This is a genomic window from Algoriphagus confluentis, assembly GCF_036245625.1.
GTDB lineage: Bacteria > Bacteroidota > Bacteroidia > Cytophagales > Cyclobacteriaceae > Algoriphagus > Algoriphagus confluentis.
Genome location: NZ_BTPD01000007.1, coordinates 57,672 through 288,357, shown reverse-complemented (window position 1 = coordinate 288,357; position 230,686 = coordinate 57,672). Strand labels below are relative to the sequence as shown.

Below are 230,686 nucleotides of genomic sequence, written 5' to 3'. Positions count from 1 at the left end.
AAAGTCATGAAAACACAAAGCAAACAAAAAAAGGCCTCAAATGAGGCCCTTTAGCGCGAGTCGACCGGACTGCTATCTAACTACATTTTCCAAGGTGGCAAGGTAAATCCATTTTTGATCCCGAGAACTAAGCCCCTCATTGACTGCTTTTCGCTGGGCATCAGTTTGATTCATATCTTCATAGGCCTGTGCATTAAAAAACTGCATGTAATCCTTGTAAAGATTTACAGTAAGGTGGGTAGAGGAGGCCTCCGAGCCCAAAGGTAAAGCAGATCTGAGAAAGCTCCAATGTCCCATCAATCCACGGTCAATTCTGTTTTGGTGAATAGGTTTAAAAACCTCTATCTCCGCCTTTTCATAATCTCCAAACCTTCCTTCTACCGCTTTCATCAGGTCAAAAGAAGCCAAAACTCCTTGTTTAAACTGAAATTGATCCTCTGTGGCAGCGAGTACCTTCATGTACAATCTCATGGGGAGTTCACGCATCGTCAAGGATTGCTGAAACAACTGCCTCACCTGGACATCGGAAAGGTGAGGATAGGCGATTTTGGTGTATTGGATCATTTCCTCATCGGCGATTCCATTCATCATTTTGACTGGGTCATTGAAATAGGTCACCATGATGTACTGAAAATCTCCTCCGTCAGCCCCGTTTTGAAGAGACCAAAAATCCCACCCGTTTATCATTTTGTCATTGAAAGCCTGCCGGTAAACCTTTTCAAGAAGGTCCTTAAATTCGATGTAATCAAAGAGTTGGTCTTTTTCAACTTTGATAAAATCGAACACCATGTATTGAGTCTGTTGAGCGCGAGTCGTAGCCGCCCAAAGCAACCCAACAACCAAGAGCATGAGTAACTTTTTCATATTTCGAGGGGTTAAGGGTTTATTGTGCTAGAGATAATTTAAAAATTAATTCGGTAAAAAAGGAAATTTCAGAATAAAAATATTTTTTCTTGGATTTTTACCATAAAAATAGAATGTAAATAAAGTATTGCCAAAAATGTAATTTTTCTAACATCCTTGGCAAAAGCTTAGTATTTTGCCAATCAAAACCAGAAAACCATGAAAGAAATATCAAGAAGAGCATGGCTGAAATCAGCCTCTTTGGGAAGTGGGTTGGCACTCTTGGGAGCTTCAGGGATTGCCTCCTCTCTAAGTGCAGAGGAAATCCGCAAGTTTAACCCAAGGCCTCTGGCCGGCCCTATTCGACTTGGCTCCAATGAAAATCCTTATGGTCCTTCCGAAAAAATGAGGCAGGCGATGATCGGCGCATTCGAAAATGGATGCCGCTATCCCTGGTCTTACAACGGCAATCTGGTCAAGATGATTGCTGAAAAAGAAGGAGTCCCGGAAAACTACATTGTCCCTGTGGCCGGCTCTACCGAAGGGCTGAAAGTTGCGGGAATTACTTTTGGACGGGGAGGAGAAATCATCACCTGTGCACCTACTTTCCTATCGATGATGGAATATGCCGAGCTTTGGGGAACTGAAATCAATTGGGTACCTCTCGATAAAGACTTAGACTTTGATCTGGAGGAAATTGAAAAAAGAGTCTCCCATGAAACCCGCTTGGTATTCTTATGCAATCCCAACAATCCCACTGGAAAGCTCCTGCCGGCTCAACGAGTCCTAGACTTCTGCGAGACGGTGAGCAAGCGGGCGGTGGTGTTTAGTGATGAAGCCTACTACGACTACATCACAGAGCCCAATTATCCCTCAATGGTAGAATTGGTGAAAAAGGGACACGATGTAGTTGTATCCCGCACCCTTTCCAAAGTGTATGGTTTGGCAGGAATCCGGTTGGGATACCTGATTGCCAGGCCAGAATTAGCAGCGAAACTCAAGGATAGGGTAGTAGCCAACACCAACATCATGGCCATCGAGGCAGGCAAAGCGGCTCTTTTGGATTCAGAATTCTATCAGTTTTCTCTTCAAAAAAACAAAGAAGCGAAATCCTTAATCACTCAAACTCTGGACGACTTAAAGCTGCCCTATTTGGAGTCACATGCCAATTTTGTCTTTTTTCAGTCGGGCAGAGACATCGCAGAACTGAATAAAACCATGGCTCAAAAAGGATTCGTCATCGGACGCCCTTTCCCTCCACTCAACGATTGGTGCAGAATCTCCACCGGGACGATCGAAGAGGTGACCCTTTACAATCAGGCAATCAGGGAAGTATTGGGCTGATGGTACCCCGCGATTTGATTTTGGAAAATGAAAAAGTCCTGCTTCGTCCTATGACCAGGCAGGACTTTCCTTTGCTTCAGGAAATCACTTTACCTGCCAGCATGTGGACCTATTTCACACATGACCTCAGTATCCCTGAGGATTTTGAGGCTTGGGCTAAACCTCATTTTGCAGAGGAAAGACTTCAATTTGTGGTTTTGGATAAAGAGAAAAATCGGGTAGCCGGAGCCACTGCATTTGGAAGTTTTTCGCCAAGAGACAGTAGATTGGAAATCGGCTGGACTTGGCTGGGAAAATCATTCCATGGCAGCGGAATCAATCGGGAAATGAAAGGCTTGATGTTGGATTATTGTTTTGACACCTTGGATTTGGAGCGGGTGGAGATCAAAACTGATGTGCTGAATCAGTCGGCAAGAAAGGCATTGATCAAGCTGGGAGCCAAGGAAGAAGGAATTTTGCGCAGCCATACCCAAATGATTTTAGGAAGGCGTAGGGATACTATTTATTATAGCTTTTTGAAAGGAGAATGGCCAAGAGAGAATCGATAAGGAAACAATTTGTTTGGATTTTTACTTTTGAAATGGAATTAGAAAAGAAGCATTAATCTTTTCTGAAAACATTGAAAAATGGAATTTTCCCTAACTTTGACCCGTACCTATTACCCCTGTTTATGAAAATCGCTCTCATTGCCCATGATGGCAAAAAAGCTGACATGGTTCACTTTTTAAGCGGATTTCGCGAGGCACTGCATAGTGCTGAAATTGACTTGGTAGCTACGGGCACCACTGGAAAGCACATCGAAAAGGCAGGATTTGAAGTAAATCGACTCCTTTCCGGACCAATGGGCGGGGATGCCCAAATCGCCGCCATGGCAGCAGAAAAGCAGTTGGCCGCAGTGATCTTTTTCCGTGATCCCTTGGATAAGCACCCCCATGAACCTGATGTTCAGATGCTCATGCGGATATGTGATGTACACAATATCCCTTTGGCCACAAACCCTGCTTCAGCAGAGCTGATGTTTAAAGCCTTAACACAAACCTATGGAACTTAAAAGTATAAAAAAGATAGGCGTTCTGACTTCAGGAGGTGATGCTCCGGGGATGAATGCCGCTATTCGTGCTGCCGTCAGAGCAGGATTTTATTACGGATTGGAAATGTACGGGATCTACCGAGGCTACGAAGGGATGATCCAAAACGATATCAAAAAGCTGGATTCCAAGAATATCACCCATGTTTTGGAGCGGGGAGGAACTTTCCTCAAGTCAGCCAGAAGCGATGAATTCCGAACCAAGGAAGGCAGAAAAAAGGCTTACGAAAATCTGAAAAGTCATGGGATCGATGCCTTGGTGGTAATCGGAGGTGACGGTTCCCTGACTGGTGCACATTTGTTCTATCAGGAATACGGAATACCTGCAGTAGGGCTTCCTGGCACCATCGACAATGACCTCTCTGGTACAGATTCCACGATTGGATTTGATACGGCTTGTAACACAGCGATCGAGGCCATTGATAAAATCAGAGATACTGCTACTTCCCATGATCGACTGTTCTTTGTAGAAGTAATGGGCAGAGATGCTGGATTTATTGCAATCAATGCAGGTATTGGAAGTGCTGCGGCTTCTATCTTGATCCCTGAGCGAAAAACTCCGGTAGAGGCTCTGGTGGAAAAGCTAAAATCACGAACCAAGGCTCGAAAAACCTCCAATATTGTGATCGTTGCTGAAGGGGGAAAGAGTGGTTCTGCCCAGGAAATTGCCGATAAGGTCAAGAAACACCTTCCCTACTACGACATCAAGGTGACCATTTTGGGTCACTTGCAAAGGGGTGGGTCTCCCACCTCCTTTGATCGGCTTCTTGCATCCAAGCTAGGTGTGGCAGCTGTCGAAGGATTAATGCAAGGCAAGTACGATGTGATGGCAGGCTTAATCAATAACAAATTGGTCTACACTCCGATAGTAAAGGCGGTCGTTGGAGACAAAGAAGTGGATGAGGAGGACTTGAGAGTCGCTAATATCCTATCAACATAAAAAAAAGAGGCAAAAGCCTCTTTTTTTTATGTTGATATTCTACTTCAAGTAGACCCTAGAAGCATTCGCTCCGAGAGTCAGCTTTCCGGATACATTTACTCCATCTCCCAATCCAAAAATCACCTCCTTGTACCCTTCAGGCAAAGTAATCCCAACTTGCTCTTTGCCCAGATTGTGCACTACAAAAATCTCCTGTCCAGCTGTTTTTCGGAAATAGGCCATTACGCTGGGTGCAAAACCGGACTCCGGAAGTTCCAGCTGACCCAAAGCCAAAGCTGGGTGAGAATTCCGAAGCCCAATCAATTCCTTGTAGTGATTGAAATAGCTTTTGGAATCGTTCAGCTGCAAAGCAAGAGGAGTTACGGTTTCATCTATGGAATACTTGGACTCAATCCAACTTGCACGACCGGTGTCTTTCTCCTTGGAATCCCAAAGAAAAGGCTCACGAATGTGCTCATCCGGCTTCAGTCCCAACATTCCGATTTCTTCCCCATAATACAAATAAGGAGCACCGGGCATGGTAAGTAGGATGGCACTTGCTTGTTTGTATTTGGCAGGGTCGGATTTTAGGTCATTGAGCAGGCGTGGCTGATCATGATTGGAGGAGAAGGTTGCATCAATAAAGCTTGGAGTAATCCCCTGATAAAAATCCAAAACCTCCTTTTGCTTTTCGGCCAACAGCGTCCCGTTTTCCGTGTTTAAGGCTTCAATGAGCGTATAGTGAAAGTCAAAATTAAACAGGGCCGGAAGTCCGGGAAGGTAAGGAGCCACAATCTCCTTTTTGTCATACACCTCTCCTACCAAATACACATCCGGCTTGATGGCCTCCATTTTTGACCGGAACTCTTTCCAAAACTCATGATTATCCAGCGGACGATCATCCGGGAAAATATGCTTGGCTGCATCCAGCCTGAATCCATCCACGCCCACTTCTTCCAGCCAAAATCGGCCGATGTCATAAATCTCTTCACGAACCTTGGGATTGTCAAAATTCAGATCGGGCATTCCTCCCCAGAAAAACCCATAATAGTAATCTTCACCCAGTCCCGAATCGTGCCACTGTCGAATGTTGTCTGAATCAAGGGTAATGACTTTTTTGTCCAAGAAAGCAGCAATCGTGTCCTTTTGTGCCCATACATAGTAATCCCGGTAAGGATTGTTTCTTCCTGATTTACTCTCCTGAAACCAAGGATGCTCGGTAGAGGTATGGTTGATAATCATGTCAATCACGATCTTGATATCCCGCTTGTGGGCCTCTTCCAATAGCCTTTTAAAATCATCCATCGTGCCATAGTCCGGATGTACCGCTTTGTAGTCTGTCACATCATACTTGTGATAGGTCGGAGAAGGCATAATCGGCATAAACCAAATGGCATTGGCCCCTAAGTCCTTCACATAATCCAGCTTTTGAGTAACTCCATTGAAATCACCGATTCCGTCTCCGTTGGAATCGTAAAAGGACTGAACAAAAATCTCATAGGTGACACCAGCCTGAGGCCAGTAATTTTTGACTTCTGGAGCTTCCTTTTTTTCGCAGGCAAAAAGTGCTGTTAGACTCAAGAGAGAAAGGGTTAATAAGGGTTTTTTCATAGTAAGATGAGTAAAAGAAAAAGTCACTTGTAGCAAGTGACTTTTTCACAGAATTCTAAGATTGATTAGTTTCTATTGATCGCATTGAGCATATCAAAAGCCAACTCCAGTCTCTTCACGAAGTTCTCTTCACCTTTTCTAAGCCAAGCTCTTGGATCATAGTACTTCTTATTTGGAGAATCTGGTCCTTCAGGATTACCCAATTGGCTTTGAAGATAGCCTTCATTTTTCTTGTAATAATTGAGAATTCCTTCCCAAGTAGCCCACTGCATATCGGTATCGATATTCATCTTGATGGAGCCGTAGCTATTCGCCTCACGGATTTCCTCGACAGATGAACCAGAACCACCATGGAATACAAAATTCAAAGGCTTTCCGGTGGTGCCAAAGTTCTTGTTGATATACTCTTGAGAGTTTTTCAGAATAATCGGCTTCAAGCTCACATTTCCCGGTTTGTACACCCCGTGTACATTTCCAAAAGCGGCCGCAATGGTGAACAGATCACTGATTTTCTTCAGATGCTCGTAGGCATAGGCTACTTCCTCAGGCTGAGTGTAAAGCTTGGAGGAGTCCACGTCGGAATTGTCCACTCCGTCTTCTTCTCCGCCAGTCACCCCAAGTTCGATCTCGATCGCCATTTCCAATTTGGCCAACTTCTCGAAGTACTTGCAGGAAATCTCCACGTTTTCGTGCAAAGGCTCTTCAGATAAGTCAAGCATATGCGAGCTGAACAAAGGCTTTTTATGGGTAGCATAGTAAGCCTGACCGGCTTCCAAAAGTCCATCAATCCAAGGCAATAGTTTCAAAGCAGCATGGTCCGTATGCAAAATCACCGGCACACCATAGGCTTCAGCCATTTGGTGCACGTGGTGAGCCCCGGAGATTCCACCGGCAATACTTGCCTGCTGCTTGTCATTGGGAAGGCTTTTTCCTGCAAAAAACTGAGCGCCTCCGTTAGAAAATTGAATAATGACGGGAGAGTTTACCTTTTTCGCTGTTTCCAATACGGCATTGACTGAGTTGGTGCCGATTACATTGACAGCTGGAAAAGCGAATTCGTTCTCTTTAGCATAAGCATAAAGGTCTCTTAGCTCATTCCCGAACTTTACTCCAGGCTTAAATTTCATAATTTGAGATAGGTTAGGTTAATTTTTTATGAAGCGTTTGTGCAACACGCGTTTGGTATCAAACGCCTCAAAGATATAAATCCCTGCCTTAATTCCCTTTAGATCAAAGTCTAAAATACGCTCATTCGGGGAGGTTTGTCCATCAAAAAGAACCCTTCCGGCCATATCCACCACACGGTAATTGGCCTGTATCATGTCTTTGGGCAGCTCCACGGTAATCGAATTTTGAGATGGAACAGGATAAATTTTAAAATCCCCATTGGTAATTGGCTCCGGAACTGAAGTCACAAAATCCTCTTGCAAAATTCCCTCTTCCGGCTTTGGAAGCGGCTGATCGGTAAAGAGGTAAAACTCATTCGGCCTTAGCCCAAGAGTCACCTGAGGTGTGGTTACATTCAGCTCTTCGCCGGTGAAATAGTTGTACCATTTCCCTTGTTTTGGAAACTGGATCTGCGCATTTCCTACAGTCACTCCGTCAAAATTCCCAAACAGAAACACATCCATTTCCGGATGATCCAGATAGATCTGTTTTAGAGTTGGACCAAGATTAAGGCTTGCCTGAGTTGGATTGTTAAACACCGGATAGGTCTTTTTCAGCTTGATCATTTCTCGATACAGCTTATATAAGCGCTGTCTTTCCGGATCATCCAGATAGTTCCATCGGGTAGGTTTGATTCCCAATCGGTCATTATTCAGCTCGAGGTCATATCCAAACTCACCAAACTGCCAGAGCATTTTCGGCCCAGGAATCGCAAAATAGAAAGCAGTCATGATCTGATTCCTATTGACCGCATTTTCCAAAACCCGGAGGTTGATCGGGCTGGTATTTCCAAAGCTCAAGGATTCCCACATGACTCTTTCTTCGTCGTGAGACTCCTGATAAGCTATCAGATTGCTTCTATTCCAGCCCCTTTGTTTGTAATAAGCCCACTCCATATTGTCATTGGAGCCTTTGGCCAGATTCCGGGAGGTTCCGTTCATATTTCCCCAAAACATCATCCCGTAATTTGCCAGTTCTGTTTCCTCAGAATTATCCGACAAGTGCTCCAAAATGACATAGGCCTCCGGATGATTGGCTTTGATGCGGTCGTAAATATTTTTCCAAATAGCCACCCGGCTTGGGTCATATTGGGACCATATCCCTACATTACTGCCACTATTGACTTGAGTGAAGCCTTTAGACAAGTCAAACCGGAATCCGTCAAATTTGTATTCGGTCAGCCAATAATTATTTACCGAATCGACAAAGGCCTTGGTGTAGGTACTTTCGTGATTGAAGTCATAGCCCACATTGAAGGGGTGAGTCGCTTCTCTGTTGAACCATGGATTATCAGGTGTAGGTGCGCCATAATCCCCATCATTATAGAGTCGAACCATGGGATTTTGACCAAAGGCGTGGTTCAACACCATATCCAAAATCACCACCATTCCTCGCCCATGAGCTTCATCGATGAGTCGCTTGAGGTCATTTTTGGTTCCGTAGTATTTGTCCGGAGCGAAAAAGAAGGATGGGTTGTATCCCCAAGAAAGGTTCCCTTCAAACTCTCCAATTGGCATCAGCTCGATGGCATTGATTCCCAAATCCTCCAGATAATCCAATCGGTCAATTACGGCATTGTAGGTTCTCCTTTCGTCAAAATCCCTTACAAGCAGCTCATACACGACCAGTTCTTCCGGAGCAGGACGATCATAGTTTAGGTTTTTCCAAGCATACTTGTCCTGAGCCGTTTGAAGATAAGTAGCCTGAAACTCGGTTTTGCCTGCCGGATAAGGCATTAATCCCGGATATCTACCTTGATCAATGATCTCCTGATCATTGAATGGATCTGAGGTTTTATCAGCGTATGGATCCCCAATTCGGATAGTTCCGTCTACCAGATATTGAAAAATGTATTCTTTTTTCGGCACCAGATTCTCCAGTTTCAGCCAAAAAATCTCTCCATCAGGAGTGACTTTCATTTGATACTCATTTCGGATTTGCCAGTCATTGAAATCACCGATCACATGGACGATATTCTTTCCTGGTGCCTGAAGGGCTAAAATAACTTCAGTATCCGAGAGGTAGTTTATTCCAAGTCGAGACCCAGCAGGTAATGGGGCGGTGGCTGAAGGAGCGAAAACTACAATATTGACAGATTCCGTATCGGATTGATCTCCTTTTACTGCTTTGGCTGTCAACTGATAATTTCCAGGAGCAGTAGCTGAAAAGGTATAGGCAATCTCATCAGCGTTTTTGGCCTCAGCCACTTTGACTCCATCTAATTCAAAACTCAAGTCTGCAGCCTCGGTTGAAGCCGCTTTAAATTCAAAGGATTCTCCGACATTCAGCGCCAAATTTGAGGAGTTGGGATTGGTAAAGGCCACAGAAAACCCCTGAGCCAAGTCCACAAAAATATCTCCATTGGTACTGTTTTTTCCTTCCCTAGTCCCATCCGCATTTCGGAAAACCATGCCTAAGCGGTATATCGTCAACCCGTTAGGGTTGTCAAAAAATTCATTCGGAGTCAATTCGTAAGTGTATAGATTAGCCTGACCTTCTACCCTTTCCATTTTTGCATCCGGATTAGCTGTACCCCACTGAAAGGGAACAATGGTCCAAGTAGTAGAAGCTGGACCTCCTGTCACTGCACCGATATGGATGTAGACATCGCAATTGCAATCTCTCAGTCCGGAAGTTCCTTGGGTAGCGTCGTAAATAATTTTTACTGAAGCTCCTGCATTGGGGACTGCTGGCTCTGTGGAAACCTGAGCAAGTAGACTTCCTGTGAAAAACAGAAGAAAAAAGCTGCTAAAAATGAAGGAATAGAAAGATTTCATGGTTGGGATTGGAATAAATAACCGGCTTTCAGATTCTAGGATCCAAAAGCCGGTCATAAGTTATGAGTAAGCGTGATTAATACCTAAACTTAAATTAGTTTTTGGTTAATGTATAGGTAGCAATTCCTTCTGGTCCGAAATAAAGCGTGATGGTGTAGTTTCCAGCTTCACCGATAGCAATATTGTCACCACCGGCTTCCAACTCACCATTGGATCCGCCATAATTAAAATCCCAGTTGTTGTTAGCCCTGAATTTGAAAGCTCCCACTTTCAGATCAGCAGTGATTTTCAGCTGATTGGTGGCCTTGTCAAATACATTCATCGGAGTGTCGGTATCCCAGCCTCCAGCTGTGGCATCACCCACGATTCCCCATCTTCTTACTGGACCGATGGTGTAGGTTTTTGCAGTCAGATCCACGTTGAGTTCGTAAGACCCATCAGCGTTTACTTTGAGGTTTTGACCATTCAAGTCCAGGGTGCCATTTCCTCCATCATCTCCATAATTGATATCCCAACTGTTGGTCTCATTGACTTTGAACTCTCTGGTACCACCAATGATGTGCACAATCCCTTTGAACTTGTTGTCAAAATTCTCAGAGTAGATCACTGTCATTTCATTGGTAGGATCCCAACCCTGATAGTCTCCCGGCACATACATCACCGGAAAAGTGGTAGTGGCATCGTATGGAGTGACGGAAAGAGTGGATGTTTCCCCGAAAATCGGGCTCAAGGGAAGATTGATGGAAGAGCGAACTCTGAATTCCACATTGGCGGCAACTTCTGCAGCCAAACCTTTGGCAAGAATCGCTTCGTTAAGTTCAGCCACATTTACCTCGATGATATTGGATTTGGATTCTCCCAAGTTGACTGCAGCTGCAAAATTCGCACCCGGAAGATCCATCTGCAAGGTGTTGGTAACCTCTCCTTCAGCACCAAAATCCGCAGCAGATACAGTGAAAGAAATCACCGCTTCATCGGCGCCTTCTTTTTCAAGAATAAGTGAAGATCCTCCTGCCGGATCGGTCAATTGAGCACCTGTCTGTGGAATCACAGGTGGGAATTCATAGTTGTCACAAGCCCAAAGCATTGGGATTACTGCAACTACCCAACTTAATTGTCTAGCTACTTTCATAATTCTGAGTTTGATTGTTTTACTTTGAATAATACCATTTTGTATTCCGAAAAGCCAAAGTTGAACTTCACCGAAGACCTCTTGTAAGTTTGTTTTCGAAATCAATGCGAGAATTTAAATTCTGACTCGAGAACTTGCAATAGGTGAAAATCCATCTACTAATTTTTTTTTTATGCAGACGTTTGCGGTATCGATTGCATTCATCAAGTTTTTTGGAAACGATTCTTTTATTTTTTCTATTTTGAGAAAAATACCATTAAATCGATTGCGAAAACCCAACTTAGGGGCAGAATAGGATCAAGAAACCCAAAACACCAAAAAGTACAATTTTTTATGAAATTAGAACAAGCTACCATCAAGGATATAGCCAGAGAACTGAATGTCTCCTCTTCTACGGTATCCAGGGCACTAAAAGACTATCCGGGCATAAGTGATGAGACCAAGAGAAAAGTCAAGGAATTGGCCGAAAAGATGAATTACCGTCCCAACGCCATAGCGCTTTCTCTGAGAAAAAGTCGATCATTTACCATTGGGGTCATTATTCCTGAAGTGGTTCATTTCTTTTTCTCCACGGTAATCAGCGGAATTGAGGAAGTCGCCTACTCCAGAGGGTACAAAGTCATCCTCACCCAAACCAATGAGATGATTGCCAGGGAGAAGTCCAGTGTCCAAACCATGATGGATAATCAGATTGATGGTATTTTGGTTAGTTTTTCTAAGGAAACCACAGATTTTGATCATTTTAAAAATCTCCTGGATAAGGGTTTTCCCATTGTCTTTTTTGATCGGATACCCAATATAGAAAACACCGTAAACGTGGTTGTGGATGACTATAGTGGGGCCTATGAAGCTACTAAACACCTCCTGCAGCAGGGATACCGACGCATTGTCCACCTGGCAGGACCTTCCAACCTGAAAATAGCACAGGAGCGGCACAGGGGCTACAGAAACGCCCTTCAAGATCATGGAATTGACTATAATCCTCAGTGGGTCGTAGAGTGCACACAAGGCACAGATGATGAAGGTCAAAAAATCACCGCTGAAATTCTCAGGACCTTTAGTGAAACTCCAGATGCTTTTTTTGCCAATAATGACATGGCGGCAGTAGGAGCCATGCTTGCCTGCAAGGCTGCTGGAATGCGGGTGCCAGAGGATATCGGAATTGTGGGATTTAGCAATTGGCAATTCTGCTCCATGATCGACCCTACCCTGTCCTCTGTGGCCCAGCCTGGTTTCAAAATGGGAGCAACCGCTACCGAAATCCTTTTGGATCTCGTAGAAAAGAAGAAATCCTCTGAGGAATTCTTGGATTCTGTCATGCTGGATACCGAGCTTTTGGTCAGAAAATCATCGGTTCGGTGAGTGAATTGATTTTTTTTAAAGAATTTAAAGGGAAAATTGCAAACGTTTGAATAGGCCAAATCTTTTCAATTTGGGCGTTTGCATCGTTTAAATGGGTATTTCCTTCTTCGATGGTTGATTTTTATCCTAGTTTTTACTTTCTATTTTAGCAAGGTTTCTTTAGGTATTTTAGGCTTTTACCCATGTCCAGCACCTTACGCTCTCTCAGTACATCAAGAAAATCTGTACGCAGTCAACCTTTTGGTCCAGTATTGGATTGGAATCTGGAAAATTCCCAACTTGAGGGAAGAAATGATCAGGCTCAATTTAGACTGACGATTTACCAACCGGGTATTGTCCGGGTGCAGATCAGTCGATTTGAGCAGTTTCATTCCAATCCCTACTCGGTAGTCGCTCAACCTTCTGCTCCAGAGTTCAGCTTGGTTGAGCATGAGCATTCGCTGGAAATCCACACCCCTTTACTTCAGATCAAGGTCAATCTTGAATCCTTCCAATTGGGTTTCTTCACTACAGAAGGTACTTTGCTCAATGAAGATGATCCCTTGTCTGTGTCTTGGATTGGGTCAGAAGTCACCTGCTACAAGCAAGTACAAAAAAATGAGAAGTTTGTCGGACTAGGTGAAAAGACAGGGAATCTGGATCGTTCAGGGAAAGCCTACACGCACTGGAACACCGATTATTTTGCTTACGGGGTAGGTGATGATCCGCTATACATGAGTATCCCATTTTATATAGGCACCCATGATAATGGGGCTTACGGGATATTTTTGGATAATACGCACAAAAGCGTATTCAATTTTGGAGCCTCCACCAACCGTTTCGTCTATTTCAGTGCCGAAGATGGAGACTTAGACTATTACTTCATTTATCAATCGGATATTAAGGGAATCATCCAATCTTATACCGAGCTCACAGGAAGGATGCAATTGCCTCCAAAATGGGCCTTGGGATTTCAGCAGTGTCGCTATTCCTACTATCCGGATTCGGAAGTGTATGCAGTAGCTCAAGGATTCAGAGACAAAAAAATGCCTGCCGATGTAATCTACCTGGATATCCACCACATGGAGGCGTATAAGGTATTTACTTTTGACGGAGTAAAATTCTCAGATCCAAAATCCATGATTGCAGCCCTCAAAGCCAAGGGATTTAAAGTGGTAGTCATTATGGACCCAGGGATAAAAACTGAAAAGGGGTATTTGCCTTACGATGAAGGCTTGGAAAAAGACCTTTTTGTCAAATATCCAGACGGAAAAACCTATGAAGCCCAAGTATGGCCAGGCTGGTGTGCCTTTCCGGATTTCACTTTAGAAGAAACCCGAAAGTGGTGGGCTGAAAAGATGGCCTTCTATACCGAAGCAGGGGTAGATGGCTTCTGGACAGACATGAATGAACCTGCCTCTTGGGGCCAATTCACTCCCAATTTGATCGAATTTGCCTTTGAAGGAAGGACTACTTCCCACCGGGAAGCCCGCAATGTATACGGAATGCAAATGGCAAGGAGCGCCCAGGAAGGAAGTCTTTTTCAAAACCCGGCAAAAAGACCGTTTGTCCTTACCCGATCCGGTTTTGCAGGAATCCAGCGTTATGCAGCCGCTTGGACTGGAGATAATGTGGCCTCTGAAGAGCACATGATGGCGGGTATCCGTTTGGTCAATAGCTTGGGAATGAGTGGGGTATCTTTTGCAGGATATGACGTGGGAGGATTTGCCGGTGAAGCCACCCAGTCCTTGTTTGCCCGCTGGATGAGTATTGGAGCTTTTTCACCCTTTTACCGAGCCCACTCCATGATCAACAGCAATGATGCAGAGCCTTGGGCTTTCGGAGAGGAAACAGAAGAAATCAGTAGAAATTACATGAAGCTGAGATACAGACTCTTACCCACTATCTACAGCAAGTTCTACTTGAGTTCAAAAACTGGTCTACCCCTGGCAGAAAGCTTGGCAGTGCAGTTTGCTCAGGATGAGAAAATCTTTCATTCAGCATTCCAAAACCAATATCTATTTTGCGATTCTTTTTTGGTAGCACCGGTAGAAAGCAACAAAGAAATCACGAAAGTCCTTCTTCCTCAAGGGGATTGGTACTACCTCTATTCCGATAAGCAGCATCTCGGTGAGCAGACGATTTATCAGGATTGCCCATTGAATTACCTCCCTGTGTACGTTCAGGGAGGAAGTGTCTTTGCCATGCAGTCTCAAATAGAACACAGCGGTGAAGCGCATGACGGGGTTTTGGAACTCCATGTCTATCATGGATCTTCGGGATCGAACTATTTCCATTATGAAGACGAGGGGGAAGGATATGCCTATCAGAATGGGGAGTATTTCTCCAGAACTATTTCTTTTGATCCAGGAAAGGGAAAACTGACGTTCTCCTCAGCAGAAGGGACATTTCCCAGTGAGTTCAAACGCCTTCGGGTTTTTTTCCATGGCTTCAAATCCACCTCAGTGGAGCTGTCCGGTGAGCAGCACTCTCTCCAGAAAAAAAACTATGCCTTTTTGTCCAGATTGACGGAATTTGACCCTCTTCCTGAACACCACCATCCTTACTTTGAGATCAAACAGCTTCCGTATTTGGAACTGGATCATCTTTCTGATTCCTTCGAAATTACCGGACTCACCTAATCCTATCCCACCAACCACCCAAATGACCGAACACAAAAAACGCCTGAGTTTTTGGCAAATCTGGAACATGAGTTTTGGATTTCTGGGAATTCAGTTTGGATTTGCCTTGCAAGGAGGCTTTATGTCCCGAATCTTCCAAACACTCGGTGCAGACAAGGACACCATCCCTTTCCTTTGGATAGCAGCCCCATTGACTGGTCTCTTGGTTCAGCCTATAGTGGGGTATCTGAGCGATCGGACTTGGCATCCCAAATTTGGTCGTAGAAAACCCTTTTTCTTCATCGGTGCGGTACTTAGTACTGTGGCTTTATTTTTTGCCCCCTACTCTTCTGCCCTTTGGATGGCTGCAGGAGCCTTGTGGATTCTGGATGCTTCCATCAATATCTCTATGGAGCCTTTCCGTGCATTGGTGGCAGACAAGCTTCCTGATTCCCAACGGTCTTACGGCTTTGTGGTCCAGACTCTGATTATCGGCATCGGCACTTGGGTAGCTTCCAACTTACCTTGGCTGATGACCCAATTGGGAGTACCCAATACTGCCGCGGCAGGAGTAGTTCCAGATTCGGTCAAGTATGCGTTTGGAATCGGGGCTTTAGTTTTGTTTACCTCCATTCTCTACACCATTCTGACCACAGAAGAGTATCCACCGGAGGATTTGGAGGAGTTTGAAAAGGAAAAAGCTGCCAATACAGGCTTTTTACACGGCTTCAAGGAGATCTTCACCAACATCTCCAGCATGCCCAAAGTAATGAAGCAGCTGGGTCTGGTTCAGTTTTTTTCTTGGTTTGCCTTCTTTACCATGTGGAGTTTTGCCACTCCGGCCATTACCGAGCATGTCTTTGGAGCCACAGATACCAGTTCGGCAGCCTACAATGATGCCGCAGACAGTGTGGGAAATTACCTGGGCACCTATGGCTTGGTTTCTATGTTTTATGCACTCATTTTGGCATTTGTGGCTTCAAAAATAAAAATCAACCGGCGCCTACTTCATTTGCTGAGTCTCATAGCAGGTGGCTTTGGCTTTATTCTGATTTACTTTATCGATGAGCCTTGGATGCTGCATATTTGCTTCTCTTTGGTAGGAATCGCATGGGCAAGCATTCTATCCATGCCCTATGCCATGCTTTCCAGTTCGGTCAATCCCAAGAAAATGGGCGTATATATGGGGATCTTCAACATGTTCATTGTGATTCCCCAAATTGTGGCGGCCTTGGGTGGAGTCAATTTTCTTTACAAATTGATCTTTGGAGAGGCTGTGATCAATACCATGCTACTGGCAGGAACGCTGCTTATTCTGGCAGGATTGTGCAATCTTTTTATCACCGATCCAAAAGCGACGCACGATTGAAGAAATTTATTGAATTGTAAATTGCAAAAGCCGGTTTTTCGAAACCGGCTTTTTACTTTTACTTCCATGAAGACATTCCGAATTGTTGGAGTACCCGAACACTTTAATTTTCCTTTTCGACTTTTAGCTCAAAGGCAACCCTTGGAATCGGAAGGTATCCATATCCAATGGACCGAAGAATCCAAAGGATCGGGCCAAATGAGCAAATATCTTCGGGAGGAAGAAGTGGAAATGGCTCTTTTACTCACGGAGAGCTTCTTTACGGAGGTTCAGGGGGGTAATCCGATCAGCATGGTGGGAATTCATGTGCTTAGCCCTTTGGTGTGGGGAATCCATGTAAAGCCTGATTTTCAGTTTCAGACTCTTTCTGAAATACAAGATCCTCATTTCTTGATCAGCCGGCTGGGCTCTGGGTCTCATTTGATGGCAAAAGTCCTTGCTGAACAAGCCAAGTGGAATCCAGCAACCTTAACTTATGAGCAGATTGGCAATTTGGATGGGGCTAAAGCAGCTTTTTCTGCTGGAAACGAGGGACTATTTCTTTGGGAAAAATACACCACTTCTCCAGAGGTGAAAAAAAACACTATGAAAAGAATAGGTGAGGTGGAAAGCCCTTGGCCCTGTTTTGTTATGGCTACTTCAGAAAATTGCCGGATCCAATTCCCCGGGATTGCGGAAAAGGTAAGGAATGAAGTTTACAATCTGGTGGGAGAAATATCAGCTTTGGAAAAGCTAAACGAAGTACTTTCTAAGGAATACCAATTGGATCAGCAGGATGTGGATTCCTGGCTCTCGCAAACCCAATGGTGCCAAAAACCGATAATCAGCCTTTCCCAAATGGAAAAAATTCAGGAGAAAATGATTCATTTTGGAATTTTGACAAAAAAAATTCACCTAAACGAGTTTCTTCTGGCCAACGGAATCGACTTCTTGGAGTAGTGGGACTGGCAGCTTTATACAAACTTTCGTGCCGTGACCCAATTGGCTTTCTATGGAGATCTCTCCGTTGTTCCTTTTGATGAATTCTTTTACGAGCTGGAGGCCGAGTCCCGAGCCTTTTTCTTTTTGAGTACCAGGCTGGGATTTGGTCAAGGTGTAGTTTTCCGAGAGTAGTTTTTCCAGTTGCGTCTTTTCTATTCCGACTCCCTGATCCAAAATATACAGATTGACCCAGCCCCTATCTTTTTCTGTGTAAATAGTAATTGCATCTCCCGGGTTGGAAAATTTTATCGCGTTGCTAATGATATTCCTGATGGAAACTTCCACGGATTCAGGTTCTCCGTAAACAGAAATGTTAGCTCCGGTCTGATTGAATATGACCAAGTTTTTCTTTTTGATTGAATACTGGAGCAGAGCGAGGACGTTTTGAATAATCGGATTCAAATCAAACTCCACAGATTTGATTTCAAAACCTTCTAATTGAGCCACGGACCACTTAAGCGTATTGTTCAGTGTAAAATCTACCGTATCAATGTCATTTTTGAGGTAGCTTAAGAGCTCCATAAACTCTTCCTGGTCCAGTTGCCTTCGCATCATCAGGTCCATGACAGATTTGACTTGGCCGATTGGGCCTTTCAGGTCATGTCCCAAAATGGAAAAGAGCTTGTTTTTTGTTTCGTTGATCTGGGAAAGCTCCCTGGACTTGGACTCCAACTCTAAATTTTGTGATTCAGATTTCTGTTGCTGGATTAATAAATCAGTATGGGTCTTTTTCAAATTTCGGTGAAGGATAAACATCCACACACCTAAAATCAGAATCATCAAAGAGGCAATTCCTCCAATCAACATGTATCTGTTGTTCGCATGGATTCGATACTTCTGACTTTCATTTTGTGCCTTTAAAAGTTCGACCTGCTTGGTGGCCAAATCCTGGTCGAACATTCCCTGCATCAAAGCCAATCTGTCCCGGCCTGCCTTGCTGATCAGAGAGTCACTCAAGGTCTGATATGCAGAAAGATGAAAATAGGCCTGATTGATATTTCCTTTGGCTTGGTACACCTCAGCCAAATATTTGTGACTTTTCGTCAATTCGTCCAAAAATTGATTTTCTCTGCAAAAATCAACCGCATAGTTCAATAACGCTGTAGCTTTATTGATTTCTCCGTTTAAGAAATAGGCATTTCCCAATCGATGCAATACACCCGCTTCAAAGGATTTGACTTGCTGGACCCTAGCCATTTCCAGAGAGGTCTCATAAATGGTAGTGGCGGTATCATATTTCCCTTTTGCCATATACACATCCCCAATCACCCGGTTGGCAAAGGAGAGCAAATAAGGACTACCTGCACTTTCATTGATTGCAATGGACCGTTTGGCATAGTGCAAAGCCGAATCCTGCCTGCCACTTTGTGTAAAATTCAGGGCAATGTTATTCAAGCTTCTGATCTGAGTGCTGATATCCTTTACCTCAACAGCCAATTCAAACCCTTTGCGAAACTGCTCAATGGCCTTATCGTAATTTTGCTGCTCGTAGTACAGCGCTCCAAGGTTGTTCATGATTCGGGCTGCCTGAAGCTTGTCTTCTGCCAATAGCGCATAATCATAGGCTTTGGTGGAATGATCAAAAGATTTCTGCCATTGTCCTCTTCGGTAGTAAATCCAACCCAAATTCTCCAAAGCCCTGCTCTTGGCGGAGAAATCATCGACCAAGCTTGCCAATGAATCTGCCTCCAGAGAGTATCGAATAGCCAAATCTTGCTCCGATTCTCTCATCAGTGTTGCATTCTCATTGAGAAAATCATACCTCCCCTTGCCCTTCAACTGAGCAAGCAAAGCCTCCCTGTCTCCATTTTGTCCCAATACAGGCGCACTGAAGAAGGTCAGAATTGACAGGAAAAAAAAGAAAGTAAACTTCACTGGAGCGGGTTGATGCTATTGCGTGCGCAAAATAGCAAGATTCGGGAAAAGTTTATCCATCAATTGCAAAAGGCCTGTTGGAACTAAGCTTAGAATTGACTCCAGTCCCAATCTTTATTGATCTGAGAAATAGCATGATAAGCCGTTAGGTCATAGTGGCAAGGTACAATAGAGATGTAGTTGTTGGCAATGGCCCATTCGTCGTTGTCTTCTCCCTTGTCGAAATTAACGAAGTTTCCCGCCATCCAGAAATACTTCCTTCCAGTGGGGTCAAATCGCTCTGAGAACTCTTCTTGCCATTTGGCATCTGCCTGTCGGCATAGCTTTATCCCCCTGATCGATTCATTTCTTTTGGGAGGAAAATTGACATTCAAGGCCACTCCTTTGGCTATACCTTTTTCCAAAACTTGTTTTGCGATCTTTTCCACCCATTCTTCGACATGAGAAAAATCAGCTTTGGAAGAAAAGTCACAAAGGCTGAATCCAATCGAGGGATAGCCCTCAAGAGCTCCTTCTATGGCTGCTGACATGGTTCCTGAATAAAGCACCGAAATGGAGGTATTCGATCCATGATTGATTCCACTTACCACGAGGTCAGGACTCCGGTCTTTCAGTACATAGTGCTTAGCCAACTTCACACAGTCAGCAGGGGTACCACTTGACTTGTAAGCCAAAACATCTTCAAAGATTTCTTCTTCATACAATCTGAGTGTCTCTCCGATAGTAATAGCATGTCCCATTCCCGATTGGGGACTGTCCGGTGCCACCACGACGACGTCACCCAGTTTTTTCATTACGGAAACTAGGACACGGATCCCTTTGGAAGTGATCCCATCGTCATTGGAGACGAGAATAAGAGGTCTTGACATGAGCTTAATTCTGCAGTTCGTTATAATACGCGGTAATTCTAATCAAATCTCCGCGCTTGTCATGGTCTAGCCGGTTTTTTCTCATGAAAAGACTGATTTCATCATCATATCCAGGAAGCATAGTGAAGAGATCTTTCTTCTTGAGACTGTATCTTTGGACTTCAGTGTCTTTGAAAAAGTAATACTTAAAGGCAAGTCGATATCCTGTACTTGTCTTTAGCCCATTGGAAGGATTCATTCCAATTACCCCTTTGGTCCCTTCGTTTCGGTAGTGGGTAGCAATGTATTCTCTACACAAAAGGGCAATATCATCCCCCTCAGTTAAGATTTCGAAGAAAACCGAAGTTTCATTATCCCCATTTTCACTGTAGGGAATGCTGTAAAAGCTTCTTAGCTTTTTATCGGTTTCGTTTTGGATTTCAAAATGAGAGACCGTGAAGGCTGTAAAGGTTGAGATGGTCTCGGTTTGTAATTGAACCAAATTGTGATCCAAATCATATTTTACCCTACCTGAATAAATCTGTCCATCTGTGCAGTAGATTTTGCCTTGGTACCATCTATCAGAAGGAAAATGATTTTGTGCAAGCAAAGGAAGTGCTCCCACTAACAATAAATACAGAATTAATGCTGCTTTGAATAAGGATTCTTTCATACTTGACATTCCGATTATTTATAGATAAATGGGAGTTTCCCCACCTACCTTGCTTGCCTACTTCTAAAACTAAATTAATTTAAAAAAAAGATTTTAGCCCATTTCGTTTATTTTCTTTACTACTACCTTGAGCATTACTTTTAGAAGCGGGTTTGACCGGTCCTTTCTGTGAAATCGATAAACCTTACCCAACTACCCTCACATTGGAGGAGGATTATGGATAAGTACCCCTTCCGTCATTTGAGATAGAATTTAGGAGCACTTATAGCGCTTAATTCTGCAGTTCGTTGTAATACGCGGTAATTCGGAGCAAATCTCCACGTTTGTCATGCTCCAGCCGGTTTTTTCTCATAAAGAGGCTAATTTCATCATCATAGCCGGGAAGCATGGTGAACAAATCTTTCTTTTTCAAACTGTAGCGCTGGATTTTTCCATTTTTCAAAAAGTAGTAATTAAAGGCTAATCGATAGCCGGTCATCATAGGAGGTCCCCAAAAAGGATTCATCGACATTGGGCCCCAATTGTTCATCCCCCGGTTATCCGTGGCGATATACTCTCTACAAAGCAAGGCAATATTTTCTCCTTGGGTAAGCACCTCAAAGAAGATGGGGGTTTCGTACTCCCCATTCAATGCATAAGGAAGGCTGTAAAATTTCCGTATTCCCCCGTAAATCTCGTCATAGATTTCAAAATTGGACACATTGGAAGCGGTAAACGTACTTACTGCATCTGCCTGCAGCTGGACTACATTGTTGTCTAAATCGTACTTGATCAAGCCCGAATATCCTTGTCCGTCAGTCAGAAATACATTGCCCTTGTGCCAAATTTGAGAAGGGAATTGATTTTGGGAAATCGCTTCTCCTGATATGATGAACAAAAGCAAAAATCCAATAAGTGCCTTTTTCATACTATTCTTCATTTCTATTCCTAAACGTGGCTTAAAGTTCTCGGGTTTTTTATTCTTTTTCTTAGTTCAATCAACGTGCCCTGACTCACTTTAGGATGTTATGACCCAATTTATCTCTTTTTGTCGTCAAATACTTTTCATTGTGGGGGTTGGGTTTGATTTCAATGGGAACTTGTTCTACAATTTCCAACCCGTATCCAATCAACCCTACCCGTTTTTGAGGATTGTTGGAGATAAGCCGAATTTTACTGATACCCAAATCTCTCAATATCTGAGCGCCGACACCGTAGTCTCGACTGTCCATAGGAAAACCAAGAGCCAAATTAGCCTGCACGGTATCCATTCCCTGTTCTTGAAGTTTGTAAGCTTTTAGCTTATTGATCAAGCCAATGCCTCTTCCTTCCTGATTCATGTAAAGTACCACACCCTTCCCTTCTTCTTCCACTTGCTTCATGGCAGAATGGAGCTGAGGTCCACAGTCGCATCGACAAGAACCGAAAATATCTCCGGTGGCACAGGAAGAGTGGACCCTTACCAAAACCGGTTCATCTTTTTCCCATTCTCCTTTGATCAGGGCCATGTGAATCTCATCTGTGTTGGTCTGCTTGAAGGCAATCAAATCAAAATTCCCCCAGGCTGTGGGCATTTCTACTCCAATCTCCCGCTTGATCAGGGATTCATGCTTCAGGCGATAGGCAATGAGATCTTTGATTGACACCAACTTCAAACTGAATCGCTTGGAAACTTCAACCAAATCAGGAAGCCTGGCCATGGTGCCATCTTCATTCATGATCTCCACCAATACTCCCGCCGGAGCACAACCTGCCAATCGGGCCAGATCAATGGCGGCTTCTGTATGGCCCGCTCTGCGAAGGACTCCCCCTCTTTTGGCCTTTAAAGGAAAAATATGCCCAGGCTTGCCCAATTCACTGGGATGGATGGAATCATCGATCAAGGCCCGAATCGTCTTGGACCGGTCCGATGCAGAAATCCCCGTGGTGCAACCATGTCCGATCAAGTCCACCGAAACGGTGAAAGGGGTCTCAAAAGCAGCTGTATTATTACCCACCATCAACTCTAAACCCAGCTGCTCGCAGCGATCTTCGATCAGCGGAGCGCAAATCAGCCCACGTCCATGAGTAGCCATGAAATTGATGATTTCAGGCGTGACTTTTTCGGCAGCACAGATAAAATCACCTTCGTTTTCCCGATCTTCATCATCAACTACGATGATGACCTCCCCGTTTTTGATGGCTTGGATGGCCTCTTCGATGGGATCTAGTTGGAAGTTTTCCACTGGGTTTTGGATTAAATTTTGAATGACCAAAGGTAAAGCCTTTTCCTACGTAAAACCGAAGCCAACCAAAGAAAGTTTGGTTTAGCCAATGACTATTCCCAATTCTTTGTCAATTTCAAACTGGACCTTTTTCAACTCCATGAATACCTGAAGCAATTCTTGGATCTTTTCGGTGTCCTCACCTGACTGCTCACTTTCTTTGATTTTGCTTTTGGCTTCTTCAAGCATTTTCTTGACTAGCCTTCTTTTGAGTCGAAGTACATTTTTGAAAGCAGTGGAAGCCAAATCATCAGACTCCGTAGTGATAAAAATCTGGAATCGCTCATGCCAGTGTGTACTGATTTCATGACGGGGAGTGATGAGGTCAATGACTTCCTTTTTCATCTCCTCATCCGGATGACTGGTAAAAAATTCTATCCCCGGCACTTCTTGTTTTGCCAGAGTTTTTCTGAATTCGGCAAGGATCTTTTGGTAGAGAGGGGTTTGAAAATCGATTCCTTCAGTCTCAGAAAGCAAGTAGGCCGAAAGGTTGGTGCCTTCCTCATCCCCGAGTTTTTCTACTCCATAAAAAAGTAACAAACGAATCGTCTCTCGCTCCTGTAGGCTTAGCATGTCGTCTACCGATAGTGCTTGTTCCTTGATGGGAATCAGCTCTTCCAGTTTTTCATCTGCTTCTTTCTCCTCCTTATTTTTTTGATACAGCTCCTTTTGATGCTTGATCAAAGACTTATTGAGCTCAGCAAAAATAATCTCCTCCTCAATCTGCAAAAGTCCGGAGGCTTCCTTGGCATAAACTGACCGGATAATGGGGTCAGGTATCTTGCCTATACTCTGCACCACTTCCCGGATCACTTCAGCTTTTCGGATCGGGTCTTTGGCAATTTCGTCCTTGTATAAGCCGATTTTGAATCCAATGAAATCCCGACTGTTTTCTTTAAGGTAATCCTGAAACTGCTGAGAACCCACTTTTCTCGAATAGCTGTCCGGATCCTCCCCATAGGGAAATACCACTGCTTTGACATTTAATCCCCCCTCAAGCAATAAATCGATTCCCCGAAGTGAAGCCTTAATCCCGGCAGCATCTCCATCATACAGTACGGTAACATGACTGGTAAATCTGCGAATCAGCTTGATCTGCCCATCCGTAAGGGATGTCCCCGATGAGGCCACCACATTCTCTATGCCCGATAGGTGCATGGAAACCACGTCGGTGTAGCCTTCGACGAGATAGCAGTTATCCAAGTCCCGAATCGCCTTTTTGGCCTGAAAAATCCCATAAAGCACATCGCTTTTGTGATAGACCGGAGTTTCAGGGGAGTTGATGTACTTGGGTTGGTTTTTGTCTTTAGTCAGGATTCTTGCACCAAAGGCGATGGGCTTACCACTGATGTTGTGGATGGTAAAGGTGACCCGGCCCCTGAAGCGGTCATACAGCCGACTTGGATCTCCCTCTCTTTGCAAAATCAGCCCTGCTTTAAGCAGAATTTCTTCCTGAAAACCCGCTTTCTTAGCCGCATTGAGCAATAGGTCCCAACCATTGAGCGCATAGCCAAGATCAAACTTCTCGATTATCTGAGTGGTAAACCCCCTTTCCTTGAAATAGCTGAGTCCAATTGATCTCCCCTCCTCGGATTGGAGGTTTTTGACAAAAAAGTCCTTGGCAAAATTCATGGCTATCAACAGACTTTCTCTCTCGGTATGTTCCTGATTTTGCTCGGGAGTCAGTTTTTCGTCTTCCTCCACTTCAATCCCATATTTTCCCGCCAAGTGACGGATCGCCTCCTGAAATCCAATCCCTTCGATATCCATGACAAACTGAATGGGGTCACCGGCTTTCCCGCATCCAAAACATTTATAAATCTGCTTGGCAGGAGAGATGGAAAAAGACGGAGTTTTTTCTCCGTGAAAGGGACAGCAAGCCCAAAGATTCTGCCCTTTCTTCTTCAATTGGACATAATCTCCCACCACTTCCTCGATATCGACGCGGTCTTTGACTAAATCTGTGGTGTGCTTACTGATCATGAAAAAAGGGGAAACTCTTGAAATATTGAATAGGAAGTGATTCTGCCGGTGAAATTTAAGAACTATTCCCGGCCTTAGGTAGTTTGACAGGTAATGTTTGCCCAGGTTTTTCAAAGCGGCTTTCTTGCTGTACCTTGCGGCACCAATTTGAACAGTCCATGCAATTGACAGAAGAAGCCATTAAGAAAACACTCTCAAGAGTGGAAGATCCGGATCTCAAAAGAGATTTGGTCACCTTGGGAATGATTCAAAAGATTCATATTGAAGGCAAAAAGGTGAGCTTTCAGGTAGTGTTGACCACGCCGGCCTGTCCGCTCAAAGAAGTGATCAAAAATAACTGCATCGAAGCTTTGGAAGAGGATTTTGGATCAGGTTGGGAGTGGGACCTAATGATGACCTCCCAAGTGACAACGGTGAGAGATGCCACTCCCATTTTACCAAAAGTGAAAAATATCATCGCCGTAGCCTCTGGAAAGGGCGGAGTGGGAAAATCCACCACTGCAGTCAACCTAGCTGTAGCTTTGGCTCAATCCGGAGCAAAAGTAGGGTTGATTGACGCAGATATTTCAGGTCCATCCGTCCCAACCATGTTCAATGTGGAAGGAGAACAGCCTTCAGTAAAGAAAATAGGTGATAAAAATATCATAGTCCCAATCAGCCAATATGGGGTAAAATTGATGTCTATTGGATTTTTGACTCCTACCGACAGTGCGGTAGTTTGGAGAGGTCCAATGGCTAGTTCGGCCTTGAGGCAATTTATCTCTGATGTGGAGTGGGGAGATTTGGATTACCTGTTGATCGACTTGCCTCCAGGCACCTCGGACATCCACCTTACCATGGTACAAACTGTACCTGTGACAGGCGCGGTGATTGTGACTACTCCTCAGAAAGTCGCCCTAGCCGATGCCAATAAGGGTATTTCGATGTTCAAGCAGCCTCAAATTAATGTTCCCGTTCTAGGTGTTATTGAAAATATGGCTTATTTTACGCCGGAAGAGTTGCCTGAAAACAAATACTACCTGTTTGGCAAAGAAGGGGGAAAAAAACTGGCTGAAAAGTACAATGCCCCGTTCTTAGGTGAAATACCCATTGTACAAAGTATTCGGGAGAGTGGAGACACAGGTTACCCTGCCGTTTTGAAAAAAGGGCCAACTCAAATTGCCTATATGGAACTGGCCGAGTCCGTCGCAAGACAAATTGCCATCCGTAACGCATCAATTGAAAAAACATCCGTAGTAGAAGTAAAAGCATAAAATATAAATGGAAACCGGACTTAGAGAAAAAATAGAATTTGCCCTAGATACGATCAGACCCTACCTTGAGGCTGATGGGGGTAACGTAAGGATTGTGGAGCTAACCGAGGATCTGGTTTTGAAAATTGAAATGACCGGAAACTGTGGCTCCTGTCCCATGTCGTCCATGACTCTGAAAGCAGGAGTGGAAGAAGCCATTAAAAGAGCAATTCCCGAAATCATCCGGGTTGAAGCTGTCAATCTTACTATTGCCTGATTAAAGTATCCTGAATGAAAATAAGCTTTCAGCTTCTGCGCAATTCATCATTTTTCCTGGTTGGTTTTTTGATGGCCACACTTTCCTTTAGCCAAAAGTTTGAGCTTAAGGTGATGGATGCTTTTCCTTCCACTTCTTCCCAATCCCAATCTCATACCCACTCTGAAAAATGCGGTCATGGTATTTTGGAAATGCAAATGGAAAAAGATATGGGTTATTTTGGAAGCAAAGACTTTTTAGAGCAGTGGTTTGACCAGAAAATAACAGAAAGAAGAAATGCACCACAGTTTCTCAGGGTACAGGAAGAAATCAGAACTATCCCGGTGGTGGTACATGTGATTCATACCGGCACCCCCATTGGGGAAGGTACCAACATTCCCGATCAACAGATTATCGAGCAAATCAGGATACTCAATGAGGATTTTAGGAGATTAAATGCAGATGCGAGCAGAACTCCGGCTGCCTTTCTTCCCGTGGCTGCCGATTCCAAGATAGAATTTGTTCTGGCCAAACAGGACCCCAATGGATTGCCTACTACGGGTATCGTCCGTCTTCAGGGTCCTCAGACTACCTACAATCCCAATGATGCCACGCTCATCGGTCAGTTAAGCCAGTGGAACCCGGAGGAATACATGAATATTTGGGTGGTGCCTTTGGTTTCTCCCTTTATAGGATATGCTTCATTTCCTATTTCCGACCTTCCCGGCCTCAATTTCCCTCCTACTTCTGCGCTTACAGACGGCGTGACCATCGATTATCGGTTTTTTGGAATTGGTGGAAGTACCATATCCTTCTCCAGAGGCAGGACCGCAACTCATGAGGTAGGTCATTACTTTGGATTAAGGCATATTTGGGGTGATGGCGGCTGCGGAGTAGATGACTTTGTGTCGGATACTCCCGAGCAAGACAACTCCAACAACATCTGTAATGATAATCCTTCCAGGATTTCATGCGGAACACAGGATATGATCCAAAACTACATGGATTACACTCCTGATGCTTGTATGAACCTGTTCACTTTGGGTCAGGTGGAGCGATTCAATGTAGTTTTAGCCAATAGTCCCAGACGAGTGACTTTGGTCAACAATAGAGCTACCATTGATCCGGTATTACCCAATTTGGATATGGCTATCCTCCGTGTGGTACAGCCCAATGTAGCTATTTGTGATTTAACCCTAACCCCTCAGCTCGAGATAGCCAATGCAGGCCAAACTACCATCACTTCTGCCAGAATCGAGGTAAAAAGAAATGGATCTGTGATCGAAACCAGAAATTTCTCCCTGAATCTGCCAACAGGGGAAATCACCTTGGCAGAATTCAATCCAATTACCATCCCTCCTGGCGGCTCTAACTCCTTTGAATTCGAAATCAAACTGGTAAATGGACAACCGGACGGAAATGCATCCAATAATTTCGCCAATTCCAACCCGGTAATTCAGGGGGAAATAGACCTCCCCTACTCCTTCAATATACCAACTTTCCCGGGGGACTGGGTTGTAAGCAATCCTGACAATGGATTCACCTGGACCAAAACCAACGTGACTCTCTCCGGAAGTACTGAGGAAGTACTTTTCGTGAGAAACTACGAATACGACGCTACTGGACAGCTGGACTTTTTCACCTCCCCCACCATTGATCTGAGCAAATATCCCAATGCCCAATTGGTTTTTGAAGTAGCCTATGCTCCTTACAATCAGGCTGGATTTCAGGACGAATTGATCGTTGCGGTCTCTTCTGATTGCGGAGATAATTATGACTTTGTCAACTCCAATTACAGAAAATCAGGAATCAGGCTTCAGACTGCCACTCCTACTTTGGATGAATTCACCCCAACATCGACCAATAACTTCCGCACAGAAATCGTAAATCTTGCCAAGTACAGGGATTTGGGAAAAGTGAGGGTGGGCATCATCAATAGGAATTCTTTCGGCAACAATGTGTATATCAGAAACATCCGGATTTTACCACAGGAAGAGTTCAGGTACGATGTCCAAATCTTAGACTTGGTCACTCCAAGTCCAATCAGTAACGGAAATACAGCAAGTGAAGAAATATTGGTGAAAAATACCGGCAACCTGCCTGTTTCCGGTTTTATTTTCAGCAGAACTACCAATTCGGGAGGTAGCCAAAACTTTATAGCATCCGGGACTATCCTCGTTCCCGATCAGGAAATAGTTCTAGAACTGAACAATTCCTCTACCCCAGGACAAAACAGACTGCAGTATCAACTGAGGGAACCCAACTTTGATCAAAATGCGGAAAGCTATCCGCTGTTTTCCCGATTCAATCAGGTGAATGACGGAAGACAGGAAGTGCCATGGAGACAAAATTTCAATCTGAGTACCGAACTCGCCCCATGGCTAACCATTAATCCTGAGAATGGAAATCAATCTTGGAGAGTTGCTTCAATTTCAAGTGGAGTTGGTTTGAATAATGTGACTGTACTGGAAAGTGGAAGAAAAGGCCTAAGTTATTGGCTTGGAACTCCGGTCTCAGACCTATCAGGAAGCAGACAGGCCAGTTTGTTTTTTGACTTGGCTGCCGGACAGGTAGACCCCAATACCAGCCTAAGTTTGTTGGCGAGTGAAGATGGAGGGGTGACCTATGGAGAAGTCTGGAAAGAAAGTGGTCCGGATTTATCCACAGTAGATGTAGGAGCAGCCAACCCCAATTCTCCAACTGATTTCCAAAGAAAGTTTGTCAACCTCACTGAATTTGCAGGAAGTGGGAAAACCAATGTGCGTTTTGCTTTTGTCCTGAGTGTAGAGGGAGAGAGTGATTCTCCCGTTTATCTGGATAACGTGGAGCTATTCCTTAGTGCAAATCCTGATCCGGTAATCCCCGGTGAAGGAAGCAGTGTCCTTTATCCCAATCCGGCATCCGACTTCTTTAATCTAGCATTTAATTTACCAAGAAGAGAAACAGTCAGAATTACCATCATCTTGGCTTCGGGGAGTGTAATTCAGGATATTGCCTATCCTTCCACACTCAATCAGACCTACACTTTCTCCAGGGAATTGTTCGCTCCGGGAATGTATATTCTCAGAATCACTTCAGATTCTATCCAAGAGATCAAGCGATTGGTCATTAATTAAAGTTAAAAGCCGAAGGAAGTTCACCTTCGGCTTATTTTTTGCGAATGCAAAATCCAAAATGAACCTAAGAAGGCAATTTCTTTGATATTCGCCTTATCTTGCAAGGAATTGAAATTACCATTAGTCCCCCATGCATTCCATCAAAAAAATCCTTTTACACCTATCCCTGGTCCTTGGACTTTCTGTTCTTTTCGGATTCCTTTTTTTGAAAGTGTATCTCCCTGTCTACACCAACCATGGGGAAACGGTGTCCGTACCTGATCTCTCGGGCTATACCTATCAGGAAGCCGTGGATCTTTTGGAAAGTACAGGCCTTCAATATGAAGTATCGCTTGATTCACTTTATAGTACGGAATTGCCCGCTTTGGCCGTCCTCAAACAAATTCCCAAGTCAAGCTCTCAAGTCAAAAGCGGAAGGAAGGTTTACCTCACGCTCAATTCCAGAAATGCGCCAATGATGAAAATGCCCAATCTAGTCAATGGGCTCTTGAGAAATGCACAGGAAATCCTAGTCAATATGGGCTTGGAGCGGGGCGAAATCATCTATGTCCCGGATATAGGGATTAATGTAGTCCTTGAGCAGCGCTATCGCGGAGTCTCTGTACCTGAGGGTTTTGAAGTGCCAAAAGGAGCAAAAATTGACTTGGTAGTAGGAGACGGTATGGGCAATCAATTCCTGCAAGTGCCTAATTTGATCGGTTTGGATGAAGATGAAGCAGAATTCCTTATTTTAGGTTCCGGCTTGCGTGTGGGAAGTAAAAATTATGCTCAAAATGATTCCATACCCCTGGGAAAAGTCTTTATGCAAATCCCAGGCTCAGGAAGTCAGGTCAAAACAGGAGAACCCGTAGAGTTTTGGATTTCTAGAAATTAAATCCTTGAAAAAGAATTCGTTCATATACTTTTTTACCCTGCTTTTCCTTCTTCTTTTTTGGGAAAAAACCCCTGCTTTTGCCCAGTTTGTCCAGTTGGAGCCCATTGAAAAAATTAAAATTTCCAAATCGGCAAAACAGGCTGATAAAAGGCTTTTGAACCAAAATTCCTTGCCTTTTTGGGATGATTTTTCCAAGGGAATCGATACCACCAAATGGTCTGTTGATGGCATCTCGTACACTGAAACTGCAGGAAACAATCCCCCTACCTTAGGGATGATTCTTTTCAATGGGGTGGACCAAAACGGTAGGCCCTATTCCCTGCAAGACAGAGATCAAGGAGAAAGTGATTACTTTACCAGTAAGCCATTTGACTTGAGCGGATTGTCAGAAAACGAAAAAAACAGTCTATTTATCAGCTTCTTTTGGCAAGCCGGTGGTAAATCAGAAGCTCCTGACACCAACGATGAACTCATCCTTCAGGTACTCACCCCAGAGCAAAATTGGATGACCGTCTGGTCTCAGAATGGAGGAGATGAACGGGACAGGGAAAATTTCACCCAAGAAATCCTAGCCATTGAACCGCAATGGCAACATGATAGATTTCAGTTTAGATTTTTGTCCTCAGGCAGACTCAGTGGCCCGTTTGATGCATGGCTACTCGACTATGTTTATCTCAATTCAGGAAGAAACGCCACTGACCTCACCTACCCAGACCGGGCGATCACTCAACCCAACTTTGTACAGTTGGGAGACTATCGGGCCTATCCATGGGAACTCCTCGATCGGTTTCAGGAAGACAACTGGAGTGTGGTATCCAATGAATTTCTGAATCTGGAAAACAGATTTCGGGCTATGGAATTTACCATTTCTGCTACAGATTCCACTGGGCAGATCCTATTGCCGATCAATTCAGATTCTCCATTCAACCCAGTACCCAATGCTTTGGAGAGGAGGTCCTTCTTTAGCCGGGAATTTGAAACCATCCCCAACCCGGGAAAATCACTCGATCTGTATTTCGAAACCTATTTGACCACTGGAGATGATCCCCTCTTTACCCTCAATGCTGGTGATACCACTTTTTTTGAGCAAGTGAACTTCGCTGACAACGATACAGTTTCCAGTATTTTTCCCTTAAGGGATTTTTTTGCCTATGATGGAGGATCCGCAGATTATTCTGCAGGGATCAATCAGCGTTCGGGGCAATTAGCCGTCAAATACCAAAGTCCCGAACCTGTGCTTTTGTATGGCATTTCCATCAACTTCACCAACGCGAGCCAAGCCAATCAGGCAATAGATTTGGTAATCTGGGAGGATTTGAGCTTGAGACCCATTTTTTCGCTCGAAAGAGCAATTCCTGTAAAACAAGAAGGGCAGGAATTCATCTATTTCCCTTTGGATACGGCGATTTTGGTTGGACCTGAGTTTTATGTTGGATTTACTCAGTTTACCAATAATTTCATTCACGTAGGTTTGGATAAAACCAACATTCAGGCAGATCGAATCTTCTACAATGTAGGGGGAGGATGGGTCCAAAATGAAGACGTCTTAGGATCACTGATGATCCGTCCTCATGTCAAAGTCAACCAGATACTAGAGGGTGGCGAGTCTCCTCAAGAATCCTTCCTTCTCTATCCCAATCCGGTGAGAGATAAGCTGATAATAAGGGGGAAATTTGCAGAAATTCAGATTTATGATTCCTTTGGACGTCAGATTTTATTACCCAGGGAATCCCTTGGCGAGGAGGAAATGATTAACTTTGGAACGCAAAGACCCGGAATCTACATTGTCAATCTGGTCTCCGGTTCTAAGTTGGAATCATTTAGAATTCAAGTCATCAAATAAAATGGAAGATATCTCTGTAAAAGAATTGAAAAGCCGATTGGACAAATCAGAAAAATTCGTTTTCGTCGATGTCCGTGAAGAATGGGAGTACGAAGAGGATAATTTAGGAGCTCAAAATATCCCCTTAGGCGAACTCCCCCACCGTTTGGATGAATTGGAAAAATACAAAGACTCAGAGATTATCGTTCATTGTCGGTCAGGTGCCAGAAGCGGAAATGCCAAGAAATTTATGGAAGGCAAAGGCTTCACCAAAGTGCGCAATGTCTTGGGAGGAATACTAGCCTATCGCGAGCTTTAAAAACAAAAACGAAAACCCTGAAAAATCTTTCAGGGTTTATTTTTTAAGTGAAGATGAAAGGGCGGGGAGAGAAACATAAAATAAAAACCACCACTGCTATCCAGCCTATCCATTTTCTTTTGGTATTCAAAGGGACAAAACCTGATACTTCGGGATGTCGCAAGCCCATCACCCTTCCCAAAAGAAAAGCAAAAAACAACCACCCTTGGTATCCCTCCCATTCAGGTTGAATAAAACTCAATGCATATTGACCTGCAGCTATGGAAAGTGCAAAGGTCCATTTGGATTGGGTAGACAGCTCCGCTCTTGAATAGCAGATATACAAGAATCCCACATATAGTGGAATTCTGATAATCAAGTCTTCAAAAGGGATTATCGGTGAAATCATTCCCATCCCTGCATAGGACAAAAACAGGGTGAATACAACCAAAGAAATCAACTTATGATGATGTGGAAACAATCCAAAAACCACGTGCCCTCCATCCAACTGTCCAATAGGGAGAAGATTTAAAGCAGTGAAAAACAGGGCCAAATAACCTGCAAATAAGAAGGGATAATGGATGACTTCCCCCATATCCGGAATACGTTCAGGATCTGCAAGCCACTCCCCCATCAGGTAAAACAGCAGATTTTGCCCTAATTCAAAATTAATTACCTCCTCCCCATAGCCCTGAAAATCAGGGTCAGCATATTCCGGATGGATTTCATAAATATATTCAGCAGGAGGCAAATGGGTAAAACCATAGAATAATACCCAAAAAGCGATCACAAAACCCGCCAAAGGCCCTGCCACACCGATGTCGAAAAACTTCTTTCGACTATTGACAAACCCTTTCATACGAATAATCGCTCCAAAAGTCCCAATAGAAGGTGCCCCAATAAATCCCAACCAAGCTGGGATAAAAAACGGAAGCGTACACTTCACCCGGTGATAGATGGAAGTAAAAAGGTGCCCCAATTCATGAATCAATAGGATGCCGATAAATGGAATCGAAAAGGCCATAGACTTGACAAAGTACTCCCAAGTCAATGCGGACTCGCCAAAACCAAGGATGGATTTGCTGTATACCCATTCACCGCCGGCAAGAGTAGTCGTGACAAGCGTCAGAAACAACAAAAACCCATGAATCAGATACTCTTTAGGCTTATACATTCGAGAAAAATTCAAAAATCACCCTGGGATTGGTTACTTGAATGGCCTGAATTCCCACCGCTTTAGCCCCCTCTACGTTAGCTTTCAAATCATCAAAAAACAGGACACGATCCGGTGAAGTATTTAGCTCAACGAGCATCTTTTCATAAATCTCAGCAGAGGGTTTTGCCAATCCCATCTCGTGACTGTAAAACACCCAATCAAAAATCGGATCAAATCGATCCAATCCATGTTCGGTTCTGAGCATTTCATGCACTGCATCAATATGGATTTCATTGGTATTGCTCAACACACCTACTTGATACTTTTTGCGAAGCGCTCTCACCAAGTCCAGTCTTTGTGGGGGAATTTTTCCCAAAAGACTGTTCCACAACATATCAATTTCCTGATCAGTCCACGGCTGGTCAAAATAATTTCTGACTTCATCTCTAAACTGAATGGAAGAAATTAGGCCTTTTTCATAGGACTTATGAAACTCCGTTTGATAAAAAATATCGACCCGATCATGAATGGATTCCTCCAACTTGCTTTTGATCAAACTCAAAGATCGCTGATAGTCAATGTCAATGATTACGTTTCCCAAATCAAATATCAAAAAGTCAACATCCGGGCTATTTTTCATTCGAAAGTCAAGTTGTGTAATTGAACTCAAATATGTAACATTGCACTCCCAAAACCAAGATTTAAAGTGGCAAAGGCCACCATTCAAAACTCAACACGGGCCTATAGCTCATTCGGTTAGAGCAACTGACTCATAATCAGTAGGTGCCTGGTTCGATCCCAGGTGGGCCCACTAAAGGCTGGATTTATTCCAGCCTTTTGCTTTTTTTAACCCATTTCACTTTTTCGATGATAAGCCTTTCCCTAGTGAGGAGAAAAGCGACATAATTATCGCTTCACCAAAAGCATTCTGCCCGAAACATCAATTTCTTCGGTAATTTTAGTGATCACTAAAGAAGGGACCTCTATCTGAAATTCTTCTGGCCTAACTTGAAATTTGAACTCCAACTTCAGGCCTTTCTCAGTTGATGCAATATTTCCCTTTACTGTAACTGGCTTGGTCACACCATGAATAGTCAGTACTCCATCAGCTGTCACAGAATAAGTTCCGGGGATGGTGAAGTCAACCTGTTCTTTGATTTTCCCCTTAAAGGTCGCTGTGGGGTACTTCTCACTTTCCATGTAATTTTCGTTGAAATGCTCCTGCATGAGCTTATTGGGAAAAATGAAATCCGTGATTCTCATTTGAACAGCTACCTCCCTCGTATCCGAATTAATTATTGCTCCACTTTTCTGATTCAGAGCCTCGATTGTCTCTAAAGGAGTATCCGAGTAGAATGAAATTTCCCCTGAGGAAGTACCATAAAGCGTTTGTGTCCAAGCAGTTCCTACTTCCATGAAGAAGATTAGTAGGGTAAGTTTTACAATGGTTTTCATTTGTCTTTATGTTTTGCGGCCTTATCAAAACTGAATGTTCTTGAAATATTGAATCCGTAATAAATGTCCCCATCTGCCCAGGAACCCACCGTTTGACCGATAAAATGCTTTTCAATCATTCCACGGGAATTGGTAAAATGCAATTGGAAAACGTGTCCTCCTGTCTCAATATCCACCCCAATTGAGATGGCATCTTGATATGGGTAAACTTTCCCCGTACTGGATTCATAAGAAATGGGGTCCGAAAAAGCATGGTAATATTCTCCAGAAAGGGTAAATCTCTTGGTAAGCTTATATCTTCCACCAAAGCCCAAAGCCCACAGGTCATTTGAAATGGAGGGATCCTCGACTTTATTGAAGTGAAGGAAGGTAGGCATAAGCTGAAGGGAAAGCCTTTCGTTGAATTTTCGCGCTATCAAAGCTTGTCCCCAATAGGAGTAGCGCTCTAGATTTTCATTGAATCTCATTTCAGCTCCCGACTCCATTCCATAGCATGTCTCCATGGTATTGATAGCCCAACCTGCCAAGCCAGTGACCGTTACAGGGATGGAATTGGATTGTTTTAGGAATTTGTACTTTGTATACAGATCATAGGTTTTTTCCAAAGAACTCCTACCTGCCCCGACGAGCCAATTGTCTGTAAGGCCGTACTCGAGGCCCAGTCTTATTTTGGCTTCATCCAAACCGAAAAAATTGGCAATAAATCCACTATTCACAGCTCCAAACCGATGAGAAATCCAAAAATTAAGATGATTTCTAGAGATCGTTTCTACTGTCTGTCCATTAATCAGCCTGGTAGCCTTGAAAGTTGCAATTGTGTAAATAGGATCTTTGGATTGTTCAGCTTCCAGCATCTGAAGTAAATCATCCTGAGCTTTAGTTGGAGAAATCCTGCTTAAGGTTAAAACGAAAAGCAGAATCACTAGCCCAATCGGGTTGTTAAAATTCTTGCTCATGATCAATAAATCACTTTTAAAAGTGTTCCAGAAAACTCTGTCTGATAGGTCTTTAGTCCTTTGGACCCTTTGGAGTTTAGTCCTTTTCCTGATGTGTCAAATCTTGCCCCATGCTCCGGACAATAAAATTCTCCAGACCGGAAATACACTTTCCTCTTTCCTTCATGGGAGCAGACTTGGGTGACTGCCGCAAAGGCAGTCTCGGATATCCTTGCAATCACTATTCTATTTACAATCACATAATTCCCTACAGTATTCAAATCCGAATACGCCGAACTACTCAAATCCAAGCTCAACACATTTGGATCTCCAGCTCCGGTACCTGGATTTAAATTGGGGTCCATACTTTCATTTATACAGCTAGTAAGACCCGATGCTGCACAATAGACTGCAAATAATGAAGCTCCTTTCAAACCCAAGGATTTTAAAAACTCCATACGATTCATTTTTTCTTCCATGACTTTAGTAATTAGTGTGTTTTACAAATTTGAAGTCAGCCGGTTTCGAGTTTCCTTAATAGGTTCTTAAGAATCTCTTAAAAAAACCGGCCCTTTTTTTTTTGATTAGTCTACTTTAATTGACCATTTGTAATCGAAATCATTCTTTTTATTTATGAAATGTGTCAAAAACTAAACTGGTACTGCATCACCAGCATCCCCTTTCTGGGGTTCATAGAATCAAGGACCAGCTTTTCTCCGCTCCCCTCTCTCAAAACAGGCCGGCTTTGATAATCCAAGGAAAGCTTGGATCGATGTCCAGCCTGAAGCCAATTGACTCCGATTGAATAAGTAGAAATGGGTACCTGGACCCGTTCATAATCCGAAAGGGTAAACTGACCATAGGGTTGAAGCGTACCTAGCCTTCCCAGCAAGTCCTTTTTCATGAGGTATCCCATTTGGGTATAATAGACTTTTCCGGTTCCAATCAGCGGAATAGTGTTTCCGGGACCATTAAATGAGCCATTCGCATTTACTCCATTTGCAGGATTCATGGCTCCTGAAGCCCGGAGGTAATTGGGACCAAAATCATAATTGATCCCAGCGACATAGGCCGTGAAGGCCGTCCCTTTGCTGGTGTCAATGGGAACGTCATAAAAAATATCAAAGCCAAACTGTCTACTAGCTTGCTGAACTACTGGCCCTGAAGATACCTCCCGGTATTCTACAGCATGATCTTGGGTGGAAAATCCTCCCCCAATGTTGAACACCCTCTTTTTCCCTAAATAGGTACCCGTCATGTAGGGCAACTGGTTGGATTCCTTGTCCAAAAATTGCCAAAAGATATATCCCTGATAATTTAATGCTGGAGCTGATAAACTGTAGTAGGCAATTTGGGTTACATTTTCAGGAAGTGTAGGTACAGGACTGAGGGCAGTTTGGATAGGAAAGGGATTGGAAACCGACAGTCTGTAATCCAATTTCCCCAATTGACCTTTGGCAAAAACACCCAATTTCCTGACAAATTGATCCGTAAGATCATTTGTTGACTCTTCGATATAGGGCAAATCCAATCCCAAAATAGAGCCCACCGAAGAGGAAGAATACCGGACAGTCCCATTCCAGCCATGCAGACCTGCTCCCAAACTTAACTTTCCCGGGGCCAAGGCATATTCAGCAGTGACATCATGCAGAAATAGTCCCGGCTTCCTTCCGGAAAGGGACCCAAAGCTGTTGATGCCAAATTGGGTGTAGACAAATACCTGATCGGTGATTTGCCCCATGACCTGGTAGCGAACTCTCCTCAGGCCTACGTCAAAAACTTCATTTTTAGGAGTGCTAAAAATGGTGGAACCGGGATTTAGATCAGTGTATCTGACCCAGATTTGTCCAAGACCGGTACCTTTTACCCAATGTGTCTTTTCTTGATTGAGGAAAAGCTTGATTTCTTGGTCTCCCTGGGCCTGAAGTGAAAAAACAACAGCACAAAAGAAGAGCAAGGTTAATTGAACTTTAGTAGCTAAGGATTTCATTGGATCAATAAGTATTGAAAACGACCTTCCTCCTTCTCTTTGGAAGAAGAGGAGAAGGGCTCGTTTCAGTGAATGAAATAGGAAGTCTGATTCGTTGAAAAGCAACAAGCTCAGGCAGGCTTCAACCTTCTTGCCGCTAAATGATGGTCAGATACAGGTTGGTGAAGTTCCAAGCCGGCAAGGGTGACTTTCCCTCCATTTTCTTCATACTCATGCTGGAAATGATGTAAGTTTTCCATGACCGAGTGATCGACCATCACCGCATTTTTCAAATCAATGGTGATATGGAAGCCAGCAGGTATTTCCTCCAATTTTTTCTTGATTCCCAGAAAGTTGGAGAAAATAGCGGCCTTGTCGATTTCCACCAGGTATTCATTTCCAGAAAAAGAAATAGAGGTAGGCGCTTTAAAGAATGAACTCAGGGGAGCCCCGTTGATCAGATGCAAAATCACCTTCAACAAAATACCGGCAGCAATCCCGACCAATAGATCCTCCACAAGAGTGAACACAATCGTCACCAAGAAAATGGCCAATTGCTCTTTTCCTATTTTGAAAGTATTGACAAACTCCTTAGGGTGGGCCAGTTTGATCCCAACGGTAATCAGCATGGCTGCCAAAGCAGCATTGGGGATCATTTCAATCACCGGAGTGGCCACCAAGACAAAGACGAGAATGAAAAAGCCATGAAAGAAATTGGCCCAACGGGTTTTTGCCCCATTGTTTACGTTAGCCGAACTTCTCGCCACTTCGGAGATCATCGGCAAGCCTCCCACCAAAGCACTGATTGTATTTCCGATTCCCACTGCAATGAGGTCTTTGTCGTTATTGGATTTCCTTCGAAATGGATCACTCAAGTCTATTGCTTTGACCGTGAGAAGAGATTCCAAAGTCCCTACCAAGGCAAACATGATCACATATTTTACAAATATTCCTGTTTGGGCTATTCCAGAGAAGTCGGCATTGTATTTCACATTATCGACTAAGTTTCCAATATGAAGCAAAGCATACGCAGGCTCAGTATGGGCAAAATCCATAGCCAGCTCCGAAGGGATAGCAACCAACAAAACCATTAATGGAGCGGGGATTTTGCCCAATTTGAACTCCTTCAGGTAAGGCCAACCCAACATGATCGCCAAGCTATACACCCCGATCAGGGTAGCCTTAGGATCAAAATTGGCCAAAAACCGAGGAATGGAAGTAATCATTTGGATAATGCTCAATCCTTTGTATAGCTCAGGATTTACATCCAAGAGGACCGGTATCTGCTTTACAATAATGATAATCCCAATGGCCGCAAGCATTCCATGAATCGCAGAAAGAGGGAAAATGTCCGCCAACTTGCCCAATTTCAAAAAGCCGAAACCAATCTGTACCAAGCCGGCCACCACCATGGCACCAAGAGCTAACTTCCAGCCGGCTTCTCCCCCACCGAAATCAGCCACAGAACCCGCTACCACTACAATCAAACCTGCCGCAGGGCCTTTGATCGTGAGGCGTGAACCCGCAAAGAAACTGACAACCAAGCCACCGATGATTGCAGTAATCAAGCCCATGATGGGAGGAAAATCAGAAGCTTTGGCAATACCCAAACTCAAGGGCATCGCTAATAGAAAGACTATAAATCCGGCAGTAGCATCTGAAAGGAAGTTTTCTTTCAGTCCTGCCAACCCCTCTTTAGGGACACTAAGTTTTGATGTGATTTTCATAGGAATATTTTTTTATCAAAGACCCTGAAGAATTCAGGATGAAATGGATGATTTGAAGGATGATTTGAGGGAGAGATTTTTCTTCTTGGTGAAGAGATAGGGACTGAAACCAAACTCCTCAGCAGGAAGGTTTCTTTTTTTTCCAAGAAAGAGTCGACCAAAAATCCGGATGGCTGAAATCCCCTCCATCACAAAAGTCAATGCGGCAAGTGAAGCCAAAAGGTATTGATCTGCATGAATATGGCTGAAGAGAAGGTCTTCTCCGATGAAGGTTGGAGAAATCGGAAAGCCCATCAACCCAAGCACACTCAGAAGGAAAGCGAATGCTAACCCAGGAAATTTTCTCACGTAACCCTGGTACTCAAATAGCCCTGACTGTCCCAGATTTTTCTTCATCCAGGAGATGACTACCAATCCAGAAAATCCGAAGACCACTACTCCGCTTAGGTACACGATGATCTCTTTTGGAGAAAAATTTTCATTTTCTGCTATAGCCAAAACCATCCAGAAATGATTCATAATCAACATCATCCAGCTCAGCCTGGCTGATTTTCGTTCTGAAAAGGATTTCAACACCATCAAAAGAGCGATGAAACCAAAAACCGAGGGAAGGACAGCGTGAAGAGAGGGAGGTAATTTATACCCCAAAACCAGCAGTCCAAACCCGAGCAAATAGCTTGGTACAAAGTAGAATAAGACTGTCCTATAGCTTAGGAAATCCAATTTGTGCCCCAGCTTTTTCATGGGATTGAACAAAATCCGGTTGACCAACCGATCCAAATTCCACTCCTTCAGGCTCCAGACATAAAAGGAAACTTTGATCTTTTGCAGCCAAACAGGCGATGAAGGTTGGCTTTTAGGCTCAAATCCGTAAAACTGCTCCCTGATCAAATAACTCACGATAGAAGGAGAAACCAACAACTGATAGGTCCTCAGAAATGCATTTCCACAAAAGTGAATCAAGGCCAACACCTCAAATCCGGCAGCTACCTCTATGAACATAATCCCGATTTGAGAAAGGGAAGCATAGCCAATTTGAGTTTTTACAGAAGTCTGTACTCTTGCAATCAAATTGGACACTACTGCCGTAATCAATCCCACCAAACCGATAAGGATCCGGACTGCGTATTGATTTTCCCAAAAGGGATAGGTTCTAAGGAGCAAAAACACGCCAAGATGCACAGACAGAGACCCATAGAAGATCGCTGAAGAAGGTGTGGGACCCTCCATAGCTCTTGGAAGCCAAGAAGAGAATGGAAACTGGGCAGATTTTGCAGCGGCAGCCAAAAGCAGCATCATCGCTATAAAAAAGCCAATTCCGCTATTTCCTGAAAGGCTTTCTGAGACCAACTCAGCATTGGAAAGCTTGAGAAAAGTGATATTCTCATTCCACAAATGATGGCTGGCCCACATGGCCAAGATCATCCCCACATCTCCGATCCGATAGATGGAAAAGACCTTTATGGAATTTCGGGTAGGGAGGAGGTTTTCCCGATAAAAGGCCACTAATAGAAAAGAGGCCAGACCCAAAATCTCCCAACCAATAAACAGAGTCTCAAAATTTCCGGCCAGGACAGTAATGTTAAATCCTAAGTAGAAAAAGAGCACCGTGTTGAAAAACCGCTTATATCCTCTCTCCCGATGTAGGTAGTAGCGGCTGTAGAAGGTAATCAGAAAGGTCAGCATAGACCCAATGACTACATAGACGGCCCCTACCCTATCAAAGAAGAAATCCACCAAAAACTCAAAATGCGAAGTCTTGAGCAAAACAAATTCCCGAAGATTCAAAGCCTGAAAACCATCCCAGGCCCAGAAAACCAGAAATAAACATACGCTGAACAAGTTCAGCCCAGCGGTGTAAAAGGCTACTTTGGAAAGAAGGTTCTCTTTTTCCTCAGGCACTAACACACTGATTACAAAGCCCACTAAAGGAATACCGATCATGAGCTGTATCCAAGCTGATAATTCCATCACAGAGAGTCGATTAGGTAAACAGGAAGATTATCTTTGGACAGGAGCAATTTGTCCTGCAGGTGCTCGATGTGGTCGATCCTAGATAGAGGTTGATAGACTACCCAACCTTCGTCCTTGAATCTCAAAAAAGAGCCGGAATGGGGATCAATGACCACTAAATGAAGCCAAGAATTAATGATCCACTCATAGGTAGATGGATTAGATTGGATGACGTGCATCACTACTTTAGGATCTTGCTCCACAATCAGCAAAAGTCGAATGGGGTCATGAATTTCGACCATTTGATAAGGAAGGCCTGTTCGGAGATCTCCGTCCGCCCCGTTGGCCACACCAATCAGGCCCATGACATTGTGAGGAAGCTTGGTCCCTGCACCAAGATTGTCCGGGTCCATTCGAGAGAAGTAGTATTCCAAATTGATCCCTCCACAGACTGGGGCAGCGGCTCCAAGGATTTTTACCAATGCCTTTCCTTCCGGGTCTTTTCGGTAATCATAGGAATTCAAAAAAGCCCTCCTGTCAAAAAACAAACCCTTGATCGTTGACTTTCTGGAAACAATGCACAAGGCATTAGTCGCATGATTGTACTCTGGTCTGGGCTCAAATAGGGAAAAAGCCCGTTTTTTCACAGCTTCATGGAGTCTACCCAATGACTTACCCTTGTCCAGCGTATCAAACCTTCTGGATCTCTCCAGCGCGTTGATTTCGAGAGCTCGGGCAAATTTCTTTTTATTTTCTTCATGCTTGCGGAGATTCTGCGGATTAAGGAATTCTACGTCGTAGTATTCGATTTCATCCTTGGTGGTATCATGAAGCCCCCCGACAAACTGGGTCGAATCCGGAATGCTGATTCCTCTTTGTGTTAAAAGTTGTCTAACCTTCGGATGATTGGCCATGGCCGCTGCTACCCGGGCATTGACCGATCCCGGCCGTCCACAGCAGGCTCCACAATCGTAGCCAGCGTAATGGGTATTGTTGATGCTGGATGCTCCATGACCGATCAAATAGATCAAGCTGGAAAATTTGTCCAAAAGACCTATGCTCCGTAGCAATCCTTCCACCCGATCTGCCATTTCCTCCACCTTAAAGCCGACCTGAAGTCCATTTTCCTCCACCCCTTGATAGTCAATGGTAAGGCTTCCCTTGGGGTCCATGTGCTTAAATGAGGACACCTCCAACGCCGAACTGGAGGGCGTCAAAATATTTCCAACCAATCGAAGTGCTGACCAAAAACCTAAAGTTTGGGCATTGACCCATCCACGAATCAAAGAGTGACTGTTTTGATTGAAATGCGCATCCTTTGCCAGCTTTTTATGGTTGGCCTTTTCTTTTATCAAGTATTTGGGAGTGACGGGTGCCGGACAGGATTTGGTATGGAACTTCCCAAACTCGGGCTGAAAGTAAAACTCAACATTGAAGAAGCCCGGAGTTCCATAAGAAGCACAAAAAGGATCTATATACTCCAAATGCCTTCTGGTGGAACATTCCCGGTCGTCGATACAAAACATCGCCTGAAAGCTTGGAACCTCCGGCGTAACCGGCTCTCTTTTCACAGCAGCTATTCCAGCCAATACTTCATCATAATAGCTCCATTCAAAGGCCTCCTGCCAGCATTGCAAAGCCAAATCCACTTCTTCAAAAGGTGTGATTTCAAAAAAACTTGCTGTGGATAGAGGAAATTTCAACCCGATAGGTGCCCAGTTTTCACCAAACTTTTGATCCAAAGCATCGATCTCTAGAAGGCATTCAAACTTGATCATGTCTTCCAGGGAAATGCTCCTTGAAACCAAAAGGCTTTCGGGTTGATTTTCCAAAACTGCAACCATCCCAGACCAGCCCGGATGAGCAAACTGCTGATCAAACAAATACCAGCCATATGCTTCGGGATTTCCTACCAGAATCTCCAAAAGATCCTCCAAGGCTAGTTCATCGGTATGCAATAGAATTCGAGCACGCTCAGACTTCAGCAAGGATGAGGCACTATTTCGTTCGATCCATCGAATAGAATCCAGAAAGCCTTCTTTTTGGACAGGAAAAGACCAAATTGAAATTCCCTGATCCAAATAGGCCGAGAGAACCCTAAACAAAAACGGATGAATAATTTTATCCAAATTAAAGTGATACTCACTTTTCCAAAGTCCACGCAAGCGGCCAATTTTGGGAATTCCGTTTTCCTCAAAATTTTGATCCAATAGTTTGACCGCCCATTCTTGAGAATGAATCGGACCGAAATGATCTTCCAAAACCTTCTGGAGGATTTCCCCTTTGATTTTCCCCTCACGGTACTTGAGGCGATACTCTTCTATGGGGAGATATCCCTGATATCCAAACTGGATTTTTGCCTGCTTTAGCCCTTGATTGAAAGGCAGGTTTTGGAAAGCATGCAGGGTATTATGATGGACAAAGTCCTTAAGTGGGGCTTGCGCAGGAAGAAAATGCTTTAGTTCCTGCAAAAGCACATCCATCCTCAAGGCACGGCCTTGGCTGAAATGGTTCATGGTAAATGAGCTGAATGAATAAGATTTTCCCCGATAAGGGGATAGAATAGGTCCGAAATGGACAGAAATCAATGATGCCTAAATGGCAAAAATCAACTCAATGCAATCTTCCAGGAATGATAAAAGTCATAGAGATGAAGACTTCCTTTTCCAGGTCTTGATTGGGAAAAAGTCTTTTCCTGACCCGAAAAGGTAGGATTACAAAGTTGAAAAATAAGCTCAGACAAGGCCCAAATCGACCCCTCTTCTTCGGTTTCCTCTTTCTCTTCTTCAGCGTTTTCACAAAACCCGAAGTGACTCTGGAAGTCCGAATTGTCTTGAAAATGAAGTTCAACTTGATGATTTGACTGTTCTTCACTTAAAAAAAGCGGTGTACCTCCACCAAAATCAACCCCAAAAGGACTTTGGATGACCAAAACCCAACGCAGGAGAAGAAACAACGTGGAGACTACAGAAATCATAGAATTCAATTCACGAGGTAAAATTAAAGGAAATTAAATCAGAAGTATTTTTTATTAGAAATTTTTATGTTAAAAATTAAAAATATTAATGATATAAGAATTTCTATTCGCACTCAACCCAAAAATTCTTCACTGGAATTTAACTCAGCAGTAATCGCCCATTCCTTAGAAAACAAAAAAAACCTCGGCTTGGCGAGGTTTTGGGGGTGATTGGAACAACTTTTCTCCTTTTCTAGAAGGACTCAATAAGAACCTATTTCAGAAAGGAAAGTTTCAACAGCCAAATAAAATTTCGATTCTTAAAATCAATTTACTCGGCATGCATACAAATTTAAGGGGAAAATTTGATTCAACCTACTCAGAATCGACTATTTGACATTTATCAAACCAAGTTGTTTCGCAATCAATTCTTAATTTCAATTTTTCCACTGGATACCTTACCAAACACGGTATATGGTGAACCATGATCTATCAGCAAAGAACCTGATGATCCTCTATCCCCCACTTCCACTTTTCCGCTACCCGCTTTTAAATCAAAATTAAACGCATTCAAATCGGAAAAAGTCTGAATCCTGAAATTACCGGATGAGCCTGAAAGATAGGTCTTGGGCCCCAGCCCGACCCTTTGGGCATCTACAGTTCCTGAACTTATTTGGATAGTCTGTAGCTCCTGCACTCCATCCATTTGTACCCTTCCTGAACTCATCTCAGCATTAACACTTCCTTCTATATTTGATAGGTCGATTTTTCCACTGGAAGCCACTAATTCCACATTTCCTTCCATATTTTGGATTTTCAATTCTCCCGAACCGGCAGAACCCTGAATATTTCCAACTATTGAATTTGCTGAAAATGATCCAGAACCAACTTCCGTGTGGATTTCTGAAGACAGAATATCAGCTAGGTCTATTTTTCCAGACCCTACAGAAACTTCCAATACCGGGTGATCAATACCCAAAACTTTGATTTCTCCTGAACCACCTTTAATTTGGAGCTTCATGTTTTTTGGACCTGTGAGATAGAGATAGCCCCGGTTTCTTCCTGTTCCAAAGCCGGATTTTTGATCCAGTTCAATCCATAAGCGATCTCCATCTGTGGTATAGTCAATTTTGAATCGTTCTCCCCGGGAAGACTCCAACTGTCCGATTAGCTTGACTTCCTGCATTCCTTCGATTCCCTGATAGTTTACTTCCAGAAATCCGGATTCGATTTCAATCACCTGAATTCCTACAAACTCCTCATCCACTTGCTGGACTACATCCATGTCTTCAAAACAAGAGGTCAATAGAAACAAAGAAGCTGCCGTCAAGGCCCAAGCTGCCAAGGTTTTTACTTGTGTTTTCATTTTAGTGTGGGTAAATAATTTTTGGTTTAGTATTTTTCATCAAAAGGAATTTCATCCTCCTTTTCTCAAGACAATCCAAAAGGCATTTACCCCTACTCTTTTCCAAAAAATGATTGCAAAGACTCCTTCTCCTCCCTATTTCGCAGTGATATTTACCAGTTTAAGAACGGAGATAGAGGAAAATTACCAGGAAATGGCCACTTGGATGGTTCAGCTAGCCGAGGAACAGGAGGGATATTTGGGCCACGAAAGTGCCCGGGAAGAAATAGGAATTACGGTCAGCTACTGGAAAGACCTCGAATCCATCCGAAAATGGAAAACCCACTCAGACCACCTTTTGGCCCAAAAACAAGGAAAGGAAAAATGGTACAGCGCCTACAAGACGCGGATTGCATTCGTGGAGAAGGATTATGGTTTTGAAAAATAGACCATCCTATTTTTTCTCAATTTCTGCTTTAAGAAGTTTGACCCGGTCTTTGATCGAGATATCGCTGATATCCAACTCAAATGAAGTGGCTTTCAGAAAGTCATTGACTGCGCCTGAATGGTCCGTGCTTTTCCCCTCTGCCAAGGTCACATAGCGCATGGTAGACCAAAGTACCGTCTTCAATTGGGTTTTGGAGTCGTCAGTCATGTAGTACTCTACCAAAATGGTGTTGTGATTGTACCACAAAATCCGGCTCATGATCCTCACCCACTCTCCCACCATGGCGGGTCTCACATAACTGATGTTATGGTTATACACCACCCAAGCTGCCTTATAAACGCGGATCAGATCAATAATCTCCAATCCGTATAATTTGGGAACCTGATCTTCTCTTGCGTTGAAAAAGTAATCGAAATACTTCGCGTTATTCAGATGCCGCAGTGGGTCACAATCCTGAAATCGGATGACGACTCGGCTTTCAGTTTCCTTGGGATAGTGCTTTTCTGGATTAAATTCAAACATGATCAGATGTCTTGACTGTTGATGATTTTCACTCCTGCCTTTTGGAGTTCTTCTTTGGCTTTTTCCCCGTCTTCAGGCTGCAAATTCACGGGCCGGGTAGCATCTTGGATCAAAAAGGTCTCAAAACCCAGATCATTTGAATCCAAAGCGGTAAACTTCACACAATAATCCAAAGCAAGGCCACAAACATATACTTTTTGTACGCCGTTTTCTTTCAAATAGCTCCCAAGTCCGGTATCCCCTCTTCGGGCATTGTCAAAGAAACCCGAGTAGGAATCCACCAACTTGTTTTTCCCTTTTTGGAATACAGCTTTCCACTTTTCACGGGATAAGTCTGGATGAAATTCCGCTCCCTCTGATCCCTGTACGCAATGCACAGGCCACAGAGTTTGAGGCAAGCCCTCCAGCACGATCTGCTCGCCCGGAGACTTACCCGGGTGCTGCGCCGCAAAACTTCCATGATCTGCGGGGTGAAAATCCTGTGTGGCTATCACCCGGTCAAACTTTTCCTGAAGTCGATTGATCAGCGGCACAATTTCATCTCCCCCTGATACTGCCAAGGCACCTCCGGGAATGAAATCATTTTGCACATCTACGATCAAAAGTACTTCGTCTTTATTCTTGCTCATTTTTTTCATTTTCAAAATTCTGCGACTTCAAGACCAGTTCCATGCGGAGGTGATGGAGATTTTCCTCCAAACCAACAGGATACAAATGAGGATTGACCAATCGCTTATGGGTTTTGTCCAGAGATTCCAGCTGTTGGGCTGCCCGTTCCCTGATTTTTTCCAGACTGGGAATAGAATAAATCAACTTTCCTTCTTTGAAAATCGGCTTCAACAATACCTCTTCAGAGTAAAAAGCCGGCATAAGCCTTTTTCTGCGCGTTGGATCAATCGGATCAATGATCACCACTCCTCGGGGATTGATTTCTTCCTCCTCCAGATAGATCATATCCGCGACAGCCTTGTCTTTACTGTAATACCTCTTCACATTGTGAAGACCGGGAATATTGATTTTCAAGGACTGCTGGGAAACTTTGACTTTGGGCACCCATTTCCCTTTTTCATCTTTAATTGCTGACAGTTTATATACTGCACCAAGCGCAGGTTGGTCGTAAGCCGTCACCAGCTTGGTGCCTACTCCCCAAACATCGATGGCTGCCTCTTGGGTTTTCAGAGAAGTGATGATTTGCTCATCCAAATCATTGGAAGCCACGATTTTCGCTTCGGGGAAGCCTGCTTCATCCAGCATTTGTCTCGCCTGTATTGAGAAATAGGCCAAATCCCCGGAGTCAATCCGAATCCCTACCATTTCCTTTCCTTTTTCCCTGAGGATTTCCCCAACCTTGATGGCATTCTTGATTCCTTGAATGGTATCGTAGGTATCCACCAAAAACACGCATTTTTCGGGAAAGGCTTCTGCATACGCCTCAAATGCCTCCAATTCCGTATCAAAAGACATGATCCAGCTGTGGGCGTGCGTACCGGACACCGGTATCCCGAAAAGTTTCCCTGCCATCACATTGCTGGTGGAAGTACAGCCTCCGATGTAGGCTGCCCGGCTGGCAGCTAAGGCTCCGTCGATTCCCTGTGCTCTTCTCAGGCCAAACTCCAAAACCGGAGCACCATTAGCCGCAACATTGATTCTTGCAGCTTTTGTAGCGATCAGAGTCTGGAAATTGATGATGTTGAGCAAAGGTGTCTCCAACAACTGGCATTGGATCAAAGGACCTCTCACACGAATCAAAGGAGCATTGGGAAATACCACGGTTCCTTCCTCCACCGCATCGATATCGCAGGAAAATTTTAGGTTTTTCAGGTAATCCAAAAAACCCACTTCGAAAACCGGGCTTCCATCCTGATTTTTCATCTGAGCCAAATAATCCAAGTCAGTGCCGGAAAAGCGGAAGTTTTTGCAGTAATCAATCACATAATCCAAACCTGCAGCCAAAGAAAATCCACCTTGGAAAGGATGCTTGCGGAAGAAAAGATTGAAAACCGCCTCCTGCTCACCTTTTCCTGCTTTCCAGTAGGCGTAAGCCATGGTGAGCTGATAAAAGTCCGTAAGTAAAACCAGATTGCTTTGATAGAGATCCTTGGTGATTTTCATGAATTTGGAAACGTTCTTTTCAGCCTAGTGACGGGTAATCCTTTCAAAGGTACATTCAAAGCCCTTTCCCACCAAGAATGTCAAGGGAATGAAAAGATTTGAAAAATAGTTGGATATTGAGATTACATTTTTCCCATCACCGTCGACCAAATGATGATTAGCCGATGAAGCTAAACCGAAACTTAACCGATCAGGAACTCCTGGAGCAGATCAGATCCAAATCTAATCCCAATCAGGCGATCAATCAGCTTTATGAGCAGCATTATGGAATTTTAGAGAATTACATTCTACGAAACTCAGGCAATCAAGACGATGCTGCAGACCTGATTCAGGAGGTGATGTTGGTATTCATCAAGCTAGTCACTCAAGGTAAATTCAGAGGAGAAGCATCCATCAAATCCTTTCTCTACAGCATTTGCAAGAATCTTTGGATTTCGGAATTGAGAAAAAGCAAAAGCATGAGTGCCAGAAACGAACGCTACGAAATGGAGAAAAATGAAATCGACTTGGACGTTTCGGAGGAAATCAGCCGAAATGAAAATCTCCGCTTTGTAATGGAGCTCTTCGAGAAGCTGGGAGAGAAGTGCAAGCAGGTACTCACCCTATTCTATTTCGATGAATTACCGATGAAAGAAATCTGTGAAAAATTGGAATTCAGTTCAGAGCAGGTCTTGAGAAACAAAAAATACAAATGTCTTCAAAGCCTGACTGATCAGGTCAAATCTTCCCCCGCCTTACAATCCCATCTTCAAAAAGCACTAAGACATGAATAAGCGATACCAAATAGATGACCTGGAAGCCTATCTTGACGGTTTGATGGAATCAGAAAAAGCCGAACAGTTTCTTAAAGAATTAGAGATAGATTCTTCCTTGAGGGTGGATTTCGAGTCCCTAAAATTGGCTCGGGAAGGGATAGAATTAGCTGCCTGGAAAGAAATGGTTCGAAAATCCCAAGCTGAGTTTCTGGCCGGTCGGACCTCTTCAAAAACAGAGTCGGAGACTCTCATAAAATCAATTTCTTCCTTTGCGTGGATAAGTAGGATCGCGGCTTCCTTGACCCTTTTCCTGGCAAGTGCATTGGCAGTCTTGTTTTTCAGTACTTCTCCAGAAAGCATAACTTCCAAGCATTTGGACTACCAAATCCCTGTAATGAGATCCGGCGAATTTGAACTCAGCAGTTTGGAAGAAGCCTATCAAAAGAAAGATTTCGAAACAATCAATAAACTGGCCTCCGAGATTGATCGCTATGATGCCAAAGCCTATTTCATCTTATCCATGGTCTACCTGGACCAAAGTCGGCCGGAATCTGCAGAAAACTTGCTCCTTGAGATCGAGGAAAGAAATAAGAGCAATCAATCCAAGGAATTTGCTGATCAGATTGATTACTATCTGGTGAAAGCGTATTTGGAGCAGGAAAAAATAAGAGATGCAAAAACGAGAATGGAAAAAATCCTAGAGGATCCCAAGCATACATACCATCAGAATTTCACTGGCTGGGATCAAGTCAAAATCAGAGTTTTGGAATGGAAAAATTAAATCTCAGTCCTCAAAATTCAAGAAAACTCCCCTTCAAGGGAGTTTTTTTTTTTTTCGTTGTAGCGGTTACATCTATCGGCTTGGCTGCGACTAATACTAAAACCAACAAAAAACATGAAAAATTATCTTATTCTACCCGTACTGCTCTTGTTCTTTGTATTCACCTTCTCCTCCTGCTCCAAAGAGGACAACCCGGATGTCCTGGGTACAGGTGAGGTGAAAATCGGAATGGGAGTCAAACTTCAGAGTTCAGGCAACCCTGGAGCAAGATTGGCCAATGCAGGTCTTCGAATCAACTCCGGATTCATTCAGGTCAAAAAAATTGAACTGGAAACCGAAGGAGTGGATGAGGCCGGACGAGAGTTTGAAAAAGAATTCGAATACAGGTTTCCAGAGATCAAAAAGATCAACTTTGACGAATTTGATGCCGGAGTCGACTTCTTCATTGCCATTCCTGCCGGAAACTACGAGGAAATTGAAGTCGAGTTAGACTTGATTGACCATAGAAATCAACCTTCTCTGGAGTTAAATGGTACTTATACCAAGCAAGATGGAAGTTCAGTGCCCTTCAAATTTCAAGTTTTCGGAGATGATGACGACGATTGGGATTTTGAAGTAGAGCTGGAGGCAGAAGATGATGACGATCTCTTCTTCCTTGACGGGGTCAATAATCCCCTCGCCTTGTTTCAAATCAACGCCGAAGGATGGTTTTCAGGAGTAAGCACCTCTGAGTTGGAATCTGCAGAATTGACCGATGGTGTGCTATTGATCACCAAGCAAGTCAATGGATCTATTTTCAGGAAAGTGGAAGGAAAAATCAAAGACTCCACCGAGATTGAATTGAAAATGAATTAATTGCTCTATTGCAATTCTAAACACTAAAATTCTAGAGGAATTGTAAAAAGACACCTTGACTGGGTGTCTTTTTTACATTATGCAGACTGATCGGTCTTTTGAAAATTATTCCATAGGTATATCCGGAACCATTCACGTAGATCTTGAATAGTGAATTTTCCTTTATGAAAAATCCCCCTAGCCTTCTTGGTAAGGGGGAATCCTCCTACTTGGAACCTCAAAACCTAATTTATATCGGTAACGTGCAAACATGCCGATGTAAAGATTATTCAATAGGATTTTCCACTATTTGACCAATGGAGCATACTCAATGGATAGTATCTCAGTTAAGTTATACCCACCTTCGGTCTCAGGTCTTCCTGCTACTCATCCAAAAGGTTTGGAATGAAGGGTCAATTGAGGCTGTCTCACAAGAAGGATTTTTCATATCGAGTCTTAACTATTCTCTGAACATACAAAAAGGAGGAACCGTGGAATGTGGTCAATCGATCGTGGGATTATCCGCAACATCTACACCTGGATTTTCCTATCCTGGCTGGCTGACAGATAATCACATGGAATTTTAATTTATCCTAGGTCCGGTTCTATTTCACACCTTATCCAATTTTTTCGGAATTCCTTAAAAAACTTTTATGTCCAAGATTACAAGTTTTCATCTAGAAGCGACCAAATGGCAGATTAAATCATCGACCATTTATGAAAGCCAATCGCCAATTCATTCTGCTCTACCTAGTGGTCTTCCTGATCGGGAGACCTCAAGTGGTTCTTGGGCAATACAAAACCCGACTTTGGAGCAGCTTTAATGTTGGAGCTCCGCTGACCGACAAACTGGATGTAAGAGCATCCTATATCAAGTCCCTAAAAGTAGATGAGCCGGGATTTGAAACCGCGTTTAATTGGTATGCAGCGGCACTAACTTATCAGTTATCCAAGGACTGGAGGCTTCAATTGGGCTCTGCATGGATGCACCTTCCCAGCTCGGGTAGAACAACCCACCGCTGGACATTGGAAGGGAGTCACAAGATGAAGTTGGATCGCCGTTTTTCACTTCGAAACAGTCTCCAGCTGGAATCTCACAATGACCAAGAACCCAGATTCGACTACCGAGTGATTTTTGGGTCAAGAGTCGGCCTAAGGAAAAGGCTTGACTTTCTTGGTGTGGCTCCTTCATTGAACTATGCCCTGTTTTTCAACATCGGCGGCAATCCGATCCGATACTTTTCAGAAAGCGGAGAGGAAATCACCAGAAAAACCTCCAATGGTCTTCATCGAGGAAGGCTGATGGCCAATTTCAATTTCAAAATTTCAAAGCCCATTCGCCTATCCCTGTATTACATCAATCAGCACGAATTCAACCTGGTCTTTTCAGAAACCAACAAAATCAATGTCCTGAATCCCATCAACGGCCGAATCCAGAGACCATTCAACAATCAACATATCATCGGATTTGCCTTGTCCTACCAAATCAAACCACTCAATGGAGAAGGCTTTCTCCCAATTAACTTCTAATCCATTTATCCCATGAACACACGAATCAAAAAGGGGATGCTTTGCAGCACTATCCATCCCGCACGACTCATCTCTCCTGAATCACTTCCTGCTAATGTGGCTTTCCAGGCAGGGGATGTAGCTGTCTTTGAGGTCCTGGAAATCGGAAAACACACCCAACTTCAATCCGCCGGCCGTAATCTGAGTATTCTGCCCGGGGATCAATTGATGTGTGTCTTCGGCACCCGGTACGCGACCAACCAATTTGAAGGATATATTCCTTCCCAAATTCAGGATGAGTATCATTTGCTCGGAGGAGGCGGTGTAGTGGGTATTTTGGAAAGCACCCACGTAAAGTATGAAAAGGAAGGGCCTACCCGGCTAAAATTGATTGGAATGGCTTCAGACTTCAAGGGTCAAATCATAAATACCATCCGAGAGCGGCAGCATGCCATTAAAAAATTCACAGGAAAAGAAGCCCACAAAACTAAAGTAATCCTTTCTCTTGGCTCTTCTATGGATAGCGGAAAAACTACCACAGCGGCCTATTTGGGTCATAGTTTCGCAAAAAAAGGTGTAACCTCTGCTTACATCAAGCTCACCGGTACCGCCTACCCCAAAGACAAAAACCTAGCCTATGATCTTGGAGCCTGTGTTTCCGTAGATTTTTCCAAATATGGCTACCCATCTACCTACCTCAGTTCAGAAGCCGAAATCCTTAACCTTTATGAAACCCTTTTGGCTGATGTAAATGCCAAAAACCCTGAGTTTGTAGTCGTGGAAATTGCCGATGGCCTGTTTCAGAGAGAAACCCGGATGCTCCTTCAAAATCCTGTCTTTATGAGCACGGTTCATCAGGTGGTATTTTCCGCAGGAGACAGCCTCTCTGCAGTCCATGGAATGGAGACGCTGATCAATTGGGAGATTATGCCTACCGCCTTGTCTGGACTTTTTACTGCCAGCCCATTGCTGATCAAGGAGGTAAAGGAGTATTTATATGAAAAACAAGACCTGCTCTTCATGCCCATCCTCAATCTGGAGGATTTGAGCCTTGGCAAATGGCCAGAGATCCAGCATGGATACAATCTTCTCCAAGCTTAATGAAAATCACATGAATTGGATCAAAAACAGAACGCTGAGGAGGCTTTGGATTAAAAAGAACCCGCAATTGGCGGCTATTTTAATGGTGGGCTGGTTTTCCAGCCTATGTACATTCCTCCTGAGCTTAATGGTCGGTTCCTTCTTTGATATCAATTATCAGGAAGGAATCAGCAAAACCCTGCTTTTGGAAAAATTCGGAATCCGGATTCAGGACATCTCCCTCTTTTTCGGGGTTTTTCTTTCGGTGATCCTGTTGAAGTTTTCCTTGGATTTTTTCGAAAGAAAATCGATCAACTATTCTGCAGAGCATATGGTGAGCAGACTTACCACGGACCTTTTTTCCAAGCAGATCCATTGGTCAACTGAACTCTTCTCTGAAGTACCCTTCGGCAAATACCTCCTCCGCTACAGCGGGGACATGCAGGCCATCCGAAATATGCTGGTCACCGGGATTTTCAGAGGGATAAGGGATGCGGTTTTCCTACTGACCGGTTTCTTGGTTTTGCTTTGGCTGAATCCTGTCTGGACCTTAACCGTAGTGGGCATGGCCTTGATCCTGCTTCCCGCATTCTTTTTTTTGGACAGAAACCAGACTCCTTTGATCCTGGAAAAAAGAAACAGCAAAAGCAACCTGCTCAACTTGGTAACTGAAAGCTTTGGCAGCCATGCCCTTATCCGCGAAAACAAGCTCATCGATCGCTCTATCCGAAGGTTCAAGAGAAAAAAGTCAAGAGTCCTGACCGCCAATCTCCAATACAGAAAATCCGAATCCCTGAGACAGAGTCTGATTACCATTCTCAGTCCCCTGCTGATCTTCTCCTTGCTTTTGCTCATCTATTTCTCTCCCGGGATGAGCACCCCCGGGGAACTCTTGGCCTTTCTGCTGGTACTTTCTGCTTTGACACCGGCTATCAGAAATGTAATCAAGGCGCCAAACATCATCGAAAAAGGCATGCTTTCCCTCGACAAAGTGGAGGTTTTGCTAAGAAAAAAAGACCGAAAGAGGCGGAAATCTATTTCCGAACCAGTACTAATACCCCTGCCAAAAGAAGCATAAGCCCTAGGCTGATAACCAAAGCAATTTGCCATAGGGCCCATTCCCCATCAGAACCAGAGTCAGGAAGTCCAACCCCACGGAAATTGGCCCAATAAAAAGGATGATGAAACTGGGCCATCTTAGGATCCGAGATCAAGTCCATCTTGGCCAGTCGAAGAGAATTGGAATAGCTCTCTCCCCTATCCAAGTAGCGATAAAATCGCTTAGCGATAAAGGCTGCCACCTGATCCTCACTGCTCCACTGAGAAAAAACCAGTTGATCCACCCCTGCAATGGATAGGCTTCGGGCCAAACTGATGATTCCTTCACTTTTACTCAATACTCCCGCCCCAGTCTCGCAAGCACTCAAATAGACCAAGCGGGTATTTTGGAGATCCTGAAAAGCCAACTCCGGAGCAAAAACCCGGAACTCCTCCTCTTCTGGATAAAAGGCGATAAAGGCCTCATTGGGGTCTTCGGAGGAGGCTACTGCATGAGTCGCCAAGTGCAAAATCCCAGCTTGGTGCGCCCGGCTGAGAAATGCCGCTCTGTTCGCCTCTTTTCCTATCAAAATCTGTCCTTCCAGATTCTTTACCTCTTCGTAAGACTGAGGAAGCCTGGCAAACCCGCTTGAATTGGATTCAATCTCCTCTCCAAGAAATGGTGCGAAGGCTAAATACCCTCGTTGCTTTTTTACCGGGGATTTTTCCAAAATGGTCCAGGAAGAATATTGATAGGCAACGGGAAGCACCTCCAAAAGAAACCTGTATTTGCCAAAAGGAAGGAGCTCAAAAGGAAAAGAATTGAATATGTCATGAGGAATAATCAGCAATCCGTCACTTTGATTTAAAGTCTTTTGAAAATCTCCAAAAATAAGGTTGGAAAAAGCCCTGACCCCAGCAGAAGTCTCCCATCGGGCAGAGGGGGAGGGATTCCTTATTCCCAGTATCCAGGATTCCAGAATGGTAAGAGGAAATTGGTCCAAAGGAATCACTTTGGATTCAAAGGAGTCCGAAGTGATGGAAAACACAAAAAGATGGGCCTCGCTCAGAAAGAAAGTCATGACCGCTTGGCTTGATTCTATACTTTCCTGAATGGCTTCCAGCGCAATTTCCCGGTTTTCCAGCTCGGTAAATCCTTGGATTTTTCTGAAATCCTCTCGAAGTCTGGAAAGTTTGACCTGTAAATCCGCCAATTCCGCCTCCCCTACCTTAATTTGAACCTCTGAATTGGCATTCAGTTGCTGCTGATAGGTCCTTGAAATGGCATAAAGAATATTTTTCTCCTCTTGAATCAGCGTTTTTGGAATTTGGGATTTCCGCTTTTTGGCCTCTTGATTCCTGCCGATTTTGAGTGCTTCAGCCTTACTTCTTTCGGAGAGTGAAAAAATTCTGCGCATCGTCTCTTCCTTATTCTCCGGAGAAGAGAGAAAAAACAATCCGTCAAGATAAGTTTTGTACCCATCCAAAACCCAATCTCCTAAAAATATCCGGGCCTCGTCGTTGTCGTAATTGGCAGAGATAAAGCTGGAAAGTCGAAAAGCGGCTTCCCAGCTTTCGACTCCCAAATCAAACCACTGAGGGCTTCCTTCCTTCTGGTAAAGTTTCCAAGAGGCCTTGGCCTTTTTTGTCAAAACCTCGAAGAGGGAGAGAAAAGAAATCCCAAAAGGAAATTCCTTTGGGCTTTCCATAATTCCCGAAGAGGAAAAAGCCGGTAAAAGCTGCTCTATGGCTTGCTGATACAAACCCAATGCCTCTATTTCATTTTGCCTCAATACTTCCAAGTCCCCCGAAATGGTGTAAAAAATGGCCTTTTGAAGAATCTTTCTATTTTGAAATTCCTTGGCAACGAGGACTTCTGCCTCCTTCAGCGTTTGGTCAAGCGAGTCAAGATGATGAACCGCCAACCAAGCCTTGGCTTTGAGATTGAGATAGGACAGAGACCTAATCCCAAAAGCGGAATTGACTTGACCCAAAACCCTCAAAGCTTCCTCACCTTGATTTTGTTCCAAATAAGTATTGGCAAGGTTCAGCAGGATTTGATCCCGATTGATTCCAAAATTCAATAGATCCAGATAAATGGACTTCGCTTCACGGTAGTTCCTCAAGCGATACAGGGCAGAAGCTTTATTACTCAAAAAACTGTAGCGGGCGTAGAGTTGGTTGGGATCCTCAGCATCGAGATAGGAGTTGGCTTTGGTGAAATAGGAAATGCTCCGATTGAAATTCCCCGTTTCGAAGAAGTACACTCCCAGTGCATTGTAAAGTCGCTCCGGCTGTTTCCCTTGATTCAATGCTGCCTGAATCTTTTCCGCCTTCTCTAGATGGTATAGAGAACTGTCAAATTGATTCAGTCCAAAATATGACTCCCCCAAGTAGAGGTGGTGTGAATACACCAAGGTATCCGAATGCCCAAATGCACGTGTGAGGTCTATTCCTTTGGAGTACCAGTACTTGGCTTTTTCGGGCATTCTAAAAGTGAGGTAGATATTTCCCACCCGTTCACAAGCCAAGACAAACTCCATCGACTCCTCGGGTTCAGGAGTAAAAGACAAGACCTCTTCGTACAATTCCAAAGCCTTGCGGTCCTGAGCTTCGGTGGGTGCATCCAAAAAATACAATTGATCCGCCTGTTCGAGTTTATGCCTGAAAGACTGAGCTTGAAGGCAGGAAACACTACCTACTACCAAACAAAAGAAAATAAGTGCTTTTTTAGAAGCCATTTTTGGGGATAATCATCCCCAAAGCTACTACTGCAAGGTGGCCACAATCACTATGTATGGTGGTCTTGGCTTTCGGGGAGGTCGTACTGTATTTGCTAAGCGCAAATTAGCGTTTTTGTCTGAAGTCTTTTCGTTGATCAAATCCCTTTTTTCCTCGATATCATCCAATACTTCCTGAGGAACATCCGCTAAGCTCTCATAGTAAAAAAAGCGAAGCGGAATTTTGTTTAAAGCTAAGGCACTCAAATCATTCAGCTGATAGTACAACTCCACGTCCAATATGGTCCCGTTTACGGGAGTGGACCCAAAAGTCCCATTTTCAACCGTCTTTTGAAGGTCGATCAGCCCTTTGCTGGAAATTTCAAATCCCAAATCCGCCAACAATTGTCCTGTTGGATTATCCGCATCGAATTTACAGCTACTGTCATCGTCGTCATCATCATCGTCATCATCATCATCATCGTCGTCATCGTCGTCATCGTCGTCGCAAGGAAGAAGCAAGCCCGGTACCCCATTGTAGATTGGGCTGGCAAGATTTTGATTTTGACCCAATACATAGATGCCATCCAGATAATTCACCCCGCCAACAGTAAAAAAGGTTTCACAAACCTGTTCACTTCCTGTAGGCTGAAAAGTAATCTTGTATTTCAGTCCGGTCTCACTGGCATTGACGTCAATTACCCCTGTATTGGGATTGATGACCAAACCATCGGGCGAGGCGGAAAAAGTCCCTTCTATGGAATTGATGGGAGAGATCAATTGACTGGAGGCAGTGTTGATGAAAAACAGGGTGTCGGAGTAAGCCAATTGATTGCAGTCAAAATCTTCCAACTCTTCGCGATCTGGATTTTCTACACAAGAAAACACAAGTATGGAAAATAGAATTACTAGAGCCTGAGGACCCAAAAGCCTGAAAACACCCATTACCTTTCGTTTTTCTTTTAGTCGCACCTGTCTCTGATTTTGTAACCGCATTCTGAAAATTATTTCACTCTCAAATTCAGCAATATCCCTACCAAAACCAAAGTCATGCCCACATAAGACATCACCTGGAAAGTTTCTCCGAAGAAAAAGAATCCAAAAATCAGCGCATAGACTATACCCAAGTAGCTCAAACTGGACACCTTGGCTACATTGGCATTTTGATAAGCCAAAGTCATAAAATATTGGGCTGTCTGAGTACAGATACCTATCCAGAGGAGCCAAAGCCAATCCCAGCCCAGAGGCTGAACCCAAGTGAAGAAACTGACCACTCCCGCTACAGGAAGTGTCACCAAAGGGAAATAAAAAATAATGACTAAAGGATGCTCTGTATTCTTCAGCTTCCGGATGACATTGTATGCCATGCCTGAAAACAAAGCCGAGGTAATTCCAATCCCCGCATAGAGCAGATTGACCCGGGTATCGAAGCCCTGCAAGACCAAAACTCCGGCAAAAGAAACTGCGAAAAAGAGAAATTGAATGGGTTTGACCCGCTCTTTCAAAAAGTAAACTCCCAAAATCGAGGTAAAAATCGGAGACAAGTATTGCATGGTCACGGCACTGGCCAAAGGAATTTTCTGGAGCGTGTAAAAAAAAGAAATCAACCCAATTGACCCCACCACTCCCCGAAGGACCAGCAGGGGTTTATTATTACCAAAAACATAAACACCCTGCTTTTTCAGCACCAGATAGCTAAAAATCAAACTGAATACAGACCGGAAAAGGATAATCTCAATCGCAGGTATATGAGGGATAAATTTGACCGAAACATTCATCAAGGCAAAAAATATCCCCGCCAGAAGCATGGATTGGACACTGTTGATCTTCAAAACTTCATTCGGATAGGGTGACTTGATTAGACAAAGCTACGAGAAGGAAGAAAAGTTCTAGTCGCAAAATTTTATTCGGCAAAAACCAAAGATGAATGAACTGGGTTAGATTTGAAAAAAAGAAAAACCATGGCTTTGAAAAAAGGCACCGCCGCCCCTGATTTTAATTTACCCGCTACCTCAGACCAAACCATCACGCTCTCCAAAGATTTGAAGGGAAAAGCTGTGGTCTTATATTTTTATCCCAAAGACTTCACCCCGGGCTGCACTGCAGAGGCTTGTGAATTCCGGGATCAGTTTGAAGGATTCAGAGATCTTGACATCCCCATTTTCGGAATCAGCCGGGACGATATTCCCACTCATGAAAAGTTCAAGAAAGCTCATCGTTTACCTTTCGATTTGCTTTCTGACAGTTCTGGAAAGGTTTGTAAAGCTTACGATGCTTTAATTCCCTTGATCAAAATGCCGAAACGGGTAACTTATCTTTTGGATGAAAATCATCAGATCGCGGGAGTTTTCGAAGGAATGTTTGAAAATAAAGCTCACGCTCAGTCCATGCTGAAGCTTCTGGAAAAATAAGAAGCTCAGACAATCAGACCGTCTTTCATCTGGACTTTGCGGTCAGCCATTTCAGCCAATTCCTCATTGTGCGTCACGATTACAAAAGCCTGCTTCAATTCATCTCGGAGTTGGAAAAACAGCTGATGCAAACCTTTGGCATTGGCGGTATCCAGATTCCCACTCGGTTCGTCAGCAAAGACTACTGCTGGACTATTGATCAAGGCTCTGGCTACGGCTACCCTTTGTTGCTCGCCTCCGGAAAGTTCGGAGGGTTTGTGATCCAGCCGACCGCTGATTCCCAGGATTTCGGCCAGTTCTTTGGCTTTCTTCAGCAAATCTGACTCTTTGGCACCTAGGATAAATCCGGGAATTTGAATGTTTTCCAATGCTGTGAATTCCGGCAGAAGATTATGAAACTGAAAAATAAAGCCAATCTTTTCATTTCTGAATCTTGCCAAAGAATCGCCTTTCAGCTTGAGTAGGTTTTTACCGTCCATTTCCAGGCTTCCTTGGTCAGGCTGATCCAATGTACCAAAAATATGGAGAAGGGTACTTTTCCCAGCACCCGAAGAACCGACAATCGAAACAATCTCTGAGGATGAAATTTCCAGACTTACTCCTTTCAACACATGGAGGCTTCCATAGGATTTATGGATCCCTTTGGCAATCAGCATACTATTATTTTTTGGGTTTTTAAAAGTAAAACAAATCCCTCAAATCCAGTAGCTAACGGCCTTTTTTACCAAAAATTGAAAAAAGTCGGTTTGATTTATCGCAGTCATCCCCTTATCTTCGGGCAAAAATTTTCAGAGGATGAACATTCACGAATATCAGGCAAAAGAAGTACTCAAAGGATATGGAGTGAGAATTCAGGAAGGCATAGTCGCCGATAGCCCTGAAGCCGCCCATGAAGCAGCAGTCAAACTTAATGCGCAAACCGGTACTTCCTGGTACGTGATCAAGGCTCAAATCCACGCCGGAGGCCGTGGAAAAGGCAAAGTGCAGGAGACGGGTTCCAACGGAGTGGTTCTTGCCAAGAAACTCGAAGATGTAAAAGAAAAAGCAGCGGCTATTTTGGGATGTACCTTAGTGACTATCCAGACTGGTGCTGAAGGCAAAAAAGTCAATAAGGTCTTGATCGCTGAGGATGTGTATTATCCAGGTGCTTCTGAGCCAAAAGAATATTACATGTCTATCCTTCTGGACAGAGCTACCGGATCCAATGTGATCATGGCTTCTACTGAAGGCGGAATGGACATCGAAGAGGTTGCTGAAAAGCATCCAGAGAAAATCATCAAAGAATGGATCGATCCAAAAGTAGGTCTTCAGGGATTCCAGGCTAGAAAGGTTGCTTTCAAACTGGGCTTGAGCGGAACTGCTCACAAGGAAATGGTGAAGTTTATCACCTCACTTTACAATGCCTACGTAGGAACAGACTCTTCTCAGTTTGAGATCAATCCTGTGTTGAAGACTTCCGACGACAAGATCTTGGCAGTGGATGCCAAAGTAAACTTGGACGACAATGCATTGTATCGTCAGCCTAAATTGGCTGAGTTGAGAGATTTGGCAGAGGAAGATCCTTTGGAGGTGGAAGCTGGGAAGTCTGGCTTGAATTATGTAAAATTGGACGGAAACGTAGGTTGTATGGTAAACGGAGCCGGTTTGGCGATGGCGACCATGGATATGATCAAGCTTTCCGGTGGTGAACCTGCCAACTTCCTCGACGTGGGTGGAGGAGCCAACGCCACTACAGTAGAAGCAGGCTTCCGAATCATCCTTCAGGATCCAAACGTAAAAGCAATCCTGATCAACGTATTCGGAGGAATCGTAAGATGTGACAGAATTGCTAACGGAGTTGTTGAAGCTTACAAATCTATTGGCGATATTCGCGTGCCGATTATCGTAAGGCTTCAGGGAACCAATGCGGAAGAAGGTGCTAAAATCATCGACGAATCCGGATTGAAAGTTTTCTCTGCAATCACCTTGAAAGAAGCAGCAGAGCGTGTAAAGGCCGCTTTGGAAAAATAAAGAAAGTACGCAGCCGTAGTTCAACTGGATAGAATATCGGATTTCGGCTCCGAGGGTTGAGGGTTCGAATCCTTCCGGCTGTACTTGAAAAGCTCAGATGAAAGTCTGGGCTTTTTTTGTTCCACTTCAAAGAAGCAGAAAAATAGGTGAAGAATTTGGGCCACAAAGGCTCAACGACAGGAAGAAGTTATCGTGAAATTTATTTCTGTGAAAAAAGAAGAAAAGGACTTCAACATTGAAGTCCCTTGCTCTGATTACTTTCTCTTCCCTGGCTGATACCTCTCCTCCGCTCTTTTCTCCACATCTTCCCGATAGAAAGCAGCTTCTTTGAAGTTGGTATCTGCATAGCGCTGGGCTTGGTCAAAGAAGTGAGGGGAATTCGGATCTGAACTTTGCCCGCCTGCCAGGATGGTTTTGGCTTTGACTTTTTCTCCAAACTCGACCACGGCTACAAAACTGTTTCCCCGATAGCCATAGAGTCGCTTGGTTCCTTCGAAAGTTCTCGCACCATAAGCAGCCAATGCTCCCCAGTTACCTGAGGCATAGCCTACGGGAATGTAGGGCTGGTTGTCGTCGTATTTCAGGTCGATATCTCCACTGAGTCTCTGGAATCGGTTGATTTCTCCCCAAGGGGTTTTCCAGGTTCCGAAGTCCGCATCCATCTGAGCGATGGTTTCCTCCAATACTTCCAAGATTTCTTTGGCATCCGGAGCTTTGGCATTAGACGGATTGATAAAGCGATTCATGCTTCTGAATCTCCGCTGGTAATTTTCCCCATAGAAATGAGCCAAAGACATCGGAACCGAGTTCAAACCTGCTCTGAAATCCCAAGATGTCAACATATCCACGGCCTCTTTCAGGTTTTCTTTTCCTTTTCCAACAGCGAGAAACGCTCCCTGCAACTCAGGAATTAAATATTCAAATGCAGGCAAATACGGATCGTGCGCTAAGGCCAAAAAGCTATCCAGATTTAGTTTTTCGACATTCTGAAGCACTTTGACCGCATGGATTCCCCGGAAATTTTCCTGATCGGGCGCCATGTAGTTGGGATAATTTTCCGCCTTGGGACTGAATTCACCAGCAGCAGTAAAAGGAGTGGAATTGCAATTTTGAATCCAGCCATTTTCCGGGTTGAGAATCAGAATACTTTCATCTACTGTATGCAAACCCTGCCAGTCGGTCGCCGGATCACTTCCATCCACAGGTCTGGAAAAGTCAAATTGAGGATTTCTTTTTGGGATGAAATTCCCGTGGAAGTAAGCAATGTTTCCTTCCGCATCTGCAAAAACCGTATTGTTGGAGGAATTCGTACGAATATTCATCATTTCTTTGAATTCCGCGTAGGTATTCAGCTTGGTTCGGGTATAGCTTTGAATCAGGGCATTGACTGGATCCCAGTTGATTTTTGTGGCTACCCAGCCATTTTCGGCTTTGTGGGTAATCGGCCCGTGATGGGTTCGGTAGATGGTGAAAGACTTACTTTTCACCTCCTGACCTTCTTTATATTTCAGGGTGATTTCCTGGGTTTTGATCTCCCTCTTTTCTCCGCCATAGTTATACAAAAGCATCCCGTCTTCTTCCAAAATCTCCTCTTCAAACTCATCAATGAAATCCACAAAAGTGGAGGTATGAATCCAGCCCGTTTTCTCATTGAATCCCTGATACACAAAAAACTGCCCCCAGGTCACTGCGCCATAGGCATTTAGGCCTTCTTCAGACACAACATGGACCTCTGGGCGGAAATAGAAAGAAGTATGTGGATTGATCAGCAGCATGGAATTACCAGACTCAGAAAGAGAAGGAGCTATCGCAATTCCATTGGAGCCTTGAGGTTCCTCCAAAAATCGGGAATCAAACCCTTCCTGATCCCAAGAGGCCAAAGACTTGTCTTCCTCGTAAAAAGCCTTCAATCCTTGGGTAGAAATCCGCTCGATATCTCCACCGATCGAACCTTCAAAAAAGAACATCGGCATCCAAGGTTCATAATGGGTAATCACCTGTGGAATAACCTCCGGATGCGTATGAAGGTAGTAATTGATCCCATCGGCAAAAGCCACGCAGAGCGTTTTCAGCCAATCCGGTGCCTTTTCGTAGGCTGCCTTGGCTTCAGCCTCGGTCATATACAAGTTGGCCCGCACATCGGAGTAGATTGCCTCCTCCCCTTCCAGTTCGGCTAGGCGACCAATCGCCCAAATGTAGTTTCGCTCCACTCTTCTGAAATCATCCTCACATTGGGCATACAGAAGCCCGAAAACCGCATCCGCATCTGTTTTTCCATAGATATGTGGCACACCAAAATCGTCCCGGATAATTTCTACCTGCTCGGCTTGAGCTTCCCAACGGGTGATTTCGGGATTGGATTCTTGGGTTTGACAGGAAAAAAAGGCCAAAGAGGCGAATAGCAAAAGAAAGTTTTTCATGGGTGATGGTTTCTAATCAAAAGACAAATAAGGCAAAAAGCCGCAATCTCAAAACGAATATCTTATCGGTGGTCTTGGTATTTATTGGGCAGAAACTTCTGCTTAAGGTTCAAAATGTATTCTTCAGGAATAGACTTACTTTCCTCAAATGCCTTCAAATTTTTCTTCAGTTGCTCAGGCTTGCTGGCTCCAATGACCATCATTCCTACGGCTTTTTCCTCCATTGAATACCTAGTCAAAACAGCCTCTGGAGAAAAACCTGAGGAATGAATCTCTTTTTTTATTTCTTCGACTTCTTCCTTGCTAAGGTCCAAGAAACCGGCCGTTGGCTTATCCAGTAAAATCCCTTTGGTCATCCCGCCTCTCACTAAAACCCGAGTTTGGGTCTTTTCCAAGAGTGGAAAAATCTCCTCCTCAGGCCTGCGGTCCAGCGGTGAATATTGCATCATGATTGTGGCTGGAGGATTCAATTCCATCACTTTGCGGATCACATTGGGACGGATAGAGGAAATCCCAAAAGCACGGATTTTACCTTGATTTTTCAGGATTTCAAAAGCTTCCAAGGTATTTTCCCATGGGTCTTCCATTGTTCCCCCGTGAAGCTGATAGAGGTCGATATAATCGGTTTTTAGTCGTTGAAGTGATTTTTCAACTGCCTCCAGAATATAGGATTTAGAAGGATTCCAAGACCAGGTTTTCCCGTCGGGATGGAGTTGGTTCCCGACTTTGGTAGCCAAAACCACTTCGCTTCTTTTTCCTTGAAAAAATTTCCCAAGGTTGACTTCATTTTTCCCGGCTTGGTACAAATCAGCCGTATCAAAAAAGCGAATTCCTCCTTGCCACGCTTCTTCAAGTATTTTCTTCGCCTCCGAAGAACGCTCAGGCAAAGACATACATCCCAAACCGATCGGGTAATTGCTAAGTGAAAAAGAAATTGAATCGGATTTCATGAGCTTTTATAAACAACCAAGGTAATACAGATTTAAGTTAAGCAAGCTTCAAAAATCTGTCTATAAAATCCTCTTCAAATTTTCAATTTCTGGGATGATATGCTGGAAGAATGGCTATTTTTGGGGCGCTTAAAACCTATACCATGAAAAAAATTGCGGTTTTTACCTCAGGGGGAGATGCACCGGGAATGAACGCGTGCATTCGTGCTGTGGTACGCACAGGAATCTATAAAGGGCTCGAAGTCTATGGGATTAACCGGGGCTACGAAGGGATGATTGAAGGAGATATCAAGAGGCTCTATTCCCATTCGGTGAGCAATATAGTCCAAAGAGGAGGCACCATGCTCAAATCTGCCCGCTCGGAGGAATTCCGTACTCCGGAAGGCAGGAAAAAGGCCTATGAAAATCTGAGATCTTTGGGAATAGAAGGTCTTGTGGCAATCGGTGGAGACGGTACTTTTACCGGGGCAAAGCTGTTTTTTGAAGAATTTGGAATTCCTACTGTGGGTTGTCCCGGAACCATCGACAACGATATCTATGGAACCGACTACACCATCGGATTTGATACGGCAGTAAACACCGCTTTGGAAGCTATCGACAAAATCAGAGATACAGCTGCTGCCCACGACCGAATCTTTTTCATCGAAGTGATGGGACGTGATGCCGGTTTTATTGCTGTAGAGTCAGGAATCGGAGGTGGTGCCGAATTTGTCATGGTGCCTGAAACCCAAACAGATCTGAAATCTGTGGTCAAATCCCTGAAGAATCTCCGCAAAACAAAAACCTCCAGTATCATTGTTGTAGCAGAGGGTGATGACTTGGGCAATGCCGAAGAAATCATGCAAAAGGTTAAAACGGCAATCAAAGATCCGGAGAAGGAATTTAAGGTAACCACCTTAGGTCATATCCAAAGAGGTGGCAAACCAACCGCCAGAGACCGAGTTTTGGCAAGCCGATGTGGAATGGCTGCTGTGGAAGGCTTACTCAGTGGCAAAACCAATTGCATGGCCGGAGTGATGAATCAGCAAGTCGTCTACACCTCATTTGGAGACTGCATTGGCAAACCCAAGCCTTTGATCGAGGACCATTTAAAACTAATTGATATTCTAAGCATCTGATATGGGATTTATTCCTCTTTTTCTGACGATGGGCGGTGCGTTGCTGCTTTTTTTCCTTACTGTGAAAACTACCATGCAGCGAAAGCTCAATTTACAGACCGACCTCTTAGACCGATTGGCGGAAGCACATCCTGATCTGGGTTTGGAAAAAAATCAAATCCCTGAGCCTTCCCTGATAATGGAAAAGTGGAAAAAGGCAGGATCAGATCAAAAGATTTCCGATTCCAGCCTTCGGCTTATTCGCGAGCTTAAGGTCAATCGGCATCAATACAACCAATTGATAAAAAAAGCCCCCTACAATTGGGTAGCCAAGCTTAGTGGATTTAGGCCCATCTGATCCTCAATCCAAGCAAATATTTCCGACTCTTGATCTGGATGAAACCATCGGATAGCCTCATCTCTTCTAAACCAGGTCAATTGACGCTTCGCATACCTTCTGCTGTTTCGTTTCAATAAACGGACAGCCTCTTCCCGATCATACTTGCCTTCAAAAAATCCGAAAATCTCGGAATATCCCACGGTCTGCAATGCATTCAGATTTCGGAACTCAAAAAGCGCTTCTGCTTCTTCAAAAAGCCCTTCATTGATCATTTGGTCCATTCGAAGATCGATTCTTTGGTAGAGTTCTTCCCGGTCACGGTTTAGACCGATTTTCAGGGTTTGAAAAGGCCTTTTGATTTTCGATTTCTTTCTGAAACTGCTAAACTTCCCTCCTGTTCCTCTTATTACCTCCAGTGCTCTCATTAAGCGTTGGGGGTTTTGTCGGTCGACTATAGCAAAATAGTCAGGGTCCAATCTCGAGATTTGGTCCTGCAGCCATTCTAAGCCATTCCTTTGGTATTCTTTGATAATTTGATCCCGAATTTCAGGGTTTACGGATGGAATCTCATCCATCCCCTCGGTAAGTGCATCAGCAAAAAGCCCCGAACCTCCGGTGACTACAACCCCATTTTTTCTCTCAAAAAGCCCTCCAAGAATCTTCAAAGCATCCGATTCAAACTTCCTGACATCGTATTCCTGAAGGATGGAGAGACTATCAATCAGATGATGATTTACCTCCCTGAGCTCCTCTCTCGAAGGTTTTGCTGTTCCGAGATTCATCTCCCGGTAAAATTGCCTACTGTCGCAAGAAATTATTTCGGTCTCAAATTTTTTGGCTAGTTTTATACAAAGAGCGGTTTTGCCCACAGCCGTAGGACCGACTACCAGAATAAGGAATTTTTTGTCAGACAAGTCGAGGAAAAGAAGTGATACTGGCAAAAATCCAAACTTAAGCTATGAAAAGCAAAAAGATATTAATTGTAGAAGACAACGATCTCAACAGGAAGCTTTTCGAAAACCTCATCGGTCAGCTTCACACCTATGAATCTGCAAAAAACGGACTGGAAGCCCTCGAAAAGTCCGTTCAATCTGAGTTTGACCTCATTTTGATGGATATTCAGATGCCTCAAATGGATGGTTTTACAGCATTGAAGGAGTTGAAATCACAGGCTCATCAGAATTGTCCGATAGTAGCTGTAACTGCCTACGCGGAAGAAAGTGAGCGGGGAAGTTTTCTGGAGCAAGGCTTTGACGACCTGATTACAAAGCCTATTCGACCAAGGGAATTTTTGGAGACCATACAAATGCATCTTTCACGGGAAATCCCCAACAAAAAGCATCCATTAAAATCAGGAAGCGGGCAAATATTGGATATGGCGATCATTGAGCAACTATTTAAATACAATTCAAAAAGCACCTTAAAGAAGGTTTTTGAAGATTTTCTCCATGAGTGTAACCAAACCATACAACTCCTGCAGAATCCTGCAGCAGATCCTGAGGAGGTTTTGACGAGCCTGCATACGCTCAAAGGAAACTCCGGAACTCTGGGTGCTCAGCGCATATTCTCAGTTTGTCAAAACGGTGAGGCAGAATTGCGATCCAAATCCAACTTTCAGACAAAACAACTTAGGGAAAACCTGGAAAATGAAATGAAGGAATTCAATCGATTTTTAAATCAACAAACTATTTTTGAATCATGAGTAAAAACAAAAAAGTACTCGTAGGTGAAGACAGCTCGATCATCATCAACCTAACCAAAAATGTTCTGGCTTTTGAAAATTATGAAATGAAGTCAGCCCGTAACGGTCAATTGGTTTTGGATTTATTGGAAAAGGAGGATTTTGACCTAATTCTCCTAGATATCACGATGCCTGTAATGGACGGAGTCCAATGCATTAAAAAAATCCGAGCTTTGGATGACATCCAAAAAAAATCCCTTCCTGTGATCGCCATCAGTGGAAATGTGAACAATCTATCCCCTGAGCAGTTCCGAAAATTGGGTTTTGATGATTTCATTCAAAAGCCGCTGGATTATGATCAGGTTTTGGCAACGGTAAAAAAACACCTGAGTTAAGCTTCATGGCAGTCAAATACACCAAACACTTTTTGGACAAACTGGAAAACCTTTTTTCCTCTTCAGAATATATCCTGAGATATGAAAAGGGGAACTTCAAATCCGGCTATTGCCTGCTCAAAGACACCCGGATTGTGATTATCAATAAGTATTTCCCTTTGGAAGGCAAAATAAATGCCTTGATCGATATCCTTGGAGAGCTTCAATTTGACCCCAAAGATTTTAAAGACAAAAGCAGTCAGGATTTTCTGATTGAACTCCAACAAACTACACTCAAGTTTTGAAAATAACCTTTCTAGGAACAGGCACCTCCCAAGGCGTACCGGTGATTACCTGCGACTGTGCAGTGTGCACTTCCTTGGATTATAGAGATAAGCGTTTCAGAACCTCCCTCCATATTGACCATCAGGGAACCTCCTTGGTGATCGACACTGGTCCGGATTTTCGGATGCAGATGATTCGGGAGGGGATCAAAAGTCTAGATGCGGTACTTTTCACCCATGAGCACAAGGACCATACGGCAGGATTGGATGATATTCGACCCTATAATTTCCGACAAAAAAAGAGTATGCCTGTTTTTGGAAGAAAAGCTGTTTTGGAACAAATTCAAAGGGAATATTCCTACATCTTCAGCGCTCAAAAATATCCCGGGGTACCCCAGGTAGATTGTGTGGAAATCGATGAAAATCCTTTTCATTTCAACGGAACCGAAATCACCCCTATCCCCGTACTCCACTACAAATTACCTGTATTGGGATTCCGCATCGGAGATTTCTCCTACATCACCGATGCGAATTTTATCCCGGAAAGCTCTTTTAAATTGTTGGAAGGCACAGAGACTCTTGTCCTTAATGCCCTCCAAAAAGAGTCACATATTTCCCATTTCACCTTGGATGAAGCCATAATTCAGGCTCAAAGAATAGGTGCCAAAAACACCTATTTCACCCACATTTCCCATAAGCTTGGACTTCACACTGAGATCAACCGGCAGCTACCTGAAGGAATCAAGCTGGCATACGATGGATTGACACTAAATCTCTCTTAATGCATCTGAATTATCATTTTCTGAGATTTCTTTGCCCTGCCTTGGAAAAAGAATTCATGGGAGGAATTATCACTTCCTGCTTTTCCCAAAGCAAGGATGAGCTGATTTTGGAAATATCCAGTCAGGGCGACATCCGATATGTCCGAGCCCATTTATTGCCACCGGATATTTATTTAAGCTTTCCTGTCCAGTTTCAGCGGGCAAAAAGGAACAGCATTGATCTGTTTTCGGAGTTATTGGGTGACCGGATTGAAGGGGTGAAGGTGATGGATTTCGAGAGAGCCTTTTATTTTCTGTTGGAATCCGGGAAAAAGTTGGTTTTTAAGCTCCATGGCAATCGAAGTAATGTGCTGCTCTTTTCTCCGGAAAATGGCGGGCCGCTTCTTTTGTTTCGAAACGAGATTTCTGAAGACAAGAGCTTACGTTTCGAAGACCTTTTCAATCCTTTGGATCTCAGCTGGGAGCGTTTTAAATCTCTTGAAGGGAATGCAAGTCAATTTCTCCCGACTTTAGGTCCTGAACCAAGAAAATGGCTCAAAGAAAAAGGCTATCCGGAATTGAGCCTGGAAGAAAAATGGAAGGGGATACAGGAAGTCTTGGACCTTTTGGACAGTCCTCTTTTTTGCTTGATCGAGGAGCAAGACCAAGTAAAACTTACCCTATTGCCCACAGAAAACCCCTTAAAAACCTTCGCTGACCCAATTGAAGCGGTCAATGAGCTTTTCTATATCGCATTAGTAAGAGGGAATTTCAATAAAGACAAAAATCGATTACTGAAGAATCTTCAGGAACAAATCAAACGGACTGAAAACTACCTTCAGAAATCCCGTGAGAAACTAAGTGAGCTAGTAAACTCCCCTCCTCCTTCCCAGCTGGCTGATGTCATCATGGCCAATCTACATCAGTTTTTCTCAGGGCAAACCGGGGCAGAACTGGATAATTTTTATACTGGTGAAAAAGTATGGGTAAAGCTCAAACGCAATCAAAAGCCCCAAGACTTAGCGGAATCACTCTACCGAAAATCGAAAAATCGACAACTGGAAATCGACCAGCTAGAAAAAACCTTGGCTGCTAAAGAAAAGCAATGGGAAGAATTGCAGCACAAACTCGAGGAATTAGCTTCCATAGAGGAATTTAGAGGTCTAAAATCCTACCAAAGGGAGCACATCAAGTCCGAGCAGGCAAACCCAAAAAACACCGGCCTACCCTTCCGGGTTTTTGAATTTGAAGGGTATACGATTTGGGTAGGAAAATCTTCCAAGGATAATGATGAAATGATTCGAAGATACATCCACAAGGATGACCTTTGGCTACATGCGAGACAGGCTGCAGGCTCCCATGTCGTAATCAGAACGAAGGGAATGCCCAAAATACCCAATCCTGTTTTAGAAAGGGCGGCAGGACTAGCTGCCTACTATTCCAAACTGAAAAGCGAAACCTTAGCTCCGGTAATCTTCACCGAAGCTAAATATATAAGAAAAGTGAAAGGCTCACCTGCTGGGGCGGTGATGGTTGACAGAGAAAAAGTGGTCATGGTAGCCCCTCAAGGACCGGACGGACATCTTGCCAAAGATGGCCGGGGGGAAAGAAGCTAATATCGGGGCGAGGGAGGCCCCAGGCTGATTTTTTTGAACCCTTTGAACAAAATCACGGTCCCAACAATCCCTGTAGCACCACCCACATACAGTAGAGCTTCTCCTAACTCCGGTTCGGTTCCCAAAAGCTGTCCACCGATAATGGTGACAGTATATCCCAAAGTGGCAACCAAAATCCCTGTTTGAAGCTGACGCTGTGACTGATGTAGATTGAGCTGAACTTGATAGAGCTCTTGATCCATTTGAATCATTGCCCTTTTCAGGGAATCGTAGGAAACCTGATTGAGATCTTGGGCAAAAAGAGGATTGGCAAGTAAAAAACCGAGTATTCCGATTAAAAAGAATCTCTTCATCATAAATTATTGATTAATCCAAGATTTGAATTCATTGACTCGTTCTCTGGCTACGACGATGGCATCTTCAGACCTAGCTTTGAGAGAAAGTACCAATCTTCCATTGTGATAGGGCTTCATTTCCAGCAAATTATCCAGATTGATGATCATGGATCGATTGATTCTATAAAATTTTTGAGGGTCCAATAGCTCACTTTCAAGCTCGTTCAGAGAGTAATCCACCACAAACTTCTGCGAGGTCCCAGTCTCTACCAAAAAGGTCACTCCTCCATCCGCAAAGAAATAGGCTACTTCTTCCACGTTGACGAAAACGAGCTTGTTGCCCAGTTTGGTCAAGAATCGTTTTTTGTAAGCTTTTGGGGCATAATGCTCGATAAATTTCTCGAAGAAACTGGGGGGGAAAGGATTTGGCTCACCGGAGATTACAAACTTCCCTGCCTTATCAAAAGCCTTGAGCAGACGATCCTCTTGGATGGGTTTAAGCACATAATCGATGCAATTATGCTCAAAGGATTGAAGCGCGTACTCATCGTAAGCAGTGATGAAAATAATTGGTACAGTGATTTCTCTGTTCTGAAAAGCAGTAAAGCTCAACCCGTCAGCAAGGTGAATATCACAGAGAATCAAGTCAAATTGGAGCAATCCTGCCAATACTTGCTTCAGCTCTGATACACTTTGAACAGCTTCTTGAATCGTCCAATCCGGCCGCTCTTTTTGTATGATGGATGCTATCCTAGCTTGGGCTAAAGGCTCGTCCTCTACTAGCAATATCTTTTTTGTCATCGATTAGGGGCAGTTCAACTTGAAAATAGTCCGATTCATCCAGAATACGAATCTCATGATGAAGAAACCTATATCTGTCGGATATGTTTTGAAGTCCAATGCCTGTGGAGACTTCAACCGCCTTTTTGGGTTGTTTTTTATTAAAAATCTTCAGTGTCCACCCCTCGCAAAACACCTTTACTTCCAAAGGCTCTTTTCGAGTGAAGTAGTTGTGTTTCACCACGTTCTCTACTAAAAGCTGAAGTACTGCAGGAGGAATCATCGTATCCAGACATTCCTTCTTGATTTGAAGAGAAAATTTTAAAGAATCTTCAAATCGAATACTTAACAACTCCAGGTATTTTTCCAAAAATGCCATTTCTTCCTGAAGCGAAACCAGCTCGCTGCTCCTGTTTTTAAGAATATACCGATAGATCTCACTTAGCTTCTGCAAATACTGATCGGCAAGTTTGACGTCCTGATGAATCAAAACAGAAATTGCACTCAGATTATTGAAAAAGAAATGAGGATTAAGCTGGGAATTGACTGATTCATATCTTGCCTCAGAATTAAGCGTCTTGAGCTTTTCAGACTCTACGGCTTTCTCTTTTAATTTTTCACTGAAATAATAAATCGCATTGAGGCAGTTGAGAAATAAATTGATTCTGGAACTGAAAGCGGCGGTCAATAAGAAATTTTGAAAAGAAAAAGAAAACGGACCTCCCAAAATCCATCCTGATACCTCAGAAGATACCATGGAAAGCACCAAGACCAGTACAAGAGAAGCCAAAAACTGAACAATCAAAGGGTGAACTTTCTCAAACCTTTCAGAAATTCCCTGCTGAACCCAGCCATTGATCAGCCAAACGGATAGGGTCAAAGCCAGAATCAGGGCAAAAAGAGGCAAGGCATCCAATCGTGCAGCATATAGCCGATCACCGTCCAGAAAATAGATGTTCAGAAAGGAATAAATTCCCAACAAACTGGCAAAGAAATAACTCAATCGGTGACTAAACATGGCTCTATCCCTCCTTTTCCTTGAGCACTTTATTTTTTGAAACAAGGGGACAGAAAATCTGTCCCCTTGAGAAAGTTTATCAATATCGGTTTATTCTTACAAAGTAGGCAATACTACTCCGTCAATGACGTGAACGACACCATTTTCGATAGCCACGTTGGCAACAACGACATTGTAGGTATTTCCAGCAGCATCGGTTACGGTTACGTTATTTCCTGTTCGGGTGACAGTAAGGTTTTCTCCTGCCAAGGTTGGCACTTCCTGCGCTCCTTCTGCCAAGTCAAACGAGAAAGCAGTGGCAGGTACTACGTGAAATCCCAAAACTTTGGTCACAGCATCTACTCCCAAGGTATTGATCAATGCCTGTAGAGATCCCAAATTCAATTCATCGAGAAGGTTGAGGAAGGCCTGATTAGTCGGCGCGAATACAGTCATAGCCTCTTGCTCGAGAAGTGTACCACCAAGACCGGCCGCAGTGACTGCATCCAATAACACGGTCAGATTAGCTGCCTGAGCGGCCTCCACCACATTGGGAAGATCCAACTCCGGAAGCAACACACCGTCAATGACATGAACGACTCCATTAGCAATGGCCACGTCAGCAGCGACCACATTCGCCGTATTACCCAAGGCATCTGTCACTGTCACTCCGGAAGCAGAACTTGTCACGGTCAATTCTTGTCCGGCAAGTGTGGTAAAGGTATTGGTCGCGGCAAGATCAGTAGAGAAAGCTACCGCTGGAACTACATGAAAGCCCAACACGGTCTGAAGGTTTTCAATTCCTCCGATTCTAGCAACCAACTGATTAAGATCAGCTGCATTAAATGCCTGAAGAGCGGCAACGAAGGCTTCATTGGTAGGAGCAAATACAGTGATCGCTTCAGCATTCAGAAGAGCATTTCCTAAATTGGCCGCAGTCACCGCATCAAGCAAAACAGATAAGCCCGCAGCCTGAGCAGCCTGGACGATGTTGGGAAGCATCAGATCGGGCAGCATTACCCCGTTAATTACGTGGACAACCCCATTGGCAATTTCCACATCTGCTGCGACCACTTGGGCAGTTCTCCCCAGCTGGTCAATGACAGTCACGGTGTTGCCCGAACGTTCTACAGTTATTTCCTGTCCTGAAAGTGTGGTAAAGGTATTGGATGCACCAAGGTCAGTGGAAAATGCCACTGCAGGCACCACATGGAAGCCCAATACTTTCTCTAAATTTTCTGCACCACCGATTTTCACCACCAATTCGTTCAAATCGCTTGCCCCGAAAACCTGCAACGCAGCGGCAAACGCCTCGTTAGTCGGCGCAAATACGGTGATTGCCGGAGCAGAAAGGAGGGCATTGGCCAATCCATCCACTGCAGTGACAGCAGTCAATAAAGTAGTCAAACCAGCTTCAGTTGCAGCTTCTACCAGAGTCGGCTTAGGTAGGTCAATGTTCGGAATCAATACACGGTCGATCACATGGACCACCCCATTCTCGATTTCCACGTCTGCCTGAACTACGGTGGCCACATTACCTTCAGCGTCAGTTACGGTCACCAAGCCTGGAGTAGACCTTACTCTAAGAGTTTGACCGGCTAGGGTGGTGAAAGTATTTTCTTCGTTCAAGTTTCTGGAGAAAGCCACGGCAGGCACAACGTGAAAACCCAAAACAGTCTGAAGATTGGCTGCTCCTCCAAGTTTCGCTACCAAATCATTGAGGTCAGTAGCGCCAAATGCAGTAAGCGCATTGGCGAAAGCTTCATTGGTAGGGGCAAAAACAGTAATTGCAGCCTGATCTTGGAGTGTAGCTTCCAAGCCGGGAATAGCACGCACGGCAGTCACCAAAGTGGTAAGTCCCGCATCGTTGGCAGCTTCGATCAAGGTAGGGTAAGGCAGTGGACCTTGATAATCGTCGCTACAGGAAAGGATCGTGAAAAAGAATGATCCTACTAAGAGAAATCGCAAGAGTTTTGTCATAGGTAGTTAATTTTTGTTTAGCTTATGAACAAAAAGATTAAACATTTGTAAACCAACTTCCCCCGAATTGTATAAAAAAAGGGGTGAACTGAATGATTCACCCCTTGATTTGAAGAAAAATACAATTAATCTACCACATGGATTTTGAGCATATTGGTTTTGCCCTTTTGCTTTAAGGGCATGCTAGCGGTATTGATGATCAAGTCACCGGACTTCACGTGGCCATCCAGCTTGAGCGTATTTTCAATATCCTCAAAGGTAGCGTCTGTAGAAATCTGATTGGTGTAATAATAAGCCCTTACCCCCCAAACCAAGGCCATTTGGGTGAGCAGTTTTTCGTTTCTGGTAAAAACAAAAATATTGGCATAGGGTCTATGTGAGGCAATTTTAAAGCCGGTAAAGCCCGAGGAAGTAATGCCCACGATTGCTTTGGCTTTCACATTACGGGACAATCTTGCTGCCATCAAGACTAAATTGCTGCTCTGGAAAGTAGGATCCTCGTCGGGAATCTTATAGAGATTATGGTAGATCTCTGCGTTTTGTTCCAAATAGGTGATAATGCTGGTCATGGCCTTGACTGCATTGACTGGGTATTTTCCGGAGGCGGTCTCTGCAGAAAGCATCACCGCATCGGCTCCGTCCAATACCGCATTGGCCACGTCATTGGTCTCGGCGCGGGTGGGCCTGGGGTTTTGGATCATGCTTTCCATCATTTGGGTAGCAATGATGACTGGCTTGCAGGCTAGTTTACACTTTTGGACCATTTTTTTCTGCCAAAGAGGAACTATCTCCATAGGCACTTCCACTCCCAAGTCCCCCCGGGCTACCATGATGGCATCGGTGGCTTCGATGATAGCATCGATATTTTCCAAAGCTTCCGGTTTTTCGATTTTCGCCACAATCTTGCAGGATTTGCCTGCTTTCTGGATTCGCTGTCTGAGGTCTAAAATATCATCTGCAGAACGTACAAAGGACAGAGCAATCCAGTCCACATCCTGCCCCAGACCAAACTCCAGATCTTCGAGATCTTTCTCGGTCAATGAAGGTGCAGAAACTTTGGTATTGGGGAGATTGATACCCTTTCTGGACTTGAGAATCCCTCCATGAACCACAGTGCAGTTCACATTTTTTCCATCTGTACTGTTGACCAACACTTCAAGGTTTCCGTCATCGATCAAAATCCGGTCACCGGGCACAACGTCCTGAGGGAGATTTTGATAGACTGTGGAGACCAAAGATGAGGTACCTACTACAGGTTCGTTGGTGATGGTAATTTGTTCCCCGGGTTTGATCTCTACTCCATTGTTTTCCACCTCTCCTACCCGAATTTTGGGTCCTTGAAGATCTTGGAGGATTCCCAGATGGCAATTGAGTTCTTTATTGACTCGGCGAATGATCTGAACCACCTCCTGATGGACTTCATGACTTCCGTGAGAGAAATTGAGACGAAAGACATTGGCACCGGCAGCTGCCAGGCTTTTGATCATCTCGTAGTTGTTGGAAGCGGGTCCTATGGTGGCTAGAATCTTTGTCTTTTTAAACGGAAGTGGGCTCATTGCGCTTTTTAATAAGTTAATAGGTTCTCTTTTGATTTAAGTTTGGATACGTCAAGTTTGACTACACTTTGGATAAAGGGATTATTGGCCAGCTTTTTCAAATAATCTCCCAAATCAATCAGACCTGTCTCGTCCTGAATCAGTAGGAAATAATCCATATTCCTGAGTTCAGGGATCAAATATGCCAATTGCTGGGAAGAATTGAGTGATTTATTTTTCAAAAGTTGAATAAATCCATGAGGCAAAGAAAGAAAAAACTGAGAAATCTCCAGATTGGGATTACTGAGGAATTCGATCAAAAGATCATCTGACCGGACCAAATTGATCTGAAGGGCTCTATTGATCAGCCAAGCTAATTTATAGTCCTTTACAGGAGATACAATCCCCAGTAATTCAAAGTCAAAAGTGGGTTCTATGAATAATTTGGCCTTCTTCATTCAGAAAAAAAACAGATCAAAGCAAAGTTAGGGATAAAAATCTAGAGCAAAGACTAGGCATCAAACCATAAATTAACTTGAATCTTTTCTTTGTCAATTAGGCATTAAATATATTTCTTTGCGGAGTGTTATTAACTAAACTGATCACAAAATGTCTGAAATTGCACAAAAAGTAAAGGCCATCATTGTTGACAAACTTGGCGTAGAAGAGTCTGAAGTGACTATGGAAGCTAGCTTCACCAATGATTTGGGCGCTGATTCTCTGGACACTGTAGAATTGATCATGGAGTTTGAAAAGGAATTCAACATTTCAATTCCAGACGATCAAGCCGAGCAGATTGGCACAGTAGGCCAGGCCATCACTTACCTTGAGGCTAACGTAAAATAATTCAATCCAGTAAATTCAGCACATGAATTTAAAACGAGTTGTTGTAACGGGTATAGGTGCTCTCACACCAATAGGCAATTCCAAAGATGAATTTTGGAATGGATTGGCTAATGGTGTGAGCGGCGCTGCGCCTATCACCCGCTTCGACGCTTCACTTTTCAAGACCCAATTTGCCTGCGAGGTGAAAAATCTCAACGTGGAGGATTTTATCGACAGGAAAGAGGCTAGAAAAATGGATCCTTTCACCCAATATGCCATGATCACCGCAGATGAAGCCGTGGCAGACTCGGGTATCGATTTGGAAAGCATGGACAAAAGCCGGGCAGGTGTGATTTGGGGCTCCGGCATCGGTGGGCTTCGTACCTTTCAGGAGGAAGTCACCGAGTTTGCCAAAGGAGATGGTACCCCAAGATTCAATCCCTTTTTCATTCCAAAAATGATCGCTGACATTGCAGCGGGTTTTATTTCCATCAAATATGGATTTAGAGGTCCTAATTTTGTCACCGTATCAGCCTGTGCCTCCGCTACAAATGCGCTCATTGACGCCTTCAATTATATCCGGCTTGGAAAAGCTGATTTGTTTATCAGCGGAGGATCGGAGGCTGCAGTGACCGAGGCAGGTATCGGAGGATTCAATGCCATGAAAGCCCTATCCCAACGAAACGAATCTCCAGAAACAGCATCCCGTCCATTTGATAAGGACAGAGATGGTTTTGTACTCGGAGAAGGTGCAGGAGCTTTGATCTTGGAAGAACTGGAGCATGCCAAAGCCAGAGGTGCAAAAATCTATGCAGAGCTGGTAGGTGGTGGTATGACCGCTGATGCCAATCACATCACAGCCCCGCATCCAGAAGGTTTGGGAGCGAGCAGTGTGATGGAAATTGCACTTCAGGATGCTGGATTGAGACCCGAGCAGATTGACTATATCAACGTTCACGGCACATCCACACCACTTGGGGATGTAAGTGAGACCAAGGCTATTCAGAAGGTTTTTGGCGAACATGCCTACCAACTGAACATCAGCAGTACCAAATCCATGACTGGCCATTTGCTCGGTGCAGCCGGTGCCATCGAGGCAATTGCCTCTATCTTGGCCATCCAAAACAGCTTGGTCCCTCCTACTATCAATCACTTCACCGACGATGAAGTTTTTGACCCTGGATTAAATCTGACTTTCAACAAAGCGCAGAAAAGAGAAATCAATTTTGCCTTGAGCAATACCTTTGGATTCGGAGGTCACAACTGTTCTGTCATTTTCAAAAAATATAACTGAGCAGAGTGAAACTCTTTCAGAGACTCGGATTTCCTACTCTTTTCTTCAATACCAAAGACAAAAGGCTTGCCTCCTCGATCAAAATGATCACAGGACGCAAGCCTTTGAATTTATCCCTCTTTCGGCTTGCCCTTACCCCGGCCGGACTCAATGAAGAAAGCTATAAGGGACTCAAGATTTCTAATGAAAGACTGGAGTTTCTCGGAGATGCAATCTTGGGGGCCGTGATCGCTGAGTATTTATTCAAAAAATATCCTTTTCGGGATGAGGGATTTCTGACCGAGACCCGATCCAAACTGGTGAACCGGGAGACACTCAATGCCATTGGCATCAAAATAGGTTTAAAAAACACACTCAGCCTAGTGATAGACAGCCGACAGTTTACCGGAAACAAATCCCTCTATGGTGATATCCTTGAGGCTTTTTTAGGGGCGGTTTATTTGGACAGAGGATATCAGTTTTCAAAAAAACTAATCCTCACCCGAATACTCATTCACATGGATCTGGACGAAATGGTCAGTACCATTTACAATTACAAAAGCAAAATCATTGAGTGGTCTCAAAAAGAAAACAAACAGGTAGAATTTACGGTAATTCAAGTCAATGGCAACCAACAATTCAAAGAGTTTGTTGTAGAACTTAAAGTGGAAAACAGTCAAGTGTTTCAGGGAAAGGGGTCGACTAAAAAGAAAGCCGAACAAGACGCTTCCCGAATAGCCTGCGAACGATTAAAACTGCTTCACTCCTAACTCCCCGTTTTCCTATCCCAATGAAGCCCTTAAAAATTGCCTGCGCCACGGTCAACCAAACCCCATTGGATTGGGAGGGCAACCTCAGCCGTATACTTCAAGCCTTAGCCACTGCCAAAGTCCAAGGTGCAGACTTGGTTTGTTTTCCAGAGTTGGCCATCACGGGCTATGGGTCTGAAGATCTTTTTCTAAGCTATTGGTATCCACAGCGGGCACTGGCCCAATTGGCATTGCTTATCCCTCATTGCAAGGGAATCACGGTCGCTGTCGGGCTTCCGGTCAGGATGGCTGATAACGTCTACAATACAGTCGCTGTTATCGAAAACGGAATTCTCCAAGGCTTTGTCGCCAAGCAGTTTATGGCCATCGATGGAGTCCACTACGAGTTTCGATGGTTTACTCCTTGGCAAGCTCATGAAGTGATAAGCTTCGAGTGGGAAGGAGAAAAGATTCCTTTTGGCGATCTCACATTTCAGCTTAATGGAGTTCATTATGGTTTTGAAATATGTGAGGATGCATGGAGGGGCGCTTTACGACCGGGATTTAGACTGAAAGACCGGAAAGTAGATTTGATTTTCAATCCAAGCGCTTCTCATTTTGCCATGGGAAAAACGATTTTGCGGAAAGAACTCATCGAAGAAAGTTCCAGCCTGTTTGATTGCTATTATTGCTATGTGAATTTGTTGGGAAATGAGTCAGGCAGGATGATTTTTGACGGGGAAATCCTTCTGGCAAAAGAAGGAAATACTCTAGGAAGAAATCAGCTCCTTTCATTTAAGGATTATCAGGTGATGACTTTTGACCTAGAGAATAAAATTCAGGAATTTGCCCCCATTCAACCCAAAGAATGGGAATTTGTCCGGGCATCTTCTTTGGGGCTTTTCGATTACCTGAGAAAAAGCAAAAGCAAAGGCTTTGTCCTTTCCCTTTCTGGAGGAGCAGACTCATCCACCATTGCTGTTTTGGTAGCAGAGATGGTCAAAAGAGGGATTGAAGAATTGGGCTTGGATATTTTTCTTGAAAAGTTAAATCTCAAGTTTAGTCCAAAAACCTCAGATCCTGAAAAAGAAATTGTTGGAGAACTCTTGACCACAGCATATCAGGGCACCAAAAATTCTTCTGAGGACACTTTCCAATCTGCCAGAAAACTAGCGGAAAGCTTGGGAGCTAAATTCTATTCATGGACGATTGATGAAGAAGTAAATTCCTATACCCAAAAAATCGAAAAGGCCATCGGCAGAAAGCTGACTTGGGAAACCGACGACATCACCCTCCAAAATATTCAAGCGCGAGCCCGGTCCCCCATCATCTGGATGCTGGCCAATCTCAATCAGGCCCTGCTGCTTTCTACTTCCAATCGAAGTGAGGGAGATGTAGGATACACAACCATGGATGGGGATACCAGCGGAAGTATCTCCCCTATCGCCGCGGTGGACAAGCATTTCCTCATTCATTGGCTCAAGTGGGCCGAAAAAGAATTGGACAGACCCGGACTTGCTGCAGTAAATAACCTAACCCCAACGGCAGAACTCCGCCCTTTGGAAAAGACCCAAACGGACGAAATGGACCTGATGCCCTATTCCTTACTGGTAGAAATCGAGCGCTTGGCTATTCGAGATCGGAGATCTCCCATGGACACCTATGAGCTGCTCAAAGCTGAAACTAACCTAGAACCTAGGCAATTGAAGGGATACATTAAAAAATTCTTCCGACTTTGGTCCCGCAATCAATGGAAAAGAGAGAGATTGGCTCCTTCCTTTCATTTGGATGAGTTCAATGTTGATCCCAAAACTTGGTATAGATTCCCGATTTTATCCGGTGGTTTTGAGGAAGAACTCAAGCACTTAGACCAACTTTAATAAAAATCTTATGCTTTCATTTATTCTTAGCTACGTTGTTTGGGACCCCAATCCGGCTGTTTTTTCAGGATTTGAACGGCTCAGATGGTATAGCTTACTCTTTGCCTTGGGATTTATCATTTCCCAGCAGTTTATGGTTTACTTTTTCAGAAAAGAAGGCCAGGATGAAAGACTGGTGGATAAGCTGACCATTTACATGGTTTTGGCAACTATCATTGGAGCGAGATTAGGACATGTGCTTTTCTACGAGCCCGACAAATACCTCAGCAACCCGCTGTCTATTCTTAAGGTCTGGGAAGGAGGATTAGCTTCCCACGGGGCAGCGGTTGCCATTTTGTTGGCACTGTGGCTCTACGCCAAGCGCACACCGGGTCAAAGCTACCTTTGGGTAGTAGACCGAATTGTCATTGTCACAGCGATGACTGGAGCATTGATTCGGGTAGGAAATCTGATGAACTCAGAAATCGTCGGCAAAGACTCAGGCACAGATTCAGGATTTGTGTTTGCAAGGGACACGGAAGAGATTCTGCAAAACCTCAAAGTGCCCATTGAATCCATTGATGCTTATAAACCCACTGACCGCGGCTCCGAACTGACTGGAAACGGTATCGTACCCGTTAATTTCGATTTGATTATTTCCAAAGGAAATTTCTCCAAAGATGAGCTGAGTCAGATTCTGGAGCAAGACATCAAATATGCACTCACCCGCTTCAATTCCTCTCAGGAGTTTTTGGCGGAGCCTGCAGAAACTCCTCTGGATTATGAGATCAAAGAACAACCCGGAAATTATCTGGTGACCGTTAGTACCTTCGGAAAGGCAAAATATCCAACCCAAATCTATGAGGCTGCATCCTATTTCCTGATTTTCCTCGTACTTCTGGCGTTGTGGATCAAGTTCAAATCCAATCTCCCTGATGGACTCTTGTTGGGCCTATTCCTGATTTCGGTTTTCGGCATGCGCTTTATCTGGGAGTTTTACAAAGAAGTCCAAGTCGATTTCGAGAGTGGAATGCAGTTCAATATGGGACAAATCCTAAGTGTCCCTCTCGTTCTTTTGGGCATTTTCCTGATTTTCAAAGCATTGAAAACAGGGTTTAAATAAGAAAAAATCTAGAGAACCGGATCGTGACCATGCCCTCCCCAAGGATGGCATCGCCCGATTCTTTTGAAGCCCATCCAGCCTCCTTTGATGGGTCCATGCTTCAGAATTGCTTCTTTCATGTATTGGCTGCAGGTGGGTGTGTAGCGGCAGGAGGCAGGAAAAAGTGGAGAAATGACATACTGATACACCAGCACTGGAAATATCGCTATCTTTCTGATGTAGGTTTTGATCATTTTCTCGCTGGCCTTTTATCGTATAAAGGGAAAACCAAAATTAAAGAAAGAGAATTCCATTGTCGGCTTTTGTAAAATATTTCTTCATTCTGTTGTTTTTGATGGGTATTGGGACTGGTACACCCGTCTTGGCACAGGATACCTCTTACGCACCGGTCAATCCAGGAGCACCGGAGCGAGTCAAGGTGAATAATATTTTCATCATTGGAAATCAGAAAACCCAAAAAAGCGTCATACTCAGGGAGCTTGATTTTACGACAGATTACTATTACGATTGGGAGACTTTTGTTGGCATCCTCCAAGCGGATCAGCAGAAGATCTACAACCTTAGGCTTTTTACCGAAGTAGAAATCACCCCCCTGTTTACCGGAGAAGAGGAGGTAGAAATACTTATTTCAGTAAAAGAACGCTGGTACATTTTACCCTCGATCATTTTCCAACTTGCCGACAGGAACTTTGCAGAATGGTGGACCAATCAGGGAAGAGATTGGTCTAGAGTAAATTATGGATTGAGGGTCAGTCATTCTAATGTAGGAGGAAGAAATGAAAAACTTAGATTTTCAGGCCAGCTTGGATTTACCAAAGCACTAGACATCCTCTATTCCAAGCCCTACATTGATAAGAATCAAAAGCATGGACTCGCCTTCCAACTGACATATGCTGATCAAAAAACGATCCCTATCAAGTCTGAATTTAATCGGCAGGTCTTCTATACCAATGAAATGGAAGAGGTCCTAAGAAAAAACTTCTCCACCGCGCTTAGGTATACTTACCGAAGGACCTTTTACAATTTTCACTTTGTTACCTTGGGATACAATTACACCTGGATCAATCCCGATGTTTTGAATGAAAATCCAGTCTACTTCCAGCATGGGAAAAACAACCTCCGCTATGCCTATTTACAGTATTCTTTTAGACATGATAAGCGGGATAATATCGCTTATGCCACGGATGGAGAACTCTTGCAGATTTCGGCGACCAAATATGGCATATTCAATACCGAAGACATTGATGAAATAGAAATCAACATCAACGCAAATATTTACAAGCCGCTCACCGACCGAATACACTTTGCAGCTGGCCTTACAGGCGTTTGGTTTTTGAGTGATCAGCAGCCCTATACCCTAGTCAGAGGAATAGGATACAATCCCAATTTCATCCGAGGTTACGAATTGAATGTGATCGAAGGACAGCAGCTTTATGTCCAAAAAAACAGCTTAAGGTATAAGTTTTTGGACTTTTCGATTGACATTTCCAGATACCTCCCCGGGGATCAGTTCAATACCCTTCCTTTTAAAATGTACCTAAGCGGAAACTTTGACCATGGCTATGTCACAGACCGTAACGAAATCCCCGAAAATGCCCGATTGACCAATCAGTACCTTTTCGGGTATGGGGCAGGCATAGATATCGTTGGTTTTTACGATGCAGTCTTGAGACTGGAATATTCGGTCAACAACCAAGGAGAGGGAAATATCTTCTTCAATTTTAGGGCTCCCTTTTAAACCCAGGTCTAATCCCTTTACCTTCAATCGATTAAGTGCTCACTTTTCATTTTTTTTTTTAACAAAGAATACTTCCATTTACTTTTTTAGTAAATTGAACCTATACTTTTATTCCTTCCATGAGGCAATCGATACTTTTATGCTTCTTGGGTCTTTTTACACATTTCTCTTTTTGTCAAACAGACCCAATTACCCAATCCTATGGCGCTAGAAGCCAAGGAATGGGCAATCTTCGTTTGTTTACCCGGGATGCTTGGACATTTTTCAATAATGTAGGCAACCTTGATCGACTGGAGGAAAGCGAACTGACGGCTGGATATGATTCCCGATTTGGACTCAAAGAGCTGAATACCTACAGTCTTGCCGGAGCCATGAAGAGTCAACTGGGGACTTTTGGACTGGGGGTGAGCAGTTTCGGTGATCAGTATTTCAGTCAGCAAATCCTCGGATTTGGATTTTCCAATACCCTTGGAATCGTATCTCTTGGGATCAAATTGGATTGGTTTCAAACGCAGATCGAGGGATTTGGAAGTGCCCATTCCTTTTTGATTTCTATGGGAGGAGTGGCAGAGTTGGGACCGAAAACATTCTTGGGAGCTAATTTTTCCAACCTGAATCAGGCCAAGTACAGTCGAAACACCGAGCAGCTATTGCCTACACTGATTCAGATGGGAATTAATTATCTGGCGTCTGAAAATGTGTCACTAGCTGCTGAGCTGGAAAAAGAAGTAGAAACGAACCCAATTTTTAGGGCTGGATTAGAGTATAAGCTACAGCATTGGATCTTTCTGAGAGCAGGAGTAAGCACCAATCCTTCGAGAATCAGCTTTGGATTAGGCTTGAGAAAAGACCGTTTTGGTTTTGATTATGCCTTCGGGGAAAATACAGCCCTGGGAGTCTCTCATCACCTGAGTTTGGGACTTAGCTTGGGGAAATTATGAAAATTCTTTTCCTTCTGGTACTTTTTTTTCTCCCTTCCTTTTGTCTGGCCCAACAGCGTGGAAATCCACCGGTGGATTTAGAATCATTTATTGAGCGGCTTTTTCCGGTGCAGGATGAGGATATCGACTATGAAGCCATCTACGAGGCACTTTTCCAGCTTTATCAAAATCCGATCAATCTGAATCAGGCTAACTCGGAAGTGCTTCAAGCTAGTTATTTACTTTCTCCCTTGCAGATAGGAAACTTTCTCGCTTACCGGGAAAAACTCGGCCCATTCATCTCCCTTTATGAGCTTCAGTCTATTCCTGAGTTTGATCTTCCTCTGATCGAAGCCTTGATTCCATTTGTTACTTTGGGAGAAATCAATCGAAAGACCGTTCCATTTTGGCAAAGGTTGAAAAAGGAGGAAAATGCTTATGTCCTCTTCCGACACAGAAGAACATGGGAAACAAGAAGAGGATTTACCCCAGCAGACACCCTATCCAATGGAAAACTCAGCACCAGATATTTGGGTGATCCGAATGAGATCTATTTGAGATTTAGAATCCAGCATCCAAGAGATTTTAGTTTGGGGGTCACTTTGGAAAAAGATGCCGGAGAACAGTTCACTTGGGATGGTCAGACTGCCCGCTATGGGTTTAACTTTTTCTCCTTTCACTTTACCCGGTATCAAGTCGGCAAATGGAGAACCATTGCTTTAGGGGATTTTCAGGCCAGTTTTGGACAAGGTTTGGTTTTTGGTGCAGGGTATACTTTAGGCAAAGGAGCAGAAACGGTCCCAACAGTGAGAAGAAGCAGTATTGGACTTTTACCCTACACAGCAGCTTTGGAATTTGGCTTTTTCAGGGGACTGGGATTGACCCGACAGCTGAGAAACTGGTCAGTTACCGTCATTGCCTCACATGCTCCCCGGGACGGGAGAATCGCCGCCGCATCGGACACTTTGGAAAATGTGGTAGAAACCATCAGCTCGCTTTCTCAGACCGGCCTTCATCGCACTCCAAGTGAGATCAGTACCAAAAACCAAATCCGCGAGTCCAATTTGGGAGGAAATATTCAATACGCCCATTCCTCAGGTCGATGGCAAATCGGTGCTAATGCATTGGCAACCCGGTTTGACAGGCCTTGGGTAAGAAGCCCGCGAATCTACAACAGCCGGGAATATTCTGGTCAATCCAATGCAGTGACAAGCCTATATTTTAACTACAACTGGAAAAATTTCTTTCTCTTCGGAGAGTCTGCCATTTCTCAAAGCAAAGGAAACGGAATGGTTTTGGGGCTGGTCAGTAGTCTGAGTAAACAAGTTGATTTCTCTTTGCTTTGGAGGAGGTATGACCCTAATTTCCACAGTTTCTACTCCTCCGGCTTTGCAGAGAGCACCCGCCCCATCAATGAGCAGGGGCTTTATATGGGCATTCAAATCCGCCCTTCCAAGATTTGGAAAATCAATGCTTACTATGACTATTTCAAGTTTCCATGGCTGAGGTATCGGGTGTACGCCCCTTCCAAAGGATATGAATGGCTGGCTAGATTGAGTTATCAACCCCAAAGAAACCTTTTGGCATTCATTCAATTCCGTCAGGAACAAAAGGACAGAAATTTGGCCAATTCGGGTGAAAATCAACTGCCTTATCTAGTTGAGCCAGTGATCAAGCAAAATGGAATGCTGAGTTTGGAAACTCGCATAAACAAAGATTTATTCCTTCGATCAAGAATACTCTGGAGTAGGGTCACGATTCAGGGAGAAAGAACTCATGGGTTGATGGCTCTTCAGGATATTCAGTATGGAGAAAGGGCTTGGAGACTGACCGGAAGGTGGGCAATTTTCGATGCAGAAACCTATGACAACAGGTTGTATGCCTTCGAAAACAATGTGCTTTGGACCTTTTCTATTCCAGCCTTCTCCGGAAGAGGAATCCGATACTACCTTTTGGGTCAATATCAAATCAACCCTAAACTCACTGCCTATCTCAGAATATCCCAAACCCGCTTTTCGGACCGGGACGTGATCAGTTCAGGTCTGCAAACTATCGATGGAGCAAGGCAAACTGATTCTGCCTTGATGATTCGCTACTTTTTGAAATGATTTTTCCATTGATGGTACAAAAAGTAAGGCAGTATTTGATAATTTGTCGCAAAAGCAAAAAACACCCATGAAATCGACACGATTAAAATCATCATTAGCTTCATATGGCAATGATGATTTTAATCGTCAAAGATTCCATCTGACCAATAAAAATCAAAAAATATACAGATGAAAAAACTATACAGCCTAGTCGGATTTTTGACTTTCTTTTGGGTTTCCGGGTTTGGACAAAGTCCGGACTTTTCCAAAATGGTGAAAAAAGAAGGATTTGTCCCCTTCTATCTCGATGAAGAAAAAGGAAAAATCTATCTGGAAGTCAAGTCCCTTGACACCGAGTTTCTCTATGTCAATTCCCTCACAGCCGGAATCGGATCCAATGATATCGGGCTGGATCGAGGTCAGCTAGGTGATACCCGGGTAGTAGAGTTTAGAAAATCCGGTAACAAACTCTTTCTGGTTCATAAAAATTACGGGTTCCGAGCCTACACCGACAATCCATCTGAAGCCAAATCAATTAAAGATGCCTTTGCGGAATCTACGCTTTGGGGATTTGAAATCACCAAGTCAGAGGGAGGGTCTCACTATGTGGAAGCCACCAAATTTTACCTCCAGGATGCCCATGGAGTCAGTGAGCGACTCAGCAGAGGCCGTCAGGGAAACTATCGGGTAGATGAAAGCCGCTCAGCTTTGTATTATCCCATGACAAAAAACTTCCCGAAAAATACAGAAGTCGAAGCTACGATCACCCTTACCGGAACAGGCGCCGGGGCTTACCTCCGATCAGTTACCCCCAGTCCAGAAGCTGTCACTGTCCGCATGAGGCATTCCTTTATCGAGCTTCCTGAGCCTTATGCTATGCGTAAGTTTGACCCCAGAGCTGGATTTTTCTTCATCAGCTATCAGGATTACACCACTCCGATCGATGAACCTCTCGTCAAACGGTTCATTTCCAGACACAGACTGGAGAAAAAAGACCCAACTGCGGCGGTGTCTGAAGTGGTAGAACCCATCGTGTATTATTTAGATAGAGGTACTCCAGAGCCTGTGGCTTCAGCCTTGATTGAAGGAGGAAATTGGTGGGCTCAAGCTTTTGAAGCGGCAGGTTTTAAAAATGCTTTTCGTGTGGAATTGGCTCCTGAGGGATTGGATTTGCTCGATGTTAGATACAATGTCATCCAATGGGTACATAGATCTACTAGAGGCTGGTCCTATGGATCAAGTGTGAGAGATCCACGCACCGGGGAAATCCTAAAAGGACATGTCTCCTTGGGTTCCCTTCGGGTCCGACAGGATTACCTCATAGCTCAAGGCTTGATTCAACCTTTTGAAGAAGGGAAACCTGTGGATCCGAGAATGATGGAAATGGCCCTGACTCGTCTTAAGCAGCTTTCGGCTCATGAAATTGGTCACACCATCGGACTGGCCCACAGCTATGCTACTTCAGCGGAAGGCAGGTCCTCTGTAATGGACTACCCCTACCCTTTGATAAAAGAAAATGCCAATGGCGAGTTGGATTTTTCGGATTCCTACGATCTGAAAATCGGAGAATGGGACAAGTGGGCCATTACTTATGGATATGGCACACCGGCTTCCGGACAGTCTGAAGAGGAGTTTTTGAATAAAACTCTATTGGACACCTACTCGGCAGGATATGAATTCATCACGGACTCCGACTCCCGAGACCCAAGTGGGGCCCATCCCCGATCTCATCTTTGGGACAATGGATCTTCTGCTCCTGCAGAATACATGCGCTTACTCAAAGTGAGGGAAAACCGGATGAAAACCTTTGGCCTGAATGCCATCCGCAACGGAGAACCATTGGCTACCTTGGAGGAAGTCTTCGTGCCACTTTATCTTATGCATCGCTATCAATTAGAAGCGACGAGCAAGTTGATTGGAGGCATGGATTACAATTATCAGGTGAAAGGCGACAATCAGCCCAACCAGAAGTGGATTCCGGCTTCTCTTCAAAAAGAAGCCTTGGATGCCTTGTTGACGGGGATTTCTCCAACCCAATTGGAGGTGCCTGCTCATATTCTGGCTTTGATTCCTCCTCGTCCTTATGGATATGGAAAAAACAGAGAAACTTTCCCATCACGAACCGGGCCTGTATTTGACCCAATCGCACCTGCCGAGAATGTGGTAGACGCTACCTTCACCTTCCTCTTCGAATCAGGCCGGGCTAATCGAATTTACCTTCAAAACTTAGTCGACCCGAATCTACCCGGCTTGGAGTCAGTTCTTAACCAGGTCACCTCTCAGGTATTCTCCAGCTCCAATCTGGGAGGATTGAAAAACGAAATCAAGTGGATGACTGAGTCAAAACTGGTCGATTTCCTGATCAATCTTTCAAAAAATCCTGATGCTGTACAAACAGTCCGGGCAATTGCGCGAATGCAGTTGGAAAAAATTGCGGATATGGAAGCTAGCAACGGAATTGCAAAAGCCCACAGGGACTACCTCTCAGATAAAATTGAAACGTATCTGGAGTTGCCTGTAGAATTCCCAGCCCAAGAGGTCTTGAGCATCCCTGACGGAGCGCCAATAGGGATGGAAGAAATGAGTTGTGACTTTTAACCAAAAAAACCGGGCTTGACCCGGTTTTTTTGGCTTTAATGAATACTAGTTGACCGGTATCCCTTTACCTGAAGTCCTGCTCCAAAAAGCCCGCTTATCCAAATCAAGAATGATTGCTTGAAACTTTTCAAAGGAACCATCCAGTTCCCAGTTTTTCTTTGCCATCCCTCCTACCAATGCCCCGAGTCCAGCCCCTACTCCTGCTCCAAACAGTATGGATACCATTACAGAAGATGGCTGATCAATCATTTCAGAAAAAACCGGACCGACTACAGGGGCAGATTCTACTGAATTGCTCGTAGCTGCATTGATAGCTATTCCTAGGGGTATTCCTATTATTCCACCTACCAAAGCCCCCTGCTTTCCTGGTGATTTTCGCAGGGTCACCAAAGACTTGACCTGAGAATAATGGATTCTTTTGATTTCAGTTGGAACTGACTTAGAAGTCATCTTTTTGCTCATTGTCTCCACCAAAAACAGGGAGTCTTTGGAAACCTTATACAACAAGGCCCTAGGATACTCTTTTCCCTGCATATCCATAATCCAAACCTGCCTACCTGCCGGATTGAAATACAGTCCATCTTTGACCAAGACTTGGGAAAATGCCGTGATCACCCAAATCAACATTCCTATCAAAAGTCCGATTGTCTTTTTCATAGCTAATCATTTACCAAAAGTTAGCTTGAATTTGTTTGGAGCTTGAATTGAAAAATGCTGAACCAAAAAATTAAAAACGCATTTTCTGCCAGTTTTATAGCTGATCAAAATAAAACCAACCGATGATGAAAATGCCTGCGACAAGGTGACAGGGATAAAACAATTGGGTAAATTGCAAGTCATATCATCAGCAAGAAAATTAATATCTTATTGTCCAATGAATAACCCACTTTTGGCAGATTTTGCCACCCCTTTTGACACCCCTCCATTCCATCTAATTAAAAACGAGCATTTCCTGGAAGCCATCCAAGAATCCATTATCCAGGCCAAAAAAGAAATCGATCAAATCAAAGTAGAACCAGAAAGCACCTTTGAAAATACGATTGAGGCTCTTGACCGTTCAGGGAAAAAGCTTGGTGTGGTCTCAGCCATCTTTTTCAACCTCAATTCGGCAGAAACTAACGATGAAATCCAGCGATTGGCCCGTGAGATTTCTCCTTTGCTGACTGAGCATGCCAATGATATTCTTTTGGACCAAGACCTTTTCAGACGTGTGGCCAAGGTCTATGCCGATAAAGAGTCCTTAGATCTAAATCCTGAGCAAAACACCCTACTCGAAAAGACATATAAATCCTTTGTCCGAAATGGGGCCAAGCTTAACACTGAAGAAGCTCAGAAACTCAGAAAAATCGACCAAGAGCTTTCCCAACTCAGCCTGAAATTTGGTGAGCATGTCTTGGCAGAGACCAATCGCTTTGTTCATTTTGTAGATCAGGAAGAAGATCTCGAAGGACTTCCGGAAGGAATCAAAGAAGCTGCCGCTCAGATAGCCGAAGAAAAAGGAAAACCCGGCACCTGGGCCTTTACCCTGGATTATCCAAGTTACATTCCGGCTATGACCTATGCCAAAAACAGGGGTTTGAGGCAAACTCTATTTTTGGCCTTCAATACCAAAGCTTCCAAAGGCGACGAGCTGGACAATCAACAAATCATCAAGGATATTCTTAGGCTACGCCACGACCGAGCCACCCTTTTGGGGTATGCCAGTCATGCGGATTTTGTCTTGGAAGAAAGGATGGCAAAAAGTCCTCAAAAGGTGATGGAATTTCTGGAAAACCTTCTGGAAAAGGCCAAACCAAAAGCTGAAGCTGAAGTACAGGAGGTTTTGGAATTTGCCAAAAAGAAAGATGGGCTGACCGATTTGAAAAAGTGGGATTTTGCCTACTATTCTGAGCAGCTTAAAAAAGAAAAGTATTCTTTGGATGACGAAATTCTCCGACCCTACTTTCAGCTGGAAAATGTAATTGAGGGTGTATTTCAGACTGCAAAGCGATTGTATGGATTGGACTTTGAGGAAAATAAAGAAATACCCGTTTATCATCCGGATGTGACCGCCTACGAGGTAAAGGACGAAAGCGGAAATCATGTCTCCGTTTTTTATGCAGACTTTTTCCCAAGGGCCGGCAAGAGAAACGGTGCTTGGATGACCTCTTTCAAAGGCCAATATCAAACTGATGGGGCAGAAAGCAGGCCACATGTTTCCATCGTTTGCAATTTTACCAAACCAACCAAAAGCAAACCCAGTCTGCTTACTTTCAATGAGGTGACAACCCTTTTCCATGAGTTTGGACACGCTCTCCATGGCATGCTGGCAAAAGGAACCTATGAAAGCCTTTCCGGTACGAGTGTGTATTGGGATTTTGTGGAATTGCCTTCCCAAATCTTTGAAAACTGGTGCTATGAAAAAGAATGTTTGGACCTTTTTGCAAGGCACTACCAGACTGGTGAGGCTATACCTGAAGATTTGATCGAGCGAATTAAAAAAGCAGCTAATTTCCAGCAAGGATATCAGACAGTGAGGCAATTGAGTTTCGGTCTTTTGGATATGGCCTACCACGGACAGTCACCTGAAGAGATTAAGGACATTCGGGCGTTTGAAGAAAAAATCATGAAAAAGACAGACCTACTTCCGAAAGTGAAAGGAACTATGGTCAGCACCAGCTTCTCACACATTTTCCAAGGAGGATATAGCTCGGGGTATTACAGCTATAAGTGGGCCGAAGTACTGGATGCGGATGCCTTTGAGCTCTTTCAGGAAAAAGGAGTATTCGATCCGGAGACGTCCCGGTCTTTCGCCAAAAACATACTCAGTGCCGGAGGAAGTGAGCATCCGTCCATCCTCTACCGGAGATTCAGAGGAAGAGATCCAAAAACAGATGCGCTGATGAAACGTTCAGGATTACTGCTTACCGCTTAGGATTTTCACAGGGGAAAGGGTAAATTTTCATTTTGAATCGTGAAATAATCAAGAAAGAGGAGAAATCAATAGTCCCTTACTTCCCAAACCTGAACACCATGGAGATCAAAGACTTTAAAATTCCAGCCTACTTGAAGGCCTTTTCGGTGATGGCTTTCATTATCGTTTTGGTCTTTTTTCTGATAGTGGGCAAAAGTCTCCTGATCCCCTTATTCATGGGCGGCTTTTTTGCCATTCTGTTTACTCCGATAGGGAATTGGATGGAGAAATATAAGATTCCAAGGACGCTCGCCTGTGTTCTTTCGCTTTTGATCATGATTGCTTTTGTAGCAGGTTTGCTTGGATTTATCATTGGCAATGTGGTCAGCTTTACCAAGGACTTTTCAGACACCTCAGATCGATTGGTAACGGTGGCAGAGCAAATAGACCGATGGGCTAGCTCCACTTTTGGAATCCAGGAAAACCTTTCAGAAAAAGTCGAAGCAGAAGCGTTGATCAGGTATGTCAATAAAAATACCAGCAGCATTACTTCATTTGCGCTGAGTGCGATTGGTTCCATGTCCGGATTGATTTTGATCCCGGTTTTTATGTTTTTCTTTTTACTCTACCGGGAACACCTCACCAGAATGATGGTGATGATCTATCGAAATCATGATCCTGCGCTGGTCAAAATGCGTATCTCCAACCTCAGAAAAGTAATTCAGGGCTATATAGTAGGAGTAGGAAAAGTCATGGTGATTTTGGCAATATTGAATATCACTGCTTATTCCATCATAGGAGTCAAGCATGCGGTGTTTTTCGGGATACTTGGAGCAATTCTGAATATTATCCCCTATATCGGTCCTTTGATCGGAGTCACTCTACCCATGACCTATTCCTTTCTGACCATGGATGGTTTGATTTACCCTGTGTTGGTCTTTGGATCTTATCAGGTGATTCAGATCATTGAAGGGAATTTTTTGACCCCAAAAATCGTCGGAGGAAATGTAAACCTGAACGCCTTTATCACCTTTCTGGGTTTATTGGTAGGAGGTTCTATTTGGGGGATCGCCGGTATGATCTTGGTCATCCCGACATTGGCTATCCTAAGGGAAATATTTTCACTATCAGAAGAAACCAAACCCTTTGCTTTGCTATTAGGAGAAGAAAAAGACGATGATGAGTATTTTAAAGAAAAAGACGGTAGTTCTGAATAACTTATTTTCCCTCTTCTTTGCTTTGGTTTTCTTGACCTCATGTGACAGCTTGGAAGATAAAAAGGGAAGATTTCTCCTCAAGGGAAATGAAAAGCTCCAAGAAAATGATCCCAAGTCTGCCATTGGATTCTATCAAGAGGCCATTGCCTTGGACTCCACCTATTCCGATGCATATTTCAACAAAGCCTTGGCACATCTTAGGCTTAACCAATTGGATCAAGCCATTCATGATTTCAACAGTTCGATTTCCTATCAGCCGGATAATTATGAAGCCTATTTTCAGAGAGGACTTTCCTATCTGGACAATGGAGAATTTTACAAAGCCCGCGAAGATGCCAACCGGCTAAAATCCCTGAATGAGCAGGATTGGAGATCTTATTTTCTGGAAGGCCTCACCCAAGAAAAACTGAAGAACTTTCCGGCGTCTTTGGAGGCTTTTCAAAACGCAACCCAGCTAGCCCCAGATAATTCAGACCTTTGGGTGAACCAGGCAACTATACTTTTCTACCAGAAAGATTATTCAGGAGCAAAACAAAAACTCACTCAGGCCGAGGAAATCAACCCCTCTGAACCCAACCTGCACAACCTTCGGTCAATGATTCTTTTTGAGGAAAAAAACTATGAAAAAGCGCTCGAATCAGTAGAAAAAGCCATCACCCTAGACAATAGGCAAGCCTACTTTTACAACAACAAAGGATTGTATTTGCTGTTTTTGGATCGGACAGAGGAAGGTTTGGATTGGATCAACCAAAGTTTGCAAATGGATCCAAAAAATCCATTTGCCTTAAGGAATAAAGGGATTTACTATGTAATGCAAGGGGATAAAGTATCTGCCTTGCAATACCTTTCGGAATTGGCAAAAAACTTTCCCGATATGGATATGGCTCAAGAATATTTTCAGAAGGCTCAGGCCCTCTGAGAACTTACCAGAACCACTTCTTTGATTTTTTTGAGCAATTCTGCTGCATCAATTGGTTTGGCTACAAATCCATCAAAACCGATTTCTTCGATTTTGCTCATAATTTCAAGTTTGGCTGCTGCGGTCAAAGCAATGACAGGAACCTGGGATATGGCTTTGATTTTTTCTGTTGCCTCAAAGCCGTCCATTTCGGGCATCTGAATATCCATTAGGATGCAGTCGTACGTTTCTTTTTGGGCAAACTCCACCGCCTCAAGGCCATGAATAGCTCTATCGTAGGTATAGCCCCACTTTTTTATGATTTTTCCCAATACCAAAGCATTGACATCATTATCCTCAGCCATGAGTAGATGTAGCTTTTCAAAACTCCTCGATTCATTCTTTTGGATTTGGTGGAGTGGCTGGTCTGCCGCTTTTTCCAATTCGAGTTCAAAGAAAAACCGACTTCCTTTTCCTACTTCAGATTCCAATTGAATCTTGCCGCCCATGAGCGTCAATAGCTTTCGAGTAATGGAAAGCCCCAATCCTGTACCCCCATATTTGGTACTGAATGTAGGCTTCACCTGATCAAAGTCGTTGAAAATTTTCTCTTGGTTTTCGGGAGCAATCCCGATTCCGGTATCCTTTACCTCAAAGTACACCCTGATTTTGTTTCTCAGGGTCCCAATCAGATCGACTTTGACATCGACTTTGCCTTCGTTGGTAAACTTCAACGCATTGGTAATCAGATTATTAAGAACCTGTGAAAGTCGAGTTTTGTCACCCTTGACCTGAACGTCCAAGCCATTGGAGAGGTGGAGTTGCAGTAAGTTTTTACTGTCACGGGCATGGAAGGACAGGCCTTTGATGACCTGTTCCAACAGATCTTTAAGGGGAAAAGGATTGGATTCGATGGATAATTTGCCAGCTTCGATCTTTTGAAAATCCAGAAGATCATTTATCATAATGATCAGATTATCCACAGCAAAATTGATGGTATTCAGTGCATTTTTCTGGGATTCACTCGGATTGTCCTGAAACAAGGAATAAACCGAACCCGAAATGGCATTTAGTGGAGTTCGTAATTCATGAGAAATCATAGAAAGGAAATCCGACTTGATCTGATTGGCTTTTTCTGCCGCTCTTCGAGCTTCATCCAGCTTGGACTCAAATTCCTTCTGCTTGGTGATGTCGGTGAGATAGCCATACCACACCATGTCACCGTTTGCTAGGGATTGTGGCCTTGCCGCTCCCAATACCCAACGGTAAGACTCAGACTGAGGCTGAGTACGTACCCGAAACTGACATTGCCAGGGTTCCATTTTACGGGCTGAGGCCACAGAGCTCATGATCACCTGAGGCAAATCTTCCGGATGCACTTTCGTGATCGCTTTGGAAATATCTTTGAACTCGACCAGTTCCTCACTGGACAAGCCCAAAACCGAATGAATACCTTTGGATAAGAAAGAGAAATTCATCTGCCCTTCCCCGTCCAATACCAATTGATACAATCCCCCGGGAACCTGCTCCGTCAGATTCATCAAGAAATCGCTGCTTTCTTCAAGGGATTTTTCCAGTTTTATTTTCTCGGAGATATTTCTAAATGATATCGAAACAAAGGTCTGATCTCCTATTTCGGTTGGCTTAGTGGCTACTTCAAGAGTAAGCTGCTTGCCCGTATCATCAATCCACAAAGTGGAAAACCGATTGATGAACCCATCCTCAGCTGGAGATTTGATCCAATCTGTCCAGTTTTCTCCCTTTTCGAAGAATACATTCAATTCTGAAAGATGTCGCGGATTTTGATTTTCCCATCCCAAAAGTCTCTTTGCTTCCTCATTGAGAGAGATTATTTTTCCTTCGGGATTGACTACGAGTACAGCTTCGGGAATTTGCTGCCACCACGTCTTATGAAGGGCCAGTTCAAGATTGAGCTTTTCCCAATCGGAATTGTCCCATAGTGCACCATGGATGGATCCCGAATCAAAAGAAGATCTGAAATAGCTAAATTCAATAAGTTTTTCCCCCATTCTGATTTTTCCGTTCCCCTCTTGTTGATTGGGATTGGAGAGGATAGACCGCGCAGCTTGGTTCAAAGCCTGAAGCAAATCCTCATTTTCAGCAGCAGTCAACTTCAGTCGAAGCGCAAAATCTTGAATTGATTTATCCGATTTCAATCCCAATGTGTCCCCATACTCCCACTTAGCGGATATTCCTCCATTTTTATTCAAGGAAATAAGCTCATCTTGCTTTATCTGATCCAGTTGGATGGCCTTTTTATCAGTGATATCTCTGGCAATGACAAAGAAAAGTTCAGGATCGATTTGAATATTACATTCCAGCCAACGGTAATCTCCTTTTTTGTTCTTGATTCGAAAGGTTTGAAAAGAATTTCCGGGATTTTGCCTCAGGGACTTCCACAGATTTTGGATTGGGGCTAAATCCTCCGGATGAATCCAAGGGCAAAGATTGGTATGCAACAACTCTTCTGGACAATAGCCCAACGCAGCAGTGACGGCTGGATTGACAAAAGTCAAGTGGTCATTTTTTCCCAGAGCAATTAAATCCAAAGATGATTTGAAAAACTGATAGGCTTCCTTTTTGGAAGGCAAGCCATGGGTTTTTATTTCTTTTCCTCTGTAAAAAAGGTAGTAATTGGAACCGCTTTCATGTGGAAGCTCCAAATGAAAGGAGTAATCCTTATCCTCAAAGGTCAGCACCAGTTCTTCTTTGAAAATGTAAGAAGTGATATCCAATCCAAGTCCAACCAAAGACCGGTCAGAAAGTCCTTCACCTATATGATTTTCGAAGGTTTCATTGCCATAAAATATGGAATAGGGGTAGGTGTCATCTGCCAAAAATACCATTTCGGAAGACTCATAGATGATCTTTTTGAATGTACTGTTGATGCCCCTTTCCTGCATTTACTTCTAGCCGAACCTCTATGTTTACTTTGGGTGATGAATTTCTCAATTTTCGGTAGTAAACATACATCAATTTGCATTTCATAGCAAATATTTTACATTTCAAAAAAAATTTTTCTTCTCAAAAATTATAGTAATAGCTAATTTTTGCCCATAGCCGGGTACGAAAGCCATCTTGAAGGTAACCGTCTGTCCGGTAATCCACTCCCCATTCCAGTTTTTCTTTCCTACTGAAAAACTTCCCCAATGAAGCCGCAAGACGGTTTTCAATTTCGAATTCTCCCCCTTTATGACTAAAGATCGATTCAGCCGAACTCAAGAGATAAAATTCCCCGGGATCAACTTCCGCCCCTTCCAGAGGCAGCTCGACTGATAGCCGATACCTGAACCGAAGTTCTAATGCCTGATTTCGCGTAAACGTCTGATCGGCTCTAAACCGATGATTGACCCTGAAACTTCGGCCTTTTTGCAAGACCGCCAGCTGCTGAATGATTCGATTTCCGTCTTCCCCCTCCTGAAACCGATGAAACAGGCCCAAAGCCACACTTACTCCAGGTCGTAAGGAATGATCGAAAAAGCCCATGATATCCGTTCTGTAATGAGAAAACTGCGGATTCTCCTCCTCCCTGTCCCTGTTGTCAAAAATGACATGCTGGTTTTCGATTTTAAAATTGAGCTTTTGAGTTTCCGTCAATTTCCTGGTGATGGAAACCTCCGGAAAAACTCCGGTAAAAAATGTCTGTCTCGATTGAGAAAATGTGGGTACAGACAGCAAAAAGAAAATCGATGCAATCCAAAAAATCCTTTTCATCAAAAAATCAAATTATCCACTGGCCTGATTTGCACCCGAACCAGAGAAATAAATTCCCCACCCTCATCAAACAAGGCCTCCCAAATTTGCCAGGAGTCCTTCTTTCCATGAAATTCAATTTCATAACGAAGGGTGATTCCTTCTGTCTCTTCTTCATCAAAAAAGTCTTCCACGTCTGACTCTTCCCCTACGAGCTGTCTTTGAATCTTCATTACCGAATACTCCTCAAATTCCGACTCAAAATACGAGGTAATTTTAGCCCAAGAGGATGAAGGCATCTCCTCTTTGGCTATTTCTATTTCTACATCAATCAGCTTGCCCAAAGAGTCGAATTTGACGCTGTGGTAATGCTTTTCCCACCAAAATTTCGCTTCAAAAGCTTTGCCTGCCTGAGAATATTCCAAAAACCATTTAGGCCTCTTTACTTTTTCAAAAGCATCTTTCAACCAAGATTTGGCTCTATCTGGGACTTCATCAGACTTGACTCTGACTTCACGTTCTACTTTGTCTTGAGCAAAAGAAACTGACCAAGAGGCCATCCAGACAATCAAAAGGATAAGGACATTTCTTTTCATAATCCGGAAATAAAAAAGCCGCGATCAGTAAGACCGCGGCTGTAAACCTATTCAAATCAATCTTCTCCTGCTTTAATGAGATTCAATGCAGAGCCTGCTTTAAACCACCCGATTTGACCTTCATTGTAGGTATGATTGGCCAAAATGGTATCCCTGCTTCCGTCTCCATGATGCAAGACCAATTCCAAAGGCTCTCCAGGAGCAAAGGAAGTCAATCCATTGATGTCAATGGTATCATCCTCCTGAACTAAATCGTAATCGGATGGATTGGCAAAAGTAAGGGCCAACATGCCTTGTTTCTTCAGGTTGGTTTCGTGAATTCTGGCAAAAGATTTCACCAAAATCGCCCGAACTCCTAGGAATCTGGGTTCCATCGCAGCATGTTCTCTGGAGGAGCCTTCTCCGTAGTTTTCATCACCGACTACTATGGAGCCAATTCCTTTGGCTTTGTATTGACGCTGAGTAGCTGGAACTTCGCCATATTCTCCAGTCAGCTGATTCTTCACCCTGTTGGTAGAATCATTGTAGGCATTCACTGCTCCGATCAGCATATTGTTGGAGATATTGTCCAAATGACCTCTGTATTTCAACCACGGACCTGCCATAGAGATATGATCTGTGGTACACTTCCCTTTGGCTTTGATCAGAAGCTTGAGTCCCTTCAGATCGGTTCCTTCCCAAGCAGGGAATGATTCCAAAAGTTGAAGTCGATCTGATTTAGGATCTACGAGAACCTCCACTTTGGATCCGTCTTCTGCTGGAGCCTGATACCCAGCGTCTTCCACCGCAAAACCTTTGGTGGGCATTTCAAGTCCACGAGGTTCTTCAAGCTTCACTTGTTCTCCATCCGCATTGGTCAGGGTATCAGTGATAGGGTTGAAAGTCAAATCCCCTGCAATAGCCAAAGCGGTTACAATCTCAGGCGATGCCACAAAAGCATGGGTATTGGGATTGCCATCTGCCCGCTTGGCGAAATTTCGGTTAAACGAGGTAATGATGGAGTTTTTCTCCTGCTTATCAGCTCCGTGTCTAGCCCATTGTCCGATACATGGACCACAGGCATTGGCCAAAACCACACCGCCCATTTTACCGAATGTATCCAAGAATCCGTCTCTTTCCACTGTGAAACGTACCTGCTCCGATCCGGGAGTAATGGTATATTCAGACTTTGCAGTCAGCTTTTTATCTACAGCCTGCTGGGCCAAAGAGGCTGCTCGTGAGATGTCTTCATACGAGGAGTTGGTACAGGAACCAATCAATCCCACTTCCAACTTTGCCGGCCAACCGTTTTCTTTCACCGCATTGGCAAACTTGGAAATAGGCCAAGCCAGATCCGGAGTAAATGGTCCGTTCACATGTGGCTCTAATTCGGAAAGGTTGATTTCTATCACCTGATCGAAGTATTTTTCAGGATTGGCATATACTTCTTCATCACCGGTAAGGTGTTCAGCTACAGAATCGGCCATTTCTGCAATATCCGCTCTTCCTGTACCTCTTAGGTAGGCGGCAGATTTCTCATCGTATCCGAAAATTGAAGTGGTGGCACCGATTTCAGCTCCCATATTACAAATGGTTCCTTTTCCGGTTGCTGACAAGGATCTTGCGCCCTCGCCAAAGTACTCTACGATAGCGCCTGTTCCTCCCTTTACGGTAAGGATTCCAGCTACTTTGAGGATCACGTCTTTTGCAGCCGTCCAGCCAGACATTTTGCCGGTAAGTTTGACTCCGATGAGTTTTGGAAATTTCAGTTCCCAAGGCAGACCAGCCATTACATCGCAGGCGTCAGCCCCCCCTACCCCGATGGCCACCATGCCTAATCCCCCTGCGTTGGGAGTATGGGAATCGGTTCCGATCATCATTCCGCCGGGGAAAGCATAATTTTCCAAAACAACTTGGTGGATAATTCCGGCACCCGGCTTCCAAAACCCAATCCCGTACTTATTGGAAACTGAAGCAAGAAAATCATATACTTCGCGGTTTTTGTCCTTGGCTTTGCTAAGATCTTTTTCTGCTCCTACCTCTGCTTGGATCAAGTGGTCACAGTGCACAGTAGAAGGCACTGCTACTTGATCTTTGCCAGCTTGCATAAACTGTAGCAAAGCCATTTGAGCCGTTGCATCTTGCATGGCTACTCGGTCGGGCTGGAAGTCTACATAGGATTTTCCTCTTTCGTAGGCCTTGGAGGCTGGGCCTTCTGTCAAGTGAGCATAAAGAATTTTCTCTGTCAAAGTCAAAGGTCTGTTCACTGCCTTTCTAGCTGCAGCTATCCGATCGGGAAACCGATCATAGACCGCCTTGATCATGTCTATATCAAAAGCCATTATTTTGGATATTTAGGTGGATAAAAGGTTCAAAATTTTGATTGCGAATATAGGTAAAACCCACATATTTTAAACCCGAGAATTTGTCTAATGGTTTCCTTGGGCTACATTTTATGGAAATGAACCCAGTAATTGTCATACAAAAAACCAGATCATTAAGCACAGAAAAACAAATCCAAAAAGGAAAAAAACCAGGCAATACGGAAGGAGTCTTTTCACAGAAACTCCGGAAATAGAAAGGAGCGGAAGCGCCCAAAAAGGCTGTAACAGGTTGCTGATTTCGTCCCCATAGGCGAAGACCAAAGCCATTTTATCAAAGGGAACACAAAGTATTCGGGCAGATTCCATAATCAAAGGACCTTGAATGGCCCATTGCCCCCCACCAGACGGAACGAAGAAATTGACTGTTGCTGCGGAAACAAAAGAAAAAATGGCAAGACTTCGATCACCGGAAAGCGAAGAGGTCCATTCAGAAAAATCCAACAATAAGCCGGATCCCACGATGAGCCCCATGATTCCTCCATAAAAGGGGAATTGGACGAAAATATCCAGGGCACTTCTCAAGCCCCTGCTGATCGCTGAGGTGAATTTTTCCCAACTCCCATAGGCAAGCAGGACAATAGTGAAAAGAAGAAAAATGACCCAATTGAGTGAGATGGAAGACAGTCCCTCAAATTGGTCAGAAAGTATTCCAGCACAAAGGGTGAATACCATCAAAAGACCGGCTATTCCTGCCAAAGGATTTTCATTTCCCCTGGCAATGGGTTCCATTTTTCGGCCTGAGCCCAGGTCCAAATCGCCTACCGTCCTTAGGGCAAATACAAAAGCAAGTGATAAAAACAAGGCAACCAAGCCTCCAGTGATGAGAAGATTAGTAGACGAAAAAATAGTCTGAGAAACTGGAATGATTCCAATGGAGCTTTCTAGGGCATGCCCTGACTCAGCTATGGCCAAAAGAGAAGACCCAGACAGGCCTCCGTGCCAAACGGCCGAGCTCAGATAACCGCAAGCAGCAAGAAGTTCCAGTTTTGAAGAAATCCTTCTAGTAACCAAGGACTCGTGGACCATTCTGGAAAAAATCGCCCCAATCACCAATCCGAAGCCCCAATTGAGCAGGCCTGCTCCCATGGTCAAGCCCGCGACCAGCAAAGCGGCCTTGGGCAATGTGGCAGGCAATTGTGCCAGACGGGAAAGTAAATGGTGAATGGGCTGGTAGATCGCCAAGGCATAGCCAAAAACCAACACCATCATCATCTGCATGGTGAAGGCCAAAAGACTGAAGAATCCATCCTGCCAATACCTAAATGAATCGGATGTTGCCTCTATCCAGTTTTGCTCTAAAGAAAGATTTTTTTTGATTACTAATGAGAAAGTGAAAAAGGTCAAAATGATAACCAACCCAAATGGGGAGGCCAAAAATCCCAAGTCCTTCTTAATTTTTCCTTTTTTCAATTTTTTTTTAGTTAAACTTATTTCAATAAACTAGATTCGTCAATTAAGAAAGACCCAATCTCCGAGTTCAAAATATGGAATTCCTAACCAACCCGTTTGCAAGCTTTCTCCTTTTTTTTGGATTAGCTGGAGGAATTCTTTCCATCGTATTGTTTATCCGGCTTCAAAACTCCATCAAGTGGATGGCCTTGACGCTGTTTGCATTTTCATTTTGGGGCTTCTTTTATGGTGTCGAGCTGGCCTCCAAAAGTGTGGAGGAAATGCTGATATGGAGCAAAGTACAGTATTTGGGACTTTTGGCAGCTCCTACCTTTTGGTTGATATTTTCACTCAAATACACCGACTTTGATCCCAAAAAACTCCAATGGATAGTTCCCGCTGTCTTTGTAGTGCCTGCTTTGACCTACTTTATCGTCCTGACCAATTCCATCCACCATTGGCACTACAAGAGTAATTGGCTAATCCAGTCCGAAGATTACTATTTCTTGGGCATAGAAAAAGGTCCCTGGTATTATTTCCAGACGGCCTATGCCTATTTGACCTACCTTTTAGGGACTGTTTTGCTATGGAAGAGATATCGATTTGCCAATAAGAGATTTAAGCTACAAACCAAGATTTTGATCGCCGGAGGGGTGATTCCGATTTTTGCAAACATTTTTTACCAAACTTCCCTTTTCAAACCTTACGAAGGTTTGGACTTGACTCCTTTTGCTTTTTTGACCTGCTATTTGATTTTGGGTTATTTTATCGCCAGGTTTAATCTCTTGGGGGTGCAGCCCATTGCCCGAGACCGAATTTTGGAATTGGTCACCCGGGGATTGATCGTCTTTGATTACAACCATCGCATTGTAGATTTCAACAGCGCCGCAAAAAAGCTCTGCACCCGTCCGGAGGATTTTAAGCTGGGCGCCAAGGCCAATCTCCTCTTCAGAGACAGGCCGGAAATCTTAACTCTTATAGATGAATTAGAACCCAAATCCATAGAAAGCAGCTTAGAAATCGAGGGAAACAAACTCATTCTCAAAATCGAATCCGTCCCGCTTAAAAACAAAAATCAAGTCTATTCCGGCACCTTGCTTCTCTTTGAGGATATCACGGAGTCCATTCAGACAAAAGAAAAACTTCAATTGCAAGCCCGGGAACTTCAGCAGCTGAATGACTTAAAGGATAAATTTTTTGGAATTATATCCCATGACCTCAAAGGACCCATTTTTGGAGTGAAAGAACTCATTCACCTCACCCAAAATGGATTGATTTCTGAAAAGGAATTTATAGAAATGCTTCCAGAAATTTCCAAAAACATGGAGCATGTAGCCATTCTTCTGGAAAATCTTCTGGCCTGGACCAGTTCACAATTAAGAGGAGAGTACCTCGAACCACAAACTTTGAATATTTCCACCCTGATCCGAAATCAAACCAATTTACTAAGCCGGATTGCAAAGGAAAAAAAGATCCGTTTACACCTGGAGCTGGAAGAAGAGGCTTTAGTCGTAGCAGACAAAAACATGATGGAGTTGATTCTGAGGAATCTGATTTCCAACGCAATCAAATTTTCGGATGCAGAGAGTGTCGTGAAAATTTCCACCCAAGTGGAAGAAAACTGGGCTACCGTATGCGTTCAGGATTATGGAGTAGGCATTTCTAAAGAAAACCTTGAAAAACTGAATTCCGGAGTTTCATTTACTACCCGCGGACAGAACAACGAAAGCGGAACCGGACTGGGAATGATTTTGGTCAAAGAATACATCATGAAAAACAAAGGAGAACTCAAAATTCAGTCCCAAAAGGGACAAGGTTCTAAATTTTGTTTTTCCTTACCCCTTGCCGAAATCCCCCATTCTCAAGATTGATCCAAATCCAATAAAAAGCGAAGCGTATCCACCTTGTCGGCATAATCCCATGGCATCGGCTCTTGGGCCCTACCGAACACAATCCGCTCCGGATGAGCTTTCGGATCTCCCACAATGCATTGTATTTTTTCCTTGACTTGCTCGATTTTGCTATTCAATTCTGCTTGGTCCGAGTAAATCTCATAGTAAAGTACAGCGATTGGGGACACCAATCCCTCACTTTCTTTCAATAACAAGAATCCATTATCCAGGTGAGATTCATTGTTTACCAGGTAGATGGCCTTATTGTACTCGTAATTATTGTGGTATTTGTGATTTTCCGACACGTACCGAAAACTCTCCAAATTATCCAGCAGCCGATTAAGCACCTGTTCATTGGGGACAAAAACTTTGGATACATTGCGGCAACCTAAGCCAAAGAAAGAGAAAATATCTTTACCCAGATCGGTCAATTCCCGATCCGACTCAGCTCCTGTTAGGATAGCTACAGAGGTCCTGTTGGAACGGATGATATGAGGGTATTTTCCGAAATAATAGTGAAAGTATCTGGAAGAGTTGTCGCTGCCTGTAGCAATATAGGCATACTTTCCCTTGAGCATTTCCTCGATCTGGATTTGATTTGAAAAAGCAGGTTCAATGGCCAAAAGTTGATCAATCAGCCATTTGGAAAAAAAAGCATCTCCTGAGCTCAATTTGACAGCAGCAATATGCCCAGAAATCAGGACACACATCAAATCATGAAATCCCACACCCGGGATATTGCCGGCCAATAACAATCCCAGAGTTTTGGGATTTTCTGGTTCAATCAGCGAATAGTTCGAAAGCCACTTTTTAAGATTTGACTCCTCAAGAAGAAGGCTTAAACCTCGGATAGCCTGACTCATTGATCTATTATCAAACCAGCTATTTGAATTGTAAGTTCTTCTAAACACGTCTTCTCTTTCCTCATCGCTCAAATTGGACAACTTCCTACCCAATTTGATCAGGCCTTCGACTCTTTTGGAGACAGGTAACGATTCCATCATGAGACAAAGGTACCCAAAAGGAAAAAAGGATGGAATTATTTTAAATTAATTAGTATGACAACTTTTTTGTTGCCTTAATGTTATTCACATAGTACTTTTGAAGAGAAATAATCGAATAGACCATGGCGATAATGATCACAGACGAATGCATCAACTGCGGTGCATGCGAACCTGAATGTCCGAATACAGCAATTTATGAAGGGGGTGTCGAGTGGACTTGGGGAGGAGGTACTTCTCTCAAAGAAGTCACCTTGGACGACGGAACAGTAGTCAGCGGAACAGAGAGACAAACTCCTGTCTCTGATGAATTCTATTACATCGTCACTGCCAAGTGTACCGAGTGCAATGGGTTTCATGAAGAGCCCCAATGTGCTGCGGTTTGTCCGGTAGATTGCTGCGTGGATGATCCTGACCACCGAGAGACAGAGGATGAATTATTAGCCAAAAAAGCTTACCTCCACGGAGATTAAAACCAAAATCAGCTGACGATACGCCAACAGCAGACCGTGAAGGTTTGCTGTTTTTTTTTGCTCGGGTAGGGAAAAAGTGGAGAAAGTCGCCGCAAGTCAAAAAATCATAATAGGGTTGAGATTCGATATTTATTTCTGATTTTTAACACTTTATACCCATTTTTTTACACATTTTCAAAAAAAAGGAAGTGCCGTTTTGAAATCTTAGTGGGTTTTCTTTTATCTTAGAACCTTAATTAAGAAAGTTTTAAAAAACCCCAAAAGAAAGCACTGTGGAAGATAATAGAGGTTACGACAGAGAGGAGATCTTCTCTAAAAAGGTAAAAGCAGGTAAACGGACTTACTTTTTTGATATCAAATCTACAAGAGGAAACGATTATTACCTCACCATTACAGAAAGTAAAAGAAGAATGAATGGGGATAGCTTCAGCTATGAAAAGCATAAAATCTTCCTTTACAAAGAAGACTTCTTCAAGTTTGTCAATGCATTGAATGAGGCTGTCGACCATGTCAAAAATGATCTTTTGCCTGATTTTGATTTTGAGCAATATGAAAACGAAGATTCGGAAAACGAAATGAACGACGAACTCAGATGGGAATGAGTAATGGTCTGAATGTTTTTCAATTCTTTTATATTTGAGGAGGCACTGCCTCCTTTTCTTTTGCCTTTATGCAGCGGTTTTTCCTTTATCTGATTTTATTCATAGTAGGCTTTCTGATTTTCGGATGGTACTTTTCCAATATTACCTCCTATTTGGTGATTTCCTTGATATTGGCAGCCTTACTAAGACCCCTGACCAACAGGCTGCATGACATTCATGTAATGGGACAACATATTGCTCGCTGGATGGCCATTCTTTTTTCCTTTGCAGTGATTTTTCTTTTGATGTTTTTGCTTAGCCTGTTATTCATACCCTTGATCAACGATCAGGTGGGAATTCTAGTGGGTTTGGATTTGGAGACCATTTATGACAAAATAAAAGGCCCTCTGGATACCGTAGAAAGGTTTCTTCATAGAAACAAGCTCATGGAAAACCAACCCGGCTTTTTACTCAATGAAATCAAAGATGGAGTAATTGAAACTGTAAAAAACATCGACTTTGGGGGATTTATACGGGATTTTATAGGCTTGACCAGCGGGATTTTCATTGGTTTCATGGCTGTATTTTTCATCACATTTTTCCTGTTGCTGGAGAATGGACTATTGCGAAGAAACTTATTGGACCTGATACCCAATTCCTATTTTGAAATTTCTGTGGCCACTTTTACCAAAGTGGAAAAGCTGCTCTCCAACTATCTGACCGGACTGTTTATTCAGCTATTATCCATCTTTTTTATTGCCAGTCTGGGACTTTCCCTGATGGGAGTGGAATATGCTCTCACCATCGCTCTTTTTGCCGCTGTTGCCAACTTGATTCCCTACGCAGGTCCCCTTCTCGGAACAGCTTTTGGAATCATCATTGGCCTATCCACCGGCTTTTTCCAGACTGAACAAGAGTACACCTACTTTTTTATCAAGATTGTCTCCGTATTTGCCGTAGTACAAATCACTGATAACGTGCTGCTTCAGCCGATGATTTTTTCCAAATCGGTAAAAGCGCATCCCCTTGAAATTTTTGTTGTTATCTTTGCCGGGGCAAAAATCGCCGGCATCCTAGGGATGATCTTTGCCATTCCGATATACACCATCTTCAGGGTATCTGCGATGGAACTGTATTCCGGATATAAATCTTACCGAATTTTCAAAATCAAAGCACAAAATTAATGGCTTTACAATGTGGCATCGTAGGACTTCCCAATGTAGGAAAGTCCACCTTGTTTAATGCACTTTCCAGTGCCAAAGCAGAAGCGGCAAACTTCCCCTTTTGTACTATCGAACCGAATGTGGGCGTAGTGACCGTTCCTGACCGAAGACTTCAGATTCTGGAAGGACTGGTGACCCCCCAGCGGGTAGTTCCTACCATTATTGAATTTGTAGACATCGCGGGATTGGTCAAGGGAGCTTCCAAAGGAGAAGGCCTTGGAAATAAGTTTTTGGCCAATATTCGGGAAGTAGATGCAATCATTCACGTAATCCGATGCTTTGAAGATGAAAATATCGTCCATGTGGCAGGCAGTGTAGACCCGATTTTTGACAAAGAAGTCATTGATACGGAGCTTCAATTGAAGGATTTGGAATCAGTGGAGAAAAAAATCCTGAGAATCGAGAAGGTTGCCAAATCTGGCGATGCCAAAGCAAAGAAGGAGTTGGAGACGCTAAACCAATTCAAGTCCGGACTTCAGTCAGGCCTCAATGCAAGAGCAATCGAAGTGGAAAAAGAAGACCTGGAAGCAGTAAGAGATCTTCATCTCTTGACCATCAAACCAGTCCTGTATGTAGCCAACGTGGACGAAGGAAGCATCCTAAGCGGGAATAAATATGTAGATGCACTTCGGGAAAAAGTAAAAGAAGAACATGCTGACGTGATCGTACTCTGTGCGGCCATCGAGGCTCAGATTGCCGAGTTTGAAGATGCAGAGGAAAAAGCCTTGTTTTTGGCTGAATATGGACTGGAAGAGAGTGGCCTCAATCGCCTTATTTCAGGCGCATACACCTTGCTTAACCTCATCACCTATTTTACCGCAGGCGTGCAGGAGGTAAGAGCTTGGACCATTCGAAAAGGCTGGAAGGCCCCCCAAGCTGCCGGAGTGATTCATACTGACTTTGAGCGTGGCTTTATCAAAGCGGAAGTAATCAAGCTTTCTGATTATCAGCAGTTCAAAACTGAGGCCGGGTGCAGGGAAAATGGAAAAATCGCGATTGAAGGAAAAGAATATGTCGTTCAGGATGGGGACATCATGCATTTTCGATTCAATGTTTGACTTTTTTTCAAATTTATTTGTACTTTTGGCATTGCTTATCCACCCAAAAAAGTAAGTATTTTAATAACATTTGTCTCATTTATTTTTAATACCCCGTGAGAGTTAGACTAATATTTTCACTAAAAAACAAGGGATCCTACCTTCCCTTTCATCACCAGTACATTCTGGCACAATTCCTTAAGGGATTGATCGTAAAAGGTGGGCGTGAAGAATTCTTCAACTACAACTACTTTAACTTTTCTGGCTTAAAAGGTCAGACTAAAGTGAGTAGAAGCGGCCTTCACTACTATTCAAGTTTGGTCACCCTTGTTCTCTCCTCTCAGAGTGAAGAATTCATGGATTACCTGCTTGAGCAAGTTTTTGCCACTACCAAAATTGAGTTGGGGAACCTGATTCTTTCTCCGGAATACACAGAGATTGAAACAGAACCGGAATTGGAAACTTCCAATAAGTTTGTCTGCATTTCTCCTTTGGTGTTGATCACCCCGGCATTCAATGAAGAAGCCGGTAAACGATTCATCAACCCCGACAGTGACGAGTTTTCTGACCTTCTATACGAGTCTACTTTGACCAGAATGGAAAGGTCAGGATGGTACACTCCTGAGCAGATGGAATCTTTCTACAAGTTTCAGGTCGTGCCGGACATGGTCTATGTCAACAAGCTGAAAGAACAACAGAAGAAGTTTGCCAGAATTTATGCCGTTTATGACATGGATGTGAAATATGAAGTAAGAGGTTATACCCTTCCGTTTACTTTGTATGCTGCGCCTGAGGTACAGGACTTCGTATTCAAATGCGGCCTAGGTGCCTTCACGCACAAAGGCTTTGGTATGCTGGATTTGGCCAATCACCCGTCTGGAAACCGGACTACTCCTTACAAGTTCAAGCGAGAAGGATTTGTACCTTACAAACCTACTGAGCGAGTAAGACAAAATGTAGCTCCAACGGATATGGAGGATGAATCCTCAGAAGAAAATCAAGATTCTTAAACATCAATATCCCCTTCTCCGAAGGGGATTTTTTTATAGCCTTCTTCGATTAGGTTGAAGATAAACATACCCCACTAGCTGATCATATCGGGAGCCTAAGCCCCTATAATAGACCATTACCTCATATTCATTTTCCGTTTCAAAATGGCTTCCTTCTATCGGGTCTGTATCCAGTCCTTCGGAAGTCACTTGTCCAAACTGATAATCGTACCAACCCTGCTTAAGGAGCAAAGAGGTGGAATAGACATTGTTTTTGGGGTCGTACTTCATTAAGGCCTCGGCTGTAGCGCCCCATTGAGTAAGAGCACCTATCATTTTGATCTCCCTGCCAGGGTCTCCTCTGAAATAAAACGTGGTGTAGATGTATTCACTCTCCACTTCCGGGTTTCCACCCAGGCGATCGTTGGTGTAGACAACATATTGCCCATTTAAATCCAGGTATTGAGAATAGACACCTCCGGGGCGAGGAGTGGCTAGTAAAGTCTCCGCAAAAATTATGGTCTCTTCTACCTGAACAGAGGCTACATTGACTCCTGTGGCTCTGATAAATCTCAAGTCCATGAATCGAAACTCATTTCCGGCTCGAAAAGTACTAGAGCCATCAAATGGCTCGAAGCGCATGGTCTTCGCATTTTGGTTCAAAAAAGTAGGTTTGCCAAGGTATTTTGCATTATCCCAACGCTGATTTTGCCTTATCAAAACTTTGATCTGGGTAGTGGGATCCACTACATCCACTTTGGAATAGTTCACCACAGCATTGATTTGCTGCAAGGCCCTTCGATCCTCTGTCTGCGTAGGAGGTACGACCGCCGCTCCTACAGTAAACAGCTCTTCAAACACCATGAATCGACGGGTAAGGATCACATCCTCCTCGTTCCTGTTACGGTACACTTGCAAAATATAATTCCCGGACTTGGTTACTTTGGGTACCTCAAAACGATAGTGGATGTAAGGAATCCTGGTATTGACCGAGTATTCGTAATCATCTACATTAAACTGATTGAAGTTTGGAGAAAAATCATTGTCCCTCAGCGAGGACTTTTGCCAGTCTGCATCGCAATGAATCAGTTTAGCAGTATACAGCTCTGGATCAAAAGCCAAATCATCGAAAAGCAAAACCAAAGGCCTGGAATCAGAAATACCGACTACCGGGGCATCAAGCATGCTTTCCTGATTGATCCCCAAAGGAAAAAGACGAACAGACTGGATATGCTCCGAATACACCTTGTCCTCAATAACCTGGCTATAGGAGAATGTAGACCAAAGAAGAAAAAAGAAAAGAAATGCTAGTCTTGTCCTCATAATTTAAATTAATAATTCCTGCCGTATTCCAAAATCCTATCCGATTTTTTCCTGCAAAGCAGAGACCTGCTCGACCAGTTCCTCCCATTTGGTATTGGCTTCCGCTAGATTTTTTTGGATATGCTCGTAGCTTTCCTGGATTTTTCGTGCCTTTTCTTCATCTGAATAGATTTCCGGATCGGCCAAGGATTCTTCCGTTTCAGCCTTCAACAGTTCCAAAGATTCGATTTCCTTCTCGATTTTTTCCACCTGCTCCTCCAGTTTTTTCAATTCACGCTTGGCCTGTTGCGTTTCCGGATCTTTCAGATTGGGAGTCGGTGAGTTAGCTTTGGCAGGTTTGGATTTGGACTCTTGAGCAGTACTTTCTGTCTGCTGACTTCTCCAAAACTCATATTCTTCATACGTACCGGGATATTCCTTGATTTCGTGATTCTCAATATACCAAATTTTGTTAGCTACCCCTTTGATAAAATGACGGTCGTGGGACACGGTAATGAAAGTCCCCTCATACTGCTGGAGAGCCTGAATCAAAATATTAACTGACTGAAAATCAAGATGGTTAGTAGGCTCGTCCAAAAGCAGGAAATTAGCTTCAGAAATCAGGGTTTTGGCCAAAGCCACTCTCGACTTTTCGCCTCCTGAGAGTACCTTGATTTTCTTAAATACCTCATCATTGGTGAAAAGAAAACATCCCAAGACGTTTCTAAGCTCGGTTTCGGTTTTTCCGCTTCCAGCTTGGGACATCTCTTGGATAATTTCATTATCTAATGTCAGGGCCTCCAATTGATGCTGAGCAAAAAAGGATTTGATCACATTGTGTCCCTCGGTACGTGTCCCCTCTATCTTTTCAGACCCGTCTATGATTCGAAGTAAAGTGGATTTCCCTTTTCCATTGGCTCCGATCAAGGCGATTTTATCCCCTCGTTCAATGCGAGCTGTAGTACTTTTCAGGATTTGTAAATCCCCGTAAGCCTTGGAAACATGGTCCAATACCACTACATCTCTTCCGGATTTCTGAGAAAATTTAAACTTGAAATTCACAAAAGCTTCATCATCCACCACCTCATGGACTCTATCCATTCTTTCCAGCGCTTTGATTCTGGACTGGACCTGATTGGATTTGGTAGCTTTAGCCCGAAACCGCTCAATAAACCGCTCCGTCTGCTTGATCATCTGCTGTTGATTCTCATAAGCGTTTTGCTGGAGCTCCATTCTGAGCTTTTTCTCCTCCTTATAAAAAGAATAATTACCCGGATAGGTGGTCAGAGTCTGATTGGCCACTTCTACGGTTGTGCTGATGCAATTGTCCAAAAAGGTCTGATCGTGAGAGACCACTACTACAGCACCTTCGTAATTTTTCAGGTAATTCTCCACCCATTGGATGGATGGTAAATCCAAGTGGTTGGTGGGTTCATCAAGCATCAAAAGAGAAGGCTTTTCCAAAAGCAGTTTGGCAAGCATGACCCGCATTCTCCAACCTCCAGAAAACTGACGTAATGGCTTGGAGAGATCGGCTGTCTTGAAACCGATGCCTTCCAGTACTTCTTCTGCTTTAGCTTTGATGGTATATCCTTCGTTGCTTTCAAACTTGTCTTGTAGCTGGGCTAGCTTATTAATGATTTCATCCGAATAATCGGTCTCCATCTGCTTAAGGACCCAGTCGATTTCCTCCTGAAGTGCCAAAGTCTCTTTGAAAGCTTCCAAAGCCACATTGAGAATCGAGTCGTCTGACTGATAGGAAAGCAAATCCTGATTCAGAAAGCCAATCGTACAGTCTTTTGCCTTTTGTACCTCCCCCGTGGTTGCTTGATAGTCTCCATTGATTATTTTGAGCAAAGTAGACTTACCTGTACCGTTTTGCCCTACAAGGCCTATTTTATCTTTGGGTTTGATATGTAAATTGGCATTTTCATAAAGCGCACGCCCGCCGATGAAATAGGAAAGATTACTAATCGATAACATGCCTCAAAAATAACCAAAGGCCCGTTTATACCGCTTTTCTGGGAAAACAATCTGAAAGGTTTTAGCTTAAATGCTGTAAATAAAATCATCTATGAGACTATTTCGAATTTCAATCCTATTCCTCTCGCTTACCCTAATCACCCTTTCCGGGAGTTGTCAAGGGAAGCTCTCTCAGGTCAAAACCGCCAATAGCAGCAACAAAAGGGACATCAGATCAGCAAAAGCGGATGTCAAACTGGATCAAATCCGTCTTCTTCCCGGGTTTAAAATAGAGGTTTGGGCAGCAGACGTACCCAATGCACGCTCTATGGCCATGTCTGAGGAAGGAATTGTCTTTGTCGGCAACAGACAAGGAGACAGTGTCTTTGCCCTCGTCGATGAAAATGCCGACGGCAAGGCTGACTCCAAATTCATCCTTGCTGAAGGACTGAGGATGCCCAATGGAGTAGCCTACAAAGATGGTGACCTCTATGTGGCAGAAGTCAGCAGAATTCTCAAGTTCAAAGACATCAAAAACAACCTCAACAATCCAAAATACGAGGTCATTTACGATGGATATCCTACGGAAAGACATCATGGCTGGAAGTTTATCGCCTTTGGTCCGGATGGGATGCTCTATGTACCTGTGGGCGCCCCATGCAATATCTGTGAATCAAAAGATGAAATTTTTGCCAGCATCACCCGATTGGATGTAAGCAAAGCAGGAAGCAAACCAGAAGTATTTGCTCATGGAGTCAGAAATTCGGTCGGCTTTGATTGGCATCCTGTAACCAAGGAACTTTGGTTTACCGATAATGGGCGAGATATGATGGGAGATGATATTCCCGACTGTGAATTGAACAGGGCCACGCAAAAAGGACAACATTTCGGCTATCCGTATTGGCATGCTGGGAATGTGAAAGATCCTGAATTTGGAGAAAAAGGAAAGGATGCCTCTGCCTACGTGGCACCTGTTGCCAAATTGGGTGCTCATACCGCCCCGCTTGGAATGCGGTTCTATGTGGGAGGTATGTTCCCAACGACATTTAAAAACAACGCAATTATTGCCAAGCACGGAAGCTGGAATCGCAGCAAAAAATCAGGATACGAAGTGGATTGGGTTCAGGTAAATAGCAACGGTCAGGTTACTGAAAGAAAAACATTTGCCTCAGGTTGGTTGGACGATGCAAGTCAGGAAGTATGGGGACGCCCGGTAGATGTGCAGGAGCTACCTGATGGAAGCATCCTGATATCAGACGATATGGCCAATTGCATCTATCGAGTTACTTACTCTAAGCCCTAAAAAAAGGGAAGATATCATCTCCCCTTTTCTCTTTTATTTCAACCAATCCGGCTTGGTCGTGATTACTTCAGCCTGGAGCTGATTGAGCAAATTATAGAGACCAAAATAAGTTCTGTTGATATACAATCCATGTCTGGACCCTCTCGCTTGCCGTGACTTTTTAAACATCTTGTCGTTGGAAATACGATCTCCCAACTGAAAGATCTGCTCAAAGTAGCTATCATCTGAGAAATCAAATCGATCCGCATTAAAAGGTTTGCCCAATAGAGAAATCATTTCCTTAAAGACACCTTTGAAATAGGTCTTTTCTTCAGGGGTGTCCTTATCTGAGATAAAATCCAAAGAATAGAATATCTGATTCAACTCCTCTTCTTTTACTGCCAGGTCTTTTTTTATCAAAGAGAAATATCCCTGATAGAAATCCTTCGGAATGACTTTGACACATCCAAAATCAATGATTCCCAATTTGCCATCCTCTTGAACAATAAAGTTGCCTGGATGCGGATCAGCATGTACCTGCATCAAATTGTGGACTTGATGATGATAAAAGTCCCACAAGGCTTGTCCGATTTGATTTTTTAATTCTTGAGAAGGATTGGTTTCCATCCATTCCTTGATATGCTTTCCGGCAATCCAATCCATTGTAATCACCCGCTCAGCACTAAATTCATGATAATACTTGGGAAATCGGAGATTGGGGATATGTGCACAGGCGGCAGAAATCTCCTGAGAACGCTCCACTTCCAAGTGATAATCTGTCTCCTCCACCAATCGCTCCTCCACTTCCTCCATGTAGTGATCCAGTTCCTTCTCATTCATATTGAGCAATCTCAGCGCAAACGGACGAACCAACTTAAGGTCAGAACTTACCGAATCTGCCACTCCCGGGTATTGGATTTTTACTGCTAGGGTTTTTCCATTAAGCGTAGCCTGATGTACCTGCCCAATTGAAGCTGCATTTACTGCTGAGCGGGTAAACGTATCAAACATTTGCTCAGGAGTTTTTCCAAAATATCGCTGGAAAGTTTTCACCACCAAAGGATAAGATAAAGGAGGCGCAGAATACTGGGCCATAGTAAATTTATCCTGATACGCTCTGGGCAACAGATTTTTGTCCATGGACATCATCTGAGCCACTTTGAGAGCAGACCCTTTTAGCTGACTTAGCGAGTTATAGATATCTTCGGCGTTACTTTGATGAAGCACTTCCTTGTCCAAAGATGGATTGACCATTTTCTTGGCGTAGTGCTTCACATAATTTCCACCGACTTTTGCTCCTGTGGAGATAAATTTGGCCGCCCGCTGCACCTTGGAAACCGGGATTGCTTCCTGCTCTTTTACTTTTCCAGCCATGATTTATTTGTTTTGATAGAGAAATTTGGCAAAATCCAAGAAGCTGTCCAGCGCACTTTTCCCCATGAGGTCAAAAGCCAAATTGACGGATTTTTCGATAGCGGCATCGGTCTTTTCGAATCGTGGACTTCGGTCATCCAGCCAGTATCGGAATACGAACAATACTTGAAGCCAAAGGGCTTCGTCATATTTGTCAGAAATAATCGGACGGCTGGCTATTTCCTGAGTTTCCTTTCCTTCCAGGATGATTTCTCCTGCAAAATCCTTGAACTTCTCTTTGAATTCACGGGAATCAGCAGGCAATCCTTTGAATGACTTGGACTTATCTTCGTACAAGCTGAGGAGATACGATCTGTTTTTCTTCAGTTCTTCAATCCAGGTGAAAAGGAAGGAAAGAAACTTCTCTCTGGCGCTGTATTCTTTAAATACTTCCTGACTCTCTACAGCCTGAAGGGTGGAATCATAAATCGAAACCCAAATGGCAGATTTAACAGACTCAAAAGAAGTGAAAAAGGTATAGAACTCTTCCTCTTTCATTTTGAGGTCTTTGGTAAACTTGAAAATGGATTTAGGCTCAGCCCCATGCTCCAAGACATAGGTTTTGAATCCATCCAAAATCAATTGCTGAATGTCTTTCTTTGAAGTTTTTTTGACAGTTGTCTTTTCCATGAACTTATTGGTATTCTTGTCTATAACATGCAGTCCAGCCAACTGGTTTAGGGAAAAAGAAAAAAAGCCGGAAAAGAATTCCGGCTTCTGATTTACTTGAACTTGGAAAGTCAGGATTTTACTTTCTCTACGACCAAATTGTGATTGGTGTAAATGCAGACATCAGCTGCTATATGAAGACTTTCCCTGACCATTTCTTCTGCGCTTAGTTGAGGTGCAAATTTCTTCAAAGCTCTTGCCGCGGACTGTGCAAACATACTTCCGGAACCGATGGTGGCGATTTCCATATCTGGCTCGATTACGTCTCCAGTACCGGAAATGATCAGAATATCGTCTTTGTCAGCTACTATCATCATAGCTTCAAGTCGGCTGAGCATTCGGTCCATTCTCCATTCTTTGGCTAATTCTACAGCTGCTCTTTTCATATTGTTGCCAAAGGAGTTGAGCTTTTCTTCAAATTTTTCCAAAAGGGTAAAAGCATCTGCTGTAGAACCAGCAAATCCGGTGATAATTTTTCCTCCTTGAAGTACACGTATCTTTTTTACTGAACTTTTGGCAACTGTATTTCCCAAAGTAGCCTGACCATCTGCTCCGATGACTACTTCACCATTGTGCCGAATAGCCACTACTGTTGTTGATTTGATTTTTTCCATGAGGTAAAAGTTTTTGGATATTGGTTATTGAGTGATTGGCCATCAAAAATAAGACAAGGTCGATATTGATTACTCAATCAGAATTTCAGGAATCTACCCACCAATAACCGTTCTAAATGCAAAAAGTCCTGCAAAACCAGGACTTTTTGACAGCTATATTTACTATATCAATATTCTGACTGGATCTTCAAGCAAACTTTTCAGGGTCTGCAGGAATGCAGAACCTACCGCACCATCCACTACTCTATGATCGCAGGAAAGCGTCACTTTCATCACATTTCCAATCTTCATCTGACCGTCTTTGACTATGACGGTTTCTTTGATTCCGCCAACTGCCAAAATACAGGCATCCGGTGGATTGATGATCGCTGTGAATTCTTCGATTCCAAACATACCCAAATTGGAAATAGTGAACGTGTTTCCTTCCCAATCTTTAGGCTGCAATTCCTTGTTCTTTGCTTTTGCTCCCAGCGTCTTCGCCTGATTGGAGATTTGAGAAAGAGAAAGATTGTCAGCAAATCGAATCACAGGCACAAGAAGACCTTCTTCTACTGCTACCGCCATACCGATATGGATATGGTCGTTGTATCGGATTTTATCACCCAACCAGCTTGAATTCACTTTTGGATGCTGTCTCAATGCCGCAGCGACAGCTTTGATGACCATATCATTAAAGGAAATCTTCACAGGAGAAATCTCGTTCATGCTCTTTCTTGCTTCCATGGCTTTATCCATATTGATTTCCATGGTCAGGTAGAAGTGAGGAGCGCCAAACTTGCTTTCAGCCAATCGCTTCGCAATGGTTTTTCTCATCTGAGAAACTTTCTCCTCTCTGTAGCTTTCTTGGCCGATTGCTGGTACAGAGGATGCTCCAGGTGCTTGGATCGCAGTAGGAGTTGCAGCCGTAGGAACAAAGTTTTCTACATCTTTTTTCACTATTCTTCCGCCTTCTCCTGAGCCGGGAACCTGACGAATATCGAATCCTTTTTCTTCAGCGATTTTTTTAGCCAGCGGTGAGGCTTTTACTCGCTCTCCGGAGGCAGATTGGACTGGCTGTGATTGAGATGGAGCTTCCGCTTTCACCTCTTTCTTTGGCTCTTCTTTAGTCTCAGTCTTTGGCTCTTCTGAAGCTTCCTCAGCAGATCCACTCGCTTCATGAGCCTTGAGCAGCGTTTTGTAATCTGCACCTTTTTCTCCGATGACTGCAATGACCCCGTCTACTGGGACGCTATTGCCAGCTTCTACCCCAATATATAATAGAACCCCATCTTCATAGGATTCCAGTTCCATGGTCGCTTTGTCGGTCTCTACTTCCGCGATGATTTCACCGGCCTTGACCGCATCACCCACCTTTTTCAACCAAGATGCAATCGTGCCTTCCTGCATGGTATCACTCATCTTAGGCATGGTGATCACTGTAGCATTGATATTGGATGTATCAATTTTTTCGGCAGCTTTTTCAGATTTCTTAGGAGCCTCAGCTTTGGGCTCTTCCTTTTCCTCTTTTTTGGCAGGAGCCTCAGAAGATCCGTTTAGAAGATGTTGATAATCTTCCCCCTTTTCACCGATAATTGCGATAATCCCGTTGACAGGGACAGAATCTTTTTCTTTTACTCCTATATATAAAAGTACACCTTCTTCATAGGATTCCAGCTCCATGGTTGCTTTGTCGGTCTCGACCTCAGCAAGGATATCTCCAGGTTTTACAGAATCTCCTACTTTTTTCAACCAAGAAGCGATCACCCCTTCTTCCATGGTGTCACTCATTTTTGGCATTCTGATTATTTCGGCCATAGGTAATTTTTCGAGCTTGTTCGTTAATAAAGTGTCCAAAAATAGTTTTTAAAAACGCTTTATTCAAATTTATATCTTCTATTTTGAGCATGGTTTTTGGGTAGAAGGAGCAATGCCTGTCATCAGCAATTCACAGTTCGTGCGCCCTAAGTGGCTCTTCAATGGACACTTGGAGACCATTTATCCCGCATTTTTTAGAAAAGTATCTCCACAAAAACCCCATAATGAAAAAATTAAAACTTCTGATGGTGATTTCTTGGAGCTGGATTGGTATTCACAAAGCAGTGAACGATTGGTAATTATCAGCCATGGATTGGAGGGCAACAGTACTCGTCCCTATATGTTGGGAATGGTCCGTGAGTTTACTCAAAAAGGGTTTGATGTACTCGCTTGGAATTATAGAGGATGCGGAACAGAGATGAATCAAAAGCCTATTTTTTACCACAGTGGCGCCACCTATGATCTGGATACAGTAATCGATTACGCAAGTAAAAAATATCAGGAAATCAACTTGATCGGCTTCAGCTTGGGGGGAAACCTGACATTAAAATATTTGGGAGAAAACAGAACCAGAAGTCAAAAAATCAAAAAAGCAGTTGCGATTTCTGTTCCGGTAGATCTTGCTAAATCCTGTGATAAAATTTCTTCAGGAGAAAATATCATTTATTCCAAGCGGTTTCTATCTACGCTGAAGGAAAAGGTGCTTAGGAAATCCCAGTTGTTTCCCGGAGAGTTGCCAATCCAGAATTTATCCAAAGTGAAGACGATCAGAGATTTTGACGATTATTTTACCGGCCCTTTGCATGGGTTTCAAGACGCGGCAGAATATTATGAAGTCAATTCATCGCTTCAGTTTTTGACCGAAATCGAAGTCCCTACCCTTCTACTCAATGCTCAAAATGATCCTTTTTTAAGTGAAACCTGCTTTCCCGTCAGAATATGTAGAAAATCCGAAACGGTACATCTTGAAATCCCAAAACATGGGGGGCATGTGGGCTTTACTCCAAGGCATGTGGAAAAAAGCCACTATTCAGAGCAGAGAGCTGTTGAATTTATTGCAAGCGATCTCTAACTTCCCCAAAATAACCAAGACACCCCGATCATGTGTGGAAGATATTCACTTAGCAAAAGCAAAATAGACCTCGAGGAAAGATTTCAAGCGGAAATGCTCTCCGACTTCAAGCCTAGGTATAATATTGCTCCCACTCAGCTAGTACCAGTTATCACTTCAGACAGTCCCAAAGGATTTTCATTTTTCTACTGGGGTATCACGCCTGACTTTGGCCAAAATAAACCCGTGGCCCAAAAACTGATTAATGCAAAAGCTGAAACAGTCCACGAAAAAGTTTCTTTTAAGTCGTCCTTTCAAAGTAGAAGATGTCTTGTTCCCGCCGACGGATTTTTTGAATGGAAAAAACTGGGCAAAAAAACCAAAATCCCCTATCGATTTACCCTTCGGGACGAATCTCTTTTTTCCTTTGCAGGAATCTGGGAGGAATACGAAGGACTCAATGGAGAAATTCAACATACTTTCCTGATTTTGACTACCACACCAAATTCTGTAGTAGAAGAAGTGCATGACCGGATGCCTGTGATTTTGTCTAGAGAGAATGAGAAAAAGTGGCTGGATAAATACAGCAATGAAACTGAGCTTTTGGCTTTACTGAAGCCAGCATCACCCGACCTGATGCAAAGCTACACCGTATCCCCATTAGTGAATTCAGTTCAAAATGATTCTCCTGGAATTATCCGAAGAACTTCTCCCATGGATCAACATGGGAATTATACGCTGTTTGGTTAATTGAGGATTCTAGTCAAGTTCAGAGGTTTTGAAACCCAAAAAACTGAATCCGTATAATTTTCGCAGGTAAACAAAAAGTAACTCAAGTTTTCTTTGAGTTCAATTTTCCCTAATGAAGGAAAATCGGATTCAAAACTACTTTTTCGATGATGCACAAAAACTCCTTTAAACTTGCCCTCAACGATCCAAGTCAATTCAAAATCCTTAAAAAAATCAGCAGAAATGCCTTCCTCCATCATAATTAAAGAATATGGATTTCGAATAATGACTGGAATCGTATCTAAATTTTTCTTAATATCTCCAATTCCGAAAGGTATAACAGTTGATGAAAATAGAGGTGGCTTTTCCAGGAATTCGTTTGATACAAGAACTTGATAATTTCCATTTTTAAGGATTAGTTTATTCAATCCAAATTTAAGATTGTGGACTTTTAAAGTGTCGTTCTTTTCAGATACAATCAATGCGGAAAACCTTGTCCTAACAGCATACTCTTTTTGTGGCAAATTGACACAATCACCCAAAACTCTAACGTTTATAGGGTCAATTATGGGATGGGGTTCAAACCCTACAGAATCAATCAAATTTAATATAAAAAAGTCTTCAATCTCTGGGCTAAAATTTTCTGAAACCTTGTCCACATCGACAACTTGTTTTTCGGTATCAATACATGAAAAAAAGAACACCAAACTGAGTAAGACTAAGAAAAAGTACTTCATAGGGTTTATTCTGGCAAAAATGTAATCTGCGACACATCTTCAAAGTAAAGAATTCCTCTTCCGCTTGGAGAGCCGATGCAAAGTATGTATCTATATTGCTGATTTTCAACAAAATCAACCACTTGAGTTTGATCTCTGTTAAATAGGTCTATAATTTGCAATCTCTCTTCTCCAACTACCTTTGAATAAATGTAAAAATAGTCAGGTGATGAAAAGAGTGGCTTACCTTCTAATTGGGGGACGCCTGCAACATTATTATTTTTGACCACCAATATGGCGCTGTAAGGATTTTGTAGGGTTACTACCCCACTTTTTGTTTTGGAATAATCAATAACGGATGAACCCACTAAGTAGAATTCCTGACTATAATCAGGTAGTCGGAAAAAATCGTCGAAGGTTTCTGGATTTCCATCCGAGTAGGACGTCACAATGACATTGTATTCCTCCAAAGGAATCGAAAATTCTCTTTGTCCAGGAATTACATTCTCAAAAAACAGAGTTTTTCCACCGTTTGTAGGAATGAAAAAAACGTTGAAAACGGATGGAACTTGATGTAGAAAATTACCTGGCATTTCACATTCTACAGGTGGAATACAATTTTGAACCTCATTGTTGAGTTGGATTCCCCTGATTTCTACCTCGCCAATTCCGGATTGGAAAAATTCAACATCCAAGCTGCCACTTCCTTTATACGGAATGATAAACCAAAACTCCGTTTTTGCAGGAACCTGAATTCCATCAATGGTTTCAGAAATACCCTCTATTGAAACCGTTAAATTTTGAATCGGAACACTGGTTGGATTCACTATTCTAATCCTATGGCCCAATCCTGGGATATCATGAACTGATTCTACAAAAGGATTGGCTTGGTTACTTTTTGTCTGAATCACAAAAGAATTAAGTTGTGAACAAAAAGGATCAAACTCCTCTTCCGAACAGTTTTGTTTGATGTTGTTCAGGGAAAAAGCCTGAGAGCTAATATTCCCATTTGGCCTTCTCCATTGGACTACCGTATTGGATTTTGTTGGGATAACTAGAAACAAGGCGGACCTTTCAGGAACTGACAGACCGGAGAAAAGTATTGTTGAACCCTGAGAAACGATTATTTGTGTTAATTCTTCATTCGTCGGATTATTAATTAAGATTCGATGACCTCCCCCATTTGCTAAATCATGAATTGAAAACACCCTGACTACAGGACTTGGAATGTTCGGGAGAAAAAAAAGTGGAAGACTGGTACAAAGTGGGTTGATTTGTCCGTCAATAAATGGGCTAAATGTGGTTACTCTACCTCCAATTGGAGAGTTTGAAGTTAAAACAGGATTGATTGTGACAAGAGAAACTTTACCCATTGACAAATCAGACATAACTTCCTCACTCTCTGAAAAGCAAGAGAATAAAGAAAAAAGAATCAGAAAACAACCAATGGATTTAGATCTCACCTGAGTCGAATTTAAAATAAATAAAGGATCTCCTGTTATGAACAGGAGACCCAATTAAACAAACAGTTTTGTCTGATTACCTGATAATCACATCATTGCTTACGGAGAATACATCCTCTCTCAGAATGATTAGCTCTGAATCCAGGCATAGCAAGAATCTATATTGCTGGTTAGCAACAAAGTCCTGAGGCCCTTGATCTTGAGAATCTCCTCGGATATCAAGGATACCAACCGTCTCATTGCCATCTACCTTGCTGTAGATATAGAAATACTGTGCATCACCAGATTGTACAAGAGGCTGTCCATCGAGGTTTGGAATACCATCTAGCTGGTAATTATTAGCAACAAGAATTGCAGAATAAGGATTTAGAGCGGTCACATTGGCTGTGGATACAGATCCGTAATCAATCACTGCAGAACCCACCATATATAGCACCGAAGAATAGTCAGGAAGATTATTGTAGTCATCCAAAGTATTTGCATCTCCATCGTCATAATTGGTCACGTAGACGGTGTATTCTTGAAGTGGAATACTTACTACGAGAGGCGTTAAATAATTATGGTTCTCAACTTTTACGGTCGGTCCACCATTGGTAGGGACAAAATAAACATCAAAGATGGCAGGTGCTACGTGGGTGAATGGAACGAATTCACAAGGATCTCCTGAGCAAACGGCCCTTTTTTGATTATTTATACTTGGTGTTGCAGTACCTCTACTTTGATTTACCGCCCCACCTACTTGGTCATACCTTAAGGTCATTCCATTTCCGGATTGACCAGGTTCGTTCATTAAAACCCACAAATCAGTTCCCGCAGGGACATTTGGAAGTGGATAGTTAAATCCACCCCCACCTGTGATTCTGACATTTTCCCAATCAAAAGAAGTAGGATTTTCTATTCTAAACTTGAAACCCAAGAATGAATTAGCATCATTTACGTCCTGAAATAAAGAGCCTTGGAAAGAGAATGAAACGTTTGAGCGAGTTGCTGAAACAAAAATAAACTGTTCATTTTCGCAATTTGGCTGAGTTGGATTGTAATTACAGGCCACCACTGTGGTTTCATTACTACTTGCAGTACCTCTAGATCCACCATCCCAAAAAATAGACACTCCAGCTGCTGGTCCGGGAGTAAGGAAAAATACTTCTTTACCCGCACCCAATACTGAAGTTGTCCAAATGGGTGTATTCCCACCTACTCGGACTTGAACATTGGTTAAATCATTTGCAGTTCCATTTCTCGCCCGCCACTTGTAACCAATAAGTCCTCCTTGCGCATTGACCAGTTTATTGATGAAAGTGATTCTTACGGCATCATCAGTACCTTCAAATTCAACAGTTACCTCTTGTTCGCTGCTACAGAAGGGATTAGTAGATCCGTACGGGGTATACTGGCTCAATCTGGCTCCTATAGGAGAGCTACTAGATAATACGTTGACTAGATTCAACGCAACCTGCCCCTCTTTTAATTGTGGAGCAAAATCATCTTCCTGATTACAGGAAACTAGGAGAAGACAGCCAACTACAAAAAGTGTCAGCCCTGAAAGTAATTTTTTCATGAAATAGAATTTTGATTAAAATAAATTTTTAAACGTTTTTATGTATTTGAAATACATTTTCAAATATATATTCCAAAAAAAATTATGCAAATTAATTGCACCTATTTTTTTAAAAAAAAAATTTATTTTCCATAATACGCCTGACTGTAAGCTTTTTTATGGAAAAAATTAATAAACCCTTAATATTCAGCATACATACACATAACCTTAGATTAATCGTAATAAACCCAATCGTCCAACTTAATTTTTTCAAAGTCAGATCTCAACAGTCGTTTTTATCACCTTGCAAAATGGATAATTTGATAAACCGACAAATGAAACTACCGAGAAAGAAACCGCTCAATAATTTCATTTTTGCCGGAATGGCATCTAGTTCCGATATTGCCAATCCTTTTTATCGTATTGGAACAATAAACCCAAATCCCCATGAAAAAATCCAGAATCCTCGGAGCAGGACATTATGTACCTGAGCGAATTGTGACCAATGAGGAACTCGCTCAGATGATGAATACCAGCAATGAATGGATTGTGGAGAGAACTGGTATTCAAGAACGGCGCTGGTTTACTCCAGGGGTGGACACGGTGACAAATATGGCTGCAAAAGCCTCCAAAATGGCTATGGAACGGGCAGGTGTAACCTCAAAAGACATAGATTTTCTCGTTTTTGCGACCATTACTTCTGACTATTTTCTCCCAGGAAATGGGGTATTGCTCCAACGAGAGCTAGGCATGAATACCATTGGGGCTTTGGATGTGCGCAACGCCTGTTCGGGTTTCATCTATGCCTTATCTGTAGCCGATCAATTCATAAAGACAGGAATGTATAAAAAGGTCTTGGTCGTAGGTGCAGAAATCCAATCCTCCGCCTTGGACAAAAGCGACGAGGGCAGATCCAGTGCCGTCATATTCGCAGACGGTGCAGGAGCAGTGGTTTTGGGTGCCGTTGAAGAACATCAACCCGGAATCATGAGCACACATCTTCATTCGGACGGGAGTTTTGCCGAGGAACTCTACTGTATCGCACCCAGCTCAAGCGGAAAAGTCAGAATATCTCAAGAAATGATTGATCGGGGAGATTTTTTCCTGAAAATGAACGGAAATGCTGTCTTCAAACACGCTGTAGTCCGATTTGCAGAGGTAATCGAAGAAGCCCTTTCACACAATCAGATCACCAAAGAAGACATTGATCTCCTAGTGCCACATCAGGCTAACCTACGCATCAGCCAATACATCCAAAAGAAACTGGACCTTCCTGACGAAAAAGTATTCAACAATATCATGTATCTGGGCAACACCACTGCCGGAACCATTCCAATTGCCTTATCTCAAGCCTGGGAACAAGGAAGACTAAAAGAAAATGATTTGGTCTGCTTGGCTGCGTTTGGCTCTGGTTTTGCCTGGGCATCAGCTCTTTTGCGATGGTAAATGAAAAAAGCGAAATGCCCCAATTGGATCTTGACCTGTGGCTCAATCAAGATCTTGTCAAAAGGCAAAACAGACTCAAATCAGAGTTTTTGTTTTTATTCGAATCGATTGGGAATCATTTTGAAAATGAGTTTTTACAGGCAGTCCATCCTCAGTCCAAAGGAAAAAAAATCTCCAAAGGGAATGATTTGTTAGGCTTTCCTTATCAGGTTTTGGATTTGATCAGGGACTTTTCACCGGAATCAGGAATCAATATCCGATACCTGAATTGGTTTGGTCATGGGTTTTTTCTTTTTTTAATCTTTGGACATAAGCATCAAAGAATGAAGGAGCAGTGGTTGGAGAGGGGATTTTCTTTTTCACTTTCAGAGTCACCCTGGGATTATCCTGAAATGATTCTACAAAAAAAGCATACCGGTAAATTCTCAGAAATCCCTGGTAATGAGGCGCGTCTTCAGGTTTGGTTTAAACCAATCTCTATCCAAAGTGATTTTCAAATCAATCTGAACCTCCTTACTGAGGAAATAAAAAAAGTGGCAGAAATTCTGCTTTTACCCCTCGAAAGAAAAAAGGAATAACTTAATTTCAAACAGGAAAGGAATTCTTCCGTTGAAAGTGAAGGAGACGCAATTGGAATTCCTCCCTAGTACAACTACCCTTACAGAAAACTAGATACATGAGACACACCCTTTTGGTAGTTTTAATCCTGGTTAATTTTTCCGCATTTGCACAAGAGCCTCAGCTGGTGAGGCAATATAATCGAGACTCCACCTTGATGGGTACTGGGGTTGTGGACGGGATGATAAAAACGGGCCTTTGGAAATTTTACAATCCAAAAACCAATACCCTCATTCTCGAAGGTACTTACAAATCTGGCCTGAGAGATGGTACTTGGACCTCTTTTTACCCCGATGGGAAGAAAAAAGAGGTGCTTTCATACAGGGAAAATAAGCCATTTGGTCCAGCCAAGTATTTTGACTCGGAGGGAGCCTTAAAGATTGAAATGGTCTTTCAGGATAGTATTCCCGTGGGCAAATACACCGAATACTGGGGCAAAGCCAACTCTCCCGATTACGTAAGTCCAAAGCAAGTACGTGTAGAAGGACAATATGAGGACGGATTGAAATCTGGCCAATGGGTCACTTTTTATGAGTTTGGGGAATTGGCCATCAGCGAGTTTTTTGTCAAAGGCCTAAAGGAAGGGCCCTACTTGGAATATGACCCTGATGGAAATCTGATTACAGAAGCCTTTAATGTCAAAGGAGATTTTGATGGGGCATTCAAAACCTATTCCTTACCCAATGTGCCGCTTGAGGTCGGTACTTATAAAAAAGGAAAAAAAGTCGGAGAATGGAAAAGGTATTTCCCAGGAACCAAAACTTTGGAAGCGCTGGAGATTTTTGATGAAAACGGGAACAGAAACGGTACTTGGACCTATTATTATTCCAATGGAAGGGTCGCCCGGATTGAAATCTACGAGAACAACATCGCCACAGGAACTTGGGAGGAATATTTTCCAAATAAGAACTTGGCAAAACGTCAAACTTTTGAGCTTGGCGTCCCGGTAGGCAAATACATTGAAAACCATGAATCCGGAGAAGTATCAGTGCAAGGCCAATATGAAAATGGTTCGAAAATTGGACTTTGGAAAAATTATTTTCCGGACGGAGGACTTTATTCCGCAGGAGAATACAAAAATGACCTGAAAACCGGCCTGTGGAAATATTTCAACAAAATAGGTATCCTCGTCGCAGAAGGAGAATACATCCTTGGTATGGAAGACGGACAATGGTTTTACTACTACGATGGTGGTCAGCTGAAGTCCGTAGGATCTTACAAATTGGGATTTGAAGACGGCACTTGGGGACTATTCTATGACAACAAAAAGCTCACACAGGAAGAGTTTTGGGAAAATGGAAGGCTGATGAATGTGGGCCCCTATTACTCCTACAATGGAGAAAAGGAACTGGAAAAGGGAACTTTATCCAATGGAACCGGCAGCAGAATCACTTATTATGTCTCAGGACAAAAAGAATCTGAAGGAAACTACAAGTCCGGGAAAGCCGAGGGAGTCTGGATCTTTTACCACGAAAACGGAAGAAAGGCATCAGAAGGAGGTATGGTTGACGGAAAAAAAGAAGGTCCTTGGAGATATTATAATACAGCTGGCAGACTGGAGGACCTCATCAATTTCAAAAACGATGAAATCGTAGTCAACGCCACCTCACCCCTAATCCGAAACTGAACAAAACCGCACCCTTGGGGTTAAAAATTAAAAACCATGTTTGGACTCTTCAAAAAGAAAACCGAAAAAGAAAAACTACAGGAGGCTTACAAAAAGCTCTTGAGCGAAGCTCATAAACTCTCCCACTCCAACAGGACAGCTGCAGATAAAATGATGGCTGAAGCTGAAGAAATCGCCAAGAAAATTGAAAAACTGTAAAAATGTATTTCAAATATTGAAATTATATTTTTGAAGCCAATAATTTGGATTTCAAAAATTTAGCGCTATATTTATTCAACTTTTCAATCTTGTCCGATAGACGAGATAAACATAAAGTTTATTTAAGGGTGATTGAGCTACGGACGCTTTGACAATTTTTAAAAGACCCGGGAAAATGGATGACACCTCCCGGGTTTTTTTATATCCAAAAAACCAGTCTCCTTCTTCTCTCCCTTTATCTGATCAAATCATCCCTGAAAAATCCGGTTTGCATTTGGTCGTCTATTCCTCCAAAAATCTGGAAAAGCTCATTTCTTCGACTAACAATCCTTAGATGATTCAATAATTTCAAATTTTTGGGACCTTAAGGAGCATATTCCTTGATTTTTTAAAAAAAGTACTTTCAGGAAATATAAAATTTCGCTTATTTGAGTGAATTCTTTGACCTTATGAACCTAATCAATCCAAAAGAAACCATTTCCAAAATGGAAGGTGTGGTAGAAATCAAAAGCTACCTCAACAAAATCAAGATCATCAAGAACCTCTATTCCAAAGGAGCCAATACTGCCAGTGAAATCTGCAATGAAGTGGGTATTTCACTACCTACCGTGAATGCATTGCTCAATGACTTGATGAATTCCGGTGAGGTAATCAAACAAGGCCGAGCTGAATCCCAAGGTGGACGAAAACCCGATCTCTACAGGCTGGCAGCCGATGCCTTCTATGTCCTGTCAGTAGATCTTTCCAAATTCAACGTATGCCTGGCTCTGTATTCCTGTCAACACGAATTGGCCTTTGAAAAGGAATCCTTCAAAATCACCCTCAATAACGAAAAGGAAACTTTCGATGACTTGGGAGATAAAATAGACCATTACCTTTCCAAAACCGGGATTGAACCTCAAAAAATAATTGCAATCGGCGTATCCATGCCGGGATTGGTAGATTCAGTAGCTGGAATCAACTACACTTACCTGCGGTTTGGAAAAAAGACTTTATTGGAGAATCTGGAGTCCAGATTTCAGAAAAAAGTATTTTTGGAAAATGATGCCCGGGCCATGACCCTGGCTGAGTTTAAGTTTGGAGCAGAAAACTCACACAAGAATGTCCTAGGCCTGTTTATAGGATGGGGAATTGGATTGGGGATTATTATTGATGGCAAAATCTACCAAGGATCCTCAGGCTTTGCAGGAGAATTTTCCCACTCCCCGATCTTCGAATCGAGAGATGTGATTTGTACCTGTGGGAAAAGAGGGTGCCTTGAAGCCGTAGCTTCGGGCACAGCTATTGTCCGAATGGCAGAAGAAGCGCTCAAACTCGACAAGGACAGTATTCTTGCCAGGATCGTAAGAGATCACAGCGGGGATATGGAGCCCGGACTGGTGGTAGAAGCTGCCCTGGCAGGGGATCAACGGGCAATCACCATCCTCTCCGAAGCAGGTTTGGACTTGGGCCGTGGGATCTCCATTCTCATCCAACTGCTCAATCCAGAGCTGATCATCATCGGAGGATCTGTCGCAGAAGCAGACCAATATCTGATCACTCCGATCCAACAGGCCCTCAATGTCTACAGCATGGCCAAATCCCGGGAAAAAACTCAACTATCACTTTATAAGTTGGGAAAGGATGTCGGTCTCTTTGGAGGGGTAGCAGTGGTCAATGAGAAGCTGTTTGAAGATGTATTGAATTAAAAAAAATGCGCTGAACAAGTGAATCGTATCATGAGTACCTTGTCTTCTTTTACTAGAAATACCTGGACCCTATTCTTTCTTCTAAGCCTGGGAAGAATAGAGGTATTCTCTCAAAAATATCCCGTTCAATTTGAAAAAGTTAACCCAAAACATTCGGGAGTCACCTTTAAAAACCAGCTGAAAGAAGACCGGGAAAACAACATTCTCCGGTACGAATATTTTTACAATGGAGCAGGCGTCGCGATTGGGGATTTAAATAATGACGGACTGGACGATTTGTTTTTTACCGGAAATATGGTCCCCAATCGCCTGTACAAAAATTTGGGAGGACTCAAATTTGAAGATATGTCCAAGTCATCCGGTACCCATGGAAAAAACTCCTGGACAACAGGAGTGACAATGGCAGATGTCAATGGAGACGGACTATTGGATATCTACGTATGCTATTCTGGAAAAGGACCGGAATCTTCAAGGAAAAATGAGCTTTGGATAAACCAAGGGAATTTCAAATTTGTGGATAAGGCAGAAGAATATGGAATAGCAGATGGGTCAAACAGCACCCAGGCCTTGTTTTTTGATTACGATTTGGATGGAGATCTGGACCTTTACCTCCTGAATCACAACATCCAAGTCATCAACGAAATGGAGTTTGACGCCGCTAGAAGTGGAAGACATCCTACAGCTGGTGACAAACTCTACCGCAATGACGGCAGCAAATTTACGGAGGTTAGTGAGCAGGCAGGAATCAAAGGATATGCTTTGGGGTTTGGTTTGGGTGTGGTTAGCTCGGATATCAATAAGGATGGCTGGCCTGATTTGCTCATCACCAATGATTACATCGAACAGGACTACCTGTATATCAATCAGGGAGATGGAACCTTCAAAGACCTCCTGACCGATTATCTTTCCCATATTTCCCATTTTTCTATGGGAGCCGATATCGCAGATATTACCAATGATGGAAGACAGGAAATCTTCACCTTGGACATGCTCCCTGAGGACAATGAGCGGCAAAAATTGCTCTATGGACCTGAGAATTATGAGCAATATGATCTCATGATCCGCCGGAAGTTCCATCATCAACTGATGCGCAACATGCTACACCTCAATTTGGGAGAAGGTAAGTTTGCCGAGGTAGGCCAGATGGCTGGGATTTCCAATACCGATTGGAGCTGGGCCGCACTTTTTTTTGATGCCAACAACGACTCCCATAAAGACCTGTTTGTTACCAACGGATATTATCGGGACTATACCAACCGGGACTTCTTGAAATACAAAGGAGATTATTACTTCAAGCAGGCGGTGGCCAAGGAAAAAGCAGACACCCTACATCTCGTCACTTCCATGACATCCACTCCGGTGCATAATTATTTCTTCGAAAACCAAGGGAATATCACTTTTGCCAATCGTTCATTCCCTTCTGGATTGGGAGAAATAGGTTTCTCCTCTGGAGCAGCCTATTCCGATCTGGACGGAGATGGGGATTTGGATTTGGTCGTTAGCCATATCAATGAGACGGCTTCCATTTTTGAAAACAAGAGTAAATCTGGAAATTGGGTCAAAGTAGCACTCAGAGGACCTGAAAAAAACACCTTTGCCCTTGGTGCTCAAGTCCTAGCTTTCTCAGCAGGAAATACCTTCTTTTTGGAACAAAATCCCGTCAGAGGCTTTCAATCCTCAGTCAGTCCTATTCTTCATTTTGGCTTGGGAGAATTCGAAACTTTGGACAGCCTGATCATTTCTTGGCCCAATCAGACGGAAAGCAGCTATTTCAATCTCCAAGCCAACCGATTGCATACCTTCGTTTATGAAGAGACAGACCCACAAACCCGATTAAATCCGGCAAGCCCATTTGCCAATGAGCTTACCCAAAGTTTGGACTTCAACCCTTCTCAATCCTCAATCAATGATTTCAAAAGGCAACCCATGCTCCTCACCATGCCCAGCCATCTGGGGCCTATTTTAGCTTCGGGCGACTTAAACCAAGACAGCATACCTGAAATATTCATCGGTGGCAACAAAGGAACTGCAGGAAAAATCTTTTCTTTCAATCAAGGAAAATGGGAAGCTTATCGGGGTTTTCGGTCCTCGTCCGGCTTTGTCGACGGGGTCGTTCTGATGGAAGATTTCAATGAAGATGGATATTTAGACTTGTTCTTGGGAAGTGGCGGGTACCATGATTTCTTAAAAGAAGATGAGGGACTCAAAGATCGGCTTTTTCTCAATGATGGTCAGGGAGTATTGGTCCCCAGTGCTGACTTTCCATCCTATGCAATAAGCACAGGAGCAGCCGCCACTCTGGATGTAAACCAAGACGGATATCCGGATCTGTTTGTAGGGGGAAGAATCGTTCCGGGAAGATTTCCAGAGATACCCGAATCCAAACTTTTGGTGAACGATGGCAAAGGAGGTTTCTCTGACCAAACTGCCTACTATTTTCCTGATTCTAAGTTAGGGATGATCACCGGAGTAGCTGCACAGGATCTGAACGGGGATGGGAAAGAGGACTTGATATTGGTTGGGGAATGGATGTCTCCCAAGGTATTGATCCAGGAGAATGGGATTTTTTCGGATCAAAGTATAGCATATATCCCCTCTCACCTATCCGGATGGTGGCATTCCTTGCACCAAGTGGATTGGGATGGAGATGGAGATTTAGATTTGATTTTGGGGAATTTTGGACTCAATACCCAACTAAAAGCAAGTCCAGAGGCTCCCATGACCTTGTATGCCTCTGATTTTGATCAAAATGGAAGTATCGATCCCATCATTGAATGTCAGATCGGAGAGGGCAAATTTCCATTCCCAAGCCGGGATGAACTTCTGGACCAGATGGTAAGCATGAGAAGCAAGTTTACCGATTACGCCTCCTACTCCAAGGCAGAGATGAAAGACTTGTTTTCGAAGGAGCAATTGGATCAGGCACAAAAACTCCAAATTGAAACCTTGGAAAGTCTTCTTTTAGAAAACACCCCACAAGGCTTTGTCCCAAAAGCGCTGCCTAGATTGGCGCAATCATTTCCGGTATTCTCCATCCTTGGCACAGACATCAATCGGGATGGCCATATGGATTTGATCCTGGGAGGAAACCAACACCAAAGCCGAATCCGAATCGGAAGAATTGATGCAGGACATGGATTGGTGCTTTTGGGAAATGGAAAAGGAGACTTCTCTCCCGTCCCCCCTTCCCAATCTGGAATTGCCATTCGAGGAGACATTCGGTCCGTTTTGGAGGTAGAATCAGGAGCCTCCCGATATCTCATCTTTGGAATCAATCAAGAGCCTGTCAAAACCTTTATCCTAAAATGAAAACCGGACTAGCTTTTCTGATCTTTCTCTCCTTTGGGCTGACTTCCACTGCTCAAAAAAAGGGAATGGACTGGCCAAAGATTTACGCAGAACACCTCTTTAAAATTACCGAGGTAATGGTCACCGATGTAGCAAGTCCTCCTGTCGCAGCACGAATCTACGCCTACTCAACTTTGGCAAGCTATCTGGCCATCCAGCATTCCGGTCAGGTGTTTTCCAATTCAGATTTCCTCCCCTTTACCCCTATCCAAACTGCCGGATTTGAACCTGCCTCTTCCGGTATAGGCAGTTTTGAGTTTCCTGCTATTTACGCCATGCTCCTGGTAGGAGAAAAAGTAATGCCATCCGGCTATCTGCTGAAAAAAGCCCAGGCAGATTGGATCTCGTGGAGTCTTAAAAACAAGGTAATCACAAAAAAAGACCAAGCTATTCATCTTTCCTTTGCCCAAAAAATAGCAGATTTTGTACTCTCATATGCTCTAAAAGACGGATACATCCAGCTCACCGCTCTTCCGAGATATACCCCAAAAGAGGGCGAGGGCTATTGGTATCCCACCCCTCCAGCCTATATGGCCCCCGTAGAACCGCAATGGAAAACCATGAAGACGTTTTTCATTAAAAACCTGGAGGAGTTTGACCCAAAACCCATGGCTCCATTTGACCTGACGAAGGGTAGTTCCTTCCAGGTTCAATTGGAAGAAGTATACACCGTCACCCAAAATCTCACCGAAGAGCAAAAACTCATTGCCAACTTCTGGGATTGCAATCCATTCAAGGTCGAATTTTCCGGTCATATGGCTATTGGAGTAAAAAAAATATCTCCGGGAGGACATTGGATAGGAATCACCGGAATTGCAGCTCAAAAAGCCCAATTAAGCTTTGCTGAGACAGCCTACATCCACGCCTTGGTTGGGATGACTATACATGACGCTTTCGTGTCCTGCTGGAAAGCGAAATACGACACCAATCGAATCCGACCCGAAACAGCCATCAATCAAAAAGTAGATCAATCCTGGAGACCTTTGCTACAGACTCCGCCTTTTCCTGAATACACCTCAGGTCATTCCGTCATTTCAACTGCTTCGGCGGTGGTGCTGACTGCCTATTTTGGAGATAATTTTTCCTTTTTGGACACTTCCGAGGTTTACTTTGGCTTGCCGGAAAGACCCTTTACTTCTTTTCTTCAAGCTTCTCAGGAAGCCGCCATCTCCAGGCTTTATGGAGGAATTCACTACCGGGATGCTATCGAATATGGAGTCGAGCAAGGGGACCGAATTGCTAGATTTATTCTCCGGCAAACCCAACTTGAAAAATGAAAATCCTTATCTCGACCCTCTTCTGCCTATTTTTTTTGACCAGAGCTGAGGTCTTTTCTCAAGAAATTCAAAGGCCAAATATCATTTTGATTTTTGCTGATGATTTGGCCTATGGAGATTTGGGAATCTATGGAGCTAAAGGATGGGCCACTCCCCATTTGGATCAATTGGCTAGAGATGGAGCCAGATTTACGCAGTTTTATGTTCCCCATGCAGTTTGCACGGCTTCTAGAGCAGCTTTGCTGACCGGTACCTATGCCAATCGCCTGGAATTGTTTGGGGCTATTGACCATACTGCCAAGCATGGACTAAATCCCGAAGAAACCACCATTGCCGAAATGCTAAAGAGCAATGGATACAAGACAGGTATGGTCGGAAAATGGCATTTGGGACACCATCCGGAGTTTTTGCCTACCCGACAAGGGTTTGACCGATACTTTGGCCTCCCTTACTCCAATGACATGTGGCCCAATCATCCTGAGGTAAATGGGTATTACCCACCCCTGCCACTGATTGAAAACGAAACGGTCCTAGCCTATCTGGAAGATCAACGTGAGTTAACTTCTTGGTATACTCAGAAATCTTTGGAGTTCATCGAGGACAACCAAAATCAGCCCTTTTTTCTCTATCTGGCGCACAGTATGCCCCATGTTCCATTGTATGTCTCGGACAAGTTTAAAGGAAGGTCCGAACAAGGTCTCTACGGGGACGTGATGATGGAGATTGACTGGTCCATTGGAGAGATCCGGAAGAAACTTGAATCCTTGGACTTAAGCGAAAACACCCTAATCATATTCACTTCCGATAATGGACCCTGGCTTTCCTATGGAGGCCATGCTGGACTTCAGGCTGGACTCCGAGAGGGAAAAGGCACTTCTTGGGAAGGTGGAATTCGGGTTCCTGCCATTTTTACCTGGCCAGGCACTATTCCGGCAGGAGTTATTCAAAATCAGGCAGCGATGACGATTGATGTATTACCCACTCTCGCAAACCTGAGCCTATCTCCCCTTCCCACTCTACCTATTGATGGAAGAAATATTTGGCCTTTGATTCAGGGAAAACCCATGGAAGACAAGCCCTATTTTGCTTATTACAACAAAAATGAACTACAGGCCTTGATTTACGGGAAATGGAAACTCGTTTTTCCCCATACCTACCGCACCATACCTCAGGGGACTGAAATGAGAAACGACGGACTTCCTGTGAAATACACACAAATCAAACTGGAAAAATCCGAGCTTTTTGACCTTTCCACCGACCTTGGAGAACAAACTGATTTGTCCGAGCGATTCCCGGAAATCCTTCAAATGATGAATGAATTTGCCGAATCAGCCAGAAAAGACTTGGGAGATGCACTGACCGGAAGGGAAGGGAGCGGAAATCGAAAGGCCGGGAGGATCCAAGAAAACTAAGAAGAGAAAACTCGTCTCCTTAGCTGACTTTTTATTTGGTGGTGATATTCCCCTTCCAGTCTATTTCCTTTTCAAAAAACTTCAGGGAAGCATCCAAAAGCACGGAAGTTTCCATTCGATTAAGTGGATTTTCAGGAAGAAAGCCATCCTTTAGCCCAGAGGATTCCCAGATCTTGCTCAGATCACTTTGGGATAAATTGGGATTGATCAATTTAAGGAAGACCAAAAGTCTGGAACCTGTGAGATAATCACCGGATGCTCCCCAAAAATCTTTCAGTTGAGGATACCATGGTCGCAGCCCATCCACCACTTCAAACTCAGTAGCCAATCGCTCAGGATAAAACCAGGTCTGATTTGCCCAAAGGTAAGGAACTCCTTCTCCCTTGAATATTCCGGCAGCTCCGGCTTTTTGCATGGCCGGAAAATGAGAATGACTAGGATTCATGTCCAAAAAGGGCATAATAAAGGCTCCCTGTGCCAACAGTTTTTCCTGAACACTGCGAATGGAAACCTCCTGAAGTGGTTTTTTCTCCTCCAAGGCAACAGTAGCTAAAACCCCAGCTGCATGACCGATCCCCAACACGACCGGCTGAAGACGGGAAGCTCCATTCACAATATTGGAAACAGAAATGCTTTTCTCCGCCAGAATCAAAGCCGGATGGTCATTTGGTACCAAAGCACCTAAAGGTACATTGTAAGAAGGAACTCTGATTTTGATAAAATCGATCTCCGGTGCATCCAGGTTCTTCTTGTGATGATGGTCAATGGTGTAGTCTCCCACAGCCACTCCGGTTCGGTAAAGCGGACTCGGGGCAGAATAAGGAGTCCTCACATAAGGGAGGGTAAAATCCACCATCCCCCGGTATCGTCTTGACTCCCTGTGGTAGGGAATCATCGGAAGATTATCCTCGGTAGGGTACTCATCCTCTGCCAAACCCAAGTGAGCATAACCCAATTCATGTTGGATGTAATAGACAAACCGAAGAGTAGTCTGCTTGGCCTTTTCGATTTCAGCAGCTCTTTCTTCCAGGCTCAATTCGACCAGGTTGACGTAGTGATCATTGCCGCAGTTGGGCCAGTTGATCATGTATTTTCCGTTGGGAAGCTTGCCGTAGTCAAGCATTTTTCCGCAATCCAAAGTAGGTGCATTGTCTGTAATCGGATCAGCATGGGCACAGGCACAGGCAAATTCCGCAGGATCGTAGTTTGCGGGCCGGGGTATGGTTTTGTCCGCACCCGCACCATAATCTTGCAAAGTAGCAACCAAAGTCAGGTCCTGAATGATATCGTTGGCCACTTCTGGGGCATATTCTTCCCCGATTTCCTTCATGGCATCCATGCCCAATCGGTAGGATAAGTTTTGCGCAGCAGCTACATCACCCAATTCTGTGGCATCAATCAATATCGGGGCTGTGACGGTGATTTTTTGTCCAGAATGAGAAAAAACAACAGTCCAAATGCCTTTCTCATAGTTGGCGCTTTCCCAATCAGATTCAAAAGAAATGGCTAGTGCGGGGACTTCTGCGGCCATTTCCTTCAGAATCCTGTTTCCTACTTTAGGTTCAAAAAGCGTATTGCTCACCCAGCCTGTAGAAAGTTTGTCGGGCCCACCATAATAGGCTTCCAGACGGGATTTGAATTCCCCCCAGATTCCAGAAGGCAGCCGGTGATTTCCATCAATGGCAGAGACGCCAGCCGATGTCAACATCCCGCCTAGCCAAGGAGTGGATTCGATAATCAGGGTTTGGGTGCCTAATCTCCCTGCAGCGATACCCGCTGCGGTCCCACTTGCTCCTCCTCCTACAATGATCAAATCGTATTGCTGTTGCCCTATGGACTTCCCTCCGAAAAAAAGGAGAAAGGCGATTAGCATGTATTTCTTCATAGAACTGTATTTTTTTGGAATACTCTTTTCTCACAAACCGTACCCTCTTCCAAGCTTTTAAAAATTGATTTTATTTTGACTAAATGACTTGAACTGTTTCCCTATGGAGAAACAGCCTAGGTGATCCTCTTGCTGAGGTTAAACAATCAGGAACCGGAAGCCGGTTTTGCTTGGACTTCAAATTCCCTTCCCGGATTTAGGTTTTCAAAGAGTGACTTAATCAAAAGCCAGGTATTATCTTCGGACAATTCCCAAAACATGGCTCCCTTTAGCCCCTTTTGCCGGATGTATTCTACTTTCTTAGCAATGGATTCTGGGTCTTCATAAGTAATCCAAGCAGAATCCTGTGCGGAATAGAGGTAGGGAGCTTGAGCCTTTTCGTCCCAAAACCGTTGGAATTTTGAATTCATTCCCAAGGCATAAATCTGATGATAAGGTAAGCCTTTACTGAATGCTCCCTGCTGGAAGATACCATTTTCCTCTGAAGGCACTTTTTCCCACATCCTACCATAAAAGGGAATACCCAAAACGAGCTTTTCAGCAGGGACCCCAAATTCTATGTGCTCCTCAACAGCCGTAGATGCAGATCTTCCTTTTGCTCCGTTGGGAAAAAGATTGGCATGGTGTCCGGTGGTTTGATCTCCGGCAGTATAAAAATCATAGGCCATTATATTGATAAAGTCGAGATACTTTTGGGCCTCAGCGAGATTATTCACCTCCAGATACCTTCTGAATCCTCCAGAAGCAATAGTGGTCAAATAGTGGGTTTGGTTTACCTCACCCAAGGAATCCAACGCTTCCCGGAAACTTTTGAGCATCAGGACAAAATTCTCTCTGTCCTCAGGCCTCACCGGATTGTTATCCCCCTGCAATGCCGGATATTCCCAGTCAAAATCAAGTCCGTCGAGCTTGTGCTTGATCAGATAGTCGACTCCGGATTGAGTGAGTTTTTTTCTTCCTTCCTCGGTGAGGACCGCATCCGAGAAGCCCTTGCTGTGGGTCCAGCCTCCGATCGAAACCAGAATTTTAAGGTCAGGGTTGCGGCTTTTTAGCGCATGAAGTGCAAGTAGATTGAGGCTATCCCGCTCCTTATGCCTGTCCTGGATAGGTGCAATCAATCCCAAACTGTCCACATGGGCAAAGGCATAATTGATATGAGTAATCCGTTCGGCGGGAATTCTCTTGGGTTCTACCTTTTTCCAGCCGGCTACATAGGCCACAATTACGGAAGGGGGTGTTGGATCGGACGTGCAAGCAAGCACGGTCCACATCAAAGCTATCGCGAGAAACCGGGTTATTTTCATAAAATTCATTTTGGAACAAAGTAAAAAAAGACAGAGGCTTTGGTCCAAGCCAAAACCTCTGTCCCAAGTAAGTTTAACCGAAAATTAATTTCCTCCGTCCCACCACATTTTTGTGGCAAATAGGTCACCTCCCATTCGGGAAATAGCAGCTTGGTAATTTTCAGGATTGGAGCCGATTTCTGACTCCCAGTATCTCAATCTTCTAGGAATAAAGTTACCTTCTTCCGCATTTGGATCTTGGGTAGGAGTCAGAACAGGATATCCAGTTCTTCTCCAGTTGGCCCAAGACTCGATATCATTCAGATAGGTAGCAGCCCAATATTCTTCCCCGATCAGCCTCAATTTATCTTCCGCTGATGCGGCAGCAAAGCCGCGACCAGCAATGTATTCCGCTACTTCTTCTGAAGTCACGGCAAAAGAAGGATCGAAATAAGTCCAGGCATTGATAGCTGCCGCCACCCCTGCATTAAAGAAACCTTCAGCATTACCGGCAATCCAACCTTTCATGGCTGCTTCAGCTTTCATCAACTCCACCTCAGCATAAGAAATCAGGAAATAAGGATCTTCCCAATCCATATACTTCAGGTTAAGCATGGAAAAGTTTTGCTGGACAATGGTAAATCCATCGAGAGTTCCCGGAGGTACTACCTCGCGAATATTTGTGGAGTTGTAGCCATTTGGCATACCGATTTGCAATTCAGGATCAGTGATCCAAGTAGAGGCATTTTCAGGATTGCCTATACCACCGCTCACGATCATTTTTCTTGGATCGTTGTTTTCGGTCATCCAGTTCATGAAGGTCTGGGAAATCTTACAGTCTCTGGAGTACTTGTAGGTATTCCAATAGCCATCATTAAGCCCGTTTCGATTCACTCCCTGAGGACCTGGGGCATAATGGATAAAGGCAATGTCATCATTGCTGGTAAAAGCACCGCTGTTAAAAGCCTCCGTGAATACTTCCTGAGCTTTGCTAGGGTCCACATTGGAAATTCTCATCGCCAATCTCATCAAGAGCGAATTGGCAAATTTCTTCCATTTGGTAATATCTCCACCGTACACAAAATCCTGAACTCCCAAAGGACGGGCAGAAGCAGAAAACTTGTCTCTGGCCGCCTTCAGATCATCAATCATTTTGTAATACACGTCTCGCTGAGGCTCGTAGGTTGGAAACCAGTTTTGCTCTCCTTCCAAGCCATAGCCTGCCTGAGTATAGGGAATATCACCGTACATATCCGTCATCCGATGCAGGTCAAATACCCTCAGGACGGTTGCAGCAGCATTTACGTTGGCTTCGGCAGGATTGTCTTTGGTCTTTCTGATTACCTCGGAAAACAGACGAATCACATCGGTAAAATGCCGCTCCATGTATGCGCCGGAGTACTGCGCATTGTAGAAATACTTGTCCCCACTGAAGTAGCCAGCCGTCGAAGCCGTATGCTGAATCATCGTGGCAGCGTAAAGCATATTGGCACGGGTATTCTCGTATTCTCCACCGATTCTCAAAGTTCCCAAGGAAAACAGGTACTGCATGTCGATATCTTCGACCGCATTTTCGTTTATGTTCAGGTCCAGAAGGTCCTGCTCGCTACAAGAAGTAGCAAAAAGCAAGGCGGCCAGCATCAAACCTGATAATTTATTAATCATTCTCATTTTCAAATAGTTTTAGGGTTAGACCTTCTTAGAAGTTGGCAGAAAGATTAAATCCAAAGCTTCTGTTTGCAGGAACCGAGAAAAACTCCAAACCTTGAGCATTTCCGGAAGTAGTATAGGCTGCTTCAGGATCGATGTTTGGAGTTTTTGACCAAAGGATAGCCAAATTACGACCAACCAAAGACAAGGAAAGGGACTGGAACGGGGTCTTCTGGATGAAGGAATTCGGGAAAGTATATCCGAAAGAGAATTCTCTCAACTTACCAAAAGAGGCATCATAGACCATATATTCGGTGACCTGAGCGTAGCGCTGCCAGTAGTTGTCAACTCTGTATTCGGTAGGATCTGCGGGATTTGCAGGAATATTCCAGGTATTGGGTGTTCCTTCAGGAGTCACACCGGATACAGTGAGACCACCTTCTCTACCATTCAGGGTGTTTTGATGCAATCCCAGCTGATAAGCAAAATAGTTTGTTCCAGACATCACCGAACCGCCTTGTCTGAAGTCGATCAGAGCCATCAATCGAAATCCTTTATAGGAGAAAGTATTGGTCAAACCACCGGAAATCGGATGACGACCTTCAGCGATGGTTTCATATCCTGGAGTAGTCACCGGATAGCCATTGGCATCATATACCTTTTGACCGTTGATTTGCTGATGCTTAAATCCTGCAATCATACCCAAAGGCTGTCCTACAATATGTCTGATTCGCTCTCTTCTGGTTCTTGCTTCATCCAAATTGATAAATTCAATTGGCTCACCTGCAGCATTGGTACCCAAGCTCAATACCTCAGACTGATTATTTGCAAAGTTGAAAGAGATATCCCATCTGAATTCTCCTGCAAGTGGAGTAGCATTGATCAATAGCTCTATACCTCGGTTTTGCAACTCTCCGATATTGATGGTAGTAGCTCCGAAACCTGATGTGGCAGAGATGCTGGTATTTAGGATGTCGTCTGTCGTGGTTCTATTGTAATAAGCCACGTCAAAACCCAATCTGTTTTGGAAGAACCGGATATCCGCACCGATTTCGTATTCAGTGGAGATGTAAGGAGATAGTGCTGCATTGGGGATAGCTCCATTGTTGATCTGACCAAGGTTTCCTCCGAGATGTCCCGCTCCAACCAAACCATAGGTAAGATTCAAGGCATAAGGATCAGGAGCTCCGCCACCTACTTGCCCCCAGTTACCTCTCAATTTGGCAAAGGTCACGAATTCCGGCATTTTGACCATATCAGAGATGACCGCCGAAAGACCCACGGAAGGATAGAACAATTTGCTGTTTTCGGGAGCAAGCGTGGAGAACTGATCCTGTCTACCTGTCAAGTTCAGGAAAATCATGTTCTTATAGCCTACGTTGGCAGCTGCGAAATAGGAATTGATTCCCAATTCAGAGAATCCATATCCGAAGGTAGGAGCAGCCACATTAGTCACGGAATGGAAGAAAGGAACAACTAGGTCATTTCCGCCTCCATTTTTGGACTCGATGGTTCTTCTCATGATGTTGGAACCTACAAAACCATCCAAGTCAAAGTCTCCAAATGACTTTTCGAAGCCCAGCATAAAGTCTGCGTTATTTTCACGGATGGTTCTTGTGGTGGTATTGAAGCTACCTCTTGGTTTGAATGCAGTACCATAGGCCTCAAAGGCATCATCAGTTCTGACCTGGTAGTCTGTACCGAATCTACCCTGAGCATACAGCCAGTCGGTAAAGTCATATCTCAAAGACATATTGCCCAAGATTCGGTCAGTCACGTCTGTTCTTCCCCACTGATAGACTGCCCAATAGGGATTGGTTTGGAATACATTGGACTGATAGCGAAGTTCGGTACCATCTGGAAGAGCTCCTGGCTTATTGGGATCACCCTTGATCACATCCAAAGGAATATTTCCCGGCTTGACCACCATGGAAAAATTGGCATTACCTGGAGAATCAGAAAGCCTTGGTCGGTTGGTAGCTTCTTGCTTTGAATACTGTCCGGTCACCGCCAACGTAAACTTACCCTGCTTGCTGTTGACACTGATGTTGGCCACATTTCTGTTATAGCCTGCATTAGGGACTACATCTTCGTTAGTCAAGTTGGAAAATGAAAATCTATAGTTGGTGCTTTCATTTCCTCCAAAAAGGGCTATCGAATTGTTCCAAGTATGGCCCATGCTGTAGAAGTCGGAGAAGTCCTCGCCCAGATAGGAGTAAGGTCTCTGCTGCCCGTCAAACTGGACCGACTGTGCACCATCGTAGCGGGAACCCCAACCATTGGTTGCCGTATTGATCGCCTCATCCTGAGTCAAAGGTCTTCTTCCATCCTGTCCAGGACCATAAATTCTCTGGAAATTGGTCTCATCCACCACATTTTCGACTGTGAAGTTGGAATTGAAAGAAACCCCGATACCTTTTCTTGCAGAGCCTCCTTTGGTAGTGATAATGATTACTCCATTAGCTGCCCGAGCACCATAAAGTGCCGCAGCGGTGTTACCTTTCAAAACAGAAAGAGATTCGATATCATCCGGGTTGATGGCAGAAAGACCGTCACCGCCGTCATTTCCACCCCAAAGTCCGGCTGAACCCAAGTTTCCGGATTCGATCGGAACACCGTTGACTACATACAATGGCTGATCATTTCCGGTCAAAGAAGAACCACCCCGAATCACCACCCGGGTAGACCCAGCTGCACCGGTAGAAGGAGGAGTTACATTCACCCCTGCCACTTTACCGGTCAGGGCATTTCCCAAGTTGATAGCTCTGGATTCGGTAAACTTATCTCCGGAAAGCTGAGTCACAGAATATCCCAGGGACTTCTGATCTCTTTGCATACCGAAAGAGGTCACGACCACTTCCTGCAATTCGCTGGCATCCTCATCCAAAACCACATTGAGCTCGGACTGATTACCTACTGTAAATTCTTTGGACGTAAATCCGATAAACGAAAATACTAAAACGGACTGGTCCGTCACCGAAATGGAGTATTCCCCGTCCACATTGGTCGTGGTACCCCGCTGATTACTCTTGTCCAGGATCGTGACCCCGGGCATGGGAAGACCATCTGACGAAGCAGTGACCACTCCCTTCAACACCCTCTCTTGGCTTTGCGCTGAAAATACCACTCCCAGCGTAAAAACCAACAGAAAAGCACTTGCTAGAAACTTTCTCATAGCTGGTAATTATAGGTTATAAATGATTGGATTGACTTTATCCGGGGTTCCGGATGCTTTTTGGAGAAAAGATCAAGTAAACTGTTCACCATATATTTTATTTTAAATTGAAAACTCCACCTAGAAAAAGTGTGGCTAATTCGATTTTTCCCAAATAGTCTGGACTAAACCCATTTTACCACCATATTTTATTACTTGCCTTAAAGCTAGATATTTCAGGCAATCAGTCAAAAGAATTCTCAATTTTTTTTATACTTTCTTTTAATTCTTTTTTAATTTTTTTTAAAAAGTTGGAGTTCTGATAATTTTTTTTATCAGAAAGTGTTCTTTTTTAATTAATTAATTGGTTTTTAGAGTCAGCTATATTAAAAATGATCGTTTCGTCTAATGCCTTTTTGAAATAATCCAATTTTCTAAATTAAAAGTAAATTTTAGTCGGAAAAAGTATAAAAAAACCATCCCCTGATTTTCAGGGGATGGTTTAAAATGGGATGATCTGAATGAATTACCGGATGAAAAGCATCTCACGATACTTCACCAATGGCCAACTTTCGTCATCCACTAAAAGCTCCAACTTGTCCACAGCATATCTGATCTTGTCAAAGTAGGCTTCTTTTACTTCTTTCTGGTAGCCTTTAGCTCGTTTGATGATATCATCTTCCTTATTTAGTTGCTTTCTGGCCTCCACCATTTCGTTGACAGCGGTCTTGAGACTGCCAATGTGTTTGGACACTTCTTTGATCGTCTCTACTGCGGCAGAATTATCCAATCCCAAGCCCTTCAATCCGTTTGCATTCTCGATCAACTTGTTTTGATAAAGAATTGCAGTCGGGATAATGTGATTCAGAGCCAAGTCTCCCATCACCCGGCTTTCGATCTGCACTTTCTTGATGAAAGCTTCCAGCTCGATTTCATGACGGGCATGGATTTCAACTCCGTTAAGTACATTGTGACGCTCGAAAAGCTCTTTAGTCGCCTTCTTGGTATACACGTCCAAGGCCTCCGGAGTAGACTTTAGATTGGACAAGCCTCTCTTTTCCGCCTCTTGTGCCCATTCGTCAGAGTAACCGTCTCCTTCAAATCTGATTTTCTTGGAGTCCTTGATATACTTGCGAAGCACATTGACAATGGCAATCTTCTTTTCCTTGCCTGCATTCATTTCCTTTTCGATGTCCTTGTAGAGCTGCTTCAACACATCAGCTACAATCACATTCAAGGTAGTCATCGGACCACCCACGTTGGCTGAAGAGCCTACTGCACGGAATTCAAACTTATTACCGGTAAATGCAAACGGAGAGGTTCTGTTACGGTCCGTATTGTCCAGGATGATTTCCGGGATTTTGGAGATACCCAACTTCATGTACATGTTGTCTCCCTTCTCGATTTTCACGTTTCCGTTTTTCTCCAACTCATCCAACAATTCAGTCAAAGTCGCACCCAAGAACACAGACATGATAGCCGGTGGAGCTTCATTGGCTCCCAGTCGGAAATCATTGGAAGCAGAGGCAATACTGGCTCTCAATAGGTCTGCGTTATCGTATACCGCCTTCACAGTAGCTACCAAAAACGCCAAAAACTGAAGATTTTCTCTTGCGGAGTTGCTTGGCTGGAAGAGGTTCACACCGGTATCGGTGATCAGAGACCAGTTGTTGTGCTTTCCGCTGCCGTTTACATTGGCAAAAGGCTTTTCGTGGAAAAGTACCTTGAAGCCATGCTTCTCAGCCACCTTGTCCATAATATCCATCAGCAACTGATTGTGGTCGGTCGCCTTATTGATTTCTTCAAAAACCGGAGCCACCTCAAACTGACCCGGAGCCACTTCATTGTGACGGGTAGAAACCGGAATGCCCAATTTGTGAGCTTCGATTTCGAAATCCATCATAAAGTCCTTCACCCGGGTAGGAATAGAACCAAAATAATGGTCTTCCAACTGCTGACCTCTTGCCGGAGTATGTCCGTAGACGGTTCTGCCAGCCATCACCAAGTCAGGTCTGGCAGCAAAAAGGGCTTTGTCCACGACAAAATATTCCTGCTCCACACCCAAAGATGGAGTCACTTTTCTCACGTTTCTGTCAAAAAGCTGGCAGATGGCCACTGCGGCATCGTTTACTGCTTCCATAGACTTCAACAAAGGCGTCTTGTAATCCAAAGCCTCTCCGGTATAAGAAACGAAGATGGTAGGAATACAAAGAGTCTTTTCAAAAATGAAAATCGGAGAAGAAGGATCCCAAGCCGTATAGCCACGGGCTTCAAAAGTAGATCGGATACCTCCATTCGGGAATGAAGAGGCATCAGGCTCCTGCTGTACCAATGCAGAACCTTTGAATTTTTCCAAGCCGGCATGCGCGTCATAGAAGGAGTCGTGCTTCTCGGCAGTCGCTCCGGTCAAAGGCTGAAACCAGTGAGTGTAATGAGTCACTCCCTTGGACATAGCCCACACTTTGACAGCAGATGCGATTTCCTCAGCGGTAGCCGGATCGATTTTTGATCCTTTGTCGATCGCTTCCATCACCTTTTTGAAAACGGAAGGGGCCAAAGACTGCTTCATCTGAGCGATACCAAAAACATTGGTACCGAAGTAGTCTGAAATTTTAGAGGAGGGCGGGGTCACAGCTGCCCGCTGTCTAGCCTGAACCATGGCCAAGGCTGATTGTCTTAGTGTTGCCATATCTACAAATTGTGGTTTAAGAATACACCCACAAAAATAGAAAAATATGTACTCGAAAATGAGATTGGCTATTTTTTGAGGTACTTTTTCAAAAAATTTCCACTTTTTTCAAAAAATATAGCTCAAAATAAGACCAAAGCCCTGAAAAAAGCACCTTTTGGACAGACATTTTGGAAAATTGAAAAAAGCTGGGGATTACTTACCTTTGCACATTCATTAGCCAAAGGAGAAAATTGAAAAAAGTCGCCTTCTATACGCTCGGTTGCAAGCTGAATTTCTCAGAAACATCTACTATTTCAAGACAATTTGAGGAAAAAGGCTTCCTGAAAGTCGATTTTCAGGAAAATCCCGACATTTTCATCATCAACACCTGCTCGGTCACCGAGAATGCCGACAAGAAGTGTAAGAAGATTGTAAAGGAGGCTAAAAAAATATCTCCTGACTCCTATGTAGCCATCATCGGCTGCTATGCTCAGCTCAAACCTACCGAAATCTCCGAAATTGAAGGAGTAGATGCCGTGCTGGGTGCTGCTGAAAAATTTCGCCTTCATGAACTATTGGGAGACTTTGCCAAAGAGCAGGAAGCCAAAGTCCTCGCCAGCGAAATCACCGAAGCCCGCTCCTTTAACAATGCGTATTCGATCAATGACCGTACCCGCACTTTCCTAAAGGTTCAGGACGGCTGTAATTATGGATGTGCATTTTGCACTATTCCCATGGCACGAGGAAAAAGCCGCAGCAATACCATCGATTCCGTATTGGCCTCAGCCCGTGAGATTGCCGCGACCGATGTAAAAGAAATCGTCCTTACCGGTGTCAATATCGGTGACTTCGGGATTGTGGAAGGAAAAAGAAATGAGCGCTTTGCCGACTTGGTCTTTGCCTTGGACGAAGTGGAAGGGATTGATCGGTTTCGGATTTCCTCCATCGAGCCCAACCTACTGACCAACGAAATCATCGAATTCGCTTCTCAATCCAAGCGATTTGTTCCTCACTTCCATATCCCGCTCCAGTCAGGTTCCAACACTATATTGAGAAGGATGGGCCGCCGCTACCTACGAGAACTTTATGAGGACCGGGTAAGCAAAATCAAAACCCTGATGCCCCATGCTTGCATCGGAGTGGACGTCATCGTGGGCTTTCCGGGAGAGACGGACGAACTATTCCTCGAAACCTACAACTTCCTGAACGAACTGGACATCTCCTATCTCCACGTATTCACCTATTCAGAGCGAGCCAATACCCGCGCTGTGGAAATGGACGGCGTAGTTCCTATCAAAAAGCGAAACGAACGCTCCAAAATGCTGCGGATTCTTTCCGAGAAAAAAAGAAGGAAGTTTTATGAGGAAAATCTGGGCAAGACCTTCACGGTACTTTTCGAAGAGGATGTAGAAAACGGCAAAATGCACGGATTCACAGAAAATTACATCCGCGTAGCCGCCAAATATGACCCGATGCTGATCAATGAGTTGAAAGTCGTTCAGCTGGATCAAATCAACGAGGCCGGAAATGTGGAAGTATTGGAGCCGGAGATGGTGTATGAGCGGCACTAAGTCAATTTAAAAAAGAAAATCACCCCTGCAGGGCTCTAGGTAGTTTTTATATCCTTCAGCTCCCGGCTCCTTACAGTCACCGAGGGTCATGAAAAGTAACAATCCTTTGGATCTGATTTTCAGAGGTCAAAGTTACTTTTTAAAACCCATTTTATTGGAAAACCCTAGCTCTGAAGGAGCCTAACCATTCATGACCGCGGGAGGCAGCCCGTGGTAGGGAAGTAATCATTTATTTGAGCCCCAAAGGGGTGAAACTCCTTTTCTTTCTTAAGAAAATCACCCCTGCGGGGCTCTGGGTAGTTTTTATATCCTTCAGACCCTCGGCTCCCTACGGTCACCGAGGGTCATGAAAAGTAACAATCCTTCGGATCTGATTTAGAAATTTCATGTTTTGAGCTTTTAAGAATACTCTTGTTATTAAACCCAGCTCCGAAGGAGCAAGACTCTTCATGACCGCGGGCGACAGCCCGTGGTAGGGAAGTAATCATTAATTTGAGCCCCAAAGGGGTGAAACTCCTTTTCTTTCTTAAGAAAATCACCCCTGCAGGGCTCTGGGTAGTTTTTATATCCTTCAGCTCCCGGCTCCTTACAGTCACCGAGGGTCATGAAAAGTAACAATCCTTCGGATCTGATTTAGAAATTTCATGTTTTGAGCTTTTAAGAATACTCTTGTTATTAAACCCAGCTCCGAAGGAGCAAGACTCTTCATGACCTCGGGCGGTAGCCCGTGGAAACGAAAGACAGTTCATTTTTGAGCCCTGAAAGGGTGAAGCTTGTTTTTATTTTCATCCAACACTTTTAAATTCAACTCTATCAAAATCAATTTTTTATGACTTCCTATCGCCAATTATTCTATCACATCGTTTTTCATACAAAAGGATCTGAAAAAACTATCAATGACTCCCATTGTAAAGACCTTTACAACTACATCTGGGGAATAGTTAAAAATAAAAACTCAAAGCTCTACCAAATCAACGGAATAGAAGATCACATTCATATGCTGGTCGACATCCATCCCACAATTCCTGTTTCTGATTTTGTTCGTGATGTTAAATCTTTTTCCAGTGGATGGATGAAACAGACAGGACATTTCCAAAAATTCAAAGGCTGGGCTGATGGATATGGTGTTTTTTCAGTTTCGTACAGAGAAAAGGATATGATTATTGGTTACATCAAAAAACAGAAAGAACATCACGAGAGGATTTCGTTTGAAAATGAGTATAGAAAATTACTCATTGAGGAAGGTGTCACCATAGATGAAAAGTATTTTTTAAAGTAATGTATCACCCCTGCGGGGCTCTTTTTTCCCTATTTTCATCTACCCCAGGCTCCCTGCGGTCACCCGGGGTCAAGAAAAGTCACGATCCTGCGGATCTTGTACAAAACCAAAGTGTAAATTCTTGAAGGTTTAATTTTGCAAAAGTCAGCTCCGAAGGAGCAAGACTCTTTATAACCGCGGGCGGCAGCCCGTGGAAACTGAAGCATATACTTTTTGAGCCCTGAAAGGGTGAAACCATTTTTCCCCGAAGATGATCACCCCTGCGGGGCTCTTACCATCTTCAGTAAATTCTTTACCCTCGGCTCCCTGCGGTCACCCGGGGTCAAGAAAAGTCACGATCCTGCGGATCTTGTACAAAACCAAAGTGTAAATTCTTGAAGGTTTAATTTTGCAAAAGTCAGCTCCGAAGGAGCAAGACTCTTTATAACCGCGGGCGGCAGCCCGTGGAAACGAAAGACGGTTCATTTTTGAGCCCCAAAGGGGTGAAACTTTTTCCAGCACACTTCCATTCCTCATTATTTTTCCTAATTTCATCTCAATCAAAATTCCTACTTTTTCGTGAGCCAAAAACCCTTACAAATCCTAAGCGACGAAGCCTGGCTGGAACCTTTTGCCCCGGTCATCCAAAGCCGATACGAGCGCTTTCAATCTGCCATTCAGGCCATCAATGACTTCTCAGGAAGCATCCTGGAATTCGCCCGGATGCATGAGTACTATGGCATACACTTCGATAAGTTCAGAAACGGATGGATCTACCGGGAATGGGCCCCTGCGGCCAAAGCATTATTTCTGATGGGTGACTTCAACTGGTGGGATCGGAACTCTCATCCCCTCCGTCAAAATCATCGGGGCGACTGGGAGATTTTCCTTCCTTTTGAGCAATACCAGCATACCTTCGTTCACCAAAGCCGGATCAAAGTCCGCGTCATCGGTGCCAATGAAACTGATCTGGACCGCATTCCCGCCTACATCACTCGGGTGGTGCAGGATGAAAAAACCCACGACTTTGCGGGCCAACTGTGGTTTCCCGAGGAAAAATTCACCTGGACCGATCAGGATTTTTCCCTGAAGCCGATCGCAGCCATGCCTTTGATCTACGAATGCCATGTGGGCATGGCTCAGGAAAAGCTCGGGGTCGGCACTTATAAAGAATTCGAGGAACTCATCCTCCCCCGCATCCAAGCCGGGGGCTACAATGCCATTCAGCTAATGGCCGTGATGGAGCATCCCTACTACGGTTCCTTTGGCTATCACGTCTCCAACTTCTTTGCCGCTTCTTCCCGATTTGGGACACCGGAGGAGCTGAAGAGCCTGATCAATACGGCCCACAGGATGGGCATCGCCGTGATCATGGACATTGTCCATTCCCATGCTGTCAAAAACGTCAACGAAGGCCTCAATGAATTTGACGGGTCGGATGCACAGTACTTCCACCCCGGAGAGCGGGGCTATCACGAGGGCTGGGATTCCAAGCTTTTCGACTATGGCAAATGGGAAGTGCAGCAGTTTCTCCTCTCCAATATCCGCTATTGGCTGGAGGAGTTTCACTTTGACGGGTTCCGCTTCGATGGAGCGACCTCCATGCTTTACCATCACCATGGGCATACGTCCTTCGACTCCGCTGAGAAGTACTTCGATGCCGGAGTGGATGAGGATGCACTGCTCTATTTTCAGCTCGCAAACACCCTGATTCATGGACTCAAGCCCCATGCCCTCTCCATCGCCGAGGAGGTGAGCGGGATGCCTGGCCTTTCCCGAAAAGTGGCCGATGGAGGAATAGGCTTCGACTTCCGACTCGCCATGGGAATCCCTGACTACTGGATCAAAACGCTAAAGCACAAACTCGACGAGCAGTGGGATCTGTTTGAGCTGTGGCATGAACTGACCAACCGCCCCCTGCGGGAAAAATCCATCGCCTATGCCGAGAGCCACGATCAGGCGCTGGTCGGGGACAAAAGCATCGCTTTCTGGCTGATGGACAAAGAGATGTACTTCTCCATGTCCGTGCTGGAGCAAAACCTCGTCGTGGACCGAGGCATCGCCCTGCATAAGCTGATCCGAATGATTACCATCTCCCTCGGGGGAGAAGGCTATCTCAACTTTATCGGCAACGAGTTCGGTCATCCGGAGTGGGTGGACTTCCCCCGACTGGGCAACGACTGGAGCTATCAATACGCCCGAAGGCAGTGGTCACTCGTGGATACACCCCACCTGCGCTACCGGCAACTCGACGCCTGGGACAAGGCCATGATCCAACTGGTCAAGGACCATCAACTCCTCTCCGCCACTCCTGCCGAGCAACTCTTCCTCGAACCCAACAAAAAAGTCCTCGCCTATGAGCGAGGAGGGCTGATTTTTGTGTTTTCCTTCCATCCTACCGAGTCCTTTTTCGGATTTCCTATCCGGATGAAAAAGAAAGGGACCTACCACATCCTGCTTAACTCCGATGACAAGGAATACGGCGGCTTCGAGCGACTAGATCAATCGATCACCTACCCCACGGACAAAGACCAACAGGTACATTTGTATTTGCCGAATAGGGTAGTGATGGTGATGGGGAGGAAAAATTAAAGAAACAAACCCCTTCTTAGCGATCCAAATCATGGAAAAAATAACGGAAAACTCGCACAAATAAATAAGTTACCCCCAATCATAAAAACCGACTCATAACAAGAACAAACAAATAGCTAAATATGGCACATAGAGTTTTTATATCACACAAAAGAGAAGACAAAGCATATAAGAATTATATTCTAAATAATTTAGGTGTAGAAATAATTGACAAATCGCTGAATGAGCCAATAGATTCTGACGATGAAGATTATGTAATGCGAAAAATCCGTGAAGATTATTTGTCGGACTCTACAGTGACAATTTTTTTAATTGGAAAAAATAGTTCCGAGAATTTAGGTAAAGAAAAACAAATTTACATTAAACGAGAATTGCAAGCATCTCTTTATGATGGTAAAGCCAACTCGAAAAATGGGATATTAGGCATTGTTTTGCCTGATATGTATGACATTGTTTATAAGGGGAGTTATAGTTGCGACAAGTGTGGCGGCAGCCATAATCACGTTGCAATTAACAATTCAACTGTAATAACTGAATTTTCTTACAACTACTACGTCCCTAATAGCAAATGTGCTTGGTCAGAAGATGACAGATATTGTGTACTTGTTAGATGGGATAATTTTACAGCCGAACCAGAAAAGTATATAGATTTGGCATTTGATAAACGAAAAAGCGAAATATCCTTAAAAACTAAGGTAAGACCATAATGCAACAATCCGACTTCCCAAGTTATTTTCAAGCATCAGATAACGCTTCAACAGAAGCACAAAAGTATTATTTAAACATAATCAGGATTGACTTATTATCAATGGTTCTAGCTTCGGCTTTGGCTATTTACAATTACCAATCAACAGAATCTAAATTGATTGTTTATGTTGTTTCAGGATTTTTACTTCTTTTAGGTTTAGTTTTAACCATCATTCTCAAAACAAAAAAATACGAAGATGTTTGGTATCAAGGGAGAGCTTTAGCAGAATCTTGTAAAACCCTCACTTGGCGTTTTGTTTGCTGTTCTGAATACTTTGAAAACTCATTAGAAATAGTAGAAGCAAAAAGGAGATTTGTTGAACGCATCCGAGAATTATCGGACGAATTTAAAGAGCTATCAATTGCAATGAACTCAAGAACACTAAACTTGCCAATTATCACAGAGAAAATGCTTGAAATTAGAGCATACAACTTGGACGCAAGAAAGGACTACTATATCAAAAACAGAATTGAAGACCAAAAGAGATGGTATGCTGACAAAGCAGAATACAATTCAGAAAAGTATATTTTTTGGTTTTGGTGTGTAATTGTATCGCAAACCATTTCGCTAATTAGCATCGTATTTCTAATTGTGAACCCTGACCTTAGTTGGAATTTTGTTGGGCTTCTAACCACAATTTCCGCTTCTGCTTTAAGTTGGCTTCAACTAAAACAACACCAAGAACTTAAACAAGCATATACTACAGCAACACAAGAATTAAACTTTATTGTAACACTTACAGACCAATTAACAACAGAAGATAGCTTTTCAAAGTTTGTTTTAGATTCTGAAAACGCTGTGTCAAGAGAACACACCTTGTGGTTGGCCCAAAGAAGGAAATAATATGTATAGCAAAGGATTAAATAAGGCAGATGTTTTTAACCGCTTAAATGAAATACTTTCAAAATCAGGTGAAAAGAAACCTTGTGTATTTCTAAGCCATAAAAATGAAGATAAACTTGCCTGCAAAAAAATTGCAGAATATTTATCAAACGCAGGTATTGATTATTATCTGGATGAAGAAGACGATGATTTACAACGAGCAGCATCAGTTAGTGACCCAACTAAAATAACAGAAGCGATAAAAAAAGGCATTAAAAACAGCACACACATGTTGATAGTCATTTCCGAGAGAACTAATCATTCTCAATGGGTTCCATTTGAAGTAGGTTATGGACAAGCAGCAATAATTGACAATCAAATAAAAACAGACAAGTTGAAATTATCGGTTTTGACGCTAAAAGATATTTCTGAAAAAACATTACCTGACTTTTTACAAATTGCATATATCATTAAAGGAACAAAATCACTTAATGAATACATTTCTCAAATTTCAAATAAATTGGAAAAATCTATGATAAATGAATTAAGAATTTTTTCTAATTCACAACTACAACATCCTTTAGACGACGTTTTAAATTGGAAACTATAAAAAAAGAAATAACTGGCGCTAACAACTAAGCTTTCGTCGCGTGCGGAGCACGAACAATGAAATAGCTGTTGCACAAAACCGGTGAGGTGCCTATGGGGATTGATTCAGAATTTCAGTTGGATTTGTAGAGTCAGGAAGCTAAAAAAGTCCCAGTTCGGCGTAGTCTCTTCTCAGCACCTCTGAAGTTCGATTTGGCGCTGGGTGGGATTTGCAATTCCACCCTACTATCCTTCCGAATTTGCAATTCAATCCATTTCCAGTCCCAAATCCATACCCACCCGACTTGCGAACCGACTTGGCTCAGTTCGAGGCCTTCTCGAGTCACCTTTTTACTAAACCAGTTCAATTCCGAACTAAGTCAATTCACCTATTAACCAAACCAGTTTGATTCCGAGCTCAATAAGTTTACCTATTAACCAAACCAGTTCGATTTTAAAATCAAAAAGTTCTATCATTTAACCAAACCAGTTCGATTCCGAATCGAATGAGTTTATCTTTTAACCAAAAAGGTTTGATTCCAAGCTGAATGAATTCATCTTTTAAACGAACCATTTTGATTCGGAAACAAGTAAGTTCATCTTTCAACCGAACAAGTTCTATTCGGAACTCACACGATTCATTTTAGAATTGGGGAGGGGTACTTCCGAAGTACCCCCTCCCACTTCAGAGGTCCAAGCGAAGACCAAAAAGGTCCGACGTTCCACCTCTTAAGTCCAAGCGCCGAGCAAAAAGGTTCAACGTTCCACCTCTGAGGTCCAAGCGTCGAGTAAAAAGGTTCAACTTTCCGCCTCTGAAGTCCAATCGCCGAGTAAAAAGGTGCAACTTTCCGCCTCTGAAGTCCAATCGCCGAGTAAAAAGGTGCAACGATCTGCCTCTGAGGTCCAAGCGAGGACCAAAAAGGTTCAACGTTTCGCCTCCGAGGTCCAAGCGAGGACCAAAAAGGTTCAACGTTTCGCCTCCGAGGTCCAAGCGCCGAGCAAAAAGGTGCAACATTCCACCTCCGAGGTCCAAGCGCCGAGTAAAAAGGTTCAACGTTCCGCCTCTGAGGTCCAAGCGCCGAGCAAAAAGGTCCGACGTTCCGCCTCCGAGGTCCAAGCGAGGACCAAAAAGGTCCGACGTTCCACCTCTGAAGTCCAAGCGCCGAGCAAAAAGGTGCAAAGTTCCGCCTCTGAGTTCCAATCGCCGAGCAGAAAGGTTCAGTGATCCGCCTCTGAGGTCCAAGCGCCGAGCAAAAAGGTTCAACATTCCACCTCATAGGACCAAGCTCCGAGCAAAAAGGTCCAACGTTATGCTTCCGAGGTCCAAACGTGGACCAAAAAGGTCCTCTCCTATCTTTCCTAATTTGCAATTCGATTAACTTACAAGGGTAAATCTTTCCTTTGCCTTTTACCAATCCGGAAATCCTCTGATTCCTTACACGACATGCTAAAACTCCTGCGCACCACTTCAGAAAATCCCGACTTCCGAATTCTGGTTTCCAAACTGGATCATTATCTAGCTATCCGAAATGGGGAAAGCAATGACTTTTATGCCCAGTTCAATAAAATTGACCTAATCCAACATGTAGTCGTCGCCTTTAGGGATGAAAAAGCTGTTGGATGTGGCGCAATTAAGAAATTTGACGAATCCACCATGGAAGTCAAACGCATGTTTGTTATTCCCGAAGTCCGGGGAAAAGGAGTAGCAGGAGCAGTTTTACAAGAATTGGAAAATTGGGCTAAGGATTTGGGAATGGAAAAATGTGTCTTGGAAACAGGAGATGACATGATCGATGCGATCGGGCTTTACCAAAAATTCGGTTACACACCCACTCCAAAATACGGGCAATACCAAGGGGTAGAAGGAAGTGTCTGCTTTGAAAAAGTCTTGGTTAAAAGTCCTTGAGATCCGGCAAAAGTGTATAAAGGGTGCCAGCCAAAACACTACTTTCCCACCTAAGGTTTATCCAATTGGATAATAAGGGGATAGGATAAAATGACCGCCGATTTAAAAAAGTCGTAACTTTAAGAAAGTTCTTAAAAAATGGAAACGATTAAAATTGACATATTGAATTCTAAAGCCAAGGACCTGTTGAAAGACCTGGCGAATTTGGATTTGATACGGATCAGACAAGAAAACTCAGAGAAAACTTTTGCTGAGGTATTAAAAAAATTCAGGAGCAAGTCAGAAAAGGCCCCGAGTCTGGAAGAAATCACAAACGAGGTCGAAGCAGTCCGCAAAGCCCGGTATGAAAAATAGGAGGGTTATTCTGGATACCAACCTTTGGATAAGTTTTTTGATCCCCCTCTCAGCGTAGTTTCTTTCTAAAATCTTTGAAGTGTGCTTAGGCGCTGGGCGGAATTAGCAATTCGATCCAATTCCAAGGCTAAATCCTATTTTTCCATTTGCCAATCCGAACTCACAAACCATGATTTTTCCCCCTCTGGGTGTAGATTCTAACATGTGTCTTTGAAGTTCAAGTCTGGGCTGAGCGTAGTTTGCAACTACGCTCTTCTATTACAAGCAATTTGTAATTGGGACATCAAAACCATCCACCATACAAATAATCAAATTTCAAATTTGTAGGTATATAAAGGTGTAGTTGCAAACTACACCTAGTCCCAACTATTTCCTCGTTCCAATTACGGCCGGTGCCTCTCTCGGAGTAGTCTCTATTTAGCACCTTTGAAGTTCAATTGGACGCTGGGCGGAATTAGCAATTCGATCCAATTCCAAGGCTAAATCCTATTTTTACCATTTCCCAATCCGAACCCCCAAACCATGATTTTTCCCTATATTCAGACCGGTTTCCAATCTTTTCCCTTCTAAATACCGGCCTTTTTCAGCCCAAAAAAGAATTCATGAATAAATCTCTTTTTCTTCTCCTTTTTTCTCTGGCTTGGTTTCCCTCTGAGATTTTCGCTCAAACGCATTCCTTTTCCAGCAATCCACCCACAACGGTCACCAAAGAAGTCAAAAACGCAGCAGGGCTAGCCTATGAACTGATCATCACCTTACCGCCCGACTATCAAGCCGAAAAGGAATACCCCGTCTTGTACTACTTGGATGCCTGGTGGCTGAGCGAATTGGTTACCGGATGCTACCGCTTAAGCAGCCTGTCGAATAAAGCCCTGGCCAACAACATGCTTGATATCATCCTAGTCGGAATCTCTTCGGTGGGAAATGAGAAGGATTGGAACAAGCAGCGAAATTGGGACTACACCCCTACTAGGTACAATCAGAACATCGTTTTTAACAACGGGGCCGTTCCCTTAGACCAAACGACCACCGGAGGGGCAGAGGATTTTATCCGGTTTTTGCGGACGGTAGTATTCCCATCCGTCGAAGCGGAGTACAAGACAGACCCCGCATCCCGAGGGATTTTGGGGCATTCTTTAGGCGGATTGTTTGGAGCCTACGTCTATTTGCAGCATCCCGATCTTTTTTCTAACTATATCTTGCTCGCTCCATCCGTTTGGTGGAACAATTCTGAATTGCTTGTCGATAAGGAATCCTTTATCAGCGCCTCTCCGGCTAAAATGTACGTGGGGATGGGTTCCGATGAAATAAAAATGATGAAAGCACCGATGCCTACTTTTATTGAATACCTCAATCAGGAAGGAAACTCGAAGCTGAAGATGACTTACCGGGAATATGAAAATGAAAATCATCAGTCTGTATTGCCCAGAGGTATTTACGATGCCTTAGTATTTATTTATACCCAGGCTGATACGAATTGATAGTACAGGGATGACGGACGCGAAACAACTACTCAAAAAAATCGGATTGCCCCTACTCTCTCTGGTATTCCTACACAATGTCTACAAGGTCTTGGTACTTTTGCTTAAGATTCAACCCGAAAACCTCTCTGCCCTCGCCAGCTTTGTGGCTGCCTTTGCCTTAAACTTATTGACCACAGGAATGGTCGCTTTTGTGGGTTTTGCTTACCCGACAAGCAGGCTTCTCCCCAACCCTTACTACCAAATCAAAAATGCCAAAAGGCTTAATCGCATTTATTCCCTGCTTGGGGTCCCCTTATTTCGGATATTTTTATTGAAAACCTTTTACCGTACTGCCGATAACAAAAAGTATTTCAACGGGACCAAAACCGGGTTGAAACAGTTTGATTACCATACCAAGCAATCCGAATTCGGTCATTTGGTGGCATTTATTTTACTGTTTGGCATTTCTCTAATCTTAGGAATAAAAGGACATATCACGCTGTCGCTGTGGACATTGGGAATCAATATTATATTCAATTTCTATCCCATAGTCCTCCAAAGAAAACACAGGATAGTTGTGCAGCGCTTGGTGAAATAAAAAATTCTTTGAGTTCTTCTAAGCAAAGTCTGTACTCATGAGCTTTGAAGTACAATCTGCCTCAGGCTTAAATTTGCCCCTCTTACCCTTTCGAATTTGGAATTCGATCCATTTAAATCCCCTGAGATCAGACCAATAAAAGGCAGAACTTAATCCTCCCTTTCCACCACCAATACCATAGAGGAGGACATATTGGGAAAGACTTTCCATGAATTCTGCGCTCCATATTTGTAATAGTGGGTCTGAAATATTGCGGGCATGGAAATATTGAGTCCAAACGCATTCCCTCGTTTGCTGGCTCCTACCCACTCGATACTCGCCACAATACTGCCGCTAAGCACCAGATTTTCATCTTCCAAGTCAAAAGTTACCCAGCCACTCTTATGGTCCAACACCTCTCTTAGAATCGGCTTTGCGTTTAGCACTTTGGCAGGTTTGCCGGATTCGAGTTCGTAGAAATTCACCCGGATCATCAGCGAATCAAAATTATTGAATGCCACAAAGAATTTAAGGCTTGAGACAAAGTTTGGCTCATCCCCCAGTCGGAATTTTCGGCCGATTTCAGCACCAAGATTCATCCCAGGCTGGGAACTGATGGCTAAGTTGGTCTTGATGGCAGTTTTTTCATCCTCGTTTCCGTACGTTTTGGTATGCAGAGCTCCTGATTTGACCACCGCCTCCTGCAGCTGAATTGGGTTTTCCTTTAGCCCAAAATGTAAAGGCTGTTCAAAATTTTCCTCGGTAAGCATCACCTCTATGGGCTCAAATCCCATACAGGAAATCCGCAGCGGAATGCTAAGATCCGGCATTTCGGCAAAGTAGAGCCTAAACTCACCCTCCATCGATGACACCGTCCCAATAGAAGTACCCACAAAACCTACATTCACAAATGGAATCGGGCGATCCTGCTCATCAGATACCTTGCCACGGATTAGATATTCTGCATGGACAAAAAATGGCAGTAGAATTATGCAGCAAGTAGGAAGGAATTTTTTCATGGCAAATGGAGTCAGGGAGTTGAAAAACTAAAGTAAGATTAAGTAAAGAGCCTAGATGATTGATTGGGGAATTGAACCGACTTACGAATGGATTTTCAGTTTCTTCCTCCAATCTCTGGAAGCTTTGGAGATCAGAATGGAGCCTACCAAAGTAGGAGTAAGCCATACCACCCAACCCGGATTGATGGTTACATTCGTTACCAAAAAGGCGGTCAAGGTGGCGATGTAAGCACCGCCGATCATCCCGATGTGCTTGATCAGCCAAGTCTTGTCATTGGGTTTAAATATCCGACTGTGCAAAATCTTACTGAGGTCCCGAAGTGCGGATATCAATAGAATAAGTCCAAAAACCCCCATAACAGAGACATAAAATGTTCCTGTATCAAGCATGGTTTTGATGGGCTGAATCACCATCCCGGCAGACACGATCAGAGCGATGCTGATCGGCAATAGATCCTTCCACCCGGTGATGTAGGTTTCTTTGAGCCGAAAGTAAAAGATCGAGCGCTGACCGGTATAGGTCAGATAGAGTGTGAAAACACCAACTGTAAAGAGGAAAGGATTGGATTTGAGTCCGGTCATCAGGATCGCAGAAAGCCCGACAACATACATCATGTACACGTACCACTTTCCGGATTTTAGGTGATTCTTTTGGCCTTTGGCAGAGCTCATGGCCATCGCTCCGGTGAGTAGTGCCAAAAAGCCTGAGATGATGTGAAGGATAAGTAAGGATTGGTAAAGCATAAGTCTTGTCGTTTTTTGTCAAACTTATGCGACCTCTCAATCAGTAAAAAATAGTTGGGATACAGGGAAAGGTTTTGGGATAAATAGCACGAATTGGGCTGAAATGCACGATTTCTGGGCTAAAGAACACGATTTATTCCAGCAGCTTTTTGATTTTGGCCACCATATTCCGGGAAACAGGAATCTCATTTTGGCTGTGTTTCAGCCTGAGTTGCAGGCCTTGGGCATTGCCACGGAAGCTTTCCAAATAATCTAAATTGACCAAAAACGCCCTATGGCAACGGATAAGCCTAGGATAGCCTTCCACGTCATTTTCCAGTCTTCCCAGGGTACTTCTCACGAGTGATTTTTGGAGTTTACCTTCGATCAAATGATAGACAGCCACATAATTGTCAGCAGTCTCCGCATAGACCAAATCCGATGCATAGATTTCCAAGTCATCTTTTTTGAGTTCCGAATGGATTTGGATTTTAGCATCTGAGGGTGAATTAGTGGTTTCCTTTGCTCTAGAAATACTACCTGAAAGATCGCTTGCGGATCGGGTATTTGCCCGAAGCAAATGGGTGTATTTGAGCATCATGAAAAAGAGGATAGGGAAAAACCCAACGCCCAAGGTGTAAAATTGGAAGGAAAGGAATCCCCTGAGCGTAAGCCCAATAGAAAACATGTAATCGGAATAGAGTGTGTTGAATACTCCAATAAGGAAAAAGTTTAGAAGGGTAATGAGGAGTTCCCTGCCAAAGACCCAATGATTCTCCTGAAAATACCCGGGAAATAGTCTCCGTATAGCAATCGTGCCAAGCACAATGGTAGCAAAAGTGATCAAGCCATACGAAGCAGTCACCTTCAGCAGTCCGTCCAGTGTCTCTGCTCCAAGGCCGAAGGGTTGGAAAAAGGACAAAAACAGAAAAACAAAAATTGCTACCAAGGCCCCAAACCAAGTCATCTTTCGGATCGAATTCAAAGGGTAGGGTTCTTTCAGCAATTGGATGACCCACATGGCAAAACAGTAATTTAGTACGTTCGAAATATACCCAAATGCATGGAATGAAAAGTATCATTGGCCTTGTCAACCTCTAAATGCCGAGCAAAAAGACCCGAAAGTACACGTCCTCGATCCAAGTGTGGAATAATTAGGTCCATGAATTTCACTCCAAGACACCTCCTTCATTCTAAATACCACCAACAATCAAAGAATTTGGAAGTTACCTTTTCATCGGTTTTTCGATTATTTAATACCTTGACTTTCCGACGGCTAACCTTTTCAACTCCATGAAAAACGCGCTTTTGACTTGGGTCCTGATTTTTGGTCTCAGTTCACTTCAGGCACAGAAGTACAGCCTGTACTCCAACGATCAGGTCACTATTGACTCCAAACACCTACAGGAGACCATCACGGTCAATCTCCACCTTCCGGAAACCCAACCTTACAGTGCCCCATCTACCAGTTATCCGATTACAGTGATTTTTGACAGTCAGCATGAGCGGACTTACCCCTTGATCATCAGTTCTATAGACTTGCTTACCAGCGAGACACAGATGCCGGAATCCATCATTCTCGGCATTCCTTTCAATTTCCAAAACCGTCGCTACTTTACTTCCAGCCAAAAAAAGACCAACGATAGCCTCTCAGGCATTGAGCGGATGGAGCTTTTCCTTTTTGAAGAGCTCCTGCCTATGATCAAAACCCAATACAAGGGCAATAACTACCTGACTCTCGCCGGCCACTCGCGGACGGGCTTTTTGGTTAACTATTTAGCCTTTCAAAGACCCAATCAAGTCAACAATGCAGTCTCTTTGAGTGGTTTTTTTGATGATAAACCGCTCACAATCGATACCTTCTCCGGCCTGTTGACCGATGGAAGCAAGTTTCCTCATCGGTTCAACTACTACTTCACAGCGGGCACTACGCTGGAGGAATCCACCTATTTGACCGAGATGAAAAGCCTGGACAGCTTGCTGAAAACCCGCTCAATTCCTGATCATATTAAAATCGACCTACGGGAAACCCCTAATGCCAATCACATCTCCAACTATTGGGTATCCCTACCTTCTATTTTGATGGATGCTTTTTCCCCTTACAATTCCATTTTGGACCGATGGTTTCATGAAGAAGGAAAGGCAGAAAATGCAAAACAGCCTATTCAGGAATTCAAGTCGGATTTGGCCAAAGCATGTGCTGAAGTGGGCTTGGGCCTGAATCCCAGCGTCACCCATATCTTCTCCCTCGCCTCCCAGTTTGCAGGGGATCAGGATTACAAGACAGCAATGGAATTCTTTGAAATGGGTTTGGATTTCTATCCGGACTATCTGGATTTCCATATCGAACTGATCAGCTATGCCCAGGAGATCGGGAATCAGGAAAAGTTAGCCAGGTACAAGGCAGAACTTATGGAAAAGACCCAAGGCAGCACCCGACTAAGCGAAGCCGAAAAAGAGGAGATATACAAGTACCTCAACGGAGACAGGGACTAAACTTCCTCACGTCACATTACTCTACTACAGACCTTACCATCCAGAATCGAAAAATCCACACCATCATGACCAGAGAAGAACTCACTACACTAAGCAACGAAGAACTTTTGGCCGAGAAAAAGAAGCTGAAAAACTCCAAAATCTTTCACGCGACGCTGATCGGTTTTCTTATCGGAATTCTCCTATTTGGATTTGGGGCTTGGATCCTTTCTCCAGAAAAGCAAGCAGGATTCCTTATTCCTATGATTTTTCCGATTTGGTTTGTTTACAAAATGCTAAAAACCCCGAAAAAGGATTCGGATCTGGAGGAGGTTCTCAGGGAACGCGGATTGGATTGAGTTTTGAATTTTCTCAACTAGGATTGAAATTCTTATTTATTTGCTCATTTAGGATGGAGATGATTTACCCGTTAATCAGAATCAATAGGCTTTACTCCTAGAAAATTCACTAACTTCTATTTTCCAATTTCATTTTCCTTATGTCCAATATCCAATTGATCATCGAAGAGCGAGCTGCCGATATCGGCAAGTTTCTCGTAGGCAGGCTTCTCCCCTTTCGTCAAAAGCGCATGATCGGCCCCTTCATCTACCTCGATCATATGGGTCCGGTGAAGCTCAATGCCCGGGAACAGATGGATATCCTTCCCCATCCACACATTGGGCTTTCCACCTTGACTTTTCTATTCGAAGGAAGCATTATGCATCGGGATACGCTGGGAAATGCCGTAGAAATCCGCCCCGGAGCGGTCAATTGGATGACGGCAGGCAAAGGAATCGTGCACTCCGAACGTACGCCTGACCACCTGAGAGATTCGGAATTGACCATGCATGGGCTGCAGATTTGGGTGGCTTTGCCCAAGGAGTTGGAGCAGATGGAACCCGAATTTTTCCATATCGAGGCTCAGCAGCTTCCGGCTTGGGAAGAGGAAGGACTCCAATGGAAGCTGGTCGCTGGAGAAGTATTAGGCCATCGCTCTCCAGTGCCGGTGTATAGCCCGCTGTATATGCTGGAGATCAAAAGCTCCAAAAGGCAAACTATAAATCTGGAAGGAAAGCTATTCGGGGAAAGCGGCCTATATATTCTGAAAGGAGGGATAGAAAGTGAAGGAAACCGCTTTGGTCCCAAGCAGATTTTGGTCGCCAAGGAGGCTTCCTTGTGTGAATTCATCATCGAAGCAGACAGTACGATTTATATTTTTGGAGGAGAGCCTTTTCCTGAAGAAAGATTTATTGACTGGAATTTTGTGGCTACAGATAAGGAATTGATCCAAAAAGCCAAGGAAAAATGGGCAGCTCAGGAATTTGAAAAAATACCCGGCGACGAAGAGGAGTATGTGCCTTATCCCAGTTTTAGGAAAAAGTGATTTTCGGTCCTTTGGAGAAAGGAACCCTGATTTGGAAAAACGAAAGCCTTTAAGCCCAGAAAATTGATCCACTGAATGATTCCCCCTTATTTTTTACACCCTAATTTAACTTTCATTATTATTCAAGGTTTAGCTAATGGAATTCAATCCTGCCATGCTTAGTTTTTCAGATACCCAGGTCATCGGACAACTTGAACCCCGGAAAGGGGGATATTTTTTTCTAAAGCTGAGCGCCGAGATCGTCAATCGATGGGAGAACAAGAAATCCACAAGATTAATCTGCATTTTGGAGGACAATCTTTCTTTCCGCTGCGGGCTCAATCACCTTGGAGACGGAAACTTCTTCATTATTCTGGCCACCCGCCATTTGGAAGAATTGGGAAAAAGTCTGGGAGACCGAATTAGGTTTGAAGTCTATCCCGATCCCGATCCTTTAGGTGTAGAAATCCCCGAGGTTTTGGAAATTCTTTTGACCCAAGATGAAGCGATAAAAAAAGCTTTTGAGGAACTTACAGATGGGAAAAAAAGAAGTTTGATTTATAGCATAGCCAAAATCAAAAACCTAGACCTTCAGATTGAGAAGGTGATGGCTTTTTTAACTTTACAAAAATCTATTAAAAACAGGCGATGAACCTCAGAAGTCCCACCTCAGGTCCATTTTAACAAACTTTCTACCCACTCCTTCCCCTCATCCACTGTTCTGACCACCCGATAGGCAACCGGCTGTTTTTGAAAGGAAAAAATCATCTTTAAAACTGCTCGAATTGCCGGATTGGGAATCAAATAGGCAGTTCCCAAGCAGTATTGCTTCATCAGCCCTTCATTATCTTTTAGCCAAAGGGCCTGCATTTTTTGATGAGAAATGGCTGGAAGTGTGGCCTTAGTCGCATCAAAAATAATCGCCAAGGGCTTTTCGTGCCGGTAGCAGGCTTTGGTTTGCTCCAGATAGGCTCGGAAATTTTCGTCAGTGCTTTTTGCCCCGGTAAATCGAATATTTACCAGAGGAAAAGTTGACTCGTCGATGATTGCGTAAGGGTCCATCCTTCCAAAACCCAAATTGGGTTACAGAGTTTAACTAGAAATGAAAAGTTGAAATTCAATTCTCCAAATCCCTGATTTCAAACCGAATAGTGCTTCAAAAATCACTATTCGACTTCAATCTTTTGGGTATACTCAGTACATTTATTGGAATCGATCTCCAAATTCCTGAGTGATGAATGAAAATCCCCCTAAGGCTTCCTTCCTAAAAAAAATAAAACCGGAGCTTTTGATGGCATTTTTGGCTGTATTGATCAGCTTTCTTACACTTTTTGTCTACCTCTACCAATCCAGCCTGATGAAAACCCAGCAAATGATGTCCGTGTGGCCTCATGTAACCTTCGGCCCTACCTGGGACAGCGATTATTTGGCCCTTAATCTGATCAACAAGGGAGTGGGGCCTGCCCTGGTCAAACAGATGCATGTAGAAATCAATAATCAAAAGATTGAGGGAATTCAAAACTTGATGGATTATGTGCCGGATTCCCTGAGGTCAGAATTCAATTATTCTTCCTTATTCCCAGGACAGGTCATCATGGTCGGTGAAAACATTCAGCTCTTTCAGACTTCCAATCCAAAAACGATTGGATATTTTTTAAAATTACTTCGGGATGGAAAAATCCGAATCGAAGTCTGCTATTGCTCCATTTACCAAGACTGCTGGGTAAGCAGCGGGATTTCGGTCATGGAATCTGATTGTGATTCAGTGCTTTGAACCGAAGGATTTTCACCTTTCGAAGCTTTGGAAACTAGTACGAATTAATTAGCTTTTTCGATTGCCAAATCTAAGATCTATGAAACTCTTCCTCCTGATAAATGGCGGGAATTCCCCCAAAAGCAAATTGATCCAAGAACTCACCATCGCCTTTTCTTCCTATGATTTGGAAAGAGTTTCACCCCATTTGGCAGAGGATATCGTCTGGACTCTGATAGGTGAGGAACCGGTAAAAGGAAAGGCTAATTTTCTGGCCGCACTGGGAGAAATGATGGGTAATCCTGCCTCTGAGCTGCATATTTCCCAAATCCTGACCCATGGAAAAGAAGCAGCGGTGCATGGAGAAATGGTCATGGAAAATGGAGATCGATTCGCATTTGCAGACTTTTATTTGTTTAGCAGTGCAGGCTCTGAACTAGTGAAATCCATCACTAGTTTCGTCATCCAGAAATAGATGGGGAAATCAATGGCATTACCCTAAAGCCAGAAGAAACTATCTTTTGGTAATTGTTAAAAAAGGGAAAGAAGAAGACTTTAAAAAAGATTTTTTTTATTTTTCTAAGATTTCAAAATTTTAAATTGGATAAAGGCAGCTATGAAAAAATATCACTTGTTTTTACCTCTTTCACTTTTCCTTGTATGGGTTGGTTGTGAAAGCCCCAATACAGAGCCGAAAGCCACCATGTATTTTGGAGGGGATATCTTAACCATGGTAGGCGACGCTCCGGAATATGAGGAGGCATTGGTAGAAAAGGAAGGGAAAATACTCTTTGTCGGCACCATGGAAGAGGCCATGGAAAAAGCCGGAAAAGGACATCAAATGGTAGACTTGCAAGGCAAAACCTTGGTTCCCGGATTTATCGATGGACATGCCCACTTTTCCAATTTTGGACTTCAGGCCATCGCTGCTCAACTCTTGCCCCCTCCGGATGCAGGCTGCAAAGACATTCCGACCTTGATTCAAGTCTTAAAAGACTGGAATACCCCTGAAAACAGGGCTTTGACCGGCTGGATTATCGGGACTGGTTTTGATGATTCGGTTTTGGAAGAAAAACGTTTCCCTACGCGTCATGATTTGGATCAGGTGAGCACCGAGTTCCCAATTATGATTATCCACATTTCCGGTCATTTCTCCTCCGTCAATTCCAAGGGTCTTGAAATCCTCGGGATTGATCAAAATACTCCTAATCCGGAAGGAGGCATCATCCGGAGGGAAGAAGACGGCAAAACTCCCAATGGAGTTTTGGAAGAGCTCGCTGCCATCCCCAACATGATGGTGGGCCTAATGCCTAAAGACCAAGCATCTGCTGACCGGTTTTTTGAAGCGGGTCAGGATATGGCATTATCCTACGGATATACCACTGCTCAGGAAGGAAGAGCCATGCAAAACCACGAGGCCTTGGTTGGAAGTGCTGAAAAAGGTCAATTGAAACTGGATGTAGTGAGCTATATTGATTACCTCTTTGCAGACCAGTATTTGACAACTGCATGGAATTCCAAAGAATACAAAAACCATTACCGAATAGGAGGCATGAAGATCACGCTGGACGGCTCACCTCAGGGCAGAACCGCCTGGAGGACTATCCCCTACTTGCTTCCTCCTGACGGACAGAATGCGGATTACAAAGGCTATCCGGCTATCCCACAGGATTCGGTGGTGCAGGGATATTTAGAAAAAGCCTTCCAAAATAACTGGCAGGTTTTAGTCCATGGAAATGGGGACGCCGCGATCGATCAATTGATTCGGACGCTGAGACCTAATGTGGAGAAATACGGCCTGGGAGATCGAAGAAACACCCTGATTCATGGGCAGTATGTCCGTATGGATCAATTGGACTCCCTGAAAGCCTTGGATATCATCGGATCGCTTTTCCCATTGCATACCTTCTACTGGGGAGATTGGCACAAGCAGATCATAGGAGATGAGTTGGGAAATAAAATCAGCCCGGTTCGCTCGGCCTTGAACAAAGGAATGAAAATCACCATCCACACCGATGCACCCGTAGCCCTGCCCAATCTGATGCGGGTCATCTGGACAGCGGTCAATAGAACCTCCCGATCAGGTGCGATAATAGGCGAAGAGGAGCGGCTCAGTCCATACGAAGCACTGCAGGCGATCACCATCTGGTCCGCTTATCAGCATTTTGAAGAAGAAAAAAAGGGAAGTTTGGAAGCTGGAAAACTGGCTGACTTGGTCATTTTGGATAAAAACCCTCTCAAAGTCGAGCCTGATGCCATCAAAAATATTCAGGTTATGGAAACGGTGAAAGAAGGGAAATCAGTCTTTAAGCGGGAATAGAAATTTTGCTTACTTTTCTACAAAATTGCCACTATGCCAGCATGCGCTTTTCTCTCCATTTCGAATACCGAGGGTTGGTTTATCGATGATGATTTGGTTCACCCCTATTTGGAAGAATTGGGCTGGACGGTTCAAAATATTCCATGGGATCAGGAGACAGACTGGAATAAGTTTGACCTGGTAGTCATCCGTAGCCCTTGGGACTATCAAAATCACCTGAGTGAATTTCTGAGAGTACTCTACAAAATCAATCAATCCAAGGCCATTCTACTCAACCCTTTGGAATTGGTACATTGGAATATCAACAAGAGTTATCTTTTCGAATTGGAATCCAAAGGCGTAGAGCTGGTTCCAACCATCAAACCCACTATACTCCAGCTGGCAGATATTCGGAATGCTTTTGAAGTTTTTCAGACCGATGAGCTGATCGTGAAGCCCCAAATTGGCGCCAATGCCGATGACACTTTTCGGATCAAAAAAGCAGATGAAAGCACTTGGACATTGGTTTTGCCTTATTTCCAAAATAAAGTGGGCATGCTTCAGCCCTTTATGACGAGTGTGGTGGAAGAAGGAGAATTTTCAATGATGTATTTCAAGGGAAAACTCAGCCATACCATTCTAAAAACGGTTGGAAAAGGAGATTTCAGAGTTCAGGAGGAGCATGGAGGAGGAGTCATTCCTGTCACATCTCCTGAGACCAAACTCATAGAAGCAGCTCAAAAAGCTTTAGCCGCACTTCCACTGGAACCATTTTATGCCCGGGTGGACTTGGTTAGAACCCCTCAGAACACCTTTGCACTGATGGAATTGGAGCTGATTGAGCCTTGCCTTTATTTTCGATTTGATCCCGATTCTCCTCGGGTTTTTGCCGAGCTTTTGGATGAGTTTTGGAAGAATTCCCAAGTGATTACTACCTCCACCACCTCCTAAAACCATGCTTGCAGAAATCCATCCTAAACTTCCCATGAGGGACAAAGGCAAAACTGAAAATTTCTATTTGGATTTATTAGGCTTTAAGCTCCTTGGAAGCACCTCCTTTCCTGACTACCTGATGGTAAAAAAGGATCAAATCGAACTGCATTTCTTTCTTTTTCCCGAGCTAAATCCTCTGGAAAACTACGGGCAAGTCTACATCCGTGTGGAAACTATAGAAAAAGTGTATCAGGATTTCTTGGAGAGAAAAGTGCCTATTCATCCCAACGGCCCTCTTCAGAGCAAGCCTTGGGGGCAGATGGAGTTTTCCATTTTGGATCCGGATCACAACTTACTGACTTTCGGACAAAGCCTCTGATCAAAATCCAAAACTGAGGTTACCACCCTTTCGAAATGCCTTTAGATTAAACTCAGGCAAGGTTTTGCCTTGGAAATATTTCTTTTTGGAATGTTTATAGAGCTGATTGATACTTTCTGCCAAAACTCCCTCCCCTTTCATTCGTCGGCCAAACTGATTGTCCTGGACTTTTCCTCCATGAAGTTCCGCGATTTGGTTCATCACTTTGTGAAATCGATCGGGAAAGTTTTTGTGCAACCAATCAGAGAAGATCTCCTTCAACTTACCATTGAGCCGGACTACAGTCATTCCAGCTCCTTTGGCCCCATGGTCAGCAGCAGCTTTTAAAATTGCAGGGATTTCATGGTGATTCAGACCGGGAATGATCGGTGCACTCATCACGGCAGCCGGAATGCCCGCCTTGTCCAAAGCCTCCAATATTTTCAGCCTCTTGATTGCACTGGCAGTTCTGGGCTCCATTTTTCTCCTGAGATCTTCATTCAAAGTAGTGATTGATATATAGACCTGTACCAAATTATCAGAAGCCAAATCCTGCAGCAAATCCAAATCCCGAAGAATCAGACTGTTTTTGGTAATCAGTCCGACGGGATGCCGATAGTGCACAAAAACCTTGAGCAATTCACGGGTGATTTTCATCTCCTTTTCCAAAGGCTGGTAGCAATCCGTATTTCCTGAAAGAGAAATGGGGGTTACTTTCCAGTTTTTCGAAAGGAGTTTTTTCTCTAAAAGCCGGGGTGCATCCGGCTTGGCCATCAGCTTGGTCTCAAAGTCCAAACCTGCCGTGTAGCCATAGTATTCGTGGGAATTTCGGGCATAGCAATAGATGCATCCATGCTCGCAACCTTGGTAGGGATTGAGGGAAAAACTCAATCCAATGTTAGGACTGGAAATGGGATTGACAATGGTCTTGGGATGCTCGATTCTTACTTCTGTCTTGGGAGAAAGCAAAAGCGGCTCGTCGATGCCCTCCATGTGCTCTGCTACTATTCTATTGGCTAAAAATCGGTTGCCCGACTGAATCTGTGCCCCTCTTCCTTTGAAATATTCGCTTTCTCTGTCAATCATTTTGTCAAAATCAGGTAGCTTATTTTAACCCTATTTTGAGAAAAGAAAAGAGAATTGACTGGAAATGTCGGCTAATTTGGGATTTACGAATTACTATTTACGAAGTGTAGGATATCATTTAGGCTTTTCTTTATCTGGAAAGGTGATGTAATAAGCCCTTTAATTCAGTCCTTAATCAAAACCCTCTAATTCAAAAATTTTCCAATTTTCCAATCTTTAAATTTTCCAATCTTTCAATTGTTAAAAAGGAAAAATCAAAAGGGCATGCTGACTCACAGTATTAAAATCCCTCCAAACCCGATTCAATTCAGTGTGGGTTTTGGCAGCTTCCAGTCCTGCAAAAGGGTACATTTTGGAATTGAGTTCGCGGCAGGTAGCTGTTAGTTTACGGCTGATTTTGCTTACCGATTTCAGGTTCTTTTTGGATATCTTCCCTTCATTTTGAAGTTCTTTCCAGGATTCTGAAACTTGAGCATAAAAGTCATTCCTGACTTTGTCCAGTTTTTCCTGGGTCTTCTTTTCCTGCTTGCGAAAGTACTTGAGATGCTTAGAATCATACGTTCGGATTTCATTTCTTTTCCAAAAAGTCTTAGAAATCAATTCCAATAAATGGCTAGAAATCCCAAGGATGTTAACTGCCAAAGTAGCCTCCGCAAATTGCAAAAAAGGATATTGATAAATGGGACTCTTCAGCTTGGTATGCGAGGGAAGAATTTCAAAGCATCGATTGAAAGGAACTTTGATATTTTCAGCTTTGAAGGCATGACTTCCACTAGCTATCATCCCCATGTAACTCCAACCATCCAGTATTTCCACCTCTTCTTTTTTCAGAATAAAGGCCCTGACCACAGGATTTCCCTTTTTATCCAAAAGCGGTTTGCCGTTTTCCAGAATCTCACAATTTGCCGTAAAATGGCTGGCATGCAAAGCTCCTGAAGCGTAAGTCCATTGACCGGAAATCAGGTACTCTTCCCCTATCAGGTCTGCTTTTCCACCCACAAATCCGCTTCCGGCCAGACAGACCTTGGGATCTGCAAAAACCTCTCGTGCCAACTCTTGATCCAAAAATCCCACAAACCAAGCCGCTCCGGCACAGAGAGTCACTGTCCAACCCAAACTGCCGTCCTGTCTGGCAAGCTTCTCTTCAATTTTCAACCCTTCGATCAGATCCAACCCCAAACCTCCCAAAGCGACAGGAACAAAAAGCTTGAAATAGCCTTGATTATAAATATCCTCCAGCCATTCAGTAGGCAATACTCCTCGCTCTTCCCCCACTTTAGCCAAATCTTCCTGAGCAAATCTGGTTTTTGGGAACTCAGCTACTTTATTGGTTTTCTTAGACTTATCTGACATCCAAAATGTTTTTGACTACTTGATTCAAAATCGAAATCTCTATTGGAATAAACAATTTTCCTTTTGACGTGTTTATTAGTTATGAACGCAATATTAAAACCGGAAGGAAGAATCACCAGAAGAAGATACTTGACCCTATTTATGTTTTTTTATTTCACCAATATTCTGAGTCTGATGATGATTTGGCAGTCTTACCATCAGGAAGCTTGGCCCACCTTCTTTTCCTTTTCCATCATCCTCATTGCATCGATCGTGATTTTATTGATTCAGGCGATCAAGCGACTCCATGATATTGGCATGGATTGGAGATATGCCTTGTACTTGATGATTCCACCACCCGTCAACTTTATAGGTTTTATCTGGCTGGCGGTAAAAAAAGGAGAGGATGGACCCAATCCCTATGGTCCTGACCCAAGAAAAACAGATTTGTTCTAAACTCTGAACATAAAACCCAATCTCTAGGTCAATCCATGGAAAAGCTCCATCCCCTCCCACTTACTACTTGCAGTTAACTGCTTACTTCTTCTTTTGCTGAGCTGCCATCCATTCCATAATCGTAACAGGCTTTCCATCAACCATCACAGGCTTACCGTCAAGATCTAATCTGGCGGTATTGGCGTGAGAATACACCCAAGACCAATGCCCATTGTATCGGAAATCCTCCCCGCCATAGAGCCCGGTTACGTCAGTCACATTATCGTAGTAGGAGAAATGTACGTTTTTGGCTCCTGCCTTCTTCAATCGGTCAAAAAGCGGGACTACGGTCTCATCGGGTTTGGTAGTCATGTCATCCTTGGCGTGGACAAACCAAATTGGTACATTCTTGATCTTTTGGACCATCTGATCGGTGACAAATTCATTGTTGAAAGCCAAAGCACTGATGTATCCTGCTGCAAAATATTCCGGATGCTCAAAGATCAATTTCAAAGAAATATAGCCTCCATTGGAGCAGCCCCCCACGTAAATTCTTGTGGGATCGATACCCGGATTCTTAGCAACAAAATCCTGAATCAAGGCAAAAACGGCGGCATTGTAGATATCATTCACTTGACCTCTAGTCATGCCTTGTCCTGAGTCCATCCAGAAAGTAGGAGTCTGTGGAGCCAAGACATAAGCTCCGCCAAAAAGCACCTGAATCTCAGGAGAAGCATAGTTGAAAGCCTTGTTTCCCAATAGGGCGATACTTGGGTCAGTACCTCCCTCTCCTCCACCGTGTAGCCAAATGATCAAAGGAGCTTTGCTGGTCACATTTTTTGGAGCAAAAGCGCCGTAGGTTAAGGTGGTATTCTGATGGGTAAACTTTCCGCTAAGGTCAAATTCCTTTAAGTCTTCCTGCAAAATCCCATTGGATTGGTTCCAGACCAGTCCTGATTTGGCATGAAGCACCGTGACTTGATAGTCAATCCAGACATTGGAGGCCCGATTTCCCATTCTGAGGTATTGCATGGAAGACATGATGGGGTTATTAGGACTGACGGCCAAAACCAGAGTTAAAAACTTGCCTTCTTCGGATCTGTTTCCTTCTGCATCCGAAGGATAGGTGGTCACTACAGAGCGCTTGCCGTTTCTTGCCGGTTCGGGGATTTCGCCTAGAGATGAAGATCTGGAAACGAAGATTTCAAAATCCGCCGCCTTAGTATCTTCCAAGGGCTGTTCTAAGCTCAGCACCAACCTGCTGACTGCAGGTCCCCAGTCAAAGCCTTCAACAATAAGTTTGTACGTCCCGGGATTGGGCATAGCGGCCCTGTTTGCGCAAGTGATTAAAGGCAACGCAAGGAAGGCTGCCAGAAACAGTAGATTTTTTTTCATGAATAGGTGATTAAGGGTTTGAAAGGATAAGCAATTAAATTCTGTAAAAGTTGAGAAAGACCCAATAAAAATTACTCAAAAGGCGAGGAAATTGGGAGGTTTGGGTGTAAAAGGAGCAGGAGGTTAAGATGTATGGGGATAGGAAGGTTGAGAAGCATGGAATTACTTCCTCGCGTCCTATCCCCCAACATCCCAATTTCCTTGCTCCCTTACTTAATATTCCCCTTCTTCAATTCTTTTACTGCATAATCTACCGCCCGGGCGGTGAGGGCCATGTAAGTGATGGAAGGGTTTTGAGTACCTGTTGAGGTCATTGCAGCCCCATCTGTTACAAAGACATTGGGTGCCAAGTGCATTTGGTTGAATCCATTCAAAAGGGAGGTTTTGGGATCTCTTCCCATGCGCACTCCGCCCATTTCATGAATATCCAATCCCGGAGCCTGCTTGTTATCCGATTTTCTGATATTAATGCAGCCTGCTTTGGTCAGCATTTCTTCTCCCTGCTGGAGAAAATCTGCCAAGAGCTTTTCGTCATTATCATCGTAGGCCACATCGATTTCCAGCTGAGGAATCCCCCAAGCATCCTTGTGGTCAGCACTCAATCGGACTTGGTTGCTTTCCTTGGGAATGGTCTCACCCTGCATCATCATGAATACCGACCAAGGTCCGGGAACGGAATTCGCTTCCTTGAATTCTGCCCCAAAAGGCAAGTCTCTCGCTCCTCCCCAGCCCGACCTTCCGGCCGAATAAAAGGTCATATACCCCCTGAGAAAATCCGTTTCCTGCTTTTTCACGTTTCTAAAATTGGGAAGCATTACGGCTGTGGGTCTCCGGCCATAGTAGTACTCGTCCTCAAAGCCTTCGAAACCAGCACTCAAAGTGCCCCGATAATTATGGAAAGCAATGTATTTCCCAAGTAAACCGGAATCATTCCCGAGTCCATTGGGAAAGCGATTGGTCTGAGAATTCATCAGAATCAAGTTGGTATTCAAGCAGGCTGCGTTGAGAAAAATCACCTTGGCAAAGTACTCTTTGGCCTCCTGAGTCACCCGATCGATGACACGTACTCCGGTGACCTTGTTTCTTTCTTCATCCCAAATCAAAGAATGAACGACTGAGTCTGGCCTCAGAGTCAGATTGCCTGTTTTGGCTGCTGTGGGCAAAGTGGAAGAATTGCTGCTGAAATACCCTCCAAAAGGACATCCCCTATAGCACTGATTCCTCGCCATGCATTGTCCTCTGCCCTGAGCGAGATGAACTTCCTTAGGCTGCGTCAGATGGGCACATCGCCCGATGACAAACTTTCGATCTCCATAGGCATCCAAGATCCGCTTTTGAATTTCTTTTTCCACACAGTTCATTTCCCATGCGGGGAGAAATTCCCCATCGGGCAAGGTATCCAAACCATCGTAGTTCCCGCTGATTCCCACAAATCGCTCTACGTAGCTGTACCAAGGAGCAATGTCTTCGTAACGAATGGGCCAATCCACGGCAAATCCATCTCGAGCCGGGCCTTCAAAATCATACTTGCTCCACCGCTGTGTCTGTCGTGCCCAAATCAGGGATTTGCCCCCGACCTGATAGCCCCGCACCCAATCGAAAGGCTTGGTCTGTACATAAGGATGCTCGGAATCCTTGACAAAAAAATGCTGGGTATCTTCCTTGTATGCATAGCAGCGGTTGACTACGGGATTGTCCCTTTTGTCTTCCAAAGTTATCTGATTGCGATGAGGCATCTCCCAAGGATTGGAAGTCATGGTAGGATAGTCTTTCAAGTGCTCCACTTGTCGACCTCTTTCCAAGACCAGGGTTTTAAGGCCCTTTTCGCATAGCTCCTTGGCTGCCCAACCTCCGGAGATCCCCGAGCCGACTACAATTGCATCAAATTGATTGGAATTCATTTGGGAAAAATAAAAGAAAAGAAGAATACTTTTTTAAATTTTTTAAAAAAGTTTAGATTTAAGTCTCCTTCCCTTTTACTACCAAATACCAGTCATTTTCCAGTTCCAGATACCCGTAATCGTAGCAATAATGATAAAGATTGCCTTTTTTGTTTTGATAAGTATGGGTAAAAAAGCGGAAATTAAAACCTTTCCTCTGAAGCTTTTCTCTTGGTACTTTAGCTAAATCTTCTCCAGAAGAAATACAGCTTTCCAAAATATTGCGGTTTTTCTTCAGCGCGTAATTGATATTTCGGATTAGATTCGTGGAAATGGCATTTTGAGAATAATTGTAAGTATTGCGGCAGGAATCATCACAAAACTTCTTATCCAATCGTCCCTGAATGGGATTTCCGCAGTGTAAGCATTGTTTTTGTTCAGCAAGCATAACCAAAAAGTTTATTTGAATTTAGGGAATTAGTTTAAAAAAACAACTGACATGGCATCATCTCTTTTTTGCAATTATTCTTACCACTGCAGACTGACCAGAATGAAATTCCCCTTCCTCCAATTCTGTCTCCAGCTCCTCATAAATAAGAAAATCCATTCCTTCAAAGTCTTTTTTCAATTCCTCCAAACTGAATAGCATAGATTCCTCTTTTGGCCCTCCAGCCTTTTCATTGATTGTATTGAATCGTAGGTGATCTTTGGAAAAGCCCTCCAAAATCAAAATTCCACCCGGCTTCAGAAACTGTATGAGTTTTTGATGGAAGCTTCTTCTTTTTCCCTCAGGGAAATGGGCAAAAATCAAGACCAAAAGATCAAAGGATTCTGAAGGGGAGGAAAACTCCTCCAATGAAGCTACTTGATAATCCAAAATTACCTTTGCTTCCTTAGCCAGCCTTTCGGCTTTTTTCTTTGCCTCTACGGAAAAATCAAAAGCCGTGACTTGCCATCCCAGTTTGGCAGCAAAAACCGCATTTCTCCCCTCACCCTCAGCAGCAAAAAGAGCCTTACCGGGAATCAGCTTTGACAACTCCTGAGCAAGAAATCTATTGGGCTCTTTTCCATAGGCATAGACATCGACCTGATATCGTGTATTCCAAAATTCTTTCATCAATAAGCAGTAAAACCTTGGCGAAATAAAGGATAAAAACTTCTGAAAGCTGTAAATTATATCACATAATCCAGCACCCTATGTCTCTCCACGTCATCCTCGGCGCCAAAGGCAACATTGGCAATGCGATTTCCCAAGAGTTATTTTCCAAGGGAATTCCTGTTCGTCAAGTCAGCCGAAACCCCAAAAAGGTGAATGAAAACGATCAACTGGCACAAGCTGATTTACTGAATGCCCAGAAGGTAGCCCAAGCCGTAAAAGGGGCTGAAGTAGTCTACCTCTGTGCCGGCATCACCTATTCGGCCAAAATATGGGAAAGAGACTGGCCGGTTATCATGAGAAATACGTTGGATGCCTGCATCTCAGAAAAATGCCGATTCATCTTTTTTGACAACATGTATGCACTGGATCCCAATCAAGTGGGCCACCTTACAGAAGAGACTCCGATGAATCCACAAAGCAGGAAGGGAAAAGTCCGAAAGCAAATTCTTGAAATGCTCTGGAAAGAAGTGGGGGAAAAAAGGCTCCAAGCGATGGTGGTTCGAGCAGGAGACTTTTATGGTCCAGAGGCCAAAAACAGCTTTTTGCACGAACTGGTCATCAATCGGGTGAAAGCCGGGAAAAATCCCCAATGGACCTATGCGGGAGACAAAAGGCATGCATTCACCTACATCCCAGATGCCGGAAAAGCCACTGCATTTCTTGCCCAACAGGAAAGTGCATGGAATCAAACTTGGAATCTCCCAACCGACCCCAGCTACCCAAGTGCCCAAGAAGTCACCCAAATGCTCAACGACAGATTGGGAAAAAACACCAAGCTTAGCGTCATGCCCGGATTTTTGGTCTGGTTGCTGGGTTGGTTTATCCCTCCTCTTAAAGAAGTGCGTGAGCTCAAATACCAAACGGCTGAGGATTACCGTCTGGACTCCTCCAAACTGGAAAAAGCTTTTGGAATCAAACCCACCCCCTTTGCTGAGGGGCTGGAGTCCTGTCTTTAATCCACTTTTAATTTCATTCGGTAAAGGACCAAACCCTCCTCTTCTGTGGAAGAAAGACTGGGATTTTTCACTGCTATCAGCTGTCCCTGCTTATCCACAACCAATTGGCCGTTAACTCCTCCAGGCAACTCGATTCCTGTGGCCAATACGGTAAGATTCTGATCCAAAACGGCCAATAAGGGAGGATTGAGTTGATAGATTTTTTCGGGATCCAATCTTCCCGATTCATTTTTTGCCTTAGGAAAAACATCCTCAGCGATCCCATTTTGATACTGAACCAAAAAGTACGCTCCAATCGGAAAAATATCCCGTACTGTTCCGGGCATTTTCTTTCCATAGCTTTCGTAAAATGAGGAAGCCTGATTCATTGGGACAGGATCATATCCTACCCAGCTTTCTAAAGGCAGAATAATGGTACGCTGATAGACAAACTCCCCTCCTTCATCCTTGTAGTGCAAAATCTCCGGCCTAATCCAGTCCAGAAGATAAAAATCATTCCCATTTAGATAAGGGACCAGAACCAGGCTTCCATGGAATTGTCCGTCGAGAAACTGAGCTTCTTCAGGAAGCGACACCATAAATTGGAGGGAATCACCCTCTTTTTGGAAGGCAAAAAGTGGATCTGAATAAGTTTTGCTGTAAAACTCCTCGTTAAAACCTCCCTCAAGCTCACTTTCCGCCATAAAGCGGGGATAGAGATATCCTCCCTTCCAGGGAATCAGGGTTAATTTGGGAAGGAAATTGAAGGAAGTGTAAGCATAAGGAATGGACAATTGATCGACCGGATTCCCATTTTCATAGAATAAAAATCCTTTGGAATCAGTAGCCAAAGCCACTTTTCCATCGGCATAACCCATGCCCAGAATCATCGAAACCGCATTAGGACCATCCCAAGGTATACTGTCTTTCCTCAGAATTTCCCCTGATTCATCCACTTCCAGGTAGTGATAATACGATTCATTGGACAGGAGGTATTTTCCCTTGGACGCATCGTAATCGATGAGGTATCGGGGTTCCAACTGGTCGATCACCAAGGAGTCTTCCAATACCAGTGAAAAGGTGGGAGGTCTTTCTGTAGCCGAAGGACCGCAGGAAAACAGAAAAACTGCACTTGAAAAAAGGCAAAGACATTGGTTTTTCATAAAGAGATAAGTAAGAAAATGAATTTCTTAAAATTAGAATAAAAATCGGTGAATCAAATCCTGAAGTTCGGGAATTACCCTTTCTTCAAACCAAGGATTTCTTCTCATCCAAAGCCGATTTCTCGGTGAAGGATGTACCAAAGGAAAAAATTCAGGCAAATACTCCCCAAAGGCCCGAACTGTCTCAGTTAGATTCTTTTTTCTGCGATCCTCCAAATAATAGGCATGAGCATAGCTGCCAACCAATAAGGTGAGTTGAATCTCCGGCATAAGTCGCCTTAGCTGACCATGCCAGGTAGGAGCGCATTCAGCCATAGGTGGAAGATCCCCTCCTTTTCCCCTGCCCGGATAGCAAAATCCCTTCGGCATAATTCCGAAAAGTTCAGGTCGATAAAAAGTCTCCCGATCTACTCGAAGCCAGCGCCTCAATTCCTCCCCGCTGGGATCATTCCAAGGAATTCCCGAGGCGTGAACTTTGGTTCCCGGTGCCTGACCGATGATGAGGATTTTACTTTTTGGATCCACACTGAAAACAGGCCTTGGTCCCAAGGGTAGCTTTCCTTCACAGATGCGACAGGACTTGACCTGATGAATAATCTCGGAATTTGGGGAGGGATTCATGGTTTAAAATGAGAAATAGAAGAAATCAGCATCACCAAACCCATCCTTAAGGTCTGGGCTCTCTACCTTACTTATTCTGCCATTCATGTCTCAAAGCTTACAATTGGACGAATATTTTAAAGACTTATTCAAAATAAATAGACTTTTCTCCCAGAATTTTATAAATTTTCATATCTACTACCCTGACAAATAGCCATTTGACAAACAAATAAGCTGGCACTGAGTTAACACCACATTGAATTCGCTTTTCTTATCCACTTAGATTGACCACCATGAATTACCGAACTCTACTCCCAATTATTTTGCTGACTTTTTGTGCTTCCTGCTTTTCTTCCAAAGACTACGTGACGGATTACGATTACAATTACACCGGTTCATTCAAAAGGTACAAGACTTTCGCCTTTGTCCAGTCGGATGACATAGATACTACCGTCATTGCTCCTGTACTCAATGCCACCATCGGTGCCAGACTGGGATCCCAGGGTTTTAGGGAGGAAATTTCCAAGGCAGACATGCTGGTCAGCTACAAGATTTTCACAGACTCAGTACGCTACAGAGGCTATGTCCAGCCTGAGTTTGATTATTGGCTCAATCGGACAGGAATGACCTACCGAAATGCTGAAGGAGAAATCGAGCGGGAACAGGAAAAAGACGAAACTTACAACATGGTCAAGTATGCTGAAAACAAAGGAATGCTGGTCATCTATGTGATCGACAGCAAAAAAGGCAATACGATTTGGCAAGGCTATACTGCGGCAAATTTCGATTTTGAATCCCCCACTTTTGCTTCGGATATCACCAGAGCTGCCTATCGGGTAATGAATGAGTTCAAGATTTTAAAAAGAGGGGAATAATTCCCCATTTTTTTTACCGAATTCCCCAACCTGTCCAGGTCTGGGGATTTTTTTCTTGCTTTTCAAAAATAAATAACCCAGTCAAATCCTGCTCAATTCATTCCTGTCGCACATTTTGATATTTTTTTAGTGGTAGAATAGGACAGAACCCTTTTTTGGTAGGCCATTTGAAAAATTGTCAATTAGCAACAAAACAAGTCTACCATGAAAAAATCACTCATCCTTGCCGGAGTCTTCAGCCTTGGACTTATGGCCTCCTGCGTCTCCAAAAAGAAGTACACAGAATTGGAAAGCAACCTATTCAGTACCCAAGCTCAGCTCGCCTCTACCAACCAGGAAAAAGCTGAACTGGAAGAGAAAATGGCTGTCATAGAAGCACGGGTAGCCGAATATAACTCCAGGATCAACTCTCTCCGTGAAGTGAATGATCAGCTGAACGAAGCCAATAGCTCGATGCTTACCATAGAAGGAGCAGCGGTAATGTCGAAAAACTCCAGACAAAAAATGACCGAAACGCTGGCCAAGGTCGATCCAGCCAAACTTGCCAGCGCAAAAACCCTCGAAGATTCGGTCAATCTGGCGATAGAGTACAATATCAAGCAGAATATCACAGCTGAATCAGAAGGTAGTGAAAATGATGTGCAGATTGACATTGACAAGACCGTAGTCATGATCAGTGTATCTGACCGTCTTCTCTTCAATACGGGGAGCTATAGATTGAACTCCAAAGCCAATCCACTTCTAGCCAAACTTGCTGAAGTCATCAATGCCGAACCATCTCTACAGGTAATGATCGAAGGGCACACCGACCCTAGAACCATCTCCAATGCAGTGCTCCAGGACAATTGGGACCTGTCTGTGAAAAGAGCAACATCCATCGTCAGAGAACTACAATTGAAATATGGAGTGGCTCCGGAGAAAATGATCGCAGCAGGCCGATCCAGCTACATGCCGATTGTAGAAAATGACTCCAAAGAAAACATGGCTTTGAACAGAAGAACACGAATCGTATTGATTCCAGACTTGGATATGTTCTTTGCTATGCTTTGATCAAATCGAAATTCTATATCTTTTTTTAACTACCCCAATGACAAAAGAGCGGGCCTTTGAAGCCCGCTTTTTGTTTTCCATCTGATTAGCCCAAAAAATCCAAGGTCCCCAGTGCATATCGCATCAGGATATCCTGAAAAAAGAGCGTGTAGACTGCTTGGGCCTGATCCGCTTGCGCCCTTACCAGCTGTTGATTGGCAGTGGCCATATCGACAAAAGTCGACAAGCCCAACCTGAACCTTTCCTGCACCGCTTTGTAGGCTTCCTCGGCGGCTTGTACCTGAACTTGGGTATTTCTTTCTTTTCGAAGCGCAGCCTGATAGTTTTGATGGGAAAGCTTTACATCCTGGTAGATTTTACGGTCAGTGGCTTTTTCCCTCAACACCTGATTTTGGTAAGCCACCTTACTTCTTGCTACATCCAGTCTGCTCTGAAAATTGGAAAAAATCGGAATGATCAGGTTAAAGCCCAGGGTGTTCTGAGGATAAATTCTCAAAAACTGCTCCTGAATAGAGCGGTCATCCAATGAGGTAAAGAAGGTATTGTAATTGTAAAAAGCATTGATTCTTGGGTAATACATGGCTTTGGTAGCCTTTAGATCTTTTTGAAAGGAATCTTTTAGCAAGCTCTGCTGTGCCTTATCAGCGCGATTTTGAACAGCCAAATCATACAATTCCTCTACTCCATATTCCTGAAATTCCTTCAAGGCTTGTGCCGGGTCAACAGCCTCCAAGAAGGGAACCACTCCGGGATCAAGCTGTAGGTATTCTGTGAAGGTCCAAAGGTCATTTTCAAGGGCGATTTCGGCATCCACTTCCACGGATTCTACCCGAGCTACTTCGGATTGTTGATTGTATAAGTCAGAAACTGTACGAATCCCAGCGTCCACAAACCCTTCAATCTGACGAAGAATCTCTTTTTGGTTGGCTGTATTCTGCCTTGCAATCCTCAACAACTCGATATCAAGCAGAACCTGAAGGTAACGCCCTGCCACATCGAAGGTAATTTGCTGCCTTGCTCGTTCCAGCCCTTTTTCTCCCGCTTCGTAAGCAAGTTTGGCAGATTGAGTGTCCAAAATGCGTCTTCCTGAATTAAATACTGGAAGGTTGGCATTGAGATTGCCACTGATGATGTCATTGGTCACATTGGTGACTACGATTTCCCCCTCCACTTGCTGAAACTGCTGACCGGATTGCCGGAGAAAGTTGGAATTGACTCCCAAAGTAGGCAAATGGGAGAGCAGGGCTACCTGCTTTTCCTTTTGCAAAACTTCCATTTGATTGACCTGAATTTGATAGTCCAGGTTCTTTTCCAAAGCAATATTCACTGCTTCCCTGAAATTGAGTTGGAGGGTATCTTGGGCCACCCCCTTGGAAATACCACCTGATGCAAGGAGCATCAGCAGGATATGTTTAGCTAATTTTTTCATCTCTGTCTATTCTTCCATCTACTAAATGAATCAATCGGGTACCGTAATCTGCATTTTCCCGGGCATGCGTTGCCTGAATGATCGTGGTTCCTTCTCTATGCAAATCCTGAAACACTTCCATGATTTCTTTGGCTTGGGCTGAATGAAGATTGCCGGTGGGTTCATCGGCCAAGAGTACTCTTGGGCGTCCGGCTATAGCCCTCGCTATCCCCACCAACTGCTGCTGACCACCGGAGAGCTGAGCGGGAAACAAATCCTTTTTGGCGACCATATTGAAGCGATCCAAAAGCTCAGCAATGATGCTTTTCCGTTCGGATGAAGCTACTTTTCGGTAAAGAAGTGGAGTCTCAATGTTTTCATAGACTGTGAGTTCATCAATTAGATGGTAGGCTTGAAAGATGTAGCCAAATTCACTCTTGTGAAGACTGGAGCGCTCTTTTTCCTTCATTTGTCGGATGTTTTTTTCTCCAAAAAGGAAATCACCACTGTAGTCCTCGTCCAAAAGTCCAAGAATATTGAGCAGGGTGGATTTCCCAGCCCCTGAAGGCCCCATCAAGGTGACAAACTCTCCTTCCTGGATAGTCAGATTGATTCCTTTCAGGAGAAAAATCCGCTGAAATCGGGATTCGATAAATTTGTCTATGTTTTTTAGTTCGATCATGAAATATGAAATAAGTCTATTCTGATTTTAAAGTTTTGGAGGGGTTCAAGCGATATACTTTCCAACCTCTGTAGCCAATGGTAACCGCAGCGAGAACCAAGACTATGGCTACAGCCATCACATAGGGAGACCATCCTATGGAAGTCTGATGGGCGAAGCCCTGCAGCCAAAGCTGGGAAAACCAAATTCCAAAAGCCGTCGCCAATACTGCAGACAGACCTAAAAGCTTGAGAAAATCTTTAGCCAAAACCCAAAATACATTTACCTCAGTCGCACCGAGGACTTTTCTGATGCCGATTTCACGGGTTCTTCTTAGGGCTACATAGGAGACCAGCCCCATCAATCCCATCAAGGCGACCAATACGGAAATACTGGAAAAAATTCCAAAAACCAAGCCCACGTTTTGCTCGGACTGATAGAGCTGTTGATAGGCCTGATCCACAAACTGGAATGCGAATGGTCTATCGGGAAATACCTTTTTCCAAGACGCTTCCAAACTAGTCAGCAGAGGATTCAAATCACCCTCCGAAAGCTTGACCAGCAAAGTATTTGCTTCATCCTTTTCTAGGAAAATGGCCAACGGCTCCACCTCATGATGCAGGGAGTTGAAATAAAAATTGGAGACAACACCCTGAACCACCGAAGGACTGCCTGCGAAGTTGATCTTTCTTCCTATCGCTTCCTCCGGAGTCCAGGCAAGTTCCCGAAGTGCCGATTCATTCAGCAGAATGGGCAGTTCTACAGAATCCTCAAAAGCTTTTCCTCTGGAATAATCGGTTTCAATAAATCCTCTTCCGCTAATCAGTTCTATCCCTAAAGTGGGCAGAGCATCCTGATCTACCGCATAGCCTACTATGGCAAATTCTTTCTGAGCATCGCCTCCGGGAAAAATACTATACCCCGCTTTGATATGGATAGGAAGCGAAGAAGCCATACTGGAAGAAGTAGCTGCCCCGGATCTGGAAAACTCCTGCTTGAGAGCGTCGATAGAATTCCTCATGGAATAATGGTAATTCAAAGCGATCACCCGATCTTTCTCATATCCAAGATTGACTTGTTGCATATACTGAAGTTGCTGATTGACTACCAGAGTTGCTATCAACAAGCCCATGGAAACAAAAAACTGAAATACCACCAGGGATTTTCTCAACCAGACCCCTCCCCCTGCTTTGATCTGATTGGTAAGCGCCCGAATAGGTTCCATTCCGCTCAATACCACTGCCGGATAAAATCCAGCCAAAACCCCAACTCCCAGTACAATCCCCAAAAGCAGCACGATTCCTGCAGGAGTAAATACCAAATCCAAGGGTAATGGAATTCCGATAAGCTTGTTGAATTCAGGAAGCAACAACCCAATGACTAGCAGGCTGAGAAAAGCTGCACTAATGCTGAGCATTACCGACTCTGAAATAAACTGACCAAAAAGCTGGACCCTTTCTGCGCCCAAGCTTTTTCTGAGCCCTACTTCCTTGTTTCTTTCCGTGGATTCGGCTGTGGCCAAGTTGACATAATTTATAATTCCGATAGCTAAAAGCAAGATGGCCACCAAACCAAAAATATACAGGTATTTTACATTGGTTCCCGGCTTAATGGAGCTGAGAGACTGGTCACCCATGTGAATACTAGTCACAGGAATCAGGAAAAAAGAAAAACTAAACCCATACTCCTGAAATTCAGTCCCCAGATTTTTCAGAACCAATTGGTCCAGTTTTGATTCCAAAGCCTTCGGATCTGCACCTTCCCTTAGCTTCACATAGGAATAATAATTACTGGGACTCCAGGATGGCTCTTTCCCATGCCGATGTGTTTTGAAAGAAGCCAAAAAGTCAAAATCCAAATGAGAATTGGAGGGAAAATCAACTATCACTCCCGTGACCAAATAGTCTTTTCCATCTACTTTCAAGCTTTTTCCTTCTGCATTTTGAGGACTTCCAAAAAGACGGTTTGCGGTACTTTCTGTCAATACGATCAGATTTGGCTCGGAAAATAAGCGTTCTTTTTGCCCAACTAAAACCTCAAAATCAAATACCTCCAAAAACCGTTCATCCACAAAGGCAAACTTTTTCTCTTCTTGACCACCCTGCCCCAAATCCACCAACACCGAAGAGAAAACACTCAGGTCAAAAACCAAAGTCCCCGTTTCCGCCTCAGGGATCTCATCCAGAACAGTCGGAATCAAAGAAGATGGGGACATGCTCGCCAACTGAGCCTCCCCTCCAAACTTGAATTCCTGATTAAACCTATAAATCCTGGAATAGTCCGTGTACATCCTATCGTAGCTCCATTCATGATAGATGTACAGAGATATTGCCAAAAAACTCACCAAGGCAATAGTCAGCCCAAGCAAATTGATTCCGGTATACAACTTCCTCTTTTGAAGGTTCCGAAGAGCTATTTTAATGTAGTTTTTCCACATGGCATTGGAAGAATTTAAAATGGAAACATGGGAAGATTCAGCCCAATCAATAACTAATACTAAGTCTAGTTGTATTTTCAGGAGTAGGTTTATCCTGATTTTCTGAAAACTGCAACTGACCACTCTTGATCTTTTCCACTTTTATGCCATAAAAAAAGCCCCTGAAATCCCTTCAGAGGCTATTTTTGGTAAATCAGGTCTCAATTATCTCGAACATTTTTGTCCGCCAGCGAACAAATCAGTGGGCAGTTTGCAGTAGGAAGTGTTCAGAGTACAGTTCACCGTTTTTTCGCTATCTCCATTCACAAATATTTAAATTACCATTTCTGCTTTTCTCTTGCTTCTGGCGTCTTGATTCCAGAAACTTGTTGATGGCTTAAAACTTCCTATACTTCCCACCCAAATACTTATTGGCTTCTTTTTCTGCAAATTTGGCCTTTTTACTGTTCCAGTGCAGGGTTTGGTTCGGGAATCGACCGGCAATCACGCCGAGCAAAATAGTCTCTGTCAGTCGTGCAGAATATTCGAAGGGAGCCGAACATTCGCCTTTTCCGAGGCAAGCATCCACAAATTGATGGTAATGCTTTTTACTTTCACCAGCATAGTCTTTCACCGGTGCTCCCAAGTTGAACGGCGTCACATCAAACTCCTTGTATTGCCCATCTACAATCCATTTGGGCAACTGCTGGAAATGAGGGAGCAGCAATCGACCTTTTTCTCCCAAAAACATCGCTCCCTGATCCGGAAGCTCATCTCCATTGGGAAGCTTCAAATCCTCATGGTCTGCCGGAGCACCGGGACCATCATACCACACCCACTTCAGGGTCTCTGCTGTGTAAGGAGTGGCTGGAAACTCATAAGTCACGATGTTATTTTCCGGAAATCCATATCCTGTGGGTTGACGACACTCATTAGTGATAGTCATCGGCACATCGAGCTGTAGAGCATTGTATGGCGTATCAAAAATATGAACCCCCATATCTCCCAGCGTACCACAGCCAAAATCCAGAACTTTTCTCCAATTGCCGGGATGATATTCGTTTTCCTTGAAAGGACGCTCCGGGGCAGTTCCCAGCCAAAGATTCCAGTCAAGATTTGCCGGAACAGGATCGCTGCCTGTCGGGGTAGGCTGATCAGTACCCCAGTTTTTGGGTGACCAAGCCCTGACGGTGTGGACCTTTCCGATGATTCCAGATTGGATCAGTAGCGTAGCCAACTTGTAGTCGTAGAAGGAATGAACCTGAATCCCCATCTGAGTGACCAGATTTTTCTTTTCGGCCAATTTCTTCATCGCCCTGGCCTCAGTGACATGGTGGGTCAGGGGCTTTTGGCAGTAAACTGGCTTGTCCATTTTCATGGCCATCAAGGAGGCAGGTGCATGGGTATGGTCAGGAGTAGATACGATCACCGCATCGATCTCATCTTCCATTTCCTTGAGCAAAATGCGGTAGTCCGCATAGGTTTTGGCATTGGGATAAAGAGAAGTTGCGTTGACTAGCGCATTTTTATCCACATCGCATAGGGCTACTACCTCCACCAGCTCGTGGGAAGCGATAGCTTTAAGGTCTTCCATCCCCATGGCTCCCAGGCCAATATGTGCGGTCCTCAGTTTACCGGCCTCTTGAGCTTTGGCCAATAGGCTGGGAGCCAATGCCAAACCCATCGCACCAAGGGCGGATCTTTTGAGGAAGTCACGCCGATCGATTACTTGGAATTTCTTAGTCATTTGTTAAGGTTTATGCTAAAGGTTAATTCAATTCTTTGATTCTGATATTTCGAAAGTGAACCACATCACCATGGCCCAAAAAGCCGATACGACCCGAAGATCTTTGCAATCCTGGATGATCCCTGCCATCCAAGGTTCCGTTTTTGCTGGCTTCCAGATAATCCCCTTCCAGGATGGTTTCCCCGTTGAGGATAATTTTTATCTTGGGATGCTCCACGATGACCTCCTGCAGATTCCATTCTCCCACTGGCTTTAAAAAGCCCTTTTTAGCAGGAATTACTCCGTATACCGAACCATGAAACTGATATTCTTTCAGGTTTTCGTATTTCTTGGCGGTATTGTCCAAAATCTGGAGTTCTTTGCCCACGTAGGCTGCATCTCCTTCCAATGGAGCATGAATCCCAAGACCATTATTCGCTCCTGGAGTAAGCTGGAATTCAAAACGGAGAACAAAATTTCCGTATTCCTTTTCTGTAAAAAGGTTACCTCCTCCTCCGCCTTTCGGATCGATGATGATCATTCCGTTTTCGGCTCGGTAGGAAGTTTTATTTCCTATCCATCCATCCAGATTTTGACCATTGAAAAGAGACACAAACTCAGGCTCTGAAATCTGCTGGGCTATACCTTCAGCATAACCAAAGTTTAAAATCAGAATTAGACCAAGGAGGATTTTTTTCATAGGAAACCAACTTTATCCCTCAGGAATGGAAAGTCCTGTAAGATAATCGACTGCTTCCGTTTTTTGCAACCCGACTAAATAAAAAAAAGAGAAAGTAGGGAAAACTTATTTAAAATTTTCAAAAAAGATCAAAACAAACCTGCCTCAACAGATCGGAGAGGCAGGTATTTAGCTTTATTCATCTTTGAGAACTTGGGCTGGGTTGGTTTGGGCAGCGAGATAGGAATGGATGCCGACAATCATCAGGCATAGGGATAGCAAAGCCAATCCTCCCAAGCCAAATTGAAGGTAAGGCATATCAATTCGGTAGGTATAGCTTTGTAAAAACGTCTTTGCGAGCCAATACGTAGGAAATGCCGCCAATCCAATGGAAATTAAGATAAGAACCAGATAATCACGGCTGATCAATGCCAAAATTTGAGTAACGCTGGCTCCCAGAATTTTGCGAAGAGAGATTTCCTTCATTCGCAAGGAAATAGTGAAGGAGGAAAGTCCGAAGAGACCCATCCCGGAAATCAACATTGCAATAACACTTGCAAAACCCAAAATATTTCTGATCCTCAGATCCTCTTCATAAAAGCGCTCGATCTCCTCATCCAGAAATTTAAAATCAATTTCTTCGTAAGGATAAACCTCCGAAAAAGCTTCTTTAAGACTCGTCAATCCATTCGACAGGTTAATTCCTTTTCCTAGTTTTATGGAAATTACATTGTAATAATCAGGAGCCTGAAAAAAGATCATCGGCATGATTTCCTCCTTCAAAGACCTGGAGTTGAAGTCTTTCATCACTCCAACAATAATGCTGGACTCCTGACGGAAAGCGATTGAACTGCCCAAAGCCTCTTGGGGGCTTTTATAGCCGGCATCTCTCAAGAATTGCTCATTGACCAAGACTTCATTTGGATTTTGTCTCAAATTCCTACCTGCAAGCAAAGTCACTCCATTCACCTGAACAAATGAAGAATCCACATTTTTGACTTGGGTGAAAAACTCCACCTCAGCCGAATCTATCGGCACCCTGACATCCGATGTCCAAATTCCTGCGGAAGAAATTGCATCTCCACCCAAACTCGCCCCCTCCACAAAACTCATTTGGCTGCTTCTTTCCCGAAACAAGGAAGCCTTCTCTATCCCTGCCATAAAAGGAAGATGGGCGTAGACTACTGCATCTTTTTCAAAACCTACCGGCTGACTGCTTACATATTTCATCTGGGAAGAAATCACCATAACCATAACCAAGAAAACCATCGAAGCAGTAAACTGTAAAACGGTCAAGTTTTTTCGTAAGAATACCCCAAAGGAAAACTTTCCGGAACCTTGCTTTTCGCCTTTCAATGCCCGCTGAGGCTGATAGTTGGCTAAAATCAAGGCCGGGTAGATTCCAGAAACAAAGGTCAATCCCAAGCTGAAAAGGATGAGAAATGCCAGATTCACCGCAGAAAAATAAGTGATCGTGAAGCCCTCAGGAAGGTAGGACTGGAAAGCTTTGAGAATCAAGTCAGAAAAAATCAATCCAACCAAGGAGGCAAACAGTACCATCAGGTAGGTCTCGGATAGAAATTGAAAAACCAATTGGTTTTTTCCACCGCCCAAGGTTTTTCTGATTCCCACCTCTTTTGCCCTTCCTATTGCCTGCGCTGTTTCTAAATTGATAAAATTGAGACAAGCCAAAATAAGAATGATTCCCCCAATGATCAAAAGACCTTGAATGAGCGTCTTGGAAGCGCCTTCATTGTCAAAAGGATAGGAGAAATGCAGTTCGGACAATGATTCAAACCCAAAAGTGGTTTTCCCATCTTCTTCATCTGCATAGTATTTTTCAGTGATTTTGTCCAAACCACTTTGGATTTCCTCCAGCCTGTAGTTTGATTGAGTCTTAAAAAAGAGCTGATTACTGGAATTTATATTGGTCCAGGAATGCACTCCATACCAATCTTCTTTCTCATTTTCCTTGATTGTAGAATAGGAGATAAAATCCTGAAAAATAAAGTCTGAATTCTCCTTATAATCTTCTACCACACCCACTATCGTGGTAAAAATGGAGTCAGTATCCACATACAAAATCTCCTTTCCCAAAATTCCATCCAAAGACTCTCCAGGAAAATAGGTCTCTGCACTCTTTTGGGAAATAATCACCTGATTGGGGGCAGTTAAAGCAGTATTCGGATTACCTGCCAACCATTTTCTCCGGAAAAGTCTAAAAAAACCTGGATCAGCAAAGGTGATATAGTCTTTTCTGCCAAAGTTCTTTTGAAGAGCTGGTAAGCTTGCATGAGTATTAGGAATAGTGTACAACTTTCCGGCTACTTCCACTCCTGAAAGCTCTTGCGAAAGCACATCTCCCAAGGGTCCCGGAGCGGCCGGATAGCTGTATTTCATTTCTCCATAATCGTTCTCCGTGACAATTCGATAGATCCGATCACCATCCGGGTGGAAATTATCAAAACTGTAAGCATGCCAAACGATATTGAAGATCAAAAAACAAATGGCGATCCCCAATGAAAGCCCAAGGATATGAATTCCCGTTCTCACCTTGTTCCGGAGTAGATTCCTCCAGGCGATTTTAAAGTAGTTTTTGAGCATAGTAGGAATTGGAAAATTGGAAGATTTGGGTTGAAAGGTTGTAAAGTTGGAATGTGGTAAAGTTTGAACGTGTCACAGGGATTGAAACCTTTAAACTCGCTTATTCTTTTCTCTTGCTTCTTGTCTCTTGCTTCTTGTCTCTAATATCTTGATACCAGATACCTGATACTTGATACTTCAATATCATTCATCCTTCAACGTATTCACAGGATTTGTCAAGCTGGCTTTGAGGGACTGCGCATATACCAGCGCCAAGGTAAATGCAATACCACCAATAGCCAGAATCACAAAGCTGATCCAGGAAGGCCATCCTTTTACGGCAAATTGATCCAGCCAGCCTTGCATCAGATAAATACTAAGAGGAAGTGCTACAATTACCCCGACGAGCGTGGTGACCATAAACTCTTTTCCAAAAAGCCAGGAAATACTCCAGCTCGATGCTCCGAGGACTTTTCGGATTCCAATCTCCTTAGTCCGTCCGGCAATCGACAAAGCCACCATGGCAAACAATCCCATGGCTGCAATCAAAATAGCCAGAGATGCCGCGATAAACACCATTTTCCCCAATCTACGGTCAGACTGGTACTGCGCTTCCACCGTTTCATCCAAGAAGGAAATATTCAAGGGAAGGCCCGCAAACTGCTTTTCCCACTCAGCCTCGATCACACGCCGAACCTGATTGACATCCCCGCCTGTAGCTCTGACTAATAGTTTAGGATTGGCGCTGGAATTGATCATCAGATTGGTAATCCCGCTGAAAACGGCCATGGGAGATTTGGCAATCATCACAGGCTCTATGGGTTGATAAAGAGAGGCATGATGAAAGTCCTTAACGACTCCGACGATTTGATGGGGTTCAAAATCGGTTCTTGGAAGCAGCTCCCCGGTAGGGTCATCCCAATTAAATGCGCGGGCAAATGCCTCATTGATCATCAAAGCACTGCTGTCGGATCCTACTGAAGGATTTATACTTCTTCCCTCTAGGACTTCCATGCCCAAGGTCTGCAGATAATCTCCTGCCACGAAATTGACTTTAAACGAAAACATCGTCCCATCCTCTAAAGGGAAAGCAACCTGCCAAAAGGCATCATCCCCATAGGTGGCCACAGTCAACGCCGTCGAGGCAATTTCAGTCCGTGAGGCCAAGGTCTGCCGAAAGCTTTCCGCAGTTCTGAAGCTTTCTTTCAAGGAGGTGACAAAATTTTGGGAAGGATAATCCGGCATATCCACGATCAAAATTTGATCCTGATCAAAGCCCAGATCATAATCCCGAATTTCGTTCATCTGATTGACCATGATCAAGGTCGAGGCGATGAGCAGGAAGGAGATGAAAAACTGAAAAGCAACTAACCCTTTCCTGAGGCCCTGCTTCCCAAAGTGGATGGAAAGATTGCCTTTTAATACCTTGATAGGCCGAAGTCCGGATAGAAAAAAGGCAGGATAGGCTCCGGCCAAACCTGAAATTATTAAAATCAGCCCTGCCAAAATCCCAAACTGTGCAGGACCATAGATGATGTCCAGTTCCTTTTGAAATAGATCATTGAAGGTGGGCAATATTAACTCCGCGAGCACCACACCAAGGACAGCAGCCATCAAAGTCGTCAAAAAGGCCTCGGTCATAAATTGATTGATCAACTGACTGAAGCTGGCTCCCATGGTCTTTCGCACCCCGACCTCTTTCGCCCTGGAGGTGGCCCGTCCGATAGCCATAGTGGTGAAATTGATACAGGCAATCAGCAAAACCAAAAAGGCAATTCCGGACAAAATCCACAACAGCGATTTCTGCGTAGTCTCCACTGCCCCATTTCCTGCACCTTCAGCAAAGTGCATATCAGCCAAGGGTGTAAGTGTAAAATAAAGTCCGCCCTCTTCGTAATCTTCGCCAAGAGACTTTTTCATAAAAGCCTCCATACTTTGATCAATAGATGCAACTTGCTCCGGGGAATTCAGCTTGACCAAATTAAATCCCCAGACATTGTACCAAGAAGCCAAGCTTTCTTCATCTGCAAAGAAATCCATGTTTGCGATAGGCATCAGGATTTCAAAAGGAATGGAATTATTTGCAGGAGGGTTCTTCAAAAGTCCTGTGACCCGGTAATCCACAAAGTCCTCCCCCATTTTCAGCTGGAGCGATTTTCCGATAGGGTCAGCAGTACCAAAGTATCGGTTGGCCGCTTCTTCGGTGATTACCACTGAATATTTGTCTACTAGCTGGGTAGAGACATCACCTTTGATCAAAGGAAAATTAAGCATTTTCAAAAAGTCAGAATGCACCAGACGGAGCCGCTGATTTTGGGTACTCTGATCCGGCAAGATGGCCTGCACATCTGCATTGGTCACTCCGGATATTGCTTCGATCTGAGGAAATTCTGCTCGGAAAGCGGACTCCAGGACTACCGGAGAAGAGTAGGATTCCTTGAGTTCCCCATCGATACGTTCATAGGTTTTAACTCGGTAGATCCGATCCAGATCCTGATGAAAAGCATCAAAGCTCAGTTCAAACTGGACAAAGAAAAAAATCAAAATGCTAACTCCCAGCCCCAAGGACAAACCGATCAGGTTGATTCCAGTATGGAGCTTGTGCTTGAGTAGGTTTCTGACTGCAATTTTGAAATAGTTTTTGATCATGGGTATTCTACTTTTTACAGAGAGAGATTATTCCAGTTTGGTGCCAGTGAAAAACTTCCATTTTGGGCCTTCACGGCTGTTTTCCTATTTGTTCCAATGATTTCACGGACAATTTTGTCCGCATTCGGGCAATGAGATAAGGCATTCTTATTCACTTTTCAGCGTTTTGGCCGGATTGACCAGTGCCGCTTTGATCGCCTGAGAACTGACGGTAAGCAAAGCAATCAGCAATGTCAACCCACCTGTCCAAATAAAGATGCTCCAGTCCAAAACCGTCCGATAATTGAATGTATTCAGCCAATCACTCATGAAATACCACGATACCGGCACGCCGATCAAAATGGCGATACCAACCAAGCGGGCGAATTCGGATGAAATAAGCCCAATCAAGTTGCTCACGGTAGCTCCCAGTACTTTTCGTACCGAGATTTCTTTTTTCTTTCGCTCAACAATAAATGCAGCCAATCCAAACAAGCCCATACAGGAAATGAAAATGGACAAAGCTGTGAAAATGGACGTAAGCTTGGCTGTCCTTTCCTGAGAAATGAATTTTTGTTCATTTTCCTGGTCTACAAATCGATATTCAAATGGGGCATCAGGATTGAATTTTTCGAAGGTATTTTGGATCTGAGCCATAGCCTCAGACAAATTGACTTGCTCATTCAGCCTCAAATGGATGAAATTCAACTCCCGGAAAGGTCCAAATACCGCAATGGGCTTTACCTCATCAAATGGGGACTCCATGATGAAGTCTTTTACCACCCCGACTATGGTGTAGTCTTTTTCGTCATCTCTGATTACCTGACCTAAGGGATCTTCAAAACCCAGTAGTTCGGCCATTTTTTCATTAATCATCATAGCGCTACTGTCACTGGGGAAGGTGTAGACATCAATCTCTCTTCCTGAAATCAATTCCATACCTGCCGTGGCAATTAAGCCAGCATCAGTCCCCATCCTACTGATGTTTGGCTTGAAACCGGGGTCTTTTCCCTGCCATTGCATTGCGTCTGTGTCGCTGTAGATATCCGTCAATGGAGAAAAGGTATAACTCACCGAAGAAATTCCTGGTAGACCGCTCAGTTCATTTCTCAGTGCTGATTTGTTTTCCCGCATTTTGGAGGTCACGGGATGAAAAATCAGTCGGTCTTCATTGATGCCGAGGTCTCTGTTTTGGACAAATCTCATCTGATCCCGGACTATCCAAGTGGAGGAAATCAGAATGACCACTACCGCAAACTGGAAAATCACCAATACCTCTCGGGGCTTGATCCCCAGATTTTTTCGCTGATCCATTTTCGATTTCAAAGCCAAAATCGGCCGATAGGAACTCATCAAAAAAGCAGGATAGCTACCCGCCAAGAGCCCTATGATCAATACATAAGCGGCAGAAATGATCCAGAAAAAAGGCTGATTCAAAGGTGTTTGCAACTCCTGACCGATTAAATCCCTAAATGAGGAAAACGTAAGCGAGACCAAAACCAAGGCGATCAGGTATGCCGAGAGAGCCACCATAGTGGATTCAGCCAAAAACTGCCCGATTAGCATTTCTTTTTGGGCACCGGAAATCTTCCGGATTCCTACTTCTTTGGATCTCCGGTCACTTTGAGCTGTACTTAGATTGACAAAATTGATTCCGGCTATGATCAGGACAATAAAAGACACAATGGAAAACATCCGGATCAGTTCAATTTTACCTCCTACCGATTGTCCATTTTCAAACTTGGACCTGAGATGCAAATCCCTGAATGGAAAAAGAAAATCAGAAATATCATCGTACGCTGAGTTGTCAGCCGTAAAGGACTTGAATTTATCATTGAATGATTCCAAAGAGGTGCCGGCCCGTAGCATAGCAAAACTTCGGTAGGAATTATTACCCCAAAAATCATCCACCCAGCCCATTTGCTCCAGTTTGCCGAAAGGCAAAAAGCCGGTGAATTCCAAAGTGGAATTTCCCGGAAAATCGGCCACTACAGCCCGAACTTCAAAATCAAGCTGTTTTTCTATAGTTACTGTTTTCCCCAGGACAGAGGTAGTTCCAAAAAGCTTTTGCGCCAAAGATTCCGTCAAAACAATACTTTCAGGCTGCACCATAGCAGCTATCGGATCTCCTTCCAAGACCTCAAAACTGAACATTTTGAAAAATCCCGGCTCAGTGAAAGTAAGCTTCTCATAATAACTATTTGCCTCGAAGCTGATCAGCATAGGATCCCATTCGGTGATTCTCGTGGCTTCTTCCACTTCGGGATATTGCTCCTTCAAGGCTGGCACATAGGGTGCAGGAGTGTAATCCCAAGAATTGACCTCTCCATTGGCGTGGTTATTTCTCCAAACTGCATAAATTCGATCAGCATGCTCATGGTATCGATCCACTGAGAGTTCAAACTGCACCCAAATCAGGATAAGAATAGAGGCAGCCATTCCTATACCCAAACCTACCACGGTGATAAAAGTGTAGCCCTTATTTCTTTGGATATTTCTCCATGCGATTTTTAAATAGTTTTTAAGCATGATTCGAACAATCTAAGGGTTTGGACCAGTGAGAAAAGCCAAAAAATAATTTTGGCCATATCGAATCATTCATGGATTATGCCAGGCAAAACCTGCATTACGTGTCTAATTTGACACATTTTTAACTTTTGTATTTTTTGTTTCGAACAAAATTGTCCGTCAGCGATCAATCCTGATTTTTTACGCTTTGAAAAAAGCAAGCGTAATTCATTTTCATGCCAGCCATGTCCAGTTGGACTTTCATCCCTTCCCTGAGGTTCATTCCCAATTGTCCGGTTTAGCCATCTCCTTATCCCCATGCCCCCTTATAGGAAACCGATCCAACTCCCTGCCCTAGATACCGAGATAAAGGACAGAATCGTATGTCCCGGTTTTCATTCTGATTCAAAAAATGAAGGTCTCTTGAAAAAAATCAAATCCTCCAATCCAGACATAAGGTCAGGAGGGAATGTTGGGAAAAAGAAGCAATAACCCTTTAAATTCTATATTGCCTATTTAATAGGTAGGAATTATCAGTCTACTGCTTAATTTTGGATGGAAAATACAGTCTAAATACTTCATGGAAAAATTGTTGTTGAGATTAAAGAATGAGCCATTTTGGACCATGTTTTTTGCTTTTGCAGGCATGATTTTTTTCCTGATGGTTACCCAAACCCTAACCCAGTCCATCAAAAGCTGGGAATTGGATACAGAAATGTTTTTATGGTTTTTATTGGTTGGGTTTATCGCTCAAAGTATCGACGGGGCATTGGGAATGGCCTATGGGGTCAGTTGCAACTCCATTTTACTGGGAATTGGAATTCCTCCGGCTGCAGCCTCTGCTTGGGTGCATTTTGCTCAGGTGTTTACCAGTTTAGCTTCGGGCATTTCTCATTGGAAGATGGGGAATGTGGATTGGAAATTGGCCAAAAAGCTTTTGATCCCCGGAGTGATTGGATCTATGGTAGGCGCATTTTTGCTGTCTAATGTAGATGGAAATATGGTCAAGCCGATCATTGCCGTTTATCTTTTAGTCATGGGATTTGTGATCTTAAAAAAGGCTAGAAAAAAACACCATGCTGTCAAATTCAACCGCGAAAGTAGAAGTCTTCCGGTATTGGCAACCTCGGGCGGATTTGCGGATGCGATCGGTGGTGGAGGCTGGGGTCCTATTGTAAACAGCACCTTGCTCAGCAAAGGAAAAATAGCCCGCTATGCTATCGGAACGGGGAATTTTGTTGAGTTTTTTGTGTCTTTGGCCAGTGCCTCCACTTTTTTGTTTTTCGTGAAGGAACTTAGTCTTGCCCCCGTCTTGGGACTTATCCTTGGCGGGGTTATCGCAGCCCCTTTTGCAGCTTATATCTGCAAATTGGTCAAACCCAAACACCTTATGGTAGCCGTAGGGATCTTGATTATTCTGTTGAGTTTGAGGACTTTTTATATCTCTATATTCTAAAAATTTGATTATCCGTAATTATGCCAGTTGCCGTATTCTCTTGGCTTTTGTGGCTGGAAGTCCGAAGCTTCCAAACCCTGAACCTCTGAGCTCAAATTAGGGCGTCTTTTTTTCATTCTGGCAAAAAAGCGGATTGGCAAGTTCTAAAAAAAACCGATCTGAACTCAGATCGGCTTTTGTTGGTGAAAAACCTTGATGCCATTTTAAAACTCATATTTGAAAGTGAGTCCGACAGTAGCCGGATCACCTAATACTGCTGCGTAATGTCCGGCATTTCCCGAGGCAGGAAGCAGCTGCTCAAAGTAATCGGTATTCAACAGGTTTCTAGCCCAAATAAAGGTGGAAAATCCTTCTTTGGCCCGGAAACCCAACCGAGCGTTGACCAGGGCGTACCCCTCTACATGGAGAAAACGGGACGGAGAGGGACTGGAGGAAAACGAGGAACGAAAGAACACATCCGATCCGGTGAAAAAACTTCCTGAAGCCTTGAAAAACTTAGCTGGAATGGAATATTCTCCTCCAAATGACCCTGCCCATTTGGATACTCCGGGAAGTCTGCCTCCGGAAATATCCTTGAAAGCAGACTCTCCCCCAGTCTCTTCCAAGGGAACGGGGGCATTGGGAAAAGAAACATAAATCGCATCCGTGTAGGCCAATGCACCAGTCAGAGAAAATCGGGAATTGAGTCGCAGGCTTCCGTCTACTTCCAATCCCATCACACGGACCTCTTCGGCATTTGCCAAATACCCTCGATTGACACCCACCTCGGCTGTTTGAACCAGGGTTTGATAGTTCTCTATAGTAGTCTGATGCAGTACCAGATTGAAGGTTGACCCTTTAGCAGGACTGGTTTTAACCCCAAGCTCATAGTGAACCACATATTCTGGCAGGACCTCAGCCAATTCCAACAATGGCTGACCAGCGATTGAAGGTAAGCCTCCTAAATTGATCCCAACAGGCTTATAACTCGTCGAAAAGGTCCCGAAAGCATTTATCTTTTCACTAAACTGGTAGGAAATGGTGGCTTGACCTGACCAGTTCTGATCGGTTACATTGGCCTGAAAGCCTTGGGATGAATAAACCGATCGCTTGATCGCCAAAAGTGCTGGATCGTCCGTTTCCAAGCCTCCATAGGCTACTCGGTCGTAATCCACCTCTTTTTGGTCGTAATTGAATCGGATACCTGGCAAAACGTGGAGCTTCTCTGTAATTGCCCAATCCAACTGACCAAACACAGCTGCCGAGGTAGAACGCAGCAAGGAAGTAGTCCGGATGCCATATCCTTCCAAAAGCCCCGGAGTAGCCCATAAGGGACTGGTGGTGTTTTGGGCAAACCGATATTGGGCTGCTCCTGATTCCTCGGTATGGTATGGGGAAGTTTCAAGATTTTGACTTAGGAAAAATACCCCAAATACCCCGCTGAGTTTTTTGGAAAAATCCCCCGCATATCGGATTTCCTGAGAATATTGGTCATGTCGGGAAGGAGCTTGAGAAAGTGTCAATACTGGCAGACCGGTAAAATCCCGGTCGTTGGAAGGTCCCCAGTTCCAGAATCTCCAAGCTGTAGTAGAGGTCAAAGTCCCTTCTCCAAGTTGAAAATCTGCATTCAGGGAAATTCCTCCTAAATCATTATTGGACCTCCATGGAGTATCGTGATCGATAATTCGGTCAAAAGGATTTCGGGTAGGGAGGTCATAATTCAGGTCAGCGATGATTTGCTCAAACCTCCGATATGGGTCGCGCTGGGTTTCTACGACTCCTGCGACTACTTGGGCGTAGCCCATGGGTCGCTGAAAACTGGCATCCCCAGCCAAAACAATTTCCACTTTACTGGAAGGGTTGAAGAGGAGTTGCCCCCTGAATCCCAAGTTGTTCAGATCATTGATCGATTGACCGGTTCGGATATTTTCAAGAGTTCCGTTTCTTTGAGTACCGGAGAAAGATAATCTTGCTGCAAGGGACTTGGACAGAGGGCCTGTGACCGAGGCCCTCGCCTGGACAAACCCAAAATTACCATAACTCAATTCCAAAGTTCCACCGGGAGTATAACTCGGAAGCCGCGTTGAAATATTAAAAGCCCCTGCAGTGGTATTTTTTCCGAAAAGCGTCCCCTGAGGTCCCCTGAGCACCTCAATCTGCTCAATGTCGAGAAAATCCAAGGAGGTCGCCGCAGGCCTGGCAAAATAAACCCCGTCTACATAAAACCCGACCCCAGGGTCTATCCCGTCATTGGTCAGACCAAACGTAGATCCTAGTCCCCGGATATTCAATGTCGTGTTTCTTGGGTTGGAAGAATAAAGCTGCACGGTAGGAATCAGTTCTTTCACCCGATTGACATTAAATGATCCGGTTTCTTCAATCCTGGGTCCTCCAACCACAGAAATGGGGATGGGTACCTTTTGTACTTCTTCCGATCGTCTCCTGGCTGTAATCAGCACTTCTGCCAATTCCGAATCCTCTTCAAGAATAATCTCCAGACGAGAAGTAGGTGCGGCAGAGAGAACCACTATCGATTCTTGGTAGGTGACAAAATTGATCTGAAGGGTCAATGGAAAAGTTCCCGAAGTCTTAAGTAGGAATTTACCCTCAGAATCCGTTATTCCATACGACTTGGTTTCTCTCACCAACACCGTGGCGCCCTCCAATACCTGACCGGATGGATCTTTAACTATGCCTTCAATCACTTGCTGAGCCAAAGCAGCCTGAGCAAGTAGAAGCAATCCAAACAACAATGTAAATCGTGCTTTCATGTAATAGCAATAAAATTTCCTATATAACCTATATTTCCTACCATTTTGGTAGGATTAAGGCAAAAGTAAATCGAAAAACCAATCCAAAAAGAAAAACTTGAAGTTTTTTTTCAAGACATGCCCCATCTAGGCGATTCCCTGCTTCCAAAAAGTTTATCCTAGCTGTGAATTTTGTATTTTGGCACATCACTGCTGTTTCCTTATGCTATCCAAAAGAGCCAAATACGCTATAAAAACTATCCTTTTTCTACAAGACAATCCTGATGCAGTCCCCGTATCTGCCAAGCACATTGCCAATCAGGAAAATATCCCCTATAAATTTTTGGAAAACATCCTCAGAGACCTAAAAACGCATCAGCTTATCAAAAGCAGCCGGGGTTCGGACGGTGGCTATTCCTTGGCCAAGCCCCCTTCGGAAATCAGCATTGCACAGATTATGCGGGCAATGGATGGCCCCATCGCATTGATTCCCTGTATTTCGGAACGATTCTACGAATCTTGCGGAGAATGTGACAACGAAGAAACCTGCAGGATTCGTAAACTTTTTGCAGAGGTCAGGTCAGAGATGCTTCCGATTCTTGAGCGTCCAATTACCTCTATGAAGGACTCCATCTCTGACCCATTCTCAAAATAAACTTTTCAGGAAGGGCTATCACTCATTCTTAATGCTTTTCACAGGATTGGCCCAGGCGGCTTTGATCGTCTGAGAGACCACTGTGGCTGCAGCAATCACCCCTGCACCCAATCCCGCCCAAAGAAACACCGTCCAATGTACGCCAATGCTGTAAGCAAAATCTTCCAGCCAGCTGTTCATTCCAAACCAGGAAATAGGAATGGCAATCAAAAAGCCAATTCCCACCAGTTTCAAAAAGTCTTTTCCAAGAAGCAAGAGAATATTTCCTGTCTCTGCTCCCATCACTTTTCGGATGCCGATTTCCCGGGTTCTCTGCTCGGTAGCGAAGGTCACCAATCCCAAAAGTCCCAAAATGGAAATCAATACCGCCAAAGCAGAAAAGAAGGTGAAAATGGTTTTCACGCGATCCTCGGCCTCGTATTGGCGATTGAAGCCCTCATCTACAAAAGTCGGCTCAAACGGAAAATCAGGTCTCAACTGAGCCCATTCTGCCTCCAAGTACGCTAGAATCTGCTCCCTTTGATCGGATTGAATCTTGAAGCTGACCGGATTTTTGCGGTCCGTAGCAATCAAAAAAACAATTGGAACGATCGGCTGATGCAAGCTTTCAAAGTGGAAATCCTGCATCACTCCGGTCACAAAGCCCCGTTGTCCACCGTAAAGAAACTGCTTACCGACGGCTTCTTCCGGACTGGACCAGCCGATTTCACGAACGGCTGTTTCATTAAGGATAAATGCTTCCGTCGAATCACTCGCCAAATCGTAATTAAAGTTTCTTCCAGCAACCGTGTTAATGCCGTACGTGTCAAGGAAATTGTGCGCCACATGAATGTCTGCAATCCGGATATTCAACTGGCTCATTTCACCATTGACTTCGGCAGTTGCTCCTTGCGAATCCAGCAATCTTCCGGAGGGCACACGGCTGGAAATAGTCACAGACTGAATTCCGGGATGATTTTCCCAGCGGTCCTTGAGAAGGAGGTAATTATTTTGAATCTCAGCATTGGAGGGCAGGTAGACCACATCTTCTTTTTCAAAACCCAAATCCTTGCCCACCATAAAGTTTAACTGCCCTACGACCACCAAAACGGCAACGATCAATACCACGGATATCGCAAACTGACCTACCACCAAGACGGACCGAAAACGCTCATGGATTTTACCTGCCTTGAAGGCTCCTTTGAGTACTCTGGCAGGCATAAAGCCCGATAAAAACAAAGCGGGATAGCTTCCTGAAATCAAGCCCACAAAGACCATGATTCCCAAAACACCCAATAGATAGAGCGGATTTTGGAAAAAATTCAAGCTTAAAGGCCGCTCAGAGAAGTCTGCAAAGCTGGGCAAAAACAAAAACACTAAGATCAAAGCCAACATCATAGCCATGGCAGTCATAACGAAAGATTCCCCCAAAAACTGACGGACCAACAGCCCCCGATCCGCACCCATGACTTTGCGAAGCCCCACTTCCATAGATCGCAAGGAGGAGCGAGCAGTGGAGAGGTTCATGAAATTGATACAGGCAATGAGCAGGATAAAAAAGGCCACAGCCAAATAGATGTACACATAATCTATGTTTCCATTGGCCTCAATCTCCGAATCCAGATTGCTGTACAAGTGGATGTCCTGAATAGGCCAAAGGAATAATTGCGTCCCCTTGGACATAGGAATTCCAGCCTGAGTTTCCCCCATGTGCCGATCGATCAGGCTGGGAAGTTTGGCTTCAAAGTCTTTGTAACTGAGTCCTTCCCGAAGCTTGATGTAGGTGGAGAAATTATTCGAGCCATAGTTGGACATAAATGCCTCCAACCCTCCATAAAATTGAACAACCGGTACCATAGAGGCCAAGAAGTCCACCTGGAAATGCGAGTTTTCCGGAATGTCCTTCATTACCCCACGAACCTGAAAAGTTACTTCCTGCCCATTCAGCAGGGCGATCAGTTCTTTTCCTACCGCAGGGGTATCCCCAAAATATCGCTTGGCGGTGGATTCGGTCAGCACCAAGCCATCCGCTTGGTCCAAGGCTGTCTTCCCCTCTCCTGCCACTACTTCCCAACCAAAGACATCAAAAGCCTCCTGGTCAGCAAAGAAAAACCGTTCCTCTTCGAAGGCATCTCCCCCGGACTTGATCAATGGATCAAAGTTGAAAAGCCGGGCTGAAACCTCCACGTCTTCCGGAAAATCCGATTGGATCAAAGGACCAAAGGGAGGGGCCGTATGTCCCAAATGAAGACTGATTTGCCCGTCAGGATTAAACCAAGCTCGGGATACCCGGTACAGACGATCCCCATCCGGATGGTAGTTGTCGTAGCTCAGTTCAAACTGAACATAGAGTAAAATAATGATACTCACGGCCATCCCGATGGCCAGACCAACCAAGTTGATCAGCACATACATGGGATGCTTTTTGGCATTTCGGAAGACGATCTTGAAGTAGTTTTTAAACATGTCTTTTCTTGTTTAGGAAGAAAAAATGCCGATAAAGCAGCACTCTACCGGCATTTTATTCATTATAGGGCTGGGTGGTTATTATTTCTTGATCACACGGGATGAACCGGACACTCCGATGCTTTGCTTCTCCGGGTTTCCTCGGTAGTATACATTGCCGGAGCCGGAAGACCCCACGATTAAGGAATCATTGACTCCAATGGAGGTATTTCCAGAACCGGACTTTCCAATGTCTACCACATCGGCAGTAAAGTCCAACGCATCCAAGTCTCCGGAACCAGACTGTCCCACAGAAGCTTTTTCTGCAGAGCCTCCCTGAATTTCAATTCTTCCGGATCCGCTCATTCCAATGTTGATTTTTCCCACATTCAAGTTTTTGGCTAGGATATTTCCGGAACCTGAAAGACCCATGTTGAATGAATCAGAACCAAAGTCAGATTCCAGATACATATTTCCAGAGCCGCCATTTCCGACTGAGGTCAATTCCCGGACCGTCACGTAAACGGTCAAATCCACATTTCTCCAGTTTCCTTTTTCCAATCGGATTTTCAATTGCCCATTTTCAACCTTGGTAATGACTTTACTCAGATCAAAGGACCTGGATTCCAGGCGGACCTCATCGGAAGAGCCTTCTGTGATGTAAATATCCCAACTGCCTGAGTTTTCCACTTGAGTAAAGGGACCCGGAGTTCTGGTTTCCGAATTTTGAGCCAGAGTGAGCACACTTCCCATAAGGAAGAGGATTAGAGAGAGGAAAGTTTTTTGAAGATTCATAGTTTTTAAGAAGTTGGGTTGGTTTAGTGATAATTTATTTTTCAGGAATTATGCCAAGGCAGATTTTGTCTTTAGCTGCTTTAACGCCACTTTTTTTAAAATCTCTTGTCCGTTGCCAACACTTTTTGCCCGTGAGCGGACGATTTGACTTGACTTAGATTTTAAGGAAAAATTGAGGTCATTCATTCTTCAAATAATCCACCGGATTGGAAGCAGCCGTTTTGAAACTCTGGTAACTGACGGTAAGCCATGCGATGAAAATAGAAATCAAGCCTGCTCCTAAGATCATCCACCAGCCGATCTCAGTCCGATAGGCAAAGTTTTGCAGCCAGTATTTTTCCAGAAAATAATAGCTGATCGGTCCTCCGAGTACAAAAGCAATCAAGACCAATAGCGTAAAATCCTTGCTCAATATCGTCACCAGATTGAGCATGGAGGCTCCAAGAGTTTTGCGGATGCTGATCTCCTTGGATCGCTGCTCTGTGGTGTATGCTGCCAGTCCAAACAAGCCCAAACAGGCGATTCCAATCGCCAAAACTGTGAAGATGAGGATGATATTGCCCATCTTTTGCTCCTTTTGAAAGAGCAGATTAAAATCAGCATCCAGAAAGGAGTACTCGAACGGAGCACCAGCGGCATGCTTCTTCCAAATATCTTCCAACAGCTCGATCTGATCTGCATAATTGCCGGGACTCAAGCGGATGGCCATTTCATTGAAATCATTCCTGCTTCCCAGCATCATCACCAAGGGGCGGACATTTTGCCTTAAGCTCTCGTAATTGTAATCTTCCAGTACGCCAACCACTTTTCTGTAAGTGATCGATCCATCCTCACTCCAAAACCCTCCGATCTCCTGTGTACCATCCAATTCTGTCCAACCCATTTGAGCCATGGCAGCCTGATTGATTAGGATTGAGCCCGTGTCTGCGGTGATTTCTCTGGAGAAAAAACGACCTGAAGCCAACTTGAGCCCCAATGTCTCCAAGTGATCTTCGTCCACCACATTGATATTGCACAGGATATCCTGCTGCTTGTCTTTGGTTCTCATCACAGAATTCCAGTCCAGCTTAGGAGGTAGGCTATTGGCAAAACTCGCCTCCAAAAAGCCGGATTGATTGAGTAAATCCTGCTTGAAAGCCTCCTGATTAGTTCCCAAAGCTCGAACATGTAGAAGTGAAAGCACATTTTCCTTGTCAAAACCCAAGTTTTTGGCTTGCATAAATCCCAGCTGCTTATAGACTACCATGCTGGAAATGATCAAAATCGTGGAAATGAAAAACTGAAAAACCACCAATCCGCTTCTTAACCCAGAGCGCTTGACACCGCTTCTCAATTTCCCTTTTAATACGGTAACAGGAGAAAAAGAGGTCAGGTAAAATGCTGGATAGGAGCCTGCAATCAAGCCTACCACCAAAAGGGACAAAATAAAGGCCAGCAAGAATTGAGGCTGGATCAAAAATCCAAAGCCCAGCTCTTTTCCTGCCAAGGCATTGAAAGGTTTTAGCAAAACCAGGATGATGGCCAAAGCCAAGACTCCGGCAAAAAAGCAGTACAAGAATGATTCAGCCAGGAATTGACCGACCAATCGTCCTTTGTTTGCCCCGATGGATTTTCGGACACCGACTTCTTTGGCCCGGTTGGCGGAGCGGGCTGTGGCCAGGTTCATGAAGTTGATACAGGCAATCAATAGGATGAAAATGGCAATAGCCGTAAAAAGAATCAGATACTGCTCATTGCCTGGAGCCTTGATTTCGTCGTTGGTGGCAGACTTGAGGTAGATATCCTGAAGCGCCATGGTTTGGATTCCATAATCATTGCCCTGTTCCTGGAAAGTTTTCAGAGGGATTCCCAAAAAAGCCAATATCTCCTCACCCACGTACTTTTCGACAAAGCCATTGATGGCTTGCTGGATTTGCATGGGGTCAGTGCCTTCGGCTAAACGGTAATAGGTGTAGAGGTTGTTGCTGGTCCAGTTTTCCTGTTCGAAATACCAGAAGTTTTCACCTGAAATCACTGCATCAAAAGCCAGATGAGAATTGACAGGAAAGTCAGCCACCACTCCGGTCACTTCCAGTGGTTTATTTTCCGAGCCGCTGAAAATGGATTTCCCAAGAGGATCTTCCGTACCAAAATATTTTTCGGCCACGCTTTGGGTGAGTACTACCCTATCTGGACCAACCAAAGCGGTTTTTGGATCTCCCTTGAGCATTTCCAAACCAAAGAAATCGATGAAATTGGGGTCGGCAGCCAAGACGATGGGCTCTGTAAAAGCTTTTTCCTCTAAGCGGAAAGGAAAGGTGCGCATCAAGCCAAAACGTACAGCATCCTCCACCTGAGGAAGTTCATTGAGCATCGTGGGGGCCAGAGGGGTAGCTGAGGTGGAGGAGGTAAACTCGTTTCCGTTCATTTTCCCGCTGACATTGGCGCGATAGATCCGGTGCCCATTGGGGATGAACTGGTCATAGCTGAGTTCATCCAGAACAAAAAGAGCGATCATAATACTGGCTGCCATACCCAGACCCAGTCCGATGATGTTGATGGCGGAGTAGATTTTGTTGCGTTTTAAATTACGCAAAGCGACTGTGAAGTAATTTTTCCACATGGTTGAGGTTGGTTTAGTGGTTGGGAAAAATGAGTTGGTTTAGTTTTCTACTTGGGAGATGCAGCTTTTGAGTTAAAGGTTGCAAAAAGAGTTCATGAAATATTCCAAAAAGAAAAAGGCCTTTTTGATCCTCAAAAAGGCCTTTTTTAGATAAAAAGTGTTCGCACAGTGTCCAATTCGTCCGCTCTCGGGCAAACTCATTCATTTCGAATGGACTCCACAGGATTGGACCAGGCGGCTTTTAAAGCCTGAAATCCCACAGTCAATAAGGCAATTCCCATGGAACCCAATCCAGCCCAGACAAATGTCAACCAAGACAGTCCTGCTCGGTATGGAAAATCCGCTTGCCAGCTTTGCATCACATACCAAGCAAGTGGGACAGCAAAAACAATCGCTATCCCTACCAAAATCAGAAAGTCCTTGCTGATCAGATTGAGAAGGCTTTGGGTACTTGCCCCAAGTACTTTTCGAATCCCGATCTCTTTCGTTCGCTGCTGCACAGCGTAAGCCGAAAGTCCAAAAAGACCCAAGCAGGAAATTAAAATAGCCAAAGCTCCCGCTACGCTGAAGGCCTGACTGAGCTGCAGCTCCTGCTGGTATTGCCGTCCATATATTTCATCCAAAAAGGAATAGGTAAAGGGATTGCCCGGAAATACTTCTTTGTAGATTTTTTCAATTTCTCCGATTTGGGCCGCCATATTGGCGTTGTCCAGAATCAACGTGAAATAACCGGAAGCTTCAGCAGCCAATAGAATCATTGGGCTGATTTCTTCCCGTAATGACATGTGATGGTAATCCGCTATCACGCCCACTACCTCAAAAGGCTCTCCCCATAAAATGGATTGCCCCACGGCTGCTTCCGGACTTTCGAAACCCAACTGCCTAGCTGCCTTGGCATTGAGCATGACTTTTCTAAGGTTGTTCCAATTGGCCTCCGCTTCTCCCCGATTGAAGCTCCTTCCCGCTAATACTTCAATACCATAAGTTGGGATAAATTGATCATCGATGATAAACATGGAGTAGTTGTAATCCTTGTCCTCCGGTCTGGGAACAGAAGGAGTAATTCCTGCAGCCGAAAAATTATAGCTGTAACCCGGTAGGGAATTGGATCCGGCCAAACCCTGAACGAAACTTTGGGCGAGAAGCCGTTGACGGAAAGCGTCCATTTTCCCTGCTTTATCTCCTTGGAAGTCTTCTGGACCTTCCACAATTACGCGCTGCGTCAGTTCCATTCCGAGAGGCTGACTTTGCATATAGCTCAATTGGTCACGAATCACCAACGTGCACAAAATAATCCCGATGGAAATCACAAACTGGAAGACCACCAAAGCCTTTCTACCCCATTGCCGATCTTTTGAAGAAAAACGTAACCTAGAATTTCTCTCAAATTGACCAGAAAGAATAACCACATACCCACCGGAAAACGCTGCAGCAGCGAGTGTAATCATGGCCAGCATTCCGATAGCCCAAGGTTGGCCCCAGAGATTTTCTGCAATAGGTTTCCCTAGCAATTCGCTGGCTAAGGGACTCAATAGCTGAAACAGAACCAATGCGAATCCTAGTGAAGTACCAACCAATAAAAGGGTCTCGACCATAAACTGCTGGGCAAGCTGCCAGGAAAATGCCCCCATGACCTTTCTCATCCGGATTTCTTTGATTCGAGTTAAGAGATTAGCCGATGAAAGATTCAGGTAATTGACAAAAGCGATCAGAAGAATCAAAACTGCCATAGCTAGAAAAACCAAAACACTTCCCATGGAGCTGGTTTTGGGCATGGGGTCTGAAATTCCCGATCCCAAATGAATTTCCTCCAAAGGCTGAAGGAAAATCTGATCCTCCTTCGCATTGGGGTTTTGACGGATAAAATCAGTCATCTGCGCTGCCAAGCTTTCAGGAGATTCTCCTTCTTTGATTAGCAAAAACATATTCACAAAACCAGACTCCAATCCATTGGGATCAGCCCAGCCATTGCCCTTTCGGTAGTCGGGTCGCTCAAGCGTATGGATGGAAAGAAAAATATCCCCCACCAAATCCGATGGGGCCGGGATCTCATCCAGAACCCCGGTAATGATAAAATCGGCTTTGCCAAACTGATTGCTGAGGGAAATAGCTTTGCCCAAGGCATCTGAAGTTCCAAAGTATTTTTCTGCCAAAGTTTTGGTCAAAACAGCAGTAAAAGGTTTTTCCAAATCACCCGTGCCCCGAACCAATCCAAATGAAAATGTATTGAAGAAATCTCCTTCCACAAAACCTACTGCACTTTCCTTAAACGCCAAATCAGTACCCGGAATAGCTACCAAGCCTCCTCCAATGTATCCTGCAAATCGATCAGCTGCTTCCACTTGAGCGAAATTGCTCTCAATTACTCCCGCATATCCCGGAGCAAGGTAAGTTTCATATTCCCCACTTCCTTCCTGGACTACCAATCGATAAATGCGATCCTTTTTAGCATGAAAATCATTGTAGGAAAATTCGCTGACCACGAAAGCCTGCAAAATCAAAAAACAGAAAAGGCCTAAGACAAGACCCAAAATATTGACAAAGGAGAAAAGTCTTCTTTTGAGGAGATTTCGAAAGGCTATTTTGAAATAATTCTTGAGCATAGGTTAGAGAAGCTAAGGATATGATCAGATAGACCAGTTTTTGTGCCATCAAAAAACTCCCCAAAAACCTGAATTTCAGTCTTTTTTAGGGAGTCAATTCTAAAACAGCGAACAAAAACGCCCGATTTCGACCAGAATTTATTCCGTCTTAATGGCCTGAACGGGATTACTTCTTACAGCCCGAATGGATTGAAGGCTGACCGTAATCAGCGCGATTCCCAGAATCAGAGCCCCAGCCAGTGGGATAAACCACCATTCAAAATCAATCCGATAAGCATAGCCCTCCAGCCAATCCTTCATAAACCAATAGGCCAATGCCGATCCGATCAAAATCGAAACCATGACCACCAGGATAAACTCTCTGTTGATCAACTGCAAAATATGGAACGTGGAAGCCCCTAATACCTTTCGGATGCCGATCTCCTTGGTCTTTTGCTCAGCAACGTGGGCTGAAAGGCCCAACAATCCCAGGCAGGAAATCAGAATAGTCAGGATGCTGAAATACTGAGCCAAATCTCTCAAGCGTACATCGTCCTGATACATCCGGGCGTAATTTTCATCCATAAACTGATAGGAAAATGGAAATACTGGATTCAACTCCTCAGCTAGGGATTGTATCGAGGCCAGAGTTTCCTCCATTTCACCTGCTTTAATGCGGATGAACGCATTGGAGGCATAGCTTGGGTCCAGAATAATAAAAGCGGGCTCCATGACCTGATGAAAACTCTGGAAGTGGAAATTTTCCACTACCCCACTTACCTGCCTGGTTTCCCCATTGATGGTGAGCATCCTGTTTTCCGGATTATTTTGGGTAATCAGCTCAAATGCTTTTCTATTGAGAATGACCGATTGGGTAGAATCTGACCCCTTTTCTCTGGAAAAGTCCTCCCCATCAATCAGCTTCATTCCCATCGTACTCAAGAAGTCATAATCCACCAAAATCCGCTCAAAAAGCGCGGTAAAATCCGGGTCTTTTCCTTCCCATTCTACCCCGCCGGTATTTGAACTTCTACCCATCAAGGAATGAGTGGTCCGGGTGACGGATTCGATATTGGGGTTATTTTCCAATTGGGTTTTGAAGATCTCATACTTTCCGAAAAGTTCTCCCTCCAAAGGCACTAGGACTAGCTGATCCTTTTCATAACCGATACTTTGCTTTAGCGCATAATTGATCTGCTGAAAAACCACCACCGTGGATACAATGAGTGCGGTTGCCAAAATAAACTGAAAGAGAACCAGCCCTTTTCGTGCCCAAACTACCCGCTTGCTTCCTTGAATATGATTTTTGAAAACGGACACCACCTTGGTAGCAGAAAGGTAAAAGGCCGGGTAACTCCCCGAAACCAATCCTGTAACCAAAAGAATTGCCCCAAATTGAACCCAGAATAGACCTTCGCCTAATGGTAAATGCATGTCTTTTCCGGTAAGGATATTGAAGATCGGAAGAGTAATCTGAACCAAAAGCAAAGCCAGAATTCCTGAAAAAAAAGTAATTAGGATAGATTCACTAAGGAACTGGTACACCAAGGAGGCTTTGTCCGCCCCGGAGACTTTTCTGACACCCACTTCTTTCGCACGTTTTTGGGATTTGGCAGTGGACAGATTCATGAAATTGATGCAGGCAATCAGCAGGATGAACACTCCGATCATCGCAAACAGCTTTACGGTTTTGATTCTGCCTTCTTGAAGCTTGCCGTCTTTCCAGGAACCATGGAGGTAAAGATCCGATTGGGGATAGGCGAAAAGCTTGACGTTGCTGCCTTCGTTGCGTTCGGCGATGAAGTTTTCGATGGAATTGGAGAATTTTTCACCATCTGTACCGGCACGCAATTTCAAAATGGTACTTGGACCATTATTTCCCCAATAGGTAAGCCATTCATTGTAGGGCTTATCAAACATGACCTGATAAGGCAGGATATACTCAAATCTTGAACTCGCCTTATTGCCCAAGCTTTGCAATACTCCCTGTACCACATAGAGTTCCTCCCCTTCATTGCTCACCAGCTGTACGGATTCTCCGATAGCATCAGAAGTACCAAAAAGCTTGACAGCAGCCTCTTCCGTCAGTACAATGTGGGACTTATCCGTCAGTGCCAGCTGTTTGTTTCCATGGAGAAAAGGATACTGCATGATGTGGAGGTAGTCCTTTCCGGCAAAAAACCCGGTGAGTTTGACCCGATTTTCCCCATTGACAAAGAGATGCTCCTCATTCCAAGAGTAAGTGGCTGCCTTTTCCACTTCGGCAAGATTTTCCTTCATCGCTTCCGCCAAAATCCCCGGAGTGGATGTAGTGGTGAAGACGTCAGCACCATAAGACTGATGCTCCATGACCCGATAGACCTGATCGGATTCGGCAAGTCCTTTTTCCACTTCATATTCACTCTTGATCCACAAGCCGATCAGAATAGCCGCCCAAAGACCAAGGGAAAGTCCGAGGGTATTGATGAAGAAGGTAAGCTTGTGCTTTGCAAAGCCGCGCAAAGCGATTTTTAGGTAGTTGGATAGCATGGGAGTTAGGACGATTGGGGGTATGGGAGTTGGGAAGTATGGGAGTCGGGAAGTTTGTTGAACAGAATTTGGGAGAGATGTTTTAAAATACTTCTCTTTTCAATAATTTGATTTTCAATCTTTTAACCTCATTTAACCCAGTCAATCATGGAAACTTTCAAATTTGAAAAACTAAGAATCTGGCACACAGCGATGGATTTTGGGGAGTTGATTTTTGATACCTCAGGCCAATTTCCGATCGAGGAGAAATACAATTTGATCTCCCAAATTCGCAGAGCAGCTGATTCCATAGCTCTAAATATCGCCGAAGGTTCCACAGGCCAATCGAACAAGGAATTCCGAAAATTCATCGGCTATTCGTTACGATCATTAGCTGAGGTGGTCACCTGTTTGTACAAGACAAGAAGAAGGAAGTATCTATCTGAAGCTGATTTTTCCAACTTTTATACTCAAGCCTATGCTTTGATGAACAGTATGGGGGCTTTTCGGGCTACTTTGAAAACCAAAAAGCCAACTGATCGCGGAAGTGCAAACTCAGAAGGAAAATGACCTCCTGACTTCCTTACTCCCATTCTTCCCTGCATCAAACATGAAACTGCTCCCGGATATTCTCCGTCACCACTTTTCCGTCAAAGAGATTGATGACCCGGTGAGCATAGTTGGCATCATGAGGAGAGTGAGTTACCATGACGATGGTAGTTCCCTCATTATTCAGTTCTTCCAAAAGACGCATCACTTCTTCACCATTTTTAGAGTCCAAGTTACCTGTCGGTTCATCGGCGAGGATTACGGAAGGCTTGGCAACAATCGCCCGGGCAATGGCCACACGCTGCTGCTGACCACCGGAAAGCTGCTGAGGGAAGTGATTCCTTCTGTGCATGATATTCATTCGGGTCAAGACCTCTTCCACCCTTTTCTTTCGCTCATCGGCGGGGGTTTTGAGGTAAAGGAGCGGCAATTCGACGTTTTCGAACACAGTCAGCTCATCGATCAGATTAAAGCTTTGGAACACAAAGCCGATATTGCCTTTTCTCAAAGATGATCGCTGACGCTCGGAAAACTTGGCTACTTCCTGATCGAGGAAATGATACTCGCCACTGTCCGGATTATCCAGAAGACCAATGATATTCAGTAAGGTGGATTTACCGCATCCGGAAGGTCCCATGATAGCGACAAATTCCCCCTTTTTGATTTCGATTTGGATTCCATCCAATGCAGTAGTTTCTACTTCCTCCGTGGTGTAGAGTTTACGGAGATTGACGGTTTTGATTACGTTTTCCATAGTAAGTTGTTTGAAGACGGGAGACGGAAGACAGAAGTCTCTTGACCCATCGTTTATTTATTTTTTAGTGGTTAAGGTTTTTTCTTATTAAAGATTAAAGGGCTTGAGTTTATAGATGTACAAATTGTTCGATAGGTTGCATGATTTGAATTTAAAATGGTAGGTTATTTCCTAATTAATTTTGTTTTTAAAGCCTATAGTCATATTCATCAAATCTTGAAAGTCCTTATACAATTTTTCAAACTCTTCATTCGATAAATAAGCTCTTCTCTTGGCCTTATGAAGGCAGGTTACTACCTCAGCAATTGATCTAATAGCATAGCCCAAAAACCTATGCTGCTCAGGATTGGATTGGATTATTGAACCCTCGGCAATATTTAAGGCAATAGAATCTACAGCTCTATTGATTTGGCTTGTGAGGTTATATTGCTCCTCTTTTGGAAACCTTTTAGATAATTTTTGGATGTCTTCAGCCAGATCCATAGCCTTTTGCCAAATCAAAAGTTTTTCAAATTTGAATCCCATCGAATTATTAATTTGATTTTGAATTCCTAAGTATTGGTCGAAAAAGCCTTAACGCTAAAACTTTTCCAATTATCGGTTTATCACCCTTGATCTTTCCACTTCGGTCTTCCGTCTTCTGTCTTCCATCTTTCCTCACTTCAACTCCAACACCTCATTATCCCCAAAATTCTCGTATCCGCTGATGATGACTTTTTCACCTTCAACCAAGCCTTCCAGAACTTCATAGAATTCGGGATTCTTTCTTCCCAGTCGAATGTTTCTCTTTTCAGCATTTCCGGCTGCATTGAGGACAAAAACCCAGTTGCCTCCCGTGTCCTTGAAGAATCCACCGGTTGGCAAAAGCAGACTTTGTTCACTTTGGCCCAATTCCAATCGGATTCTTACGCTTTGTCCTCTTCGGATTCCTTCCGGTCTTTCTCCCGTGAAAATCATATCCACCTCAAATCTCCCATTGGTGATGGTAGGATAGATTTTGTTGATTTCGAGTTCGTATTCGCTTCCGCTTAGGGAAAACTTCCCTCTCAGTCCAGTGCTGATTCTGGGCAGGTAAAGCTCATCCACTGGCACTCTCACTTTGAATTCATCCAAAATATCGATTTGTCCATAGCGCTGACCGGGATTGATGGCCTGTCCGATCTCCAACTGCTGCGGAGTGGCTAATTGTCCGGCTATAGGCGCGGTAATGATCAGGTTGTCCAGGATGTTACCCACACCTGTCAATGAAGCTTGCATACGATTTTCGGACATCCTCAGCTGATTGAGCTGAATGGAGCGGGCGATGGAGTCGTTTCGGTAAGAGGCATAGGTCAATTTTCGGCGCTTGACGTTGTATTCGTACTGCTCCTTGACCTCTTCAAACTCCCGGTCGGAGACCAGCTTTTTTTCATGAAGCTCTTTGAATCGCTGATACTGAGGCTCAAGCAGGCTGATTTGGTAGTCGATTTCGGCCAATTGTCCCTGCTGATTGAGGTCGTTTTGATCCAGAAGAAGCCGGGTTTGACGAAGATTGTTGATTTGCTCGTAGAGCATAGTCTCCCGCTGCATCACATCGAGCTGCAGATTGGAGTTGTTCAGGATCAAAATGGTATCTCCTCTTTTGACAAGGGCGCCGGACTCTCGGATTACCCGATTGACCACCCCTCCTTCGATTGCATCGAGGAAGACGGTTCTTGCCGGCTCGATTTGTCCGGAGACTAAAATATAATCGGTGAATTCCCCTGTTCGTACCGTTCCGATACTCAGTCGGTCTTTCTCCACATTCATAGTAGAGCGGTGGTCGGCAAATCCAATCTGATAAATAATTCCCGCCAATAGAACCACGCCACCTAAAACGGCTGCAATTCTTCTGGGGGTCCACGTCTTTTTTTCCAGTTTTCTATCCATGTGTAATGTTGCCTATCATTGGCTGTACACCATTTGCCAATTGCTGTGCCATCCAAAAATGGCGGTTTCAGGCTGAAAAAGGACTTTTTTTCCATTGCCTTCCCCTCTGACTCGAACATTTTCGTCCGCCAGCGAACAAAACCCATTTCAGGACTTTTTTTTTTCAGTGAAAAAAACGAGAAGTACTGGCTTCGAAATCGGCCAAAATTGTTCGGAAATGGCACTTTTTGAAAAAAAACTTACGTAATTGATTTTCGGCAGACTTTTAGAATAGCTGAAGGAGACCAATAAATACTAAACAGCAAGCCCCTTGGATATGAATGAGCAAAGAATAGGAAAAATCCTGATCGTGGATGACAATGAGGACCTGCTGAAGGCCGCCAAAATTTTTCTCAAAAGGCACTTTGCCCAGGTAGACACAGAGACCAATCCCGACCTGCTTCCCATCCTCACCCACAACGAGAATTACGATGTGATCCTTTTGGATATGAACTTCACCAAAGATGTGAGTTCGGGTCAGGAGGGGTTCTATTGGCTGGACCGGATCTTGGAACTTGATCCATCGGCTGTAGTCGTGTTAATCACCGCCTATGGGGATGTCAACCTGGCCGTCAGGGCGATCAAAGAAGGCGCCACGGACTTTGTGCTCAAACCTTGGGAAAACGAACGGCTCTTGGCGACGCTCAATTCCGCTCTCCAACTCAGGCAAAAAAAGCTGGAAGTCAATCTGCTCAAAGACCAAAAACAAACCCTTCAGCAGGACATCGACAATAAGTTTAAGGACATCATCGGTCAAAGCCCGGTTATGCAAAAGGTCTTTGAAACCATCGAACGGGTAGCTGCCACAGATGCCAATGTGTTGATTTTGGGTGAAAACGGGACAGGAAAAGAACTGATCGCAAGGGCTATTCACCGAAATTCGAGAAGAAGTAGGGAGGCTTTTGTAGGGGTGGATTTAGGCTCCATCACCAACACGCTTTTCGAATCCGAACTCTTTGGCCATAAAAAAGGATCTTTTACTGATGCCAAAGAAGACCGGGCAGGCCGATTTGAACAAGCCCACAAAGGAACGCTCTTTCTGGACGAAATCGGAAACCTTCCCTTACCCTTGCAGGCCAAGCTTTTGGCAGCCCTGCAAAATCGCCAAGTCACCCGAGTAGGTGCCAACCGACCCGTGGATGTCAATATCCGACTGATCTCTGCGACCAATATGCCGGTGTACAACATGGTCTATGACAATACCTTCCGACAGGATTTGCTCTATCGGATCAATACCATCGAGATCACTTTGCCTCCACTTCGCGAACGGGTAGAGGATATCCCGCTACTTGCAGACCATTTTATCGGATACTATTCCAAAAAATACAACAAGGATATCCGCAAGGCATCCGAGCCACTGATCAAACGGATGACCAAGTACCACTGGCCCGGAAATATCCGCGAACTGCAGCACAGCATCGAGCGGGCGGTGATCATGAGCAATCATAATGTCCTGCAGCCGGAGGATCTTTTCCTGCAAAAGATGGGGCAACCCGAAAAATCCGAGGAAAATGTCAGTTTGGAACACCTCAACATCGAGGATGTAGAGCGCATTCTCATCCGCAAAGCGCTCCAAAAGCACAATGGCCACATCACCCGGGCAGCGGAGGAACTGGGGCTTACCCGCTCTTCGCTGTATAGAAGGTTGGAGAAATATGGTTTATAAAAAGTTTTCCTTCGGCATCTCTCTTCGGATCGTTGGGATAGTATTGGCTTTGTTTCTGGCCATTTGGTTGTATCTAAGCCAGGACTTATACTTGGCCCCCTTTCTGTTGGTGATGCTCACCGCATTCTTGACCGGGGAGATGATCTACTTTGTCAACTCCATCAATCAAAAACTGGCTAGATTTCTGGATTCGATCCGATTTGCCGACTTCTCCTCTTCCTTCACCACCGACAGCAAGATGGGCGCATCTTTTCGGGAGGTAAATACGGCGTTCAATGAGGTCATGGACGTGTTTAAGCAAACCCGCGCGGAGAAAGAAGAGCAGATGCTCTTTCTCCAAGTAATCATCCAGCATATCAACACCGGAATCATTTCCTTTAATTCAGAAGGCAATATTGGCGTGATCAACAATGCCGCCAAGCACCTGCTTCAAATCCCCCAATTCCGAAATATCAGTGACTTGGGAAGACTTTCTCCCCAGCTGCTCGAGGAGGTCATGGGGATCAAACCCGGGCAACGGCTTTCCTTTCGGGTCAACCCGTCCATTCATCTCATCATTCAGTCCACCTCGATCAAGATGGGAGGGCAAAGCTGGACTTTGCTTTCCTTCCAAAACATCAACGCCGAACTTCAATCCAACGAACTGGAAGCCTGGCAAAACCTCACTAAGGTACTTCGCCATGAAATCATGAATTCGATCACGCCGATTTCCAGTCTGGTCGAATCTCTCCGAACCATCCTCGATGAGGACAGCTATGTGCAAAAAGAAGGCATGTTGATCAAGAAAGACGGCTTTCAGGACATTCAGGAAGGTCTGGATACGATCGCCAACCGAAGCAAAGGCCTGGTAAACTTCGTGAATGCCTATCGGGATTACACCAATATTCCTGCGCCAAAAAAGGAACAAGTTTCCGTCAAAGGACTTTTTGAAACAGTGTTGGGACTGATGAAGGAAGACCTCAAAGGACTGCATGTGGAGGTCCAAACCCAAGTAATTCCCGAGGATTTGACCGTACTCTGTGATCCTGATTTGATCTCGATGATTCTGATCAATCTGGTGAAAAATGCAGCCGAATCCCTTCAGACTCAAGCCGACCGTCAGGTATGTTTGAGAGCGGTAGGTCAGGGAGATTTAGGAATTCAGATACAGGTGGAAGACCATGGCCCGGGCATCGTCCCCGAGGCTTTGGAGCGGATTTTTGTCCCCTTCTATACCACCAAAAAAACCGGTTCGGGGATCGGATTGGCCATTTCCAGACAGATAATGAACCTGCATCGAGGCAGCTTATCGGTAGAATCTATTCCGGGAGAAAAGACGGTATTTAGTTTGAATTTTAGGTGAAAGCTGATTTTCTAGAATTTCTTCCTTGAATCCAAAGCGCCCATCAAGCTTTCCACATCCCTTTGGTCATTGAATACATTGACCGAAACCCGAAGGGAAGTTCCCCGCACGGAGACATAGACCTTGGCCTGTTCCAATTGCCTTTTTACTTCCTGAGGGTCAGTCCCATGAGGAAGAGTCAAAGCAAATAAATGATCCGCATGGTAGCGATCCATTGACAAATGGAGTCCCCGCTCCTGTTGGAATTCTGCCAGCCTTTTCTTGAGTTCACGGGCATAGACTACCATGGCTTCCGGAGTCCATTCCAAAATCTGAAGCAGGGACTGCTCCAGGATCGGGAGGGTGAGGAAATGGCTCGTTTCGCCCACATCGTAGCGGGCTGCACCGGGGAGATAGGTTTCCTGATAGTCCGTCAAGCCGGAAAAGTTCCGGGAATTGGTTCGGTTCATCCAAGATTCCTCGAGTGGTTTTCCCGAATTGAACAGCTCTCCAAAATAGGCCAAAGCCAAGGAATAAGGACCCAAGAGCCATTTGTAAGTAGCACAAATCAGGGCATCGATCCCGAAACGCTTCACATCCATGGGCTGAATCCCTACCGATTGGGTGCCGTCCACGATGAATACAGTTCCTGTTTCCTTACACTTTTTCCCTATCGCTTCCAGATCAAAAGCTACCCCATTCATCCAATGAACCGATGAAATCAAGACCACGGCAGTGTCCTCATCAATGGATTGTAGGACTCGTTCATTCCAGTCGGCCCCGAGGGTTTCAGCTTTGGCATCAGGATGGATGACGGCCAGTTCCCCCTCGTTTTCTTCGGTCCATTTTTTCAGGGAAAAATACCCGCTTGGAAACTCGTCACTGACGGCGATGGCTTTTTTGCGGGAGCTATTACCCAGATTGTTCAAGGCCACGGCAAAACCATAGGAAGTACTGGGGACGATCGCGACCTGTCGCCTTTGCCCATGGATTAGGTCGGCAAAAAGACCTTTGACTCGATCCACACCCAGAAAAAAATCTTCGGATTGAACCAGATAGGGCTTTCTCATCCCTTCCAAGTCTCGAAGTGATGCTTCTTCTGATTTTTTTAAAATCGGGCCTCGGTAGGCATTATTGAGATAGGAAACTTCTGAATCGAGGGAGAAAAAGCTTTTCTGGCAGAGAAGAGTCATCAGGGAGTAATTGAACGGTTTGGAGGAGTGAAAACTTAAATCCACCTAACTACTTAATGGAAAGAGGATTTTCATTTAATCGAAATTTAATTTAAAAATTCCCGCAAAGGGCCTTATCTTAAGTAGTGATTTATTTTTCAATACAAACCCAAAACCCATGAACCTGAACGACAAAGAAACCCAAAAAGCAGCTTATCAACTGGCAGGACTGATCTATGGCGTTTCCCTTGATGGAGTAGTCAACAAAAATGAGTACGAGGCCCTAAAAAACTGGTGCAGCACCAACGAGCCTCTTTGCGAAAACGAGAACTTCCAGAGTCTATATGAAAAAATCCGTCCTATCGTGGAAGATGGAAAAGTCAATAATGAAGAACTGGAAGAAATGAAAAATATCCTCAGAGAGTTTGTAGGAGATGTGGGCTCGGAGAAACTGGAAAAACCCAATCTCTACTTCCTGAGCGGTATTTTTCAGGGTATTTTGGCTAGCGGAGATGTCAATACTTATGAAATCTACCGGCTCAATCAGTGGATGGAAAAAAACACCCACCTTCAAAACCATTCTCCATTTAATGAACTTTTCCCTTTGGTCCAATCCGTACTGGAGGATAAAAAGGTAGACAATGAAGAAGCTGTCAGACTAAAAGAGTTCTTCTTGGCTCATTTGGAATAAGGAAAATAAAGGTTTTAAAACAAAAGAAGCTGCATTAAAAATAAAGTTTGTCACATTGAGCGAAGTCGAAATGTCTTCTAGAAAGCTGGAAATGGCCTTCTATTTCGAGACTCTCGTCTCTCAAGTGCTCAGGCTGACAACGAAACGATTTATAAGACAGCCTCTTTTTTTGATTCAAATTACCTAACAAACCTAATCGTATTCATATTGAAGGTATTCCAAATGGAGACATCTCCCTCAGGAACAAACACGAAATAGAGGTCATGGAAACCCTCCTTTTTCTTCAGCGAAACGCTGACCGGAAAGAAAGGATTTTCTTGGCCTTTTGGTCGGTCTTCTCTGGAGAGCATACTGGTTTCTCCCAAAAGCTCTCCGGATGGACCTCCTATTTTGACTTGTATTTTTCCTTTCGTATTACCGGGATTTAGGGTAAGTTCCAGAGCTGAGATATCAGTAAGATCTAGTTGCCCAAACTTTATCCATGCATCCGCAGCAGTATAGCGCACAAATTGATATTGAGGTCCGTTGGCCTTAGCCACACCTTCGAGATGATCAGCCTGCGCAGCCCGCTGAAGGGAATTTCTCAAGATCAACTGTTCAGTGGATTGCAAAGGCGAAATGCCATTTGCACCCTGATCTTGATAGCTAGCCTGAATGATATAGTAGCCCTCTTGGAGATCCACCCTATTCAGAAGAAAAGCACCGGTAAGCGGAAGTTTTCTTTGGTCTGCATTGGGATTGGCTAATGCCAAAATGTAATCCACCATGACCTCTACCTGCTCTGCTGGAAGATGGGTATGGCCGGGCATCACCCGCTCACCCCAAACTCCTCCTCCTCCATTGGTGATCCTGCCGATAAGGTATTCCTTGGCATTCGGCTGGTTCAGATACTTTTGAGAGACAGCCGTGTAATCCGGACCAATTGACTCATCAGCTATGGCATGGCAGGCTTTGCAACCGGACTGGGTGATGTAGTTTTCCCCAGGGCTGAATACCTCCTCCTTATGCCCTACCTCTATCCGGTCAAATCCTCCCTCGAGGTAATCGATGGTAAAGGCAATTTTTGAAGAGTCAACGGCTGAGTCCTCCCGATCTGACACCACCACTCGGTACGGGACGGATTCCTCGGTAAAGTAGAAACTTCGGTTCCCTTTCCAGTTCAATTCCACCTTAGGTGCTTCATTTCCTGCCAAAATCATCAACTGAGTCTGAGACTCGGCCCCTTCCCTGTCCTTGACTGTCAACGTCACTGCAAACTGACCCGCTTCCTCGAAAGTAAATGCTGGATTTGCTTCTCTGGAAGTCTGTCCATTTCCAAAGTCCCAAAGAAACTCAATCTGATCTCCCTCATCAGCATCCCGACTGCCCTCAGCCGAAAATTGCACCTGAAGTGGTAGAGCTCCGGTCAGTTGGTTGGCAGTTGCTTTGGCTTCAGGTTTCCTGTTGCCGGAGGCAAATTCAATCCGGTAAATCCCCGAATCGTCATTTTGTGCACTCCAGAAGGTGCCGTATTCCAAAATGTAGAGTGAGCCATCCTTGGCAAACTGCATATCGACTGGCTTATCAAAAACGGTGGAAGGCATAAACCGCTCCATGGTGTCGTATTGGAAATCTTCGGTCAGTTTGACCGTAAAAATCCAGTTTCTCATCCAGTCGTAAAAGAATACCTTCCCGTCAAAGTATCCCGGAAACCGCACCTCAGACTTTTCATAATCCTCCCGATAATACACCGGACCGGCCATGGCATTTCTTCCGCCTGTTCCCAGCATGGGGAACTCTTCCGATTCATCGTAGGGATACCAAATCAAAGCCGGGGTGGCTGGAGGTAAAATATCAATTCCCGTAGAATTAGGTGAGGTGTTTTTGGGTGCTTGAGGGTCAAACTCAAAGAGACTTTCCTGCTTTGCAAAATCATATTTCCAGTAGGGCTTATTATTTCCCACAAAATACGGCCAGCCAAAAAAACCAGGCTTAGTAGCCAAATTAAACTCATCATGGCCTTTAGGTCCACGCTTCAGGCTGTCCACGGAGGCATCAGGCCCTACTTCACCCCAAAACAAATTTCCGTTTCGCTGGTCGACCGCAATGCGGAAAGGATTTCGATTGCCTTTGACATAGATTTCCGGTCGGGTTTTGGGCGTACCGGGAGGAAACAGATTTCCTTCGGGAATGGTGTAGGTTCCATCGGGTTGGGGGGTGATTCGAATGATCGAGCCCCGAAGATCGTTGCTGTTTCCGGAGGTTTTTTGTGCATCCACATTACCCGGACGGCCTTCCCGCTCATCAATCGGATTGTAATTGTCCGATTCGAAAGGTGTCGTATCATCTCCCAGACTTAGAAAAAGATTTCCATTGGAGTCAAACTCCAAAGAACCGCCTGAATGGCAACAGCCACGGAAGACGGGGACTTCCAGCATGATTTTTTCTGAGTTTTTGTCCAAAAGCCCCTCGACTAAGGTAAATCTGGAAAGCCGATTGATAGAATCAGGACCTGCTGGGGCGTAATAAAGGTAGATCCAATGGTTTTCATTGAATTTGGGATCTTTTGCCAAACCCAGTAAGCCATCTTCAGCCTGGGCATACACCTCCAAAAACCCAACCTCTTCCACCGTTCCGGTTTCTGCTATAAATTTCCTGATTTTCCCTCCCCGCTCTATAAAAAGTACATCCAAATTATCGAGAACCTCCAGTTCCATTGGCTCATTTAGCCGCTCCACCAAAGCCACCTTGGTGAATCGACTTTCTTCAGGCCTGACTGTGGCAAAAGGATCTTCCTCCTTTTTGGCACATCCCCACATGATCCATCCCAGCATGACCCATGCCATTAGTCTTTTTTCCATTTTCAAGCAATTTTTAGCTCGCTCAAAATAAGGAAATTGAAAAGGAAAAAGGAGAGATTTTTACTGTTGGGAATTATTTTGATTTGGAAGATGGAATCATGAAAGACAAGCCAAGGATCAACTGCTGATTCTTGAACTCCTCATTTCCCAAAACATTTTCCAAAGTGTATCTGCGCTCTTTGAGCTCTCGCTCAAATCTCAAATCAAGTCCCACCGGGCCAATGTTAAGGCCAAGGCCCAATTGAAAGCCCAAGGAAAAAGGAGCTGTATCTTCGAAAAGCTCCGGCGCAGAAAACTTCTCATCCAAGGTGTAGTGAAAAGAAGGTCCAATGGAAAACCCGATGATCTGAAACAACCTCAGCTTCACCAAAACCGGCATATCAATTCTTTGATATTGAGCCAATCCCAAATCCGTGCTGAACTCCGTTTTGGTGTAGATCAATTCCGGTCTGAGAGAAATGTCGTAACTGGTCAACTGATAAAATACCCCCAAGTGATACCCCATATTTTGACTGGGTTGTGAAAAAATATCTCCTGCATCCCTGAAATACTTTCCGCTGGTATTAAAATTTAATCCTCCTTTGACCCCGAATCCGGTCCCTTGCTGGGCAAAAATCGGCGCTTGGAGGAAAAGTAAGCCGAATAGACCAATAATGATGGATTTGCTCATCGCTTTTTTCTTTTAGTCTCAGCCAAAGCCGATTTTGTAACCTGGACGACCATCCAAATGAATCCTATCTTCGTACTTGGATGCATGGGGTTTAACATTAATTTGGATGCTCCCCGAAACACAAAATCGATGGTATTGGTTTTCTTTCAAAAACCGACCCAATTTTCACCTTTAGGAAAAGTAATTTCACCCATGAACAAATCATTTCAACTACACCTTCCCATCCTCGGGCTATTTCTCTCCCTGTTTATGGCTTGCGGGAACTCTCCCGCGGTCAAAAGCGAGGTAAATCAAACCGAGACTCCTGAGACCGAAGAAAAACCTGCTGTCTTCTCCTCCAAAACCCAACTCGCCACTTTTGCAGGTGGCTGTTTTTGGTGCGTGGAAGCCCCCTTCGAAGGCTTGGATGGTGTCATTTCTGTCGTTTCCGGCTACTCGGGAGGAAAAGAAAAAAACCCCACCTATGGAGAAGTATCCTCAGGAAAAACCTCTCACCGGGAATCCGTACAGATCACCTTCGACCCGGAAGTAATCAGCTACTCTGAACTTGTGGATATTTTCTGGCAGACCTTTGACCCCACGGATGTGGGTGGTTCATTCTTTGACAGAGGTACTCAATACGAATCAGCCATCTTTTTCCATGACCCAGAACAAAAGAAAGTAGCTGAAGAGTCCAAGGCCAGACTGGACAAGTCCGGAAGATTTCAAAAGCCTATTGCTACTCCGATCATCAAATACACCAACTTCTACGAGGCCGAAGACTACCATCAGGATTATTACAAAAAGAATCCCAAAGAATACTACGCCTACAGGAATGGATCCGGAAGAGATGCATTTATCAAAAAGCATTGGCCGGAATTGAGCGAGAAAAAATACCCCGCTACACCTAAAGCTGAACTGAAGAAAACCCTGACTCCTCTCCAATATGAGGTGACGATGGAAGATGCCACTGAATATGCCTTCCAAAATGAATACAATGGCAATAAGGAAAACGGGATTTATGTTTGCATTGTCTCAGGTGCTCCACTCTTCAGCTCCAAGGATAAGTACGAGTCAGGTTCGGGATGGCCTAGCTTTACCAAACCCATAGACGCGAGAGTCATTGACAAGCCGATCGATCGCACTTTGGGCATGACCCGGGTTGAAGTACGCAGCAAGCTTGGCGGAAGTCATCTCGGGCATGTATTCTTCGATGGGCCAGAACCGACCAACTTGAGGTACTGCATGAATTCTGCAGCCATGAAGTTTATTCCCAAGTCAGATATGGAAGCCAAAGGGTATGGGGATTTTCTCTGGCTGGTGGATTGAGTGGAAAAAAAGGTTTTTGCCAGCGGTCGGTGTATTCACCGACCTTTTTTTTTGAAGAGGAAGACCTAGAATCGGTTGCCTCCTCAAAAAAAAGAGGGCAGAAGTTTAAAATTCTCTAATTTGCTTGAATAAAGCCGATTTTCACGATTGAATACATTCCTTTATTGCTCTAAGGAATCCAAAAAAGGAATGGAGGAATTCTGAAAAATCAAATCCAAGCCTGTACTCCTTAGACCTTTAAAGCAAAATTCCACCAAGAGATGAACTTCAATTTACTGATTGTAGACGATGACCCAAATTTTCTTTTCATGCACAAAATTTTAGCCAAGAGATCAGGGTTTCACTTGGATCCAAAAACCTTTGATTCAGGAAAAGAGGTGATCGAATATCTGGAACAGAACAAGGGCATCAATGAAAAAATCCTCATTTTTTTAGACTTGTTTATGCCGGAAATAAATGGTTGGTCAGTAGCCGATTATGTGGAGTCCCTTGGACAGTTTCATCGGATTAAGATTTTCATTGTTTCATCCTCAGTCAATCAGGCAGATAAGCAGAAAGCACTCACCTATTCCAGCATCATTGAATATATTGAGAAGCCTTTGGAATTGAATTACCTGGAGACCATCAAAGAATCCCCGTTTTTCTGAGGATGAAAACTTAATCTAGCCCTAATCCTTTCACCTCATCAGAAGAATATGCTAAACAAGCCTTCGAAACGTCAGGTTGATTCTCCCTTGAAGACAGGATTTGGTTTTGGGAAGCTGATGTTCCCAAAACTGCTGACTTTCTCCTCTCATCAGCAAGAGACTTCCGTGGGTGAGTTGAATGTCAATTTTGGGCTTTTTTCCGGCGTAAGGTCGTGTTTGAAAGATTCTTTCCGCACCGAAAGTCACTGAGGCAATAGTAGGATTTTCGCCTAAGACTTTTTCGTTGTCTCTATGCCAACCCATGCTGTCCTTACCATCCCGGTAATAATTACATAGCACATGGGTAAACACCGTTTCGGCTTTTCCCTGAACCTCTTCCAAAATCTCCCGGAGTTCAGAAGTCCAGGATAAGGGAGTCATCCTAATTCCCGAATAGCCATAAGGCATCTTGGGATCACCATACAAAGCAGTCATCCGGGGCTGCATGACTTGTTTGCCAAACATCCAAATGGGTTCTTGCCTCCATTCCAGGCTGTCAATGAGCTGAGAGAGGTACTGATCAGCTTTGGGTTTTGGGAAAAATTCGGGAAAAAAGAGCATTTCTCCCTGAAAAGGCAGAAGGTTATTGCTTTGGGTTGGGAATAAGGAAGATTGCATAAGGAAATAACCCAAAATTTTTTTTGAGGTTTAAAAAATCGAGGTCCTAGCGAATTTTAAAATCCTGAGTATATTTCGAAAACTTCATTTGACTTGATCATGAAAAAATTTGCTTGGATCTCAGGTTTGATTCTGATTTTGGTACTCGGAATCTTTTTTTGGTGGAAATTTTATTTTGTATTCGGAGAAGGAGTCAAAGCAGGAAGCCTTAACTATTTTGTGAAGAAAGGGGTCGTATTTAAGACCTACGAAGGCAGAATGGTTCAGGAAGGCTTCCAAAGCCCTACTTCAGGAGCGCTTCAGAGCAATGAATTCAGATTCAGCGTCACAGACCCTGAGGTAGCCGCCCTTTTGGAAAGAAATTCGGGAAAGCATCTCGAGCTGCGCTACAAAGAATACAACGGCATGCTTCCGTGGAGAGGTACGAGTGTCTATGTAGTCACGGAGGTAATCAATGTACAGGAGAGTGCAGGCACAGACGGCGGCACCCTCCCGGTTGACCGTTGATTAAGGCTTTGTCCAATAATCCAGTACAGTTACTTTTTCCAAATGAGGACCTAATAGGGCGCCAAATTGCTTATGAGCAGGATGGGGAAGATAGGCATCCCTATCCGCATCGGAATAAAACGTAAGGGTAAATGCATGAGTCAGCCCTTGATTCAATCCTTCAGGACTGGAATTTGTCCCCCATTCGAAACCTTTGATTTCGGAGATTTGAGAAGGTAAGGCCTTGAATGCATCAATGACGCCTTGGATATCCTCCGGACTTGAGGTCTGCTTGAATCCAAACAAGACCACATGACGAAGCACTGAGTCGGGCATGGGAGTTTCAATAATTTGTGTTTCTGGTGGCATAGAGTCTTCTACGATAGGTTGTTTTTCGGTAGGTCCGCAAGCTACGGCGGCCAAAAGGAAAAGGAAAATCAGGTAAAATGGCTTTTTCATTGGTATTTGTTTATTTGTAGACAAATTCATCTTTAATCTCCATCAATCCAAGCCCCGTGAAAATCGCCTTTTTCAGTACCAAATCCTATGACCGGGAGAGCTTTTTGAAGCATGCTTCAGATTTTGGTCATGAATTCAGCTTTCTGGAACCTCAACTCAACAGACAAACTGTCGCCTTAGCAGAGGGTCATCAAGCCATCTGTACCTTTGTCAACGATCCATTGGAAGCGAATACGCTCAAAAAATTGAGCGAAATGGGAATTGGACTGATCGCCTTGAGGTGCGCGGGATACAATCAGGTAGATTTGGAAACGGCCAAAAGTCTGGGTATCCGGGTGGTACGCGTTCCGGCTTACAGTCCTGAGGCTGTGGCAGAGCATGCTTTTGCTTTGATTTTGACGCTTTCCCGCAAAACCCACAAAGCCTACAACCGTGTTCGTGAGAATAACTTCTCTCTGGAGGGGCTTACAGGGGTGAACATATTCGGTAAAACGATTGGAGTAATCGGTACGGGGGCCATTGGGAGAGCATTTTGCCGGATTGCATTGGGATTCGGGTGTAAGGTACTCGCCTACGACGTGGTCGAAAGTGAAGAAATGAAACAGTTGGGTGTAAACTACATTTCCCTGCAGGAAGTACTCTCAAAGAGTCATATCATTTCCTTGCACTGCCCACTTACTCCCGAAACAAAACATATCATCAACAGGGAAACCCTCGCCCACATGCAGGATGGGATCGCCTTGATCAATACCAGCAGAGGGGCACTGATTGATACCAAAGCAGTAATTAAGGCCCTGAAAACAAAAAAGTTGGGGTACTTGGGAATCGACGTATATGAGCAGGAGGAGCATATTTTCTTTAAAAATCTTTCGGAAGAAATCCTGGAAGATGAACAAATCTCCAGGCTGATGACCTTTCCCAATGTATTGATTACGGGACATCAGGCATTTTTGACGCGGGAAGCACTGGACCAAATCGCCGGGACTACCCTTAGGAATATCAGTGAGTACGAGCAGGGAAAGGCTCTGACAAACGAAATCAAATGGAAATAAAAAAAGCCCGACTTGGAGCAAACCAAGCCGGGCCTTTGGATCAAATCCAAGATTTGGATTATCGGACTACTTTTACGTTGACCGCGTTGACACCTTTTTTACCTTGTACTTTGTCAAAAGTAACACGGTCGTTTTCACGGATTTCGTGTACCAAACCGCTGTGATGTACGAATACATCTTCCGAGTTGTCAGCTGGTGTGATAAATCCAAAACCTTTGGTGGTGTTAAAGAATTTTACTGTTCCTTCATTCATGATTTCTGTAATTTTGATTTGTTTTTACTCTGTTTTGATTGGATTGATTTGAATTTGTTTTTTTCTCGATCGGCGGAGCCGGAGGAGTATCTGAGATGTTTCCGAACTCGTCCACGTAAGCGATCATGTTGTCCAGACTACCGTCTTTGGGTTGTGCTTTTCGCTCCATTTTTTTTTCGAATTTCTCTTTTTGCTTTCTCCTTTTGAGCTCAGCTTTTTGTTTTTTGATGAATGTGTTTTGATTTTTTGACATGCAATGGGGTTAGTTTACAAATGTGATGGCGTGGCCGACCTTGCCAGCCCTGCCCGTCCTGCCAATACGATGGATGTATGCATCCATGGTCATCGGGCGCTGATAATTGATCACATGGCTCACATCAGCGACGTCGATCCCTCTGGCAGCTACATCAGTCGCTACCAGCACACGAATTGTCCCGGATTTGAATTCGTCAATCATCCGATTGCGAAAGTTTTGGGACTTATCTCCATGAATCTGACCGGATTTGATTCCGGACTGATTCAGCTTTTTGGCCAGCCGATCTGCCAGCCGTTTTGTTTCAGTGAAAAGGATTACTTTTTCCATTTCAGGATCCTGAAACAAACCTTCCAAAACCTCAAACTTATCCTTTCCTTCAGGGACACGGATAGTTTGTTGTTCTATGTTTTCGTTGGTACCAGAGCCGCTGTCAACTTTGACCTCTACCGGGTTGTTTAGCAGTCCGTCTATCAGTTTTTTCTGAGCTGGTTCCAGCGTGGCTGAAAATAGCAGGGTTTGATTCCGGGTTCCGATCCGGTTGACCAGCTTGTTGACATCATGGACAAAACCCATGTCCAACATTCGGTCAAATTCGTCCAGCACCAAGGTATTTACCTTTCTCAAATCCAATACTTTTCTGTCACTAAGGTCTAAAAGCCTGCCTGGAGTACCTACTATGACTTGTAGCTTCCGGCTTAGCTTGGCAGGATCCGAGTTGATGTTTGTTCCTCCGATAAATGTCGCGGAATACAACTGCAAGCCCGAAGTGAGGCTTTTAAATTCCTCCTCGATCTGCAAGGCCAATTCCCGGGTGGGAGTCACGACCAATGCGGTGTAATTTTTAGGGTCTTTGAGTGCATGCTCAATGATGGGGATCAAAAAGGCAGCAGTCTTTCCTGAGCCTGTTTTGGAGATCGCCATCATATCCCGACCTTCCAATAGGGGCACAATAGATTGCTCCTGAATGGTGGTCAGTGTTTGATAGCCCTTAGCCAGGATATTCTGGAGGACTTTAGGGCTCAATTGGAGGTCTTCGAAGGACTTTTCGGTACGAAACCCCTGCTGCCCACTTGGTTTTGCTTTTTTCTCAAATAGTTTGGGATCCAAAGTAGATTCCTTTTTCTTTTGAGTCTGCCTTCTGTCTACATTCCCTCCACGGGAATTAGCTATGGGCTTGGTATTTTTTCTGGTGAAATTCATGATTTGTTGTTTAGGCCTTTACCGGCTTCAATTCCGCGTTACCCAAGAGGTAAAGCATGTGGAAATGAGCTTTCAAGGCATCAAAAAATGTCTTTTTTGAATAGTAAGGTATATTGTACTCAGCAGCCGTAGCTTTGACTATCGGCGCGATTTTCCGGTAATGCACATGGCATATATCAGG

193 protein-coding genes and 2 tRNA genes (2 of these 195 only partly in view) are annotated in these 230,686 nt (G+C 43.9%); 96 read left to right on the top strand and 99 right to left on the bottom strand.

The annotated features are described in order from the left end of the window. Positions 1-10: the end of an MFS transporter gene (locus AAA943_RS12575; protein ID WP_338224607.1), read on the top strand. 1,166 nt of this gene lie to the left of the window's left edge; only the last 10 of its 1,176 coding nucleotides appear in the window; its start codon lies beyond the left edge, outside the window; it ends in the stop codon at positions 8-10. A 62-nt stretch (positions 11-72) separates the two neighbouring features. On the opposite strand, the gene AAA943_RS12570 is transcribed toward AAA943_RS12575, so the two are convergent. Next, positions 73-864 carry a hypothetical protein gene (locus AAA943_RS12570; RefSeq protein ID WP_338224606.1) on the bottom strand — a complete coding sequence of 264 codons (792 nt, stop codon included), beginning with the start codon at positions 862-864 and terminating at the stop codon, positions 73-75. Positions 865-1,062: 198 nt separating this feature from the next. Here AAA943_RS12570 and AAA943_RS12565 point away from each other — a divergent pair, with 198 nt between their 5' ends. The 4 genes from AAA943_RS12565 (at position 1,063) to pfkA (AAA943_RS12550) (ending at position 4,214) form a co-directional block, all read left to right on the top strand. Then, positions 1,063-2,187: a pyridoxal phosphate-dependent aminotransferase gene (locus AAA943_RS12565; protein WP_338224605.1), complete on the top strand. Its 1,125-nt coding sequence runs from the start codon at positions 1,063-1,065 to the stop codon at positions 2,185-2,187. Beyond that, a complete protein-coding gene (locus AAA943_RS12560) occupies positions 2,187-2,735 on the top strand; it encodes a GNAT family N-acetyltransferase (protein WP_338224604.1) in 549 nt (182 codons plus the stop codon). The genes AAA943_RS12565 and AAA943_RS12560 overlap by 1 nt, the downstream gene beginning before the upstream one ends. 122 nt (positions 2,736-2,857) lie before the next feature. Further along, entirely contained in the window at positions 2,858-3,238 is a 381-nt protein-coding gene (locus tag AAA943_RS12555; protein ID WP_338218989.1) for a methylglyoxal synthase, read from the top strand. Next, complete coding sequence (gene pfkA / locus AAA943_RS12550; protein ID WP_338224603.1) at positions 3,228-4,214, top strand: 6-phosphofructokinase; 987 nt, start codon at positions 3,228-3,230, stop codon at positions 4,212-4,214. Before AAA943_RS12555 ends, pfkA (AAA943_RS12550) begins: the two co-directional genes overlap by 11 nt. 39 nt (positions 4,215-4,253) lie before the next feature. Here pfkA (AAA943_RS12550) and AAA943_RS12545 read toward each other — a convergent pair whose 3' ends face one another. The 4 genes from AAA943_RS12545 to AAA943_RS12530 form a co-directional block, all read right to left on the bottom strand. Further along, a complete protein-coding gene (locus AAA943_RS12545) occupies positions 4,254-5,804 on the bottom strand; it encodes an alpha-amylase family glycosyl hydrolase (RefSeq protein ID WP_338224602.1) in 1,551 nt (516 codons plus the stop codon). A 65-nt stretch (positions 5,805-5,869) separates the two neighbouring features. After that, positions 5,870-6,931: a class II fructose-bisphosphate aldolase gene (gene fbaA, locus AAA943_RS12540; protein ID WP_338224601.1), complete on the bottom strand. Its 1,062-nt coding sequence runs from the start codon at positions 6,929-6,931 to the stop codon at positions 5,870-5,872. A gap of 18 nt (positions 6,932-6,949) precedes the next feature. Next, positions 6,950-9,748 carry an alpha-amylase family glycosyl hydrolase gene (locus AAA943_RS12535; protein WP_338224600.1) on the bottom strand — a complete coding sequence of 933 codons (2,799 nt, stop codon included), beginning with the start codon at positions 9,746-9,748 and terminating at the stop codon, positions 6,950-6,952. Positions 9,749-9,842: 94 nt separating this feature from the next. Further along, on the bottom strand, positions 9,843-10,880 hold the full coding sequence (locus AAA943_RS12530) for a SusE domain-containing protein (RefSeq protein WP_338224599.1): 1,038 nt from the start codon (positions 10,878-10,880) through the stop codon (positions 9,843-9,845). Positions 10,881-11,213: 333 nt separating this feature from the next. Here AAA943_RS12530 and AAA943_RS12525 point away from each other — a divergent pair, with 333 nt between their 5' ends. From AAA943_RS12525 to AAA943_RS12510, 4 genes are all read left to right on the top strand, one after another. Beyond that, positions 11,214-12,242: a LacI family DNA-binding transcriptional regulator gene (locus AAA943_RS12525; protein ID WP_338224598.1), complete on the top strand. Its 1,029-nt coding sequence runs from the start codon at positions 11,214-11,216 to the stop codon at positions 12,240-12,242. Between the two features lie 182 nt (positions 12,243-12,424). Continuing rightward, a complete protein-coding gene (locus AAA943_RS12520; RefSeq protein WP_338224597.1) occupies positions 12,425-14,863 on the top strand; it encodes a glycoside hydrolase family 31 protein in 2,439 nt (812 codons plus the stop codon). 22 nt (positions 14,864-14,885) lie between these two features. Further along, a complete protein-coding gene (locus AAA943_RS12515) occupies positions 14,886-16,211 on the top strand; it encodes an MFS transporter (RefSeq protein WP_338224596.1) in 1,326 nt (441 codons plus the stop codon). Between the two features lie 66 nt (positions 16,212-16,277). Continuing rightward, complete coding sequence (locus AAA943_RS12510; protein WP_338224595.1) at positions 16,278-17,150, top strand: type 2 periplasmic-binding domain-containing protein; 873 nt, start codon at positions 16,278-16,280, stop codon at positions 17,148-17,150. Here AAA943_RS12510 and AAA943_RS12505 read toward each other — a convergent pair. From AAA943_RS12505 to dnaG, 6 genes are all read right to left on the bottom strand, one after another. Next, on the bottom strand, positions 17,106-19,067 hold the full coding sequence (locus AAA943_RS12505; RefSeq protein ID WP_338224594.1) for a tetratricopeptide repeat-containing sensor histidine kinase: 1,962 nt from the start codon (positions 19,065-19,067) through the stop codon (positions 17,106-17,108). The two genes, AAA943_RS12510 and AAA943_RS12505, sit on opposite strands and share 45 nt — an antisense overlap. A gap of 89 nt (positions 19,068-19,156) precedes the next feature. Continuing rightward, positions 19,157-19,936: a 5'/3'-nucleotidase SurE gene (gene surE / locus AAA943_RS12500; protein WP_338224593.1), complete on the bottom strand. Its 780-nt coding sequence runs from the start codon at positions 19,934-19,936 to the stop codon at positions 19,157-19,159. Positions 19,937-19,940: 4 nt separating this feature from the next. Continuing rightward, positions 19,941-20,588 (bottom strand): hypothetical protein, encoded by a 648-nt coding sequence (locus tag AAA943_RS12495; protein ID WP_338224592.1) that lies wholly within the window; start codon positions 20,586-20,588, stop codon positions 19,941-19,943. A gap of 271 nt (positions 20,589-20,859) precedes the next feature. Next, positions 20,860-21,495: a hypothetical protein gene (locus tag AAA943_RS12490; RefSeq protein WP_338224591.1), complete on the bottom strand. Its 636-nt coding sequence runs from the start codon at positions 21,493-21,495 to the stop codon at positions 20,860-20,862. A gap of 85 nt (positions 21,496-21,580) precedes the next feature. Beyond that, on the bottom strand, positions 21,581-22,792 hold the full coding sequence (locus AAA943_RS12485) for a bifunctional 3,4-dihydroxy-2-butanone-4-phosphate synthase/GTP cyclohydrolase II (RefSeq protein ID WP_338224590.1): 1,212 nt from the start codon (positions 22,790-22,792) through the stop codon (positions 21,581-21,583). Positions 22,793-22,873: 81 nt separating this feature from the next. Next, the gene (gene dnaG, locus AAA943_RS12480; RefSeq protein ID WP_338224589.1) at positions 22,874-24,814 is read right to left on the bottom strand and encodes a DNA primase; all 1,941 of its coding nucleotides are present in this window, start codon (positions 24,812-24,814) and stop codon (positions 22,874-22,876) included. A 158-nt stretch (positions 24,815-24,972) separates the two neighbouring features. Between dnaG and AAA943_RS12475 the strand changes: the two genes are divergently transcribed. The 6 genes from AAA943_RS12475 to AAA943_RS12450 all read left to right on the top strand — a co-directional run bounded on the left by AAA943_RS12475 (position 24,973) and on the right by AAA943_RS12450 (position 32,433). Then, complete coding sequence (locus tag AAA943_RS12475; protein WP_338224588.1) at positions 24,973-26,067, top strand: Mrp/NBP35 family ATP-binding protein; 1,095 nt, start codon at positions 24,973-24,975, stop codon at positions 26,065-26,067. Between the two features lie 7 nt (positions 26,068-26,074). After that, positions 26,075-26,323: a NifU family protein gene (locus AAA943_RS12470; protein WP_338224587.1), complete on the top strand. Its 249-nt coding sequence runs from the start codon at positions 26,075-26,077 to the stop codon at positions 26,321-26,323. 14 nt (positions 26,324-26,337) lie between these two features. Beyond that, a complete protein-coding gene (locus AAA943_RS12465; protein ID WP_338224586.1) occupies positions 26,338-29,418 on the top strand; it encodes a T9SS-dependent choice-of-anchor J family protein in 3,081 nt (1,026 codons plus the stop codon). A 130-nt stretch (positions 29,419-29,548) separates the two neighbouring features. Further along, a complete protein-coding gene (locus tag AAA943_RS12460; protein ID WP_338224585.1) occupies positions 29,549-30,292 on the top strand; it encodes a PASTA domain-containing protein in 744 nt (247 codons plus the stop codon). A gap of 4 nt (positions 30,293-30,296) precedes the next feature. Further along, positions 30,297-32,135: a T9SS type A sorting domain-containing protein gene (locus tag AAA943_RS12455; protein WP_338224584.1), complete on the top strand. Its 1,839-nt coding sequence runs from the start codon at positions 30,297-30,299 to the stop codon at positions 32,133-32,135. 1 nt (position 32,136) lies between these two features. Further along, complete coding sequence (locus AAA943_RS12450) at positions 32,137-32,433, top strand: rhodanese-like domain-containing protein (RefSeq protein WP_338224583.1); 297 nt, start codon at positions 32,137-32,139, stop codon at positions 32,431-32,433. Positions 32,434-32,476: 43 nt separating this feature from the next. Here AAA943_RS12450 and AAA943_RS12445 read toward each other — a convergent pair whose 3' ends face one another. After that, positions 32,477-33,586, bottom strand: coding sequence for a site-2 protease family protein (locus tag AAA943_RS12445; protein WP_338224582.1), 1,110 nt, complete (start codon positions 33,584-33,586; stop codon positions 32,477-32,479). Continuing rightward, on the bottom strand, positions 33,579-34,208 hold the full coding sequence (locus tag AAA943_RS12440; RefSeq protein WP_338224581.1) for an HAD family hydrolase: 630 nt from the start codon (positions 34,206-34,208) through the stop codon (positions 33,579-33,581). Before AAA943_RS12440 ends, AAA943_RS12445 begins: the two co-directional genes overlap by 8 nt. A 97-nt stretch (positions 34,209-34,305) precedes the next feature. On the opposite strand from AAA943_RS12440, the gene AAA943_RS12435 reads away from it, so the two are divergent. Then, positions 34,306-34,379, top strand: a tRNA-Ile gene (locus AAA943_RS12435). 95 nt (positions 34,380-34,474) lie between these two features. Here AAA943_RS12435 and AAA943_RS12430 read toward each other — a convergent pair. The 9 genes from AAA943_RS12430 to AAA943_RS12390 all read right to left on the bottom strand — a co-directional run bounded on the left by AAA943_RS12430 (position 34,475) and on the right by AAA943_RS12390 (position 45,929). Then, the gene (locus tag AAA943_RS12430; protein WP_338224580.1) at positions 34,475-35,023 is read right to left on the bottom strand and encodes a YceI family protein; all 549 of its coding nucleotides are present in this window, start codon (positions 35,021-35,023) and stop codon (positions 34,475-34,477) included. After that, positions 35,020-35,979, bottom strand: a complete 960-nt coding sequence (locus AAA943_RS12425; protein WP_338224579.1) for a DUF5777 family beta-barrel protein — start codon at positions 35,977-35,979, stop codon at positions 35,020-35,022. Before AAA943_RS12425 ends, AAA943_RS12430 begins: the two co-directional genes overlap by 4 nt. A gap of 2 nt (positions 35,980-35,981) precedes the next feature. Next, positions 35,982-36,323, bottom strand: a complete 342-nt coding sequence (locus AAA943_RS12420; protein ID WP_338224578.1) for a QcrA and Rieske domain-containing protein — start codon at positions 36,321-36,323, stop codon at positions 35,982-35,984. Between the two features lie 278 nt (positions 36,324-36,601). Beyond that, positions 36,602-37,948, bottom strand: coding sequence for a hypothetical protein (locus AAA943_RS12415; RefSeq protein WP_338224577.1), 1,347 nt, complete (start codon positions 37,946-37,948; stop codon positions 36,602-36,604). 110 nt (positions 37,949-38,058) lie between these two features. After that, a complete protein-coding gene (locus tag AAA943_RS12410; protein ID WP_338224576.1) occupies positions 38,059-39,654 on the bottom strand; it encodes a SulP family inorganic anion transporter in 1,596 nt (531 codons plus the stop codon). Positions 39,655-39,687: 33 nt separating this feature from the next. Then, positions 39,688-41,625, bottom strand: coding sequence for a proton-conducting transporter transmembrane domain-containing protein (locus AAA943_RS12405; RefSeq protein WP_338224575.1), 1,938 nt, complete (start codon positions 41,623-41,625; stop codon positions 39,688-39,690). Further along, a complete protein-coding gene (locus AAA943_RS12400; RefSeq protein ID WP_338224574.1) occupies positions 41,625-44,123 on the bottom strand; it encodes a YbcC family protein in 2,499 nt (832 codons plus the stop codon). Before AAA943_RS12400 ends, AAA943_RS12405 begins: the two co-directional genes overlap by 1 nt. 92 nt (positions 44,124-44,215) lie before the next feature. Beyond that, positions 44,216-44,584, bottom strand: a complete 369-nt coding sequence (locus AAA943_RS12395) for a hypothetical protein (protein WP_338224573.1) — start codon at positions 44,582-44,584, stop codon at positions 44,216-44,218. A 403-nt stretch (positions 44,585-44,987) separates the two neighbouring features. Further along, positions 44,988-45,929 carry a DUF4097 family beta strand repeat-containing protein gene (locus AAA943_RS12390; protein ID WP_338224572.1) on the bottom strand — a complete coding sequence of 314 codons (942 nt, stop codon included), beginning with the start codon at positions 45,927-45,929 and terminating at the stop codon, positions 44,988-44,990. 109 nt (positions 45,930-46,038) lie between these two features. On the opposite strand from AAA943_RS12390, the gene AAA943_RS12385 reads away from it, so the two are divergent. Next, a complete protein-coding gene (locus tag AAA943_RS12385; protein ID WP_338224571.1) occupies positions 46,039-46,356 on the top strand; it encodes an antibiotic biosynthesis monooxygenase family protein in 318 nt (105 codons plus the stop codon). 6 nt (positions 46,357-46,362) lie between these two features. On the opposite strand, the gene AAA943_RS12380 is transcribed toward AAA943_RS12385, so the two are convergent. The 3 genes from AAA943_RS12380 to AAA943_RS12370 are packed head-to-tail and all read right to left on the bottom strand — an operon-like array spanning position 46,363 to position 48,990. Beyond that, positions 46,363-46,878 carry an acyl-CoA thioesterase gene (locus AAA943_RS12380; RefSeq protein WP_338224570.1) on the bottom strand — a complete coding sequence of 172 codons (516 nt, stop codon included), beginning with the start codon at positions 46,876-46,878 and terminating at the stop codon, positions 46,363-46,365. 2 nt (positions 46,879-46,880) lie between these two features. Further along, the gene (gene pncA / locus AAA943_RS12375) at positions 46,881-47,507 is read right to left on the bottom strand and encodes a bifunctional nicotinamidase/pyrazinamidase (RefSeq protein WP_338224569.1); all 627 of its coding nucleotides are present in this window, start codon (positions 47,505-47,507) and stop codon (positions 46,881-46,883) included. After that, positions 47,494-48,990, bottom strand: coding sequence for a nicotinate phosphoribosyltransferase (locus tag AAA943_RS12370; protein WP_338224568.1), 1,497 nt, complete (start codon positions 48,988-48,990; stop codon positions 47,494-47,496). The genes pncA and AAA943_RS12370 overlap by 14 nt, the downstream gene beginning before the upstream one ends. 164 nt (positions 48,991-49,154) lie before the next feature. Between AAA943_RS12370 and AAA943_RS12365 the strand changes: the two genes are divergently transcribed. The 6 genes from AAA943_RS12365 (at position 49,155) to AAA943_RS12340 (ending at position 55,027) form a co-directional block, all read left to right on the top strand. Beyond that, positions 49,155-49,763, top strand: coding sequence for an RNA polymerase sigma factor (locus AAA943_RS12365; protein WP_338224567.1), 609 nt, complete (start codon positions 49,155-49,157; stop codon positions 49,761-49,763). Beyond that, positions 49,756-50,526, top strand: coding sequence for a hypothetical protein (locus AAA943_RS12360; protein WP_338224566.1), 771 nt, complete (start codon positions 49,756-49,758; stop codon positions 50,524-50,526). Before AAA943_RS12365 ends, AAA943_RS12360 begins: the two co-directional genes overlap by 8 nt. 114 nt (positions 50,527-50,640) lie before the next feature. Further along, the gene (locus AAA943_RS12355; RefSeq protein WP_338224565.1) at positions 50,641-51,381 is read left to right on the top strand and encodes a hypothetical protein; all 741 of its coding nucleotides are present in this window, start codon (positions 50,641-50,643) and stop codon (positions 51,379-51,381) included. Between the two features lie 696 nt (positions 51,382-52,077). After that, a complete protein-coding gene (locus AAA943_RS12350) occupies positions 52,078-52,890 on the top strand; it encodes a DUF2490 domain-containing protein (protein ID WP_338224564.1) in 813 nt (270 codons plus the stop codon). Positions 52,891-52,902: 12 nt separating this feature from the next. Further along, a complete protein-coding gene (locus AAA943_RS12345) occupies positions 52,903-53,970 on the top strand; it encodes a hypothetical protein (RefSeq protein WP_338224563.1) in 1,068 nt (355 codons plus the stop codon). 10 nt (positions 53,971-53,980) lie between these two features. Beyond that, positions 53,981-55,027 carry an ABC transporter transmembrane domain-containing protein gene (locus AAA943_RS12340; RefSeq protein ID WP_338224562.1) on the top strand — a complete coding sequence of 349 codons (1,047 nt, stop codon included), beginning with the start codon at positions 53,981-53,983 and terminating at the stop codon, positions 55,025-55,027. Here AAA943_RS12340 and AAA943_RS12335 read toward each other — a convergent pair. Genes AAA943_RS12335 through AAA943_RS12325 form a run of 3 tightly spaced genes read right to left on the bottom strand, consistent with a single transcriptional unit; the run spans position 54,984 to position 59,515 of the window. After that, the gene (locus tag AAA943_RS12335) at positions 54,984-57,728 is read right to left on the bottom strand and encodes a CHAT domain-containing protein (protein ID WP_338224561.1); all 2,745 of its coding nucleotides are present in this window, start codon (positions 57,726-57,728) and stop codon (positions 54,984-54,986) included. The two genes, AAA943_RS12340 and AAA943_RS12335, sit on opposite strands and share 44 nt — an antisense overlap. Positions 57,729-57,755: 27 nt before the next feature. Continuing rightward, positions 57,756-58,679, bottom strand: a complete 924-nt coding sequence (locus AAA943_RS12330; protein WP_338224560.1) for a hypothetical protein — start codon at positions 58,677-58,679, stop codon at positions 57,756-57,758. Positions 58,680-58,711: 32 nt separating this feature from the next. Further along, the gene (locus AAA943_RS12325) at positions 58,712-59,515 is read right to left on the bottom strand and encodes a DMT family transporter (protein ID WP_338224643.1); all 804 of its coding nucleotides are present in this window, start codon (positions 59,513-59,515) and stop codon (positions 58,712-58,714) included. 153 nt (positions 59,516-59,668) lie between these two features. Between AAA943_RS12325 and AAA943_RS12320 the strand changes: the two genes are divergently transcribed. Continuing rightward, positions 59,669-60,118 (top strand): peroxiredoxin, encoded by a 450-nt coding sequence (locus AAA943_RS12320; protein WP_338224559.1) that lies wholly within the window; start codon positions 59,669-59,671, stop codon positions 60,116-60,118. A gap of 5 nt (positions 60,119-60,123) precedes the next feature. Here the strand turns inward: AAA943_RS12320 and AAA943_RS12315 are convergent, their stop codons facing one another. Next, entirely contained in the window at positions 60,124-60,774 is a 651-nt protein-coding gene (locus tag AAA943_RS12315; protein WP_338224558.1) for an ABC transporter ATP-binding protein, read from the bottom strand. Positions 60,775-60,913: 139 nt separating this feature from the next. Here AAA943_RS12315 and sucC point away from each other — a divergent pair, with 139 nt between their 5' ends. After that, on the top strand, positions 60,914-62,128 hold the full coding sequence (gene sucC / locus AAA943_RS12310; RefSeq protein ID WP_338224557.1) for an ADP-forming succinate--CoA ligase subunit beta: 1,215 nt from the start codon (positions 60,914-60,916) through the stop codon (positions 62,126-62,128). Positions 62,129-62,137: 9 nt separating this feature from the next. Then, positions 62,138-62,211, top strand: a tRNA-Arg gene (locus AAA943_RS12305). 171 nt (positions 62,212-62,382) lie between these two features. Here AAA943_RS12305 and AAA943_RS12300 read toward each other — a convergent pair. Next, entirely contained in the window at positions 62,383-64,548 is a 2,166-nt protein-coding gene (locus AAA943_RS12300; RefSeq protein WP_338224556.1) for a penicillin acylase family protein, read from the bottom strand. A 62-nt stretch (positions 64,549-64,610) separates the two neighbouring features. After that, complete coding sequence (locus tag AAA943_RS12295) at positions 64,611-65,498, bottom strand: aldo/keto reductase (RefSeq protein WP_338224555.1); 888 nt, start codon at positions 65,496-65,498, stop codon at positions 64,611-64,613. A gap of 143 nt (positions 65,499-65,641) precedes the next feature. Between AAA943_RS12295 and pfkA (AAA943_RS12290) the strand changes: the two genes are divergently transcribed. Both pfkA (AAA943_RS12290) and AAA943_RS12285 read left to right on the top strand, forming a co-directional pair. Then, on the top strand, positions 65,642-66,616 hold the full coding sequence (gene pfkA / locus AAA943_RS12290) for a 6-phosphofructokinase (protein WP_338224554.1): 975 nt from the start codon (positions 65,642-65,644) through the stop codon (positions 66,614-66,616). A 1-nt stretch (position 66,617) separates the two neighbouring features. Beyond that, positions 66,618-66,953: a hypothetical protein gene (locus AAA943_RS12285; protein WP_338224553.1), complete on the top strand. Its 336-nt coding sequence runs from the start codon at positions 66,618-66,620 to the stop codon at positions 66,951-66,953. On the opposite strand, the gene miaA is transcribed toward AAA943_RS12285, so the two are convergent. Then, the gene (gene miaA / locus AAA943_RS12280; RefSeq protein WP_338224552.1) at positions 66,911-67,876 is read right to left on the bottom strand and encodes a tRNA (adenosine(37)-N6)-dimethylallyltransferase MiaA; all 966 of its coding nucleotides are present in this window, start codon (positions 67,874-67,876) and stop codon (positions 66,911-66,913) included. The two genes, AAA943_RS12285 and miaA, sit on opposite strands and share 43 nt — an antisense overlap. Before the next feature lie 17 nt (positions 67,877-67,893). Here miaA and AAA943_RS12275 point away from each other — a divergent pair, with 17 nt between their 5' ends. The 5 genes from AAA943_RS12275 to AAA943_RS12255 are packed head-to-tail and all read left to right on the top strand — an operon-like array spanning position 67,894 to position 71,651. Beyond that, complete coding sequence (locus AAA943_RS12275) at positions 67,894-68,637, top strand: response regulator (RefSeq protein WP_338224551.1); 744 nt, start codon at positions 67,894-67,896, stop codon at positions 68,635-68,637. After that, a complete protein-coding gene (locus AAA943_RS12270; RefSeq protein ID WP_338224550.1) occupies positions 68,634-69,011 on the top strand; it encodes a response regulator in 378 nt (125 codons plus the stop codon). Before AAA943_RS12275 ends, AAA943_RS12270 begins: the two co-directional genes overlap by 4 nt. Positions 69,012-69,016: 5 nt before the next feature. Continuing rightward, positions 69,017-69,295, top strand: coding sequence for a hypothetical protein (locus AAA943_RS12265; protein WP_338219044.1), 279 nt, complete (start codon positions 69,017-69,019; stop codon positions 69,293-69,295). Then, positions 69,292-70,056 carry an MBL fold metallo-hydrolase gene (locus tag AAA943_RS12260; RefSeq protein WP_338224549.1) on the top strand — a complete coding sequence of 255 codons (765 nt, stop codon included), beginning with the start codon at positions 69,292-69,294 and terminating at the stop codon, positions 70,054-70,056. The genes AAA943_RS12265 and AAA943_RS12260 overlap by 4 nt, the downstream gene beginning before the upstream one ends. Further along, positions 70,056-71,651 (top strand): NFACT RNA binding domain-containing protein, encoded by a 1,596-nt coding sequence (locus tag AAA943_RS12255; RefSeq protein ID WP_338224548.1) that lies wholly within the window; start codon positions 70,056-70,058, stop codon positions 71,649-71,651. The genes AAA943_RS12260 and AAA943_RS12255 overlap by 1 nt, the downstream gene beginning before the upstream one ends. Here AAA943_RS12255 and AAA943_RS12250 read toward each other — a convergent pair. The 6 genes from AAA943_RS12250 to AAA943_RS12225 all read right to left on the bottom strand — a co-directional run bounded on the left by AAA943_RS12250 (position 71,648) and on the right by AAA943_RS12225 (position 77,736). Beyond that, entirely contained in the window at positions 71,648-72,007 is a 360-nt protein-coding gene (locus AAA943_RS12250) for a hypothetical protein (protein WP_338224547.1), read from the bottom strand. The two genes, AAA943_RS12255 and AAA943_RS12250, sit on opposite strands and share 4 nt — an antisense overlap. A 3-nt stretch (positions 72,008-72,010) precedes the next feature. Beyond that, positions 72,011-72,787: a LytR/AlgR family response regulator transcription factor gene (locus AAA943_RS12245; protein ID WP_338224546.1), complete on the bottom strand. Its 777-nt coding sequence runs from the start codon at positions 72,785-72,787 to the stop codon at positions 72,011-72,013. Further along, positions 72,738-73,784: a sensor histidine kinase gene (locus AAA943_RS12240; RefSeq protein WP_338224545.1), complete on the bottom strand. Its 1,047-nt coding sequence runs from the start codon at positions 73,782-73,784 to the stop codon at positions 72,738-72,740. Before AAA943_RS12240 ends, AAA943_RS12245 begins: the two co-directional genes overlap by 50 nt. Positions 73,785-73,880: 96 nt before the next feature. Further along, positions 73,881-75,743, bottom strand: a complete 1,863-nt coding sequence (locus AAA943_RS12235) for a fasciclin domain-containing protein (RefSeq protein WP_338224544.1) — start codon at positions 75,741-75,743, stop codon at positions 73,881-73,883. Between the two features lie 125 nt (positions 75,744-75,868). After that, on the bottom strand, positions 75,869-77,299 hold the full coding sequence (gene pyk, locus AAA943_RS12230) for a pyruvate kinase (RefSeq protein ID WP_338224543.1): 1,431 nt from the start codon (positions 77,297-77,299) through the stop codon (positions 75,869-75,871). A gap of 8 nt (positions 77,300-77,307) precedes the next feature. After that, complete coding sequence (locus AAA943_RS12225) at positions 77,308-77,736, bottom strand: IPExxxVDY family protein (RefSeq protein ID WP_338224542.1); 429 nt, start codon at positions 77,734-77,736, stop codon at positions 77,308-77,310. Between the two features lie 151 nt (positions 77,737-77,887). On the opposite strand from AAA943_RS12225, the gene AAA943_RS12220 reads away from it, so the two are divergent. The 5 genes from AAA943_RS12220 to AAA943_RS12200 are packed head-to-tail and all read left to right on the top strand — an operon-like array spanning position 77,888 to position 83,107. Continuing rightward, positions 77,888-78,124 (top strand): acyl carrier protein, encoded by a 237-nt coding sequence (locus AAA943_RS12220; protein WP_026950184.1) that lies wholly within the window; start codon positions 77,888-77,890, stop codon positions 78,122-78,124. Positions 78,125-78,146: 22 nt separating this feature from the next. Then, positions 78,147-79,397 carry a beta-ketoacyl-ACP synthase II gene (fabF, locus tag AAA943_RS12215; protein ID WP_338224541.1) on the top strand — a complete coding sequence of 417 codons (1,251 nt, stop codon included), beginning with the start codon at positions 78,147-78,149 and terminating at the stop codon, positions 79,395-79,397. Positions 79,398-79,402: 5 nt separating this feature from the next. Next, the gene (rnc, locus tag AAA943_RS12210; RefSeq protein WP_338224540.1) at positions 79,403-80,146 is read left to right on the top strand and encodes a ribonuclease III; all 744 of its coding nucleotides are present in this window, start codon (positions 79,403-79,405) and stop codon (positions 80,144-80,146) included. Between the two features lie 20 nt (positions 80,147-80,166). Continuing rightward, positions 80,167-82,005, top strand: coding sequence for an NAD(+) synthase (nadE, locus tag AAA943_RS12205; RefSeq protein WP_338224539.1), 1,839 nt, complete (start codon positions 80,167-80,169; stop codon positions 82,003-82,005). A gap of 10 nt (positions 82,006-82,015) precedes the next feature. Beyond that, positions 82,016-83,107: a prolipoprotein diacylglyceryl transferase gene (locus tag AAA943_RS12200; RefSeq protein WP_338224538.1), complete on the top strand. Its 1,092-nt coding sequence runs from the start codon at positions 82,016-82,018 to the stop codon at positions 83,105-83,107. Between the two features lie 8 nt (positions 83,108-83,115). Here the strand turns inward: AAA943_RS12200 and yidD are convergent, their stop codons facing one another. Further along, entirely contained in the window at positions 83,116-83,340 is a 225-nt protein-coding gene (yidD, locus tag AAA943_RS12195) for a membrane protein insertion efficiency factor YidD (protein WP_338224537.1), read from the bottom strand. Between the two features lie 101 nt (positions 83,341-83,441). Between yidD and AAA943_RS12190 the strand changes: the two genes are divergently transcribed. From AAA943_RS12190 to AAA943_RS12175, 4 genes are all read left to right on the top strand, one after another. Next, positions 83,442-84,845: a BamA/TamA family outer membrane protein gene (locus tag AAA943_RS12190; RefSeq protein WP_338224536.1), complete on the top strand. Its 1,404-nt coding sequence runs from the start codon at positions 83,442-83,444 to the stop codon at positions 84,843-84,845. 221 nt (positions 84,846-85,066) lie between these two features. Next, complete coding sequence (locus tag AAA943_RS12185; protein ID WP_338224535.1) at positions 85,067-85,786, top strand: PorV/PorQ family protein; 720 nt, start codon at positions 85,067-85,069, stop codon at positions 85,784-85,786. Then, the gene (locus AAA943_RS12180; protein WP_338224534.1) at positions 85,783-87,873 is read left to right on the top strand and encodes a ComEA family DNA-binding protein; all 2,091 of its coding nucleotides are present in this window, start codon (positions 85,783-85,785) and stop codon (positions 87,871-87,873) included. The genes AAA943_RS12185 and AAA943_RS12180 overlap by 4 nt, the downstream gene beginning before the upstream one ends. A 168-nt stretch (positions 87,874-88,041) precedes the next feature. Continuing rightward, a complete protein-coding gene (locus AAA943_RS12175) occupies positions 88,042-90,450 on the top strand; it encodes a zinc-dependent metalloprotease (protein ID WP_338224533.1) in 2,409 nt (802 codons plus the stop codon). A gap of 45 nt (positions 90,451-90,495) precedes the next feature. Here AAA943_RS12175 and AAA943_RS12170 read toward each other — a convergent pair whose 3' ends face one another. After that, positions 90,496-91,107 (bottom strand): hypothetical protein, encoded by a 612-nt coding sequence (locus AAA943_RS12170; protein WP_338224532.1) that lies wholly within the window; start codon positions 91,105-91,107, stop codon positions 90,496-90,498. Positions 91,108-91,324: 217 nt separating this feature from the next. Between AAA943_RS12170 and AAA943_RS12165 the strand changes: the two genes are divergently transcribed. The 3 genes from AAA943_RS12165 (at position 91,325) to AAA943_RS12155 (ending at position 95,479) form a co-directional block, all read left to right on the top strand. Beyond that, on the top strand, positions 91,325-93,364 hold the full coding sequence (locus AAA943_RS12165; RefSeq protein WP_338224531.1) for a M3 family metallopeptidase: 2,040 nt from the start codon (positions 91,325-91,327) through the stop codon (positions 93,362-93,364). Positions 93,365-93,462: 98 nt separating this feature from the next. Beyond that, on the top strand, positions 93,463-94,560 hold the full coding sequence (locus AAA943_RS12160) for an AI-2E family transporter (RefSeq protein WP_338224530.1): 1,098 nt from the start codon (positions 93,463-93,465) through the stop codon (positions 94,558-94,560). Continuing rightward, positions 94,520-95,479, top strand: a complete 960-nt coding sequence (locus AAA943_RS12155) for a tetratricopeptide repeat protein (protein ID WP_338224529.1) — start codon at positions 94,520-94,522, stop codon at positions 95,477-95,479. Before AAA943_RS12160 ends, AAA943_RS12155 begins: the two co-directional genes overlap by 41 nt. Here AAA943_RS12155 and AAA943_RS12150 read toward each other — a convergent pair. From AAA943_RS12150 to AAA943_RS12130, 5 genes are all read right to left on the bottom strand, one after another. Continuing rightward, positions 95,467-98,382 (bottom strand): ATP-binding protein, encoded by a 2,916-nt coding sequence (locus AAA943_RS12150; protein ID WP_338224528.1) that lies wholly within the window; start codon positions 98,380-98,382, stop codon positions 95,467-95,469. The two genes, AAA943_RS12155 and AAA943_RS12150, sit on opposite strands and share 13 nt — an antisense overlap. A 121-nt stretch (positions 98,383-98,503) precedes the next feature. Further along, entirely contained in the window at positions 98,504-99,193 is a 690-nt protein-coding gene (locus AAA943_RS12145) for a DUF2490 domain-containing protein (RefSeq protein WP_338224527.1), read from the bottom strand. After that, complete coding sequence (locus AAA943_RS12140) at positions 99,193-99,768, bottom strand: hypothetical protein (RefSeq protein WP_338224526.1); 576 nt, start codon at positions 99,766-99,768, stop codon at positions 99,193-99,195. Before AAA943_RS12140 ends, AAA943_RS12145 begins: the two co-directional genes overlap by 1 nt. A 56-nt stretch (positions 99,769-99,824) precedes the next feature. After that, a complete protein-coding gene (locus AAA943_RS12135; RefSeq protein ID WP_338224525.1) occupies positions 99,825-102,089 on the bottom strand; it encodes an aconitate hydratase in 2,265 nt (754 codons plus the stop codon). A gap of 135 nt (positions 102,090-102,224) precedes the next feature. After that, complete coding sequence (locus tag AAA943_RS12130) at positions 102,225-103,541, bottom strand: TIGR00366 family protein (protein ID WP_338224524.1); 1,317 nt, start codon at positions 103,539-103,541, stop codon at positions 102,225-102,227. Between the two features lie 74 nt (positions 103,542-103,615). Between AAA943_RS12130 and AAA943_RS12125 the strand changes: the two genes are divergently transcribed. Then, positions 103,616-105,391, top strand: a complete 1,776-nt coding sequence (locus AAA943_RS12125) for a sensor histidine kinase (protein WP_338224523.1) — start codon at positions 103,616-103,618, stop codon at positions 105,389-105,391. On the opposite strand, the gene AAA943_RS12120 is transcribed toward AAA943_RS12125, so the two are convergent. Further along, complete coding sequence (locus AAA943_RS12120) at positions 105,382-106,416, bottom strand: acyl-CoA reductase (protein ID WP_338224522.1); 1,035 nt, start codon at positions 106,414-106,416, stop codon at positions 105,382-105,384. The two genes, AAA943_RS12125 and AAA943_RS12120, sit on opposite strands and share 10 nt — an antisense overlap. Before the next feature lie 122 nt (positions 106,417-106,538). Between AAA943_RS12120 and AAA943_RS12115 the strand changes: the two genes are divergently transcribed. The 5 genes from AAA943_RS12115 (at position 106,539) to cas6 (ending at position 110,737) form a co-directional block, all read left to right on the top strand. Beyond that, the gene (locus AAA943_RS12115) at positions 106,539-106,886 is read left to right on the top strand and encodes a 4Fe-4S binding protein (protein WP_338224521.1); all 348 of its coding nucleotides are present in this window, start codon (positions 106,539-106,541) and stop codon (positions 106,884-106,886) included. Positions 106,887-107,158: 272 nt separating this feature from the next. Next, a complete protein-coding gene (locus tag AAA943_RS12110) occupies positions 107,159-107,488 on the top strand; it encodes a DUF3276 family protein (protein ID WP_338224520.1) in 330 nt (109 codons plus the stop codon). A 68-nt stretch (positions 107,489-107,556) separates the two neighbouring features. Further along, positions 107,557-108,651: an AI-2E family transporter gene (locus tag AAA943_RS12105; RefSeq protein ID WP_338224519.1), complete on the top strand. Its 1,095-nt coding sequence runs from the start codon at positions 107,557-107,559 to the stop codon at positions 108,649-108,651. Continuing rightward, a complete protein-coding gene (ychF, locus tag AAA943_RS12100; protein ID WP_338224518.1) occupies positions 108,651-109,748 on the top strand; it encodes a redox-regulated ATPase YchF in 1,098 nt (365 codons plus the stop codon). The genes AAA943_RS12105 and ychF overlap by 1 nt, the downstream gene beginning before the upstream one ends. Before the next feature lie 95 nt (positions 109,749-109,843). Next, the gene (gene cas6, locus AAA943_RS12095; protein WP_338224517.1) at positions 109,844-110,737 is read left to right on the top strand and encodes a CRISPR-associated endoribonuclease Cas6; all 894 of its coding nucleotides are present in this window, start codon (positions 109,844-109,846) and stop codon (positions 110,735-110,737) included. Between the two features lie 33 nt (positions 110,738-110,770). Here cas6 and AAA943_RS12090 read toward each other — a convergent pair whose 3' ends face one another. Together AAA943_RS12090 and AAA943_RS12085 are read right to left on the bottom strand one after the other, a co-directional pair. Beyond that, complete coding sequence (locus AAA943_RS12090) at positions 110,771-112,039, bottom strand: type IX secretion system plug protein (RefSeq protein ID WP_338224516.1); 1,269 nt, start codon at positions 112,037-112,039, stop codon at positions 110,771-110,773. A 36-nt stretch (positions 112,040-112,075) separates the two neighbouring features. Next, positions 112,076-114,001, bottom strand: a complete 1,926-nt coding sequence (locus AAA943_RS12085) for an ATP-binding cassette domain-containing protein (RefSeq protein ID WP_338224515.1) — start codon at positions 113,999-114,001, stop codon at positions 112,076-112,078. A gap of 91 nt (positions 114,002-114,092) precedes the next feature. Between AAA943_RS12085 and AAA943_RS12080 the strand changes: the two genes are divergently transcribed. Continuing rightward, positions 114,093-115,283 (top strand): PQQ-dependent sugar dehydrogenase, encoded by a 1,191-nt coding sequence (locus AAA943_RS12080; protein WP_338224514.1) that lies wholly within the window; start codon positions 114,093-114,095, stop codon positions 115,281-115,283. 33 nt (positions 115,284-115,316) lie between these two features. On the opposite strand, the gene AAA943_RS12075 is transcribed toward AAA943_RS12080, so the two are convergent. From AAA943_RS12075 to AAA943_RS12055, 5 genes are all read right to left on the bottom strand, one after another. Continuing rightward, a complete protein-coding gene (locus AAA943_RS12075; protein ID WP_338224513.1) occupies positions 115,317-116,636 on the bottom strand; it encodes an ABC1 kinase family protein in 1,320 nt (439 codons plus the stop codon). A gap of 3 nt (positions 116,637-116,639) precedes the next feature. After that, the gene (locus AAA943_RS12070; RefSeq protein ID WP_338224512.1) at positions 116,640-117,305 is read right to left on the bottom strand and encodes a TetR family transcriptional regulator C-terminal domain-containing protein; all 666 of its coding nucleotides are present in this window, start codon (positions 117,303-117,305) and stop codon (positions 116,640-116,642) included. A gap of 110 nt (positions 117,306-117,415) precedes the next feature. Beyond that, a complete protein-coding gene (gene hslV, locus AAA943_RS12065) occupies positions 117,416-117,958 on the bottom strand; it encodes an ATP-dependent protease subunit HslV (protein WP_338219083.1) in 543 nt (180 codons plus the stop codon). A gap of 162 nt (positions 117,959-118,120) precedes the next feature. Further along, positions 118,121-119,752, bottom strand: a complete 1,632-nt coding sequence (locus AAA943_RS12060) for a pyruvate dehydrogenase complex dihydrolipoamide acetyltransferase (RefSeq protein WP_338224511.1) — start codon at positions 119,750-119,752, stop codon at positions 118,121-118,123. Beyond that, positions 119,718-119,843, bottom strand: coding sequence for a hypothetical protein (locus AAA943_RS12055; RefSeq protein WP_338224644.1), 126 nt, complete (start codon positions 119,841-119,843; stop codon positions 119,718-119,720). The genes AAA943_RS12060 and AAA943_RS12055 overlap by 35 nt, the downstream gene beginning before the upstream one ends. 21 nt (positions 119,844-119,864) lie before the next feature. On the opposite strand from AAA943_RS12055, the gene AAA943_RS12050 reads away from it, so the two are divergent. Together AAA943_RS12050 and AAA943_RS12045 are read left to right on the top strand one after the other, a co-directional pair. After that, positions 119,865-120,824 (top strand): YheT family hydrolase, encoded by a 960-nt coding sequence (locus tag AAA943_RS12050; RefSeq protein WP_338224510.1) that lies wholly within the window; start codon positions 119,865-119,867, stop codon positions 120,822-120,824. 30 nt (positions 120,825-120,854) lie between these two features. Then, the gene (locus AAA943_RS12045; protein WP_338224509.1) at positions 120,855-121,553 is read left to right on the top strand and encodes an SOS response-associated peptidase; all 699 of its coding nucleotides are present in this window, start codon (positions 120,855-120,857) and stop codon (positions 121,551-121,553) included. Here the strand turns inward: AAA943_RS12045 and AAA943_RS12040 are convergent. From AAA943_RS12040 to AAA943_RS12030, 3 genes are all read right to left on the bottom strand, one after another. Continuing rightward, positions 121,550-122,269, bottom strand: a complete 720-nt coding sequence (locus AAA943_RS12040) for a hypothetical protein (protein ID WP_338224508.1) — start codon at positions 122,267-122,269, stop codon at positions 121,550-121,552. The two genes, AAA943_RS12045 and AAA943_RS12040, sit on opposite strands and share 4 nt — an antisense overlap. 5 nt (positions 122,270-122,274) lie before the next feature. Further along, on the bottom strand, positions 122,275-123,711 hold the full coding sequence (locus AAA943_RS12035) for a hypothetical protein (protein ID WP_338224507.1): 1,437 nt from the start codon (positions 123,709-123,711) through the stop codon (positions 122,275-122,277). Between the two features lie 76 nt (positions 123,712-123,787). Next, entirely contained in the window at positions 123,788-125,269 is a 1,482-nt protein-coding gene (locus AAA943_RS12030) for a hypothetical protein (protein WP_338224506.1), read from the bottom strand. Between the two features lie 426 nt (positions 125,270-125,695). Here AAA943_RS12030 and AAA943_RS12025 point away from each other — a divergent pair, with 426 nt between their 5' ends. From AAA943_RS12025 to AAA943_RS11990, 8 genes are all read left to right on the top strand, one after another. After that, positions 125,696-126,694: a 3-oxoacyl-ACP synthase III family protein gene (locus tag AAA943_RS12025; protein WP_338224505.1), complete on the top strand. Its 999-nt coding sequence runs from the start codon at positions 125,696-125,698 to the stop codon at positions 126,692-126,694. Next, on the top strand, positions 126,688-127,272 hold the full coding sequence (locus AAA943_RS12020) for a hypothetical protein (protein ID WP_338224504.1): 585 nt from the start codon (positions 126,688-126,690) through the stop codon (positions 127,270-127,272). The genes AAA943_RS12025 and AAA943_RS12020 overlap by 7 nt, the downstream gene beginning before the upstream one ends. Before the next feature lie 98 nt (positions 127,273-127,370). Then, entirely contained in the window at positions 127,371-128,939 is a 1,569-nt protein-coding gene (locus tag AAA943_RS12015; protein ID WP_338224503.1) for a toxin-antitoxin system YwqK family antitoxin, read from the top strand. A gap of 36 nt (positions 128,940-128,975) precedes the next feature. Beyond that, entirely contained in the window at positions 128,976-129,137 is a 162-nt protein-coding gene (locus AAA943_RS12010) for a Lacal_2735 family protein (protein ID WP_338224502.1), read from the top strand. Positions 129,138-129,586: 449 nt separating this feature from the next. Beyond that, positions 129,587-130,825: an ROK family transcriptional regulator gene (locus tag AAA943_RS12005; RefSeq protein WP_338224500.1), complete on the top strand. Its 1,239-nt coding sequence runs from the start codon at positions 129,587-129,589 to the stop codon at positions 130,823-130,825. Positions 130,826-130,855: 30 nt separating this feature from the next. After that, a complete protein-coding gene (locus AAA943_RS12000; protein WP_338224499.1) occupies positions 130,856-134,134 on the top strand; it encodes a VCBS repeat-containing protein in 3,279 nt (1,092 codons plus the stop codon). Next, complete coding sequence (locus AAA943_RS11995) at positions 134,131-135,450, top strand: vanadium-dependent haloperoxidase (protein WP_338224498.1); 1,320 nt, start codon at positions 134,131-134,133, stop codon at positions 135,448-135,450. The genes AAA943_RS12000 and AAA943_RS11995 overlap by 4 nt, the downstream gene beginning before the upstream one ends. Then, positions 135,447-136,862 (top strand): sulfatase family protein, encoded by a 1,416-nt coding sequence (locus AAA943_RS11990; RefSeq protein WP_338224497.1) that lies wholly within the window; start codon positions 135,447-135,449, stop codon positions 136,860-136,862. Before AAA943_RS11995 ends, AAA943_RS11990 begins: the two co-directional genes overlap by 4 nt. A 31-nt stretch (positions 136,863-136,893) precedes the next feature. Here the strand turns inward: AAA943_RS11990 and AAA943_RS11985 are convergent, their stop codons facing one another. The 5 genes from AAA943_RS11985 to AAA943_RS11965 all read right to left on the bottom strand — a co-directional run bounded on the left by AAA943_RS11985 (position 136,894) and on the right by AAA943_RS11965 (position 147,523). Continuing rightward, positions 136,894-138,747, bottom strand: coding sequence for an FAD-dependent oxidoreductase (locus tag AAA943_RS11985; protein ID WP_338224496.1), 1,854 nt, complete (start codon positions 138,745-138,747; stop codon positions 136,894-136,896). 146 nt (positions 138,748-138,893) lie between these two features. Then, entirely contained in the window at positions 138,894-140,051 is a 1,158-nt protein-coding gene (locus AAA943_RS11980; RefSeq protein WP_338224495.1) for a glycoside hydrolase family 18 protein, read from the bottom strand. An 84-nt stretch (positions 140,052-140,135) separates the two neighbouring features. Next, entirely contained in the window at positions 140,136-141,701 is a 1,566-nt protein-coding gene (locus AAA943_RS11975) for a SusD/RagB family nutrient-binding outer membrane lipoprotein (protein WP_338224494.1), read from the bottom strand. A gap of 28 nt (positions 141,702-141,729) precedes the next feature. Beyond that, the gene (locus AAA943_RS11970) at positions 141,730-144,855 is read right to left on the bottom strand and encodes a SusC/RagA family TonB-linked outer membrane protein (RefSeq protein ID WP_338224493.1); all 3,126 of its coding nucleotides are present in this window, start codon (positions 144,853-144,855) and stop codon (positions 141,730-141,732) included. 505 nt (positions 144,856-145,360) lie between these two features. Beyond that, a complete protein-coding gene (locus AAA943_RS11965; protein ID WP_338224492.1) occupies positions 145,361-147,523 on the bottom strand; it encodes a glutamine synthetase III family protein in 2,163 nt (720 codons plus the stop codon). Positions 147,524-147,532: 9 nt separating this feature from the next. Here AAA943_RS11965 and AAA943_RS11960 point away from each other — a divergent pair, with 9 nt between their 5' ends. The 11 genes from AAA943_RS11960 (at position 147,533) to AAA943_RS11910 (ending at position 159,405) form a co-directional block, all read left to right on the top strand. Next, a complete protein-coding gene (locus AAA943_RS11960; protein WP_338224491.1) occupies positions 147,533-147,760 on the top strand; it encodes a hypothetical protein in 228 nt (75 codons plus the stop codon). After that, positions 147,757-149,076: a tRNA (N(6)-L-threonylcarbamoyladenosine(37)-C(2))-methylthiotransferase MtaB gene (mtaB, locus tag AAA943_RS11955; protein WP_338224490.1), complete on the top strand. Its 1,320-nt coding sequence runs from the start codon at positions 147,757-147,759 to the stop codon at positions 149,074-149,076. The genes AAA943_RS11960 and mtaB overlap by 4 nt, the downstream gene beginning before the upstream one ends. Before the next feature lie 829 nt (positions 149,077-149,905). Beyond that, positions 149,906-150,355 (top strand): IS200/IS605 family transposase, encoded by a 450-nt coding sequence (gene tnpA / locus AAA943_RS11950; protein ID WP_338224489.1) that lies wholly within the window; start codon positions 149,906-149,908, stop codon positions 150,353-150,355. A 558-nt stretch (positions 150,356-150,913) separates the two neighbouring features. Next, complete coding sequence (locus AAA943_RS11945) at positions 150,914-152,926, top strand: alpha amylase C-terminal domain-containing protein (protein ID WP_338224488.1); 2,013 nt, start codon at positions 150,914-150,916, stop codon at positions 152,924-152,926. 122 nt (positions 152,927-153,048) lie between these two features. Continuing rightward, the gene (locus AAA943_RS11940) at positions 153,049-153,633 is read left to right on the top strand and encodes a TIR domain-containing protein (RefSeq protein WP_338224487.1); all 585 of its coding nucleotides are present in this window, start codon (positions 153,049-153,051) and stop codon (positions 153,631-153,633) included. Further along, positions 153,633-154,517, top strand: coding sequence for a DUF4231 domain-containing protein (locus AAA943_RS11935; RefSeq protein WP_338224486.1), 885 nt, complete (start codon positions 153,633-153,635; stop codon positions 154,515-154,517). The genes AAA943_RS11940 and AAA943_RS11935 overlap by 1 nt, the downstream gene beginning before the upstream one ends. A 1-nt stretch (position 154,518) precedes the next feature. After that, positions 154,519-155,106, top strand: a complete 588-nt coding sequence (locus tag AAA943_RS11930; protein WP_338224485.1) for a toll/interleukin-1 receptor domain-containing protein — start codon at positions 154,519-154,521, stop codon at positions 155,104-155,106. Positions 155,107-156,528: 1,422 nt separating this feature from the next. Continuing rightward, positions 156,529-156,990 (top strand): GNAT family N-acetyltransferase, encoded by a 462-nt coding sequence (locus AAA943_RS11925; protein WP_338224484.1) that lies wholly within the window; start codon positions 156,529-156,531, stop codon positions 156,988-156,990. 138 nt (positions 156,991-157,128) lie between these two features. Continuing rightward, entirely contained in the window at positions 157,129-157,344 is a 216-nt protein-coding gene (locus AAA943_RS11920) for a hypothetical protein (RefSeq protein ID WP_338224483.1), read from the top strand. A gap of 602 nt (positions 157,345-157,946) precedes the next feature. Continuing rightward, positions 157,947-158,825: an alpha/beta hydrolase gene (locus AAA943_RS11915; RefSeq protein ID WP_338224482.1), complete on the top strand. Its 879-nt coding sequence runs from the start codon at positions 157,947-157,949 to the stop codon at positions 158,823-158,825. Positions 158,826-158,835: 10 nt separating this feature from the next. After that, entirely contained in the window at positions 158,836-159,405 is a 570-nt protein-coding gene (locus tag AAA943_RS11910) for a glycosyl-4,4'-diaponeurosporenoate acyltransferase CrtO family protein (RefSeq protein WP_338224480.1), read from the top strand. 149 nt (positions 159,406-159,554) lie between these two features. Here AAA943_RS11910 and AAA943_RS11905 read toward each other — a convergent pair whose 3' ends face one another. The 3 genes from AAA943_RS11905 to AAA943_RS11895 form a co-directional block, all read right to left on the bottom strand. Next, entirely contained in the window at positions 159,555-160,403 is an 849-nt protein-coding gene (locus AAA943_RS11905) for a carboxypeptidase-like regulatory domain-containing protein (RefSeq protein WP_338224479.1), read from the bottom strand. 81 nt (positions 160,404-160,484) lie between these two features. Further along, the gene (locus tag AAA943_RS11900) at positions 160,485-161,147 is read right to left on the bottom strand and encodes a hypothetical protein (protein ID WP_338224478.1); all 663 of its coding nucleotides are present in this window, start codon (positions 161,145-161,147) and stop codon (positions 160,485-160,487) included. A 133-nt stretch (positions 161,148-161,280) separates the two neighbouring features. Further along, the gene (locus AAA943_RS11895; RefSeq protein ID WP_338224477.1) at positions 161,281-162,147 is read right to left on the bottom strand and encodes a LytR/AlgR family response regulator transcription factor; all 867 of its coding nucleotides are present in this window, start codon (positions 162,145-162,147) and stop codon (positions 161,281-161,283) included. Between the two features lie 272 nt (positions 162,148-162,419). Here AAA943_RS11895 and AAA943_RS11890 point away from each other — a divergent pair, with 272 nt between their 5' ends. The 4 genes from AAA943_RS11890 to AAA943_RS11875 all read left to right on the top strand — a co-directional run bounded on the left by AAA943_RS11890 (position 162,420) and on the right by AAA943_RS11875 (position 165,616). Continuing rightward, entirely contained in the window at positions 162,420-163,622 is a 1,203-nt protein-coding gene (locus AAA943_RS11890; protein ID WP_338224476.1) for an alpha/beta hydrolase-fold protein, read from the top strand. A 65-nt stretch (positions 163,623-163,687) separates the two neighbouring features. Further along, on the top strand, positions 163,688-163,960 hold the full coding sequence (locus AAA943_RS11885) for a hypothetical protein (RefSeq protein ID WP_338224475.1): 273 nt from the start codon (positions 163,688-163,690) through the stop codon (positions 163,958-163,960). A gap of 140 nt (positions 163,961-164,100) precedes the next feature. Beyond that, a complete protein-coding gene (locus tag AAA943_RS11880; RefSeq protein WP_338224474.1) occupies positions 164,101-164,985 on the top strand; it encodes a pirin family protein in 885 nt (294 codons plus the stop codon). A 154-nt stretch (positions 164,986-165,139) separates the two neighbouring features. Further along, complete coding sequence (locus AAA943_RS11875; RefSeq protein ID WP_338224473.1) at positions 165,140-165,616, top strand: YdeI/OmpD-associated family protein; 477 nt, start codon at positions 165,140-165,142, stop codon at positions 165,614-165,616. Positions 165,617-165,633: 17 nt separating this feature from the next. On the opposite strand, the gene AAA943_RS11870 is transcribed toward AAA943_RS11875, so the two are convergent. Then, a complete protein-coding gene (locus AAA943_RS11870) occupies positions 165,634-166,026 on the bottom strand; it encodes an STAS/SEC14 domain-containing protein (protein ID WP_338224472.1) in 393 nt (130 codons plus the stop codon). 172 nt (positions 166,027-166,198) lie between these two features. On the opposite strand from AAA943_RS11870, the gene AAA943_RS11865 reads away from it, so the two are divergent. From AAA943_RS11865 to AAA943_RS11845, 5 genes are all read left to right on the top strand, one after another. After that, positions 166,199-166,738, top strand: coding sequence for a hypothetical protein (locus AAA943_RS11865; protein WP_338224471.1), 540 nt, complete (start codon positions 166,199-166,201; stop codon positions 166,736-166,738). A gap of 79 nt (positions 166,739-166,817) precedes the next feature. Next, positions 166,818-167,192, top strand: a complete 375-nt coding sequence (locus tag AAA943_RS11860) for a nuclear transport factor 2 family protein (RefSeq protein ID WP_338224470.1) — start codon at positions 166,818-166,820, stop codon at positions 167,190-167,192. 141 nt (positions 167,193-167,333) lie between these two features. After that, positions 167,334-169,037, top strand: coding sequence for an amidohydrolase (locus AAA943_RS11855; RefSeq protein ID WP_338224469.1), 1,704 nt, complete (start codon positions 167,334-167,336; stop codon positions 169,035-169,037). Positions 169,038-169,070: 33 nt separating this feature from the next. Beyond that, positions 169,071-169,967, top strand: coding sequence for an ATP-grasp domain-containing protein (locus AAA943_RS11850; RefSeq protein WP_338224468.1), 897 nt, complete (start codon positions 169,071-169,073; stop codon positions 169,965-169,967). 4 nt (positions 169,968-169,971) lie between these two features. Continuing rightward, positions 169,972-170,328, top strand: coding sequence for a bleomycin resistance protein (locus tag AAA943_RS11845; RefSeq protein ID WP_338224467.1), 357 nt, complete (start codon positions 169,972-169,974; stop codon positions 170,326-170,328). On the opposite strand, the gene AAA943_RS11840 is transcribed toward AAA943_RS11845, so the two are convergent. Next, complete coding sequence (locus AAA943_RS11840; RefSeq protein ID WP_338224466.1) at positions 170,329-171,393, bottom strand: PA0069 family radical SAM protein; 1,065 nt, start codon at positions 171,391-171,393, stop codon at positions 170,329-170,331. It abuts the gene before it with no gap. A 240-nt stretch (positions 171,394-171,633) separates the two neighbouring features. Further along, positions 171,634-172,746 carry an acyl-CoA dehydrogenase family protein gene (locus tag AAA943_RS11835; protein ID WP_338224465.1) on the bottom strand — a complete coding sequence of 371 codons (1,113 nt, stop codon included), beginning with the start codon at positions 172,744-172,746 and terminating at the stop codon, positions 171,634-171,636. Positions 172,747-172,827: 81 nt separating this feature from the next. On the opposite strand from AAA943_RS11835, the gene AAA943_RS11830 reads away from it, so the two are divergent. Next, positions 172,828-173,181 carry a DUF805 domain-containing protein gene (locus tag AAA943_RS11830; protein WP_338224464.1) on the top strand — a complete coding sequence of 118 codons (354 nt, stop codon included), beginning with the start codon at positions 172,828-172,830 and terminating at the stop codon, positions 173,179-173,181. Positions 173,182-173,262: 81 nt separating this feature from the next. Here the strand turns inward: AAA943_RS11830 and AAA943_RS11825 are convergent, their stop codons facing one another. The 4 genes from AAA943_RS11825 to AAA943_RS11810 form a co-directional block, all read right to left on the bottom strand. Next, the gene (locus tag AAA943_RS11825) at positions 173,263-174,555 is read right to left on the bottom strand and encodes a prolyl oligopeptidase family serine peptidase (protein WP_338224463.1); all 1,293 of its coding nucleotides are present in this window, start codon (positions 174,553-174,555) and stop codon (positions 173,263-173,265) included. 209 nt (positions 174,556-174,764) lie between these two features. After that, positions 174,765-176,456, bottom strand: coding sequence for a GMC oxidoreductase (locus tag AAA943_RS11820; protein WP_338224462.1), 1,692 nt, complete (start codon positions 176,454-176,456; stop codon positions 174,765-174,767). 58 nt (positions 176,457-176,514) lie between these two features. After that, the gene (locus tag AAA943_RS11815; RefSeq protein WP_338224461.1) at positions 176,515-176,883 is read right to left on the bottom strand and encodes a DUF2116 family Zn-ribbon domain-containing protein; all 369 of its coding nucleotides are present in this window, start codon (positions 176,881-176,883) and stop codon (positions 176,515-176,517) included. A gap of 57 nt (positions 176,884-176,940) precedes the next feature. Further along, the gene (locus AAA943_RS11810; protein WP_338224460.1) at positions 176,941-177,552 is read right to left on the bottom strand and encodes a class I SAM-dependent methyltransferase; all 612 of its coding nucleotides are present in this window, start codon (positions 177,550-177,552) and stop codon (positions 176,941-176,943) included. Between the two features lie 80 nt (positions 177,553-177,632). Between AAA943_RS11810 and AAA943_RS11805 the strand changes: the two genes are divergently transcribed. Continuing rightward, a complete protein-coding gene (locus AAA943_RS11805) occupies positions 177,633-178,550 on the top strand; it encodes an NAD-dependent epimerase/dehydratase family protein (RefSeq protein ID WP_338224459.1) in 918 nt (305 codons plus the stop codon). Here the strand turns inward: AAA943_RS11805 and AAA943_RS11800 are convergent. Both AAA943_RS11800 and AAA943_RS11795 read right to left on the bottom strand, forming a co-directional pair. Further along, a complete protein-coding gene (locus AAA943_RS11800) occupies positions 178,547-179,692 on the bottom strand; it encodes a hypothetical protein (protein ID WP_338224458.1) in 1,146 nt (381 codons plus the stop codon). The genes AAA943_RS11805 and AAA943_RS11800 overlap by 4 nt on opposite strands. Positions 179,693-179,725: 33 nt before the next feature. Continuing rightward, complete coding sequence (locus tag AAA943_RS11795; protein WP_338224457.1) at positions 179,726-180,313, bottom strand: uracil-DNA glycosylase family protein; 588 nt, start codon at positions 180,311-180,313, stop codon at positions 179,726-179,728. Positions 180,314-180,585: 272 nt separating this feature from the next. Between AAA943_RS11795 and AAA943_RS11790 the strand changes: the two genes are divergently transcribed. Together AAA943_RS11790 and AAA943_RS11785 are read left to right on the top strand one after the other, a co-directional pair. Then, positions 180,586-181,167 (top strand): DUF4136 domain-containing protein, encoded by a 582-nt coding sequence (locus AAA943_RS11790; protein WP_338224456.1) that lies wholly within the window; start codon positions 180,586-180,588, stop codon positions 181,165-181,167. 204 nt (positions 181,168-181,371) lie between these two features. Then, entirely contained in the window at positions 181,372-182,217 is an 846-nt protein-coding gene (locus tag AAA943_RS11785) for an OmpA family protein (RefSeq protein ID WP_338224455.1), read from the top strand. An 85-nt stretch (positions 182,218-182,302) separates the two neighbouring features. Here the strand turns inward: AAA943_RS11785 and AAA943_RS11780 are convergent, their stop codons facing one another. From AAA943_RS11780 to AAA943_RS11745, 8 genes are all read right to left on the bottom strand, one after another. Next, positions 182,303-183,646, bottom strand: coding sequence for a TolC family protein (locus tag AAA943_RS11780; RefSeq protein WP_338224453.1), 1,344 nt, complete (start codon positions 183,644-183,646; stop codon positions 182,303-182,305). Then, positions 183,630-184,307: an ABC transporter ATP-binding protein gene (locus AAA943_RS11775; protein ID WP_338224452.1), complete on the bottom strand. Its 678-nt coding sequence runs from the start codon at positions 184,305-184,307 to the stop codon at positions 183,630-183,632. The genes AAA943_RS11780 and AAA943_RS11775 overlap by 17 nt, the downstream gene beginning before the upstream one ends. Before the next feature lie 16 nt (positions 184,308-184,323). After that, positions 184,324-186,723, bottom strand: coding sequence for an FtsX-like permease family protein (locus AAA943_RS11770; RefSeq protein WP_338224451.1), 2,400 nt, complete (start codon positions 186,721-186,723; stop codon positions 184,324-184,326). Between the two features lie 376 nt (positions 186,724-187,099). Continuing rightward, the gene (locus AAA943_RS11765) at positions 187,100-188,449 is read right to left on the bottom strand and encodes a Gfo/Idh/MocA family protein (RefSeq protein ID WP_338224450.1); all 1,350 of its coding nucleotides are present in this window, start codon (positions 188,447-188,449) and stop codon (positions 187,100-187,102) included. Between the two features lie 22 nt (positions 188,450-188,471). After that, positions 188,472-189,128: a 3-keto-disaccharide hydrolase gene (locus AAA943_RS11760; RefSeq protein WP_338224449.1), complete on the bottom strand. Its 657-nt coding sequence runs from the start codon at positions 189,126-189,128 to the stop codon at positions 188,472-188,474. 174 nt (positions 189,129-189,302) lie between these two features. After that, complete coding sequence (locus tag AAA943_RS11755; RefSeq protein ID WP_338224448.1) at positions 189,303-191,711, bottom strand: ABC transporter permease; 2,409 nt, start codon at positions 191,709-191,711, stop codon at positions 189,303-189,305. Between the two features lie 183 nt (positions 191,712-191,894). Next, positions 191,895-194,339, bottom strand: a complete 2,445-nt coding sequence (locus tag AAA943_RS11750; RefSeq protein WP_338224447.1) for an ABC transporter permease — start codon at positions 194,337-194,339, stop codon at positions 191,895-191,897. Between the two features lie 147 nt (positions 194,340-194,486). Continuing rightward, a complete protein-coding gene (locus AAA943_RS11745; RefSeq protein WP_338224446.1) occupies positions 194,487-196,847 on the bottom strand; it encodes an ABC transporter permease in 2,361 nt (786 codons plus the stop codon). 559 nt (positions 196,848-197,406) lie between these two features. Here AAA943_RS11745 and AAA943_RS11740 point away from each other — a divergent pair. Next, positions 197,407-198,282, top strand: coding sequence for a sulfite exporter TauE/SafE family protein (locus AAA943_RS11740; protein ID WP_338224445.1), 876 nt, complete (start codon positions 197,407-197,409; stop codon positions 198,280-198,282). A 203-nt stretch (positions 198,283-198,485) separates the two neighbouring features. Here the strand turns inward: AAA943_RS11740 and AAA943_RS11735 are convergent, their stop codons facing one another. Continuing rightward, the gene (locus tag AAA943_RS11735; protein WP_338224444.1) at positions 198,486-201,032 is read right to left on the bottom strand and encodes a TonB-dependent receptor; all 2,547 of its coding nucleotides are present in this window, start codon (positions 201,030-201,032) and stop codon (positions 198,486-198,488) included. 202 nt (positions 201,033-201,234) lie between these two features. Between AAA943_RS11735 and AAA943_RS11730 the strand changes: the two genes are divergently transcribed. Further along, positions 201,235-201,666: an RrF2 family transcriptional regulator gene (locus tag AAA943_RS11730; RefSeq protein WP_338224443.1), complete on the top strand. Its 432-nt coding sequence runs from the start codon at positions 201,235-201,237 to the stop codon at positions 201,664-201,666. A gap of 18 nt (positions 201,667-201,684) precedes the next feature. Here the strand turns inward: AAA943_RS11730 and AAA943_RS11725 are convergent, their stop codons facing one another. The 5 genes from AAA943_RS11725 to AAA943_RS11705 all read right to left on the bottom strand — a co-directional run bounded on the left by AAA943_RS11725 (position 201,685) and on the right by AAA943_RS11705 (position 212,598). Then, positions 201,685-204,111, bottom strand: coding sequence for an ABC transporter permease (locus tag AAA943_RS11725; RefSeq protein ID WP_338224442.1), 2,427 nt, complete (start codon positions 204,109-204,111; stop codon positions 201,685-201,687). 81 nt (positions 204,112-204,192) lie between these two features. Further along, entirely contained in the window at positions 204,193-204,885 is a 693-nt protein-coding gene (locus AAA943_RS11720) for a head GIN domain-containing protein (protein WP_338224441.1), read from the bottom strand. 178 nt (positions 204,886-205,063) lie between these two features. Further along, positions 205,064-207,487 (bottom strand): ABC transporter permease, encoded by a 2,424-nt coding sequence (locus AAA943_RS11715; protein WP_338224440.1) that lies wholly within the window; start codon positions 207,485-207,487, stop codon positions 205,064-205,066. Between the two features lie 197 nt (positions 207,488-207,684). Then, the gene (locus tag AAA943_RS11710) at positions 207,685-210,090 is read right to left on the bottom strand and encodes an ABC transporter permease (RefSeq protein ID WP_338224439.1); all 2,406 of its coding nucleotides are present in this window, start codon (positions 210,088-210,090) and stop codon (positions 207,685-207,687) included. Positions 210,091-210,228: 138 nt separating this feature from the next. Continuing rightward, positions 210,229-212,598 (bottom strand): ABC transporter permease, encoded by a 2,370-nt coding sequence (locus AAA943_RS11705; RefSeq protein ID WP_338224438.1) that lies wholly within the window; start codon positions 212,596-212,598, stop codon positions 210,229-210,231. Between the two features lie 147 nt (positions 212,599-212,745). Between AAA943_RS11705 and AAA943_RS11700 the strand changes: the two genes are divergently transcribed. Then, positions 212,746-213,147: a four helix bundle protein gene (locus AAA943_RS11700; RefSeq protein ID WP_338224437.1), complete on the top strand. Its 402-nt coding sequence runs from the start codon at positions 212,746-212,748 to the stop codon at positions 213,145-213,147. Positions 213,148-213,181: 34 nt separating this feature from the next. Here AAA943_RS11700 and AAA943_RS11695 read toward each other — a convergent pair whose 3' ends face one another. The 3 genes from AAA943_RS11695 to AAA943_RS11685 form a co-directional block, all read right to left on the bottom strand. After that, a complete protein-coding gene (locus AAA943_RS11695) occupies positions 213,182-213,880 on the bottom strand; it encodes an ABC transporter ATP-binding protein (RefSeq protein ID WP_338219151.1) in 699 nt (232 codons plus the stop codon). Positions 213,881-214,051: 171 nt separating this feature from the next. After that, complete coding sequence (locus AAA943_RS11690; protein WP_338224436.1) at positions 214,052-214,405, bottom strand: four helix bundle protein; 354 nt, start codon at positions 214,403-214,405, stop codon at positions 214,052-214,054. A gap of 132 nt (positions 214,406-214,537) precedes the next feature. Continuing rightward, entirely contained in the window at positions 214,538-215,788 is a 1,251-nt protein-coding gene (locus tag AAA943_RS11685; RefSeq protein WP_338224435.1) for an efflux RND transporter periplasmic adaptor subunit, read from the bottom strand. A 316-nt stretch (positions 215,789-216,104) separates the two neighbouring features. On the opposite strand from AAA943_RS11685, the gene AAA943_RS11680 reads away from it, so the two are divergent. Beyond that, on the top strand, positions 216,105-217,493 hold the full coding sequence (locus AAA943_RS11680) for a sigma-54-dependent transcriptional regulator (RefSeq protein ID WP_338224434.1): 1,389 nt from the start codon (positions 216,105-216,107) through the stop codon (positions 217,491-217,493). Next, on the top strand, positions 217,411-218,835 hold the full coding sequence (locus AAA943_RS11675) for a sensor histidine kinase (protein ID WP_338224433.1): 1,425 nt from the start codon (positions 217,411-217,413) through the stop codon (positions 218,833-218,835). Before AAA943_RS11680 ends, AAA943_RS11675 begins: the two co-directional genes overlap by 83 nt. 11 nt (positions 218,836-218,846) lie before the next feature. Here AAA943_RS11675 and AAA943_RS11670 read toward each other — a convergent pair whose 3' ends face one another. Beyond that, positions 218,847-220,007, bottom strand: coding sequence for an aminotransferase class V-fold PLP-dependent enzyme (locus AAA943_RS11670; protein WP_338224432.1), 1,161 nt, complete (start codon positions 220,005-220,007; stop codon positions 218,847-218,849). A gap of 157 nt (positions 220,008-220,164) precedes the next feature. On the opposite strand from AAA943_RS11670, the gene AAA943_RS11665 reads away from it, so the two are divergent. Then, entirely contained in the window at positions 220,165-220,677 is a 513-nt protein-coding gene (locus AAA943_RS11665; protein ID WP_338224431.1) for a hypothetical protein, read from the top strand. A gap of 179 nt (positions 220,678-220,856) precedes the next feature. Here AAA943_RS11665 and AAA943_RS11660 read toward each other — a convergent pair whose 3' ends face one another. Together AAA943_RS11660 and AAA943_RS11655 are read right to left on the bottom strand one after the other, a co-directional pair. Beyond that, entirely contained in the window at positions 220,857-223,517 is a 2,661-nt protein-coding gene (locus AAA943_RS11660; RefSeq protein WP_338224430.1) for a PQQ-dependent sugar dehydrogenase, read from the bottom strand. A gap of 73 nt (positions 223,518-223,590) precedes the next feature. Then, a complete protein-coding gene (locus AAA943_RS11655) occupies positions 223,591-224,187 on the bottom strand; it encodes an outer membrane beta-barrel protein (RefSeq protein ID WP_338224429.1) in 597 nt (198 codons plus the stop codon). Between the two features lie 192 nt (positions 224,188-224,379). Between AAA943_RS11655 and msrA the strand changes: the two genes are divergently transcribed. Both msrA and AAA943_RS11645 read left to right on the top strand, forming a co-directional pair. Next, positions 224,380-225,495, top strand: coding sequence for a peptide-methionine (S)-S-oxide reductase MsrA (gene msrA, locus AAA943_RS11650; RefSeq protein ID WP_338224428.1), 1,116 nt, complete (start codon positions 224,380-224,382; stop codon positions 225,493-225,495). Positions 225,496-225,755: 260 nt separating this feature from the next. After that, complete coding sequence (locus AAA943_RS11645; protein WP_338224427.1) at positions 225,756-226,142, top strand: response regulator; 387 nt, start codon at positions 225,756-225,758, stop codon at positions 226,140-226,142. Between the two features lie 51 nt (positions 226,143-226,193). Here the strand turns inward: AAA943_RS11645 and AAA943_RS11640 are convergent, their stop codons facing one another. After that, positions 226,194-226,799: an alpha-ketoglutarate-dependent dioxygenase AlkB family protein gene (locus AAA943_RS11640; protein WP_338224426.1), complete on the bottom strand. Its 606-nt coding sequence runs from the start codon at positions 226,797-226,799 to the stop codon at positions 226,194-226,196. A 99-nt stretch (positions 226,800-226,898) separates the two neighbouring features. Here AAA943_RS11640 and AAA943_RS11635 point away from each other — a divergent pair, with 99 nt between their 5' ends. Further along, on the top strand, positions 226,899-227,306 hold the full coding sequence (locus tag AAA943_RS11635) for a hypothetical protein (RefSeq protein WP_338224425.1): 408 nt from the start codon (positions 226,899-226,901) through the stop codon (positions 227,304-227,306). Here the strand turns inward: AAA943_RS11635 and AAA943_RS11630 are convergent, their stop codons facing one another. Next, entirely contained in the window at positions 227,307-227,744 is a 438-nt protein-coding gene (locus AAA943_RS11630; protein ID WP_338224424.1) for a Dabb family protein, read from the bottom strand. A 56-nt stretch (positions 227,745-227,800) separates the two neighbouring features. On the opposite strand from AAA943_RS11630, the gene AAA943_RS11625 reads away from it, so the two are divergent. Further along, on the top strand, positions 227,801-228,796 hold the full coding sequence (locus AAA943_RS11625; RefSeq protein WP_338224423.1) for a 2-hydroxyacid dehydrogenase: 996 nt from the start codon (positions 227,801-227,803) through the stop codon (positions 228,794-228,796). 58 nt (positions 228,797-228,854) lie between these two features. Here the strand turns inward: AAA943_RS11625 and AAA943_RS11620 are convergent, their stop codons facing one another. The 4 genes in view from AAA943_RS11620 to AAA943_RS11605 are tightly spaced (at most 10 nt apart) and all read right to left on the bottom strand, a layout consistent with a single transcriptional unit that may run on beyond the window. Then, positions 228,855-229,049 carry a cold-shock protein gene (locus AAA943_RS11620; protein ID WP_338224422.1) on the bottom strand — a complete coding sequence of 65 codons (195 nt, stop codon included), beginning with the start codon at positions 229,047-229,049 and terminating at the stop codon, positions 228,855-228,857. Continuing rightward, on the bottom strand, positions 229,042-229,302 hold the full coding sequence (locus AAA943_RS11615; RefSeq protein WP_338219167.1) for a cold-shock protein: 261 nt from the start codon (positions 229,300-229,302) through the stop codon (positions 229,042-229,044). The genes AAA943_RS11620 and AAA943_RS11615 overlap by 8 nt, the downstream gene beginning before the upstream one ends. A 9-nt stretch (positions 229,303-229,311) precedes the next feature. Next, on the bottom strand, positions 229,312-230,505 hold the full coding sequence (locus AAA943_RS11610) for a DEAD/DEAH box helicase (protein WP_338224421.1): 1,194 nt from the start codon (positions 230,503-230,505) through the stop codon (positions 229,312-229,314). A 10-nt stretch (positions 230,506-230,515) separates the two neighbouring features. Beyond that, a protein-coding gene (locus AAA943_RS11605) for a fatty acid desaturase family protein (RefSeq protein ID WP_338224420.1) crosses the window boundary here: on the bottom strand, positions 230,516-230,686 show its 3' portion. Its footprint extends 816 nt past the window's final position; 171 of the gene's 987 nt are visible here — the last part of the coding sequence; its start codon lies beyond the right edge, outside the window — the gene reads right to left on this strand; the stop codon is at positions 230,516-230,518.

Excerpts from the sequence above, each read along its gene's own strand:
- AAA943_RS11810 (WP_338224460.1), bottom strand. The coding sequence starts at position 177,552 with ATGAAAGAATTTTGGAATACACGATATCAGGTCGATGTCTATGCCTAT.
- AAA943_RS11980 (WP_338224495.1), bottom strand. The coding sequence starts at position 140,051 with ATGAAAATAACCCGGTTTCTCGCGATAGCTTTGATGTGGACCGTGCTT.
- AAA943_RS12535 (WP_338224600.1), bottom strand. The coding sequence starts at position 9,748 with ATGAAATCTTTCTATTCCTTCATTTTTAGCAGCTTTTTTCTTCTGTTT.
- AAA943_RS12015 (WP_338224503.1), top strand. The coding sequence starts at position 127,371 with ATGAGACACACCCTTTTGGTAGTTTTAATCCTGGTTAATTTTTCCGCA.
- AAA943_RS12530 (WP_338224599.1), bottom strand. The coding sequence starts at position 10,880 with ATGAAAGTAGCTAGACAATTAAGTTGGGTAGTTGCAGTAATCCCAATG.
- AAA943_RS11745 (WP_338224446.1), bottom strand. The coding sequence starts at position 196,847 with ATGCTTAAAAACTATTTAAAAATCGCATGGAGAAATATCCAAAGAAAT.
- AAA943_RS11670 (WP_338224432.1), bottom strand. The coding sequence starts at position 220,007 with ATGACTCTTCTCTGCCAGAAAAGCTTTTTCTCCCTCGATTCAGAAGTT.
- AAA943_RS11900 (WP_338224478.1), bottom strand. The coding sequence starts at position 161,147 with ATGCTTTACCAATCCTTACTTATCCTTCACATCATCTCAGGCTTTTTG.
- AAA943_RS12300 (WP_338224556.1), bottom strand. The coding sequence starts at position 64,548 with ATGAAAAACTTTCTTTTGCTATTCGCCTCTTTGGCCTTTTTTTCCTGT.
- AAA943_RS11870 (WP_338224472.1), bottom strand. The coding sequence starts at position 166,026 with ATGGACCCTTACGCAATCATCGACGAGTCAACTTTTCCTCTGGTAAAT.
- AAA943_RS12125 (WP_338224523.1), top strand. The coding sequence starts at position 103,616 with ATGGAATTCCTAACCAACCCGTTTGCAAGCTTTCTCCTTTTTTTTGGA.
- fabF (WP_338224541.1), top strand. The coding sequence starts at position 78,147 with ATGAATTTAAAACGAGTTGTTGTAACGGGTATAGGTGCTCTCACACCA.
- AAA943_RS12360 (WP_338224566.1), top strand. The coding sequence starts at position 49,756 with ATGAATAAGCGATACCAAATAGATGACCTGGAAGCCTATCTTGACGGT.
- AAA943_RS11660 (WP_338224430.1), bottom strand. The coding sequence starts at position 223,517 with ATGGAAAAAAGACTAATGGCATGGGTCATGCTGGGATGGATCATGTGG.
- AAA943_RS12415 (WP_338224577.1), bottom strand. The coding sequence starts at position 37,948 with ATGAAATCCTTAGCTACTAAAGTTCAATTAACCTTGCTCTTCTTTTGT.
- AAA943_RS11915 (WP_338224482.1), top strand. The coding sequence starts at position 157,947 with ATGAATAAATCTCTTTTTCTTCTCCTTTTTTCTCTGGCTTGGTTTCCC.
- nadE (WP_338224539.1), top strand. The coding sequence starts at position 80,167 with ATGAAGCCCTTAAAAATTGCCTGCGCCACGGTCAACCAAACCCCATTG.
- AAA943_RS12430 (WP_338224580.1), bottom strand. The coding sequence starts at position 35,023 with ATGAAAACCATTGTAAAACTTACCCTACTAATCTTCTTCATGGAAGTA.
- sucC (WP_338224557.1), top strand. The coding sequence starts at position 60,914 with ATGAACATTCACGAATATCAGGCAAAAGAAGTACTCAAAGGATATGGA.
- AAA943_RS12250 (WP_338224547.1), bottom strand. The coding sequence starts at position 72,007 with ATGATGAAGAGATTCTTTTTAATCGGAATACTCGGTTTTTTACTTGCC.
- AAA943_RS12010 (WP_338224502.1), top strand. The coding sequence starts at position 128,976 with ATGTTTGGACTCTTCAAAAAGAAAACCGAAAAAGAAAAACTACAGGAG.
- AAA943_RS11835 (WP_338224465.1), bottom strand. The coding sequence starts at position 172,746 with ATGTCAGATAAGTCTAAGAAAACCAATAAAGTAGCTGAGTTCCCAAAA.
- AAA943_RS11975 (WP_338224494.1), bottom strand. The coding sequence starts at position 141,701 with ATGAGAATGATTAATAAATTATCAGGTTTGATGCTGGCCGCCTTGCTT.
- AAA943_RS12220 (WP_026950184.1), top strand. The coding sequence starts at position 77,888 with ATGTCTGAAATTGCACAAAAAGTAAAGGCCATCATTGTTGACAAACTT.
- AAA943_RS11680 (WP_338224434.1), top strand. The coding sequence starts at position 216,105 with ATGAATGAGCAAAGAATAGGAAAAATCCTGATCGTGGATGACAATGAG.
- AAA943_RS12200 (WP_338224538.1), top strand. The coding sequence starts at position 82,016 with ATGCTTTCATTTATTCTTAGCTACGTTGTTTGGGACCCCAATCCGGCT.
- AAA943_RS12090 (WP_338224516.1), bottom strand. The coding sequence starts at position 112,039 with ATGAGGACAAGACTAGCATTTCTTTTCTTTTTTCTTCTTTGGTCTACA.
- AAA943_RS11965 (WP_338224492.1), bottom strand. The coding sequence starts at position 147,523 with ATGGCAACACTAAGACAATCAGCCTTGGCCATGGTTCAGGCTAGACAG.
- AAA943_RS11825 (WP_338224463.1), bottom strand. The coding sequence starts at position 174,555 with ATGAAAAAAAATCTACTGTTTCTGGCAGCCTTCCTTGCGTTGCCTTTA.
- AAA943_RS11755 (WP_338224448.1), bottom strand. The coding sequence starts at position 191,711 with ATGCTCAAAAACTACTTTAAAATCGCCTGGAGGAATCTACTCCGGAAC.
- AAA943_RS12355 (WP_338224565.1), top strand. The coding sequence starts at position 50,641 with ATGAAAAATTATCTTATTCTACCCGTACTGCTCTTGTTCTTTGTATTC.
- AAA943_RS12025 (WP_338224505.1), top strand. The coding sequence starts at position 125,696 with ATGAAAAAATCCAGAATCCTCGGAGCAGGACATTATGTACCTGAGCGA.
- AAA943_RS11820 (WP_338224462.1), bottom strand. The coding sequence starts at position 176,456 with ATGAATTCCAATCAATTTGATGCAATTGTAGTCGGCTCGGGGATCTCC.
- AAA943_RS11780 (WP_338224453.1), bottom strand. The coding sequence starts at position 183,646 with ATGAAAAAATTAGCTAAACATATCCTGCTGATGCTCCTTGCATCAGGT.
- AAA943_RS12400 (WP_338224574.1), bottom strand. The coding sequence starts at position 44,123 with ATGAACCATTTCAGCCAAGGCCGTGCCTTGAGGATGGATGTGCTTTTG.
- AAA943_RS12475 (WP_338224588.1), top strand. The coding sequence starts at position 24,973 with ATGCAATTGACAGAAGAAGCCATTAAGAAAACACTCTCAAGAGTGGAA.
- AAA943_RS12145 (WP_338224527.1), bottom strand. The coding sequence starts at position 99,193 with ATGAAAAGGATTTTTTGGATTGCATCGATTTTCTTTTTGCTGTCTGTA.
- AAA943_RS11940 (WP_338224487.1), top strand. The coding sequence starts at position 153,049 with ATGGCACATAGAGTTTTTATATCACACAAAAGAGAAGACAAAGCATAT.
- AAA943_RS11760 (WP_338224449.1), bottom strand. The coding sequence starts at position 189,128 with ATGAAAAAAATCCTCCTTGGTCTAATTCTGATTTTAAACTTTGGTTAT.
- AAA943_RS11685 (WP_338224435.1), bottom strand. The coding sequence starts at position 215,788 with ATGGATAGAAAACTGGAAAAAAAGACGTGGACCCCCAGAAGAATTGCA.
- AAA943_RS11795 (WP_338224457.1), bottom strand. The coding sequence starts at position 180,313 with ATGAATCCCTCCCCAAATTCCGAGATTATTCATCAGGTCAAGTCCTGT.
- AAA943_RS11620 (WP_338224422.1), bottom strand. The coding sequence starts at position 229,049 with ATGAATGAAGGAACAGTAAAATTCTTTAACACCACCAAAGGTTTTGGA.
- AAA943_RS12405 (WP_338224575.1), bottom strand. The coding sequence starts at position 41,625 with ATGGAATTATCAGCTTGGATACAGCTCATGATCGGTATTCCTTTAGTG.
- AAA943_RS12265 (WP_338219044.1), top strand. The coding sequence starts at position 69,017 with ATGGCAGTCAAATACACCAAACACTTTTTGGACAAACTGGAAAACCTT.
- AAA943_RS11665 (WP_338224431.1), top strand. The coding sequence starts at position 220,165 with ATGAACCTGAACGACAAAGAAACCCAAAAAGCAGCTTATCAACTGGCA.
- AAA943_RS12515 (WP_338224596.1), top strand. The coding sequence starts at position 14,886 with ATGACCGAACACAAAAAACGCCTGAGTTTTTGGCAAATCTGGAACATG.
- AAA943_RS12350 (WP_338224564.1), top strand. The coding sequence starts at position 52,078 with ATGAAAGCCAATCGCCAATTCATTCTGCTCTACCTAGTGGTCTTCCTG.
- AAA943_RS12410 (WP_338224576.1), bottom strand. The coding sequence starts at position 39,654 with ATGAAAATCACATCAAAACTTAGTGTCCCTAAAGAGGGGTTGGCAGGA.
- AAA943_RS11615 (WP_338219167.1), bottom strand. The coding sequence starts at position 229,302 with ATGTCAAAAAATCAAAACACATTCATCAAAAAACAAAAAGCTGAGCTC.
- AAA943_RS12385 (WP_338224571.1), top strand. The coding sequence starts at position 46,039 with ATGATTGCAAAGACTCCTTCTCCTCCCTATTTCGCAGTGATATTTACC.
- AAA943_RS11610 (WP_338224421.1), bottom strand. The coding sequence starts at position 230,505 with ATGAATTTCACCAGAAAAAATACCAAGCCCATAGCTAATTCCCGTGGA.
- AAA943_RS11865 (WP_338224471.1), top strand. The coding sequence starts at position 166,199 with ATGAATGAAAATCCCCCTAAGGCTTCCTTCCTAAAAAAAATAAAACCG.
- msrA (WP_338224428.1), top strand. The coding sequence starts at position 224,380 with ATGAACAAATCATTTCAACTACACCTTCCCATCCTCGGGCTATTTCTC.
- AAA943_RS12440 (WP_338224581.1), bottom strand. The coding sequence starts at position 34,208 with ATGAAAAATAGCCCGGATGTTGACTTTTTGATATTTGATTTGGGAAAC.
- hslV (WP_338219083.1), bottom strand. The coding sequence starts at position 117,958 with ATGGAAAAAATCAAATCAACAACAGTAGTGGCTATTCGGCACAATGGT.
- AAA943_RS11985 (WP_338224496.1), bottom strand. The coding sequence starts at position 138,747 with ATGAAGAAATACATGCTAATCGCCTTTCTCCTTTTTTTCGGAGGGAAG.
- AAA943_RS12370 (WP_338224568.1), bottom strand. The coding sequence starts at position 48,990 with ATGAAAATCACCAAGGATCTCTATCAAAGCAATCTGGTTTTACTTACG.
- AAA943_RS12235 (WP_338224544.1), bottom strand. The coding sequence starts at position 75,743 with ATGACAAAACTCTTGCGATTTCTCTTAGTAGGATCATTCTTTTTCACG.
- AAA943_RS11970 (WP_338224493.1), bottom strand. The coding sequence starts at position 144,855 with ATGAGAAAGTTTCTAGCAAGTGCTTTTCTGTTGGTTTTTACGCTGGGA.
- AAA943_RS12040 (WP_338224508.1), bottom strand. The coding sequence starts at position 122,269 with ATGAAGTACTTTTTCTTAGTCTTACTCAGTTTGGTGTTCTTTTTTTCA.
- AAA943_RS11790 (WP_338224456.1), top strand. The coding sequence starts at position 180,586 with ATGAATTACCGAACTCTACTCCCAATTATTTTGCTGACTTTTTGTGCT.
- AAA943_RS12460 (WP_338224585.1), top strand. The coding sequence starts at position 29,549 with ATGCATTCCATCAAAAAAATCCTTTTACACCTATCCCTGGTCCTTGGA.
- AAA943_RS11630 (WP_338224424.1), bottom strand. The coding sequence starts at position 227,744 with ATGAAAAAGCCATTTTACCTGATTTTCCTTTTCCTTTTGGCCGCCGTA.
- AAA943_RS11935 (WP_338224486.1), top strand. The coding sequence starts at position 153,633 with ATGCAACAATCCGACTTCCCAAGTTATTTTCAAGCATCAGATAACGCT.
- AAA943_RS12365 (WP_338224567.1), top strand. The coding sequence starts at position 49,155 with ATGAAGCTAAACCGAAACTTAACCGATCAGGAACTCCTGGAGCAGATC.
- pyk (WP_338224543.1), bottom strand. The coding sequence starts at position 77,299 with ATGAGCCCACTTCCGTTTAAAAAGACAAAGATTCTAGCCACCATAGGA.
- AAA943_RS11990 (WP_338224497.1), top strand. The coding sequence starts at position 135,447 with ATGAAAATCCTTATCTCGACCCTCTTCTGCCTATTTTTTTTGACCAGA.
- AAA943_RS12060 (WP_338224511.1), bottom strand. The coding sequence starts at position 119,752 with ATGGCCGAAATAATCAGAATGCCAAAAATGAGTGACACCATGGAAGAA.
- AAA943_RS11750 (WP_338224447.1), bottom strand. The coding sequence starts at position 194,339 with ATGATCAAAAACTATTTCAAAATTGCAGTCAGAAACCTACTCAAGCAC.
- AAA943_RS12295 (WP_338224555.1), bottom strand. The coding sequence starts at position 65,498 with ATGAAATCCGATTCAATTTCTTTTTCACTTAGCAATTACCCGATCGGT.
- AAA943_RS11800 (WP_338224458.1), bottom strand. The coding sequence starts at position 179,692 with ATGAAAAACCAATGTCTTTGCCTTTTTTCAAGTGCAGTTTTTCTGTTT.
- AAA943_RS12425 (WP_338224579.1), bottom strand. The coding sequence starts at position 35,979 with ATGAGCAAGAATTTTAACAACCCGATTGGGCTAGTGATTCTGCTTTTC.
- AAA943_RS12140 (WP_338224526.1), bottom strand. The coding sequence starts at position 99,768 with ATGAAAAGAAATGTCCTTATCCTTTTGATTGTCTGGATGGCCTCTTGG.
- AAA943_RS12555 (WP_338218989.1), top strand. The coding sequence starts at position 2,858 with ATGAAAATCGCTCTCATTGCCCATGATGGCAAAAAAGCTGACATGGTT.
- AAA943_RS11775 (WP_338224452.1), bottom strand. The coding sequence starts at position 184,307 with ATGATCGAACTAAAAAACATAGACAAATTTATCGAATCCCGATTTCAG.
- AAA943_RS12285 (WP_338224553.1), top strand. The coding sequence starts at position 66,618 with ATGGGATTTATTCCTCTTTTTCTGACGATGGGCGGTGCGTTGCTGCTT.
- fbaA (WP_338224601.1), bottom strand. The coding sequence starts at position 6,931 with ATGAAATTTAAGCCTGGAGTAAAGTTCGGGAATGAGCTAAGAGACCTT.
- AAA943_RS12160 (WP_338224530.1), top strand. The coding sequence starts at position 93,463 with ATGGAGATCAAAGACTTTAAAATTCCAGCCTACTTGAAGGCCTTTTCG.
- AAA943_RS12240 (WP_338224545.1), bottom strand. The coding sequence starts at position 73,784 with ATGTTTAGTCACCGATTGAGTTATTTCTTTGCCAGTTTGTTGGGAATT.
- AAA943_RS11705 (WP_338224438.1), bottom strand. The coding sequence starts at position 212,598 with ATGCTATCCAACTACCTAAAAATCGCTTTGCGCGGCTTTGCAAAGCAC.
- AAA943_RS11735 (WP_338224444.1), bottom strand. The coding sequence starts at position 201,032 with ATGAAAGCACGATTTACATTGTTGTTTGGATTGCTTCTACTTGCTCAG.
- AAA943_RS12030 (WP_338224506.1), bottom strand. The coding sequence starts at position 125,269 with ATGAAAAAATTACTTTCAGGGCTGACACTTTTTGTAGTTGGCTGTCTT.
- AAA943_RS12560 (WP_338224604.1), top strand. The coding sequence starts at position 2,187 with ATGGTACCCCGCGATTTGATTTTGGAAAATGAAAAAGTCCTGCTTCGT.
- AAA943_RS12320 (WP_338224559.1), top strand. The coding sequence starts at position 59,669 with ATGGCTTTGAAAAAAGGCACCGCCGCCCCTGATTTTAATTTACCCGCT.
- AAA943_RS12390 (WP_338224572.1), bottom strand. The coding sequence starts at position 45,929 with ATGAAAACACAAGTAAAAACCTTGGCAGCTTGGGCCTTGACGGCAGCT.
- pfkA (WP_338224603.1), top strand. The coding sequence starts at position 3,228 with ATGGAACTTAAAAGTATAAAAAAGATAGGCGTTCTGACTTCAGGAGGT.
- AAA943_RS12380 (WP_338224570.1), bottom strand. The coding sequence starts at position 46,878 with ATGTTTGAATTTAATCCAGAAAAGCACTATCCCAAGGAAACTGAAAGC.
- AAA943_RS11845 (WP_338224467.1), top strand. The coding sequence starts at position 169,972 with ATGCTTGCAGAAATCCATCCTAAACTTCCCATGAGGGACAAAGGCAAA.
- AAA943_RS12225 (WP_338224542.1), bottom strand. The coding sequence starts at position 77,736 with ATGAAGAAGGCCAAATTATTCATAGAACCCACTTTTGACTTTGAATTA.
- AAA943_RS12000 (WP_338224499.1), top strand. The coding sequence starts at position 130,856 with ATGAGTACCTTGTCTTCTTTTACTAGAAATACCTGGACCCTATTCTTT.
- AAA943_RS12255 (WP_338224548.1), top strand. The coding sequence starts at position 70,056 with ATGCATCTGAATTATCATTTTCTGAGATTTCTTTGCCCTGCCTTGGAA.
- AAA943_RS11770 (WP_338224451.1), bottom strand. The coding sequence starts at position 186,723 with ATGTGGAAAAACTACATTAAAATAGCTCTTCGGAACCTTCAAAAGAGG.
- AAA943_RS12115 (WP_338224521.1), top strand. The coding sequence starts at position 106,539 with ATGGCGATAATGATCACAGACGAATGCATCAACTGCGGTGCATGCGAA.
- AAA943_RS11655 (WP_338224429.1), bottom strand. The coding sequence starts at position 224,187 with ATGAGCAAATCCATCATTATTGGTCTATTCGGCTTACTTTTCCTCCAA.
- AAA943_RS12170 (WP_338224532.1), bottom strand. The coding sequence starts at position 91,107 with ATGAAAAAGACAATCGGACTTTTGATAGGAATGTTGATTTGGGTGATC.
- AAA943_RS12275 (WP_338224551.1), top strand. The coding sequence starts at position 67,894 with ATGAAAAGCAAAAAGATATTAATTGTAGAAGACAACGATCTCAACAGG.
- AAA943_RS12565 (WP_338224605.1), top strand. The coding sequence starts at position 1,063 with ATGAAAGAAATATCAAGAAGAGCATGGCTGAAATCAGCCTCTTTGGGA.
- AAA943_RS12085 (WP_338224515.1), bottom strand. The coding sequence starts at position 114,001 with ATGTTATCGATTAGTAATCTTTCCTATTTCATCGGCGGGCGTGCGCTT.
- AAA943_RS11785 (WP_338224455.1), top strand. The coding sequence starts at position 181,372 with ATGAAAAAATCACTCATCCTTGCCGGAGTCTTCAGCCTTGGACTTATG.
- AAA943_RS12075 (WP_338224513.1), bottom strand. The coding sequence starts at position 116,636 with ATGGCTGGAAAAGTAAAAGAGCAGGAAGCAATCCCGGTTTCCAAGGTG.
- AAA943_RS11890 (WP_338224476.1), top strand. The coding sequence starts at position 162,420 with ATGAAAAACGCGCTTTTGACTTGGGTCCTGATTTTTGGTCTCAGTTCA.
- AAA943_RS12005 (WP_338224500.1), top strand. The coding sequence starts at position 129,587 with ATGAACCTAATCAATCCAAAAGAAACCATTTCCAAAATGGAAGGTGTG.
- AAA943_RS12105 (WP_338224519.1), top strand. The coding sequence starts at position 107,557 with ATGCAGCGGTTTTTCCTTTATCTGATTTTATTCATAGTAGGCTTTCTG.
- AAA943_RS12020 (WP_338224504.1), top strand. The coding sequence starts at position 126,688 with ATGGTAAATGAAAAAAGCGAAATGCCCCAATTGGATCTTGACCTGTGG.
- tnpA (WP_338224489.1), top strand. The coding sequence starts at position 149,906 with ATGACTTCCTATCGCCAATTATTCTATCACATCGTTTTTCATACAAAA.
- AAA943_RS12510 (WP_338224595.1), top strand. The coding sequence starts at position 16,278 with ATGAAGACATTCCGAATTGTTGGAGTACCCGAACACTTTAATTTTCCT.
- AAA943_RS12150 (WP_338224528.1), bottom strand. The coding sequence starts at position 98,382 with ATGCAGGAAAGGGGCATCAACAGTACATTCAAAAAGATCATCTATGAG.
- AAA943_RS11765 (WP_338224450.1), bottom strand. The coding sequence starts at position 188,449 with ATGACTAAGAAATTCCAAGTAATCGATCGGCGTGACTTCCTCAAAAGA.
- AAA943_RS12450 (WP_338224583.1), top strand. The coding sequence starts at position 32,137 with ATGGAAGATATCTCTGTAAAAGAATTGAAAAGCCGATTGGACAAATCA.
- yidD (WP_338224537.1), bottom strand. The coding sequence starts at position 83,340 with ATGATCAAAACCTACATCAGAAAGATAGCGATATTTCCAGTGCTGGTG.
- AAA943_RS11700 (WP_338224437.1), top strand. The coding sequence starts at position 212,746 with ATGGAAACTTTCAAATTTGAAAAACTAAGAATCTGGCACACAGCGATG.
- AAA943_RS11860 (WP_338224470.1), top strand. The coding sequence starts at position 166,818 with ATGAAACTCTTCCTCCTGATAAATGGCGGGAATTCCCCCAAAAGCAAA.
- AAA943_RS11905 (WP_338224479.1), bottom strand. The coding sequence starts at position 160,403 with ATGAAAAAATTCCTTCCTACTTGCTGCATAATTCTACTGCCATTTTTT.
- AAA943_RS12345 (WP_338224563.1), top strand. The coding sequence starts at position 52,903 with ATGAACACACGAATCAAAAAGGGGATGCTTTGCAGCACTATCCATCCC.
- AAA943_RS12185 (WP_338224535.1), top strand. The coding sequence starts at position 85,067 with ATGGGCAATCTTCGTTTGTTTACCCGGGATGCTTGGACATTTTTCAAT.
- AAA943_RS12270 (WP_338224550.1), top strand. The coding sequence starts at position 68,634 with ATGAGTAAAAACAAAAAAGTACTCGTAGGTGAAGACAGCTCGATCATC.
- AAA943_RS11850 (WP_338224468.1), top strand. The coding sequence starts at position 169,071 with ATGCCAGCATGCGCTTTTCTCTCCATTTCGAATACCGAGGGTTGGTTT.
- AAA943_RS12050 (WP_338224510.1), top strand. The coding sequence starts at position 119,865 with ATGCCTGTCATCAGCAATTCACAGTTCGTGCGCCCTAAGTGGCTCTTC.
- AAA943_RS12135 (WP_338224525.1), bottom strand. The coding sequence starts at position 102,089 with ATGGCTTTTGATATAGACATGATCAAGGCGGTCTATGATCGGTTTCCC.
- AAA943_RS12395 (WP_338224573.1), bottom strand. The coding sequence starts at position 44,584 with ATGATTTCTGTAGTCTCCACGTTGTTTCTTCTCCTGCGTTGGGTTTTG.
- pncA (WP_338224569.1), bottom strand. The coding sequence starts at position 47,507 with ATGAGCAAGAATAAAGACGAAGTACTTTTGATCGTAGATGTGCAAAAT.
- AAA943_RS12180 (WP_338224534.1), top strand. The coding sequence starts at position 85,783 with ATGAAAATTCTTTTCCTTCTGGTACTTTTTTTTCTCCCTTCCTTTTGT.
- AAA943_RS12045 (WP_338224509.1), top strand. The coding sequence starts at position 120,855 with ATGTGTGGAAGATATTCACTTAGCAAAAGCAAAATAGACCTCGAGGAA.
- dnaG (WP_338224589.1), bottom strand. The coding sequence starts at position 24,814 with ATGATCAGTAAGCACACCACAGATTTAGTCAAAGACCGCGTCGATATC.
- AAA943_RS11830 (WP_338224464.1), top strand. The coding sequence starts at position 172,828 with ATGAACGCAATATTAAAACCGGAAGGAAGAATCACCAGAAGAAGATAC.
- AAA943_RS11875 (WP_338224473.1), top strand. The coding sequence starts at position 165,140 with ATGCTTAGTTTTTCAGATACCCAGGTCATCGGACAACTTGAACCCCGG.
- AAA943_RS11805 (WP_338224459.1), top strand. The coding sequence starts at position 177,633 with ATGTCTCTCCACGTCATCCTCGGCGCCAAAGGCAACATTGGCAATGCG.
- AAA943_RS12470 (WP_338224587.1), top strand. The coding sequence starts at position 26,075 with ATGGAAACCGGACTTAGAGAAAAAATAGAATTTGCCCTAGATACGATC.
- AAA943_RS12465 (WP_338224586.1), top strand. The coding sequence starts at position 26,338 with ATGAAAATAAGCTTTCAGCTTCTGCGCAATTCATCATTTTTCCTGGTT.
- AAA943_RS12340 (WP_338224562.1), top strand. The coding sequence starts at position 53,981 with ATGAATTGGATCAAAAACAGAACGCTGAGGAGGCTTTGGATTAAAAAG.
- AAA943_RS11730 (WP_338224443.1), top strand. The coding sequence starts at position 201,235 with ATGCTATCCAAAAGAGCCAAATACGCTATAAAAACTATCCTTTTTCTA.
- ychF (WP_338224518.1), top strand. The coding sequence starts at position 108,651 with ATGGCTTTACAATGTGGCATCGTAGGACTTCCCAATGTAGGAAAGTCC.
- AAA943_RS12175 (WP_338224533.1), top strand. The coding sequence starts at position 88,042 with ATGAAAAAACTATACAGCCTAGTCGGATTTTTGACTTTCTTTTGGGTT.
- AAA943_RS11930 (WP_338224485.1), top strand. The coding sequence starts at position 154,519 with ATGTATAGCAAAGGATTAAATAAGGCAGATGTTTTTAACCGCTTAAAT.
- AAA943_RS11645 (WP_338224427.1), top strand. The coding sequence starts at position 225,756 with ATGAACTTCAATTTACTGATTGTAGACGATGACCCAAATTTTCTTTTC.
- AAA943_RS12080 (WP_338224514.1), top strand. The coding sequence starts at position 114,093 with ATGAGACTATTTCGAATTTCAATCCTATTCCTCTCGCTTACCCTAATC.
- AAA943_RS11715 (WP_338224440.1), bottom strand. The coding sequence starts at position 207,487 with ATGTGGAAAAATTACTTCACAGTCGCTTTGCGTAATTTAAAACGCAAC.
- AAA943_RS12420 (WP_338224578.1), bottom strand. The coding sequence starts at position 36,323 with ATGGACCCCAATTTAAATCCAGGTACCGGAGCTGGAGATCCAAATGTG.
- AAA943_RS12190 (WP_338224536.1), top strand. The coding sequence starts at position 83,442 with ATGGGTATTGGGACTGGTACACCCGTCTTGGCACAGGATACCTCTTAC.
- AAA943_RS12155 (WP_338224529.1), top strand. The coding sequence starts at position 94,520 with ATGATGAGTATTTTAAAGAAAAAGACGGTAGTTCTGAATAACTTATTT.
- AAA943_RS12520 (WP_338224597.1), top strand. The coding sequence starts at position 12,425 with ATGTCCAGCACCTTACGCTCTCTCAGTACATCAAGAAAATCTGTACGC.
- AAA943_RS11885 (WP_338224475.1), top strand. The coding sequence starts at position 163,688 with ATGACCAGAGAAGAACTCACTACACTAAGCAACGAAGAACTTTTGGCC.
- AAA943_RS11740 (WP_338224445.1), top strand. The coding sequence starts at position 197,407 with ATGGAAAAATTGTTGTTGAGATTAAAGAATGAGCCATTTTGGACCATG.
- AAA943_RS12525 (WP_338224598.1), top strand. The coding sequence starts at position 11,214 with ATGAAATTAGAACAAGCTACCATCAAGGATATAGCCAGAGAACTGAAT.
- AAA943_RS12245 (WP_338224546.1), bottom strand. The coding sequence starts at position 72,787 with ATGACAAAAAAGATATTGCTAGTAGAGGACGAGCCTTTAGCCCAAGCT.
- AAA943_RS11635 (WP_338224425.1), top strand. The coding sequence starts at position 226,899 with ATGAAAAAATTTGCTTGGATCTCAGGTTTGATTCTGATTTTGGTACTC.
- AAA943_RS12490 (WP_338224591.1), bottom strand. The coding sequence starts at position 21,495 with ATGAAAAAGGCACTTATTGGATTTTTGCTTTTGTTCATCATATCAGGA.
- AAA943_RS12445 (WP_338224582.1), bottom strand. The coding sequence starts at position 33,586 with ATGTATAAGCCTAAAGAGTATCTGATTCATGGGTTTTTGTTGTTTCTG.
- AAA943_RS11880 (WP_338224474.1), top strand. The coding sequence starts at position 164,101 with ATGTCCAATATCCAATTGATCATCGAAGAGCGAGCTGCCGATATCGGC.
- AAA943_RS11725 (WP_338224442.1), bottom strand. The coding sequence starts at position 204,111 with ATGTTTAAAAACTACTTCAAGATCGTCTTCCGAAATGCCAAAAAGCAT.
- AAA943_RS12570 (WP_338224606.1), bottom strand. The coding sequence starts at position 864 with ATGAAAAAGTTACTCATGCTCTTGGTTGTTGGGTTGCTTTGGGCGGCT.
- AAA943_RS11925 (WP_338224484.1), top strand. The coding sequence starts at position 156,529 with ATGCTAAAACTCCTGCGCACCACTTCAGAAAATCCCGACTTCCGAATT.
- AAA943_RS11675 (WP_338224433.1), top strand. The coding sequence starts at position 217,411 with ATGGCCACATCACCCGGGCAGCGGAGGAACTGGGGCTTACCCGCTCTT.
- AAA943_RS12495 (WP_338224592.1), bottom strand. The coding sequence starts at position 20,588 with ATGAAAGAATCCTTATTCAAAGCAGCATTAATTCTGTATTTATTGTTA.
- AAA943_RS11895 (WP_338224477.1), bottom strand. The coding sequence starts at position 162,147 with ATGTGGGTCATCCAATTGCTGAAAGAACCCTACCCTTTGAATTCGATC.
- AAA943_RS12120 (WP_338224522.1), bottom strand. The coding sequence starts at position 106,416 with ATGATGGAATCGTTACCTGTCTCCAAAAGAGTCGAAGGCCTGATCAAA.
- pfkA (WP_338224554.1), top strand. The coding sequence starts at position 65,642 with ATGAAAAAAATTGCGGTTTTTACCTCAGGGGGAGATGCACCGGGAATG.
- AAA943_RS12325 (WP_338224643.1), bottom strand. The coding sequence starts at position 59,515 with ATGCTTCTGGCGGGGATATTTTTTGCCTTGATGAATGTTTCGGTCAAA.
- AAA943_RS11840 (WP_338224466.1), bottom strand. The coding sequence starts at position 171,393 with ATGATTGACAGAGAAAGCGAATATTTCAAAGGAAGAGGGGCACAGATT.
- AAA943_RS12545 (WP_338224602.1), bottom strand. The coding sequence starts at position 5,804 with ATGAAAAAACCCTTATTAACCCTTTCTCTCTTGAGTCTAACAGCACTT.
- AAA943_RS11695 (WP_338219151.1), bottom strand. The coding sequence starts at position 213,880 with ATGGAAAACGTAATCAAAACCGTCAATCTCCGTAAACTCTACACCACG.
- AAA943_RS11815 (WP_338224461.1), bottom strand. The coding sequence starts at position 176,883 with ATGCTTGCTGAACAAAAACAATGCTTACACTGCGGAAATCCCATTCAG.
- AAA943_RS11640 (WP_338224426.1), bottom strand. The coding sequence starts at position 226,799 with ATGCAATCTTCCTTATTCCCAACCCAAAGCAATAACCTTCTGCCTTTT.
- AAA943_RS11710 (WP_338224439.1), bottom strand. The coding sequence starts at position 210,090 with ATGCTCAAGAATTATTTCAAAATAGCCTTTCGAAATCTCCTCAAAAGA.
- AAA943_RS12315 (WP_338224558.1), bottom strand. The coding sequence starts at position 60,774 with ATGCTGATTGCCAAAGGGATCCATAAATCCTATGGAAGCCTCCATGTG.
- AAA943_RS11910 (WP_338224480.1), top strand. The coding sequence starts at position 158,836 with ATGACGGACGCGAAACAACTACTCAAAAAAATCGGATTGCCCCTACTC.
- AAA943_RS11855 (WP_338224469.1), top strand. The coding sequence starts at position 167,334 with ATGAAAAAATATCACTTGTTTTTACCTCTTTCACTTTTCCTTGTATGG.
- AAA943_RS12055 (WP_338224644.1), bottom strand. The coding sequence starts at position 119,843 with ATGCTCAAAATAGAAGATATAAATTTGAATAAAGCGTTTTTAAAAACT.
- AAA943_RS12070 (WP_338224512.1), bottom strand. The coding sequence starts at position 117,305 with ATGGAAAAGACAACTGTCAAAAAAACTTCAAAGAAAGACATTCAGCAA.
- AAA943_RS11690 (WP_338224436.1), bottom strand. The coding sequence starts at position 214,405 with ATGGGATTCAAATTTGAAAAACTTTTGATTTGGCAAAAGGCTATGGAT.
- AAA943_RS12165 (WP_338224531.1), top strand. The coding sequence starts at position 91,325 with ATGAATAACCCACTTTTGGCAGATTTTGCCACCCCTTTTGACACCCCT.
- AAA943_RS11720 (WP_338224441.1), bottom strand. The coding sequence starts at position 204,885 with ATGAATCTTCAAAAAACTTTCCTCTCTCTAATCCTCTTCCTTATGGGA.
- AAA943_RS12335 (WP_338224561.1), bottom strand. The coding sequence starts at position 57,728 with ATGGCTTCTAAAAAAGCACTTATTTTCTTTTGTTTGGTAGTAGGTAGT.
- AAA943_RS11920 (WP_338224483.1), top strand. The coding sequence starts at position 157,129 with ATGGAAACGATTAAAATTGACATATTGAATTCTAAAGCCAAGGACCTG.
- surE (WP_338224593.1), bottom strand. The coding sequence starts at position 19,936 with ATGTCAAGACCTCTTATTCTCGTCTCCAATGACGATGGGATCACTTCC.
- AAA943_RS11995 (WP_338224498.1), top strand. The coding sequence starts at position 134,131 with ATGAAAACCGGACTAGCTTTTCTGATCTTTCTCTCCTTTGGGCTGACT.